Annotated in this window: 204 protein-coding genes and 6 pseudogenes (2 of these 210 cut by a window edge); 106 read left to right on the plus strand and 104 right to left on the minus strand. The window is 72.0% G+C overall.

Going from position 1 to position 226,052, the window contains the following annotated elements:
- On the minus strand, nucleotides 1-115 hold the beginning of the coding sequence (locus OG514_RS23775) for a response regulator transcription factor (RefSeq protein ID WP_266898015.1). The gene continues 554 nt to the left of window position 1, outside the view; 115 of the gene's 669 nt are visible here — the first part of the coding sequence; the start codon lies at nucleotides 113-115; the stop codon falls past the left edge of the window.
- A complete protein-coding gene (locus tag OG514_RS23780) occupies nucleotides 112-1,269 on the minus strand; it encodes a sensor histidine kinase (RefSeq protein WP_266898017.1) in 1,158 nt (385 codons plus the stop codon). The genes OG514_RS23775 and OG514_RS23780 overlap by 4 nt, the downstream gene beginning before the upstream one ends.
- 214 nt (nucleotides 1,270-1,483) lie before the next feature.
- Between OG514_RS23780 and OG514_RS23785 the strand changes: the two genes are divergently transcribed.
- Complete coding sequence (locus OG514_RS23785; RefSeq protein WP_266898019.1) at nucleotides 1,484-1,849, plus strand: DUF6223 family protein; 366 nt, start codon at nucleotides 1,484-1,486, stop codon at nucleotides 1,847-1,849.
- A gap of 27 nt (nucleotides 1,850-1,876) precedes the next feature.
- Here OG514_RS23785 and OG514_RS23790 read toward each other — a convergent pair whose 3' ends face one another.
- A complete protein-coding gene (locus tag OG514_RS23790; RefSeq protein WP_266898021.1) occupies nucleotides 1,877-2,608 on the minus strand; it encodes a hypothetical protein in 732 nt (243 codons plus the stop codon).
- A gap of 97 nt (nucleotides 2,609-2,705) precedes the next feature.
- On the opposite strand from OG514_RS23790, the gene OG514_RS23795 reads away from it, so the two are divergent.
- The 4 genes from OG514_RS23795 (at nucleotide 2,706) to OG514_RS23810 (ending at nucleotide 6,385) form a co-directional block, all read left to right on the plus strand.
- The gene (locus tag OG514_RS23795) at nucleotides 2,706-3,239 is read left to right on the plus strand and encodes a tetratricopeptide repeat protein (RefSeq protein ID WP_266898023.1); all 534 of its coding nucleotides are present in this window, start codon (nucleotides 2,706-2,708) and stop codon (nucleotides 3,237-3,239) included.
- Between the two features lie 17 nt (nucleotides 3,240-3,256).
- The gene (locus OG514_RS23800; protein WP_266898025.1) at nucleotides 3,257-4,138 is read left to right on the plus strand and encodes a LysR family transcriptional regulator; all 882 of its coding nucleotides are present in this window, start codon (nucleotides 3,257-3,259) and stop codon (nucleotides 4,136-4,138) included.
- 49 nt (nucleotides 4,139-4,187) lie between these two features.
- Nucleotides 4,188-5,147, plus strand: a complete 960-nt coding sequence (locus OG514_RS23805) for a hypothetical protein (protein WP_266898027.1) — start codon at nucleotides 4,188-4,190, stop codon at nucleotides 5,145-5,147.
- Nucleotides 5,148-5,221: 74 nt separating this feature from the next.
- On the plus strand, nucleotides 5,222-6,385 hold the full coding sequence (locus tag OG514_RS23810) for an aminopeptidase P family protein (protein WP_266898029.1): 1,164 nt from the start codon (nucleotides 5,222-5,224) through the stop codon (nucleotides 6,383-6,385).
- A gap of 3 nt (nucleotides 6,386-6,388) precedes the next feature.
- On the opposite strand, the gene treZ is transcribed toward OG514_RS23810, so the two are convergent.
- Nucleotides 6,389-8,140 (minus strand): malto-oligosyltrehalose trehalohydrolase, encoded by a 1,752-nt coding sequence (gene treZ / locus OG514_RS23815; protein WP_266900937.1) that lies wholly within the window; start codon nucleotides 8,138-8,140, stop codon nucleotides 6,389-6,391.
- A 132-nt stretch (nucleotides 8,141-8,272) separates the two neighbouring features.
- Complete coding sequence (locus OG514_RS23820; protein WP_266898031.1) at nucleotides 8,273-9,277, minus strand: GNAT family N-acetyltransferase; 1,005 nt, start codon at nucleotides 9,275-9,277, stop codon at nucleotides 8,273-8,275.
- A gap of 133 nt (nucleotides 9,278-9,410) precedes the next feature.
- Between OG514_RS23820 and OG514_RS23825 the strand changes: the two genes are divergently transcribed.
- The 4 genes from OG514_RS23825 to OG514_RS23840 all read left to right on the plus strand — a co-directional run bounded on the left by OG514_RS23825 (nucleotide 9,411) and on the right by OG514_RS23840 (nucleotide 12,895).
- The gene (locus tag OG514_RS23825; protein ID WP_266898033.1) at nucleotides 9,411-9,959 is read left to right on the plus strand and encodes a DUF1707 and FHA domain-containing protein; all 549 of its coding nucleotides are present in this window, start codon (nucleotides 9,411-9,413) and stop codon (nucleotides 9,957-9,959) included.
- A 46-nt stretch (nucleotides 9,960-10,005) separates the two neighbouring features.
- Complete coding sequence (locus OG514_RS23830) at nucleotides 10,006-10,938, plus strand: hypothetical protein (RefSeq protein WP_266898035.1); 933 nt, start codon at nucleotides 10,006-10,008, stop codon at nucleotides 10,936-10,938.
- A 185-nt stretch (nucleotides 10,939-11,123) separates the two neighbouring features.
- On the plus strand, nucleotides 11,124-12,305 hold the full coding sequence (locus OG514_RS23835) for a cytochrome P450 (RefSeq protein ID WP_266898037.1): 1,182 nt from the start codon (nucleotides 11,124-11,126) through the stop codon (nucleotides 12,303-12,305).
- Between the two features lie 104 nt (nucleotides 12,306-12,409).
- Nucleotides 12,410-12,895: a hypothetical protein gene (locus OG514_RS23840; RefSeq protein WP_266900938.1), complete on the plus strand. Its 486-nt coding sequence runs from the start codon at nucleotides 12,410-12,412 to the stop codon at nucleotides 12,893-12,895.
- Between the two features lie 41 nt (nucleotides 12,896-12,936).
- Here OG514_RS23840 and OG514_RS23845 read toward each other — a convergent pair whose 3' ends face one another.
- Both OG514_RS23845 and treY read right to left on the minus strand, forming a co-directional pair.
- Entirely contained in the window at nucleotides 12,937-13,491 is a 555-nt protein-coding gene (locus tag OG514_RS23845) for a hypothetical protein (protein WP_266898039.1), read from the minus strand.
- 38 nt (nucleotides 13,492-13,529) lie between these two features.
- Nucleotides 13,530-15,956, minus strand: a complete 2,427-nt coding sequence (treY, locus tag OG514_RS23850) for a malto-oligosyltrehalose synthase (RefSeq protein WP_266898041.1) — start codon at nucleotides 15,954-15,956, stop codon at nucleotides 13,530-13,532.
- Between the two features lie 90 nt (nucleotides 15,957-16,046).
- Here treY and OG514_RS23855 point away from each other — a divergent pair, with 90 nt between their 5' ends.
- Nucleotides 16,047-17,279, plus strand: a complete 1,233-nt coding sequence (locus OG514_RS23855; RefSeq protein ID WP_266900939.1) for an MFS transporter — start codon at nucleotides 16,047-16,049, stop codon at nucleotides 17,277-17,279.
- On the opposite strand, the gene glgX is transcribed toward OG514_RS23855, so the two are convergent.
- Nucleotides 17,248-19,368 carry a glycogen debranching protein GlgX gene (gene glgX, locus OG514_RS23860; RefSeq protein ID WP_266898043.1) on the minus strand — a complete coding sequence of 707 codons (2,121 nt, stop codon included), beginning with the start codon at nucleotides 19,366-19,368 and terminating at the stop codon, nucleotides 17,248-17,250. The genes OG514_RS23855 and glgX overlap by 32 nt on opposite strands.
- Nucleotides 19,369-19,506: 138 nt before the next feature.
- Between glgX and OG514_RS23865 the strand changes: the two genes are divergently transcribed.
- The 4 genes from OG514_RS23865 (at nucleotide 19,507) to OG514_RS23880 (ending at nucleotide 24,016) form a co-directional block, all read left to right on the plus strand.
- Nucleotides 19,507-20,370, plus strand: a complete 864-nt coding sequence (locus tag OG514_RS23865; protein WP_266898045.1) for a Tat pathway signal sequence domain protein — start codon at nucleotides 19,507-19,509, stop codon at nucleotides 20,368-20,370.
- A 63-nt stretch (nucleotides 20,371-20,433) separates the two neighbouring features.
- Nucleotides 20,434-21,810 carry a copper amine oxidase gene (locus tag OG514_RS23870; protein WP_266898047.1) on the plus strand — a complete coding sequence of 459 codons (1,377 nt, stop codon included), beginning with the start codon at nucleotides 20,434-20,436 and terminating at the stop codon, nucleotides 21,808-21,810.
- Nucleotides 21,811-21,920: 110 nt separating this feature from the next.
- Entirely contained in the window at nucleotides 21,921-23,204 is a 1,284-nt protein-coding gene (locus OG514_RS23875; protein ID WP_266898049.1) for an SAV2148 family HEPN domain-containing protein, read from the plus strand.
- A gap of 86 nt (nucleotides 23,205-23,290) precedes the next feature.
- Nucleotides 23,291-24,016: a 3'-5' exonuclease gene (locus OG514_RS23880; RefSeq protein ID WP_266898051.1), complete on the plus strand. Its 726-nt coding sequence runs from the start codon at nucleotides 23,291-23,293 to the stop codon at nucleotides 24,014-24,016.
- 16 nt (nucleotides 24,017-24,032) lie between these two features.
- On the opposite strand, the gene OG514_RS23885 is transcribed toward OG514_RS23880, so the two are convergent.
- Both OG514_RS23885 and OG514_RS23890 read right to left on the minus strand, forming a co-directional pair.
- Nucleotides 24,033-24,872, minus strand: a complete 840-nt coding sequence (locus OG514_RS23885; protein WP_266898053.1) for an alpha/beta fold hydrolase — start codon at nucleotides 24,870-24,872, stop codon at nucleotides 24,033-24,035.
- 46 nt (nucleotides 24,873-24,918) lie between these two features.
- Complete coding sequence (locus OG514_RS23890; protein WP_266900940.1) at nucleotides 24,919-25,776, minus strand: aminoglycoside phosphotransferase family protein; 858 nt, start codon at nucleotides 25,774-25,776, stop codon at nucleotides 24,919-24,921.
- Between the two features lie 222 nt (nucleotides 25,777-25,998).
- Here OG514_RS23890 and OG514_RS23895 point away from each other — a divergent pair, with 222 nt between their 5' ends.
- The 5 genes from OG514_RS23895 to OG514_RS23915 all read left to right on the plus strand — a co-directional run bounded on the left by OG514_RS23895 (nucleotide 25,999) and on the right by OG514_RS23915 (nucleotide 30,505).
- Nucleotides 25,999-26,943 carry a carbohydrate ABC transporter permease gene (locus OG514_RS23895; RefSeq protein ID WP_266898055.1) on the plus strand — a complete coding sequence of 315 codons (945 nt, stop codon included), beginning with the start codon at nucleotides 25,999-26,001 and terminating at the stop codon, nucleotides 26,941-26,943.
- The gene (locus OG514_RS23900; RefSeq protein WP_266898057.1) at nucleotides 26,940-27,782 is read left to right on the plus strand and encodes a carbohydrate ABC transporter permease; all 843 of its coding nucleotides are present in this window, start codon (nucleotides 26,940-26,942) and stop codon (nucleotides 27,780-27,782) included. The genes OG514_RS23895 and OG514_RS23900 overlap by 4 nt, the downstream gene beginning before the upstream one ends.
- Nucleotides 27,779-29,080 carry an ABC transporter substrate-binding protein gene (locus OG514_RS23905; RefSeq protein ID WP_266898059.1) on the plus strand — a complete coding sequence of 434 codons (1,302 nt, stop codon included), beginning with the start codon at nucleotides 27,779-27,781 and terminating at the stop codon, nucleotides 29,078-29,080. The genes OG514_RS23900 and OG514_RS23905 overlap by 4 nt, the downstream gene beginning before the upstream one ends.
- A 163-nt stretch (nucleotides 29,081-29,243) precedes the next feature.
- Complete coding sequence (locus OG514_RS23910) at nucleotides 29,244-29,804, plus strand: DUF1697 domain-containing protein (RefSeq protein WP_266898061.1); 561 nt, start codon at nucleotides 29,244-29,246, stop codon at nucleotides 29,802-29,804.
- Nucleotides 29,805-29,878: 74 nt separating this feature from the next.
- Nucleotides 29,879-30,505, plus strand: a complete 627-nt coding sequence (locus OG514_RS23915) for a DsbA family protein (RefSeq protein WP_266898063.1) — start codon at nucleotides 29,879-29,881, stop codon at nucleotides 30,503-30,505.
- A 94-nt stretch (nucleotides 30,506-30,599) separates the two neighbouring features.
- On the opposite strand, the gene OG514_RS23920 is transcribed toward OG514_RS23915, so the two are convergent.
- The 15 genes from OG514_RS23920 to OG514_RS23985 form a co-directional block, all read right to left on the minus strand.
- Complete coding sequence (locus OG514_RS23920; RefSeq protein WP_266898065.1) at nucleotides 30,600-31,454, minus strand: D-alanyl-D-alanine carboxypeptidase family protein; 855 nt, start codon at nucleotides 31,452-31,454, stop codon at nucleotides 30,600-30,602.
- A gap of 414 nt (nucleotides 31,455-31,868) precedes the next feature.
- Nucleotides 31,869-32,612 carry a sirohydrochlorin chelatase gene (locus OG514_RS23925; protein WP_266898067.1) on the minus strand — a complete coding sequence of 248 codons (744 nt, stop codon included), beginning with the start codon at nucleotides 32,610-32,612 and terminating at the stop codon, nucleotides 31,869-31,871.
- Nucleotides 32,613-32,620: 8 nt separating this feature from the next.
- Nucleotides 32,621-33,514: an ABC transporter permease gene (locus OG514_RS23930; protein WP_266898069.1), complete on the minus strand. Its 894-nt coding sequence runs from the start codon at nucleotides 33,512-33,514 to the stop codon at nucleotides 32,621-32,623.
- Nucleotides 33,501-34,295, minus strand: coding sequence for an ABC transporter ATP-binding protein (locus tag OG514_RS23935; protein ID WP_266898071.1), 795 nt, complete (start codon nucleotides 34,293-34,295; stop codon nucleotides 33,501-33,503). The genes OG514_RS23930 and OG514_RS23935 overlap by 14 nt, the downstream gene beginning before the upstream one ends.
- 68 nt (nucleotides 34,296-34,363) lie before the next feature.
- Nucleotides 34,364-35,473 (minus strand): aliphatic sulfonate ABC transporter substrate-binding protein, encoded by a 1,110-nt coding sequence (locus OG514_RS23940; RefSeq protein WP_266898073.1) that lies wholly within the window; start codon nucleotides 35,471-35,473, stop codon nucleotides 34,364-34,366.
- A gap of 194 nt (nucleotides 35,474-35,667) precedes the next feature.
- On the minus strand, nucleotides 35,668-37,011 hold the full coding sequence (locus OG514_RS23945; protein WP_266898075.1) for a sulfate adenylyltransferase subunit 1: 1,344 nt from the start codon (nucleotides 37,009-37,011) through the stop codon (nucleotides 35,668-35,670).
- Nucleotides 37,011-37,946, minus strand: a complete 936-nt coding sequence (cysD, locus tag OG514_RS23950) for a sulfate adenylyltransferase subunit CysD (protein ID WP_266898077.1) — start codon at nucleotides 37,944-37,946, stop codon at nucleotides 37,011-37,013. The genes OG514_RS23945 and cysD overlap by 1 nt, the downstream gene beginning before the upstream one ends.
- Complete coding sequence (gene cysC, locus OG514_RS23955; protein ID WP_266898079.1) at nucleotides 37,943-38,509, minus strand: adenylyl-sulfate kinase; 567 nt, start codon at nucleotides 38,507-38,509, stop codon at nucleotides 37,943-37,945. The genes cysD and cysC overlap by 4 nt, the downstream gene beginning before the upstream one ends.
- The gene (locus tag OG514_RS23960; RefSeq protein WP_266898081.1) at nucleotides 38,506-39,213 is read right to left on the minus strand and encodes a phosphoadenylyl-sulfate reductase; all 708 of its coding nucleotides are present in this window, start codon (nucleotides 39,211-39,213) and stop codon (nucleotides 38,506-38,508) included. The genes cysC and OG514_RS23960 overlap by 4 nt, the downstream gene beginning before the upstream one ends.
- Nucleotides 39,210-39,389: a hypothetical protein gene (locus OG514_RS23965; protein WP_078944884.1), complete on the minus strand. Its 180-nt coding sequence runs from the start codon at nucleotides 39,387-39,389 to the stop codon at nucleotides 39,210-39,212. The genes OG514_RS23960 and OG514_RS23965 overlap by 4 nt, the downstream gene beginning before the upstream one ends.
- Entirely contained in the window at nucleotides 39,386-41,083 is a 1,698-nt protein-coding gene (locus OG514_RS23970; protein WP_266898087.1) for a nitrite/sulfite reductase, read from the minus strand. Before OG514_RS23970 ends, OG514_RS23965 begins: the two co-directional genes overlap by 4 nt.
- A 136-nt stretch (nucleotides 41,084-41,219) precedes the next feature.
- The gene (locus tag OG514_RS39395; protein ID WP_310591794.1) at nucleotides 41,220-41,303 is read right to left on the minus strand and encodes a putative leader peptide; all 84 of its coding nucleotides are present in this window, start codon (nucleotides 41,301-41,303) and stop codon (nucleotides 41,220-41,222) included.
- 153 nt (nucleotides 41,304-41,456) lie between these two features.
- Nucleotides 41,457-42,026, minus strand: a complete 570-nt coding sequence (locus OG514_RS23975) for a GNAT family N-acetyltransferase (protein WP_266898089.1) — start codon at nucleotides 42,024-42,026, stop codon at nucleotides 41,457-41,459.
- A gap of 155 nt (nucleotides 42,027-42,181) precedes the next feature.
- Nucleotides 42,182-43,501, minus strand: a complete 1,320-nt coding sequence (locus tag OG514_RS23980; RefSeq protein WP_266898091.1) for a helix-turn-helix domain-containing protein — start codon at nucleotides 43,499-43,501, stop codon at nucleotides 42,182-42,184.
- A gap of 291 nt (nucleotides 43,502-43,792) precedes the next feature.
- Nucleotides 43,793-45,451, minus strand: coding sequence for an acyl-CoA dehydrogenase family protein (locus OG514_RS23985; RefSeq protein WP_266898093.1), 1,659 nt, complete (start codon nucleotides 45,449-45,451; stop codon nucleotides 43,793-43,795).
- Between the two features lie 17 nt (nucleotides 45,452-45,468).
- Between OG514_RS23985 and OG514_RS23990 the strand changes: the two genes are divergently transcribed.
- Nucleotides 45,469-46,593, plus strand: coding sequence for a YihY/virulence factor BrkB family protein (locus tag OG514_RS23990; protein WP_266898095.1), 1,125 nt, complete (start codon nucleotides 45,469-45,471; stop codon nucleotides 46,591-46,593).
- Nucleotides 46,594-46,620: 27 nt separating this feature from the next.
- The gene (locus OG514_RS23995; RefSeq protein WP_266898097.1) at nucleotides 46,621-47,385 is read left to right on the plus strand and encodes a helix-turn-helix domain-containing protein; all 765 of its coding nucleotides are present in this window, start codon (nucleotides 46,621-46,623) and stop codon (nucleotides 47,383-47,385) included.
- Here the strand turns inward: OG514_RS23995 and OG514_RS24000 are convergent.
- On the minus strand, nucleotides 47,313-47,753 hold the full coding sequence (locus OG514_RS24000; RefSeq protein WP_266898099.1) for a VOC family protein: 441 nt from the start codon (nucleotides 47,751-47,753) through the stop codon (nucleotides 47,313-47,315). The two genes, OG514_RS23995 and OG514_RS24000, sit on opposite strands and share 73 nt — an antisense overlap.
- A gap of 108 nt (nucleotides 47,754-47,861) precedes the next feature.
- Here OG514_RS24000 and OG514_RS24005 point away from each other — a divergent pair, with 108 nt between their 5' ends.
- From OG514_RS24005 to OG514_RS24015, 3 genes are all read left to right on the plus strand, one after another.
- Nucleotides 47,862-48,872, plus strand: a complete 1,011-nt coding sequence (locus OG514_RS24005; protein WP_266898101.1) for a hypothetical protein — start codon at nucleotides 47,862-47,864, stop codon at nucleotides 48,870-48,872.
- 221 nt (nucleotides 48,873-49,093) lie between these two features.
- Complete coding sequence (gene rsgA / locus OG514_RS24010) at nucleotides 49,094-50,215, plus strand: ribosome small subunit-dependent GTPase A (protein ID WP_266898103.1); 1,122 nt, start codon at nucleotides 49,094-49,096, stop codon at nucleotides 50,213-50,215.
- Between the two features lie 97 nt (nucleotides 50,216-50,312).
- Complete coding sequence (locus OG514_RS24015) at nucleotides 50,313-51,707, plus strand: DNA-3-methyladenine glycosylase 2 family protein (protein ID WP_266898105.1); 1,395 nt, start codon at nucleotides 50,313-50,315, stop codon at nucleotides 51,705-51,707.
- Here the strand turns inward: OG514_RS24015 and OG514_RS24020 are convergent.
- The 3 genes from OG514_RS24020 to OG514_RS24030 form a co-directional block, all read right to left on the minus strand.
- Nucleotides 51,640-52,038 carry a PPOX class F420-dependent oxidoreductase gene (locus OG514_RS24020; protein ID WP_266898107.1) on the minus strand — a complete coding sequence of 133 codons (399 nt, stop codon included), beginning with the start codon at nucleotides 52,036-52,038 and terminating at the stop codon, nucleotides 51,640-51,642. The two genes, OG514_RS24015 and OG514_RS24020, sit on opposite strands and share 68 nt — an antisense overlap.
- Before the next feature lie 123 nt (nucleotides 52,039-52,161).
- Nucleotides 52,162-52,644, minus strand: coding sequence for a DUF456 domain-containing protein (locus OG514_RS24025; RefSeq protein WP_266898109.1), 483 nt, complete (start codon nucleotides 52,642-52,644; stop codon nucleotides 52,162-52,164).
- Nucleotides 52,645-52,724: 80 nt separating this feature from the next.
- Nucleotides 52,725-53,708, minus strand: a complete 984-nt coding sequence (locus tag OG514_RS24030; protein WP_266898111.1) for a helix-turn-helix domain-containing protein — start codon at nucleotides 53,706-53,708, stop codon at nucleotides 52,725-52,727.
- A 233-nt stretch (nucleotides 53,709-53,941) separates the two neighbouring features.
- On the opposite strand from OG514_RS24030, the gene OG514_RS24035 reads away from it, so the two are divergent.
- From OG514_RS24035 to OG514_RS24050, 4 genes are all read left to right on the plus strand, one after another.
- A complete protein-coding gene (locus OG514_RS24035; protein ID WP_266898113.1) occupies nucleotides 53,942-57,703 on the plus strand; it encodes a S8 family serine peptidase in 3,762 nt (1,253 codons plus the stop codon).
- A gap of 123 nt (nucleotides 57,704-57,826) precedes the next feature.
- Nucleotides 57,827-59,521, plus strand: coding sequence for a protein phosphatase 2C domain-containing protein (locus tag OG514_RS24040; protein WP_266898115.1), 1,695 nt, complete (start codon nucleotides 57,827-57,829; stop codon nucleotides 59,519-59,521).
- Nucleotides 59,522-59,562: 41 nt separating this feature from the next.
- Complete coding sequence (locus OG514_RS24045; RefSeq protein WP_266898117.1) at nucleotides 59,563-61,305, plus strand: pyruvate dehydrogenase; 1,743 nt, start codon at nucleotides 59,563-59,565, stop codon at nucleotides 61,303-61,305.
- A gap of 70 nt (nucleotides 61,306-61,375) precedes the next feature.
- The gene (locus OG514_RS24050; RefSeq protein ID WP_266898119.1) at nucleotides 61,376-61,780 is read left to right on the plus strand and encodes an ATP-binding protein; all 405 of its coding nucleotides are present in this window, start codon (nucleotides 61,376-61,378) and stop codon (nucleotides 61,778-61,780) included.
- Nucleotides 61,781-61,811: 31 nt separating this feature from the next.
- Here the strand turns inward: OG514_RS24050 and OG514_RS24055 are convergent, their stop codons facing one another.
- Together OG514_RS24055 and OG514_RS24060 are read right to left on the minus strand one after the other, a co-directional pair.
- A complete protein-coding gene (locus OG514_RS24055) occupies nucleotides 61,812-62,936 on the minus strand; it encodes a DUF2637 domain-containing protein (protein WP_266898121.1) in 1,125 nt (374 codons plus the stop codon).
- A 204-nt stretch (nucleotides 62,937-63,140) separates the two neighbouring features.
- Entirely contained in the window at nucleotides 63,141-64,007 is an 867-nt protein-coding gene (locus OG514_RS24060) for a (2Fe-2S)-binding protein (RefSeq protein WP_266898123.1), read from the minus strand.
- Between the two features lie 194 nt (nucleotides 64,008-64,201).
- On the opposite strand from OG514_RS24060, the gene OG514_RS24065 reads away from it, so the two are divergent.
- The 3 genes from OG514_RS24065 to OG514_RS24075 all read left to right on the plus strand — a co-directional run bounded on the left by OG514_RS24065 (nucleotide 64,202) and on the right by OG514_RS24075 (nucleotide 67,513).
- The gene (locus OG514_RS24065) at nucleotides 64,202-65,011 is read left to right on the plus strand and encodes a GntR family transcriptional regulator (RefSeq protein WP_266898125.1); all 810 of its coding nucleotides are present in this window, start codon (nucleotides 64,202-64,204) and stop codon (nucleotides 65,009-65,011) included.
- 27 nt (nucleotides 65,012-65,038) lie between these two features.
- On the plus strand, nucleotides 65,039-65,707 hold the full coding sequence (locus tag OG514_RS24070; RefSeq protein ID WP_266898127.1) for a hypothetical protein: 669 nt from the start codon (nucleotides 65,039-65,041) through the stop codon (nucleotides 65,705-65,707).
- 126 nt (nucleotides 65,708-65,833) lie between these two features.
- Complete coding sequence (locus OG514_RS24075; RefSeq protein WP_266898129.1) at nucleotides 65,834-67,513, plus strand: hypothetical protein; 1,680 nt, start codon at nucleotides 65,834-65,836, stop codon at nucleotides 67,511-67,513.
- Between the two features lie 33 nt (nucleotides 67,514-67,546).
- On the opposite strand, the gene OG514_RS24080 is transcribed toward OG514_RS24075, so the two are convergent.
- A complete protein-coding gene (locus OG514_RS24080; RefSeq protein WP_266898131.1) occupies nucleotides 67,547-68,332 on the minus strand; it encodes a hypothetical protein in 786 nt (261 codons plus the stop codon).
- A gap of 305 nt (nucleotides 68,333-68,637) precedes the next feature.
- Entirely contained in the window at nucleotides 68,638-70,335 is a 1,698-nt protein-coding gene (locus OG514_RS24085) for a PucR family transcriptional regulator (RefSeq protein ID WP_266898133.1), read from the minus strand.
- Nucleotides 70,336-70,642: 307 nt separating this feature from the next.
- Between OG514_RS24085 and OG514_RS24090 the strand changes: the two genes are divergently transcribed.
- The 5 genes from OG514_RS24090 to OG514_RS24110 all read left to right on the plus strand — a co-directional run bounded on the left by OG514_RS24090 (nucleotide 70,643) and on the right by OG514_RS24110 (nucleotide 77,479).
- On the plus strand, nucleotides 70,643-71,533 hold the full coding sequence (locus OG514_RS24090; protein ID WP_266898135.1) for a xanthine dehydrogenase family protein subunit M: 891 nt from the start codon (nucleotides 70,643-70,645) through the stop codon (nucleotides 71,531-71,533).
- 2 nt (nucleotides 71,534-71,535) lie between these two features.
- Entirely contained in the window at nucleotides 71,536-72,132 is a 597-nt protein-coding gene (locus OG514_RS24095) for a (2Fe-2S)-binding protein (RefSeq protein ID WP_266898137.1), read from the plus strand.
- Between the two features lie 2 nt (nucleotides 72,133-72,134).
- Complete coding sequence (locus OG514_RS24100; RefSeq protein WP_266898139.1) at nucleotides 72,135-74,534, plus strand: xanthine dehydrogenase family protein molybdopterin-binding subunit; 2,400 nt, start codon at nucleotides 72,135-72,137, stop codon at nucleotides 74,532-74,534.
- Between the two features lie 298 nt (nucleotides 74,535-74,832).
- The gene (locus OG514_RS24105; protein WP_266898140.1) at nucleotides 74,833-76,299 is read left to right on the plus strand and encodes an NCS2 family permease; all 1,467 of its coding nucleotides are present in this window, start codon (nucleotides 74,833-74,835) and stop codon (nucleotides 76,297-76,299) included.
- A gap of 43 nt (nucleotides 76,300-76,342) precedes the next feature.
- Entirely contained in the window at nucleotides 76,343-77,479 is a 1,137-nt protein-coding gene (locus tag OG514_RS24110; protein WP_266898141.1) for an XdhC/CoxI family protein, read from the plus strand.
- 136 nt (nucleotides 77,480-77,615) lie between these two features.
- Here the strand turns inward: OG514_RS24110 and OG514_RS24115 are convergent, their stop codons facing one another.
- The 4 genes from OG514_RS24115 to OG514_RS24130 all read right to left on the minus strand — a co-directional run bounded on the left by OG514_RS24115 (nucleotide 77,616) and on the right by OG514_RS24130 (nucleotide 80,808).
- Nucleotides 77,616-78,920: an ROK family transcriptional regulator gene (locus tag OG514_RS24115; RefSeq protein ID WP_266898142.1), complete on the minus strand. Its 1,305-nt coding sequence runs from the start codon at nucleotides 78,918-78,920 to the stop codon at nucleotides 77,616-77,618.
- 217 nt (nucleotides 78,921-79,137) lie between these two features.
- Nucleotides 79,138-79,407, minus strand: coding sequence for a hypothetical protein (locus tag OG514_RS24120; protein ID WP_266898143.1), 270 nt, complete (start codon nucleotides 79,405-79,407; stop codon nucleotides 79,138-79,140).
- The gene (locus tag OG514_RS24125; protein WP_266898144.1) at nucleotides 79,404-80,087 is read right to left on the minus strand and encodes a TNT domain-containing protein; all 684 of its coding nucleotides are present in this window, start codon (nucleotides 80,085-80,087) and stop codon (nucleotides 79,404-79,406) included. The genes OG514_RS24120 and OG514_RS24125 overlap by 4 nt, the downstream gene beginning before the upstream one ends.
- A 115-nt stretch (nucleotides 80,088-80,202) precedes the next feature.
- Nucleotides 80,203-80,808, minus strand: a complete 606-nt coding sequence (locus OG514_RS24130) for a TetR/AcrR family transcriptional regulator (protein WP_266898145.1) — start codon at nucleotides 80,806-80,808, stop codon at nucleotides 80,203-80,205.
- A gap of 115 nt (nucleotides 80,809-80,923) precedes the next feature.
- On the opposite strand from OG514_RS24130, the gene OG514_RS24135 reads away from it, so the two are divergent.
- Nucleotides 80,924-82,072 (plus strand): acyl-CoA dehydrogenase family protein, encoded by a 1,149-nt coding sequence (locus tag OG514_RS24135; RefSeq protein WP_266898146.1) that lies wholly within the window; start codon nucleotides 80,924-80,926, stop codon nucleotides 82,070-82,072.
- 16 nt (nucleotides 82,073-82,088) lie between these two features.
- Here OG514_RS24135 and OG514_RS24140 read toward each other — a convergent pair whose 3' ends face one another.
- The 5 genes and pseudogenes from OG514_RS24140 to cynR form a co-directional block, all read right to left on the minus strand.
- Nucleotides 82,089-82,919, minus strand: a complete 831-nt coding sequence (locus OG514_RS24140) for a serine/threonine-protein kinase (protein WP_266900941.1) — start codon at nucleotides 82,917-82,919, stop codon at nucleotides 82,089-82,091.
- Nucleotides 82,920-83,048: 129 nt separating this feature from the next.
- Nucleotides 83,049-83,717 (minus strand): annotated as a pseudogene (locus OG514_RS24145) (SPFH domain-containing protein); the annotation flags it as partial.
- A gap of 43 nt (nucleotides 83,718-83,760) precedes the next feature.
- Nucleotides 83,761-84,378, minus strand: a complete 618-nt coding sequence (locus OG514_RS24150) for an ankyrin repeat domain-containing protein (RefSeq protein ID WP_266898147.1) — start codon at nucleotides 84,376-84,378, stop codon at nucleotides 83,761-83,763.
- A 33-nt stretch (nucleotides 84,379-84,411) separates the two neighbouring features.
- Nucleotides 84,412-84,975 (minus strand): heme-binding protein, encoded by a 564-nt coding sequence (locus tag OG514_RS24155; RefSeq protein WP_266900942.1) that lies wholly within the window; start codon nucleotides 84,973-84,975, stop codon nucleotides 84,412-84,414.
- A 151-nt stretch (nucleotides 84,976-85,126) separates the two neighbouring features.
- Nucleotides 85,127-86,059: a transcriptional regulator CynR gene (gene cynR / locus OG514_RS24160; RefSeq protein ID WP_266898148.1), complete on the minus strand. Its 933-nt coding sequence runs from the start codon at nucleotides 86,057-86,059 to the stop codon at nucleotides 85,127-85,129.
- A gap of 95 nt (nucleotides 86,060-86,154) precedes the next feature.
- Here cynR and OG514_RS24165 point away from each other — a divergent pair, with 95 nt between their 5' ends.
- From OG514_RS24165 to OG514_RS24185, 5 genes are all read left to right on the plus strand, one after another.
- A complete protein-coding gene (locus tag OG514_RS24165) occupies nucleotides 86,155-86,748 on the plus strand; it encodes a carbonic anhydrase (protein ID WP_266898149.1) in 594 nt (197 codons plus the stop codon).
- 76 nt (nucleotides 86,749-86,824) lie between these two features.
- A complete protein-coding gene (gene cynS, locus OG514_RS24170) occupies nucleotides 86,825-87,295 on the plus strand; it encodes a cyanase (protein WP_266898150.1) in 471 nt (156 codons plus the stop codon).
- Between the two features lie 206 nt (nucleotides 87,296-87,501).
- Nucleotides 87,502-88,263, plus strand: coding sequence for an SDR family NAD(P)-dependent oxidoreductase (locus OG514_RS24175; RefSeq protein ID WP_266898151.1), 762 nt, complete (start codon nucleotides 87,502-87,504; stop codon nucleotides 88,261-88,263).
- 123 nt (nucleotides 88,264-88,386) lie between these two features.
- Entirely contained in the window at nucleotides 88,387-89,094 is a 708-nt protein-coding gene (locus OG514_RS24180) for a TetR family transcriptional regulator (RefSeq protein ID WP_266898152.1), read from the plus strand.
- 143 nt (nucleotides 89,095-89,237) lie between these two features.
- Nucleotides 89,238-89,627 carry a hypothetical protein gene (locus OG514_RS24185; protein WP_266898153.1) on the plus strand — a complete coding sequence of 130 codons (390 nt, stop codon included), beginning with the start codon at nucleotides 89,238-89,240 and terminating at the stop codon, nucleotides 89,625-89,627.
- Between the two features lie 92 nt (nucleotides 89,628-89,719).
- On the opposite strand, the gene OG514_RS24190 is transcribed toward OG514_RS24185, so the two are convergent.
- The 4 genes from OG514_RS24190 to OG514_RS24205 form a co-directional block, all read right to left on the minus strand.
- The gene (locus tag OG514_RS24190; protein ID WP_266898154.1) at nucleotides 89,720-90,676 is read right to left on the minus strand and encodes an electron transfer flavoprotein subunit alpha/FixB family protein; all 957 of its coding nucleotides are present in this window, start codon (nucleotides 90,674-90,676) and stop codon (nucleotides 89,720-89,722) included.
- 38 nt (nucleotides 90,677-90,714) lie between these two features.
- Nucleotides 90,715-91,500: an electron transfer flavoprotein subunit beta/FixA family protein gene (locus tag OG514_RS24195; protein WP_266898155.1), complete on the minus strand. Its 786-nt coding sequence runs from the start codon at nucleotides 91,498-91,500 to the stop codon at nucleotides 90,715-90,717.
- Nucleotides 91,501-91,528: 28 nt separating this feature from the next.
- Complete coding sequence (locus OG514_RS24200) at nucleotides 91,529-92,695, minus strand: acyl-CoA dehydrogenase family protein (protein WP_266898156.1); 1,167 nt, start codon at nucleotides 92,693-92,695, stop codon at nucleotides 91,529-91,531.
- A 128-nt stretch (nucleotides 92,696-92,823) separates the two neighbouring features.
- Nucleotides 92,824-93,504 (minus strand): ScbR family autoregulator-binding transcription factor, encoded by a 681-nt coding sequence (locus OG514_RS24205; RefSeq protein WP_266898157.1) that lies wholly within the window; start codon nucleotides 93,502-93,504, stop codon nucleotides 92,824-92,826.
- 130 nt (nucleotides 93,505-93,634) lie between these two features.
- Between OG514_RS24205 and OG514_RS24210 the strand changes: the two genes are divergently transcribed.
- Genes OG514_RS24210 through OG514_RS24220 form a run of 3 tightly spaced genes read left to right on the plus strand, consistent with a single transcriptional unit; the run spans nucleotide 93,635 to nucleotide 96,337 of the window.
- Nucleotides 93,635-94,585: a ScbA/BarX family gamma-butyrolactone biosynthesis protein gene (locus tag OG514_RS24210; RefSeq protein WP_266898158.1), complete on the plus strand. Its 951-nt coding sequence runs from the start codon at nucleotides 93,635-93,637 to the stop codon at nucleotides 94,583-94,585.
- Nucleotides 94,586-94,599: 14 nt separating this feature from the next.
- A complete protein-coding gene (locus OG514_RS24215) occupies nucleotides 94,600-95,550 on the plus strand; it encodes an NAD(P)-dependent oxidoreductase (RefSeq protein WP_266898159.1) in 951 nt (316 codons plus the stop codon).
- A gap of 22 nt (nucleotides 95,551-95,572) precedes the next feature.
- Nucleotides 95,573-96,337: an SDR family oxidoreductase gene (locus OG514_RS24220; protein WP_266898160.1), complete on the plus strand. Its 765-nt coding sequence runs from the start codon at nucleotides 95,573-95,575 to the stop codon at nucleotides 96,335-96,337.
- Between the two features lies 1 nt (nucleotide 96,338).
- On the opposite strand, the gene OG514_RS24225 is transcribed toward OG514_RS24220, so the two are convergent.
- The 4 genes from OG514_RS24225 to OG514_RS24240 all read right to left on the minus strand — a co-directional run bounded on the left by OG514_RS24225 (nucleotide 96,339) and on the right by OG514_RS24240 (nucleotide 98,746).
- Nucleotides 96,339-96,992 (minus strand): ScbR family autoregulator-binding transcription factor, encoded by a 654-nt coding sequence (locus tag OG514_RS24225; protein WP_266898161.1) that lies wholly within the window; start codon nucleotides 96,990-96,992, stop codon nucleotides 96,339-96,341.
- A 299-nt stretch (nucleotides 96,993-97,291) separates the two neighbouring features.
- On the minus strand, nucleotides 97,292-97,486 hold the full coding sequence (locus tag OG514_RS24230; RefSeq protein WP_266898162.1) for a hypothetical protein: 195 nt from the start codon (nucleotides 97,484-97,486) through the stop codon (nucleotides 97,292-97,294).
- A gap of 98 nt (nucleotides 97,487-97,584) precedes the next feature.
- Nucleotides 97,585-98,094 (minus strand): DUF2231 domain-containing protein, encoded by a 510-nt coding sequence (locus OG514_RS24235; protein WP_323181594.1) that lies wholly within the window; start codon nucleotides 98,092-98,094, stop codon nucleotides 97,585-97,587.
- A 148-nt stretch (nucleotides 98,095-98,242) separates the two neighbouring features.
- On the minus strand, nucleotides 98,243-98,746 hold the full coding sequence (locus OG514_RS24240; RefSeq protein WP_266898163.1) for a hypothetical protein: 504 nt from the start codon (nucleotides 98,744-98,746) through the stop codon (nucleotides 98,243-98,245).
- Between the two features lie 364 nt (nucleotides 98,747-99,110).
- On the opposite strand from OG514_RS24240, the gene OG514_RS24245 reads away from it, so the two are divergent.
- The 7 genes from OG514_RS24245 (at nucleotide 99,111) to OG514_RS24275 (ending at nucleotide 108,364) form a co-directional block, all read left to right on the plus strand.
- Nucleotides 99,111-100,661, plus strand: a complete 1,551-nt coding sequence (locus OG514_RS24245; protein ID WP_266898164.1) for a vanadium-dependent haloperoxidase — start codon at nucleotides 99,111-99,113, stop codon at nucleotides 100,659-100,661.
- 210 nt (nucleotides 100,662-100,871) lie between these two features.
- Nucleotides 100,872-101,411 carry an HPP family protein gene (locus OG514_RS24250; RefSeq protein ID WP_266898165.1) on the plus strand — a complete coding sequence of 180 codons (540 nt, stop codon included), beginning with the start codon at nucleotides 100,872-100,874 and terminating at the stop codon, nucleotides 101,409-101,411.
- A gap of 72 nt (nucleotides 101,412-101,483) precedes the next feature.
- On the plus strand, nucleotides 101,484-102,395 hold the full coding sequence (locus tag OG514_RS24255) for a sulfurtransferase (RefSeq protein WP_266898166.1): 912 nt from the start codon (nucleotides 101,484-101,486) through the stop codon (nucleotides 102,393-102,395).
- Nucleotides 102,388-102,819, plus strand: a complete 432-nt coding sequence (locus OG514_RS24260; protein ID WP_266898167.1) for a cupin domain-containing protein — start codon at nucleotides 102,388-102,390, stop codon at nucleotides 102,817-102,819. Before OG514_RS24255 ends, OG514_RS24260 begins: the two co-directional genes overlap by 8 nt.
- Nucleotides 102,820-102,927: 108 nt before the next feature.
- Complete coding sequence (locus tag OG514_RS24265) at nucleotides 102,928-103,401, plus strand: cobalamin B12-binding domain-containing protein (RefSeq protein WP_266898168.1); 474 nt, start codon at nucleotides 102,928-102,930, stop codon at nucleotides 103,399-103,401.
- Entirely contained in the window at nucleotides 103,398-106,682 is a 3,285-nt protein-coding gene (locus OG514_RS24270) for an FAD/NAD(P)-binding protein (RefSeq protein ID WP_266898169.1), read from the plus strand. The genes OG514_RS24265 and OG514_RS24270 overlap by 4 nt, the downstream gene beginning before the upstream one ends.
- Nucleotides 106,679-108,364 (plus strand): acyl-CoA synthetase, encoded by a 1,686-nt coding sequence (locus OG514_RS24275; protein WP_266898170.1) that lies wholly within the window; start codon nucleotides 106,679-106,681, stop codon nucleotides 108,362-108,364. Before OG514_RS24270 ends, OG514_RS24275 begins: the two co-directional genes overlap by 4 nt.
- A gap of 136 nt (nucleotides 108,365-108,500) precedes the next feature.
- Here the strand turns inward: OG514_RS24275 and OG514_RS24280 are convergent, their stop codons facing one another.
- Nucleotides 108,501-109,079 (minus strand): TetR/AcrR family transcriptional regulator, encoded by a 579-nt coding sequence (locus tag OG514_RS24280; protein ID WP_266898172.1) that lies wholly within the window; start codon nucleotides 109,077-109,079, stop codon nucleotides 108,501-108,503.
- Nucleotides 109,080-109,223: 144 nt separating this feature from the next.
- Here OG514_RS24280 and OG514_RS24285 point away from each other — a divergent pair, with 144 nt between their 5' ends.
- The gene (locus OG514_RS24285; RefSeq protein ID WP_266898174.1) at nucleotides 109,224-109,772 is read left to right on the plus strand and encodes a carboxymuconolactone decarboxylase family protein; all 549 of its coding nucleotides are present in this window, start codon (nucleotides 109,224-109,226) and stop codon (nucleotides 109,770-109,772) included.
- A 147-nt stretch (nucleotides 109,773-109,919) separates the two neighbouring features.
- Nucleotides 109,920-110,933, plus strand: a complete 1,014-nt coding sequence (locus OG514_RS24290; RefSeq protein WP_266898176.1) for a LysR family transcriptional regulator — start codon at nucleotides 109,920-109,922, stop codon at nucleotides 110,931-110,933.
- A 116-nt stretch (nucleotides 110,934-111,049) separates the two neighbouring features.
- Here OG514_RS24290 and OG514_RS24295 read toward each other — a convergent pair whose 3' ends face one another.
- The gene (locus OG514_RS24295) at nucleotides 111,050-112,141 is read right to left on the minus strand and encodes an Lrp/AsnC family transcriptional regulator (RefSeq protein WP_266898178.1); all 1,092 of its coding nucleotides are present in this window, start codon (nucleotides 112,139-112,141) and stop codon (nucleotides 111,050-111,052) included.
- 63 nt (nucleotides 112,142-112,204) lie between these two features.
- Between OG514_RS24295 and OG514_RS24300 the strand changes: the two genes are divergently transcribed.
- Both OG514_RS24300 and OG514_RS24305 read left to right on the plus strand, forming a co-directional pair.
- The gene (locus OG514_RS24300) at nucleotides 112,205-113,503 is read left to right on the plus strand and encodes an MFS transporter (protein ID WP_266898180.1); all 1,299 of its coding nucleotides are present in this window, start codon (nucleotides 112,205-112,207) and stop codon (nucleotides 113,501-113,503) included.
- Complete coding sequence (locus tag OG514_RS24305; RefSeq protein WP_266898181.1) at nucleotides 113,500-114,804, plus strand: amidohydrolase; 1,305 nt, start codon at nucleotides 113,500-113,502, stop codon at nucleotides 114,802-114,804. Before OG514_RS24300 ends, OG514_RS24305 begins: the two co-directional genes overlap by 4 nt.
- Before the next feature lie 29 nt (nucleotides 114,805-114,833).
- Here OG514_RS24305 and OG514_RS24310 read toward each other — a convergent pair whose 3' ends face one another.
- Nucleotides 114,834-116,354 carry a right-handed parallel beta-helix repeat-containing protein gene (locus OG514_RS24310; RefSeq protein ID WP_266898183.1) on the minus strand — a complete coding sequence of 507 codons (1,521 nt, stop codon included), beginning with the start codon at nucleotides 116,352-116,354 and terminating at the stop codon, nucleotides 114,834-114,836.
- Nucleotides 116,355-116,538: 184 nt separating this feature from the next.
- On the opposite strand from OG514_RS24310, the gene OG514_RS24315 reads away from it, so the two are divergent.
- The 4 genes from OG514_RS24315 (at nucleotide 116,539) to OG514_RS24330 (ending at nucleotide 119,505) form a co-directional block, all read left to right on the plus strand.
- Nucleotides 116,539-117,135 carry a TetR family transcriptional regulator gene (locus OG514_RS24315; RefSeq protein WP_266898185.1) on the plus strand — a complete coding sequence of 199 codons (597 nt, stop codon included), beginning with the start codon at nucleotides 116,539-116,541 and terminating at the stop codon, nucleotides 117,133-117,135.
- A gap of 264 nt (nucleotides 117,136-117,399) precedes the next feature.
- Nucleotides 117,400-117,582, plus strand: coding sequence for a cold-shock protein (locus tag OG514_RS24320; RefSeq protein ID WP_266898187.1), 183 nt, complete (start codon nucleotides 117,400-117,402; stop codon nucleotides 117,580-117,582).
- A gap of 80 nt (nucleotides 117,583-117,662) precedes the next feature.
- Nucleotides 117,663-118,022: a metalloregulator ArsR/SmtB family transcription factor gene (locus OG514_RS24325; RefSeq protein WP_266898189.1), complete on the plus strand. Its 360-nt coding sequence runs from the start codon at nucleotides 117,663-117,665 to the stop codon at nucleotides 118,020-118,022.
- Nucleotides 118,023-118,140: 118 nt separating this feature from the next.
- Nucleotides 118,141-119,505, plus strand: a complete 1,365-nt coding sequence (locus OG514_RS24330; RefSeq protein ID WP_266898191.1) for an MFS transporter — start codon at nucleotides 118,141-118,143, stop codon at nucleotides 119,503-119,505.
- Here the strand turns inward: OG514_RS24330 and OG514_RS24335 are convergent.
- Nucleotides 119,454-120,179, minus strand: a complete 726-nt coding sequence (locus tag OG514_RS24335) for a TetR/AcrR family transcriptional regulator C-terminal domain-containing protein (protein ID WP_266898193.1) — start codon at nucleotides 120,177-120,179, stop codon at nucleotides 119,454-119,456. The two genes, OG514_RS24330 and OG514_RS24335, sit on opposite strands and share 52 nt — an antisense overlap.
- 157 nt (nucleotides 120,180-120,336) lie before the next feature.
- Between OG514_RS24335 and OG514_RS24340 the strand changes: the two genes are divergently transcribed.
- Nucleotides 120,337-121,854, plus strand: coding sequence for an MFS transporter (locus OG514_RS24340; protein WP_266898195.1), 1,518 nt, complete (start codon nucleotides 120,337-120,339; stop codon nucleotides 121,852-121,854).
- A 108-nt stretch (nucleotides 121,855-121,962) separates the two neighbouring features.
- On the opposite strand, the gene OG514_RS24345 is transcribed toward OG514_RS24340, so the two are convergent.
- The 4 genes from OG514_RS24345 to OG514_RS24360 form a co-directional block, all read right to left on the minus strand.
- A complete protein-coding gene (locus OG514_RS24345; RefSeq protein WP_266900943.1) occupies nucleotides 121,963-123,243 on the minus strand; it encodes a radical SAM protein in 1,281 nt (426 codons plus the stop codon).
- Between the two features lie 153 nt (nucleotides 123,244-123,396).
- Entirely contained in the window at nucleotides 123,397-124,740 is a 1,344-nt protein-coding gene (locus tag OG514_RS24350; protein WP_266898197.1) for a sugar ABC transporter substrate-binding protein, read from the minus strand.
- 72 nt (nucleotides 124,741-124,812) lie between these two features.
- On the minus strand, nucleotides 124,813-125,796 hold the full coding sequence (locus tag OG514_RS24355) for a carbohydrate ABC transporter permease (protein ID WP_266898199.1): 984 nt from the start codon (nucleotides 125,794-125,796) through the stop codon (nucleotides 124,813-124,815).
- A 4-nt stretch (nucleotides 125,797-125,800) separates the two neighbouring features.
- A complete protein-coding gene (locus tag OG514_RS24360; RefSeq protein ID WP_266898201.1) occupies nucleotides 125,801-126,727 on the minus strand; it encodes a carbohydrate ABC transporter permease in 927 nt (308 codons plus the stop codon).
- Between the two features lie 313 nt (nucleotides 126,728-127,040).
- Here OG514_RS24360 and OG514_RS24365 point away from each other — a divergent pair, with 313 nt between their 5' ends.
- Complete coding sequence (locus tag OG514_RS24365) at nucleotides 127,041-128,039, plus strand: LacI family DNA-binding transcriptional regulator (protein ID WP_266900944.1); 999 nt, start codon at nucleotides 127,041-127,043, stop codon at nucleotides 128,037-128,039.
- 184 nt (nucleotides 128,040-128,223) lie between these two features.
- Here the strand turns inward: OG514_RS24365 and OG514_RS24370 are convergent, their stop codons facing one another.
- Nucleotides 128,224-129,282, minus strand: coding sequence for a LacI family DNA-binding transcriptional regulator (locus OG514_RS24370; RefSeq protein ID WP_266898203.1), 1,059 nt, complete (start codon nucleotides 129,280-129,282; stop codon nucleotides 128,224-128,226).
- Nucleotides 129,283-129,611: 329 nt separating this feature from the next.
- Here OG514_RS24370 and OG514_RS24375 point away from each other — a divergent pair, with 329 nt between their 5' ends.
- The gene (locus OG514_RS24375; RefSeq protein WP_266898205.1) at nucleotides 129,612-131,063 is read left to right on the plus strand and encodes an RICIN domain-containing protein; all 1,452 of its coding nucleotides are present in this window, start codon (nucleotides 129,612-129,614) and stop codon (nucleotides 131,061-131,063) included.
- 167 nt (nucleotides 131,064-131,230) lie between these two features.
- The gene (locus OG514_RS24380; protein WP_266898207.1) at nucleotides 131,231-133,654 is read left to right on the plus strand and encodes an RICIN domain-containing protein; all 2,424 of its coding nucleotides are present in this window, start codon (nucleotides 131,231-131,233) and stop codon (nucleotides 133,652-133,654) included.
- Nucleotides 133,655-133,794: 140 nt separating this feature from the next.
- Here the strand turns inward: OG514_RS24380 and OG514_RS24385 are convergent, their stop codons facing one another.
- Nucleotides 133,795-134,466 (minus strand): DUF4097 family beta strand repeat-containing protein, encoded by a 672-nt coding sequence (locus OG514_RS24385; protein WP_266898209.1) that lies wholly within the window; start codon nucleotides 134,464-134,466, stop codon nucleotides 133,795-133,797.
- Between the two features lie 243 nt (nucleotides 134,467-134,709).
- On the opposite strand from OG514_RS24385, the gene OG514_RS24390 reads away from it, so the two are divergent.
- Nucleotides 134,710-135,444: a helix-turn-helix domain-containing protein gene (locus tag OG514_RS24390; protein ID WP_266898211.1), complete on the plus strand. Its 735-nt coding sequence runs from the start codon at nucleotides 134,710-134,712 to the stop codon at nucleotides 135,442-135,444.
- Nucleotides 135,445-135,526: 82 nt separating this feature from the next.
- On the opposite strand, the gene OG514_RS24395 is transcribed toward OG514_RS24390, so the two are convergent.
- On the minus strand, nucleotides 135,527-137,281 hold the full coding sequence (locus OG514_RS24395) for a beta-galactosidase family protein (protein ID WP_266898213.1): 1,755 nt from the start codon (nucleotides 137,279-137,281) through the stop codon (nucleotides 135,527-135,529).
- A gap of 348 nt (nucleotides 137,282-137,629) precedes the next feature.
- Here OG514_RS24395 and OG514_RS24400 point away from each other — a divergent pair, with 348 nt between their 5' ends.
- The 3 genes from OG514_RS24400 to OG514_RS24410 all read left to right on the plus strand — a co-directional run bounded on the left by OG514_RS24400 (nucleotide 137,630) and on the right by OG514_RS24410 (nucleotide 141,630).
- Entirely contained in the window at nucleotides 137,630-138,673 is a 1,044-nt protein-coding gene (locus OG514_RS24400; protein ID WP_266898215.1) for a substrate-binding domain-containing protein, read from the plus strand.
- Nucleotides 138,674-138,970: 297 nt separating this feature from the next.
- Nucleotides 138,971-140,584, plus strand: a complete 1,614-nt coding sequence (locus OG514_RS24405; RefSeq protein ID WP_266898217.1) for a sugar ABC transporter ATP-binding protein — start codon at nucleotides 138,971-138,973, stop codon at nucleotides 140,582-140,584.
- Entirely contained in the window at nucleotides 140,584-141,630 is a 1,047-nt protein-coding gene (locus tag OG514_RS24410; RefSeq protein WP_266898219.1) for an ABC transporter permease, read from the plus strand. Before OG514_RS24405 ends, OG514_RS24410 begins: the two co-directional genes overlap by 1 nt.
- 26 nt (nucleotides 141,631-141,656) lie before the next feature.
- Here OG514_RS24410 and OG514_RS24415 read toward each other — a convergent pair whose 3' ends face one another.
- The 4 genes from OG514_RS24415 to OG514_RS24430 form a co-directional block, all read right to left on the minus strand.
- Nucleotides 141,657-142,145, minus strand: coding sequence for a molybdopterin-dependent oxidoreductase (locus tag OG514_RS24415; protein ID WP_266898221.1), 489 nt, complete (start codon nucleotides 142,143-142,145; stop codon nucleotides 141,657-141,659).
- Between the two features lie 155 nt (nucleotides 142,146-142,300).
- Nucleotides 142,301-145,105 carry a molybdopterin-dependent oxidoreductase gene (locus tag OG514_RS24420; protein WP_266898223.1) on the minus strand — a complete coding sequence of 935 codons (2,805 nt, stop codon included), beginning with the start codon at nucleotides 145,103-145,105 and terminating at the stop codon, nucleotides 142,301-142,303.
- A complete protein-coding gene (locus OG514_RS24425) occupies nucleotides 145,102-145,974 on the minus strand; it encodes a xanthine dehydrogenase family protein subunit M (RefSeq protein ID WP_266900945.1) in 873 nt (290 codons plus the stop codon). The genes OG514_RS24420 and OG514_RS24425 overlap by 4 nt, the downstream gene beginning before the upstream one ends.
- Before the next feature lie 207 nt (nucleotides 145,975-146,181).
- Nucleotides 146,182-146,496 carry an SRPBCC domain-containing protein gene (locus OG514_RS24430; protein WP_266898225.1) on the minus strand — a complete coding sequence of 105 codons (315 nt, stop codon included), beginning with the start codon at nucleotides 146,494-146,496 and terminating at the stop codon, nucleotides 146,182-146,184.
- Nucleotides 146,497-146,526: 30 nt separating this feature from the next.
- Between OG514_RS24430 and OG514_RS24435 the strand changes: the two genes are divergently transcribed.
- Both OG514_RS24435 and OG514_RS24440 read left to right on the plus strand, forming a co-directional pair.
- Complete coding sequence (locus OG514_RS24435) at nucleotides 146,527-146,808, plus strand: helix-turn-helix transcriptional regulator (RefSeq protein WP_266898227.1); 282 nt, start codon at nucleotides 146,527-146,529, stop codon at nucleotides 146,806-146,808.
- The gene (locus OG514_RS24440; protein ID WP_266898229.1) at nucleotides 146,808-147,278 is read left to right on the plus strand and encodes an SRPBCC domain-containing protein; all 471 of its coding nucleotides are present in this window, start codon (nucleotides 146,808-146,810) and stop codon (nucleotides 147,276-147,278) included. The genes OG514_RS24435 and OG514_RS24440 overlap by 1 nt, the downstream gene beginning before the upstream one ends.
- 34 nt (nucleotides 147,279-147,312) lie before the next feature.
- Here the strand turns inward: OG514_RS24440 and OG514_RS24445 are convergent, their stop codons facing one another.
- From OG514_RS24445 to OG514_RS24475, 7 genes and pseudogenes are all read right to left on the minus strand, one after another.
- Entirely contained in the window at nucleotides 147,313-147,732 is a 420-nt protein-coding gene (locus OG514_RS24445) for a hypothetical protein (RefSeq protein WP_266898231.1), read from the minus strand.
- Between the two features lie 245 nt (nucleotides 147,733-147,977).
- Entirely contained in the window at nucleotides 147,978-150,203 is a 2,226-nt protein-coding gene (helR, locus tag OG514_RS24450; RefSeq protein ID WP_266898233.1) for an RNA polymerase recycling motor ATPase HelR, read from the minus strand.
- A gap of 226 nt (nucleotides 150,204-150,429) precedes the next feature.
- A pseudogene (locus OG514_RS24455) lies at nucleotides 150,430-150,618 on the minus strand (hypothetical protein); the annotation flags it as partial.
- A gap of 63 nt (nucleotides 150,619-150,681) precedes the next feature.
- The gene (locus OG514_RS24460) at nucleotides 150,682-151,881 is read right to left on the minus strand and encodes a serine hydrolase (protein WP_266898235.1); all 1,200 of its coding nucleotides are present in this window, start codon (nucleotides 151,879-151,881) and stop codon (nucleotides 150,682-150,684) included.
- 281 nt (nucleotides 151,882-152,162) lie between these two features.
- Nucleotides 152,163-152,657, minus strand: coding sequence for a hypothetical protein (locus OG514_RS24465; protein ID WP_266898237.1), 495 nt, complete (start codon nucleotides 152,655-152,657; stop codon nucleotides 152,163-152,165).
- 95 nt (nucleotides 152,658-152,752) lie between these two features.
- Nucleotides 152,753-153,709 (minus strand): hypothetical protein, encoded by a 957-nt coding sequence (locus tag OG514_RS24470; RefSeq protein ID WP_266898239.1) that lies wholly within the window; start codon nucleotides 153,707-153,709, stop codon nucleotides 152,753-152,755.
- 2 nt (nucleotides 153,710-153,711) lie between these two features.
- On the minus strand, nucleotides 153,712-154,389 hold the full coding sequence (locus OG514_RS24475; protein WP_266898241.1) for a hypothetical protein: 678 nt from the start codon (nucleotides 154,387-154,389) through the stop codon (nucleotides 153,712-153,714).
- Between the two features lie 281 nt (nucleotides 154,390-154,670).
- Here OG514_RS24475 and OG514_RS24480 point away from each other — a divergent pair, with 281 nt between their 5' ends.
- Entirely contained in the window at nucleotides 154,671-155,933 is a 1,263-nt protein-coding gene (locus tag OG514_RS24480) for an NAD(P)/FAD-dependent oxidoreductase (RefSeq protein ID WP_266898243.1), read from the plus strand.
- Nucleotides 155,934-156,072: 139 nt separating this feature from the next.
- Nucleotides 156,073-156,813: an ABC transporter permease gene (locus tag OG514_RS24485; protein WP_266898245.1), complete on the plus strand. Its 741-nt coding sequence runs from the start codon at nucleotides 156,073-156,075 to the stop codon at nucleotides 156,811-156,813.
- A 460-nt stretch (nucleotides 156,814-157,273) separates the two neighbouring features.
- Here OG514_RS24485 and OG514_RS24490 read toward each other — a convergent pair whose 3' ends face one another.
- Nucleotides 157,274-157,936 (minus strand): GbsR/MarR family transcriptional regulator, encoded by a 663-nt coding sequence (locus tag OG514_RS24490; protein WP_266898247.1) that lies wholly within the window; start codon nucleotides 157,934-157,936, stop codon nucleotides 157,274-157,276.
- 199 nt (nucleotides 157,937-158,135) lie between these two features.
- Between OG514_RS24490 and OG514_RS24495 the strand changes: the two genes are divergently transcribed.
- Nucleotides 158,136-159,326: a cytochrome P450 gene (locus OG514_RS24495; protein ID WP_266898249.1), complete on the plus strand. Its 1,191-nt coding sequence runs from the start codon at nucleotides 158,136-158,138 to the stop codon at nucleotides 159,324-159,326.
- On the opposite strand, the gene OG514_RS24500 is transcribed toward OG514_RS24495, so the two are convergent.
- The 4 genes from OG514_RS24500 to OG514_RS24515 all read right to left on the minus strand — a co-directional run bounded on the left by OG514_RS24500 (nucleotide 159,287) and on the right by OG514_RS24515 (nucleotide 164,053).
- Nucleotides 159,287-159,652 (minus strand): glycoside hydrolase family 3 N-terminal domain-containing protein, encoded by a 366-nt coding sequence (locus tag OG514_RS24500; RefSeq protein ID WP_266898251.1) that lies wholly within the window; start codon nucleotides 159,650-159,652, stop codon nucleotides 159,287-159,289. The genes OG514_RS24495 and OG514_RS24500 overlap by 40 nt on opposite strands.
- A 399-nt stretch (nucleotides 159,653-160,051) precedes the next feature.
- Nucleotides 160,052-161,215, minus strand: coding sequence for a CaiB/BaiF CoA-transferase family protein (locus tag OG514_RS24505; RefSeq protein WP_266898253.1), 1,164 nt, complete (start codon nucleotides 161,213-161,215; stop codon nucleotides 160,052-160,054).
- 37 nt (nucleotides 161,216-161,252) lie between these two features.
- Nucleotides 161,253-162,455, minus strand: a complete 1,203-nt coding sequence (locus OG514_RS24510) for an acyl-CoA dehydrogenase family protein (RefSeq protein WP_266898255.1) — start codon at nucleotides 162,453-162,455, stop codon at nucleotides 161,253-161,255.
- Between the two features lie 32 nt (nucleotides 162,456-162,487).
- Nucleotides 162,488-164,053 carry a class I adenylate-forming enzyme family protein gene (locus tag OG514_RS24515; protein WP_266898257.1) on the minus strand — a complete coding sequence of 522 codons (1,566 nt, stop codon included), beginning with the start codon at nucleotides 164,051-164,053 and terminating at the stop codon, nucleotides 162,488-162,490.
- Between the two features lie 170 nt (nucleotides 164,054-164,223).
- Between OG514_RS24515 and OG514_RS24520 the strand changes: the two genes are divergently transcribed.
- Nucleotides 164,224-164,823, plus strand: coding sequence for a TetR/AcrR family transcriptional regulator (locus OG514_RS24520; RefSeq protein WP_266898259.1), 600 nt, complete (start codon nucleotides 164,224-164,226; stop codon nucleotides 164,821-164,823).
- Nucleotides 164,824-164,912: 89 nt separating this feature from the next.
- Here the strand turns inward: OG514_RS24520 and OG514_RS24525 are convergent, their stop codons facing one another.
- Entirely contained in the window at nucleotides 164,913-166,292 is a 1,380-nt protein-coding gene (locus OG514_RS24525) for an MFS transporter (protein WP_323181596.1), read from the minus strand.
- 678 nt (nucleotides 166,293-166,970) lie between these two features.
- Nucleotides 166,971-167,681 (minus strand): substrate-binding domain-containing protein, encoded by a 711-nt coding sequence (locus tag OG514_RS24530; RefSeq protein ID WP_266898261.1) that lies wholly within the window; start codon nucleotides 167,679-167,681, stop codon nucleotides 166,971-166,973.
- Between the two features lie 75 nt (nucleotides 167,682-167,756).
- Here OG514_RS24530 and OG514_RS24535 point away from each other — a divergent pair, with 75 nt between their 5' ends.
- The 8 genes from OG514_RS24535 to OG514_RS24570 all read left to right on the plus strand — a co-directional run bounded on the left by OG514_RS24535 (nucleotide 167,757) and on the right by OG514_RS24570 (nucleotide 175,929).
- Nucleotides 167,757-168,524, plus strand: coding sequence for an IclR family transcriptional regulator (locus tag OG514_RS24535; protein ID WP_266898263.1), 768 nt, complete (start codon nucleotides 167,757-167,759; stop codon nucleotides 168,522-168,524).
- Between the two features lie 103 nt (nucleotides 168,525-168,627).
- On the plus strand, nucleotides 168,628-169,842 hold the full coding sequence (locus tag OG514_RS24540) for a 4-hydroxybenzoate 3-monooxygenase (protein ID WP_266898265.1): 1,215 nt from the start codon (nucleotides 168,628-168,630) through the stop codon (nucleotides 169,840-169,842).
- A 24-nt stretch (nucleotides 169,843-169,866) separates the two neighbouring features.
- Nucleotides 169,867-170,892 (plus strand): amidohydrolase family protein, encoded by a 1,026-nt coding sequence (locus OG514_RS24545; protein WP_266898267.1) that lies wholly within the window; start codon nucleotides 169,867-169,869, stop codon nucleotides 170,890-170,892.
- Nucleotides 170,893-170,908: 16 nt separating this feature from the next.
- The gene (gene ligK / locus OG514_RS24550; RefSeq protein WP_266898269.1) at nucleotides 170,909-171,598 is read left to right on the plus strand and encodes a 4-carboxy-4-hydroxy-2-oxoadipate aldolase/oxaloacetate decarboxylase; all 690 of its coding nucleotides are present in this window, start codon (nucleotides 170,909-170,911) and stop codon (nucleotides 171,596-171,598) included.
- Between the two features lie 2 nt (nucleotides 171,599-171,600).
- Nucleotides 171,601-172,569 (plus strand): amidohydrolase family protein, encoded by a 969-nt coding sequence (locus OG514_RS24555; protein WP_266898271.1) that lies wholly within the window; start codon nucleotides 171,601-171,603, stop codon nucleotides 172,567-172,569.
- Between the two features lie 24 nt (nucleotides 172,570-172,593).
- Complete coding sequence (ligA, locus tag OG514_RS24560) at nucleotides 172,594-173,898, plus strand: protocatechuate 4,5-dioxygenase subunit alpha (RefSeq protein WP_266898273.1); 1,305 nt, start codon at nucleotides 172,594-172,596, stop codon at nucleotides 173,896-173,898.
- 1 nt (nucleotide 173,899) lies between these two features.
- Nucleotides 173,900-174,874 carry a Gfo/Idh/MocA family oxidoreductase gene (locus OG514_RS24565; protein ID WP_266898275.1) on the plus strand — a complete coding sequence of 325 codons (975 nt, stop codon included), beginning with the start codon at nucleotides 173,900-173,902 and terminating at the stop codon, nucleotides 174,872-174,874.
- Nucleotides 174,875-174,915: 41 nt separating this feature from the next.
- Nucleotides 174,916-175,929, plus strand: coding sequence for an aldo/keto reductase (locus OG514_RS24570; protein WP_266900947.1), 1,014 nt, complete (start codon nucleotides 174,916-174,918; stop codon nucleotides 175,927-175,929).
- A 59-nt stretch (nucleotides 175,930-175,988) separates the two neighbouring features.
- On the opposite strand, the gene OG514_RS24575 is transcribed toward OG514_RS24570, so the two are convergent.
- From OG514_RS24575 to OG514_RS24590, 4 genes are all read right to left on the minus strand, one after another.
- Nucleotides 175,989-176,447, minus strand: a complete 459-nt coding sequence (locus tag OG514_RS24575) for a MaoC family dehydratase (RefSeq protein ID WP_266898277.1) — start codon at nucleotides 176,445-176,447, stop codon at nucleotides 175,989-175,991.
- Between the two features lie 65 nt (nucleotides 176,448-176,512).
- The gene (locus tag OG514_RS24580) at nucleotides 176,513-178,060 is read right to left on the minus strand and encodes a long-chain fatty acid--CoA ligase (RefSeq protein WP_266898279.1); all 1,548 of its coding nucleotides are present in this window, start codon (nucleotides 178,058-178,060) and stop codon (nucleotides 176,513-176,515) included.
- Between the two features lie 11 nt (nucleotides 178,061-178,071).
- Nucleotides 178,072-178,959 carry an amidohydrolase family protein gene (locus tag OG514_RS24585; RefSeq protein WP_266898281.1) on the minus strand — a complete coding sequence of 296 codons (888 nt, stop codon included), beginning with the start codon at nucleotides 178,957-178,959 and terminating at the stop codon, nucleotides 178,072-178,074.
- A gap of 1 nt (nucleotide 178,960) precedes the next feature.
- Complete coding sequence (locus OG514_RS24590; RefSeq protein ID WP_266898283.1) at nucleotides 178,961-179,872, minus strand: SDR family NAD(P)-dependent oxidoreductase; 912 nt, start codon at nucleotides 179,870-179,872, stop codon at nucleotides 178,961-178,963.
- A gap of 167 nt (nucleotides 179,873-180,039) precedes the next feature.
- Here OG514_RS24590 and OG514_RS24595 point away from each other — a divergent pair, with 167 nt between their 5' ends.
- Nucleotides 180,040-180,453: a MarR family winged helix-turn-helix transcriptional regulator gene (locus tag OG514_RS24595; protein ID WP_266898285.1), complete on the plus strand. Its 414-nt coding sequence runs from the start codon at nucleotides 180,040-180,042 to the stop codon at nucleotides 180,451-180,453.
- Between the two features lie 106 nt (nucleotides 180,454-180,559).
- Here OG514_RS24595 and OG514_RS24600 read toward each other — a convergent pair whose 3' ends face one another.
- Genes OG514_RS24600 through OG514_RS24620 form a run of 5 tightly spaced genes read right to left on the minus strand, consistent with a single transcriptional unit; the run spans nucleotide 180,560 to nucleotide 185,793 of the window.
- The gene (locus tag OG514_RS24600) at nucleotides 180,560-181,354 is read right to left on the minus strand and encodes an ABC transporter ATP-binding protein (protein WP_266898287.1); all 795 of its coding nucleotides are present in this window, start codon (nucleotides 181,352-181,354) and stop codon (nucleotides 180,560-180,562) included.
- Nucleotides 181,351-182,334 (minus strand): ABC transporter ATP-binding protein, encoded by a 984-nt coding sequence (locus OG514_RS24605; protein ID WP_266898289.1) that lies wholly within the window; start codon nucleotides 182,332-182,334, stop codon nucleotides 181,351-181,353. The genes OG514_RS24600 and OG514_RS24605 overlap by 4 nt, the downstream gene beginning before the upstream one ends.
- Before the next feature lie 5 nt (nucleotides 182,335-182,339).
- Nucleotides 182,340-183,209, minus strand: a complete 870-nt coding sequence (locus tag OG514_RS24610) for an ABC transporter permease (protein WP_266898291.1) — start codon at nucleotides 183,207-183,209, stop codon at nucleotides 182,340-182,342.
- Complete coding sequence (locus OG514_RS24615) at nucleotides 183,206-184,159, minus strand: ABC transporter permease (protein ID WP_266898293.1); 954 nt, start codon at nucleotides 184,157-184,159, stop codon at nucleotides 183,206-183,208. The genes OG514_RS24610 and OG514_RS24615 overlap by 4 nt, the downstream gene beginning before the upstream one ends.
- Nucleotides 184,156-185,793: an ABC transporter substrate-binding protein gene (locus OG514_RS24620; protein WP_266898295.1), complete on the minus strand. Its 1,638-nt coding sequence runs from the start codon at nucleotides 185,791-185,793 to the stop codon at nucleotides 184,156-184,158. The genes OG514_RS24615 and OG514_RS24620 overlap by 4 nt, the downstream gene beginning before the upstream one ends.
- Nucleotides 185,794-185,934: 141 nt before the next feature.
- Between OG514_RS24620 and OG514_RS24625 the strand changes: the two genes are divergently transcribed.
- Nucleotides 185,935-187,065, plus strand: coding sequence for a LacI family DNA-binding transcriptional regulator (locus tag OG514_RS24625; protein WP_266898297.1), 1,131 nt, complete (start codon nucleotides 185,935-185,937; stop codon nucleotides 187,063-187,065).
- Here OG514_RS24625 and OG514_RS24630 read toward each other — a convergent pair.
- Nucleotides 187,032-188,666: an amidohydrolase gene (locus OG514_RS24630; protein ID WP_266898299.1), complete on the minus strand. Its 1,635-nt coding sequence runs from the start codon at nucleotides 188,664-188,666 to the stop codon at nucleotides 187,032-187,034. The two genes, OG514_RS24625 and OG514_RS24630, sit on opposite strands and share 34 nt — an antisense overlap.
- A gap of 162 nt (nucleotides 188,667-188,828) precedes the next feature.
- Between OG514_RS24630 and OG514_RS24635 the strand changes: the two genes are divergently transcribed.
- The 3 genes and pseudogenes from OG514_RS24635 to OG514_RS24645 form a co-directional block, all read left to right on the plus strand.
- The gene (locus OG514_RS24635) at nucleotides 188,829-189,536 is read left to right on the plus strand and encodes a TetR/AcrR family transcriptional regulator (protein ID WP_266898301.1); all 708 of its coding nucleotides are present in this window, start codon (nucleotides 188,829-188,831) and stop codon (nucleotides 189,534-189,536) included.
- A gap of 198 nt (nucleotides 189,537-189,734) precedes the next feature.
- Nucleotides 189,735-191,123, plus strand: a complete 1,389-nt coding sequence (locus OG514_RS24640) for an FAD-binding oxidoreductase (protein WP_266898303.1) — start codon at nucleotides 189,735-189,737, stop codon at nucleotides 191,121-191,123.
- Nucleotides 191,124-191,160: 37 nt separating this feature from the next.
- A pseudogene (locus OG514_RS24645) lies at nucleotides 191,161-191,334 on the plus strand (tyrosine-type recombinase/integrase); the annotation flags it as partial.
- On the opposite strand, the gene OG514_RS24650 reads toward OG514_RS24645, so the two are convergent.
- A complete protein-coding gene (locus OG514_RS24650; protein WP_266898305.1) occupies nucleotides 191,272-191,958 on the minus strand; it encodes a hypothetical protein in 687 nt (228 codons plus the stop codon). The pseudogene OG514_RS24645 and the gene OG514_RS24650 sit on opposite strands and share 63 nt — an antisense overlap.
- Nucleotides 191,959-192,077: 119 nt before the next feature.
- Between OG514_RS24650 and OG514_RS39470 the strand changes: the two genes are divergently transcribed.
- Entirely contained in the window at nucleotides 192,078-192,161 is an 84-nt protein-coding gene (locus tag OG514_RS39470) for a KxYKxGKxW signal peptide domain-containing protein (RefSeq protein WP_353962709.1), read from the plus strand.
- Here the strand turns inward: OG514_RS39470 and OG514_RS24655 are convergent.
- On the minus strand, nucleotides 192,139-193,245 hold the full coding sequence (locus OG514_RS24655) for a magnesium and cobalt transport protein CorA (protein WP_266898307.1): 1,107 nt from the start codon (nucleotides 193,243-193,245) through the stop codon (nucleotides 192,139-192,141). The two genes, OG514_RS39470 and OG514_RS24655, sit on opposite strands and share 23 nt — an antisense overlap.
- Before the next feature lie 146 nt (nucleotides 193,246-193,391).
- Between OG514_RS24655 and OG514_RS24660 the strand changes: the two genes are divergently transcribed.
- Both OG514_RS24660 and OG514_RS24665 read left to right on the plus strand, forming a co-directional pair.
- A complete protein-coding gene (locus OG514_RS24660) occupies nucleotides 193,392-194,510 on the plus strand; it encodes a winged helix DNA-binding domain-containing protein (protein ID WP_266898309.1) in 1,119 nt (372 codons plus the stop codon).
- A pseudogene (locus OG514_RS24665) lies at nucleotides 194,507-194,704 on the plus strand (SUKH-3 domain-containing protein); the annotation flags it as partial. The gene OG514_RS24660 and the pseudogene OG514_RS24665, both read left to right, overlap by 4 nt.
- Before the next feature lie 331 nt (nucleotides 194,705-195,035).
- On the opposite strand, the gene OG514_RS24670 reads toward OG514_RS24665, so the two are convergent.
- Nucleotides 195,036-195,851 carry a response regulator transcription factor gene (locus OG514_RS24670; protein WP_266898311.1) on the minus strand — a complete coding sequence of 272 codons (816 nt, stop codon included), beginning with the start codon at nucleotides 195,849-195,851 and terminating at the stop codon, nucleotides 195,036-195,038.
- Between the two features lie 91 nt (nucleotides 195,852-195,942).
- Here OG514_RS24670 and OG514_RS24675 point away from each other — a divergent pair, with 91 nt between their 5' ends.
- Nucleotides 195,943-197,628 (plus strand): AMP-binding protein, encoded by a 1,686-nt coding sequence (locus tag OG514_RS24675; protein ID WP_266898313.1) that lies wholly within the window; start codon nucleotides 195,943-195,945, stop codon nucleotides 197,626-197,628.
- Nucleotides 197,625-199,241, plus strand: a complete 1,617-nt coding sequence (locus OG514_RS24680; RefSeq protein ID WP_266898315.1) for an AMP-binding protein — start codon at nucleotides 197,625-197,627, stop codon at nucleotides 199,239-199,241. Before OG514_RS24675 ends, OG514_RS24680 begins: the two co-directional genes overlap by 4 nt.
- A 27-nt stretch (nucleotides 199,242-199,268) precedes the next feature.
- Here OG514_RS24680 and OG514_RS24685 read toward each other — a convergent pair whose 3' ends face one another.
- From OG514_RS24685 to OG514_RS24700, 4 genes and pseudogenes are all read right to left on the minus strand, one after another.
- The gene (locus OG514_RS24685) at nucleotides 199,269-199,790 is read right to left on the minus strand and encodes a GNAT family N-acetyltransferase (protein ID WP_266898317.1); all 522 of its coding nucleotides are present in this window, start codon (nucleotides 199,788-199,790) and stop codon (nucleotides 199,269-199,271) included.
- A gap of 19 nt (nucleotides 199,791-199,809) precedes the next feature.
- The gene (locus tag OG514_RS24690; RefSeq protein ID WP_266898319.1) at nucleotides 199,810-200,610 is read right to left on the minus strand and encodes a TIGR04222 domain-containing membrane protein; all 801 of its coding nucleotides are present in this window, start codon (nucleotides 200,608-200,610) and stop codon (nucleotides 199,810-199,812) included.
- 146 nt (nucleotides 200,611-200,756) lie between these two features.
- A pseudogene (locus OG514_RS24695) lies at nucleotides 200,757-201,146 on the minus strand (hypothetical protein); the annotation flags it as partial.
- A gap of 750 nt (nucleotides 201,147-201,896) precedes the next feature.
- Nucleotides 201,897-202,184: pseudogene (locus OG514_RS24700) on the minus strand (hypothetical protein); the annotation flags it as partial.
- A gap of 215 nt (nucleotides 202,185-202,399) precedes the next feature.
- Between OG514_RS24700 and gcl the strand changes: the two are divergent.
- Nucleotides 202,400-204,178 carry a glyoxylate carboligase gene (gcl, locus tag OG514_RS24705; RefSeq protein WP_266900948.1) on the plus strand — a complete coding sequence of 593 codons (1,779 nt, stop codon included), beginning with the start codon at nucleotides 202,400-202,402 and terminating at the stop codon, nucleotides 204,176-204,178.
- A gap of 67 nt (nucleotides 204,179-204,245) precedes the next feature.
- Here gcl and OG514_RS24710 read toward each other — a convergent pair whose 3' ends face one another.
- A complete protein-coding gene (locus OG514_RS24710) occupies nucleotides 204,246-205,217 on the minus strand; it encodes a winged helix-turn-helix domain-containing protein (protein ID WP_266898321.1) in 972 nt (323 codons plus the stop codon).
- A gap of 75 nt (nucleotides 205,218-205,292) precedes the next feature.
- Between OG514_RS24710 and OG514_RS24715 the strand changes: the two genes are divergently transcribed.
- A complete protein-coding gene (locus OG514_RS24715; protein ID WP_266898323.1) occupies nucleotides 205,293-206,519 on the plus strand; it encodes an MFS transporter in 1,227 nt (408 codons plus the stop codon).
- Here OG514_RS24715 and OG514_RS24720 read toward each other — a convergent pair.
- The 4 genes from OG514_RS24720 to OG514_RS24735 form a co-directional block, all read right to left on the minus strand.
- Nucleotides 206,455-207,120 (minus strand): DUF1524 domain-containing protein, encoded by a 666-nt coding sequence (locus OG514_RS24720; protein ID WP_266898325.1) that lies wholly within the window; start codon nucleotides 207,118-207,120, stop codon nucleotides 206,455-206,457. The two genes, OG514_RS24715 and OG514_RS24720, sit on opposite strands and share 65 nt — an antisense overlap.
- Before the next feature lie 480 nt (nucleotides 207,121-207,600).
- Nucleotides 207,601-209,055, minus strand: coding sequence for a catalase (locus OG514_RS24725; protein WP_266898327.1), 1,455 nt, complete (start codon nucleotides 209,053-209,055; stop codon nucleotides 207,601-207,603).
- Between the two features lie 188 nt (nucleotides 209,056-209,243).
- Entirely contained in the window at nucleotides 209,244-210,134 is an 891-nt protein-coding gene (locus OG514_RS24730; RefSeq protein WP_266898329.1) for a 2-hydroxy-3-oxopropionate reductase, read from the minus strand.
- 52 nt (nucleotides 210,135-210,186) lie between these two features.
- Nucleotides 210,187-211,038, minus strand: a complete 852-nt coding sequence (locus OG514_RS24735) for a TIM barrel protein (RefSeq protein ID WP_266898331.1) — start codon at nucleotides 211,036-211,038, stop codon at nucleotides 210,187-210,189.
- A gap of 140 nt (nucleotides 211,039-211,178) precedes the next feature.
- Between OG514_RS24735 and OG514_RS24740 the strand changes: the two genes are divergently transcribed.
- From OG514_RS24740 to OG514_RS24780, 9 genes are all read left to right on the plus strand, one after another.
- Nucleotides 211,179-211,430, plus strand: a complete 252-nt coding sequence (locus OG514_RS24740; protein WP_055601515.1) for a thiamine-binding protein — start codon at nucleotides 211,179-211,181, stop codon at nucleotides 211,428-211,430.
- A gap of 71 nt (nucleotides 211,431-211,501) precedes the next feature.
- Complete coding sequence (locus OG514_RS24745; protein WP_266900949.1) at nucleotides 211,502-211,840, plus strand: helix-turn-helix domain-containing protein; 339 nt, start codon at nucleotides 211,502-211,504, stop codon at nucleotides 211,838-211,840.
- 155 nt (nucleotides 211,841-211,995) lie between these two features.
- Entirely contained in the window at nucleotides 211,996-212,520 is a 525-nt protein-coding gene (gene uraD, locus OG514_RS24750; protein ID WP_266898333.1) for a 2-oxo-4-hydroxy-4-carboxy-5-ureidoimidazoline decarboxylase, read from the plus strand.
- A complete protein-coding gene (gene uraH / locus OG514_RS24755; protein WP_266898335.1) occupies nucleotides 212,517-212,906 on the plus strand; it encodes a hydroxyisourate hydrolase in 390 nt (129 codons plus the stop codon). The genes uraD and uraH overlap by 4 nt, the downstream gene beginning before the upstream one ends.
- Before the next feature lie 5 nt (nucleotides 212,907-212,911).
- Nucleotides 212,912-213,835 (plus strand): factor-independent urate hydroxylase, encoded by a 924-nt coding sequence (pucL, locus tag OG514_RS24760; RefSeq protein ID WP_266898337.1) that lies wholly within the window; start codon nucleotides 212,912-212,914, stop codon nucleotides 213,833-213,835.
- A 71-nt stretch (nucleotides 213,836-213,906) separates the two neighbouring features.
- Nucleotides 213,907-215,313 (plus strand): nucleobase:cation symporter-2 family protein, encoded by a 1,407-nt coding sequence (locus OG514_RS24765; RefSeq protein WP_266898339.1) that lies wholly within the window; start codon nucleotides 213,907-213,909, stop codon nucleotides 215,311-215,313.
- A 48-nt stretch (nucleotides 215,314-215,361) separates the two neighbouring features.
- Nucleotides 215,362-216,750 carry an 8-oxoguanine deaminase gene (locus OG514_RS24770; protein ID WP_266898341.1) on the plus strand — a complete coding sequence of 463 codons (1,389 nt, stop codon included), beginning with the start codon at nucleotides 215,362-215,364 and terminating at the stop codon, nucleotides 216,748-216,750.
- A 421-nt stretch (nucleotides 216,751-217,171) separates the two neighbouring features.
- On the plus strand, nucleotides 217,172-218,521 hold the full coding sequence (locus OG514_RS24775) for a nucleobase:cation symporter-2 family protein (RefSeq protein WP_266900950.1): 1,350 nt from the start codon (nucleotides 217,172-217,174) through the stop codon (nucleotides 218,519-218,521).
- 59 nt (nucleotides 218,522-218,580) lie between these two features.
- On the plus strand, nucleotides 218,581-219,228 hold the full coding sequence (locus OG514_RS24780) for an aspartate/glutamate racemase family protein (RefSeq protein ID WP_266898343.1): 648 nt from the start codon (nucleotides 218,581-218,583) through the stop codon (nucleotides 219,226-219,228).
- 61 nt (nucleotides 219,229-219,289) lie between these two features.
- Here OG514_RS24780 and OG514_RS24785 read toward each other — a convergent pair whose 3' ends face one another.
- Nucleotides 219,290-219,883: a hypothetical protein gene (locus OG514_RS24785; protein ID WP_266898345.1), complete on the minus strand. Its 594-nt coding sequence runs from the start codon at nucleotides 219,881-219,883 to the stop codon at nucleotides 219,290-219,292.
- A gap of 131 nt (nucleotides 219,884-220,014) precedes the next feature.
- On the opposite strand from OG514_RS24785, the gene OG514_RS24790 reads away from it, so the two are divergent.
- From OG514_RS24790 to OG514_RS24800, 3 genes are all read left to right on the plus strand, one after another.
- A complete protein-coding gene (locus tag OG514_RS24790) occupies nucleotides 220,015-220,992 on the plus strand; it encodes a fibronectin type III domain-containing protein (RefSeq protein WP_266898347.1) in 978 nt (325 codons plus the stop codon).
- A 109-nt stretch (nucleotides 220,993-221,101) separates the two neighbouring features.
- Nucleotides 221,102-222,208, plus strand: coding sequence for a hypothetical protein (locus OG514_RS24795; RefSeq protein WP_266898349.1), 1,107 nt, complete (start codon nucleotides 221,102-221,104; stop codon nucleotides 222,206-222,208).
- 71 nt (nucleotides 222,209-222,279) lie between these two features.
- Nucleotides 222,280-224,070, plus strand: a complete 1,791-nt coding sequence (locus OG514_RS24800; protein WP_266898351.1) for a hypothetical protein — start codon at nucleotides 222,280-222,282, stop codon at nucleotides 224,068-224,070.
- Nucleotides 224,071-224,073: 3 nt separating this feature from the next.
- On the opposite strand, the gene OG514_RS24805 is transcribed toward OG514_RS24800, so the two are convergent.
- Nucleotides 224,074-225,219 carry a GDSL-type esterase/lipase family protein gene (locus OG514_RS24805; RefSeq protein WP_266898353.1) on the minus strand — a complete coding sequence of 382 codons (1,146 nt, stop codon included), beginning with the start codon at nucleotides 225,217-225,219 and terminating at the stop codon, nucleotides 224,074-224,076.
- Between the two features lie 247 nt (nucleotides 225,220-225,466).
- Nucleotides 225,467-226,052: the final stretch of a malate synthase A gene (gene aceB / locus OG514_RS24810; RefSeq protein ID WP_266898355.1), read on the minus strand. Its footprint extends 1,046 nt past the window's final position; the window shows 586 of its 1,632 coding nt (coding positions 1,047-1,632); its start codon lies beyond the right edge, outside the window; its stop codon occupies nucleotides 225,467-225,469.

Consider the following 226,052-nt stretch of genomic DNA (forward strand, 5'->3'; position numbering starts at 1 on the left):
CCTCCCTGCCGTCGCCGGCCTCGGCCACCACCTCGATGTCGTCCTCGATGTCGAGGAGCGCGCGGAATCCACTGCGGATGAGTGGCTGGTCGTCGACCAGCAGGACACGGATCACGAGGTGTGCTCCACGGGAAGCGGCGTGTGCTGTGCGGGAAGTGGCCCGCGTTCCAGGGGAAGCTCGGCCTGGACGGTGAACCCGCCCTCACCACGTGGCTCCGCCCGCAGCCGGCCGCCGAGGGCGGTGACGCGTTCGCGCATCCCGAGCAGTCCGACGCCGGGCACTGGCGCTGAACCCGGCCTCGCCCCGCCGTCGTCGTCGACCCGGACGACCAGGGCGTCGGGACGGTGGTCGATCCGGACCGACGCGGTGTTCGCGGCGGCGTGCCGGGCGACATTGGTCAGCGACTCCTGGACGATCCGGTAGGCCGTCCGGTCCACGGCGGCGGGCACGTCGCTCCGGTGCCCCCCGACCGTCAGTCGGGCGTCCAGGCCGGTGGACCGGGCCCGGCGCACCAGTTCCGGTACGTCGGCGAGCCCGCGCGGCGGGTTCTTGTCGTCGTCGCGCAGCGCCTCCAGGGTCGCCCGCAGTTCCCGAGCCGCCTCCCGGCCGGCCTCACGGATCACGAGGAGGGCCTCCGGCACCTGCTCGCCCCGCTTGCCGGCCAGGTGGACGGCGACCTCCGCCTGCACCTTGATCACGGAGATCTGGTGGGTGAGCGAGTCGTGCAGCTCCCGTGCGATGTGCAGCCGTTCCTCGTCGGCGCGGCGCCGGGCGGTCTCCTCCCGGGTGCGCTCGGCCTCGTCCGCCCGGCGCTCGGCCTGCCGCAGCGCTTCGCCGGCCGCACCGGCGGCGATCAGCCAGGCCAGCTGGAGGACGTCCCGGGTCCGCGCGAACGCCTCGCCCACGGCCAGGTCGTGGGGGGAGGCCAGGAGCGCGAGCGTCACGGCAACCGGCATGACCACGGAACCGGCCACCGCGACGACGCGGTGCCCCGCCCGTACGGTGGCGTACACAGCGAACAGGAAGGCGACGGCGGGCACGTCGAAACCGAGCACCTGGTGGCCCAGCGCGCAGCCCCCGGTCACGGCCAGCACGGTCACCGGAGCACGGCGGCCCCAGACCAGTGCCAGACCACCGGCGGCCAGCAACGCGTAGCCCAGCGGATCGAGTTGTGTGGGCCCTTGTTGCCTCAGCCCGGCGAACAGCAGGACCGCCGCCACGCCGACGGCGATCGCCCAGTCCGTGACGCCGATCCGTTGCCTGCCCATGCGTGGACCCTAGCCTGGCGTCGACGCGGGTGAGTCCGGCGGGAGGAGGACCGGCCGACTACCGCACCCGCGGTAGTCCCGCGGCTCCTGCGGCGTTCGCGGCAGTCGGCTACGGCGGCTGCGGCAGGGCGCACTGTCTGCGTGCGGGGGACGACCGGCGGCGGGGCCGGCGGACACGATCGACCGGCAACCCGCCGTAGTGAAGGAGCACTCCATGCCCACAGAGCCCGCCATCATCGCCGCCGACGTCCTCGCCCTGAGCTCCGGACGCATCGGAGCCATCGTGGCCACGTTGCTGGGACTCGCCGGCGTCCTCATCGGCGGGCGGGCCCTGGCCCGCGCCGCCGGACGTACCGGCAGGGGCACCGGCTCCGGATCCGCGCGGACCGGGGCCCTCGCGGCCCTCGCGGCGGGGCCGATCGCCATGGCCCTCGGCGGGATCGTCGTGGCCACCTCCGACGGATCCATCGGTACCGGCAACGGGTTGGGCGGCGCCTTCGTGGCCCTGATCGTGGGGCTGATCGCCACCGCCCTCGGCGGCCTGGCGCTGACCCGCTCCTCCCGCCCCCGTACCGGCTGACCCCCGTACAACCGGCGGGGACACCCCCTAGCCCGCCGCGTGCTCCGCCGCCGCCACCGCCAGCGCCCGGATCAGCGGGTGCGGCCGGGTGCCGTCGCCCGACAGTTCCGGCTGGAACAGGGTCGCCAGGAAGAAGGGGTGCGAGGGGAGTTCCGCGATGCGGATGCCGCCCTCCTCGTCCGCGCCCGTGAACCGCATGCCGTGCGCCCGCAGGGTGTCCAGATGGCGGCTGTCGGGGCCGTAGTCGCAGTGGTAGCGCTCCGTGGTCCGCTCCGCGCCCAGCGCCCGCTCGGCCAGCGAGCCCGGGGTGACCCGTACGACTCCCTCGTGGCCCACGAGCGAGCAGGCGAGCGGGGCGATCAGCAGATCGCCGGCGTCGGCCGACGGGTCGTTCTCGGCGTGGGCCGCGGCCGTCAGACCGCACACGTCCCGGGCGTACTCCAGGAGCGCGTGCTGGAAGCCGCCGCAGGTGCCGAGGAAGGGGATGCCGTCCTCGCGGGCCGTGCGGATCGCGGCCAGCGCGCCCGCCTCGCTCGCGTACGGGCTCCCCGGGAGCACCCACACCGCGTCGAAGCCCTTCACCGCGCCGGGCGTCTCCGCGTCCCCGGTCGGGATCCAGTACGCGTCGAGGGAGAGGCCGTCGCGCTCGGCGAGGGCGTCGAGGAGGACGGGGATACGGACGTGGGAGCGGACGTGCCCGGAGCGGTCGCCGACCAGGGCGATCCGGGGGGTGTGAGGGAGGGTGTTCGTGCTGTTCATGGGGACCATCCTTGGCGCCGCCGCCCGTTCACGTCCAACGATGATCACTGCACTGCCCATCACGAATGCTTATGCCGGGGTGGATAGGGTGGCCCCCATGACGAACGATCAGGAACCGGCCGACTGGGAGCGTCGCGTCGCCGCGCTCTGGGAGCGGCTCGACGACCATGAGCCCGCCGACTTCCGCGCCCGGGTCGCCGCACTCGCCGCCGAGCGTCCCGCCGACGACGCCGCCGCCCTCTTCGAGCAGGGTGCCGCCCACGACTCCACCGGAGAACCGGAGGAGGCCGTGCGCTTCTACCGGCGCGCCCTCGACCAGCGCCTCACCGGGCTGCGCCGCCGCCGGGCCGTCATCCAGCTCGCCAGCAGCCTGCGCAACCTCGGCCGGCCCGACCGCAGCGTCGAACTCCTCACCGCCGAGCGGGACATCCCCGCCGACCGGCTCGACGCCGACGAGGCCGCGCTCTCCGGCGCCGTCGACGCCTTCCTCGCCCTCGCCCTCGCCGACACCGGGCGCGACCGCGAGGCCGCCTCCCTCGCCCTCGGCGCCCTCGCCCCCCTCCTGCCCCGCTACAACCGCTCCCTCGCCCACTACGCGCAGGCGCTCCTCACCGCCCCCGACGGGTCCTGACGGACCCGGCGCACCCCATGGACCCGCACCTCCTCCGCACGTACGTCACCGTCGCCCGGCTCGCCTCCTTCTCCGAGGCCGCCCGCGAGCTGGGCTACACCCAGTCCGCCGTCTCCCAGCACATCGCCGCCCTGGAGACCGACCTCGCGCTGCCGCTGCTCACCCGGCGCCCCGTCGCCCCGACCCCGGCCGGGGAGCGGCTCCTCGAACACGCCGGGGCGCTGCTGCTCCGCCTCGACGCGGCCCGCGCCGACCTCGACCGGTTCGCGGCCGCGCCCCGCGCCACCCTGAGCGTCGCGGCCTCCCCGCTCGCCCTGCACCCCCGTACCCTCACCGCACTCCCCGCCACCGGCGTCACCCTGCGCGCCCTGCCCCGCGAGCGGGTGCCCGTCGCCGTCGCCACCGGCGAGGCCGACGCCGGGCTCGTCGACGGCATCGCCGCCCCCAGCGATCCGCTGCGGCTGCCCGACGTCGCCCCGCTCGCCGCGACCGGCGTCGCCGAGGAGCCGCTCGCCGTCGTCCTGCCCGCCACCCATCCGCTCGCCGGACGCTCCGGGCTCCGCCTCGACGACCTCGCCGACGCCCGCTGGCTGGACGCGCCCGCCGCCGGCCTCCCCCTCGACCAGCTGAGGGGCGCCCACGGCGGGCCCGCGGGGCGGGGATTCCGTACCGCCCTGCGCTACGAGGGCACCGACACCCGCACCCTGGCCGCCCTGGCCGCCGCCGGTCACGGTCTCGCGCTGCTGCCGGCGCCGGTGGCGGCGGACGTCTCCGGCGCCACCGCCGTCCCGCTGGTCGCGCCCCGCCTCGTCCACCGCACCGAGCTGCTCGTCCTGGCCGGCGCACGGGCCGAACCCGGCGGCCCGGTGGCCGAGTTCACCCGACGGCTCAAGAGCTGACACCCGCAGTCGCTACCCTGTGCGCAACGGCGACGGAAGGCGGGCGGGCGTGGGGTGGTTGCGACGAGGACCGAGGCGGGACGGCGACGACGCACCGAGGGACCCCGGGTTCGCGTACTTCTCGCAACGCGAGGCCGCGCTCTTCCGCGGCCGCGTCCGGGAGACCTTCGCCGAGCTCGGCCTTGAGGTCAGCGTCTACGCCGACCACGTCGTCGACGACAAGGGCCGCCGTTTCGGTCTCGGCAACCTCGCCGCCGTCTGCCACCAGGACCGGCGCGGCCCCCGCGTCTGGCCCGGCATGATCAACCGGCACATCGGGCTGGTCGTCCGCGCCATGGACGGCCCCTCCGCGCTCGACACCCTGCCGCCCGAGCAGATCCGCTCCCAGCTCTACCCCCGGGTCGTCAGCGGCGAAGGCATCGACGCCGCCGCCTTCGGGTACGCGAGGACCGTCGGCCCCGGCCTGTACGAGATCCTCGCCCTCGACCTTCCGGAGAGCGTCATGATGCTCACCGACGAGGCGCTCGAACGGCTCGGCGACCACGCGCAGCTGCGCGACCGGGCCCTGCGCAATCTGCGCGGGCTGCCCGTCGAGGAGCACGAGACCGTCCGCGACGCCGACGGCATGTGCTTCGAGATCATCCTCGGCGACTCCTTCTACACCGCCAGCCGCGTCCTCGACCTGGACGGCGTCGTCCGCCGGGTCACCGGCCTGCCGCTCGGCGAGCACGGAGCCCTGGTCGCCATGCCGTTCCGCCACCAGCTCGCCTTCCACCCGATCCGGGACACCTCGATCATCCCGGCCCTCGGCGCGATGGCCTCCTTCGCCGCCTCCGGGTACGAGGACACGCCGGGCGCCATCAGCCCGTACGTCTTCTGGTGGCGCGGCGGCACGCTCACCCAGCTCAGCGAGCACGACGAGGAGCGGGGGGACCTGCGGATCGTGGTCGGCGACGACTTCCAGGAGCTCCTGGAACGGCTCATCGCCCAGGGCCCGGACCGCCGCTGACCGGTCGCGGGCGGGTGCCCCTCGCGGCAGGATGCTGTACGTCCAGGACGCAGCGGAGCCGAGAAGGAGACCCCATGTCGAGCACACCCGCCCCCGAAGCGGCCGAGGACCGGGGCGAGACCCCCGTCCCGTTCACCGCGGACGACTACCGCGCCCGGATGACCCGCGCCGCCGAGTCCGCCGCCGAGGCCGGACTCGCGGGCGTGATCGTCGCCCCCGGCCCCGACCTCGTCTACCTCACCGGCTACCAGCCCACCGCCATCACCGAACGGCTCACCGCCCTCGTGATCGCCCCCGGACAGGACCCGGTCCTCGTCGTCCCGACCCTGGAGGCCCCCGACGCGGAGAAGGCCGTCGGGGCCGCCGCGCTCACCTTGCGGGACTGGACGGACGGCAAGGACCCCTACGCCGTCACCGCGCCCCTCCTCGACGTCGACGGCCGCTTCGGCGTCAGCGACAACGCCTGGGCCATGCACCTCATCGGCCTACAGAAGGCCCTCCCGGGGACCTCGTACGTCTCCCTCACCGAGGCCCTGCCGATGCTCCGAGGCGTCAAGGACGCACACGAGCTGGCCCGGGTCGCGGCCGCCGGAGCAGCCGCCGACAGGGCGTACGGCGAGATCCTCAAGGTCCGTTTCGCCGGCCGCAAGGAGACCGACGTCGCCGCCGACCTCGCCGCGCTGCTCCTGCGCTTCGGGCACTCGCAGGTCGACTTCACCGTCGTCGGCTCCGGTCCCAACGGCGCCAACCCGCACCACGAGGCCGGCGACCGGGTCATCGAGCACGGCGACATGGTCGTCCTCGACTTCGGCGGGCTCAAGCACGGCTACGGCTCCGACACCACCCGCACCGTCCACGTCGGCGCACCCACCGACGAGGAGCGGCGCGTCCACGACCTCGTACGCGAGGCCCAGCAGGCCGGCTTCGAGGCGGTACGGCCCGGGGTGGCCTGCCAGGACGTCGACCGGGCGGCCCGCAAGGTCATCACGGACGCCGGATACGGCGAGTACTTCATCCACCGCACCGGCCACGGCATCGGCGTCACCACGCACGAACCGCCGTACATGATCGAGGGCGAGGAGCTCCCGATCGTGCCCGGCATGTGCTTCTCCATCGAACCCGGCGTCTACCTCCCGGGCCGCTTCGGCGTCCGCATCGAGGACATCGTGACGGCGACGGAGGACGGCGCGGGGCGCCGCTTCAACAACACCCCGCACGAGATGGCCGTCGTGGACTGATCGTCAGCCGTCCGTCAGGACGACCGCCGACTCGCCGGGGAGCCGCAGGACCCCGTCCGTCGCCGGGGTCTCGACCGGCTCCCACGCCGCCAGGACCTTGTCGCGGCCGTTGGAGCCGAGCGGGATCACGGCCGGCTCCTTGCCCAGGTTGACGGCCACCCGCAGAATCCCGCGCCGGAAGACCAGCCAGCGGGCCTCCTCGTCGAAGGCCACCTTCACGCCCGCCAGGTCCGGGTCCGTCAGGTCGGGCAGGGTGCGGCGCAGCGCGATGAGCTGGCGGTACCAGGCGAGCAGCCGCTTGTGCGGATCCCGCTCGCGCTCGGCCCGGTCGAGGGCCGAACGGTCGCGGGTGGCCGGCTCCTGAGGGTCGGGGACCTCGTTCTCGTCCCAGCCGTGCTCCGCGAACTCCCGCCGTCTGCCCCGCCGTACGGCCTCCGCGAGCTCCGGATCGGTGTGGTCGGTGAAGTACTGCCAGGGCGTGGTCGCCCCCCACTCCTCGCCCATGAAGAGCATCGGCACCGAGGGGCCGGTGAGGACGAGGGTCGCCGCACAGGCGAGCAGACCGGGGGAGAGGGAGGCCGAAAGACGGTCCCCCAGGGCCCGGTTGCCGATCTGGTCGTGGGTCTGGGCGTAGCCGAGGAAGCGGTGGGCGGGGGTGCGCTCCCGGTCCACCGGACGGCCGTGACGGCGGCCCCGGAAGGCCGAGTACGTGCCGTCGTGGAAGAAGACATGGGTGAGCGTCTTCGCGAGCGCGGCCATCGGGGCACGTGCGAAGTCCGCGTAGTAGCCCTGGGACTCGCCGGTCAGGGCGGTGTGCAGGGAGTGGTGGAAGTCGTCGTTCCACTGGGCGTGGACCCCGAGACCGCCGAGCGCGCGCGGGGTGGTCGTCCGCGGGTCGGCGAGATCGGACTCGGCGATCAGGAAGTGCGGGCGGCCCTGCTCCTTCGCCAGCTCGTCGACGGCCGCCGAGAGCTCCTCCAGGAAGGTCAGCGCCCGGGTGTCGGCGAGCGCGTGCACGGCGTCGAGCCGCAGCCCGTCGATCCGGTAGTCCCGCAGCCAGGCGAGCGCGCTGCCCCGGAAGTACGCCCGGACCTCGTCCGAGCCGGGCGCGTCCAGGTTCACCGCGGCGCCCCACGGGGTGTGGTGGGTCTCCGTGAAGTACGGGCCGAAGAACGGCAGATGGTTGCCGGAGGGCCCCAGATGGTTGTGCACCACGTCCAGGACCACGCCCATGCCGAGCCCGTGTGCCGCGTCCACGAACCGCTTCAGCGCCTCGGGGCCGCCGTACGGCTCGTGCACCGCCCACGGCGCCACCCCGTCGTACCCCCAGCCCCGCACTCCGGGGAACGGGCACAGCGGCATCAGCTCCACATGGGTGATGCCGAGGCCCGCGAGCTCCCCGAGGCGCGCGGCCGCGGCGTCGAGGGTCCCCTCCGGGGTGAAGGTGCCGAGGTGCAGCTCGTACAGGACGGCGCTGCGCAGCCGCAGCTTCGGGGACTCGTTCCGCCAGGTGTACCCGGCGTGGTCGACGACCGCGCTCAGGCCGTCCGGCCCGTCGGGCAGCCGACGGGAGCGCGGGTCGGGCAGCAGATGCCCACCGTCCAGCGAGAAGCCGTACCGGTCGCCGTCCTCGGCGGGCACGACACCCGTCCACCAGCCGTCCCGCTCGGCGTCCCGCTCCAGGGGATGCCCGGAGCCGTTCAGCTCCAGCGTCACCCGGTCACGGGCGTTCGGCGCCCACACCTCGAAGAGCACGGAAATCCCCTCGTCGACGGACCAACCACGCACGGATCCCAGCATCGGATCCACGCACGGATCCACGCATCGGATCCACGCATCGGATCAGCTCGGCGGATCAGCGAACGACCGCCGCGTCCATCCTGGCAGTCAGGAAGCCGCCGCGCCCGGCGCGTCCCACACGTAGTTGATCGCGCGCTCGAAGGTGATGTAGCCCGCACGGGCGAAGGCGGCCGCCATCGGCACGTTGCCCAGGTCGGTCGCGGCCCGGATCCGGGGCACGTCGGCGGCGGCCAGGACGCGGGTCCCCTCCACCAGGAGGTCATCGATGTAGCCGTTGCCGCGGTGGGCCGGCAGCACGCCGACGTACGCGATCGTGTGGTGGTAGTTGTTGCGCGCGGGGACGACGAAGCCGACCGGCTCGCCGCTCTCCGCCAGCTGGGCCACCTGCCACCACTCCCGCGGCGAGGAGTAGTGCGCGAACTCCTCGTCGTAGTGCAGCTCCGCGGCCTCCCGCGCCGACAGGCCGGAGGCCAGATCGGCCTGCCCGTGCGCGTCGAGCGTGCCCTCCATGACCGGGGTCATCAGGGTGACCAGGTCCTCACGGTCGCGCACCGGACGGAACTCCAGCCGGCCCTTCGGCTCCGGTACGGGGGTGCCGGGCCGCCACTCCAGGCGGAGGCGCTCGACGAGGGGACGGGCCCCGGTGGCCTCCAGAACGCCGAAGACGGACTCCAGGAGGGACCGGGTCTCCGGCACCTCGCGCCAGTCCGCCGGCATGAAGCGGCCGAACTCCGGGCGCTTCCCGTCCGCCGGGATCACGGCGGCCGTGGCGGTCTCCAGGAGCCGCAGGCCGATCTCGGCGCGCTCCTCCGGGGCGAGCTCCGGGGCGAGGTCGAGGAAGTCGAGCGTCTGCGGCTCGTCGCCGGCCGTGTTCGCCCACCAGGAGAGCCGGCCGAGGAGGCGGTCGCCGTCGAGGGCGACCCACATCCACTCGGGCAGACGGCGGCCGGTGGCGAGGTCGTCGGCGAGCTCGTGGTCGAGCGTGTAGGTGAGGCGGAGGAACAGGTCGAGTTCCTCGGGTCCGGCGAGCGGACGTATGACGAGGCCGTGCGTGTCGGTGGTGCCGGTGGTGCTCGAAGAAGACGTGGTCACGTCGTGTTTCCCCCTGGGGATCCGTGCTGTGGAGACGCAGACCGTAACAGCGATCGCCGACGAAGGGGTACGAAGTTTCCTGGTCGGAGGCCCTTCTGGACACTGCGGGCCCGACGGACCGACAATCACAGATGTGACGACCCCTTTCGAGCTTCCGGCGAACACCCCTCGGCTGACCGACGCCGAGCGGGACCGCGCGCTGGTGCTGCTCCGTGACGGCGCCGCTCAGGGACGTCTGTCGCACGACACGTTCATCTACCGGATGGAGCGCGCGCTCCAGGCCAGGCGCCCCGACGAACTCGCGCTGCTCACCGCCGACCTGAGGACCGAGGGCACCTGGACGCGCCGGGTGGTGGGCGCGGTCGAGCGGATGTCCGCGTTCACGGCCAGGCTGGGGCGCGCCTGGAGCGCCGAGCGGCTGCCGAAGCTGCTGCTGCCCCTGCCGGGCCCGCACCCGCTGCGGATCGGCCGCGACCCGGTCAACGGCCTCCGGCTCAGCCACGAGACGGCCTCCCGGCTGCACGCGGAGCTGTCGATGCAGAGCGGGATGTGGGTGCTGCGCGACCTCGGCTCGACGAACGGCACGACCGTGAACGGCCGGCGGGTCACGGGCGCGGTCGTCGTGCGGGCGGGGGACGTCGTCGGCTTCGGGCAGATGTCGTTCCGGCTCTCGCACGGGTAGGCGCCGCCCGGTCGGCCCGAGCGCCCCGACCGTCTAGCCTTTCGGCATGCAGCGGAACGACGTCACCCGGGACGACGGCACATGGGTGGGCCTGTCGCTCGACGTGCGGGACCGCCGGCAGCCGGGGCTGTGCGTGTTCAGCGCAGGGCAGCGGCTGCTGTTGTCCCAGCAGTCGCGGCCCGTGCTGCTCGCCGACGTCGACGAGCAGCTTGATGGTGTGGACTTCTGGCGCACCGACGCGTACCGCTCCTTCGTACCGCCGCTCCGCGCCGAGACGGGCCGCGCCTTGGCGGGCAGCCCGGAGCGGTGGGCGCACCGCATCGCCCAGTACCTCGTCGACTCGCCGGAGAGCCCGCTGCACGACGGCCGGTGGCTGCTTTCGCGCGAGAGTCCGATCCTGCGCTGGGGCCGTGCCGGCACGTCGCCGGCCGCGTACTGGAGCTCCATGCTCGTGGAGGGCCATCCCGACGGGTACATCGACTGGTTCCACCATTCCGTCGGGTGGGAGGTCTTTCCGCTACGGCCGATGCCCGCCGCCGACGACAGCCGGGTCAAGGCGTACCGCAAGCAGGCCCGCGAAGGGACGCTTCCGCCCGTCCTGTTGTGGTGGGTCAGCGGCCTGGACTGCCATCTGATCCTGGACGGTCACGCGCGACTCGCCGCGGCGATCGCCGAATCCGTCGAACCTCCGCTGCTGCAGCTGCAGCGCACGGTGCCGCGCGACGACCTGGCCGCACGTACCGATGAGGCCGTCGGCTTCTACGAGAGCGAACTGGCCCGCTTCGCCGAACTCCGCGCCGTCCACGGTCCCACCGTGCCCGACGGCACCGCCCTCGCCGGCCCGCAGCTCGCCCGTCTCCTCCACGACCTGAACACCGCGGAACAACGCACCTGGGCCTGGCCCCTGCCCGGTGGGGAGGCCGAGTGGCGTCGCATCTGCCGCGAGGTGACCGCCGACCGGGACTGGCCCCGTGGCTGAGCGCCACTGACTCCCCACTCCCTCGGCGCCTCCCGCAGCACGTCGACCGCCCGCTTGACCGCCACGGCAGCGTTCACCCGTTCGGCGGTATGCGGCGGGCGCTGCGGCGCGGGCGGTGATGGGCTGTGGGGACGCGCGCCACGTTCTCCGGCCGCGGCACCCACCGCCGATCGACAGGGGGCGCCATGAGCGACGAGCCGAACCGCGAGCCGGGCCGGGGTATAGGGAACGACCGGGCGGAGGTGCCGCCCGGGGACCCCTGGACGCGGCTGCCGTCCATGGCGCCGGCGACGCCCATGGCCGACGGAGAGGCCGACGCCCTCCTGCGGGCCGGGCTCGCGGCGCCCGCGCCGGGCCGGACGCGGACCGCGCCCGCTCCGACCGCCGACGGACCCGCGGGCCCTGCCGGATCCGTCGGACCCGTCGGGTCGGTCGCGCCCGGTACTTCCGGGGTGAGGACCGTCGCGCCGAGTCCCCTCGACCCCGGCGCCTCGCGGGACCCGCACGGCATCCACCGCACCCTGCGCGAGGAGTTCCCGCTCACCTACGACCCGCTGCTGCGGGCCTGGGTGCTCAGCCGGTACGCGGACGTGGCCACCGCCCTCACCGACAGCCGTTTCACGCACGGCCACCGGCCGGGCGACCCGCCGTGCGCGCGGGCCCACGTCGACGTCGACGTGGAGGCCCTGCGCTCGGTCACCGAACGCACGGCGTACGTGCTGGCCCGCCGGATCGCCGAACAACCGCGGGCCGACCTGGTCGCCGACTTCTGCCACTGGCTGCCCGCCGGAACCGTCGCCGCCGCCGTCGGCGTCCCCTACCGCGACATGATGCGGCTCGTACGGGGCAGGGCGGCCGGGGCGCTCGCCGGGGAGTGCGGTGGGCAGATCGCCGTACGGGAGAAGGCCCTGGCCTCCTTCCTCGGCAACGTCCTCTCGGACCCGGACCAGACGGCTGCCCTCCGGGACGCCCCCGTCGGGCTCGTGGGACGTGCCTGGGCGGAGTCGCTGCGCAGGGACCCGCCCGTGCAGATCGTGGTGCGCCGTACCGGTGCGGAGGTCCCGGTCAGCGGCGGCGTCGTCCCGGCGGGCGCGTCGGTCGCCCTCCTCGTCGGCTCGGCCGGGCGCGATCCGGAGCGCTTCCGCGAGCCGGACCGTTTCGACCCGCTCCGCGACGATCCGGGCCAGCTCACCTACGGCAGCGGCTTCTGCCCGGCCGTGATCCTGGCCGGTCTGGAGGCCGAGTACGCCCTGCGGGCGCTGTTCACGGCCATGCCCCGACTCCGCCTCGCCGACGGCTTCCGTCCGGTGTGGACCGGCCTCATCACACGGGCCCCGCGGAGCCTGATCGTCCGTCCCGGTGGCTGATTCCGGAGCGGGGAAGGTGTGCGTCCGCCCGCTGCTAGGGTGACGTGTGCTCGTCAAAGAGCGCCTTTTTCTGTACCACTTCCAACGGGGATTCAAACGTGAAGATGCGTCATGTCCGCGCGATCGCTGTCTTCGGCATCGCGGTCGTCGCCCTGACCGGTGCCCGCGGCTCGCACGGCGGCAGCTGCGGCGGCTCCAGCAGCTCCGGCAGTTCGAGCAGCAACCACAACAGCGACAACGACAGCACCTCCGGCGGTACCTCCGGTGGTTCCCTGCCCGGCGGCTCCAGCAGCGCCGACAAGGCGATCCGCGACGTGACCATCGACGAGTGCAAGTACGACCCGGCGACCAAGAACCTCGTCGCCCGGGTCACCGTGAAGAACGACGGTGCGCTCGACTACGACTACAGCATCACCATGAAGTTCAAGGGTGACGCGGGCGGCAGCGCGGTCCCGGCGACCGCCACCAAGACCGCCATCGCGGTCGCGGCGGGCGCCTCCGTGAACGCCGAACTCACCACCTCCTACCCCGGATCCGGCGACGGCTCCGAGTACACCAAGTGCGAGGTCTCGCGAGCCTCCCGCTCCTGACGGTCCGGGCGCGTGGGGGCCCGCCCCCACGCGCCCGCCCTCTACGCCTCCGCCGGTGCGGCCGTGATCGGGCGGCCCGACCACCAGACCGCGGCGAGCAGCAGGGCACCGGGAAGGACTCCGGCGACCGCCCCGATCACGGCGGCGGGTGCATCGAGCGCGGCCAGGATCAGGCCGCCGAAGCCGCAGGCCGTGAGGGACACCGCGAGCGTGTTCAGCGAGGGCCTCCGCCAGGCGGCCGCCAGACCGAAGAAGTGCACGCCGACCACGAAGGCGATCCAGCCGACGCTCGCGCGGGGGGTGTGCAGCACCCGGTTGATCACCAGGAGCCCGGCCGTGAGCGCGAGGACCTCCGCCGCCACCACGTACCAGTAGCGTCGGCCGAATCCGGTGCCGGTCGCGATGTCGGTGCCGGTGCCGGTTGTCCGTGGTGCCGCCCGGCCGCGTCGCCCGAGGACCACCACGCCCAGGAACGCGGCGACCGCGAGCAGGCGCAGCGGAGCGGCCACCGCCGTCGGCAGGACGCCCGCGTTGGCCTGGATGAACACGAGCCCGAAGGCGGCGCCGACGAGCCGGCCGGTCTGATCCTTGGTCATGATCATCAGCTTGTCATGGACAGGATGCGGCGGTCACCTCACTCCATCCGCGCCAGCAGCGCCACCGGCCGCTCCGCGAACAGCTCCGCCACCTTGAGCTCCGTCGCCGGGCCGCCGGTGAACTCCCGTACGCCGTCCAGGACGTCGGCCCAGCGGCCCTCCGGCAGGACCAGCTCCGTGTCCTGCCAGCCGCCCGCCTCCCAAAGACGGAGGGGCAGCCGGGTGACGGCGGTGATCACCTCGTCGGAGCGGCTGAAGGCCAGGCAGTGGGCGGCCGTCGGGCCCTCTGCCGTCAGCGGGGTGTACGTGCCCCGGGCCCCGAAGGCCGCAGGGCGTTCGCGGCGCAGACGCAGGGCCGCGCGGACCAGGGCCGTGTGATCGTCGTCCGCGCCGATCGTGAACGGCGCCCGGTTGTCCGGGTCGACCAGGGCCCGGTACTCACGCTCCGTGTTCTGGTACAGCTCCGGCACCCCCGGCATCGTCAGCTGCGTGAGGAGCGCGCCCAGCGCGTGCGCCCGGATGTGCGGCTCCAGGGCGAAGGCCGCTTCCGAGGCCGCCCGGAGCGGGATGCGGCCGGGCCCGGCCGCCGCGAACTCGGCCACCGCCCGCTCGTACTCCGTGTCGGGCTCCGTCCAGCTGGTCCGAAGCCCCGCCTCCCGTACGGACTTGAGGATCGCGGGGCCCAGCCGGTCCGGGTCCGGGATGCCGAAGCCGAAGGCGGTCTGCCAGGCCGTCCAGGCCACGTGCGGATCGGGCGCCGACACCCCCGCCACCTCCGCCAGGAGCTCCGACCACACCTGCGGGCACTGGGACAGGACCGCGATGGCGGCCCGGACATCGGCGCTGCGCTTGGTGTCGTGCGTGGACAGGACGGTGCCGGTGCCCGGCCAGTCCCGCGAGATCCGCCGGCAGTACGCGTGGAACTCGTCCACCGGCACCGCCGGGCGGCCCGCGTCCCCGCCGACCTCGTTCGCCGAGAGCAGCGGGGTGTACCGGTAGAAGGCCGTGTCCTCCACGGACTTGGCCCGCAGCGCAGACGAGGTCTGCGCGAACCGGGCCCGGAACGCCAGGTGCTCGGGCCCGTCGCCGAGCGTGCCGAGCGCCAGGTCCCGTACGACGTCGACCGCCGCGGCCTCCTCCGGCACCGCGAAGGCGGCCTTCGCGCCGCGGGCCGCCTCCGGGGTCAGTACCGTCTCGCCGCCGGTCCGGTAGGGGCGGTAGACCGGGACCCGGACGAGGAGTTCGCGGATCGCCGTGCGCAGCGCCCAGGGCGCGTGGTCCCGCAGCGCGGGGTCGGCGGCGCAGATCCGCTCCGCGATCCTGGTCAGGACGGCCGTCTCGGCGGCCAGGTCGTGGCCGACGACCTCGTACGCCGCGCGCCGCTCGGTCGCCTCCCAACGGCCGCCCCTGTCGCCGGTCCTGCTCACGAACTCCCGGTAGACGTCCGACAGCTCGTCGGCCCCGACCGGGTCGGTGAACACGCCGTCGACGTGGTGCAGGGCGTCGTATCCGGTGGTGCCGGCGACCGGCCAGGCGGCGGGCAGCGTCTCCGGCCCGGTGAGGATCTTCTCGACCACCGTCCAGCAGCGCCCGCCGGTCGCCGCCGCCAGATCCTCCAAGTAGCCCTGCGGGTCGGCGAGTCCGTCCGGGTGGTCGATGCGCAGCCCCTCGATCACCCCGTCCCCGACCAGTTCGACGATCTTCGCGTGGGTCGCCGTGAACACCTCCGGGTCCTCCACCCGCACCCCGATGAGGTCCGAAATGGTGAAGAAGCGACGGTAGTTGAGTTCCGTGCGGGCCAGCCGCCACCAGCCGAGCCGGTACCACTGGGCGTCGAGCAGCTCGTCGAGCGGCAGTCCCTCCGTGCCCGGCCGCAGCGGGAACTCCTGCCCGTCCAGGTGCAGCGCTCCGCCGGACACCCGCAGCCGGTCCCGTACCTCCGGGAGCCGCGCGGGCAGCACGGGGAGGAGCAGCCGGCCGTCCCCGGCCGACCGGTCGATGTCGAACCAGCGGGCGAACGGCGAGGCGGGACCGTCCCGGAGCACGGCCCGCAGCGCGTGGTTGTGCCGGGGAGAGGCCGCCATGTGGTTGGGCACCAGGTCGACGACGAGCCCGAGCCCGTGCGCCCGCGCTGTCGCGGCGAGGGCCCGCAGCCCTTCCTCGCCGCCGAGTTTGGCCCGTACGGACCGGTGGTCGGTGACGTCGTAGCCGTGGGTCGAGCCGGGGACCGCCTCCAGGACGGGGGAGAGGTGGAGGTGCGAGACCCCGAGCCCCGCGAGGTACGGCACGGCCCGCCCGGCCGCCGCGAAGGGGAACTCCGGCTGGAGCTGGAGCCGGTAGGTGCCGGTGGGGAGGACGGCCTCGGAACCGGACGGGAGGGAGGCCGAGGCGGACGTCGGGGCGGAGGCCGAGCCGGGCGGGAGGGAGGTCGGGGCGGAGGCCGGGCCGGACGGGAGGGAGGTCATGCGAACGTACGTACCCCGCGCGAGGGCTTCTGTGTCATCGCCTCATGCACCCGTTCGTGTGCATCGCGTTACGTTCGCCCGATGCTCCGGATGTATCGCGACACGTTGACCCTGCTCGGCCCCGCCCTGCCGGTGCTCTCCTTCCTCGGCCGGCTGCCCACCGCCATGTGCCAGCTCGGCAGCCTGCTCCTGGTCGCCGAGACCACCGGCTCCCTCGCCACGGCCGGGCTCACGGGCGGCGCGCTCGCGGCGGGACAGACCGTCGCCGGGCCCGTCATCGGCCGGCTCACCGACCGGCACGGCCAGCGTTCGGTCGTCCTCGCGGCCTCCCTCGCCAACGCGGTCGCCGTCGCCGCCCTCGTCCTCGCCGCGCTCGCCCGGACGCCCACCGGCTGGCTGATGGTCCTCGGCGCGCTCGCCGGGGCCACCGTCCCCCAGATCGGACCGCTCGCCAGGACCCGCTCGGTGGCCCTCGCCCGCCGCTCCGGCGCGGACGACCGGACCGTCGGCACGGTGCTCTCCTTCGAGGGCACCCTCGACGAGGTGTCCTTCGTCCTCGGCCCCGCCCTCGTCGGCCTCGCCGCCGCCCTCGCCCACCCGGCGGCCGCGCTCCTCCTGGCGGCCCTGCTGCTCGCCGGCTGCGGCACCGCCTTCGCACTCCACCCGACCGCCCGGGCCACCGCGCCCGAGCCGTCCCTCTCCACCCGATCGGGTGCCGCCGAACGGACGCGGCTGCCGGGATCGGCCTACTTCCTGCGCGGCACGATGGTCCTCCAGGGTGCCATGTTCGGCGCCTCGCAGGCCGGGATCACCGCCCTCACCGAGGAGCTCGGCGCACCCGCCCAGGCCGGGCTGGTCTACGCGGCGATGGGCGTGATGAGCGCCGCCGTCGGTCTCTCCATGGCGGCCGTGCCCGCCCGGATCGGACTCATGACCCGCTGGCGCACCGCGACCGCCGCGCTCGTCGTCCTCTCCGTACCGCTGCTGTTCGTCGGCTCGCTCGGCGCGCTCTACGCGGTGGTGATCGTCCTCGGCGCCGCGTACGCCCCGCACCTCATCACCGTCTTCGGCCTCACCGAACGGACCGTGCCGGCGACCCGGCTCGCCGAGTCCATGGCCTTCCTCACCAGCGGGATCGTCGGCGGCCAGGCCCTCGCCCTGGCCGTCTCCGGCCGGCTCGCCGAGGGCCACGGCGCCCCCGCCGCCTTCGCGGTGGCGGTGGGGGCGGCCGTGGCCTGCGCACTGCTGTCCTGGACGGTACGGGTGGCGACGCCCGGTCCCGTGGGGAAGCTCAGGCGGGCCGCCGCAGAACCGTCAGGCTGAGCGGCGCGAGGGACACCCGCTCGCCGCCCGCGAGCTCCGGGCCCTCCTGCGGCGGCATGCCCTCCGGGTCGGAGGTGTCGACCACCGTGCGCCAGCAGGCCCCGTGACTGTCGGGCACCGAGAACTCCAGCTCCTTCGACGAGGCGTTGAACATCAGCAGGAAGGAGTCGTCGGCGATCCGCTCGCCCTGGGTGCCGGGCTCCGAGATGGCGTTGCCGTTGAGGAAGACGGTGAGCGCCTGGGCGTGCGCCGCCTGCCAGTCGCGGGACGTCATCTCCTCGCCCTCGGGCGTGAACCAGGCGATGTCGGTGAGTTCGTCGTGGGTGCCCTCGACCGGCCGTCCGTGGAAGAAGCGGCGGCGCCGGAAGACCGGATGGTCCCGGCGCAGCCGCACCATCGCCCGGGTGAAGCGGAGCAGCGTGGCCTCCGCCTCGCTGTTCTCCTTCGGCCAACGCACCCAGGACACCTCGTTGTCCTGGCAGTACGCGTTGTTGTTGCCGCCCTGTGTGCGCCCGAACTCGTCGCCGTGGCTGAGCATCGGAACGCCCTGCGAAAGCATCAGTGTGGCAAGGAAGTTGCGGCTCTGGCGGGCCCGCAGCTCGGCGATCCCGACCTCCTCGCTCTCGCCCTCGACTCCGCAGTTCCAGGAGCGGTTGTAGCTCTCGCCGTCCCGGTTGCCCTCGCCGTTGGCCTCGTTGTGCTTGTCGTTGTACGAGACGAGGTCCCGCAGGGTGAAACCGTCGTGGCAGGTCACGAAGTTGACCGAGGCGAGCGGTCGTCGCCCGTCGTCCTGGTAGAGGTCGGAGGAGCCGGTCAGCCGGGAGGCGAACTCGGCGAGGGTGCGCGGCTCGCCCCGCCACAGGTCCCGTACGCAGTCCCGGTACTTGCCGTTCCACTCGGTCCACAGCGGCGGGAAGTTGCCCACCTGGTAGCCGCCCTCGCCGACGTCCCAGGGCTCGGCGATCAGCTTCACCTGGCTCACCACCGGGTCCTGCTGCACCAGGTCGAAGAACGAGGACAGCCGGTCCACCTCGTGGAACTGGCGGGCCAGGGTGGCCGCCAGATCGAAGCGGAAGCCGTCCACGTGCATCTCGGTCACCCAGTACCGCAGGCTGTCCATGATCAGCTGGAGCACGTGCGGGGAGCGCATGAGCAGCGAGTTCCCGGTGCCGGTGGTGTCCGTGTAGTACCGGGGGTCGTTCGACAGCCGGTAGTACGAGGGGTTGTCCAGACCCCGGAAGGAGAGCGTGGGGCCCAGGTGGTTGCCCTCGGCGGTGTGGTTGTAGACCACGTCGAGGATGACCTCGATGCCGGCCTGGTGCAGCGCCCGTACCGCCGACTTGAACTCCAGGACCTGCTGGCCCCGGTCGCCCCAGGAGGCGTAGGCGTTGTGCGGGGCGAAGAAGCCGATCGTGTTGTAGCCCCAGTAGTTGGAGAGTCCCGCGTCGACCAGCCGGTGGTCGTTCACGAACTGGTGGACGGGCATCAGTTCGAGGGCCGTGACGCCCAGTTCCTTCAGGTGCCCGATCACCGACGGGTGCGCGAGCCCCGCGTACGTCCCGCGCAGCTCCTCCGGCAGGTCCGGGTGGAGCATCGTGAGGCCCTTCACATGGGCCTCGTAGATCACCGTGTGGTGGTACTCGGTGCGCGGCCGCCGGTCGTCGCCCCAGTCGAAGTACGGGTTGACCACGACCGAGGTCATCGTGTGCGGGCCCGAGTCGAGGTCGTTGCGCGCGTCGGGCTTCCCGAAGGGATAGCCGTACACCGCCTCGCCCCACTTGACCTGCCCCGACACCGCGCGCGCGTAGGGGTCGAGGAGCAGCTTCGCCGCGTTGCAGCGGAGCCCGCGCTCCGGGGCGTACGGGCCGTGCACCCGGAACCCGTAGCGCTGACCGGGCATCACGCCCGGCAGATAGGCGTGCCGCACGAACGCGTCGGTCTCGCGCAGCTCCACCGCCGTCTCCGAGCCGTCGTCGTGGAGCAGACACAGCTCGATCCTGTGGGCGGCCTCCGAGAAGACCGCGAAGTTGGTTCCCGCTCCGTCATAGGTGGCGCCCAGGGGGTACGCCTGTCCCGGCCAGACCTGCATGGATACGACTCTTCCTCTTCTGTCCGGGTTTTGTGGGTGTTCTCCGGCCAGATCCTGCCCGAAATTGGGGCAACCTCCTAGGACTTAGCCCCGTCCTACCGGGTGACCGCACACCAAGAGGGGGAATGAGGGGGAAGTGTGTACGAAATAGCGCGCCGCCACCTGGGGAAGGTGGTGGCCGGAGCGGCCATGGCGGTGACGGGAACCGCCGTCGCGGTCGCGATCAGCCTGCCGGGCGCGGCGGGAGCCGACGACACGCCGGGCGGCCGCGGCGCCGTCGGAGCGGGGGGAATCTCCGACGTGGCCGGTTCCGCCGGTTCTTCGGGACAGCAGGGCACGGCCGGTACGCAGGGCGGCGACGGTGCGCAGGCCCCGGGCGCCGCGCCGCCGCCGGCGACCGTGGCGCCCGTGGCGGCCGAGGGAGAGAAGGGCGTGGGAAGCGACCCGCTCACCGACGACGAGCTCGCCCGGGCCGAGTCGCTGGCGCTCACCCCGCCCGGCGCCGCCGCCCAGCAGAACGTCGAGGGCGGCCGGGGGCCGCAGCACCTGGGCGCCGACCTCGCCGACCCGCTGCCGGGGGACGGCACGCGCCGCGCCGAGGTCCGCTTCTACGACTACGCGCGGGACGAGCTCATCACCCGGACCGTCAACCTCGCCACGGGGAAGGTCGAGAAGTCCGGTGCGCAGCGCGGGGTCCAGCCCTCCGCCCACCCGGAGGAGCTGCGCGAGGCCATGGAGCTGATCCTCGCGAGCCCGCTCGGCAAGGGCGTCAAGGAGGACTACAAGGACGCCACCGGCAAGGAGCTCACCTCCACCGTCCAGTTGTGGTTCAACGGCGATCTCTACCGCACCTACCGCGAGGCGAACGTGCCTCCGCAGCTCGCCCGTTGCGGCGAGCACCGGTGCGTCCGGCTCGTCACCAAGGTCCTCAACGGGGCCTGGATCGACACCCGGAACCTGATCGTCGACCTCTCCGCGAGGACCGTCACCCGCGTCGGCTGACCACCGCCGCCGGTCCTCTCCCGCCGCCTCTCCTGCCGCACTCGTACGAGGGAGTACGTTCCCATGTCCACCCAGCGCAGCCTGTTCACCGGACGAACGCGGCGCACCCGTACGCGGGGCGCCGTTCTGACCGCGGCCGTCCTGCTCGGCACCGCCACGGCCGCCACCGGCCCCGCGACCGGGGCCGTCGCGGCCCCTCCGCCGGTCCCGACGCGCACCCCGGTGGTGCCGCCGCCGTCCCCGACGCGGACCCCCGTCGCGCCCGAGGCCGACTGCTCCAACGCCTACCGCATCACGCAGAAGCTCGACGGCGGCACCACCTGGCGCATGTGCTGGCGCTACGACACCGACGCCGGGCTGACGCTCGACAAGGTGACCTACCAGCCGCCCGGTGCCGCGGCGCCCATCAAGGTCCTCACCAGCGCCAGGCTCGCCCAGATCCACGTGCCCTACGACGACGGCGTCGCCGAGTACGACGACCTCACCGGGGCGGGCTTCGGCTGGGGCCTGCAGAACCTCAAGCCGGCCGAGTGCCCCGGCGGCACCCTCACCACCGTCAAGGTGCCCGAGGTGGGCCAGATCAAGGGCCTGTGCACCACCACGCGGGCGCGTGGCCACGCGTACCGCATGGCCAGCGACACCGGCTCGAAGGTCTACCAGGCGCAGGCCAAGGACCTGCTCGTCTACACCGTGAACAAGGTCGGCTGGTACGAGTACATCTCCGAGTGGCGCTTCTCCGCCGACGGCACCATCGGTGCCAACGTCGGAGCCACCGGCAGCCTCTCGCCCGTCGACTACAACGCCACCGACGGCCGCGGCTGGCCCATCGGCAAGGGCGCCCGCTCCTACGCCACCAGCCACGCCCACAACGTCTTCTGGAAGCTCGACTTCGGCCTCGACGGCTCCACCAAGGACCGGATCGAGCAGTTCGACTCCACCGTCACCGCGCCCCCCGCGGGCGGCGGCGGACCGACCGTGAAGACCAAGCGCACCGTCGTCACCAAGGAGCTCGCCGGCGACGCCAAGAACATGCGCTGGTGGCGGGTGGTCAGCGGCACCGGCAAGAACGCCGACGGCCACGCCCGGTCGTACGAGATCGTCCCCGGCCACACCGACACCCACGCCGGGCGCGGATTCACCAAGCACGACGTGTACTTCACGCAGGCGCGTGCCTGTGAGAAGTTCGCGAGCAACAACATCGGCAACTGCGCGCCCAACGCCGGTGACAGCGTGGACAAATGGGTCAACGGGGAGACTCTGACCAAACCGTCCGTCTGGGTCAACATCGGGTTCCACCACATCGCCCGGGACGAGGACCAGCAGCCGATGCCGGTCCACTGGCAGGGCTTCCAGCTCGCGCCCAGGGACGTAACCGCTATGAATCCGCTCACTCCGGCCGATCTCGCCTCCCAGAACGGGCAGCCGGATCTGGGGAGTTGAGGAAGGAGCCTGACGATCCTGCTGCACCGCCTCCCGCTCGCGGAGTACCCTTCCTTGATCGTTGTCGGACCGGTCGACACGGGCGTCCAGGAGCAGAAGGCGGTGCGCGGGTGAGCTCGGGAGGTCTGGAGCTGCCCCCAGGGGATCAGGGTCGCGAGGGGGGTCCTGCCGACCCCTCCGAGGCGCCGCCCGGCGCGGTCGCGCCGCCGGGAGCCGTGCCGCCCGGCACGGTCACCGTCGCCCGGCCGGTGGAGATCGGAGCGGAGCTCGACTGGGGCGCCGAGGCCTGGAGCGAGGTCCGCACCCGCGCCCAGCGCGCCGGACGCGCCTACATCTGGCTGAACCTCGTCGAACAGCGGCTCCGTGCCGTGGTCGCCGCCGTCCTGCGGCCCGTGTACGAACCCGTGCACGGCGAGGAGTGGGTGGTGGCCGCGGCCGGCCCGGCGGGCCAGGAGTGGGTGCAGCGGGCGGTCGCCGTCCGCGAGGTCTCGCGGCGCAAGGGCTATCTGCTCGACCCCGCCGACGACAACGTCCTCAGCTTCCTCACCCTGCCGCAGCTGCGCGAGCTGATGGTCCAGCACTGGCCGTGCTTCGAGCCCTACTTCGACGACCGGCGCGAGGTCGAGCTGGCCCTGGACGAGCTGGAGGTCACGCGCAACGTGGTCTCCCGCAACCGGGCCCTGTCGCTCACCGTCCTCGCCCAGTCCGAACGGGCCTCCGCGCGCATCCTGGAGATCCTCGGCAGCGGTGCCGGGGTGCCCTCCGCCGACCGGCTGCCCGTCGACGCGGTCGAGGACCTCGTCGGGGACCGGTACGCGGACGTGGTCTCCGTCCACCCCGACCGAGTCCGGCTCCAGCGGCAGCTGCCCGCCGAGGACCTCTTCGGCGGGGCCCGCCGCCTCGACGCCACCGGCATAGGTCTCAATCTGCTCGTGCAGAACTTCTCGGGCCGCCGCATGGTCCGCCTCGCCGAGTCCGGCTGCCGGACCCGGCTGCTCTTCCTCAACCCCGCGAGCAGCGCCGTCAAGCGCCGCGAGCGCGAACTCGGCCTGAAGAAGGGCGAACTGAGCCGCTCGGTCGAGATGAACATCCTGCACATGCGCCGGGTCCGCTCCAAGCTCCGCGACCCGGGCGCCTTCCAGATCCACGTCTTCGACGAGACCCCCCGCTTCACCGCCTACCTGGTGGACGGCGACGGACCGGACGGGGTGGGCGTCGTGCAGTCCTATCTGCGCCGGGCCCGGGGCATGGAGGCCCCGGTCCTCGTGCTGCGCGGCGGCGGGCGGAACGTGGTGCGCCACGGGCAGGGGATCCGTGACGGCGATCACGGACTTTTCGAGACATACCGGGAGGAATTCGAGTCCGTCTGGCTCGACTCCCGGCCCGTCTCCTGACCCCTCGCCGCGGAGGCCGGGAGCGTTGTCAGTGGTGCGTGCGAGGGTGGTCAGCACCACGGGGGAGATCACGTAAGGAGGACCCGATGGCTTGGCACGGCGAGACGCTGGTCGGCTTCGACCTGGAGACGACCGGCACCGAACCGCTGGAGGCCCGTATCGTGACGGCCTCGATCATCGAGGTCGACGGCGGGGGACACGTCACTTGCCGGCGGGACTGGCTCGCCGACCCGGGCATCCGCATCCCGGAGCAGGCCTCCGCGATCCACGGCATCAGCAACGAGCGGGCGGCCGCCGAAGGCCGCCCGGTGCGCGAGGTCGCCGACGAGATCGCGAAGACACTCGCCGAGTACTGGGAGGACGGCGTCCCGGTCGTGGCGTACAACGCCAGCTTCGACCTGACGCTGCTCTCCGCCGAGCTGCGTCGCCACGGACTGCCCTCGCTGAGCGAGCGGCTCGGCGGGGCCCCCATCGGGCCCGTCGTCGACCCGTACACCATCGACCGGGCCGTCGACCGCTACCGGCGCGGCAAGCGGAACCTGGAAGCGGTCTGCGGGGAGTACGGAGTCGTGCTCGAAGCCGCCCACCAGGCCGCCGCCGACGCGCTCGCCGCCGTCCGGGTCGCCGTCGCGATAGCCGAGCGGCACCGCCAGGTCGCCGAGCTGAACCCGGCCGAGCTCCACGAGCGTCAGATCGTCTGGTACCGCGCCTGGGCCGAGAACTTCCAGGCCTTCCTGCGCCGCAAGGGCGACGTGGACGCGGTCGTCGAGTCCACCTGGCCCCTGCGCGAGGCGGTCGCGGCGGCGGTGTAGCCGCCGCGCCGGTCGGCTACGAGTTCTCCTTGAGGAAGGAGAGCAGCAGCTCGCCGACCTTCTCCGGCTGGTCCAGCTGGAGCCAGTGGCCCGCGTCCTCGATCCGCTCGTAGCGCCAGGGCCCGGCGATGTGCTCGCCCGTACCGGCCATCGAGCGCTCGGTGAGGAAGCGGTCGCCGGTGGACCAGAGCCCGAGCACCGGAACCGTCTCCGGCAGCGGAGGCAGGGGCGACGGCGGCGGACCGGCACCGAACAGCACCTCCGCCGGGAGACCCGAGCGGTAGACGTTCAGCGCCGCCGTCAGCGCGCCCGGCGCCCGCAGCGGCTCCATCACGGCCTCCGCGTCCGGGTGCTCCGCCAGCATCTCCCGCAGGTTGGCGAAGTCCTCCCGGGCCAGCCAGTCCTCGGCCAGTCCCTCGTGCTGGAACAGCAGCATGTACCAGGAGCGCTGCTTCTGCTCCCAGCCCGCGGCGAGGATCGACGCGATATGCCCCACGGACAGCAGGCTCAGGCTGCGCGTGCGGTGCGGCACCACCTGCGCGAGACCCTGGACGATGCCCGAGCCCCAGTCGTGGCCCACCAGATGGACCTGGTCGATGTCGAGCCGGTCCAGGAGTTCGAGCAGATCGCCCACGTTCTTGGCCGGGTGGTACGCCTCCGGACCGCCCTCAGGACGGTCTGAGGCGCCGAACCCCCGCAGCGTCGGGGTGACACAGGTGAAGCCCGCCGCCGTGAGTACCGGAACCTGGTGACGCCAGAGGTGGTGGCTGTCGGGGAAGCCGTGCACGAGCAGCACGGCCGGTCCCTCACCGCTCACCTCGACGTCGAGCGTCACCTCGGAAAGTTCCACACGCATCCCAACACCCCGTTCGACGAGCCCGGTTCGGTCGGGAAACATGATGTCAGAACGGGTACCAGCGCACCTCGGGGTCGCCGTCCCGCAGCGAGGCCACCCGCCGCTCGAATTCGGCCAAAGCCTTCGGGTTCGACGGCGCGTGCTGCGCCACCCACGCGCAGCTCGCGGTCTCCCGCGCGCCGCGCAGCACCGCGCACCCCTCCCACTCCCGTACGTCCCAGCCGTACGCCTCGGTGAAGGCCTCGTACGCGGCCGGGTCCAGGCCGTACCGGTCGCGGGACAGGGCGAGCACCACCAGGTCGTGCTCGCGCAGGTCGGAGGAGAAGGTCTCCAGGTCCACCAGGACCGGGCCGTCGGGGCCGACATGGACGTTCCGGGGGAGGGCGTCACCATGGATCGGGCCGGGCGTCAGATGCGGGGTCAGCGCGGCGGCCGCCGGGGCGAAGGAATCGCGCCGCTCCCGCAGGAACGCCGCGTCCGCCGGGTCGATCGCGTCCCCCGCGAGCCGCAGCCACCGCTCGACCCCGCCGAGCAGGTCACGGCGCGGCAGCGCGAAGGCCACAGGCTCCGGCAGGGCGTGGATCAGGCGGAGCAGCGGCGCCAGATCGCGCGGCTCAGCGGGCCGCACCGCCTCGGGCAGCCGGTGCCAGAAGGTCAGCGGGTGCCCCTCGACCAGACGCGGCTTCTCCTCGGCGGCCCGCACCGCCGGCACCTCCGCGTCGGCGAGCCAGGCGGCCAGCGCCAGCTCCCGCTCGGCCCGCTCGAACACCTCCGCGTCCCGGCCCACCTTCACGGCGAGATCGCCCACGGCGAAGACCGCGTTCTCACCGAGGGCCAGCAGCCGCGCCTCCGCGACCGGCACCCCCGCCGCGGCCAGGATCTCCCGCGCCCGCGCCTCGTCCATCGAACTCTCCCGTACCTGTGCGACCGCGGCCTGTGTGGTTGCGGCCTGTGTCATCGCGGCCTGTGTCATCGCGATCCGTGTCATCGCGACCTGTGCGATTGCGCCAAAGTCTCCCATCCGCGCAGCTCACCGCGCAGGCCGCCTTGACGGTCCCCGGGACCCTCAGGACCATGGCGAGATTCCCACGGCGGTGGCCGGGGACGGGCGGACGGGGGCGAATCGGTGAGCACGGTGACCGCAACGAAGCGCCCGGGCGGGACGCGCACACCGCGCGACGCCCACGGGACACGCCCCCGCGGCCCCGACTTCGGCGCCTGGTTCCTGGTGCTCCCGGCGTTGCTGCCGATCCTGGTCCTCAGCGTCGGCCCGCTGCTCTACGGCATCGCGCTGGCCTTCACGGACGCCCAGTCCGGCCGCACCCAGGCCACGAGCTGGGTCGGCACCCTGAACTTCCAGGACCTGCTGCACGACACCCTCTTCTGGGAATCGTTCCGCATCGGAGTCGTCTGGGCCGTCGGTGTCACCGTCCCCCAGTTCCTGCTCGCCCTCGGCCTCGCCCTCCTGCTCGACCAGAAGCTCCGCTTCCGCTGGCTGGCACGGGCCCTCGCCATCGTTCCCTGGGCGATGCCCGAGGTCGTCGTCGGCATCATGTGGCGGCTCGTCTACAACCCCGACGCCGGCATCCTCAACGAGACGATCCGCACCCTGGGGTTCGGCGAGGGACGCGACTGGCTCTCCGGGCTCGCCACCGCCCTCCCCGCCGTCATCCTCGTCGGCGTCTGGGCCGGGATGCCGCAGACCACCGTCGCCCTGCTCGCCGGACTCCAGAACACCCCGCGCGAACTCCACGAGGCCGCCGCCCTCGACGGCGCCGGAGCCTGGCGCCGCTTCCGCGCCGTCACCTGGCCCGCGTTGAGACCGGTCGCCCTCGCCATCACCGCCCTCAACCTGATCTGGAACTTCAACTCCTTCGCCCTGGTCTACGTGCTGACCAGCGGCGGACCGGGCGGCCGGACCCGGCTCCCGATGCTCTTCGCCTACGAAGAGGCCTTCCGCTACGGACAGTTCGGCTACGCGGCCGCGATGGGCTGCGTGATGATCGCCGCCGTCTCCGTGCTCATCGCCCTCTCCCTCGTACGCCGGCTGAAAGGGGACCAGGACCGGTGAGCGCCCTCCGGACGAGCCGACCCGCGCGCATCGGCCAGTACGCGGCCCTCCTCGCGTACCTGGTCTTCCTCGCCTTCCCCTTCCTCTGGCTGGTCTCCACAGCCTTCAAGCCCGCCCCCGAGCTGGCCTCGCTCCACCCCACCTGGATCCCGAAGGACCCCACGCTCGACAACTTCCGGCAGGCCTTCGACGAGCAGCCGCTGCTCAGGGCCGCCGCCAACAGCCTGGTCGCCGCGGTCGCCGCGGCCGTGATCGCGGTGGCCGTCGCGACCCCGCTCGCCTATGTGACGGCCCGCCACCGGGGCAGACTCGGCTCGGCCGCCACCGGGTGGGTGGTGATCAGCCAGGCCTTCCCGTTCGTGCTCGTCATCATCCCGCTCTTCCTGATCCTCAAGAACCTGCACCTGATCAACAGCGTCTTCGGTCTCGTCCTGGTCTACGTGGTCTGGTCGCTGCCCTTCGCCCTCTGGATGCTGATGGGGTACGTCCGGGCCGTCCCCGCCGAACTGGAGGAGGCCGCCGCCGTCGACGGCGCCGGCCGGCTGCGTACCCTCGTCTCGGTCACCGCCCCGCTGCTCGTCCCCGGGATCGTCGCCACCGCCCTCTTCGCCTTCGTCACCGCGTGGAACGAGTTCTTCTTCGCGCTCGTACTGCTCAAGACCCCGGAGAAGCAGACCCTGCCGGTCGTCCTCACCCACTTCCTCGGCGCCGAGGGCGTCGCCGACCTCGGCCCGCTGGCCGCCGCGGCCTTCCTCGCCACGCTGCCGTCCCTCCTCGTCTTCGCCGTCCTCCAGAGACGGATCACCGGTGGGATGCTGGCCGGGGCGGTGAAGTCATGAGCCGACGGATCCTCGGCCTCACCGCCGCGCTCGCCCTGCTCCTCACCGGCTGCACCACCGGGAACGGCGCTCCCGAGGACGGGGTCGTACGGCTCCGCTTCCAGTCCCTCGCCTGGCAGAAGGAGTCCGTCGACGCCAACCGGCAGCTGGTGAGGGAGTGGAACGCCTCCCACCCCGACGTCCAGGTCGAGTACGTCCAGGGCAGCTGGGACTCCGTCCACGACCAGCTCCTCACCTCCTTCGAGGGCGGCGAGGCGCCCGACATCATCCACGACGCCTCCGACGACCTCGCCGACTTCGCCTACGGCGGCGACCTCGCCGACCTCCGCCCGCTGCTGCCCGAACGGCTCCGCGCCGACATCCCCGCCCGCAGCTGGGAGACCACCACCTTCGGCTCCGACAAGGGCGTCTACGGCGTGCCGTTCCTCCAGGAACCGCGCGTGATCATCGCCAACCGGAAGATCCTCGAATCCTCCGGCGTCCGCGTCCCCACCCCGGAGAAGCCCTGGACCTGGACGGAGTTCCGGCAGATCACCCAGGACCTCACCCGCGGCATGGGACCCGGCCGGTACGCGGTCGCCTGGCCGCTCAAGGAACCCGTCTCCGTCAGCCTCAACCTCGGTCTCTCCGCCGGCGGACAGCTCTTCCACCGGGAGGCCGACGGCCGGGTGACCGTCCGCTTCACCGAGGCGGACGCCGTCGTCCCCGGCACCATCCACGACCAGGTCGCCACCGACCGCACCGCCCCGCGCACCACGCTCGGCAGCGGCGGCTCCGACACCCTCCCCGGGTTCTTCGCCGGCAAGTACGCCATGGTCCCGCTCGGCTTCGCCTACCGGCAGCAGATCGCCCAACAGGCCCCCAAGGGCTTGGAGTGGACGGTGCTGCCCGCCCCCGTCGGGAGCGCCGGGCTCACCCAGGGAGTCTCCCCGCAGACCCTGTCGATCGCCGAGGACAGCCCGTACAAGAGGGAGGCGGCCGCGTTCCTCGACTTCTTCCTGCGCCCGGAGAACATGGTGCGGCTCGCGCGCGGCGACTGGATGCTGCCCACCGGCACGGCCGCGCTCGCCGACCCCTCCCTGCACACCGCCAGGGACGGCTGGGCGACCGGGGCCGCCGTGGCTGAACGGCTGCGGCCGGCGCCCGCGCAGTCGGTGCGCGGATACCCGGAGTGGAAGGACAAGGTGGCGACGCCGGCCTTCCAGGAGTACTACAGCGGCGCCATCGACGGCGCCGAACTGCGCAGACGTCTGGTGGAGGACGGCAATCGGGTGCTCGCCCGATATCAGCGCAAATGATGGGTTCGCCAGGGGTTCGCCAGGGGTTCGCCATTACGAAACATTGTTGAATAAGTCACAGATGGGTGAAGGGTCTTCTCGCGGATCCCCCTGATCGGACAGTGTTCGAACCGGCCACCGCGCCGCCCCCCACGAGGCGCGGTGGCCCGCCTAGATTGACCCCATGACGAAGAAGAAGACGTACGCGGCCCTGCTCCGCGGCATCAACGTGAGCGGACACCGCAAGGTCCCCATGGCGGAGCTCCGTCCCCTCCTCGGAGGCCTCGGGCACACGAACGTCCGCACGTACCTCCAGAGCGGGAACGCCGTCTTCACCACCGACTCCGGTGCCGGGGAGGAGGAGCTCAGGACGGCGCTCGAAGACGCCATCGAGGACCGGTTCGGCTTCCGCGTCGACTGCCTCGTCCGCGACGGCGGCTACCTGGCGGCGGTGGCCGAGGCCTGCCCCTTCCCGGCCGCCGAGATCCCGGGCAAGCAGCTCCACGCCATCTACTACTCCGGGCCCGCGGACCCCGAGCTCTTCGCCTCGGTCGACCGCGAGGCCTATCTCCCCGAGGAGTTCGCCCTCGGCGACCGCGTGCTCTACCTCTACGTCCCCGAGGGCCTCGGGACGTCCAGGCTGAGCGTGGTGGTCTCCCGTCCGTCCCTCCTGAAGGGACTCGTCGCCACCGCCCGGAACTGGAACACCGTGGTCAAGCTCATCGAGATGACACGGGAGGACTGACCGCGAAGTGGCCCAGCACTACGGCGCGTGATTGGACCACGGGGACAGGCCACCGGCTGGCTAGATTTCACGGTATGACGAGCACCGACACCACGCCCCGCCCCGCCGTCGACTTCTACTTCGACCCGGTCTGCCCCTTCGCCTGGATCACCTCCCGGTGGATCCTGGAGGTCGAGCGGGAGCGGGACATCGACCTCCGCTTCAAGGTCATGAGCCTGTACCTGCACAACGAGGGCAACACCCTGCCCGACTGGTACCGCGAACTGGTCGACGCCTCGATCGGACCCGTCAGAGTCGCGGCGGCGGCGGCCGAGCGGCACGGCGAGGAGATCCTGCGCCCGCTCTACACCGCGTACGGGACCCGCATCCACGAGAAGAAGCAGACGGACTTCGACGCCGTCGTCGCCGAGTCGCTCACCGAACTCGGCCTCCCCGCCGAACTGGCCGGGGCCGCCCACGACCCGGCGTACGACGAGGCCGTCCGCCGCAGTCACGACGCGGGCAAGGACCCCGGGGCCGGGGCGTACGTCGGCACCCCGACGATCCACGTCGACGGCACCGTCTGGTTCGGCCCGGTCCTGCGCGCCGTCCCGCGCGGCGAGCGCGCGGCCGAACTCTTCGACAGCTTCCGGGTCCTGGCCAACCACCCGGACCTCTTCGAACTGAAGCGGACCCGCACGGGCGGCCTCGACTTCAGCTAGAACCGCCGCTCCCGGGGCTGCCTCCCGCCGGGCGGGAGACAGCCGGGTGCGGGACCGGCGCCGTCGCGGGCCGGTCGCCGCCGGTCGCCGTCGACTACCTGGCGAAGCCGTAGTCCAGCAGCTTTTTGACGTCGGCCGCCCTGTTCGTCTCGTTCGACGAGGCGAGCACCGTGCCGATGACCGTCTTGCTGCCGCGGGTCGCCGCGAAGACGAGGCAGTACTTGGCCTGCGGACCCGAACCGGTCTTCAGACCGATCGCGCCGCTGTACGTGCTCAGGAGCTTGTTGGTGTTGGTCCACGCCATGTACCGGTAACCGCCGGTCTTGGTGGTCACCTTCTGCTTCGTGGACTTCGTCTTGACGACGGTGCGGAACGTGGAGTTCTTCATCGCACTGCTCGCGAGCTTCGTCAGGTCGCGCGGAGTGGAGTAGTTGCTCCCATTGCTTATTCCGTCGAACGAGTCGAAGTGGGTGTTGCGCATGCCGAGGTTCCTGGCCTCGGTGTTCATCTTCCCGATGAACGACTTGATCCGGGCCGCCCGGGTGGTGCCGGTGCCGAACTTGTCCGCCAGCGCGTAGGCCGCGTCGCAACCCGACGGCAGCATCAGGCCGTAGAGGAGCTGTCGGACCGTCACCTTGTCGCCGACGATGAGCCGGGCGGACGAGGCGTTCTTGGAGACGATGTAGTCGCTGTAGGCCTTCTGGACGGTGACCTTGGCGTCCAGGTTCAGACCACGCTGCGCCAGCACCACCTTCGCGGTCATGATCTTCGTGGTGGAACCGGTCGACCTGCGGGTGTCCGCGGCCTTTCCGAACAGCGTGGTGCCCGTCCCGTTGTTCATGACGAAGCCGCCCGCGGCGGTGATCGACGGGGTGGGCGGCGCGGCGTACGCCTGGCCCGTGAAGAGGCCGCCGGCCAGTACGGCCGAGGCCGTGATCGTGACGGTCACGGCTCTACGTACGCCGAGTGTCGAAGTGATCAAAGTCTTCTGCCCTTGGTAGGAACCGATGTCTGCCGGGTCCGCGATTGGCCCGGCGCACAGAAGACGCACGAAACGGCTCCAGGGATGCACGACCGGGACCATGATCTTCCTCGCACCCGCTGTCGCGAAACCGCAAGAGCGGTCGGCGAGTCGTTCCGTGGCGTCGACGGTATGAACGAGAAACGGGCCCAGGAGTAATCGGCCCGGCTCGGCCGGTCGCTCGCCCTCAGCAGCCGGAGCCCGAAGGGGCGACCGCGCGGTCGGCTGCGGGGTCCAGGCAGCCGACGGATCCGGGCAGGTGGTCGGCGGCGAGCCGGGGAGGACCGGCCGCATCCCCTTTTCGCTTCGGTATTCGATTGCCGAATTCCGGACAGCGGGGATTCAGGCGGTGTGGGCGACCGGCCGGCGCGCGGCGTGCGCGCCCTCGTACCGCTCGACGAGCAGCGCGGCCAACTCCGGGGAGGGGCCGAGGACGTCCGCCAGGACGTCGGCCTCCGCCGCGCCCGCCGCGATGCGGTCCGGGAGGCGGCCCGGGGCGATCACGTAGGGGGCCACGGCCACCCGCCGGACGCCCCGGTCGGCGCGCAGGGCGCGTACGGCGTCGTCCGTACGCGGAAGAGATGCGGAGGCGAACGCGGGCCGCACGGAGCACCAACCGGTGCGCCGCAGCTCCCGCGCCGTTTCTGCGATCACCGCGATCGCCTCCGGGTCGGTGGAGCCCGCCGAGGCCAGGACGACCCCGGTGGTGCTCTTGTCGCCGGGCGTGAGCCCGGCCTCGTACAGCCGTCGATCCACCGCCGCGATCAGCAGCGGCGAGGGGCCGAGGACCTCCGCCTGGCGGATCCGCAGGGACGGGGGCGCCTGGCGCAGTACGGCGGGGATGTCGGCCTTCGCGTGGAAGGCCCGGGTCAGCAGCAGCGGCAGCGCCACCACGTCTCGTACCCCGTCGGCGGCGAGCCGGTCGAGCACGCCCGTCACCGACGGCAGGTTGAAGTCCAGGAACGCCGTCTCCACGCGCAGCCCCGGCCGCAGCGCACCGGCCCGGCGCACCAGCGCCTGAACGGTCGCCGCGTGCCGCGGATCGCGGCTGCCGTGGGCGATGACGAGGAGGACAGGGCGGTTCACGGTCCGGCTCAGCTCTTCGTCAGGAGGCCGCGGCGGCGCAGGACCGCACGCTCGAGGGGGCTGAAGATCAGCAGGTCGATGGCGATGCCGACGACCAGGATCAGGATGATCGCCAGGAAGATCCCCGGCATGTCGAAGTCGTTGCGGCCGTTCTCCAGGAGCTGGCCGAGACCGAGGCCCAGCTCGGGGGAGGAGGCGATGATCTCCGCGGCCATCAGCGAGCGCCACGAGAACGCCCAGCCCTGCTTGAGACCGGCCAGATAGCCGGGGAGCGCGGCCGGCATCACGATGTACCAGGCGCCCTTGATCCCGGTCGCGCCGAGCGTCTGGCCCGCCCGCAGGAAGAGCGGCGGGACCTGGTCGACGCCGGCGACGAGGCCGTTGGCGATCGACGGGACGGCGCCGAGCAGGATGACCGCGTACATCATGCTGTCGTTGAGGCCGAGCCACAGGACGGCGGGCGCCACCCAGGCCACCGACGGCAGCGACTGGAGGCCCGCGAGGATCGGGCCGATCGCCGCCCGGACGAACTTCACCCGGGAGACCAGGAGTCCGAGCGGGGTACCGATCGCGAGGGCCATGAGGAAGCCGAGGAGGGCCCGGGACACGCTGGTCCACAGGACGTCCAGGAGCGTGCCCTGCGCCCACATCGTGCTCAGGCTGTCCCACACGGCGGACGGGGCGGGCAGCTTGTACTCGTCGGTGACCTTCGCCGTGACGAGCAGCTGCCACACCACCAGGACGAGCGCGACGGCGACGACCGGCGGCAGGACCTTCTTGAGCAGCACCTCACGGACCGGGGTCCGCCGGATCTGCACGCTGTCCAGGGCGTCCAGGCCGGCTTCGAGGCCGGCGAGGTCGTCGGTCTTCGGTGTCCTCGGGGTGGCTTCAGTGCTGGCCATGACGGCGGATCTCCCCACGCAGTTGCTCGGTGATTTCGAGGGACAGTTCCGCGACGTCGGCGTCCTCGATGCGACGCGGCTGAGGGATGTCGATGGTCCACTCGTGGGCGATCCGGCCCGGCCGGGACGAGAGGAGGACGACACGCTCGGCCAGCCGCACGGCCTCGCGCACGTTGTGGGTGACGAAGAGCACCGACAGCTTCGTCTCCCGCCAGATCCGGGTCAGCTCGTCGTGCAGCACGTCCCGGGTGATGGCGTCGAGCGCGGCGAACGGCTCGTCCATCAGCAGCAGGTCGCTGTCCTGGGCGAGCGCGCGGGCCAGCGCGACCCGCTGGCGCATGCCGCCGGACAGCTCGTGGACGCGCTTGCCGTACGAACCGCCGAGCCGGACCAGTTCGAGCAGCCGCTCCGCCTCGGCCCGCCGCTCGGTCTTGGGGACCCCGCGCAGCCGCAGGGCCAGTTCGATGTTCTTGCCCGCGGTGAGCCACGGGAAGAGGGCGTGCTCCTGGAACATCAGGGCCGGCCGGCCGCCGGGGGTCTCGATGGACCCCGCGGACGGCCGGTCGAGCCCGGCGACCAGGTTGAGCAGCGTGGACTTGCCGCAGCCCGAGGCGCCGAGAAGGGTGACGAACTCGCCCGGGGCGACATCGAGCGTGATGTCGTCGAGGACGAGCTGCCCGCCGGCGGGTCCGCCGAAGGACTTGGAGACATGCTCGATGCGGGCGGCATGGGTCACCGCCGCACGGTCCTCGGCCTTGGCGAGCGTCGCGGTCGTGGCCATGGTCGTCACCTCCTGGTGAAGCTGAACTCGGGCTGCTGCACGGGTGTCCGGCACCGACTGGTCGGGGGCTACTTCACGCCGAGACCGGCGTCGGAGACCTCGGGCTGCCCCGCGGCCTTCAGGACCTTGTTGAGCGGCTTGAGGTCGTAGATGCCGCTCAGCTCGGGCTTCTCCAGGACACCGGCCTTCACCGCGTGATCGGCCTGGGCCTGGAGGGTGGCCGCCAGCGGGTCGTTGGTGAACTGGATGGACGGCCACGCGGCGTCGATCACCTTGGCGCCCAGCGCCTTGCCCGAGAGGTTCTTGAGCTTGGCGTTGGCCGAGGTCTTCGCCTTGTCCGGGTTGGCGTTGATCCACTCGTTGGTCTTCACCGCGCCGCGCAGGAACGCCTCGACGACGTCGGGGTGCCCGTCGAGGAACTTCTGCGACACGATGATGTTCGTGATGACGAACTTCTTGTCCGGCCACAGGTCGGACTCGTCGAGCAGCACCTTCGCGCCGTCGCTGACCAGCTTCGAGGCGGTCGGCTCGGGCACCCAGGCGCCGTCGATGGCCCCGGACTTGTAGGCGTTCGGCGTCGTCTTGTTGTCCGTGCGGACCACCGAGACATCGCCCTTGCCGCTCGCGGAGTCGACCTTCCAGCCCTTCTCCACGATCCAGTTGAGGAAGGCGACGTCCTGCGTGTTTCCCTTCTGCGGCGTGGCGATCTTCTTGCCCTTGAGGTCGTCCAGGGTCTTGATCTTCGCCGGGTTCACGACGAGCTTCACGCCACCGGAGGCGGAGCCGCCGATGATCCGCAGGTTCTTGCCCTTGGACTTGACGTAGCCGTTGATGGACGGCGAGGGGCCGATGAAGCCGATGTCGATCGAGTCCGCGTTGAGCGCCTCGATCTCGGAGGGACCGGCGTTGAACGTGGTCGGCTCCAGGACGGTGCCGCCCAGCTCCTTCTGCAGGAGGCCCTCCTGGACGCCGACCAGCGCGGTCGCGTGCGTGAGGTTGGGGAAGTACCCGAGCCGTACGGTGTCGGCGGAGAGCTTCTTGCCCTCGGCGGCCACCTTCTTCTCGTCGTTCTTGGCCTCGGAGCCGTAGCCGCAGGAGGCGAGCGCGCCGATCAGCAGCGGCAGAGCGGTGGCGGCGGCGAGGCCGCGGCGCAGGGTGGTACGGGTGGTGGCAGGCACGGGAGGTTTTCCCCTCGATTCAGCGTTTTCGAAGTCTGCGTCTATGTCGTTCGGGGTGGAGCGGGGTCGCGCCGTGCATGCGGCGCGTCGAGGTCAGCACGCACATCGCGCGACGCCTCCCATGCCCGCGCCGAGGGCGCCGGAGCCCACCCGGCCGCCCTCCTTCGCGAAGGTCGCGTAGACGTTCTGGCTCATCAGAAGTCCCACCCTTCCTCGTCCTCGACGACCGAGACGGCCTTGGCGGTGGCGAAGGACTCGCCCGCCATGCCTGCCGCGAGCGTGGTGCCGTCCGCCGGGTCGATCAGCAGGAACGAACCGGTACGGCGCGAGTCCGCGTACGCGTCGAGCGCGAGCGGCTCGGCGGTGCGCACCACGACCCGGCCGATGTCGTTGGTGACCAGCTGCCCCGGGTTCGGGTGCTGCGAGAGGTCGTCCAGGGTCAGCCGCGAGGGGATCTCCTTGACGATCGCCTTGACCGTGCGGGTGGTGTGCTTCAGGAGCACCCGCTGGCCGACGGCGAGCGCCCGGTCCGCCACGTGGCAGACGGTCGCCTCGATGTCCTGGGTGGTCGCCGGGGCGTCACCGCTCGGGGCGAGCAGGTCGCCGCGCGAGATGTCGATGTCGTCGGCGAGCCGGATCGTGACCGACTGCGGGGCCCAGGCGATGTCCACGGACTCGCCCAGCGCGTCGATCCCGGTGATCGTGGAGGTCTTCCCCGACGGCAGGACGGTGATCTGCTCGCCGACCCGGAAGGCACCGGCCGCGATCTGACCGGCGTAGCCCCGGTAGTCGGGGTGCTCGGCGGTCTGCGGGCGGATCACGTACTGCACGGGGAATCGCGCGTGGCAGGCCGTCAGGTCGTGGCTGACCGGGACGGTCTCCAGGTGCTCCAGGACCGTCGGGCCGCCGTACCAGTCCATGTTCGCGGACGGCTCCACGACGTTGTCGCCGGCGAGCGCCGAGATCGGGATCGCGGTGATCTCCGGGACGCCGAGCTCGGAGGCGTACGTCGTGAACTCCTCGGCGATCGCGGCGAAGACGGGCTCCCGGTACTCGACCAGGTCCATCTTGTTCACGGCCAGGACCACGTGCGGGACGCGGAGCAGGGCGGCGACGGCCGCGTGCCGACGGGTCTGCTCGACCACGCCGTTGCGGGCGTCGACCAGGACCACGGCCAGTTCGGCGGTGGAGGCGCCGGTCACCATGTTCCGGGTGTACTGCACGTGCCCGGGGGTGTCGGCGAGGATGAAGCGGCGGCGGGGCGTCGCGAAGTAGCGGTAGGCCACGTCGATGGTGATGCCCTGCTCGCGCTCGGCCCGCAGACCGTCGGTGAGGAGCGCCAGGTCGGGCGCCTCCTGGCCGCGGGAGCGCGAGGCGTGCTCCACGGCCTCCAGCTGGTCGACGAGGACCGACTTGGAGTCGTGGAGGAGGCGGCCCACCAGGGTGGACTTGCCGTCGTCGACGGAGCCGGCGGTGGCGAAGCGCAGCAGGGTGGTGGCCGCCAGCTGCTCGGACAGCTGCTCGGTGGACGTGCTCATTAGAAGTACCCTTCGCGCTTGCGGTCTTCCATCGCTGCCTCGGACATCTTGTCGTCGGCGCGGGTCGCGCCCCGCTCGGTGAGCCGGGAGGCGGCGATCTCGGCGATGACGGCGTCCAGCGTGGTGGCGTCGGAGTCGACGGCGCCGGTGCAGGACATGTCGCCGACGGTGCGGTAGCGGATCAGCCGCGTCTCGACCGACTCGGTGTCCTTGGGGCCGCCCCAGTCGCCTGCCGTCAGCCACATGCCGCTGCGGGCGAACACCTCGCGCTCGTGGGCGAAGTAGATCTCCGGGAGCTCGATCTTCTCGCGCTGGATGTACTGCCAGACGTCCAGCTCGGTCCAGTTGGACAGCGGGAAGACCCGGACGTGCTCGCCGGGCGCGTGGCGGCCGTTGTAGAGCTGCCACAGCTCGGGGCGCTGGCGGCGCGGGTCCCACTGCGAGAACTCGTCGCGGAGCGAGAACACCCGCTCCTTCGCGCGGGCCTTCTCCTCGTCGCGGCGGCCGCCGCCGAAGACGGCGTCGAAGCGGTGCTGCTGGATCGCCTCGGTGAGCGGGACGGTCTGCAGCGGGTTGCGGGTGCCGTCGGGGCGCTCGCGCAGCTTGCCCGCGTCGATGTACTCCTGCACGGAGGCGACGTGCAGCCGCAGCCCGTGCTGGGCGACGACGCGGTCGCGGTACTCCAGGACCTCGGGGAAGTTGTGCCCGGTGTCGACGTGCAGCAGCGTGAAGGGGATCGCCGCGGGGGCGAAGGCCTTCAGCGCCAGGTGCAGCATGACGATGGAGTCCTTGCCGCCGGAGAAGAGGATCACCGGCCGCTCGAACTCGCCCGCCACCTCGCGGAAGATGTGGACGGCCTCGGACTCCAGCGAGTCGAGGTGCGACAGCGCGAACGGGCTGTCGGTCGCGTCGTGGAGATGAGCGACGGTGGTCACAGCAGACCCCTCTCGGTGAGCAGCGCGTGGAGCTGCGCCGCGGACTCCTGCACGGTCTGGTTCTGGGACTCGATCCGGAGATCGGGTGTCTCGGGTGCCTCGTAGGGGTCGTCGACGCCGGTGAGGCCGCTGATCTCGCCCGCGGCCTGCTTGGCGTAGAGGCCCTTCACGTCGCGGACGGAGCAGACCTCCACGGGGGTGGCCACGTGCACTTCGACGAAGGAGGTGCCCTCGGCGTGGTGGCGCTTGCGGACGGCCTCGCGGCTGTCGGCGTACGGGGCGATGACCGGGACGAGGACCTGCACGCCCTGCGAGGCGAGCAGTTCCGCGACGAACCCGATCCGCTGCACGTTGGTGTGCCGGTCCTCGCGGCTGAAGCCGAGGCCCGCGGAGAGGAACTCGCGGATCTCGTCGCCGTCGAGCACCTCGACGCGGTGGCCTTCGCCGCGCAGCCGGCCGGCCAGCTCGTACGCGATGGTGGTCTTGCCGGCGCTCGGCAGACCGGTGAGCCAGATGGTGGCACCCGTCACGTGCTTCTCCTGAATGTTCTGAGTGTCCGTCATCCGTGCAGTCCGCATTCGGTCTTGGCGCGGCCCGCCCAGCGTCCGGCGCGGGCGTCCTCGCCCTCCAGGACGCGGCGGGTGCAGGGGGCGCAGCCGACGGAGGCGTATCCGTCCATGAGGAGCGGGTTGGTGAGGACACCGTGCTCGGTGACGTACGCGTCGACGTCGTCCTGCGTCCAGCGGGCGATGGGGGAGACCTTGACCTTGCGCCGCTTCTCGTCCCAGCCGACGACCGGGGTGTTCGCCCGGGTCGGGGACTCGTCGCGGCGCAGCCCGGTCGCCCATGCGCTGTACCGGGTCAGGCCCTCTTCGAGCGGCTTGACCTTGCGCAGCGCGCAGCACAGGTCGGGGTCGCGGTCGTGCAGCTTGGGGCCGTACTCGGCGTCCTGCTCGGCCACGGTCTGACGCGGGGTCAGGGTGATGACGTTGACGTCCATGACGGCGTCCACGGCGTCGCGGGTGCCGATGGTCTCCTCGAAGTGGTAGCCCGTGTCGAGGAAGACGACGTCCACGCCGGGCCGGACCCGCGAGGCGAGATGGGCGACGACCGCGTCCTCCATGGAGGAGGTGACGCAGAAGCTCTCGCCGAAGGTGTCCACGGCCCACCGGAGGATCTCCAGCGGGGAGGCGTCCTCCAGGTCACGGCCGGCCTGCTCGGCGAGTGCCTTGAGGTCGGCCGTGGTGGCGTCCTGAGTGAGCGTCATATTTCTTTCCCTCCAGGAGTGTTGCCCGAAGTGCCGGGGGCGAGCAGCCCCAGGAACTTCAACTGGAAGGCTCGGCTGCACGCGGCGCATTCCCAGGCGCCGTGACCCTGCTCGTTGGGACGCAGGTCCTCGTCGCCGCAGTAGGGGCAGTGGAACGGTGCGGCTCGCTCGCTCATGACAGGGCCTCTTCCGAGGCGCGGGCCGCCCAGGTGGCGAAGCGCTCGCCGGTCTCGCGCTCCGACTGGAAGCGCTTGAGGACCCGCTCCACGTAGTCGGGGAGCTCCGCCGCGGTGACCTTGAGGCCGCGGACCTTGCGGCCGAAACCGGCTTCAAGGCCGAGCGCGCCACCGAGGTGCACCTGGTAGCCCTCGACGCGGTTGCCGTCGTCGTCCAGGACCAGCTGGCCCTTGAGACCGATGTCCGCGACCTGGATACGGGCGCAGGCGTTCGGGCAGCCGTTGATGTTGATCGTCAGCGGCTCGTCGAACTCCGGGATGCGGCGCTCCAGTTCGTCGATGAGCGAGGCTCCGCGGGCCTTGGTCTCGACGATCGCGAGCTTGCAGAACTCGATGCCGGTGCAGGCCATCGTGCCCCGCCGGAACGGGGTCGGGTTCACCCGCAGGTCGAGGGCCTCCAGGGCGGAGACCGCCGATTCGAGCTGGGCCTCCTCGACGTCGAGGAGGATCATCTTCTGGTCCGCGGTGGTGCGCAGCCGGCCGGAGCCGTGCTGCTCGGCCAGGCCGGCGATCTTGGTCAGGGTGGCACCGTCGACCCGGCCCACGCGCGGGGCGAAGCCGATGTAGAACCGGCCGTCGTTCTGCTGGTGCACGCCCATGTGGTCGCGCCACTGGCCGGCGGGCTGCTCGGGAGCGGGGCCGTCCGTCAGCTTGCGCTGGAGGTACTCGTCCTCCAGGACCTGGCGGAACTTCTCCGGGCCCCAGTCGGCGACGAGGAACTTCAGCCGGGCGCGGTTGCGCAGCCGGCGGTAGCCGTAGTCGCGGAAGATCGAGATGACGCCCTCGTAGACGTCCGGGACCTCGTCGAGGGAGACCCAGGTGCCCAGGCGGACGCCGAGCTTGGGGTTGGTGGAGAGACCGCCGCCGACCCAGACGTCGAAGCCGGGGCCGTGCTCCGGGTGGTGCACGCCGACGAAGGCGATGTCGTTGATCTCGTGCGCCACGTCCAGCAGCGGCGAGCCGGAGATCGCGGACTTGAACTTGCGGGGCAGGTTGGAGAAGTCCTTGTTGCCGACGATCCGGCGGTAGATCTCGTCGATGGCGGGCGTGCCGTCGATGATCTCGTCGGCCGCGATGCCGGCCACCGGGGAGCCGAGGATGACACGCGGGGTGTCACCGCAGGCCTCGGTGGTGGACAGGCCGACCGCCTCCAGGCGGTTCCAGATCTCGGGGACGTCCTCGATGCGGATCCAGTGGTACTGGACGTTCTGCCGGTCCGTGATGTCTGCGGTGCCGCGGGCGAACTCCTCGGAGATCTCGCCGATGACCCTGAGCTGCTCGGTGGTCAGCCGGCCGCCGTCGATACGGACGCGGAGCATGAAGTACTCGTCGTCCAGCTCCTCCGGCTCCAGGACACCCGTCTTGGTGCCGTCCAGACCCTGCTTGCGCTGGGTGTAGAGGCCCCACCAGCGCATGCGTCCGCGCAGGTCGTTGGGGTCGATGGAGTCGAATCCGCGCTTCGAGTAGACCGTCTCAATACGTGTCCGCACATTGAGACCGTCGTCGTCCTTCTTGAACTGCTCATTGCCGTTCAGGGGGGTGAAGTGCCCCACGGCCCACTGACCCTCGCCACGGTGGCGCCCGGTCTTGCGGCGTGCGGCGGCTGGAGTGGGGTTTTCCGGGGTGGCGGCCATGGCGTCTTGTCCTTCGGGACTGCGAGAGGGCGGCTCTGACCTGCACACTGGCGCTCAGGTCGGAGGGTGGCGCGTCAGTGCGCAGCAGGGTGGGGCAGAGTCGTGCTGAAAAGTGATCGCGGCGGTGCTGGTTCTCTCAGCGCGCCGGACAGATGGCGCTGGACATGCGGCCTAGGTCGACGTGCCGCCGACTCACCAAGGCAATTCCAGTTCCAGACATGACGGAAGCGTGTCACGGGACTTTGGACCCAGTCCAGCATCGTCCAGAATGCGGACATAGTCGTCTCGCTTGGCGAGATGGTGTGGTCTGGGTCACGCAAAAGGGGCCCTGATCAGGGCCCCTTCACGGTCTGCTGCGTGCCTCCCGGGCGGCTCAGGCGTGGGCGCCGGGCCACGGGCCGGGGGTCTCGCTCTCCTCGACCTCCTCGACCTTGGTGTCGAAGAGGCGGAAACCACGGCGCTCGTAGTTGGCCATCGCGTGCGGGCCGTCGAGCGAGCAGGTGTGCAGCCAGACGCGCGTCGTCGTCTCCCGCTCGGGCCACCTTTCGGCCAGGTCCCAGGCGCGCGCCACCCCGTACGAGAGCAGGTGACCGCCGATCCGGCGCCCCCGGAAGGCCGGAATCAGGCCGAAGTAGACGATCTCCACCACGCCGTCGTCCTGCGGGTCCAGCTCCACGTACCCGGCCGGCGTCCCCTTGTCGTACGCCACCCAGATCTCGGAGCCCGGCTTCTCGACGATCTCCTGCCACTGCTTGTACGTCAGTGACAGGCGGTCGTTCCAGCGGATGTCGCCACCGACCGCCGTATAGAGGAAGCGGCTGTACTCCGGCGAGGGGACCGCGGCCCGCTCGATCGTGATGTCGTCGCCCTCGGGGACGGGGGAGGGGCGGAGATCGGCCGGTGAGGTCTGCTCAAGGGACCAGGTGGTGAGAGTGATGCGCATGAGCTCATCGCATCACGCCGCCCGTCGGCACGGCGACCGGGGTCGTGGTGCGAGGGGCGCGCCGGGCCGCCGGTCGATTTCGGGGGTGTCGCCGCCGGTGGACGGCCGGTCCCGCCGGGCGGGGGTGCGGCTCGCGACCCGGCCTCCTCACTCGGCTACGCCGACGGCGTCCCCTGCGCGTCCGTGCCCGTTCGGGGCGTCCTTACGGCCGGGGCGAGGGAGTGGGGGAGCAGGTCCGCCGGGCGTTCCGGGCGCAGGACCTGCACCGCCACCTCCTCGCGGAAGCGGTACGGGCGGTGCGCCAGGACCCCGGCCAGGTTCCGGCGCACCCGGGACATCTCGGCACGTACGGTCACCGTGCGCGTACGGTCCCCGAAGACGTCGTCCGCCAGTTCCGCAGCCGTACGCCCGTCCCGGTGCATCGCCAGGACGTAGAGGAGTTCCGCGTGCCGGGGGCTCAGCTCCTGCTGCCAGCTGCCCGCGGCCCCCGAGACGGACACCGTCCAGCGGCGCGGCCGGCTCAGGTCGAGCACGACCCGGCTCGCCGCCGCCGTGCCCGGCTCGTCCGCCGGGGTCTCCTCCTCGACCCGCAGCAGCCAGCCGCCCGGCAGCGGTTCCACCGCGCAGACGCCGAGCGAGGGCAGCCACATGCGGCCGGACCGGAACGACTTCGGCAGCGTGATCCGGTCCACCGGCGCGAGCCCCGTCACCGCCGCCGTCCAGCCGTGGGCGTCCACCGCGATGGCCCGGCCGCCCACCCGGCACAGGATCGGCGCCGCCACCGCCCTCAGCCGTTCGACGGATCTGCGGTGCCGCTCCCGCATCTCGGCCTCGGCGAGCTGGGCCACCGAGCCGACCAGGGCCAGCATCGCCGGATGGAAGCTGGACGCGGGACCGCTCACGTCCAGGATGCCGAGCAGCCGCCGGTCGCGCGGGTCGTGCACGGGCGCCGCGGCGCAGGTCCAGTTGTGGAGCGCCTGGACGTAGTGCTCGGCGGAGTGCACCTGGACCGCCCGGCCGAGGGTGAGGGCCGTGCCGACCGCGTTCGTGCCGGTGGTGTGCTCGGTCCAGGCCGCGCCCTCCTCCAGACAGATGCCGTTGGCCTGCCGCATCACCGCGAGGTTCCCCTGCCGCCACAGCACCCGGCCGTGCTCGTCGGTGACCACCATGATCTGGAGCGAGGTGTCGGCGATGCCGGCGAGGCCGCCGCTCAGCGTCTGCATGACCTCGGCGAGGAGCGTGCTCCTGCGCCGCTCCTCCAGCTCGTCCCGCTGGAGCAGCACGCTGTTCGTGCCCTGGTCGGGGTCGAGGCCGATCCGGGCCATTCGCTGCCAGGACGCGTCGATCTCCGGGCGGGGTGCGATCGGCGGCGTACGGCCCGCCAGGGTCTCCTCGCGCACCCGGTGGAGCAGCCGGGTGGCCTGGGCGGCGTCCATGGCGGCGAGGCGCTTCATGTCGAGCTGAGTGTTATTCATCGGTCTCTCCCAGCCACCCGGGGTGCTGTATCGGTTCTGCACGGGGGCAGATGTCCGGAGTGTCGGTGCCCATCGTGCCGTTCGGAACCGTCCGGCGAGACCCGGTTCGGGTAATCCTGCAACCCTTTGCAACTCTGTTCGGCGACCGGCCTCCTGGGTGAAGGTGGTGTGAGCGGCGGGTGGTGCCGTGTCGGCGCAGCACCACCCCCGCTTTTCCGCGCGTGCCGACCCCTGTGGTCCACCCCTGGCACGCGCGGCACAACTTCCCTTCGCACGGACGTACGGGGTCCCTCAGACCTCCACCCGGGCCCGCTCCACGAGCGCCCTCAGGTCCAGCGTGTGCGGCAGCGTCCCGAACGCCGAACCCCCGTCACCGCCCAGCCGCGACGCGCAGAACGCGTCCGCGACCTCCGGCGGCGCCCACCGCACGAGCAGCGCCCCCTGAAGGACCAGCGCGAGCCGTTCCGTCAGCCGCCGCGCCCGCGCCTCGATCCCCTCCAGGTCCGCCAGTTCGACGAGCAGCCCCCGGATCGCCCGGTCGAGCCGGTGGTCCGCGCCCCGGGCCGCCCCGACCTCCCGCAGAAGCGCGTCGAGCGCGGCGGGCTCGGTCCGCAAGGCCCGGACCACGTCCAGCGCCTGGATGTTCCCCGAGCCCTCCCAGACCGAGTTGAGCGGCGACTCCCGCAGCAGCCGCGGCATCCCCGACTCCTCCACGTACCCGTTGCCGCCCAGGCACTCCAGGGCCTCCGCCACCATCGGCGTGCACCGCTTCGTGACCCAGTACTTCGCCGCGGGGACGGCGATACGCAGGAAGGCGCGCTCCTGTTCCGCGTGGCCGGTGCCGTCGGTTTCGCCGACGTCGTAGGCCGCCGCCAGACGCAGTCCGAGTACCGTCGCCGCCTCCGACTCCAGGGCCAGATCGGCGAGTACGTTCCGCATCAGCGGCTTCTCGATCAGCGGTCCGCCGAAGGCCTCGCGGTACGCGCAGTGGTGCACGGCCTGCGCCACCGCCTGCCGCATCAGCGACGCCGAACCGAGGACACAGTCGAGACGGGTCGCCGCCACCATGCCCATGATCGTGCGGAGCCCGCGCCCCTCCTCGCCGACCCGGCGCGCCCACGTCGTCCCGTCGAACTCGACCTCGGCGGAGGCGTTCGAACGGTTGCCCAGCTTGTCCTTCAGCCGCTGGAGCGCGAAGGCGTTCCGCGAACCGTCCGCGAGCACCCGGGGCACCAGGAAGCAGGTGAGCCCCGCCGGAGCCTGCGCGAGGACCAGGAACGCGTCCGACATCGGCGCCGAACAGAACCACTTGTGCCCCGTCAGGACGTACTCCCCGTCGGCCGCGAGGGGATGCGCCTCCGTGGTGTTCGCCCGGACGTCGCTGCCGCCCTGCTTCTCCGTCATGGCCATCCCGAGCAGGACGCCCGCCTTCTCCGCGACCGGGCGCAGCTCCTGCTCGTACACGTGCGAGGTCGCCGCCGGCTCCCAGACCTCCGCCAGCTCCGGCTCGGCGCGCAGCGCGGGCACCGCGGCGTGCGTCATCGACAACGGGCAGCCGTGCCCCGCCTCCGCCTGTGACACCACCAGGAACCCGGCGGCCCGCCGCACATGACCGCCGGGACGGCCCCACGCGTCCGTCAGCCCGGCCCCCACCGACTTGCCGAGGAGCCGGTGCCAGGCCGCATCGAAGTCGACCTCGTCGATCCGGTGGCCGTACCGGTCATGGGTCCGTAGCCGCGGCGGGTTCGCGTTCGCCCGCGCGCCCCACTCCTGGACCTGTGCCGAACCGGTCGCCCGGCCGAGGACGACGAGATCCTCGCGGGCCTCCGCCAGGAGCTCCGGCGCGAGGTGCCGTTCGACCGCCTCGGCCAGTGCGAGGTCGCTCGTGAAGACGTCGTACCCCACCAGGGGCGGAGCCTGGTTGGTCACGGTGTGGGTGGTCGCTGCCATGCCGATACGGTAAGCAGGTGCAGGCAGCAAGCGAAACACCCGAACGGCCCGAGCGGCGGCCCTGGAGCAGGCTCCACCGCGCGCGCGTCCTCTACCGCAACGTCTCGAAGCGGAAGATGGTCTGGCTGCTCCTCAAGGACACCGTCAACTCGTGCATCGAGTACCGGATCCTCGGCCTGGCCGCCGAGGCGGCGTTCTTCACCCTGCTGTCGCTGCCGCCGCTGCTCCTCGGCCTGATCGCCCTCCTCGGCTACGCCGACGACTGGACGAACACGGACACCGTCGCGAGCATCGAGGAGAACATCCTCCGCGCTGCCGGAACGGTCCTCTCCGACCGCGGGGTCCGCGACATCGCCAAACCGCTCCTGGACGACGTGACCCAGGGCAAACGTCCCGAACTCGTCTCCCTCGGTTTCGCCATCGCCCTCTGGTCCGGCTCGCGCGCGGTGAACGTCTTCATCGACACCATCACCGTCATGTACGGACTCGACGGCCACCGCGGCATCGTGAAGACCCGGCTCCTGGCCTTTCTGCTCTACATCGTGGCCCTGATCATCGGCGCCGTCGTGTTGCCGCTCGCGGTCGTCGGCCCCGACCGGGTCGTCGAACTCGTCCCCTGGGGCACGGAGGTCGTCTCCGTCCTCTACTGGCCGGCCGTCACCCTGCTCTCCGTCGCCTTCCTCACCACGCTCTACCACGTGTCCGTGCCCGTCAGATCGCCGTGGATCGAGGACATTCCCGGTGCCCTCGTCGCGCTCGGGATGTGGGTGCTCGGCAGTTTCCTGCTGCGCATCTACCTCACCAGCCAGGTCGAGGGACCGACGATCTACGGCTCCCTCGCCGCCCCCATCGCCGTCCTCCTCTGGATCGGCATCTCGGCCTTCGCCGTCCTCGTCGGCGCCGCCGTGAACGCCGCCATCGACCGCGTCTGGCCCTCCGTCGCCACGGCTGCGGCCCGCGAGGCCAACGAGCGGGCCCGCGCCGTCCAGGCGGCGGAACTCGTCGCACGCGTGCGTGCCGAGGCGGACGACGTCGACGAGGACGACCCGGACATGCCCTCCGAGTTCCCCGAACGCTGGTCCAGGTTCCTGCCCCCGGACGACGTGAAGGCCCGCCTCCACTCCGGCTGGGAGAAGGACTGACCGATCGGCGGGGCTTATTTTTGAGGTGTGTACGAGGAGCGCCCCGCCCTGCTCGACGGAGCCGTCCTGTGGACCCGGACCGCCGGCCCCGCCCTCCCCGCCGGTTCCGCCGCGGGGGTCTCCCGGCCCGTCCTGCCCGACGGCTGCATGGACCTGATCTGGGCCGACGGACACCTCCTCGTCGCCGGACCCGACACACACGCGTACGTACCGGCGGAGACCGCCGAGCGGTACGCCGGGATCCGCTTCGCGCCCGGTGACGCCCCCGGCTTCTTCGGCGTACCGGCCCATGAACTCCGCGACCGGCGGGTCGCCCTCGGCACCCTGTGGGCCGAGGCCGAGGCGCGACGGCTCGGCGAGCGGATCACGGCGGCCCCCGACCCGGCCGCCGCCCTGGACACACTCGTACGCCGCCGGGCCGCCGACGCCCCCGCTCCCGATCCGCTGCTCCGGGCCGTCGTGGCTCGTCTCGCGGCGGGCCGGGCGGTCGCCGAGACGGCCGACGCGGTCGGCCTCGGCGCCCGGCAGCTGCACCGGCGCTCCCTGGACGCCTTCGGCTACGGCCCCAAGACGCTCGCCCGCGTCCTCCGGCTCCAGCGCGCCCTGGCCCTGGTCCTGGCCGGGGTGCCGTACGCGGAGGCCGCCGTACGCGCGGGCTGCGCCGACCAGGCCCATCTGGCCCGCGAGACCAGGGCGCTGGCCGGGATGACGCTCGGTGCCTACGTGGCGTCCGCGGCGGAGTCGGCGAACAGGGAGACGCCCGAACCGTCCGGGTCGAGGACCACGGCGTAGCGCTGGCCCCAGAAGGCGTCCCAGGGCTTCAGGTGCCCCCGGTACCCGGCCGCGACCAGCTCCTCGTACACCGCGTCCACGGCCCCCGGCGAACCGCAGCGGAAGGCGAGCTCGATCCGGTTCCCGCCCTCGGGCCGCCGCCACTCGGGGTCGAAGGAGCGCACGACGTCCTCGGTGTCCCAGGCGATCCGCAGTCCGCCGGGCAGCGTTGCCTCCACGTGCGGGGCGGAGTCGGCGCCGTCCGGGATCTCCAGACCGAGACGGCGGTAGAACGCGAGCGAGGCGGCCATGTCCGAGACGACGAGGCCGATCAGGTCGAGGCGGGGCGAGGCGTTCAGGGGTGAGGCGTTCAGCGGTGAGGTGTTCATACGGGCACGGTAGGCACGGTGCCGCCGGCCGGTCTTGTACGAATCGGACGCGGCACAGGGCGGCACCCGGCCCGCCGTACCGTCGGACCCTCGGGCTACGGTCGGCCCATGAGCACGCGCGCGTACGGACGGACCTCCTGGCCCTGGGCCGCGGCGGCCGTCCTGCTGTTCTGGCAGACCTGGTACCTGCTCCACGTGTACGCCACCGAGCGCTCGGGCGTCCGCTGGACCTGCGACTCGGAGGGGTGCGGCACGAACCAGCTCGCGGGCGGTGCGCTGTTCCTCGCGGCGCCCTCGGCGGTGGGCGCGGCCCTGCTCGCGGCCCCGTTCCTGGGCGGCCCCGCCGGGACCGGTCTCGCCCTGCTCCTCGCCTCCTTCGGGCTCTTCGTGGGCCGGGAGGACGACCACGCGGTCCTCGCCGCCCACGGACTGGCCGGGCTCGGTGCCGTTCTGGTCGTGGCCGGAGCGGCACGGGCCGTGCGGCGCCGGGGCTCGTCGGAGCCCGCCCCCGTTCCCGTCGAGGCGGGCGGCCGCCTCCCCGCGCACGTCCTCCTGCGGCTGCTCGCCGCTCCCGCCACCCTGCTGGTGGCCGTCCCCGGCACCGTCGCGGTCACCGCGCTCGTGCACGGGGCGCTGGACGGACCGCGCTGGGTGATGATGCTCGGCCTGAACGCCACCGTCGGCCTGCTGATCCCGCTCGGCCTCGCCAGGCTGCGGCACCGGCCGGGCGTGGCGAGCGGCCCCGTCCCCGAGCGGAGCGCCGCCCACGCGCCCGCGCGGCTCCACTCCCTCACCAGCCGGGGCACCGCCTTCGTGTTCGACCTGACCGTCGAGCCGGACGGGGGAGCCCCGTACCGGATCGAGGTCGAGCACCCCCTCGACCTCCAGGACGCCCGCACCCACCGTGCGGCCGTGGTCCGGCACGACCCGCGCCGTCCCTGGCGGGTCGACCTCCCGCAGCACCCTCCGGCCGCCGTCCTGACCCGGGCCCGGGCCGCCGCCCGCGCGGAGGACCTCCCGCCGGCTCCCCGACTCCGCACCCCGGCCCCCGGGGCCCCGGCCGTGGTGCTCACCGCCCTGTTCACGGCGGCGCTGGTGACCCTGCTCGCGATGGCCTGAAAAAACCCGTGGCGCGCGTCGGGCGGTCCGGCTACGGTGTTCCTCGTACAAGATCGCGAAGAGATCACGCGAACGAAGAAAGACAACAGGAGGTGTGACCGATGGCTGTCATCACGACGGGCCTTGCCCTCACGCAGAAGTTCATCCACACCACCTCCGTGGCCACCGGCTGACCTCACCGTTCCACCCAGTGCCGGGGCCACCCCTGTGAAGGGTCCCCCTTGTCTTTCCCGCTTTCCGAGCGTTCTTCTTTCATCTCTTCCTCCTCCCTGCTCGACGCCCACGGCTGGGACGCCGGCTGGGCCGCCGACTTCGCCCCGTACGCCGCCCAGGGACTCGTCCCCGGCCGAGTGATCCGGGTCGACCGCGGGCAGTGCGACATCGCCACCGCCGACGGGATCGTGCGCGCCGACACGGCGTTCGTGACCCCGCACGACCCGCTCCGGGTCATCTGCACCGGCGACTGGGCCGCCGTCGACGCCGATGGCGTCAGCGACCCGCGCTACGTACGGGCGTGCCTGCCGCGCCGTACGGCCTTCGCGCGCTCCACCTCCTCAAAGCGGTCCGAGGGACAGATCCTCGCGGCCAACGTCGACCACGCCGTCATCACCGTCTCGCTCGCCGTCGAGCTCGACCTCGGCCGGATCGAGCGCTTCCTCGCCCTCGCCTGGGAGTCCGGCGCCCAGCCCACCGTGGTCCTCAGCAAGGCGGACCTCGTGCCCGACCCGGTCGGGCTCTCCTACCTCGTCGAGGACGTCGAGACGGTCGCCCCCGGCGTCCAGGTGGTGCCCCTCAGCTCGACCACGGGCGAGGGACTCGACGTGCTGTCCGCGGTGGTCGCGGGCGGTACGACCGTGCTGCTCGGCGTCTCCGGCGCCGGGAAGTCGACCCTCGCCAACGCCCTCGTCGGCGAGGACGTCATGGACGTCCAGGCCGCCCGTGACATCGACGGCAAGGGCCGCCACACCACGACCACCCGCAACCTCTTCGTCCTGCCGGGCGGGGGCGTCCTCATCGACACCCCCGGGCTGCGCGGAGTCGGGCTCTGGGACGCCGAGACAGGCGTCGGCCAGGTCTTCTCGGAGATCGAGGAGCTGGCCGGGAACTGCCGCTTCCACGACTGCGCCCACGAGGCGGAGCCGGGCTGCGCGGTGACGGCGGCGATCGAGGACGGCTCGCTGCCGGTGCGCCGCCTGGAGAGCTACCGCAAGCTGATCCGCGAGAACCAGCGGCTCGTGGCCAAGACCGACGCCCGCGTGCGCACCGAGATCCTCAAGGACTGGAAGCGCAAGGGCGCCGAGGGCCGCCGGGCCATGGAGCTGAAGCGCGGCCACGTCCGGTAACGGGCCCGCGGGGGAGGGGCGACCCTCCCCCGACCCTCGCAGCGCCGTGTCCGAAAACCGCGAGCCGGGTGTCGTCGGGCGTCGCACACTGGGAGACGTGAAGGACGACGACACCCGCTACGAGGCGGTCAGCAGCAGGGACGCACGGTTCGACGGAGAGTTCTTCTTCGCCGTCCGCACCACCGGCATCTACTGCCGTCCCAGCTGCCCCGCCGTCACCCCCAAACGGCAGAACGTCGCGTTCTTCCCGACGGCCGCCGCCGCCCAGGGCCACGGCTTCCGGGCCTGCCGCCGCTGCCGTCCGGACGCCGTGCCCGGCTCCGCCGCCTGGGACGTACGGGCTGATGTCGTCGGGCGGGCCATGCGGATGATCGGTGACGGCGTCGTCGACCGCGAAGGCGTGCCCGGCCTCGCCGGACGCCTCGGCTACAGCACCCGGCAGGTACAGCGCCAGCTCACCGCCGAGCTCGGCGCCGGGCCCGTCGCCCTCGCCCGCGCCCAGCGGGCGCACACCGCTCGGCTGCTGCTCCAGACCACCGGGCTGCCGGTCACCGAGATCGCCTTCGCGGCCGGCTTCGCCAGCGTCCGCCAGTTCAACGAGACGATCCGCGCCGTCTACGCCCGCACCCCCACGGCCCTGCGCGCCGAGGCGGGCAGCGGCGCGGGCGCCCGGACCGCCCTCGCCGCCGGGGTCCCGCTGCGGCTCGCCCACCGGGGCCCGTACGCCGCCGGCGAGGTCTTCGACCTGCTCGCGGCCGAGGCCGTGCCCCGCGTCGAGGAGGTCGTCGGCGCCTCCGGGGCCCGCACCTACCGGCGCACGCTCAGGCTCCCGTACGGCACCGGGGTCGTCTCCGTCGACGAGCGCTCCGCCGGGCGCTGGCTGGAGGCACGGATCCATCTCACCGAGCTGCGTGACCTGACCACCGCCGTGCACCGGCTGCGGCGCCTCTTCGACCTGGACGCCGACCCCTACGCGGTCGCCGAGCGCCTCGGTGCCGCACCCGGGCTCGCCGCCGAGGTGGCCGCCCGGCCCGGCGTACGGTCCCCCGGCACGGCCGATCCGGAGGAGTTCGCGCTGCGCACGCTCCTCGGCACGGCGGAGACCGCCCGGGTCGTCGAGGCCCACGGCACCCCGCTGGCCACCCCCTGCGGCACCCTCACCCACGTCTTCCCCGAGCCCCGGGCCCTGACCGGCCACCCCGTCGCGGGCCCGCTGGCCCGCGCGCTCGCCGACGGCGAGGTCCGGCTCGACCCCGGCGCCGACCGCGACGAGGCCGAGCGCGCGCTGCTCACCGTCCCCGGAGTGACCGCCGGGGCCGCCGCCCTGATCCGGATGCGGGCACTCGGCGACCCGGACGTACCCCCGGCGGGTGTCCCGGGCGGGGAGCAGTGGCGCCCCTGGCGCTCGTACGCCGCCCGCTACCTCAGGACGGCGCTCCCGGAGACTCCTCGAGACCCCAGCTGTGGATCCGGCGCGGATGGATCCGGATGACCTCCTCGCTGAAGTGCGGGCCCAGCGCGTGCGGGCCGACGAGGAGCTCCGCCTCGCCCCGGATCTCGACGCCCCGCACCCGCCAGGGCCGGACGCTCGCGAGGTCGTCGACGACCAGCGCCACCTTCGGGTTCTCCCGCAGGTTGCGCCACTTCTTCGTACGGCCCATCGCGAGACCGCCCACCAGGACGGTCCCGTCCTCCTGCGGGAAGAAGCCCACCGGATTGACCTGCGGCTGACCGGACGGGTCGACCGTGGCCATCCGGCCGAGCTGCCGGCCGCCGGTGAGATAGGCGCGTTCCGCCTCGCTGAAGCCCTCGAAGTCCCTCATGACCCCAGCATCGCGCCGCCGCGCCGCCGGCGGATCGACAGCGGGACCCATCCCGTCTCCCTCTTCCGACCTAGGTCGTGTCCGGGAAGTCCCGCTCTGCACGCGACGTACCCGACGGAGGACTCAGCCCCAGATCACCGCCCCCGCCCACGCCCCCACGATCAGCAGGCAGGAGAACAGCTCGACCAGCACGCTCGTGCCGGCCGCCCGCATCACCGTGCGGGTCGCCGCCCGTGCCTGGCCGTGGCCGCCGAGCCGGAGCCGTTCCGAGAGGTAGATCCCGCCGATGAAACCGGGGATCGCGCCGAGCACCGGGACCAGGACGAAACCCAGGAGCGCGCCGACCCCGGCGTACGTCACCATCCGCCGGGTGATGCCCACGCCCCGGAAGCGGCGGGGCGGCAGCTGCCACACCACCACCTGGGTGAGCAGCAGCAGACCGGTCGTGGAGGCCAGCAGGATCCAGGCGAGGTCCGTCCGCTCGTGCAGCGACCACCAGAGCATCGCCGCCCACACCAGCCACGTCCCCGGCACGCCGGGGGCAAGGACCCCGAACAGGCCGAGCAGCATCACCGTCGCGACCATCAGGAGCTGCCACACACCCACGCTGCCCAGCGTCCCCCACAACCGGCGTCCGCGCAGGTCGCGGCGGGCATCCGGGTACGACGAGCGCGGCGGCGCCCCGCTCAGCCGCGCGCCACCCAGCCCTTCTCGTACGCGTGCCAGCCCAGCTGCAGCCGGGTCGTCACCCCGCTCAGCTCCATCAGGCCCTTCACCCGCCGCTGCACCGTCCGCAACCCCAGGTCCAGCTGCTTGGCCACGCTCGCGTCCGTCATCCCGGCGAGCAGCAGCGAAAGGATCTCCAGGTCCATGATGTCAGGACCCGGTGCCTCGTCCTCGGTGATCTGCGCCCCTGCCCCGAGTCTCAGCGGCAGCGCCTCCCGCCACACCGACTCGAACAGGCCCATCAGCGATTCCAGCAGCCCGCTCGCGTGGACCACGATCGCCGCCGGTTCCGCGCCCCGCCCGGTCAGCGGCACCATCGCCAGGTTCCCGTCGGCGACCACCAGCTTCGTCGGGACCCGGTCCGCGACCCGGATCCGCTCCTCGCGGCCGAGGGCGGCCGAGAGTTCGAGGAGACCGGACGGGAGCGTGAGCACCTCGCGCTCGATCACCACCCGGTAGCGCACCCCCCGGCCGGCCGCCTGCTCCTCCGCCTCGTTCTCCATGCCGGAGACCGCGATCGGCTTGCCCGTCACCAGGGCGCAGACCTCCTCCTGCGCACCCAGCTGCAGCTGGAGGAAGCGGTGCGTGACGGCGCTCGCGCCGGTCACCACCTCCACCAGGTCGTGCACGGCCGCTTCCTCGGCCTCCGCCCGGTACTCCTCGGCGAGCAGCGCCGCCGCCAGCTCCGCCTGCTCCAGCTCGTGCCGCTGCTGGGTGAGCAGCGCGCCCAGGGCCACCCCCGGCGGCGCCGCCACCCACCGCCCGGTCCTCGCCGAGGACTGCGCGGCGAGGCCCTGCGATTCGAGGCGGCGCAGCGCCCGCTCGGTGTCCCGCTCGGGCAGTGCGAGCCGGTGCGCGAGATCGGTCACCTCGGCCGCGCCCAGCGCGACCAGCGCCCGGTACGCGGACTCCTGGCGCTCGTCGAGTCCTATCGCTCCCAGCATGGATGCCCCACCCCTCGCCCTACCTCCGGCGGCGCGACCCGGATCTTCCCGGGGCATTCACCGGAGGCATTCGTTCCGTTGGTGACCTGGCGGGAAACGGCCACGGCGCATTCCCGCCTCGCCCATCATCCCTGTACGGCCCTCACCTCTGCCAATGTGGCGCCACCGCAGCACCAACAGCCTCCGGAGACGGGTGTCTTATGCCTTATTTCCGGAATCAGATGGGGAGAGCGATGCGCCCGATTTCGCGTACGGCCCTGGGGGCGGCGACCGCCGTCGTCCTGGCCGTCACCGCGGTCGCGCCGTCCATGGCGAATGAGCCGCAGGACGACACGGCCGGCAAGCGACCGCTGGTAGGCAGCGAGGCCTCGGCCCGCGCCGGGGACCGGCCCGTCACGGTGACCCTGGTCACCGGAGACCGCGTCGTGGTCACCCGCGACGCCGCCGGCAACCCGGCCGCCGCGGCGCTGCCGCGCGAGGACGGGACCCTCCCCCTGGTCCAGACCCGCCGCTCCGGCCAGGACCTGTACGTCTACCCCGAGGACGCCACCGACGCGCTCGCCGCGGGCCGCGTCGACGAGGAACTCTTCAACGTCACCGGGCTGGTCCGGCAGGGCTACGACGACGCCGCCACCACCACGCTGCCCCTCATCGCGGTCTACGGCTCCGACCTCGCCCGCTCCGTGCCCGCCGCCCCGCGCGGCGCCAAGCGCGGCCAGGTCCTCAAGACCGTCGACGGCGTCGCGCTCAAGGCGGAGAAGAAGCAGGCCGCCACGTTCTGGGCCGAGCTGAACGCCCCCGCCGCCCGCTCCGCCTCCGGGATCAAGAAGCTCTGGCTCGACCGCAAGGTCCAGGCCACCCTGGAGCGCTCGACGAAGCAGGTCCACGCCCCCGAGGCATGGGCCGCCGGCTACGACGGCACCGGCACCAAGGTCGCCGTCCTCGACACCGGCGCCGACGTCGAGCACCCCGACCTCAAGGGCCGGGTCGCCGCCTCGGAGAACTTCACCGACTCCGAGACCACCGACGACCGCCAGGGCCACGGCACCCACACCATCTCCACCGTCGGCGGCTCCGGCGCCGCGAGCGGCGGCAAGAAGAAGGGCGTCGCGCCCGGCGCGGCCCTCCTCAACGGCAAGGTCCTCAACGACTCCGGATCCGGCGCCGCCTCCTGGATCATCGCGGGCATGGAGTGGGCCGTCGCGCAGGGCGCCGACGTCGTCTCGATGAGCCTCGGCAGCCCCGTACCCACCGACTGCACCGACCCGATGAGCGTCGCGGCCGAGGAACTCGCCCAGAACAAGGGCACGTTGTTCGTCATCGCCGCCGGCAACTCGGGCCCGACCCTCAACACGGTCTCCTCGCCCGGCTGCGCGCCCGGCGTCCTCACCGTCGGCGCCACCGACCGCGACGACTCCACCGCGTACTTCTCCAGCCGCGGCCCGACGATCGTCAACCACACCCTCAAGCCCGAGATAGCGGCGCCCGGCGTCGGCATCTCCGCCGCCGCGGCCGGCGGCCGGGGCGTCTACGCCTACCAGTCCATGTCCGGTACGTCGATGGCCACCCCGCACGTCGCGGGCGCCGCCGCCATCGTCAAGCAGCGCCACCCCGACTGGACCGCCCAGCAGGTCAAGGCCGCGCTCGTCGCCTCCGCCGAGAGCTCCGTCCCCGGCGACGTCCGCGAGGTCGGCGGCGGCCGCCTCGACGTCAAGGCCGCGATCGACCAGACGGTCCTCGGCGCCCCCGCCGTCCAGGGCGGCACCTTCAACTGGCCGCAGGACAAGAGCGACCGCACCACGGTCTCCGTCCCGTACACGAACACCTCCGGCGCCCCGGTCACCCTGACCCTCGCCGTCGAGAAGGTCACCGGCAACGACGGTTCTACCGTGCGGAGTTCGGTCGCCCGCCTCGGCAAGCGCACCGTCACCGTGCCGGCCGGAGCCACCGTCCAGGTCCCGCTGGAGCTCGATCCCACGGCCCGCCTCGACCGCGCCCAGTACGGCGACGTCACCGGCCGCGTGATCGCCACCGGCAAGGGTGGGATCCACGTCTCCACGCCGTTCTCGCTCTACGTCGAGCCCGAGACGGTCACCCTCCGCGTCAAGCTGATCGACCGTCAGGGCAAGCCCGCCTCCGGCGCCTCCTCCCTCGACGTCATCGGCACCGACGACGCCAGCGGCCAGCGCCGCTTCAACGAGGGCGCCGCCGACCAGGTCTACCGCCTGCGCCCCGGCAGCTACTTCCTCTCCTCCTTCGTCACCACCCCCGACGCGGGTGAGGGCGCCACGCTGAACGACTCGCTCAGCTACCTCGGCCGCCCGCAGCTGGAGCTGAAGAAGGACACCACGGTCGTCCTCGACGCCCGCAAGGCCCACAAGCTGTCGGTGCAGACCGACCAGGCCTCCGAACTCCGCGGCACCACCCTCGCGTTCGCCCGCTCCTGGGACGACATCTGGATGCACGCCGGCACCGCCGCCGGACCGCGCACCATCCGCGGCTACTACGCCTCGGTCGAAGGCTCCGCCGACGAGGGCGACTTCGAGTTCGGCAGCTACTGGCGCGCCGCCGCCCCGCAGATCTCCTCCCTCCGGACCACCGACGGCCTGACCCTGCACCCGGTCACCGCCTCCACCGGCTCCGACACCCTCGACGGCACCGGCTCCGCCCGCCTCGTGGATGCCGGAACCGGCACCCCGGACGAGCTGAAGGCCGCTGGTGTCGAGGGCCGGATCGCCCTGGTCCGCTTCCCCGACACCTCCAACGCGGCGACGACCGTCGCCCGCAACGCCAAGGCAGCCGGAGCGGTGGCCGTCCTCGCGTACCGCACCGGCCCCGGCCGCTGGTACCCGGCAGGCGGATTCGCCGGCACCGGATTCCCGGTCCTCGCGGTCGACTCCGCAGAGGGGGCGGCACTGCTCACCAAGCTCGCCGCCGGTGAGGTCGGCCTCTCCTGGAAGGCCACGGCGAAGAGCCCCTACCTCTACAACCTCGCCTTCCCCGAGAAGGGCGCGATCCGCGGCGACAAGAACTACCGCGTCCGCGACGGGCAGCTCGGCCGCACCGAGTCCACCTACCGCGCCATGGGTCTCGCCAACGACTTCGTCGACTTCAGTGCCGCCTTCCGGCCCAACGGCACGCTGATCTCCTTCAGTGACCTCGCGCCGATCCCCGCGCCGGGCACCCGCACCGAGTACTACACCGCCGGGGACACCAGCTGGGACCGGATGCTGTCCTCCAGCTTCCCCTTCGGCGAGTACATGAGGGGCGCCCAGCGCAGCTACAAGGCCGGCGAGCGACGCACCGAGAGCTGGTACGACGGCGTCGTAGCCCCCACCGCCCCGCGCGACACCACCGGCAAGCCGGTCCTCGTCGCCGAGCGTCAGGGCGACTACATCGGCTTCTCCGCCGCCATCTGGGGCGACAACACCCACCACGGCGAGGCCGGTTCCTTCGGGGACATCGGCAACGTCCGCCTCAGCCGGGACGGCGAGGTCCTCGGCGAGTCCGGCTGGCCGTTCGGAGCCTTCGAGGTACCCGCCGACGCGGGGACGTACACCCTCGAACAGAACGTCATGAAGATCGGCAGCAAGGTGTGGGCCCGCTCCACTTCCGTCAACTCGGTGTGGAAATTCACCTCCAAGCTTGACGAGAGCGTCTATTCTCAGGGCATCCCGATTCTCTTCCCCCGGTACGACCTTCCGGAGGACGGACTCAAGACCCTCGCCGCGACCGACGGCCAGCACATCGGCCTCACCGCGACGGGTCACGCGGGCTACACCCCCGCAGCGCTCACCTCGGCCAAGCTCTCGTACTCCTACGACGGGGGTACGACCTGGACCGAAGCGCGGGTCTCTCAGCAGGGCGGCAACTGGACCGCGACCGTGAACCACACGGGCGCGACCGGCAAGCCGGTCACCCTGAAGACCGAACTGACGGACGCCAACGGCAACTCCGTCACCCAGACCGTGGTCCGCGCCTACGACGTGCGCTGATCACGCCGGTCCGCCGGGCGTCCTTCCCGTGGGGGGTGGGGCCGTCCGGCGGACCACCCATTTGCAGCAACGGTTTTCCTGATGTCCCGTTTTCGGGCGCCCCGCGCGGTGGACAATAAGGGCATGACTCAGCAGGGGGACGACAACTGGTGGGACAAGCTCTACGACGAGTCGGCGCCGGACACGGCCCCGACGGCGTCGGGTGACACACTCGACGACCACTTCACGACGGCGACGAGGGCCACGACGGGTCCGCCGACACGGGAGTCGGCGCCGAGCGCCTCGTCCGGCCCGGCACCCGTGCCGGACCCGCGCCCGGCGGCACAGGGCCCGGCGGCACAGGGCCCGGCCGCGCAGAGTCCGGCCGCGCAGAGCCCGGACCCCACGCCCGCCGCGCCCCGCAGGACGCCGAACCCGTGGGGCGCGACGGCCGGCCCCGTCCCGGCCCCGCCGCCCGCGCCACCCGGCACCGGCGGACCGCCGCACCCGGTCAGGGCCCCGAGCGCGCCTTCCGCGCCGCCGCACCCGCCCGCCGCGCAGGGCCCCTCCTCCGCACCGCACGCCCCGCCACCGGCCCCCGCCGCGCCACCCGCGCCGTGGGAGGTACGGCAGGAAGGGCCGCAGACCTTTGCCGCGCCTCCGCCGCCTCCCCCTCCGCCGCCCGCGCCGCCCGTCGAGGCGCCCACCGTCCAGGTGCAGGTGCCCCCGGTCCCGCCCCGGCAGGACCCGGAGTCCGAGCCCGGGCCCGAGCCGGGGTTCGAGGACCAGGACCGCACCGGCTCCGGCTCCGATGCCGGCCTCACCGTCGAGGTCTCCGTGCCCCGGCCCCGTACCGGATACGTCGGCAGCAGGCCCCCCACCTACGAGCCCGAGCCGACCGCACTGCCCGTCGCCCGGCCCGGGGAGCTCGGCGAGCTGGTGTCCGACACCGTGCTCGACGGGGCCCGTTACGGCACCTGCACCCTGCGGGCCGCCTCCGTACGCGGCGACTCCGCGCGCTACCGGGGCGAGCCCCGCCGCGACGCCCTGCTCACCGCCCGCTTCGGCCACGACGAGACCGCGCTCGTCCTCGTCGCCGTCGCCGCCGGGTCCCGCGCCGCCGAGGACGCCCATCTCGCCGCCGCCGACGCCTGCCAGTGGATCGCCGAGGCCGTCTGCCGCAGCCATGCCCGGCTCTCCGAGGACATCAGGACCGGCCGCCGCGGCGACCTCAAGTCGGGACTGCACCGGCTGACCGACCGTACGTACGGAAAGCTCCGTACCCGCGCCGCCGAGCGCGGCCTCGCCCCCGACGAGTACACCGCGACCCTCCGCTGTCTGCTCGTCCCCGCCGACCCCGACTGCCGCACCCGGGTCTTCTTCGGCATCGGCGGCGGCGGGCTCTTCCGGCTCCGTGACGGCTCCTGGCAGGACATCGAACCGCTCCTGCCCGAACCGGCCGCCGTCACCGGCGCCCCCGTCCTCGGCTTCGGGTCCCCGTCCACCACCGCCGCCGCCGAAGCGACCGAGGAGGGCGACCGGCTCACCATGGACCTCGGCATCACGACCGCTCCGGGGCCGCTCGTCGAGGAGCCCGTGGCGCCGCCCGCCGAGCCGTTCCGCTTCCGCGCGTCCGTCGCCCGCCCCGGCGACACCCTGCTCCTCGCCTCGCCCGGCCTCGCCGAACCGATGCGCGGCGAACCCGCCCTCGCCCGCGAGCTCGCCGCCCGCTGGGGCGACGCCGAGGCGCCCGGCCTCGCCGCGTTCCTCGCCGACACCCAGCTGAGGGTGACCGGTTACGCCGACGACCGTACGGGGGTGGGCGTCTGGGAGGCGTAGTCCACCGGGCGCAACCCGCCGGGCCATGTGTTGATGGAGCCATGGCCAAACAGAATGTGGCGGAACAGTTCGTCGACATCCTCGTGCGCGCGGGAGTCCGGCGCCTGTACGGCGTCGTCGGTGACAGCCTGAACCCGGTCGTCGACGCGATCCGCCGGACCCCCTCGCTCGACTGGATCCAGGTGCGGCACGAGGAGGTCGCGGCCTTCGCCGCCGGGGCCGAGGCCCAGATCACCGGCCGGCTCGCCGCCTGCGCCGGCTCCTGCGGCCCGGGGAACCTGCACCTCATCAACGGCCTGTACGACGCCCACCGCTCGATGGCCCCGGTCCTGGCCCTCGCCTCGCACATCCCGTCCAGCGAGATCGGCCTGGGCTACTTCCAGGAGACCCACCCCGACCAGCTGTTCCGCGAGTGCAGCCACTACAGCGAACTCATCTCCAACCCGAAGCAGATGCCCCGGCTGCTCCACACGGCGATCCAGCACGCCGTCGGTCGTGGCGGCGTCAGCGTCGTCTCGCTGCCCGGCGACATCGCCTCCCAGCCGGCCCCGGAGAAGGCGGTGGAGACGGCGCTCGTCACCACCCGGCCGACCGTCCGCCCGGGGGACGCCGAGATCGACGCGCTGGTGCGGATGATCGACGCGGCCGACCGGGTGACGCTCTTCTGCGGCAGCGGTACGGCCGGGGCGCACGCCGAGGTGATGCAGTTCGCCGAGCGGATCAAGTCACCGGTGGGCCACGCCCTGCGAGGCAAGGAGTGGATCCAGTACGACAATCCGTACGACGTCGGCATGAGCGGACTACTCGGCTACGGCGCCGCCTACGAGGCCACCCATGAGTGCGATCTGCTGATCCTGCTCGGCACCGACTTCCCGTACAACGCCTTCCTGCCCGACGACGTCAAGATCGTGCAGGTGGACGTCCGGCCCGAGCACCTCGGCCGCCGGTCCCGGCTCGACCTGGCCGTCTGGGGAGACGTCCGCGAGACCCTGCGCTGTGTGGCCCCGCGCGTCCGCGCCAAGAACGACCGCCGCTTCCTCGACAAGATGCTGAAGAAGCACGCCGACGCCCTCGAAGGCGTCGTCAAGGCCTACACCCGCAAGGTCGAGAAGCACGTTCCGATCCACCCGGAGTACGTCGCCTCCGTCATCGACGAACTGGCCGACGGTGACGCCGTGTTCACGGTGGACACCGGCATGTGCAACGTCTGGGCGGCCCGCTACCTCAGCCCCAACGGGCGGCGCAGGATCATCGGTTCGTTCAGCCACGGCTCCATGGCGAACGCGCTGCCGCAGGCCATCGGCGCGCAGTTCACCGACCGGAACCGGCAGGTCGTCTCGCTCTCCGGCGACGGCGGATTCTCCATGCTGATGGGCGACTTCCTCACCCTCGTGCAGTACGACCTGCCCGTGAAGGTGATCGTCTTCAACAACTCCTCGCTCGGCATGGTCGAGCTGGAGATGCTGGTCTCGGGACTCCCCTCGTACGGAACGACGAACAAGAACCCGGACTTCGCGGCCATCGCCCGCGCCGCCGGCGCCTACGGCGTACGGGTCGAGAAGCCCAAGCAGCTGACGAGCGCCCTCAAGGACGCCTTCAGACACAAGGGCCCGGCCCTGGTGGACGTCGTCACCGACCCCAACGCGCTCTCCATCCCGCCGAAGATCAGAGCCGACATGGTCACCGGCTTCGCCCTCTCCGCCAGCAAGATCGTCCTGGACGGGGGAGTGGGCCGGATGGTGCAGATGGCGCGCTCCAACCTGCGCAACGTGCCCCGACTCTGAGGGAATGCTGGCGTTTTGGCGGGGCATGCATCCCCGTGAGCCTGTTCGACGCGATCTGTGGGTGGGGGTTATGGCCGGGGAGGCACGACAGCCGACTCAACTGCTCAGAAAGGTGGGATGCGCAGATCTCACCGCGGTGCCGGAGGTGCGACATGCCCTGCGTGAACTGCTGCGGAAGTGGGGCGGACCGGGCGTCTCCGACGTGGCGGAGCTGCTCACCAGCGAACTGGTGACCAACGCCCTGATCCACACCGAGCACGGCGCCGTCGTGACCGCGACGGTCGTGCCCGAGCAGCTGAGGGTCGAGGTCCGTGACTTCGTCCCCGGACTCGCGCCACCGCACGCACCGCGCGCCGACGACGGTACGCACGGCAGAGGACTCGTCCTCGTCGAGGCCCTGGCCGACTCCTGGGGGGTCGAGGACCACGGGGTCGGCAAGGTGGTGTGGTTCGAACTGAACGGCGGGGCCGCCTGAGAGGCGGCCCCGCCGGTTTGCGGAGTGGTGCTCAGCCGAACTGCTGCTCCAGATCCTTGAGCTTGCGCTCAAGGGAGTCGAGCCGGGGCAGCGTCTGGGTGTCGTCCTCCGCGGTGAGGTCCACCGTCCGGGAGTCGCCCGTATGGATGTCACGGCCTCTGACGGCCTGGAGGGAGGGCCGGGGTCGAAGCGGCAGTTGTCCCGGGTCCGCTATGGCGGGTTCCGCGACGGCGGCCTGGACTGACGCCGTGGCGGAACCCGAACCCGACCCGGTGCCGGACCCCGAACCCGGGCCCGTACCGGAACCTGCCGCGGCGTTCAGCGCCGCCATCTCCACCTGCCGGCCGCCGCCCCTGCCGAGCCCGAAGGCCCGGTGCTGGCGGTTGATCGCCTTCAGCCGTGCCCGGTCGAGCTTGACCTGGTCGCGCCGGCGGATGCGGTTCTGCTCCTTCTCCCGCCGGTCCTCGCGCACTTCGTCGACGGCCTCGTCCAGGGTCCGCACGCCCTCCAGCAGCATCAGCGACCAGGCGGCGAACGTCTCCCGGGGCGCCCGCATCCACCGCACGATCCGGATCTGCGGCAGCGGGCGGGGCACCAGGCCCTGCTCGCGCAGCGCGGCCCTGCGGGTCTGCTTGAGGGCCCGGTCGAAGAGGACCGCAGCCGAGAGGGACATGCCCGCGAAGAACTGCGGGGCCCCGTCGTGGCCGAGGCCGCGCGGTGCGTGCACCCAGTTGAACCAGGCCGCCGCGCCCGCGAACAGCCAGACGAGCAGACGCGAGCCCAGCGCCGCGTCGCCGTGGCTCGCCTCGCGGACCGCGAGCACCGAGCAGAACATGGCGGCGCCGTCGAGGCCGAAGGGGACGAGGTACTCCCAGCCCCCGGTGAGGTTGAGGTTCTGCCGGCCGAAGCCGACGAGTCCGTGGAAGGACAGTGCCGCGGCGACCGCGGCACAGCAGAAGAGGAGGACGTAGGAAGCGGTGCCGTACACGGCTTCCTTGCGTCGGCGGCGCTCCTCGCTGCGTTCCCAGGAGTCCTCGGCCGCGGCCTGGTCACCGGCGCGCTTCCCGCGCGCGAGCACCGCCACCGCCGTCAGGACTCCGGCCACCATCACGCCACCCGGAAGCAGCCAGTCCAGCGATATGTCGGTCAGTCTCATGCGGTGTCCCTTGCATCGCAGTAGGGCGTTTGGCGGCCCATACTGGCCGACCCCGTGGGGCGCTCAAGGGGTTTCCGGGCAAGAGCACGCCATCGGGGCGCCACGGCATTCGAATAGGTGCGATCTGGTCGAACGCCCATGCAGGGAACGGGAATTGAGTTCGATTCACGCCACCCTTCCGGGTGGCGTAATCACTCGGGAGCCTCAGGCGGTCGCCGTGAGCCGACGGACCCGCTCGGCGTCGCACGTACGCGGGCAGGTGATGCAGGTGTCCTCGGGGCGCAGTGTGTAGAAGAAGCAGCAGGTCGCCCGGTCGCGCGTGGCGCGCGGGGCGCCGTCCGGCCCCTCGGTGCCCGCCAGTTCACGGAAGCCCGCCGCGCCCGCGTACGGCTTGTACGGCTTGGCGGTGCCCGGCATCAGGAGGTCGAGCTCGGCCATCGCCCGGCGCTCCTCGCCGAGCAGGGCGCCGACGTACCAGAGGCCCTCGACGATCTCGTCCGTGGCCATCCCCCACAGGGCGCGACGACCGCGCCGCATCCGGGAGCCGAAGCCGTCGAGGATCGCCTCGAAGTGCTCGGCGAGCGAGGCGCGCACCTCGGCCCGCAGCGCGTCCTCGTCGGCGACCACCCGGGCGCCGGGCAGCGCCGCCGCGGGGTCGCCCGGCAGGCACGCGAACTCCTCCACCCGCACCGCCATCCGCCCGAGCGCACGCTGGAAGGAGACGTTCCGTGCGGGCAGCCGGGGCACCCTGCAGTCCAGGAACCAGGGGACGGTGACGAGGAGACAGGCCGGCCAGGCGTACCGGTGCAGACCGAAGCTGGCGACGACGTCGGGGCGGGCCTGGGTGCCGTAGTCGCGCAGCACCTGCGCGTTGTCCCAGGCGAGGAAAGCGTCGAGGTCGGGGCCGCCGGCCGCGAGCTCCTCCGCGCCGACCCAGCCCGCGCCGCGCGGCAGCCGCTCGCCCCGGACGTGTTCCTCTATCCGGAGGTGGGGGAAGACCTCGGCGAGCCGGGCGTAGGCAGCCGCGACGGGCGAGGTCGGCGAGGCGGACAACAGAGCGGGGACGGTCATGCGGACCACCGAATCGCGAGCGTTGGCAGGTTAGCCTTACCTTACCCGATTCGGGGTCACCTCTCACCACCGGCCCGAGGCCCCCCACCAGCGAGGCAGCCCTCACACTCCTGATGTCGGTCCGTTCGCCTATGGTGCACAGAGGACCCGCGCGACGCGAGCCGGGACCGGTTCGAGGCCGCAGGAGGACCCGGGTGGAGCAGGGCGCAGCGCGCGAGCGGGCGACGGAGAGGCCGTCCCCGCCCTTCGGCGACGCCGCCCGCGTCCCGGAACAGGCCCGCGGTGCGGACCCGGATCCGTCCGGTGGGCACGTCCGGGGCGAGCACACCCACTGCGAACCGGACGCCCCCGGCCTCGCCCCCGCTTCCGTTCCCGCAGCCCGTGTCGTACGGCACTCCGTGCGCGGCCAGATCCTCGACGCCCTCCGTACCGCCCTCGTCGGCGGCGAGCTCGTCCCCGGCGAGGTGTACTCCGCGCCCGCGCTCGGCGAGCGGTTCGGCGTCTCCGCCACCCCCGTCCGCGAGGCCATGCAGCGCCTCGCCGTCGAAGGGGCCGTCGAGGTCGTGCCGAACCGCGGCTTCCGCGTCACCGAGCGCACCCCGCGCGAACTCGCCGAACTCGCCGAGGTCCGCGCGCTCATCGAAGTCCCCGTCATGCTCCGGCTCGCCCGTACGGTCCCGGCCGCCCGCTGGGCCGAGCTCCGCCCGCTCGCCGAGGCGACCTCGACCGCCGCCGCCCGGGGCGACCGCGCCCACTACGCCGAGGCTGACCGGGCCTTCCACCGGGCCGTCCTCTCCCTCGCGGGGAACGAGCAACTGCTCGCCGTCGCCGACGACCTCCACCGCCGCTCCCAGTGGCCCCTGATCAGCGCGCCCGTCGTCCGCCACGGTGTGCTCGTCGCCGACGCGGCCGAACACACCGCCCTGCTCGACGCCCTGATCGCCCATGACCTCCCGGTCGTCGAATCCCTCGTCCGCGAGCACTTCACCGGCTCGAACGCCTGACCTCCGCCCGCGCTAGGGTTGATGATCATGTCAATCGATCAAGCCATACGGGGAGTCAGGATGAAGACGGGCGTACGGGGGATCGCCGTCGCGGCGGCCATGGTGGTCGCACTCACGGGATGCGGGGACGGTGACGGAACCGACCCCGTCACGGGGGCCGCGGACGGCAAGGAGAAGATCCAGCCGGCCTCGCTGGACGCGACCGGGCTGATCAACGCCCTGCCCATATCCTCCGACTTCAGCAGCGGCACGTACACCGGGGGCGACCCCGAGCTGGTCCCGGAGGCCGAGGCCCTGAAGTTCTGCGCCGACAAGTTGGAGGACGTGGACTGCGCCGGAGTGAAGGCCGCCAGCATCAAGGACCTGGTCCTGGCCGGCTCCTCCTCGGACCAGGGGGCCACGTTCACGCTCTACACCTTCGGCACGGAGGAGCAGGCGACCGCCGTGCTGAAGGCGGTGGAGAAGAAGAGGCAGTCGGCTACGTCCGAGCCCTTCAAGCCGGTGAAGGCCAAGACCGGGGCCGACGAGACGTACGCCTTCGAGCGGGACGGCTACGTCGGCGTCTACATGCGGGTCGGCACGGTGGTGTCCTACGTGAGCACCTACCTGTTCGGACCGGAGCAGGCCGAAAGCGCCGCCCAGATCCAGCTCGGCCGGCTCCAGGTCGTCGCGGGGGGCGGCAACCCCGACCTCTGACCCGCCCCGAGGAACCCGCGGAAGTTCCCTGGAGACCGCCTCCGTCGACGGGGCGGCCCCCGGGGCCCGCGCCCACTAAGGTCAAGGGCGACAGCCGCCCGTACCGCGTCGCCCGTGAGGTGCCCCATGCCGTCCGCGACCCCGTCCCCGGCATGGGACGGACGCCGACCCGCCACCGGTACGGAAGCCGAGGCCACGGCCCTGCTCGGCTGGCTGACCGACCCCGAGGCGCCCCGGCTCTGCCTCGTCACCGGTGCCCCCGGCAGCGGCAAGACGGCCCTGCTCGGCTGGTTCGCCAAGCACGGCCCGCGGGCCGGCCGGCCGCGCCGCCGCACGGCCCGGGTCCTCGTCCCGCTGGCCGGACAGAGCGCGCTCGGCGCGACCTGGACGATCGCCGACCGCCTCGGGGTGGTGGCGAGGGCGCCCGGCGACCTCGTGCACGCCCTGGCCACCAGCGAGGCCCGGCCCGCCGGCCGCCCGGTCCTCCTCCTCACGGACCTCCACGCCGCCGCCGAACCCGCCGCGCTGACCGAGCTGATCGCCGAGCTCGCGGGCGTCGGCCGGGTCCGTCTCGTGGTCGAGGCCCGCAGCGGCACCCCGGCCCCCGCCGCCCTGCGGACCGACCGGCGGGTCGCCGTCGTGGACCTCGACGGCGACCCCGACGCCGTCGTCGCCGGCGCCCCCGAGCGGGACCGGCCGCTGCCGGACCTCTCCGACCCGGTGGCCGTCTGCACGGCCGACCCGCTGCACGTCACCACGGCGTACGTGACGGGGGCGGCCGCCGCCGGACTTCCGGGCACGCTCGACGGCCCCGAGGAGCCCGCCCGGCCCGGCGAGAACGCCGCCGAGGACCACGGCGGGCTACGGGCCGCCTGGATGCGGGCCGGCCAGTCCCTCTGCCGCGAACAGGCCCCGGCAGAACGGGCGTTGGTGCTGCTCTCCGCGCTCGGCGACGGTGCCGACCCCCGGCTGCGCCCGGCGCTCGCCGAGCTCGCGGAGGGTGCGGCCTGGCGGCTCCGCTGGGCCCGGCACCGCGGCGATCTGACCCCGCCCTGGCCGGGTCCCGTCACCGTCCTCGGCGCGGCCGGCGGGCCGTTGGAGGGGACCCTGCTCGTCGGCGACCGCACCGGCGCCGTACGGCTCCTCCACGAGGCCGACGCGAGCCCGGCCGGACGCCTCGCGCACACCGTTCCCGGCCGCGTCACCGCGCTCGCGCCCGCGCCCGACGGGACGGTCCTGCTCCTGGATGACCGGGGGAGACTGCACACCGTACGGGGGACGGCGCCCAGGGCCCCGTACCTGGAGCGCCTCACCGAGGCCGTTTCGACGACCCTGGCCCGGCACCCGGGCACGGCCCTCGCGGCGATCGCCGGTTCGGTCGTGGTGGGGGACCGGCTCGGCTCCGTGCACGCCTTCGGTCTGCGGGGCCTGCACCAGGCCGCCTCGCACAGCGGCCGGGTCACGGCGGTCTCGGCGGTGGAGTCCGAGACCCCGTTCGTCTGCTCCGGCGGCGTGGACGGAACGGTCCGGCTCTGGACCCCGGGCCGTGATCCGCGCCCCGAACCTCTCGCCGAACGGCCCTCGCCGGTGGTCTCCCTGCATGCGACGGAGACCCCGCACGGTCCGCTGGTCGCCGTCGCCTGGGGCGACGGTCTCGTCGAACTCCACCGCCCGGAGGGCGGCCGGACGCTCTCGTTCCGTCCGGGCCCCCCGGTCCGTGCGGTCGCCGTCACCGGCGCGGGCTCCCTGCTCATCGGAACCGACGAGAGCCTGGTGTGTCTCGCGCCGAAGCGCTCTTCCCCCTGACGTGCCATCACCAGCCCCTCAAGGGGCGGTGGTTCAGGCCGTCTGTGGTGTCAGCTGGCTCGCGAGCCAGGTCGGCACCCCGCCCAGGAGGCGGAAGAGACGGCGGGCCTCGGCGCGCAGGCGACCCGCCTCCGGTTCCGTCTCGGTGGTGGCGAGCGCGGTGAGGGCCGGGGCCGTACCGACCAGGTAGCCCAACTCCTCGCGGATCCGGAGCGATTCCGCGAAGCCGTGCCGCGCCTCCGCCAACTCGCCCTCGCGCAGGGCCAGTCCGGCCAGGTGCCGCCAAGTGGAGGAGAGCAGCAGCGAGTCACCCTGCGCGGTGGCCCCGGCATGCGCCCTGCGGTACGCGGCGTGGGCCGCCTGCGGGGAGTCTCCGAGGTTCTGCGCGATGAGTCCGCGCCGCAGGTCGAGCAGCGGCCGGCCCTCGGCGGAGGGGGCGATCAGGGCCGCCGCCCGGCCCAGTGCCATCCGTGCCTCGTCGGCCCGGTCGCGTACCCCCAGAAGCGTCGACGCGTAGGCGAGATAACCGCGTTCACACGCGGCGGCGCCCCGTTCCTCGTCGGTGCCGGCCACCGCTTCGGCCGTTCGGAGCGCCTCCTCGGCGTCGGCCCAGCCCTGTTCGGTGTAGAGGCAGCGCTCGATCAGCAGCGCGGCCCGTTCGAGTGCGGCGGCCGGTTCGTTCGCGTGCGGCGCGAGCAGCGCCGCCGCGTCCGTCCAACACCCTCGGGAGCGGAGCCGCCATATGGCGGTCTCCACGGGAGTCTCCTTGCCGTAGGCGAGGGACGGATCTTCGCCGCCCCTTGATTCGGAACCAGACATGGCGGTGTCCGCCACATTGCCCTCCCCGAGCGCGCCATTGAGCTGTTGAGTGAGACCCGCATCTCAGCACGAAGGGCAGTACCTGGCCAAGGGGTCAGGTGAAAGAATTCACAAGACACCGGTACGGAGGGGCGCCGCTGTCCGGACCGCGGCCGACAGGCCGTCAGATCGCCGCAGGGGCAGTGATCAGGCCCCGGTGGGGGCCCGTCGGCCGACCCGGCCGACGGGCCCCCACCGGCCCGGACGTCACTCCACCGGACTCGCCCGAAAGGGTGAATCCGCGTCGGAGCTCCCGACTCATCCGATCAGCTCATCCGAAGGGCGAGGAAGAAGTCGAGCTTGTCCTCCAGACGGGACAGGTCACGGCCGGTGAGCTGCTCGATCCGGCCCACCCGGTAGCGCAGCGTGTTCACGTGCAGGTGGAGGCGGGTCGCACACCGGGTCCAGGAGCCGTCGCAGTCCAGGAAGGCCTCCAGGGTCGGGATCAGCTCCGCACGGTGCCGGCGGTCGTAGTCGCGCAGCGGGTCGAGCAACCGGGCCGTGAACGCGCGCCGGACGTCGTCCGGCACGAACGGCAGCAGCAGGACGTGCGAGGCCAGCTCGTGGTGACCGGCGGCGCAGACCCGGCCCGGGCGGGCCGCGGCGACCCGGCGGGCGTGCCTGGCCTCCTCCAGGGCCCCGCGCAGGCCCTCCGCCGAGTGCACGGCCGCGCTGACGCCGAGGGTGAGCCGCCCGTCGTCGGCGAGACCGGCCGACAGCGGAGCGCGTACGGCCGCGAGCAGCGCGTCCGCGTGCAGGCCCAGCGCGGTGGCCGGGCCCTCGTCCTCGCTGTCCGGTAGCGGCCCCGCGGCCAGCGGGACCAGGGCGATGGCCTCGTCGCCGCTGTGCGCGACGGCGATCCGGTCGGCGGACTCGGCGCCCACGGTCGCCGGGTCGACCAGGATCTCCTCCAGGAGCGCCTGGGCGACCGGGCCGGCGTCCACCGGGGAGCTCTGACCGGCTTCCTGCTCCCACTCGACCCTGGCGACGACCACCTGCCAGTGCGGGGCCGTGCCGAGGCCGGGCAGCAGCACCGGGGCGGCGACCCGCAGCCTGGCCGCGATCTCGGCGGGCGCGGCGCCCGTCTGCACCAGCTCCAGGACCTCCTGGGCGAGCCGGCGCCGTACCGTACGGGCCGCGTCGCGCCGGTCCCGCTCGACGGCGATCAGCTGCGTGACGCCCTGGAGCAGGTCCAGCCGGGCGGCCGGCCAGTCCCCGGCGTCCGCCTCGACGGCGAGCAGCCAGTCCGAGAGGACCGTCTCGCGCACGTCACGGGAGGCGGGGGCGGCACCCCGGCCGGTGTTGCGGATCGGGAACAGGGAGTACGCCGTCCCGCCGGTGCTCAGCCGGTGCGGGCCGCGCCGTCCGGTCCGGGTGGCGGCCAGGTGCTCACCGGCCAGGGTGGCGGCGAGGGAGGCCGGGAGGGGCTCGCCGGCGCCCGCGATCTGGCGGCCGGTGGGGGAGAGGACCCAGGCCCGGAGGTCCAGGTCGGAGCCGAGCAGGTCGAGGACCACCTCGGGGCCGCCGCCTGCCGGTCCCGAGGTCATGAGTCGCCGGTGCCGGTCGACCACGGCCGCCAGGTCGCCGGCCCGCTCGCCGGAGACCTGTCGAACAACGTGCTCGGTGATCGTCGCGAAAGCAACGGACTCGTTCACCGCGAAGAGCGGCAGCCGATGGCGTGAACACGCCTCTACGAGATCATCGGGAATGTCGCCGAGGTCCGCCTCGCCGGCCGCGAGGGCCGCGACCCCGGCCGAGGCCAGGATGCGGGCGAAGGGCTCGGCGTCGGCGGGCTCCCGCAGCCAGGCGAGGCCGGTCAGCACCAGCTCGCCGCCGGACAGGTACCGGCTGGGGTCCTTGAGGTCCGTCGTCATCACGCCGCGGACGGTGCGGTCCAGCTCGTCCTCGCCGCCGAGCAGGCGCAGCCCGAGCGCGTCGTTCTCCAGCAGTGCGCGCAGCCGCATCGTGTCGCCGCCGTTCCTTCGTCAGTGGGTGGTGGGGTGTCCCGTTGTCGACGGTGGCGTGGGGCCACCGTTTCCAGGGGAAAACAGCGAGGTAACTGTTCCCCGCCTTTCGTTCGAATCTACAAGACGACGACGGGACCCAGCCAACTCCTTCATGTTTTCGGTGACTGCACCCGGACGAGCGTCGGCTTGTGTACTAGGCCACACACCGCGTGAACAGCACATGAACGTGAAGTCGAGGACCGGCCGTCCCCCCGGAACCCTGCGCACGACCCCCGATCGCAAGAATCACTAGAAGAGAGCCACCATGGACTTCCTTCGCCCCGCCAGCTGGGAGGAGGCGCTCGCCGCCAAGGCAGAGCACCCCACGGCCGTGCCCCTTTCGGGTGGCACGGACGTCATGGTCGAGATCAATTTCGACCACCGGCGGCCCGAGTACCTCCTGGACCTGAACCGCATCGAGCTTCTGCGCGAGTGGGAGGTCGGCGAGGAGAACGTCCGCCTCGGCGCCGCCGTTCCGTACACCCAGATCATGGAGAACCTGCGGGCCGAGCTGCCCGGTCTCGCACTCGCCTCGCACACGGTCGCCTCCCCGCAGATCCGTAACCGCGGCGGCGTCGGCGGCAACCTCGGTACCGCGTCGCCCGCCGGCGACGCCCACCCGGCCCTGCTCGCCGCGGGCGCCGAGGTCGAGGTCGAGTCCGTACGCGGCACCCGGTTCATCCCCATCGACGAGTTCTACACGGGCGTGAAGCGCAACGCGCTCCAGCCCGACGAGCTCATCAAGACCGTCCACATCAAGAAGGCGGACGGCCCCCAGCAGTACTCCAAGGTCGGCACCCGCAACGCGATGGTCATCGCCGTCTGCGCCTTCGGCCTGGCCCTGCACCCGGAGACCCGGACGGTGCGTACCGGCATCGGTTCCGCCGCGCCGACCCCGATCCGCGCCAAGGAGGCCGAGGCCTTCCTGAACGCGGCTCTGGAGGAGGGCGGCTTCTGGGACAACGGCAAGATCATCACCCCGTCGATCGCGAAGCAGTTCGCCGACCTCTGCTCGGGCGCCGCCAACCCGATCGACGATGTCCGAGGCACCGCCAAGTACCGCCGTCACGCCGTCGGCATCATGGCCCGCCGCCAGCTCGGCTGGACCTGGGAGCAGTACCGCGGCATCGGCCGCACGCTTGAGGGAGCTGCATAACCATGCGCGTCAATTTCACGGTCAACGGACGTCCGCAGGAAGCCGACGACGTCTGGGAGGGCGAGTCCCTCCTCTACGTCCTGCGTGAGCGGATGGGGCTCCCCGGCTCCAAGAACGCCTGCGAGCAGGGCGAGTGCGGTTCCTGCACGGTCCGCCTCGACGGAGTGCCGGTCTGTTCCTGTCTCGTCGCCGCCGGTCAGGTCGAGGGCCGCGACGTGGTCACCGTCGAAGGTCTCGCCGAGTTCGCCAAGGACCGCGCGGAGCACGCCGGTTGTGCCACCGGCACCTGCGGCACCTCGCTCGACGCCGCCAAGAGGTGGGAAGCCAAGCCGGGTCAGGACTCGCAGACCGGCGAGGGCGTCGAACTGTCCCCGATCCAGCAGGCGTTCATCGACGCCGGCGCCGTGCAGTGCGGCTTCTGCACCCCCGGTCTGCTGGTCGCGGCCGACGAGATGCTGGAGCGCAACCCGTCCCCGACGGACGCGGACATCCGCGAGGCGCTCTCCGGCAACCTCTGCCGCTGCACCGGTTACGAGAAGATCCTCGACGCGGTCCGCCTCGCGGCCGCTCGCCAGGAGCGTCAGGGAGAGGCGGTCTGACGATGACTCAGAACACACGCACCGTTCCGGTGGGCACGCCCACCGACGTCACGCAGAACCACGTCAAGGGCGGCATCGGCGAGTCCACGCTCCGCCCGGACGGCACCCTCAAGGTCACCGGCGAGTTCGCGTACTCCTCGGACATGTGGCACGAGGACATGCTGTGGGGCCAGATCCTGCGGTCCACGGTCGCGCACGCCGAGATCCTGTCCATCGACACCACCGAGGCCCTCACGATGGACGGCGTCTACGCCGTCCTGACCCACGAGGACCTGCCGGCCGCGAAGAACTACGGCATGGAGTTCCAGGACACCCCGGTCCTCGCCTACGGCAAGGTCCGTCACCACGGTGAGCCGGTCGCCCTCGTGGCCGCCGACCACCCGGAGACCGCCCGCCGCGCCGCCGCGAAGATCAAGATCGAGTACCGGGAGCTCCCGGTCATCACGGACGAGGCCTCGGCCACCGCTCCGGACGCGATCCTGGTCCACGAGAACCGCGACGACCACCACTCCGGTCACGTCCCGCACATGAACATCGTGCACCGCCAGCCGATCATCCGCGGCAACGCGACCGAGGCCGCCAAGCGGGCCGACGTCATCGTCAGCGGCGAGTACACCTTCGGCATGCAGGACCAGGCCTTCCTCGGCCCGGAGTCCGGCCTCGCCGTGCCGGCCGAGGACGGCGGCGTCGACCTGTACGTCGCCACCCAGTGGCTGCACTCGGACCTCAAGCAGATCGCCCCCTGCCTCGGCCTGCCCGAGGAGAAGGTCCGGATGACGATGTCCGGCGTCGGCGGCGCGTTCGGCGGCCGCGAGGACATCTCGATGCAGATCCTCGCGTCCATCCTCGCGCTGCGCACCGGCAAGCCGGTCAAGATGGTCTACAACCGCTACGAGTCCTTCTTCGGGCACGTCCACCGGCACCCGGCGAAGCTCTGGTACGAGCACGGCGCCACCAAGGACGGCAAGCTCACGCACATGAAGTGCAAGATCGTGCTCGACGGCGGCGCCTACGCCTCGTCCACGGCCTCGGTCGTCGGCAACGCCTCGTCCCTCTCGGTCGGTCCGTACGTCATCGAGGACGTCGAGATCGAGGCGATCGGCCTCTACACCAACAACCCGCCCTGCGGCGCGATGCGCGGCTTCGGCGCGGTCCAGGCCTGCTTCGCGTACGAGGCCCAGATGGACAAGCTCGCGGCGAAGCTGGGCATGGACCCGGTGGAACTGCGCCAGCTCAACGCCATGGAGCAGGGCACGATCATGCCGACCGGCCAGGTCGTGGACTCGCCGGCCCCGGTCGCCGAACTCCTGCGCCGGGTCAAGGCCCGCCCGCTGCCGCCGGAGCGCCAGTGGGAGACCGCCGGCGAGGGCGCGGACGTCCGCGCGCTGCCGGGCGGCCTGTCCAACACCACGCACGGTGAGAGCGTGGTGCGGGGCGTCGGCTACGCCGTCGGCATCAAGAACGTCGGCTTCTCCGAGGGCTTCGACGACTACTCGACCGCCAAGATCCGCATGGAGGTCATCAACGGCGAGGCCGTCGCCACGGTCCACACCGCGATGGCGGAGGTCGGCCAGGGCGGTGTCACCATCCACGCGCAGATCGCCCGCACCGAGCTCGGCGTCCAGCAGGTCACCATCCACCCCGCGGACACCCAGGTGGGCTCGGCCGGTTCGACCTCCGCGGGCCGTCAGACGTACATGACCGGCGGCGCCATCAAGAACTCCTGCGGGATCGTCCGCGAGAAGGTCCTGGAGATCGGCCGGCGCAAGTTCGGCTCGTACCACCCGGCGTGGGCCAACGCCGAACTCCTCCTGGAGGGCGGCAAGGTCGTCACCGACGGCGGCGAGGCCCTCGCCACCATCGCGGACGTCCTGGAGGGCCAGGCCGTGGAGGTCGAGGAGGAGTGGCGGCACCGCCCCACCCAGGCCTTCGACCTCGTCACCGGCCAGGGCGACGGTCACGTCCAGTACGCCTTCGCCGCGCACCGCGCGGTGGTGGAGGTCGACACCGAGCTCGGCCTGGTCAAGGTCATCGAACTGGCCTGTGCCCAGGACGTCGGCAAGGCGCTCAACCCGCTCTCCGTCGTCGGCCAGATCCAGGGTGGCACCACCCAGGGCCTGGGCGTCGCGGTGATGGAGGAGATCATCGTCGACCCGAAGACCGCGAAGGTGCGCAACCCCTCCTTCACGGACTACCTGATTCCGACCATCCTCGACACGCCGACCATCCCGGTCGACTACCTCGAACTGGCCGACCCCAACGCGCCGTACGGCGTACGGGGCATCGGCGAGGCCCCGACCCTGTCGTCCACCCCGGCCGTCCTCGCGGCGATCCGGGCCGCGACGGGCCTGGAGCTCAACAAGACGCCGGTCCGCCCCGAGGCGCTCACCGGCACCCTGTAGGACTCTCCGGGCGGTCCGTGCCTCCCCAGGAACGTCACACTTCCCCGCCCGTACCGCCCGGAGTAACCCCAGCAGTACCAGCACCACCCAGCAGTAACAGCAACATCAGCAGTACCGCGCAAAACCAGAAGTACCAGCAGTACCCCGCAGTACCGCAGTGCCGATCCATTCCGTTCGCCTCGGGCCGTCCCCCGGGTCGTGCAGCCCACGCATCATCCCAAATCCCGCATTCTTCACCAGATCAGAAGTCCTTCGAAGTCTGCCGCGGGTGCCCCTTTGAACCTTGGGAGTAGGCCCCATGACCCAGTCGTCTGTGGAGCCCAAGACCGCTTCGGAGGACGCGGGCTCCGGCTCGAACGTCCCCGCCGGCCGCTCTTGGCTCGACCGGTACTTTCACATCTCGGAGAGAGGATCCACCGTCGCGACGGAGATCCGCGGCGGCGTCACCACCTTCATGGCGATGGCGTACATTCTCCTGCTCAACCCCCTGATCCTCGGCGGCAAGGATGTGGACGGCAACGTCCTCAGCCAGCCCGCACTCATCACCGCGACCGCGCTCGCCGCCGCCGTGACCACCCTGCTGATGGGCTTCTGGGGCAAGGTCCCGCTCGCCCTGGCGGCCGGTCTCAGCGTCTCCGGCGTGCTGTCCTCGCAGGTCATCGCCGTCATGACCTGGCCGCAGGCCATGGCCATGTGTGTGGCCTACGGTGTGGTGATCTGTCTCCTGGTGGTCACCGGCCTCCGTGAGATGATCATGAACGCGATCCCGCTGGCGATCAAGCACGCGATCACCATCGGCATCGGTCTCTTCATCGCACTGATCGGCTTCGTCAAGGCGGGCTTCGTCCACGAGAACCCCTCTCCCGGTGGTGGCCCGGTCGTCCTCGGCCCGGCCGGTGAGCTGGCCGGCTGGCCGGTCCTCATCTTCGCCTTCACCCTGCTGCTGATCTTCGCGCTCCAGGCCCGCAACGTGCCCGGCGCGATCCTCATCGGCATCGTGGCCGGCACGATCATCGCCGCCGTCGTCAACGCCGTCGGCGACCTGCCCGCCAAGGCCTGGTTCGCCGGCCCGCCGGAGCTCAACGGCAGCGCGGTCTCCACGCCGGACTTCTCGCTCATCGGCGAAGTGTCCTTCAGCGGCTGGGGTGACGTCGGTTACATCACGATCACCATGATCATCTTCACCCTGGTGCTCGCCGGCTTCTTCGACGCCATGGCCACGATCATCGGTGTCGGCTCCGAGGCCAAGCTCGCCGACTCCCAGGGCCGGATGCCCGGCCTCTCCAAGGCGCTGTTCATCGACGGCGCGGGCGGCATCATCGGCGGCGGCGTCGGCGGCTCCGGCCAGACCGTGTTCGTCGAGTCGGCCACCGGCGTCGGCGAGGGTGCCCGTACGGGTCTGTCCTCCGTCGTCACCGGCGCGTTCTTCGCGGCCTGCCTCTTCTTCACCCCGATCACCGCGATCGTCCCGGCCGAGGTGGCCTCCGCCGCGCTGGTCGTCATCGGCGCGATGATGATGCAGAACGCCAAGCACGTCGACTGGAGCGACCGCTCCGTCGCGATCCCGGTGTTCCTCACCGTGGTCCTGATGCCCTTCACGTACACCATCACCACGGGTGTCGCGGCCGGCGTCATCTCCTACACCGTCATCAAGACGGCGCAGGGCAAGGCACGCGAAGTGGGCGCCTTCATGTGGGGCCTGACCGCGATCTTCATCGTGTTCTTCGCGATCCATCCGCTCGAGAGCTGGCTGGGCGTCAACTGACGCCCTTACCGTCGCCCTCCACACACATATCGAGGAGTTCGAGATGCTGGACATCGCCGAAGAGCTGCACCGGTGGGTCGAGCAGGGACGCGAGTTCGCCGTCGCCACCGTCGTGGCGGTCGGCGGGAGCGCGCCCCGGCAGCCGGGCGCCGCGCTCGCCGTCGACAGCGAAGGCACGGCGATCGGCTCGGTCTCCGGCGGGTGTGTGGAGGGTGCCGTATACGACCTCTGCCAGCAGGCCCTCGAAGACGGGAAGACCGTCGTCGAGCGCTTCGGCTACAGCGACGAGGACGCCTTCGCGGTAGGTCTGACCTGCGGCGGCATCATCGACATACTCGTCACCCCGGTCCGCGGCGGGGTCTTCCCCGCCGCCCTGGCCGCCGCCGTCACGGGGGAGGCGGCAGCCCTGGCCCGGATCGTCTCCGGCCCCGAGGACCTCATGGGCCGGGCCCTGCTGGTCCGCCCCGACGGCTCGTACGAGGGCAAGCTCGGCGGCCACCCGGAGCTGGACCGCACGGCGGCGGGCGAGGCCCGCGCGATGCTCGACGCGGGCCGCACCGGCACGGTGGAGATCGGCGAGGACGGCAGTCGCTGCGGACAGCCGCTGACGCTGCTCGTCGAGTCCTCCGTCCCCGCGCCCCGCATGATCGTCTTCGGTGCCATCGACTTCGCGGCCGCCCTGGTCCGGGTCGGCAAGTTCCTCGGCTACCACGTCACCGTGTGTGACGCGCGGCCCGTCTTCGCGACGCCGGCCCGCTTCCCCGAGGCCGACGAGATCGTCGTCGAATGGCCCCACCGCTACCTGGAGTCCACGGAGGTGGACGGCCGTACGGTGCTCTGCGTCCTGACCCACGACGCCAAGTTCGACGTGCCCCTCCTCCGGGGCGCCCTCAAGCTTCCCGTCGCCTACGTCGGCGCGATGGGCTCCCGCCGCACCCACGAGGACCGCAACAAGCGCCTCCGCGAGGTCGGCGTCACCGAAATCGAACTCGCCCGCCTGCGCTCCCCGATCGGCCTCGACCTCGGGGCCCGTACGCCCGAGGAGACCGCCCTGTCGATCGGCGCGGAAATCGTCGCCAACCGCCGCGGCGGCACGGGCCTCTCCCTCACGGGCGCCCACACCCCGATCCACCACGACGGCCCCCGCGAACCGGCGGGGCGCATAGGTTCCGTCGCCTGAAGCCGGTCGAGTACGGCATCGGCCGGCTCCTGAACCGGCCGATGGCCACCCGCTGCTCGGCCACCGGCGGACCTCGGCGGCGACAAGTCGTTCCCCGCGTCCGGCGCCGCCGGATGCGGGGATGGGCGGCGCACGCTCAGTGCGCCGCCCTCTCCCGCACGGTCGACGCCCAGGCCGGCTGCTCCTCGGCGGTCTCCGCCTCGGCCCGCCGTCCGCCCCGGCCGAAGAAGTCCGCGAGCGGCAGGATCGCCGCGCCGACCGTGACCGCGTCGGGGCCGAGCGTGCCCATGTCGATGCCGACCCGGGCCGCCGGGTACGTGAGCGCGTACTCGCTCGCGTACCCCTTGACCGTCTCCAGGAAGCGGGCGCCGAGCTGGAGTCCCGCCCAGCCGCCGACCAGGATGCGCTCGGGCTGGAAGAGGTTGATGAGGTCGGCGAATCCGGCGCCCAGGTACTCGGCGGTCTCCTCCAGGACGGCGACCGCGGTGGCGTCGGGCTCCGCCTCCGCCGGGTACGCCGCCGCCAGCATCGCCGCCAGCGCCGTCTCCTCGTCCGCGCCCGCCGGAGGCCGACCTCCTGCCTCCCGCCACCGCTCCAGGAGGGCTTCGGCTCCCGCGTACGCCTCCAGGCAGCCCTGGGCGCCGCAGCGGCAGCGGCGCCCCCGGACCCGTACCGTCAGATGACCCCACTCGATCGCCCGGCCCGGCCCCATCGGGTCCGTGACCACGCACGCGCCGACGCCCGAGCCGAAGAGGACCACCACGGCGCTGCGCGCGCCCCGGCCGGCGCCGAACCACATCTCGGCCTGGCCGAGGGTCTTGGCGCCGTTGTCGATCCAGTACGGCACGGTGGCCGGCAGGGCCACGCTCTCGCGCAGGAGTCGCTCCAGGGGGACCGCGTCCCAGCCGATCGTCTGGCCGTGCACGACCGCCCCGTCCTCGGCGGTGTGCGCCACGATGCCGGGCACGCCCACGCCGACCCCGAGCAGCCGCTCGGCGGGCACGTCCGCGATCCGCAGCACCTCCGCGATGCCCTCCCGGAGGTGTCCGACGACGACCCCGACCTCGTACCGGTCGTGGGGGTTCGGGCTGTCGATGGCCAACGGCCGTTCGGTGCGCGCGAGTTCGGTGAGAGTGAGGTCGAACAGCTCGATCCTGACCCGGGTCTCGCCGACGTCGACGCCGATCATGAAGCCGCTGCCCGGGGTGATCCGGAGCAGCGTACGGGGGCGCCCGCCGGCCGAGTCGACGCTGCCCGCCTCCTCGACCAGGCCCTCCGCGACGAGCTCGGCGACCACGTTGCTGATGGAGCCGGAGCTGAGACCGGTCGCGGGGCCGAGCGAGAAGCGGCTCAGCGGCCCGTCGAAGTAGAGGCGTTGAAGGACGGCGGTGCGGTTCTCGCGTCGTAGGTCACGCACGGTGCGGCCGTTCCGCATGGTCACTTGTGCCCCCAGGTGAAGTAGTCCTGAGCGCAACATACCTCTGCGGGACCCTCGGCGCGTTCTTCTCTTGAGGTTTAACTCACATCCTGAAATAAGCCGGGGAGGGCTTCAGGACCTGAACGCGGGAGGCTTCGTCCGCGTCCACGCCGACACCCGGGCGAGGGCTGTGAGCGCGAGCGGGCGGCGGTACGCGGACTTTGTCCGCGCCCACCGCACGTTACCCGCCCAGCAGCGTCCGGAGGTGGTCGCAGGCCTCCGCCTCCGTGGAGTGCGTGGCGACCGGCTCGTACGCGCCCCGCTCGTACACCCCGGTCTCCCAGCCGCCACCGCCCGGTTCCGTCCGCAGATAGACGAAGTCGGGCGGGGTGGGCGCCGGTTCGTGGACGCCCTCGATCCAGTAGTACGTCTCGGGCACTCCGGCCTCCCGGAGCGCCCGTTCCAGCGCCCGGCGGTCGGTGCCGCCGGTGCGGTCTGCGCGGTCCGTCACGCGGGGACGGGGGCCAGATAGCCGTTGTCGAGCAGCCACTTGACGCTGAGGCGCTGGCCCTCGCCCGGGTTCAGGAACGCCGGGTCCAGCTTGATCTGGCGGCCGCCGCCCGGCTGCTCGAACCAGGGTGCGATGGAGCCCTCCCAGACCACGAACGCCCGCGTCACCTCGTACAGGTGGTAGTCGCAGGGGAAGGCCGCGTCCCGGGTGTTGAGGTTCTGCGGGGGCAGCGCGCGCTTGGCGTAGGCGTCACCGGCCGGGGCCAGGTAGGAGCCGAACTCCGAGCCGAAGCGGTCCAGGCGCTCGCCCTCCTGGAGCAGCTCCGGCGCCTTGTCGACGGTGCCGTTGACCTCGCCGAAGCCGTCGTTCGGCGGGTACTTCCAGCTGCCGGTGTCGGCCGGACCCTCCCAGTACTTCTTGAGGAAGTCGGCGGAGGAGAGCTTGCCGGTCCGGTGGTAGCGGTTGAGCAGCGGACCCACCGGCTCCTGCCACTTCTTCGGCAGGAACTTCGGGCCGAGCCGCTTGTCGCCCTGGAACTCCCCGGTGCACTGGGCGGGGGGCGCGGCGACGGGCTTCTCGGCCGGTGCGGCCTGCGCCGCCGGGGCGGCGGTGAGGGCGGCGGTGACGCCCAAGGTGGCGAGGACGGCACGGATCCTGAAGGCGGTACGGCTGCGCTCCACGCGGAGGTCTCCCTGGAAGAGGGGTGGTCAACGGCGCGGCATACAGTAGTGGATCAGCTGCGTGGAGTGACTGTACGCGGGGACGGAAACCGGCCATTCGTACCGTGGGGGGACCTCAGGCCCTGCGCAGACCGCTGAGGAGCAGCTCGGCCAGCTGTTCGTACGCCTCGGCGTCGGCGAGGCCGGTCGCCGCGGCCACCTGGCGGCGCTGGATGCGCACCATCACCGAGGAGATGACGTCGGCCGCGAAGGTCACGTGCACCTCGCGGAAGACGCCCGCGCGGACGCCCTCCTCGATGAGCTGCTGGACCCGGCCGGCCGCCGCGCGCGTGTTCCGCTCGTACACCTCGGCCGCCGGTTCGAACGCGGCCACGTCGTCGAAGAACTGCGGAGAGACCGGCGCCAGCTCGGCCGAAACCGCCCGCAGATAGGCGGCGAGCCGCTCGGCGGGATCGGTCGCGGCGGCGAGGACCGCCTCGACCCGGGCCGTGGCGCGCCGGAAGAAGTGCACGACCGCCGCCCGGACCAGCTGCTCCTTGCTGCCGGCCAGGCCGTACAGGGTCCGCTTCGAGCAGCGGAGGCGGGCGGCGAGATCGTCGAGCGTCAGCCGGGCGAAGCCCTCGCCGACGAGGAGGGCGACGAGCTCCTCGAAGAGGGCGGCGCGGCGCGCCGCGCCGCGGCCCGTCAGCTTCGGGGCGTCGGCGGCTGAGGTCTCGATCACCCGGCCAGTATTCCAGGCCGACGTTCCGGGGGGTTACGGCCGCATCCTTCTGCGCTACGCTAACCGGTACTGTAGTACCTGCTTCAGTACCACTTTGCGCGCCGATGGAGACGCCATGGATGTCGACCGCCTGCTTCCCACCCCCGAGGCAGCGGACCTCATCGCCCTCACCCGGGAGATCGCCGACAAGGAGCTCTCTCCGCGGGTGGACGAGTACGAGGCCGCCGAGACCTATCCCGAAGGACTCTTCACGACCCTCGGCGAGGCCGGGCTCCTCGGCCTGCCGTACCCGGAGGAGTACGGCGGCGGCGGCCAGCCGTACGAGGTCTACCTGCAGGTCCTGGAGGAGCTGGCCGCGCGCTGGGCGGCCGTCGCCGTCGCCACCAGCGTCCACACCCTTGCCTGTCACCCGCTCCACACCTTCGGCACCGCCGAGCAGAAGGAGCGGTGGCTGCCCGAGATGCTGGAGGGCCGCACCATCGGCGGCTACAGCCTCTCCGAGCCGCAGGCCGGCTCGGACGCGGCCGCCCTCGCCTGCAAGGCCGAGCGGCAGGACGACGGCAGCGGGTACCGGATCACCGGCACCAAGGCGTGGATCACCCACGGCGGCAAGGCCGACTTCTACGCCCTCTTCGCCCGGACCGCGCCCGGCAGCCACGGCATCTCCTGCTTCCTCGCCCCCGGCGCCACCGAAGGACTCAGCTTCGGCGCCCCCGAGCGGAAGATGGGCCTCCAGGCCGTCCCCACCACCTCCGCCTACTGGGACGGCGCGCTCCTCGAGGCCGACCGGCTCGTCGGGGACGAGGGCCAGGGCCTCCAGATCGCCTTCAGCGCGCTCGACAGCGGCCGCCTCGGCATCGCCGCCTGCGCCACCGGCCTCGCCCAGGCCGCCCTCGACGCCGCCGTGGCGTACGCCAACGAGCGCACCACCTTCGGCCGCCGGATCATCGACCACCAGGGTCTCGGCTTCCTCCTTGCCGACATGGCCGCCGCCGTCGACGCGGCCCGCGCCACCTACCTGGACGCGGCCCGCCGCCGCGACCTCGGCCGCCCCTTCAGCCGCCAGGCCAGCGCGGCCAAGCTCATCGCCACGGACACGGCCATGAAGGTCACGACGGACGCCGTCCAGGTCCTCGGCGGCTACGGCTACACCCGCGACTTCCCGGTCGAGCGCTACATGCGCGAAGCGAAGATCACCCAGATCTTCGAGGGCACCAACCAGATCCAGCGCCTGGTCATCAGCCGGGGGCTCGCCCAGCCGTGACGGTGGCCCGCCGCGCTCACTCCGGGGGCGCGGCGGTCACGGTGGACGCCTGGTGGAGGCCGACCAGCGTGCGCAGGGCAGGGGGCAGCCAGTCCTCCGGACCCTCGCCGTCGGTACCGCCGATCCTGCGCAGAATCTCGGTGGGGGACGGCCGGCCCGCCGGATCATGGCTGAGGCATGCCGTCGCGACGGCGGCGAGGTCGGCAGGCAGGAGCCGTGAAGCGCCGTCGAGGACCGTGCCTCCGGCGGCCGAGGCCGCGCCGCCCGCATGGCACAGCACCATGCCGAACGCGTAGGTGTCGACGGCGGCGGTCAGCGGACCGCCCGCCATCTGCTCGGGAGCGAGGAACCCCCGGGTGCCGATGACGAAGTGGGTGCCCGTGAGCGCGGTCGCGTCCGCGCCGCGCGCGATGCCGAAGTCGATCACGCGTGGGCCCTCGGCCGCGATGAGGATGTTGCCGGGCTTGAGGTCACGGTGGACGATGCCGCACGCGTGGATGGCCTCCAGAGCCTCGGCCACACCGAGGGCCAGCGCCCGCAGGGTGGCCGTGGGCAGGGGGCCGTGGACATCCAGCACCTCCTGGAGGGAGGGGCCCGGGATGTACTCCGTGACGAGCCAGGGCCGTGCGTCCTCGGGGCCCGCGTCGACGACCGGCGCGGTGTGGAAACCGCTGACCCTGCGCGCGGCGTCGACCTCCCGTGCGAACCGGCGACGGAACGTCGGATCGCCGACGAGTTCCTCCCGGACGACCTTCACGGCGACCTGCCGGGCCCCGGGGGACCGGCCGAGGTAGACGGTGCCCATGCCGCCCTCACCCAGCCGGGCCGTCAGCCGGTACCGGCCCACCTGGCGCGGGTCGTCCGCGCGCAGCGGCTCGTGCGTGAGCGGGGCCGGCCGCTGCGCGGGCGGGTGCGGCGACCGGGCGGGCGACGATGCCGCCAGCAGCCGGGCGTCGTCCGCCTCCGCGCGCCGGTGGATGCTCGCCGCCTTCGCCTCGGCCTCGGCGCGCAGGATCGCGGACTGCTTCTCGCCCTCGGCGGTGAGGATCGCGGCGTGGCGGGCGCCCTCGGCGTAGAGGATCGCGGCGCGCTTGTCGCGCTCGGCCCGCATCTGCTTCTCCATCGAGTCCTGGATGGAGGTCGGCGGCTCGATCGCCTTGAGCTCGACGCGGTTGACGCGGACGCCCCACCCGCCGGTGGCCTCGTCCAGGACGCCGCGCAGGGCCGCGTTGATCTCCTCCCGGGAGGTCAGGGCCCGCTCCAGGTCCATGCCACCGACGACGGCGCGCAGGGTGGTGACGGTGAGCTGCTCGATCGCCTGGATGTAGTCGGCGACCTCGTACGTCGCCGCCCTCACGTCGGTCACCCGGTGATAGACGACCGTGTCGATGTTGACGACCAGGTTGTCCTGGGTGATCACCGGTTGCGGCGGGAACTCGGCGACCTGTTCGCGCAGGTCGACCCGGTTCCGGATCCGGTCGAAGGGCGGGAACACCACATTGACTCCGGGGCTCAGCACACGGGTGAATCGCCCGTTGCGCTCCAAGACGACCGCCGCCCCCTCGCGGACGACCTGCACGCACAGGGCGGCCAGACCCGCCGCCAGGAGCGCGCCCACCACCCAGATCAGGATCGCGACGTCCACAGCCCAAGCCCCCCTCGGCCTCAGCATCAGAACGCTCAGTCTTTCAGAACTGCCCCGCACCGCACAGGTGTTGATGTCTCAGGAGGGTCGCGATCTCCGTCAGGCCGTGGCGGACCGCGTGATCGAGGGCCGTGTCGCCGTGCGGGTCCGGGAGTTCGGGATCGGCGCCCGCCACAAGCAGGAGGGCGACGACGTCCTGGTGGTCACGTCCGCCCGTGCCGAGGATCACGGCCTCCAGGAGGGCCGTCCAGCCCAGCCGGTTGACGTGGTCGACGTCGACGGCCGTCTCGTGGAGCACGGCGCGGACGTAGGCCACGTGACCCCGTTCCGCCGCCGGGATCAGGGCCGTACCGCCGTAGCGGTCGGTGAGCCTCAGGTCCGGGCCCGCGGGGAGCAGGGTCCGCATCATCGCGACGCTGCCCGTGACGCCGGTGACCAGCCAGGGGCTGTCGCACCGGTCGTCCTGGGCGTTCGGGTCCGCGCCCGCGGCGAGGAGCACGCGCGCGGTGGCGACGTGGTCGCGCCGGGCGGCCCGGAGCAGCGGGGTGCGGCGGCGGTGGTCGCGGGCGTCGACCCGGGCGCCCGCGGCGAGGGCCGCGCGGACGGCGACGGTGTCACCGTGCGCGGCGGCCGCCAGGAGGGTGTCGTCGATCGCGTTCATGGCGGTGCTCCTCGGGCGCGGGCGGGGTGTCGGTTACTTGCCGAGGGCGGCGACGCCGGCCTGGGCGAACTTCTCGTCGAGGTCGCCCGAGGGGGCGCCGGCGACACCGATGCCCGCGATGGGCGCGCCCTTGGCGGTCACCGGGGCGCCACCGGCGAGGAAGAGGGTGCCGGGGATGTCCTTCAGGTTCGGGGCCTGGGCGAGGCGGCCGGCGAGGACGGAGGTCGGGGCGTTCCAGGAGACGGCGGTGTACGCCTTCTTCTCGGCCGACTCGTAGGACTGCGGGCCCGCACCGTCGCCGCGGAGGGTGACGATGGTGTTGCCGTTGCGGTCGACGACGGCGACGGAGACGCGCTGGTTCTCCTTCTCGGCGGCGTCGAGGGTCGCCTGCGCGGCCTTGGTGGCGGCCTCGATCGTCAGGTGCGTGGAGCGGGTGGTGTTCTTGTTCTTGGCGTCCGCCTTGGCGACCGCGGCGGCGGGGGCGGCGGCCGTGTTCTCGCTGGTGGCGTTGGCCGAGTAGGCACCGAAGCCACCGAGGGCGAGCGCGGCGACGATCGCGCCACCGGTCACGACACGGGTCCGCGAGGTCTTCTTCACGTGCTTCATGGGGTCTGCTCCAGTGAACTCGGTGGACTGCGGGGGCCGTCGGTGCTCCGTGGCCCGCTTCCCTTCCATCCTGGGGCCGTCCCCCCGCGCCGCCGGTCGTCGTCCCGGCTGCCTCCGGCGCCCGCAACGGTCGACCCCGGGGTCATCCGATCGGTTGACCCCCCTGGCCTTTCGGGGGCAGGGCGCTTCCCCCGCCCTCCTCCCACCGCGCCGCCATCTCGGTGAACGCGCGCGTGGCCGCGCTCCGGTAGTCGGCCGCGCGCCGGAGCAGGGTGACGCCCCGGGGCGGCAGGGCGGGGGAGAGCGGGACGGGGGTCAGGTGCGGGTGGTCCCGGGTGACGGCGTCGGGCAGCACGGTGGCCAGGGTGGTGCGGCGGACGATCTCGGTGAGCGCGCTGACGGCGTTGGCCTCCACCGCGATCCGTGGCCGGAGGCCGTGCTCGGAGACGTACGCGTCGACGTGCCGACGGGTGGCGAAGTCCTGGCTGAGCAGGGCGAGGTGATGATGGTTCAGCTCCTCGGCCGGTACGGGCTCCGTCCGGCCGGCGAAGGGGTGGCCGGGGCCCACGACGAGGCCGAGGGTCTCGGTGAAGAGCGCGGTGTCCTCGATGCCCGTCAGATGGTCGCTCTGGAAGGCGATCCCGAGATCGAGGCGGTCGGCGAGGAGGTCGGCCTCGATGCGGTCCTGGGTCGACTCCCGCACCTCCACGGTGATGCCCGGGTGCCGTGTGTGGAAGGCGGCGACCAGCGGGCCCGTGAGGTACGTGAAGGTGGGGGTCGCGGCGAGCCGGAGCCGGCCACGGGCGAGGTCGTGCACGTCGAGCACCGCCCGCTCGCCCGCCGCCAGGTCCTGGAGCGCGCGCCGGGCGTAGCCCGCGTAGGCCTCCCCGGCGTCGGTGAGGCGCACGGTGCGGCCGCCGCGGTCCAGGAGCAGCACCCCGAGGGCCTTCTCCAGCTGCTTGATCTGCTGGGAGAGCGTGGGCTGGGCGATCCGGAGCTCCTCGGCGGCCCGGGTGAAGTTGGCGTGCTCGGCGACGGCGAGCAGATAGCGGAGATGACGGAGTTCCGGCTGCATGGCATCGAGTGTAGAGCCCGATATAGATGCCATCTATGGCAGAGATCGATACTAGGTCTTGGACGCTATACACCCTGGTCGTGCAGGGTGAAGACATGCCTCATCTCGCCGAGGGAATCGCCCGCTTCCAGCGGGAGGTCTTCCCTGCCAAGGCCGGCCTCTTCGCCCGCCTCGCCACCGCCCACCGGCCCGGGACGCTGTTCATCGGCTGCTCGGACGCCCGGGTCGTCCCCGAACTCATCACCCAGACCGACCCCGGTGAACTCTTCGTCATCCGCACCGCCGGAAACCTCGTCCCCGCCCACACCCCGGGCACCGACGGGGTGGCCGCCGGGGTCGAGTACGCCGTCACCGTCCTCGGCGTACGGGACGTCATCGTCTGCGGGCACTCCGCCTGCGGTGCCATGACCGCGCTCGCCGAGGATCGCGACCTCAGCGGCGCGCCCGCCGTGGCCGCCTGGCTGCGGCACGCCGACGCCTCGCTGGCCCGTACCGCCGCCGCCGGCCGGGCGGGGGACGTGGCCGCCCTCGTGCGGGAGAACGTCGCCGCGCAGCTGGCGAACCTGGCCACCCATCCCTCGGTGGCCCGCGCCCTCGCCGAGGGGGACGTACGGCTGCACGGCTGGGTCTTCGACATCGCCGACGGCACCGTCGAGGAGCTGCCCGGGACCGCCCCCCACGCCGCCTGAGTCCGCCCACCCCCCCCTGAGCCCCCCGCACCCCCTCGAAAACCCCCACACCCCTCCTTGAAAGGACGTACCTCTCATGGTGCACGCCCAGTTCGACCCCACCGCCCGTCGCGCGCTCGCCGTCGCCGCCGTCGAGGCCAAGACCGTCAAGGACCTGAGCTGGCGGCAGATCGCCGACGCCGCCGGTCTCTCCGTCGCCTTCACCACCGCCGCCGTCCTCGGCCAGCACGCCCTGCCCGAGCCGTCCGCGAGGGCCGTCGCCGAGTTGCTCGGCCTCGACGAGGACGCGGTGCGCCTGCTGCGGACGATCCCCACCCGGGGCTCCATCGACGGCGGCATCCCGACGGACCCGACGATCTACCGCTTCCACGAGATGCTCCAGGTGTACGGGACCACGCTGAAGGCCCTGGTCCACGAGGAGTTCGGGGACGGCATCATCTCCGCGATCAACTTCACGCTGGACGTGAAGAAGGTCGCCGACCCCGAGGGCGGGGAGCGCGCGGTCATCACGCTCGACGGCAAGTACCTGCCGACCAGGCCCTTCTGACCGGGCTCCGCCGAAGCGGCACCTCATCGGTCGTACCGACGCACTCCCGGGCGGGCCTCCTGGTTCCGCTTCCGGGGGCGCGGCCTGCGGTTCTATGGTGGGCGGCGCAGATCGCGCGGACCGCGCGGTCCTCCGCGGGCACGCGCCCGATCCGGCGGCCAACCCGGCGGCAGGGTCGCACCCGCACGACACGAACGAGGAGTTCCATGGACATCGCCGGCTCCGCCGCTCTCGTCACCGGTGCCGCTTCCGGTCTCGGCGCCGCCACCGCCGAGGCGCTCGCCGCCCGGGGCGCCACCGTCTACGGACTCGACCTGGACAAGGCCGTGGCCGCCGCCGGGCCGCTGCCCGAGGGCGTCCGGCTGCTCGCGGCCGACGTCACCGACGAGCAGCAGGTCCGCGAGGCCCTCGCCGCGATCGACGCCGACGGCGCCGAGCTGCGGCTCGCCGTGAACTGCGCGGGCATCGCGCCCTCCGCCCGCATCCTGGGCCGCAAGGGACCGCACGACCTCGACCTGTTCCGGGCCGTGGTCAACGTCAACCTGATCGGTACGTTCAACGTGATGCGGCTCGCCGCCGAGGCCATCGCCCGGCAGGAGCCCGACGAGCACGGACAGCGCGGTCTCGTCGTCAACACCGCCTCCATCGCCGCCTTCGAGGGCCAGGTCGGCCAGATCGCCTACGCCGCGTCCAAGGCGGGCGTCGCGGGCATGACCGTCACCGCCGCCCGCGACCTGGCGCAGTTCGGCGTCCGGGTCGTCACCATCGCCCCCGGCATCGTCGACACCCCGATGATGGCCGGGTTCGGGGAGGACGTCAGGGCCGGTCTGGCCGCGAGCGTCACCTTCCCGCAGCGCCTCGCGCGCCCGGAGGAGTACGCCCGCCTGGTGACGATGATCGCCGAGCACGACTACCTCAACGGCGAGACGATCCGGATGGACGGCGCGCTCCGGATGACCGCCCGCTGACCGTGCCCGCGGCCCGGCGGCCGAGCGCCCGCTGAGCCTCCGTACCCTCTGGGCAGCACTGGGTGCCGGATTTGTCCGGCACCTAGTGCCGCGCCGAGGTCGTCCGGGTGTTAGGTTCGGGCCATGGGAACAGCGTCGACGAACTCCACGAAGCCCGCGATGCGGGACTCCCTCATCGCCGCGGCCTTCCAGCTCTTTCTGGAGCGGGGCTACGAGCAGACCACGGTCGACGACATCGTCACCCTCGCGGGCGTCGGCCGGCGGTCCTTCTTCCGGTACTTCCCGTCGAAGGAGGACGTGGTCTTCCCCGACCACGAGCAGTGCCTCGCCGACATGACCCGCTTCCTCGCGGCGAGCGCCGACTCCGACGACCCGATGGTCCGGGTCTGTGGCGCCGCCCGGCTCGTCATGCGGATGTACGCCGAGAACCCGACCTTCTCCGTGCAGCGCTACCGGCTCACCCGCGAGGTGACCGGACTGCGCACGTACGAACTCTCGGTCGTCTGGCGGTACGAGAAGACCCTCGGTGACTACCTGCGCACCCGCTGGGCCGACCGCAGGGACGGCACCCTGCGCGCCAACGTGGCCGCGGCGGCCGTGGTCGCCGCCCACAACCACGCCCTGCGGCACTGGCTGCGCTCGGGCGGCGAGGGCGACCCGCTGGCGGAGGTCGACAGCGCCCTGGAGTTCGTGCGCGCCACCTGGAGCCCCGACGCGGTCGTGGACGCGCCGGCCGAGGAGACCGAGGACGTCGTCGTGGTGATCACCAAGCGGTCCACCCCCATGTGGCGCGTGGTGCGCGAGGTGGAATCGAGCCTCGGCGAGAGCTGAGATGAACCGCCGGTGGACCGGTGATCTACCCAGGGGATCTCAGTATCTCTAATTGAGGGAACTCAGGTCTTTATTTGATGGCACTCAGTGCCATATCTTTGCTCCATGCACGGTCGAGCCGCCGAGTGCAAGGAGAAGGCATCGTGTTCCACACGGGACTGAGGAGCGGGACCGCCGTCCAGGCCGCCGAGGAGGCGGGCCCCGACGCCGAGCTCTACTTCCAGCGCTGCCGCTGGTGCTGCAACACGACATTCCAGCGACTGCTCTGTCCGACCTGCGGGTCGACCGATCTCAACCCCGAACTCAGCGAGGGCGAGGGCGTGATCTCCGTACGGCGCGGGTTCGCCGCCGCCGATGCCGACCTCTGGCCGGTGTACATGTCGGAGGGCTTCACCGTCCGCTGCCGGGTCGACGGGCCGCTGCACGCGGTGCGCCCCGGCGTTCGGGTCAAGGTCTCCTCGGGGGTCGGCGTGACCGGTCGCAGGCCGGTCGTCCGGCTCTGTGAGGAGGTCCCCCTCGACGGGTGGATCTGATCCGCCGGATCCGGTTCGGAAGAAACGAGAAGGGGCGGGTGGTGGCACAGAGTGCCACCACCCGCCCCTTCTGCGTCATCGACGCGGACGGGTCAGCGGGCGCCGATCTCGTCCGTCAGCTGCGGCAGCACCTCGAAGAGGTCGCCGACCACGCCGTAGTCCACCAGGTCGAAGATCGGGGCCTCGGGGTCCTTGTTGACCGCGACGATCGTCTTCGACGTCTGCATGCCCGCCCGGTGCTGGATCGCGCCGGAGATGCCCGCCGCGACGTACAGCTGCGGCGAGACCTGCTTGCCGGTCTGGCCGACCTGGTTGGAGTGCGGGTACCAGCCGGCGTCCACGGCGGCGCGGGAGGCACCGACGGCCGCGCCGAGCGAGTCGGCCAGCTTCTCGACGACCGCGAAGCCCTCGGCCGCGCCGACACCGCGGCCGCCGGAGACCACGATCGCGGACTCGGTCAGCTCGGGGCGGCCGGTGGAGACGCGCGGGGTGCGCGCGACGACCTTGGCGGCGTTGCCGGTGAAGGCGACGGTGACGTTCTCGACCGTACCGGCGGCCGGGGAGGCCTCCGGGGCGGCGGAGTTCGGCTTGACGGTGATGACCGGCACGCCGTGGGTGACCGTCGAGCGCACCTGGTACGAGGCGGCGAAGACGGACTGGGTGGCGACCGGGCCGTTCTCGCCGGCCTCCAGCTCGACGGCGTCGGTGATCAGACCGGAGCCGAGGCGGAGCGCGACGCGGGCCGCGATCTCCTTGCCCTCGCCGGAGGAGGTCACCAGGACGGCGGCGGCCCCCTTCTCCTTGGCGAGCTGGGTGAGCGCGTCGACCTTCGGCACGACCAGCTGCTCGGTGAACTCGGCGCCGTCCGCGACGTACACGGTCGCCGCGCCGTACTCGCCGGCGGTGGCGGCGATCGAGGCCGCGGCCTCGCCGGCGCCGAGCACGACCGCCGAGGGCTCGCCGATGCGGCGGGCCAGGGTCAGCAGTTCGAGGGCCGGCTTGCGGACCGCACCGTCGGCGTGGTCCACGAGAACCAGGATCTCAGCCATGATTCGTTGCTCCTGTGGGGTGTCAGGCTGACGGTGGGTCAGATGAACTTCTGGGTGGCGAGGAAGGCGGCGAGCTGCTTGCCGCCGTCGCCCTCGTCCGTGACGATCGTGCCCTGCGTACGGGCCGGGCGGGCGGCCACGGCGTCGACCAGGGTCCAGGCCCCGGCGAGTCCCACCTCGTCGGCGTCGATGTCCAGGTCGTCCAGGTCCAGTTCCTGGACCGGCTTCTTCTTGGCGGCCATGATCCCCTTGAAGGAGGGGTAACGGGCCTCGCCGGACTGGTCGGTGACCGAGGCGATCGCCGGCAGCGGGGCCTCCAGGAGCTCGGTGGCGGCGTCGCCGTCACGGCGGCCCTTCACGACACCGTCCTCGACGGAGAGCTCCGAGAGCAGGGTGACCTGCGGCAGGCTCAGACGCTCGGCGAGCAGCGCCGGCAGCACGCCCATGGTGCCGTCGGTCGAGGCCATGCCGCAGACGACCAGGTCGAAGCCGGTCTTCTCCAGGGCCTTGGCCAGGATCGCGGAGGTCGCGATGACGTCGGAGCCGTGGATGTCCTCGTCGTTGACGTGGACGGCCTTGTCGGCGCCCATCGACAGCGCCTTGCGCAGGGCGTCCTTGGCGTCGTCCGGGCCCACGGTCACGACGGTGACCTCGGCGTCGTCGGACTCCTCCGAGATGCGCAGGGCCTGCTCGACGGCGTACTCGTCGAGCTCCGACAGCAGGCCGTCGACCTCGTCGCGGTCGACGGTCAGGTCGTCGGCGAAACCGCGGTCGCCGGTCGCGTCGGGTACGTACTTCACACAGACAGCGATCCTCAGGGTCACGGCCTGGCTCCTTTCAAGTGACAGACGATTACGGGAGGTTGCGGGCCATGACGATGCGCTGGACCTGGTTGGTGCCTTCGTAGATCTGGGTGATCTTGGCGTCGCGCATCATGCGCTCGACGGGGTAGTCGCGGGTGTAGCCGTAGCCGCCGAGGAGCTGGACGGCGTCGGTGGTGACCTCCATGGCGACGTCGGAGGCGAAGCACTTGGCGGCGGCACCGAAGAAGGTGAGGTCTTCCTTGTCGCCTCCGGCGGACACGCGCTCGGACTTGGCGGCGGCGGCGTAGGTGAGCTGACGGGCGGCTTCGAGCTTCATGGCCATGTCGGCGAGCATGAACTGGACGCCCTGGAAGTCGGCGATGGGCTTGCCGAACTGCTTGCGTTCCTGGACGTAGCCCTTGGCGTAGTCGAGGGCGCCCTGGGCGATGCCGATGGCCTGGGCGGCGATGGTGATGCGGGTGTGGTCGAGGGTCTTCATCGCGGTGGCGAAGCCGGTGCCCTCGGCGCCGATCATGCGGTCGGCGGGGATGCGGACGTTGTCGAGGTAGACCTCGCGGGTCGGGGAGCCCTTGATGCCGAGCTTCTTCTCCGGGGCGCCGAAGGACACGCCCTCGTCGGACTTCTCCACGACGAAGGCGCTGATGCCCTTGGAGCGCTTGTCGGGGTCGGTGACGGCCATCACCGTGTAGTACTCCGAGACGCCGGCGTTGGTGATCCAGCGCTTGACGCCGTTGAGGACCCAGAAGTCGCCGTCGCGGACCGCGCGGGTCTTCATGCCGGCCGCGTCGGAGCCCGCGTCGGGCTCGGACAGGGCGTAGGAGAACATCGCGTCACCCTTGGCCAGCGGGCCGAGGTACTTGTGCTTGAGCTCCTCGGAGCCGGACAGGATCACCGGCAGCGAGCCCAGCTTGTTGACCGCGGGGATCAGGGAGGAGCTGCCGCACGCGCGGGCGACCTCCTCGATCACGATCACCGTGGCCAGGGCGTCGGCGCCCGCGCCGCCGTAGGTCTCGGGGACGTGCACCGCGTGCAGGTCGTTGGCGACCAGCGCGTCCAGGGCCTCCTGCGGGAAGCGGCCCTCCTCGTCCACCGCGGCGGCGAACGGCACGATCTTCGCCTCCGCGAGAGCACGCACCGACTCCCGGAGCATGTCGTGCTCCTCGGAGGGCCGATACAGGTCGAAGTCCTTGCCCATGATGTGGAGCTCCCCTAGACGCTTGTGGCACTGAGTACCCTCAGCAAAACACACTCAGTGCCATGATGCCAGAGCGCCCCGACGCTGATCTGCGTCGAGGCGCTCTGGGGACCGGGTGGTCGGTTTTCCTAACCAGGAGTGTCCGCGAGGTTTCCTTCTCCCCTCTGGAGCCGCCGCAGGTCGTACTCGGCGGCCAGTCGTCGCGCGCGTTCCTCGGTCATCTCAAGCGTGGTCAGCAGGGCCGGCGTACAGATCGTCGGCAGCACATGGCGGAGCAGCACCAGGACGCGATGGGTGAGATCTTCGCGATCGCACAGGATCTGGGACATCGTCTGGATGCCCGCGAAGGCGCCCGAGAACAGCTCGGCCGTGTCCGTCACGTCGACATGGACGAGGAGCTCCCCGCGGGCCTTCGCCACCGTCAGGACCTCCGAGACCTGGTCGATCCAGGCCTTGAACGGAGCCGCCCGATCGACCCCGGTGGCGCCGCTGTCGAGGGCCAGCGCGACGCTCGCGCGCACCAGCGCGTCACGCTGCAGCCGGTGGGCGAGGAGGAAGCCCTGGTCCACCAGCTCCTGGAGCTTCACGGGCTGCGGCGTCAGGGGTTCGTCGAGCATCTGGGCGTCGAGCACGCCGAGGGCCAGATCTTCCTTGGAAGCAAAGTGGAAGTACAGAGCCCCCTTGGTCACCCCGGCGCGCACCAAGATCTCCCCGATGGTCGTGCGCTCGTAGCCACGCTCCGCGAAGACGGCCGCGGCCGACTCCAGGATCGCCCGCCGGGTTCGGATCGCACGCGCTTGCTGCGCCAAGGCGCCTCCTGCTGTATCGCTGACTGTGCTCGACGTGTGACGTGAAGCATTGAAAAGAAAACCGCGCTGTACGTATTCTATGGCGGGCGGGTCTGCCGCCCAGGGGTGCGCGGGGACGCGAGGGGGAACCATGGATCAGAACTGCCGCGGAGCGACGACGCACGTCCCCGGGGAGTTCGTCCACCGAGCGGACCCCGCCGACATCTTTCCCACCGGCTGGACGCAGCGGGGAGAGAACCGATTCTCCGTCTCTGCTCACTGGCCCGCCTCACATCCCTTCTTCTCTCCGGTGACAGGCGACCGGCACGACCCCGTTCTGGTGGCCGAGACGATACGCCAGGCCACCATGCTCGTCGCTCATGCGGAACTGGGGGTACCCGTGGACGACCAGTTCGTCATGTGGGACCTCCATTTCACCGCAGACCCCGCGGCACTCGCCGTCAACGGCCTCCCGTCGAACGTCACCGTCGACATCCACTTCCCCGACCTGGGCACCCGCCGCGGCCGTGCCAGGAACCTGCCCACCATCGTGCGGCTCACCCGGGGCGGACGCCCGCTCGCCACCGGCGGCGGCCTCGCCGGATACACCTCGGCCGCCGCCTACCGCCGGATTCGGGGCGACCGGATGGCGGCGCTCGGCAGGCCCGTCCCCCTGGTCCAGGGGGTCGCTCCGCACCTGGTGGGCCGCCGCCGACCGCAGGACGTCGTCCTCGGCCCGGGTGCCCGGGCGGGCCAGTGGCGGCTGAGGGTCGACACCAACCACTCCATACTCTTCCGGCGCCAGAACGATCACGCGCCCGGGATGATGCTCCTCGAAGCCGCCCGGCAGGCCGCGATGATGACGACCGGCGGCGGAGTGTTCCTGCCCACCGCCGTGAACGTCTCCTTCGAGCGCTACGCCGAGCTCGACAGCCCCTGCTGGATCGAGGCCGAGGTCGTGCCCACCACCGACCGCTCGACGACCGTCGTCCGGGTCACGGGCCGGCAGAGGGGCCTGCCGGTCTTCGTGTGTACGCTCGCTTCCCCGTCCCCGGAACTCGCGGTGGCCGGAGTCGGCCTCGACGGCCGGCTGGCAGGCTGAACCGGAGCGGAACGATGAGCCCTCGCATTCTGATCACCGGCGCGACCGGATTCATCGGCGCCCGGGTGGCGGCGACGGCGGCTTCGGCGAAGGAACCCACGCACGTACGCCTGCTCGTCCGTCGACCGGAGGCCGTCCCGGGCGAGCTCTCGTCGCCGGGGACGGAGATCGTCCCGGGCGACCTCCGGGACCCCGACTCGCTCCGTCGCGCCTGCGCGGGGACCGACGTCCTGATCCACTGCGCCTCGACGATCGGCGGCGACGCGGAACTGGCCCGCGCGGTCAATGACGAGGGCACCCGCGCCCTGGTCGACGCGGCCGCGGCCGCCGGGGTGACCCGGATCGTCTCGCTGAGCACCGCCTCCGTCCACGGCCGCGGCCCCTTCCGGGCCGCCGCACCCGGCACCCTGCCGCTCGCCCCGGGCTCGGCCACCAGCCGCACCCGGGCGGCGGGCGACCGGCACGTCATGGACGCCGGCGGGACCGTCCTGCGACCTCATCTCGTGTACGGCACCGGCGACCGGCAGCTGATCCCCGGCCTGGTCCGGCTCCTCGCCGCCCTGCCGGGCCCCCTCGACGGCGGGACCTCGCAGCACTCCCTGATCGACGTCGACAGCCTGGCGGGCGCCCTGCTCGGCGCGGCGCTGTCGCCGGCGACCGAGCCGGGGCCGTACTACGTCCAGCACCCCGATCCGGTCCCGGTCGGGGAGCTGCTCGCGGTGGGCGAGGAGCTGCTCGGACGGCGGCTCGGGAAGCCCCGGGGGCCGACGGTGGACGTCACCACCGCCCGTGCGCTGTTCGCCGGAGTCCCCTTCGCGCTGCACCACCTGGACATGCTCGCCACCGACCACTGGTTCGCGGACGACCGCCCCTGGCGGGAGCTGGGCCGCGACCCGGGGCCGGGCTTCACCGCGGGGTTCGCGGACCACGTCGCGTGGTACCGCGGTCTCCTCGGCCATTCCTGAACAGAAGGTAGGCACCACCGACATGTCCGCGTTGGCCGGCAGGACCGCGATCGTCACCGGGGCGAGCCGCGGCATCGGAAGAGGCATCGCCGAGCGGCTGGCCAGGGACGGAGCCCTGGTGGCCGTCCACTACGGGAGCAACGAGAAGGCCGCCCGCGAGACGGTGGAGATCATCGAGGAACGGGGCGGCCGCGCGTTCGCGATCCGCGCGGAACTGGAGGCTCCCGACGCCGTCGACACCTTCTACGCAGCCCTGGACGCGGGTCTGGCGGAGTGCGGTGCGGATCCCGGGTTCGACATCCTCGTCAACAACGCCGGCGCGAGCGGCTCGGGCCGGATCCAGCAGCTCGACACCGAGGTCTTCGACCGGCTGGTCACGATCAACGTGAAGGCCCCGCTCTTCCTCATCCAGCGGGGTCTCGACCGGCTGCGGGACGGCGGCCGGATCGTCAACATCTCCTCGGCGGCCACGAGGCACGCCTTCCCGGACTCGGTCACCTACGCGATGACCAAGGGGGCCGTCGACACCATGACCCTCGCCCTCGCCAAGGAGCTGGGGCCCCGGGGGATCACGGTCAACGCCGTGGCCCCCGGGTACATCGCGACGGACATGAACGCGCGACGCAGGGCGACCCCGGAGGCGAGCGCGGCCCTCGCGGCGCTCTCGGTCTTCAACCGGATCGGGACGCCGGCCGACATCGCGGACGTGGTCGCCTTCCTCGTCTCCGACGACGCGCGCTGGATCACCGGCCAGTACGTGGACGCCACGGGAGGGACCGCGCTCTGATTCAGCCCACCGGGGCGTGTGCGCGGGGGGCGGGCACGGTCGAACTGCCCGCCGGTTCCAGACCGGCGAGCGTCCCGGGGGCGGCGAGCATCGGCAGGAGCGTCCGCCAAAGGCTCGTGACGGTGTCGGGCGACAGCCACTCGTCGTTGTCCCGGCACAGTGCCTCAAGGCCGACGGTGGAGGCCACCACTGTGCGGACGACGTCCTGTTGACCGCCGTGGCCGGCGGCGAGCAGGCCCTCGTCGGCCGCCTCCGCGAGCCGTTGCTGTACGCAGCTCTGCCACTCCTGGCGCAGATTCAGGTCCGTACGGCTGCCCCGGGAGCAACTGAGCCGGAATCCCGCGCGTACGACGATGTCCTCGCGGAGCAGCCGGGCCAGGGAGTGTGAGGTGTCGGCCAGGTTCTGCAGGGCGTTCGAGCCCTGCCGGTAGACGATCCGGGCGGTTCTTCGCAGGGCGGTCGTCGCCTCGGACTCGACGGCGGTGGCGATCGCCGCCTTGTTGTCGAAGTGGAAGTGGAGCGCGCCGGGGCTCACGCCCGCTCCCGCGCTGATCGCCGACAACTTGGCCAGGGTGTAGCCGTGCTGGTCGAATTCCCTGGCCGCCGACTTGATCAGCGCGTCGCGGGTCCGTGTGGCCCGCTCTTGTTTGGTCACCCATGGCTCCAGTAGCACCGTGCGTCGCAGGGCACGGGTTTTGCGCCCCGTCGCGCCGTACCGCTCGACGACTCCAAACCGACTGCTTGGTATTGTACGAGCTCTTCGTGCGCCCTTGAGCGCTTCGGTGCGGATCGGGCGGCCGGGCCTCTTCCCGAACGGAAGCGGAACGCGTACGAGGGTGGCGAGTTGGGCGGCGGGCGGGACGGTGGAATCGCTTCCGTGGCCGCGGTGCACCTCAACTCACAAACCGAGCTACAGGTTTGTTTTCGATCGCGGACGAGACGCGGTGGATGTGCTCAGCGGCAGAGGGCCTGCTCGGCGGTGCCGGTGAGGGTCGCGGCGATCTGGTCCACCGTCAGCGAGCGTCCCGAGTGGAGCAGATCGAAGCTGTCGAAGGACGAGAGCAGCCGGAGGCGGTGACCCGCCTCGGCGGCGGTGACGTCCTCGCGGAGCAGCCCCTGCGTGCCGAGCCGACGGGCGAGGTCGTCCACCTCGCGCACCATCCGCTCGAAGTCGCCGCGGTGCAGCAGGTCGGCGCCGAGGGCGTCGAAGAGTGTCCGATGAAAGACGCTGTCCGCGCGGGCGCCGATCAGGCGGCGTCCGGCGTGGTCGCGGTGGCCGGGCTCCGGTGATGGGCCAGGTGGCCGCCGAGCGCACCGGTGAAACCCACCGCGAGCAGTCCCGTGAAACCGAGGGCCCGACCCGGGCCGGAGTCGCGGTCGCCGCGCCGGGCGGCGAAGGACGCCGCGTAGAGGACCACGGCCGTGACGTTCGCCGCCGCGTGCACCAGTCCCACGCGCCGCCGCGGCAGGTCGAGCTCCGCCCAGTCGACCCAGCCCGAGATCGCGGCGGGAGCGACCGCGACGAGCCCGACGCCGATCAGCGTCCGGGCGGCCCGGCGCTCGTCGGGAAGGAGATCGAGCACGGCGGCGGACAGCCATGCCCCGATCGGCACCTGTACGAGGAGCGGGTGGACGGGGTGCCCGAGCCCGTGACCCCGCAGCACGTCCCGGCCGCGCCCCAGGGGTACGGCCCGCACCACTCTCCGCATGCCGTCGGCGGCACCGTCCAGGGCCGACGTGCCTTCCAAGCGGTCCATCACGCGCGGTATCCACCCGGAGTCCGGGGCCGACCCCGCGGCGACGCCTGCCTCGCGGGCATCGGAGTCTCGTATCGGTGATTCGTTCATACGGGGTGAATCCCCGCATTCCGCCCTCTGAAACGGCGCGTGCGCCGCCCGGTACGGCTCATACCCGAGGGTGGGTCGTCACCACCACCACGCCCGCGAGCAGCACCACGTTCTTGACCACGAATTCGCCCACCATGGTGAGCAGCAGCGGGTTGGAGTGGGTGAACGCCACCGACGGAGTCAGGACGAGCACCGCGAAGGTGCCGCAGAGATGGGCGGCGAGCACCGGCAGGGCCACCGCGCGGGCACGCCCCGACATCAGCCAGAGGCCGAGCGCCACCTCCGCCCAGCCGAGCGTCGGCACGAACCAGCCGCCGGCCGGGAACGGCATGACGGCGACGACGAGCGCGGCCGCCGGGCTGAGCCCGATGACCTTGAGGACCCCGAACCACACGAACACGCCGCCGAGGCCGGCTCTCAGCATGCCCAGGCCGTAGTGGTGCAGCCGTGGCGCGATCCGGTCGAAGAGGCCGTGTGCGGCCGGGAGGGTGGCGGGCGGCGGGGTGGACGTCCCCTGGGCGGGGGCCGTGGCGGCAGGTGTCACCTGGGAGGAAACGGTCATGCGCGGGCATCTCCATCACGAGTCGACGCGGGGGCCGGGCGGGGCCGGGCGGGCGGATCGAGGCCGGTGGGGCGGAGCCGGGGCGCGGACCGTTCGGATCGCGCCGAAATCCCGGCAGGAGGGTCGGACGCCGTGGCCACGCTAACCACGTCCCGGGCACCCCTGCGACGCCCATCGCTTCCTTGCATGCCTGCGATGAAAGAAGTCGATCGGGCGTTGCCGGACGCGATCAAATCTCGCCAGCCTGAGCACTGTTCGAGTTTGTGTTTGATCCATGGGCTGATCCACGGACCGACCCATGGACCTGATCCACGGACCCGGACCGCGTCCATCCGATCCCGGCATCATGCGAAGGAACCCACGGATGTCCCACCGACCCGCCGCCCCCGCCTCCACCACGACCCCCGAGGCCCGCACAGCGCTCACCCGGCGCCGGGTGCTCACCACGTCCGCCGCCGCGGCCGGGGCGCTCGCCCTGCCCGGCACCGCGGCGTGGGCCGTCCCCACCAGCTTCGAGGCGGAGACGCGCACCGGCCGCCGCCGGCCCGGCGCCGTGACCGACCCCAGCGTCGTCATCCGCTGGAACCAGGCCGCGATGGACGCGATCCTCGGCCGCTACCAGGCCGCCGGCAACCGCTTCGGCCCCGCCACCGTGAACGCCCGTGCCCTCGCGATCATCCACAACGCCATCTACGACGCCTGGGCCTGCTACGACCACTGTGCCGTCGGCACCCGTTTCGGCGGCGCCCTGCGCCGGCCCCGCTCCGAGCGCACCCTCGACAACAAGAACGAAGCGATCAGCTACGCGGCGCACCTCGCCCTGCTCGACCTGTACCCCGAGTACAAGGTCGCCATCGACAACATGCTCCGCAGCCTCGGCCACGACCCCGAGCTCACCGACCCCCGCCGCAACAGCCCCGCCTGGATCGGCCGCCGCACCGCGCGGGCCGTCCTCGACTACCGTCACGCCGACGGCGCCAACCAGCTCGGCACCCCGGCGTACTCCGACACCACCGGCTACCAGCCGCGCAACACCCCGCAGGTCGCCGGGGCCTTCGACCCGGCCACGGTCACCGACCCGGCGCACTGGACCCCGCTGATCGTCGGCGGCAAGACGCAGCGCTACCTCACCCCGCAGTTCGCGGTGATGCAGCCCTTCGCGCTGACCCGCCCCGACCAGTTCACGGTCCCCGCCCCGCCCGCGTACCCCTCCGTCCGGATGACGGCCGCGATCGAGGAACTCCTCGACATCAGCGCCAACCTGACGGACGAGCAGAAGGCCATCGCCGAGTTCTGGCTCAACGACGACGTTACCCCGCCCGGCGCGCAGCAGATGTGGGGCCGCTACGTCTCCGCCCGCGACGGCTACGGCGTCGACGAGGACGCGCAGATCTTCTTCGGTCTCAACATGGCCGAGTGCGACGCCGCCATCGGCTCCTGGGCCGTCAAGGCCCAGTACGACTTCGCGCGCCCCTCCACCCTCATCCCGTTCGACCAGCGCGGCCGGCAGATCCGCTCCTGGGGCGGCCCCGGCCAGGGGGCCGTCACCATGGACGGCGTCGACTGGCAGGCATACGTGGCCGTTCCGCCCTTCCCGGCCACCGTCTCGGGACACAGCACCTTCTCCGGCGCCGCCGCCGAGTTCCTGCGCCGCTTCACCGGCTCGGACTCCTTCGGCGACTCGTACCGCTTCAAGGCGGGCGCCTCCACCGTCGAGCCCGGCCTCACCCCGCGCACCGACGTCGTCCTGCACTGGCCCACCTTCAGCGAGGCCGCGCGGCAGGCCGGCATCTCCCGGGTGTACGGCGGCATGCACTGGAGCTTCGACAACGAGCCCGGCATCGAGATGGGCCACCGCATCGGCAAGGTCGTGCACCGGCAGGCCATGCGCTACTTCGGCGGCACGCACCGCTGACCCCGGGCAGGCGCGTCCCGCGGTGGCACCGGCACCCGCGGGACGCGCCGCCCGCCCGTGCGCCTCTCTCGCCCCGCCCGTTCCTCGCCCGCCCGTGCGCCTCTCTCGCCCCGCCCGTTCCTCGCCCGCCCGTGCGCCTCTCGCCCGCCCGGCCCCCGTCTTGCCCGAGCCCTGCCCCGCCTCCGCCCGCCCCGCCAAGGAGAGAACACCGTGAGCAACCAGACCCAGACCCCCGCGGGCGCGGCGACCCCGCCCGCCCGCAGCCGCTGGGCGGGCGGCGCCCCGCCCTTCCCCGGCGGCCGGCCCGCCGTCCTCGGCACCCTCGCCACCGTCGTCTCCCTGGTGATCCTCGTCGCCCTCGGCGAGGCCACCGACCAGCTCCTGATGATCGCCCCGCTCGCCGCCACCGCCATGATCATCTGCAGCACTCCCGTGCTGCCCCCGGCACAGCCCCGGGGCGTCATGCTCGGCCAGGTCGGCTCCGGTGTCCTCGGACTCGTCGCCGTCGCCCTGTTCGGCCGCTCCCTCTGGGTGGCCGCCGTCGCCGCCGGACTCAGCGTCGGCCTCATGCTCCTGCTGCGGGCCGTCCACGCGCCCGCCGCCGCCACCGCCGTACTCGCCGTCCTCCAGGACCCCGCGCCGCTGCGCTTCCTCGTCCTGCTCGCCGTCGGCAGCGCCCTGCTCGTCCTGGTGGGCCTGATCGCCTCCCGCCTCGGCGTGATCGGCAAGTACCCGACGTACTGGTGGTGACCCGCGCCCGCCGGTGGTGAACCCCCTTCCGTCCGCCCGTACCTCCGCGTACCCACCCTCAACGGAGCGCCCGTGAACCGAGACAGACTGCTCGTCAGCTGCGAGCAGATCATGGCAGAGCTGCGGAACCCCGCGGCCGGGGACGAGAACACGGTCCTCGTCGAGATCACCGACGGCGGCAGCCGACTGGGCCGGATCCCCGGCTCGGTCCGCCTGGACTGGACCGGCGACCTCCAGGACCCGGTGCGCCGGGACGTCATCCGCCCCGAGGCCTTCGCCGAACTCCTCGGCCGGCACGGCATATCCGCCGACCACACCGTCGTCCTCCTCAGCGGCAACAACAACTGGTGGGCCGCCGCCGGGTACTGGCAGTTCACCCTGTACGGCCACCGGGAACTGCGCATCCTCGACGGCGGCCGGCTCCGCTGGGAGGCGCTCGGCGCCGCCCTCACCCAGGACGTCCCCGCGCGCGAGCCCGTCACGTACCCCGTACCGGTCGTCGACGAGACGATCCGCGCCCGCCGCGAGGACATGCTCGACCACATCGGACGCCACCAACTCCTCGACGTCCGCTCCCTGGAGGAGTACCTCGGGCAGAGCAACACCCCGCCCGGCGTGCCCGAGGACCTCGGCGTGCGCTGCGGACACGCCCTCTCCGCCGAGCACATCCCCTGGCACACCGCCGTCCGCCCCGACGGCACCTTCCGCGACGACACGGAGCTGGCCGCCGCCTACGCCGGCGTCCGCACCGACGCCCCGACCGTCGTCTACTGCCGGGTCGGCTGGCGCTCCGCGCACAGCTGGTTCGTGCTGAGCGAACTCCTCGGCCTACCCGACATCCGCAACTACGACGGCGCCTGGCGCGAGTTCGGTTCGCTCATCGGCGCCCCCATCGTCAACGGGCCCCAGCCCTGGGGCCCCGACGGCATCCCGTCCATCGTCGCCCAGCGCGACGCCGCCTCGGAGGTCCGCGCCCATGCCTGACGTGACCGTCTTCCGCAACGTGCTCCGCAACGGCTTCGAGCAGACCGACCTGCCCTGGGTGCCGTGGACCGAACCCGGACGCGTCGGCGTCGAGTTCGTCGTCCTCTGGGGCCCCGACCCGGCAGAGGACGAGGACTCCGCCTCGCTGCTGCTGCGCTTCCCGCCCGGCGCGCACGGCGACTTCCACGAGCACCTGGGCCATGAGCTGATGCTCGTCCTCGACGGCACCCTCGACCACAGCGACGGACGCCGCTTCCACCGCGGCGACCTCGTCGTCGAGGAGCCGGGCACCCGCCACCAGATGTCCAGCGCCGAGGGCTGCACCGTCCTCGCCGTCCGCGCCCGCCCCGCCGCCTCCCGCACCCCCGGGGCCGGCGAGATCACCACCGGCGTCGGCGCGGGTGCCGGGACTCCCTCCGGCTGAGGCCCTCGCACACGATCCAGCGGCCGCCGGGCCCCCGCACGCCCGGCGGCCCTTCCGTACCGCTTCCGCCCACCCGCCCACCCCGCACCCCTTCCGGAGAGAGACGCCATGACCCCGTCCGCACGGCCTCAGCCCCTGCGCAGTCCCGAGCCCTCCCGCCGGGTCCTGCTCACCACCGGTTCCTCCGACGCCCACACCTGGAACCTCGTCCACCTCCAGCTCTTCCTTGAGGAGCACGGGCACTCCGTCCTCAACCTGGGCCCCTGCGTCCCCGAGCAGCTGCTCGTCGACACCGCCCGGATGACCAGCCCCGACCTCGTCGTGCTCTCCTCCGTCAACGGCCACGGCCACCAGGACGGGCTGCGCGCCGCCCGCGCCCTGCGCGCCGACCGCCAGACCCGCACCGTCCCCATGGTCATCGGCGGGCTCCTCGGCATCTCCCCGGAGGGCGCCGCCACCCGTACCGCCGAACTCCTCGACGCCGGATACGACGAGGTGTACGCGGACGGCACCCCGCCCACCGCCCTGCTGCGCCGGCTCGCCGACCTCGGCGGCGCGTGTACCGGGCGGGCCGCGGCTTGACGACCTCCGCCCCGCCGCCGCTCGCCCCCGGCGATCTCGGCGTCTTCGTCCAGGAGTCGGCCGCGGCCGGCGAACTGGTCGTCCAGCCCCGGATGGGGATGGTCGGACCCGAGGAGATGGCCGGCGGAGTCGCCGCCGTCGCCGCACTGCCCGAGCGGACCGTCGCCACCCTCACCATCGACAGCTACACCCGCGTCGGCGACCACGCCGCCGCTACCGCCGCCCTGCGCGCCGGCCGGCCCCTCAATGGATTCCCGCTGGTCAGCCACGGCCCCAGGACCACCGCGCGGGTCGCCGCCGCGGCCGGACGGGCCACCCCCGTCCAGGTCCGGCACGGATCCGCCGACCCGATGGCCATCTTCCGCACCATGGTCGCCGCCGGGCTCGCCGCCTCCGAGGGCGGCCCCGTCTCCTACTGCCTGCCCTACGGGCGTACCCCGCTCGCCGAATCCGTCGCCGCCTGGCGCGACTCCGTGCAGTTCCTGACGGAGGAGAGCCGCGCACACGGGCGGCGGGCCCATCTCGAATCGTTCGGCGGCTGCCTCCTCGGCCAGCTCTGCCCGCCGTCCCTGCTCGTCGCCGTCTCGGTCCTGGAGTGCCTCTTCTTCGTGGCCAACGGCGCGACCAGCGTCTCCCTCAGCTACGCCCAGCAGACCCATCCCGCCCAGGACACCGGCGCGCTCACCGCTCTGCGGCTGCTCGCCGACGAGTTCCTGCCGCCGTCCGTCGACCGCCACATCGTGCTCTACACGTACATGGGCGTCTACCCGAGGACCGTGCCCGGCGCCCGGCTGCTGCTGCGCCGCAGCGCCGAACTGGCCGTACGGGGCGGGGCCCAGCGCCTGATCGTGAAGACCGAGACCGAGGCGCACCGCATCCCGACCGTCGAGGAGAACCTGACCGCCCTGCGGATCGCCGCCGACGCGGCCCGCTCCGCGCCCCGGCGCGGCTCACACCCGGGCACCGCGTCCGCCGCCAGGTCCGCCGACGCCGGCGCCGAGGAGACGCTCGTCGAGGCACGTGCCCTGGTCACGGCCGTCCTCGAACTCTCCGACGACCTCGGCGTCGCCCTCCTCAAGGCCTTCGACCGCGGACTGCTCGACGTGCCGTTCTGTCTGCACCCGGACAACCGGGGCGCCGTCCGGTCCACCGTCGCACCCGACGGGCGCCTGCAGTGGACGGATCTGGGCGCGCTGCCGCTGCTCACCACCAGCAGGAGGACCGTTCCGATGACCTCACGCCAGCTCTCCGGCATGCTCGGCAGGGTCGCCCGCGAGCACGACCAGGCGGCGGCCGCGAACCCGCCGCCGGAGCCGGCGCCGAGGAACGCCCCCGCGCCGTCGGGGGAGCCGCTGCGGATCGCCTTCGTCGGCATGGGCCCGCGCGGCCTCTCCGTACTGGAGCGACTCGCGGCCCGCTGCGCCGACACGCCTCCCGCCCGCCCGGTCGAGGTGTTCGCGGTGGACCCGTACGAGGCGGGGGCCGGGCGGATCTGGCGTACGGACCAGTCGCCGTGGTTCCTGATGAACACCCCGGCCCAGGAGGTCACCATGTTCTCCGGGCCGGCCGACGACGGACCGCACCGGCCCGGCGCCGGCCCCTCCCTCGGCGAGTGGTGGGCGCAGGACGATCCGGCGTCCGCCGAGCCCGAGGGGTACGCGCCCCGCGCCGTCTACGGCCGCTATCTGACGTACGTCATGCGGCGGATCGAGGAGACCCTGCCGCCCTCGCTCACCGTCCGGCGCGTCCCCGCCCGGGTGATCTGCGCGGAGCGCGGCCGGGGCGAGGGCCCGCGGGACAGAGCCCGGCACCGGCTGAGACTCGACCGCGGTGACGTCCTCACCGTCGACCGGGTGGTCCTCGCCACCGGCCACCCCGTCAACGAGCTCGACGCGGACCAGCGGGCCTGGACGCGGTTCGCCCGCGAACACAGCACCCCCACCCGCCCCGTCCGCTACATCGCGGGCGGCTCCGCGAGCGAGATGCCGCTCGCCGGGATCCCGGCGGGCGCGAGCGTGGGCATCCTCGGCATGGGGCTCACCTTCTACGACATCCTCACCGAGCTCACCCTGGGCCGCGGCGGCACCTTCACCGAGGGCTGCGAAGGCCTGCTCTACCTGCCCAGCGGCAAGGAGCCCCGGATCCTGGCGGGTTCCCGCGGGGGAGTGCCCCTGCTCACCCGGGGCGCCAACCAGAAGGGACCCGAACACCGGTACCAGGCAAGGCTCTTCACCGCCGAACGGATGGCCGCGATCCGCGCGGCGGAGGCACCCCTCGACTTCGAGCGGTCGGTCCTGCCCTGGCTGCTCGCCGAGGTCAACCTCGTCCTCCTCGCCACCCGCATCCGCCAGGTCCACGGGCCCGAGGCGGCCGAAGAGTTCACCGAGCGCGGCGTGCAGGCCCTCGCGGACCGCTCCGATCCCGACCCGCGGCTCCTGGAACGGCTCGCCGCAGGACACCGTGTCGACGCCCGGCCGATCACCGGACTCGACGCGCTCGCCCGCCCGTTCGGCGGCCGGCGCTTCGGCTCCCCGGCCGAATACCACAAGGTCCTCACCGAATGGCTGCGCGCCGACCTGTTCGAGGCGCGCCTGGGCAATGCCGACGGGCCCCTGAAAGCGGCCGCGGACGTGCTCCGCGACGTCCGGCAGACGATCCGTACCGTCGTCGACTTCGGCGGACTCACCCCCGCCTCGCACCGCTGGTTCCTCGCCGAGTTCGGCCCGGTCGCGGCGATGGTCTCGACCGGGCCGCCGCAGGTGCGCTCCGAGCAGTTCCTCGCGCTGCTCGCGGCCGGGGTCCTCGAACCGGTGGGCCCCGGTGCCCGGTTCGGCGCGGACCCTGTCGAGGGGCGGTTCACGGTGGAGTCCGCGCAGGTGGAGAACTCCTGGGTGGCGCTGGACGTCGTCGTCGACGCCCGGGTCCCGGGCACCGACCTGACGGCCGACCGGGACCCGCTGATCCGGGGCCTGATGGTGGACGGGGAGATCCGTACCTTCACCAACGCGGGCGACGGAGCCGAGGGGTTCGCCACCGGTGGGCTCGACTGCACCGACTCCCCGTACCACCCCGTCCGCGCGGACGGCTCGGTGGACACCAGCACCCATGTGCTCGGCATCCCGAGCGAGTACACCCGCTGGTTCACCCAGGTGGGCAGCGGCCGGCCGGGCCTCTGGGGCTCCTTCACGCGGGACGCGGACGCGATCGCGGAGGCACTGGTGGGAGTCGCGGGGGTGGGCCGACCGGCGACCGACCGGGTGCTGCTCGGGGGTGCGGGGTGAGTGGCGGTGCCCGTTCGCCCGCCCACGAGGAGTACCGGGCCGCCCGGGATCTGCTGCTGCGGCTGCGCGGCGACCGGGAGGCGGCCCGCGCCGCCTTCCGGTGGCCGCGCGCCGAGCACTTCAACTGGGCCCTCGACTGGTTCGACGTCATCGCCGAGGGCAACGACCGGCCGGCGCTCGAACTCCTCGGCCACCCGGGCCCGGACGGCGTCGTACCCGTCGTCGACCGGGCCTCCTTCGCCGAACTCTCCGCCAGGTCGGACGCGTTGGCGGTGGCGCTCCGCGAGCACGGAGTCGTACGGGGTGACCGCGTCCTGATCCTCCTCGGCACCCGGGCCGAGCTGTGGGAGACCCTGCTCGGCTGCATCAAGCTCGGCGCGGTCGTCGTCCCCGGCTACCAGGACCTGACCCGCGCCGAGGCCGCCGACCGGATCGCCCGGGGCGCCATCCGGCACGTGGTCGCCGCACCCGAACTCGTCGACACGCTCGCCGAGTTGCCCGTGCCGGGCATCCGGATGGCCGTCGAGGCGGACGGCCCGGCCGGCTGGGTCCCGTACCCCGACACCCGCCGTCCCGGTCGGCCGCGCTTCGTCCCGGACGGGCCGACCCGCGCGGCCGACCCGTCGTTCTGCTACTTCACCTCCGGGACGACCTCGCTGCCCAAACTCGTGGAGCACAGCCACGCCGGATACGGCGTCGGGCACCTCTCCAGCCTGTACTGGAGCGGCCTGCGCCCCGGCGACCGGCACCTCAACCTCTCCGCGCCCGGCTGGGCCAAGCACTCCTGGTCCAGCTTCTTCGTACCCTGGGCGGCGGAGGCGACCGTACTCGCGCCCCCGGACGGCGGCCTCCCGGCGGGCGTGCTGCCCGGCGTCCTCGCCGCGCACGACGTGACCAGCTTCTGCGCGCCCCCCAGCGCCTGGCGGTCCCTGCTCCCGTACGTGACCGCCGGGGCGGCGGCTCCCCGGCTGCGCGAGGCGACGGCGGCGGGAGAGCCCCTGACGGCGGAGACGGTGGAGCGGATCGAGGCCGCCTGGGGGGTTCGGGTCCGCGACGGCTACGGCCAGACGGAGGCGACCGCCCTCATCGGCCGCACCCCCGGCACCCCGGAACCCCTCGCCCCGCTCGGGCACCCGCTCCCCGGGTACCGGATCGTGCTGCGCGACCCGGAGACGGGGGAGCGGGGTGAAACGGGCGAGGTGTGCGTGGATCTGACGGAGCGTCCGCCCGGTCTGATGCGGGGGTACGCGGGCCTGCCCGAGCGCACGGCGGAGGCGTTCGCCGACGGTCTGTACCGCACGGGAGACCGCGGCGAGCGGTGCGCGGACGGCTCGATCCGGCTGCTCGGGCGGATGGACGAGGTCTTCAAGTCCCACGGTCACCGGGTCTCCCCGATGGAGATCGAGGCCGTGCTCCGCACCCACCCGGAGGTGGCCGACGCGGCGGTGGTGCCGTGCGAGGACCCGGAGGGCGGCCTGGCCCCGTACGCGGTCGTCGAACTCCACCCGGAATCCGGCGAGTCGGACTCCGCCGCGCACGGGCGCGTCGGGGCGGAGCTGCTCGCGCTGGCCGCCGAACGGCTCGCACCGGTCTTCGTGCCGCGCGGGGTCACGGTCGTGGCGAGTCTGCCGCGCACCCGCTCGGGCAAGGTGCGACGGGGCGAACTCACCCCGAAAGACTGACCCGGACCCGGACCCGGACCCGTGACCCGGACCCGGGGCCGGCCCCGACCCCGGACCCGGGGTCGCGATCGGTGGCCGCGACCGGGCCGGTCGCGGCGGGCGCCGGCCCCGCCGCACGCCGCCGCGCCCCGGATCGTCAGGCCTTCACCGGCTCCCGTTCGGCCGTCCGCAGCAGGATCTCCGCGACGCCCCTGGCCCGTACCGCCGCCTCCGGCGTGCCCTCGCGGAGGGCGGTCACGATCGCTCCGTCGCCGAGCAGGGCCAGCTGGCGGGCCAGGGTCTCGTGGTCGCGGTAGCCGCCCTCGGCGAGCAGGCGGTCCAGGACCGCGATGACCTTCTCCTTGTGCTCGGCCGCCACATGGTGGGCCGGGCTGTCCGGGTCGGCCGTCTCGACCATCGTGTTGATGAAGGCGCAGCCGCGGAACGAGGCCGCGGCGAAGCGTTCCGCGAGGCCGTCGAAGAGGGCGAGCGGCAGCTCCTCCGGGGAGCGTTCGCTGGCCTCGATCCGGCCGTCGAGCCAGGCCCGCCACATGCCGTCGCGGCGCCGCAGCACCTCGACGACCACGTCGTCCTTGCTGGGGAAATGGCGGTAGAAGGAGGCGCGGCCCACTCCGGAGTCGGACAGGATCCGCTCGATGCCGACGGCCCGGATCCCCTCTTCGTAGAACAGACGCTCCGCCGCGCTGAGGAGCCGTTCTTTCGCGTTCGTGGCCATACCAGACGGTACCACTCGGTGCCGTATAGGTGATCCCTCAAGGAAAAGGGGAGTGGCTGCCTCCCGTTGCATCAGACGGAACCGATCGGTACCGTCTTGATGGTACCGATCAGTTCCGTCTTGGTCCGGCTCAAGGAGAGCTCCATGCCCCGCCTGCCCCAACTGACCGTCGAGACCGCCAACGAGGAGCAGCGCGAGCTGCTCGAAGGCACCCTCAAGCAGCTCGGCAAGCTGCCCAACCTGTACGCCGCCCTGGCCAACGGCCCCGCCGCCCTTCGCGGTTACCTCGCCATGCGCGAGGCCCTCGTCGGCGGCAGCTTCAGCGCCCGGCAGCGCGAGCAGCTCGCGCTCTACATCGCTCAGCACAACGACTGCACGTACTGCGTCTCCGCGCACACCCTGCGCGGCGGCAAGGTCGGCCTGAGCGAGCAGGAGCTGCTCGACACCCGTCACGGCGCCGACGCCGGCGACCCGCACATGGACCAGGTGCTCCGCTTCGCGGGTGCCGTCATGGCCACCGGCGGCCGCGTCACCGACGATTCCCTCGCCGCCGCCCGCGCCGCCGGAGTGACCGACGCCGAGATCGCGGAGATCGTCGGTCACGTCGCGCTCAACGTGCTGTCGAACTTCTTCAATCACGTTGCGCAGCCGGACTTGGACTTTCCGTTGGTCCCGGCCCAGCTCGCCGAGTAGAGTCTTCGCGGCCGAGCAGGGGTGCCGGGCGCGAAGGGGCGTCCGGCACCCCTGCGGCTGTTTCAACCGACTGGGGCGATCGAAGCGGGTGGCCGACCAACCACCTGATGTGAGGAACTGCCGCCTGCGCGGCAGGGGGGAATTCACGTGGACATCGACGCAAGAACCCTTCGCACCTTCCGCGAGGTGACCCTGACAGGGTCGTTCACCCAGGCGGCGCGACGCCTCGGGTACTCGCAGTCCAGCGTCACGGCACAGATGCGTGCCCTGGAACGGCAGGTGGGCGAACCCGTCTTCGAGCGGCTCCCCAACGGCGTCCGGCTCACCGACGCCGGCACCGTACTGCGTGACTACGCCCGCCAGATCCTCACCCTCGTCGGTGAGATGGAGACCGCCCTGCGCCGACCCGCGGCCAACCCGCCGCGGCTGACCGTGGGCATCGTCCCCGCCTTGGCGTACGGACAGCAGCTCGCCCGGGTCACCCAGATCGGGCGACGGCTCCTCTCCGGCGTCCAACTCGCCCTGCGCGTCATGGGAACCGCCGAGGTCCACGACGCCTTCCGGTCCGGAGCGATCGACGGCGCCCTCGTCCTCACCGTCGTCGACGCCGAGGACCCGGTGGTCCGGCTCGCCGACCAGATGCACACCGAACGCTCCGACGAACTCACCGAAGTGCGGCTCCAGGAAGTCGAGTTCGTCCCCGTCACCAGCGTCGGCCACCGACGTGCGAGCCTCGGCCGTCAGGTCGTCATCGCCGACCCCGACTGTCCCTCCCAGCGCTGGCTCCCCGAATTCCTCCGGCTGCGCTGCGACAGCCCGCCCGAGATCCACGAACTGGGCTCCATGGCGGGCGTCCGCGCCGCCACCCAGTCCGGCCTCGGCTGCGCCATGCTCCCCATCGCCCTCGCCGCCTCCCACCAGGAGGCCGGAGGACTGCGCCCCCTCCCCGGCGTACCCCGGATGCGCTGGAACGCCTCCCTCCTCCTCGGCCGCTCCGACAGCCGGCCCGCCCTCGACTGGCAGAACCTGACGGAGACCCTCCGCCAGGCCACCGCCCTCTCCTGCGCGGTCCACCCCGGCGAGCCCGGCCCCGCGAGCCCGGTCGACGTGCTCGGAGACGTGGCCCCGGCCCTCGACCCGGACCCGAGCATCGCCTCGTAGCGCTCCACTCCACAGACCGGTGCCACGGCGCACCGCCGCCTCCCCCCGGCCCCACCCCCGACCGGGTCCTTGTGGGAGCGACGGCGCGCCGTGGCACCTCCCTCTCCCCGACCTCCTCAGTGCTCCGGCAGTCCCAGCGGGATCCGGCCCATGGCCCGCCCGTGCTCGTCGAGGAGCCAGCTCATGCGCTTGGGGGAGTGCAGGGCCACCGTCCGGTCCCGTACCTCCAGGGCCGGGAAACGCTCCGCGAGCAGCGCCTCGAAGGGGTCCACCGCGCCCAGACCGTGCAGCCAGACCAGGACGAGCAGGTTGTACGGGCCGCTCACCGACACGCACATCCGCACCTGCTCCAGCCGGGCCAGGGCGTTGCCCGTCTGCTCCAGGAGGGCGTGCGGCACCGACGTCCGATAGACCACCATCGTGGAGAGCCCCGCCATCGGGTGCGCCAGATCGCAGCGCAGGGTGATGTCCCCGTCGCGGATCATCCGCTGCAGCCGTCGTCGCGCCGTGTGCTCGCTCATACCCGTGAGCGCGCCGAGCTCCCCGTACCCGAGCCGCCCGTCGGCGCCGAGCGCGGTGAGCAGCGCCTGGTCCTGCGGCGACGGCCGCTCGTGGAGATGGGTGCTGTAGGTGCGGGGCCGGGCGGTCGGCGCCCCGCCCAGGCCGGCGCGCTCGGCGGGGTTCATCGCCCGCATCCGCCAGTCGCGCCCCTCCCCGTACAGCGTGATGCCCAGCCGGGTCCGCGTCGAGCGGACCCCGCGCAGCCCGCCGATCCCCCGGTGCACCGCGCGTCCCAGGGACGGCAGGTCCGGGGCGGCGACGGAGAGGAACAGGTCGAAGTCCCCGGCCGTCTCGTCGACGCTGAACACCCAGGGCAGTGCCGTGACCGCCGCGCTGACCCGGTCGAAGGCGCGCGGCCGGCACCGCACCTCCACATAGGCGACCGTGGCCGTCTTCGCCGCGTCGTACGCGGTGACCCAGGCGAGCCCCTCCGCACGGAGCCGTTCGAAGCGGCGGGCGGCCGTCGTCGCGTTCACGCCGAGCGCCTGCCCGATCCGGGTCCACGGCGCCCGAGGGGCCGCCTGCAGCGCGTCGATCAGCGCCAGATCCAGCTCGGAGAAGCCCGCGAGAGCGCCCTCCGTGCCGTAATCCGGCTCAGAGGTGCTCTCGCTGATGCTTTCCGGCAATCCGGAAGGACTCTCGCTCACGGACCGGATCGTAGGGGCACTTCCGGCCGACCACCAGATTCGGCCACCGGCGAGAGGAGTACCGTGCCTGCTCCGACCCTTCCCGCGTCCCCCGTGGCGCCGTCCGCGCACCGCAGAACCGTCCGCGTCACGGTCGTCCTGCTCTTCGCGGCCTGGCTGGTCGACTACGCCGACCGGCTCGTGATCAACCTCGTCCTGCCCTCCCTCGGCGCCGAGTTCGACCTCGACCGCACCCGGCAGGGCCTCGTCGTCTCCGCCTTCTTCCTCGCCTACGCCCTCTGCCAGATTCCGGGCGGCCTGCTCGCCGACCGGTTCGGCGGCCGGCGGGTGACCCTCTGGGCGCTGCTGACCTGGTCGGTCTTCACCGCCCTCACCGGCTTCGCCTGGTCCTTCGCCGTACTGCTGGCCCTGCGCTTCGCCTTCGGCGCGGCCGAGGGGATCTTCCCGCCCGCCGCCATGAAGGTCCTGGTCGAGCGCACCCGGCCCGAGGAACGCATGAGTGCCAACGGCACGGTCATGAGCTCCAACGCCCTCGCCGCCGTCATCACCCCGCTGACCGTCGCCCCGCTCGTCGCCGTCTTCGGCTGGCGCTCGGCGTTCTGGTCGACCGCTGCCCTCGGCATCCTCGCCCTCCTCGCCGTACGTCTCTGGCTCCCGGCCCCGCTGCCCCGTACGGACCGTGCGGAGGACGCCGCCACCGGGGCCGCCCGCCCCGCCCTCCGCGCGGTCCTGCGCAAGGGCGTCCTGTGGCGCTTCGCTCTCATGATGTTCGGCTACAACACCATCGTCTGGGGCCTCAACACCTGGGTCCCGTCGTATCTCAGTGAGGAGCACGGCGTGTCCCTCACCTCCGCCGGAGCCCTCATCGCCGTCCCCGCGCTCGGCGCCGCGCTCGCCACCGTCCTCGGCGGCCGGCTCGCCGACCGGCTCGGCGGCCACCACCGCAGGATCATCGTCCCCGGCATGGCCGTCGCGGCCGTCGCCCTGCTCCTCATGGCGAACGCGCCGTCCGTCGTCGGCTTCGTCGTCTTCGGCACCGTCGCCGTCTTCGCCGCCTCCCTCGCCTACATGCCGATCTTCGCCGTCCCCCTCGCCGGCCTCTCCCCGGCGTACGTGGGCGTGGGCAGCGCCGTCGTCATCTTCGGCGGCCAGGTCGCCGGCATGGTCGCCCCGCCCGTCATGGGCGCCCTCGCCGACGCCTTCTCCTTCCAGGTCGCCTTCGGCTTCCTCGTCCTCGGCGCGCTGATCGCCGCCGTCATGGCCTGCCTCACCCCACAGGACGCGGCCGCCTTCCGCGCCGCCGCCGACGAACCGCCGGCCTCCCGCTCCCCGTCCCTCAACACCGCAAAGGACTCCGCATGACCGTCGAGACCGCCTCCACGTCCGTCACCCCGCTCCTCTCCGGCCTCGACGCGAGACTGCCCGAGCTGCTCGCCCTCTACCAGGACCTGCACGCCCACCCCGAGCTCTCGTTCCAGGAGTTCCGGACCGCCGGTGTCGTCGCCGGGCTGCTGCGGGCCCAGGGCTGGGAGGTCACCGAGGGCGTCGGACGCACCGGAGTCGTCGGCGTCCTCGCCAACGGCCCCGGCCCCGTCGTCCTGCTCCGCGCCGACATGGACGCCCTCCCCGTCAAGGAGGAGACCGGACTCCCGTACGCCTCCGTTGCCACCGGCACCGACCCCGACGGCAACGAGGTGCCCGTCATGCACGCCTGCGGGCACGACATGCACGTCACCTGTCTGCTCGGCGCCACCGGCCAGCTCGCCACCCACCGGGAGGCCTGGCACGGCACCGTCGTCGCCGTCTTCCAGCCCGCCGAGGAGATCGGCGGCGCGCCCGCCATGATCGAGGACGGCTTCCTCGAACGCTTCCCGCGCGCCGAGGTCTGCCTGGGCCAGCACGTGGCCCCCGCCCCGGTCGGCTTCTTCGGGACCCGGCCGGGACCGGTGATGGCGGCCTCCGACAACTTCCGGGTGACCCTCTTCGGCCGGGGCGGGCACGGTTCCTCCCCGGAGACGGCCGTCGACCCCGTGGTGCTCGCGGCGGCGGTCGTGATGCGGCTGCAGACGGTGGTCTCCCGGGAGATCGGCCCCGCCCAGACAGGTGTCGTCACCGTCGGCTCGCTGCACGCCGGGACGAAGGAGAACATCATCCCGGAGACCGCCGAGCTGTGGATCAACGTCCGCTCGACGACCCCGGCCGTGCGGGACCGGATCCTGGCCGCCGTCACGCGCATCGTCCGGGCCGAGGCCGTCGCCTCGGGCGCCCCCAAGGAGCCCGAGTTCACCCCGCTCAACTCCTTCCCGGTCACCGTCAACGACGCGGGGGCGACCGCCGTCGTGCAGGACTCCCTCACCGAAGTCCTGGGTGAGGAGCGGGTCTTCACGCTCACTCAGATCATCACCGGCAGCGAGGACTTCGGCACCTTCGGGACCGCGCTCGGCGTCCCCTCCGTCTTCTGGCACTTCGGTGGCGCCGACCCCGCCCTCTACGCGGACATCGACCCCGACTCGCTCCTGGAGGACGGCCTCCCCGACACCGTCCCCGCCAACCACTCGCCGCACTTCGCTCCCGTACCGGGGCCGACGATCCCGCTCGGCGTGACCGCCCTGCTCGCGGCCGCCGCCCCGTGGCTGACGAGGACGACCGCCCCCGGCGCCTGACAGCTGCCGGTCCGGGGGGCGCGGGCGGGCTACAGACCGGGGCCGTTGTACGCGCCGCGGTGCGGCTTGGAGGTCGCGGACACCGGGTTCGCCCAGTAGTCGCGGCCTCCGTTGCCGCTGATCACGGAGCCGTTGTTCAGCGCCGGCGACGTGGCGCGGAGCTTGTAGCCGTCGACGGAGTGGATGGTGTCGCCGCCGGTGCCGGGGTTCACGAACTGCGGGTCGCCCACGATGCCGTTGGCGGTCGGCCTCGGCACGCCCTGGAAGACGTTCCACAGCCAGGAGATCCCCGCGGCCGTGGGCAGCCGGGAGTCGGTGGTGCCCACCCAGATGTTGTTCTCCACGACGCTCTCGTCGGGGAGCGTGATGCTGAACTTCTTGTCCGTGCAGTAGAGGACGTTGTTGTACATGTGCAGCGCGGACCGGCCCGCGCTGACGCTGCTCATCCGGCAGTCGTTCTCGGAGATGTTGTAGCGGATGACCTGCTGGGCGCCGCCGATGGTGCCGCAGCCGTCGCAGTCGAGGAAGAAGCCGCCGATGTTGTCGCGGCTGAAGTTGTACTGGATCGTGCAGGTGCCGGTGTTGCCCCAGTCGCAGTCGAAGGCCTGGCTGTCGGCCACGGACATCCTGGTGATGCCGTACACGGCGTTCTTCTGGATGGTCGGGTTGTGGTCGCCGAGCACCCAGATGCCGGCGAAGTTGCCGCCGGAGAAGGGGTAGACGCCGTTTCCGACGCCGGAGGCGGTGTTGTACTGGATCATGGGCGCGTCGGCGTAACTCGCGATGATGCCGTCGCCGCCGACGTCCTTGACGGCGTTGTGCTCGATCAGCACCCCGGAACCCTTGACCGCCATGGCGCCGACCCGGATCTTGAGGCCGCCCCCGCCCGTGTTGCTGATCTCGTTGTGGTGGACGTGGACGTCGTTGAGGGTCGAATTGGTGCCACTCGCCCCCGTGACGATGCCGGCGGACTGGACGAAGTCCTCGGTGGACGGGCTGTTCTTGCTGGTCTGACCGGCGACACGGTCGACGACCAGATACCCGATGTCGAAGCCGCGGTGCGCCTGTCCGTCGGTCGCGGAGATCCGCAGCCCCGTGCGACGGGCCAGGGAGGCGGCTGGGTTGGTCAGCTTGAGGTTGCTGATCCGCCAGTGGTCCTGGTTGGTCAGGGAGACGGTGTCCGGGGCGCCGTTGCCGTCGATCACGGGCAGCGCGCCGGTGCCGTATTTCGTGAGCGTGATGGGGGCGGCGGAGGTGCCGCTGCCCTTGGGGGCGAGGGACCCGGTGCAGGTGGTGCCGGACGCGAGGGCGAGCGTGTCCCCGGCCGCGTACGTCCTCGCGTTCGCCTGGGCGACGCTGTTGAAGGGCGAGGCCTGGCTGCCGTCGCCGGCGTCCGTGCGCGAGCAGTCCACATACGTGGTGCTGCCGGCGGCCGAGGCGGGCACGGCGGTCAGGGTGAGGCCGCCGGTGAGGGCGAACGCGAGAGCGAACGCGACGGCGACGGGCCCACCGATCGCCCTACCCCGCCCCGGAGTTGGCTCCATGGTCATGACGCGACACCTTTCTGGAGGTCTGGTGCCGCCAGAAGCTAGGTGGGCCCTGTGAGCGAGTCAATGTAAAAGTGTCGATTGATCGAATATCGATCAGATGGCGGTTGATTGGTCGACTCATGGATGGTCGAGGCGGGCCCTGCGGGACGGCTGGACGGTCCCCGATCGATAAAGTGGGCTCACGATGACACGCTTTCGTGAGAGTGTTCGGTCCCTGCTGCGCGAGCAGGTGCTCGACGCCGCCCACCGACTCGTCGCCGCCGACGGCTGGGGCGGGCTGCGCATGACCGCCATCGCGCGGGCCGCCGGCATCAGCCGGCAGACCCTCTACAACGAGTTCGGCTCGAAAGAGGCCATCGGCAAGGCCCTGGTCCAGCGCGAGCTGGAGGGCTTCCTGGTCGGCATCCAGCGCGAACTCGACGCCCACCGGGGCGACCTGGAGGCGGCGGCCGCCGCCGGGGTCGGCTACACGCTCCAGCAGGCCGTGGACAACCCCCTCATCAAGGGCGTCCTGGTCGCGGCGCGCGGCGGTGAGGACGATCTCCTCGCCTATCTCACGACCCGCCCGGAGCCGGTCTTCGGTACGGCGATGACGATGCTCGACGCCTACGCGATCGACGCCTGGCCCGATGTGGACGAGGAGTCCCGCGGACTCGCCGTCGAGACGATCGTGCGGCTCACGGTCAGCCACATCGTCCAGCCGGTGGCCTCCCCGGAGGAGTCGGCGCGGCGCATCGCCACGATCACGGCGAGGATCGCCCGCCCGGGCGGCAGGGCCTGACGGAGGGCATGAAGAAGCCCGGTGTCGGACACGGGGGATCTCCGACACCAGGCCTCTGTTGAATATTGTACGAGACTCTGGGGTGTGGTTCGTACACAAGGGCGGCGGCCGGTGCCCGGGGTCCGGGTGCGGCGGGCGAGTGGCAGGCGGACGGGGTACAAGTCCACTGAGACGCGGATGCGGCCGAGCGGGCCCCTCGCTCCGCCCGGCCGCGTCGCCGGTGACGACGAGGAGGCCGCCGTGGAAGGCAGAAGCAAAGGATTCGTGCAGTCCTTCAACCGTGCCGGTGGGTACGGATTCGTCGTCCCCGTGGGCTCCGAGGAGCAGGTCTACTTCAGCGCCGAGGACATCGAGGGCGAGGGGCGCACGCTCTCCGAGGGTCAGCAGGTCTCCTTCGTCCTGGTCCTGGGCGACGGCCGCTTCGAGGCGAAGGAACTGCGCATCTGACGCGGGACCGGCGACGCCGGTCCGCCGCCAGGGTCCACGGGCCGGGGGTCGGGACCGGCTCGTCTGCCTACCATGGGCCCATGTCTGAGCGCCTGGACCCCGCGGCCGTCCCCCGTCCGCACGAGCGGACGCCGGGAGCGCTCGAACTCTCCGCGGCGGCGGAGGTGTTCGGCCTGCTCTCCGACCCCACCCGGCTGCACCTGGTGTGGCTCCTCACCCGGGGCGAGGCCGATGTGACCGCTCTGACGGAGGCCTGCGGGGCCGCCCGCCCCGCCGTCAGCCAGCATCTGGCCAAGCTGCGCCTCGCCGGCCTCGTCCAGTCCCGCAAGGACGGACGCCGGGTCGTGTACGCGATGCCGGACGGCCATCTGAAACGCCTGGTGGTCGAGGCGATCAGCCGTGCCGACCACGAGGTGAGCGGGGAGCCCTGGCACGACTGAACGGCGCCTCGAAGCCCTCCTGGCGAGGCCCCTCTGACGTCAACATGTGCGCAACCATGCACGCGTCGGCTACGTTGGATACGTCCGCAGTCCGCCGTGGCCGACCGGGGGCGTCCTCATGCTGTCCGTGCTGCGCAACCCCACCTACCGCCGTCTGTTCGGCGCGCAGGTCGTCGCCCTCACCGGCACCGGCCTGGCCACGGTGGCCCTGAGCCTCCTCGCGTACGACCTGGCGGGCGCGAACGCCGCCGCCGTCCTCGGTACCGCCCTCGCGATCAAGATGGCCGCGTACGTCGTGCTCGCCCCGCTCGTCGCCGCCCTCGCCGACCGCGTACCCCGGCGGGCCCTGCTCGTCTCCATGGACCTGGCACGCGCGGCGGTCGTCCTCGCGCTGCCGTTCGTCAGTCGGATCTGGCAGGTGTACGTCCTGATCCTGGTGCTCCAGGCCGCCTCGGCCGCATTCACCCCGGCCTTCCAGGCGACGATCCCGCAGGTGCTGCCCGACGAACGCGACTACACCGAAGCCCTGTCGCTCGCCCGGCTCGCCTACGACCTGGAGAGCCTGGCGAGCCCGGTGCTCGCCGCCGCACTGCTGACCGTCGTCCCGTACACCTGGCTCTTCACCGGCACCGCCATCGGCTTCCTCGCCTCCGCCCTCCTGGTCCGCACGACGGCCCTCCCCGGGGCGGACCCGAAGCCCGCCGACGGCGGTGCCTCCTGCCCGCGTACCTACGCCAAGGCCGCCTCCGGCATCCGGCTCGTGCTCGCCGCCCCGCCCCTGCGGGCCCTCCTCGCCCTCGACCTGGCCGTCGCCGCGGCCGGGGCCGTGGTCCTGGTCGACACCGTGATCCTCGTCCGGGACACCCTCGGCCGCCCCGCCGGACACGTACCGCTCGCCCTCGGCGCGTACGGCGCGGGCTCGATGGCGGTGGCGCTGCTCCTGCCGCGCGTCCTGGAGCGGGCCGGCGACCGCGCGGTCATGACGCGGGCCGCCTTCGTCCTGCCCGTGGCCCTGGGGCTGCTGGCCCTCGGTCTCACGGTCCCGACCGGGGCCTGGTCCTGGCCGGCCCTGCTCGCCGTCTGGCTGATCACCGGCGCCGCGGGCTCGGCGGTCCTCACCCCGGCCGGCCGGGTGGTGCGCCGCTCCGTCCGGAGCAGCGACCTGCCCGCGGCCTTCGCGGCCCGGTTCTCCCTCTCGCACGCCTGCTGGCTGCTCACGTACCCGCTCGCCGGCTGGCTCACCGCGACGGCGGGCCCGGCCGTTTCGTCGGCCGCGCTCGCCCTCGTGGCCCTGGCGGGGGCCGCGGGCGCGGCGCGCATATGGCCGGACGCGGAAACGGATCCCGGGACGGAAGCGGCCCTGAGGGCGGAAGCGGATCGTCGAACGGAAGCGGATCCCGGGGCGGCAGCCGCCCCGGCCCCCGCCTCCCCTCAGCGCGGCAGCCGCATCTCCAGGCCGTCCAGAACCACTTCCAGTCCGTAGAAGAACTTCGCGTCCCGGATCGCGACCGGGTCCACCGTCGCGTGGACGGCGGCGTCCGCGTACGCCTCGGTGAGGTGGTCGTGCCCGGCCGCCGCCTGCTGGGCGGCCGGCATCAGGCTGGCGATGAGGTCCCCCTCCGTCCTCCCGGAGCGCGCGACCGTGCTGAGCCAGGCCGCCTCCGTCGTGCTCATGCCGATCACGTACGCCATGACCGTGTCGATCGCGCGGCTCGGCTCCGGGAAACCGGCGTCCGTGAACAGGCCGGCGAGCCGCTCCGAGTACGACATCAGGTTCGGGCCCAGATAGGCGAGGCCCGCCTGTCCGAGGACGGACGAGAGCCAGGGGTGGCGCAGGGACGTCGCGCGGAACGAGACCGAGGCCTCGGTGGCGGCGGCGCGCCAGGGGCTGCCCGGCGGCGGGACGGTGAACTCGGCCGCGACCTCGTCCACGGCGAGCTCCATCAGCTCGTCCTTGGTCGCGACATGGCGGTAGAGGGAGGTCGCGCCCGCGTTCAGGCGGGCGCCGAGCTTGCGCATGCTCAGCGCCTCGATGCCGTCGGCATCGAGCATCGCGATCGCCTCGCGGACGATCGCGACCCGGCTGAGCGCGGGCTGGTCGGGGGCGGACTGCTGTCGTGCCCATACGGACGGAACGGGATTCGCCTTGGCGGCCATGGTCCTCCTCGATGCGCTTCTGTGCGTACGGCGTTCGCATCCAGCGTACAGCGATCGAGGGTTGCGAACACTGTGCGCAGCTGCGTACAGTGTTCGCAACGAAGGAAAACGAGCGCCGACGGAAGCCGAGCGCTTCCGAAGCCGAGGGGGAAGTCCCATGGAAACCCGAAACCGCAACCCACGCCGCTGGTGGATCCTGGTCGTGCTGTGCCTCAGCACCCTGGTCCTGGTGGTCGACAGCATGGCGCTGACCGTCGCGGTTCCGTCCATGACGGAGGACATCGGGGCGAGCGCCCAGGACATCCAGTGGATCCTGGACTCCTACATCCTGGTCTTCGCGGGACTCCTGCTCACCTCGGGAAGCCTCGGTGACCGCTTCGGCCGCCGCAAGATCATGATCATCGGCCTGCTGCTCTTCGGCGCGGCCTCCCTGGCCGCGACGGTCTGCACCACCCCCGGCGAGGTCATCGCCGCCCGGGTCACCATGGGCATCGGCGGCGCGCTGATCATGCCCTCCACGCTCTCCATCCTCATCACCGTCTTCGACGAGGACGAGCGCCCCAAGGCGATGGCGGCCTGGGGCTCGGTCTCCATGCTCGGCCTGGTCGGCAGCCCGGTCCTCGGCGGCTTCCTGATCGACCACTTCTCCTGGCAGTCGATCTTCTTCATCAACGTCCCGGTCGTCGTCCTCGCCGTCCTCGCCGCCCTCACCCTGATGCCCGAGTCGAAGGGCCCGTGGCAGAAGCCCGACCCGCTCGGCGCGATCCTCTCCGCGGTCGGCATGACCGCGATGATCTGGTGGATCATCGAGATCCCGCAGCACGGCGCCTTCGACGGCCGCGGTCTCATCACCCTGGCGGTCGCGGTCGTCACCCTCGGCGGATTCGTGATCTGGGAGAACGTCACCCCCGAGCCGATGGTGCCGCTGGTCCTCTTCAAGCACCGCAACTTCAGCGGCGGTTCGCTCTCGCTGACCCTCGTGCAGATCGGCAACGGCGGCCTGCTCCTCGTCCTCACCCAGTACCTGCAGTTCGTCCTCGGCTACTCGCCGGTCAAGGCGGGTCTCGCCTTCGTCCCGCTCGCCGTCGCCGCCCTCATCGGCAACGGCGCCGGTGCCGGCCTCGCCGCGAAGATCGGCAACCGCCTCCTGATCCTGGCCGGCATGCTGACCATGGCCGGCTCCTTCGCCCTGCTGACCACGGTCGACGCCCACTCCGGCTTCACCGTCCCGGCCGTCGCCCTCGGCCTCCTCGGCCTCGGTGCCGGCCTCGCGATGCCGGCCGCCGTCGGCGCCCTGATGAGCACCATCCCCGCGGAGAAGGCGGGCGTCGGCTCCGCCCTGAACGACACCATCCAGCAGGCCGGCACCGCGCTCGGCATCGCGATCCTCGGCTCGCTCCTCACCAGCACCTACCGCTCCGAGATGCCGGCCGACGCCCCCGAGCAGGCCAAGCAGTCGATCGGCGGCGCACTGGCCACCGCCCGGGGCGACGCCGGTCTGATCGACGCCGCCAAGGAGGCCTTCGCCTCCTCGATGGCCACCACGTTCACCATCAGCGCCGTCGGTGTCCTCGCGGCGGCCGTCCTCGCCACCCTGGTGATGCGTGACAGCAAGCCGGCCCCGGCGGCCGACCCGACGGCCGACCCGAAGGGCGAGACGGAGCTCGTCGCCTGACCCCACGCAGCAAAGAGCCGGTGCCCCCGCAAGGGCACCGGCTCTTTCACGTTCACTCCGGCTCCGACCCCGGTTCCGGTTCCGGTTTCGACTCCGGCTTCGGCTCCGTCACTCGCCCGGAGCGGGAGGAAGCGCGTCCATGAACGAGCTGACCGAGAACACCGCGCGGCCGGGGCCGGCGGGCCCGTACCCGGGCGGCGCCGTCAGTCCGTACTCCTGCAGCGTCGCCGTGTACGCCTCAAGCAGTCGCAGGTGGTACTCCAGCGGTGCCCCGTCCGGGTTCTCGCGGCCCAGCGGGGTGGTCGGCTCCGGGCACCAGGTCGTGAAGCGGGGCGTGATCCCGCGCGACATGAAGAACCGCAGACCCTCCCGGGTGGAGGCGATCGCCTCGTCCACGGTCAGGAACCCGGACGGGCGGGCCATCTCGACGCCCGCGACGAAGTTCGGGATCACATTGCGCGGCCCGAAGATCTCGGCGGAGTCCAGGATCCGGCGGTGCCACTCGTCCCGGCCGATGTAACGCTCCTTGCCGGGGCAGTACAGCTCGAACAGCCGGCGGTCCCACACCTCGTAGTTCGGGTGGTAGATCCGGATGCCGTAGTCGTGGAAGCGCTGGACGTCCTCCTTCGGCAGGGCCTGCGCCACGACCTTGCCGATCCAGCGGCCGGGGAAACGCTCCTCGATCGCGCGCGCGTACTGCCCGTAGAAGTCGGCCTCGTCCTTCCCGCCGACCTGGGACGTGACCGCGCCGCCCGTGAGGGTGTAGGCGGTCGACGTACGGGCGGTGTCGTGGCGGTCGATGATCTCCAGCGCCTCCAGGACCTCGTCGACCGGCTTCACCCCGGTGTACGGGCGGCCCGCCGCCTTGTGCTGGCGCCAGTTGTGGTTGATGTCGCAGTACTGGCACTCCTCCTTGGCGCCGAAGTACTGGCAGACCCGGAAGACCGTGAGGTAGATGAGATAACCCCACTGAATGGTCGGGGCGACCTCCATCACGGACTTGCCGTTCGACAGCGGGTGCCGGTAGTACTCCGGCATCGGCGGCAGACCGACATCGGCGATCTTGACCCCGTCGAGGAACAGCGCCAGCGCCCCGTCGCCGTCGGGCGCCACCCGGTACGGGGACGACGGGTTGACCCGTACCGACACCACCGTGCGACGCAGCTCGTACGGACCGCCCGTGAGCACGATCTCCTCCGGCGGGCGGTTCAGCGCCGCCTCCCCGAGTTCCGGCAGCGTCCGGTGGTCGAAGGAGAAGATGAAGTACGACTTCGGCTTCACATCGCCCCCCTCGTTCCCGGACAGCGCGGACGGGTCGAAGGCGAGCCCGCCGCGCAGCAGGTCCTCCTTGAACACGGCCTCCGGAGGGATTCCGGGGAAGCGGTCCATGAGGGATTCGACGACGGCGGTACGGGTCGGGGCGGCGCTGGACACAGGCGGATCTCCAGGTGAGAGACGACGGAGCCGACGTGTCTCACGCTACGCGCGTCCGCGTCCGGAGCCGCGACCGGTACCCCGGCGCGGCCGGACGGGCGGCGGTCGTTACTTGTTCACGGTGAAGCCCTGGTCGTTGCCGTACGTCACCGAGGCCTCCTGCCACTTCTTCAGGCCGTCGGTGATCGTGGTGGCGGAGACGTACGCCTTGCCCACGGTGTCGTTGAAGATCGAGTTCGCGTACACCTGGTACGGCAGGTAGGACCAGTCGGCGCCCACGTCACGGGCGGAATCGGCGAAGATCCGGTTGGCCTGCTGGCCGCCGAAGTACGGGAACGGGGTGTCGAGGAACGCCTTCGACTCCAGGTCCGCGCGCGTGGCGGGGAAGGCGCCCGCGGCGACCCGGGAGCTCGCACCTGCACCGGTGGTCGCGAACTCCGTGAAGGCGTAGGCCAGTTCCTTGTTCTTGGCGGCCTTCGGCACGGCGAGCGAGCTGCCGCCGTTCTCCGCGCTCACCTTGTCGCCCTTCGTCCACTGCGGCAGCGGGGCGACCCGCCAGTCGCCGGAGGCGGAGGCGACCCCGGAGGTCAGGTTGGCAGGCATCCAGGCGCCGATGGAGAGGGTGGCGAGGGAGCCGTCGGCCAGGCCCTTGTACCAGGCGTCGCTCCACGAGCTGATCGGCGCGACCAGCTTCTCGTCGAGGAGCTTCTGCCAGGTGGCGGTGTACTTCTTGGTGCCCTCGTCGCCGAAGTCGACGGTGACGTCCGTGCCGTCCGTCTTGTACGGCCGGCCACCGGCCTGCCAGATGAGACTGGTCGTGGCGCCGGCGTCGCCGGTGTCGTTGGTGATGAAGATCTTGGGGTCGGCCTTGTGGAGGGCGCGGGCCGCCTCCACGTACTCGTCCCAGGTGGTCGGCACCTTGATGCCGTGCTTGTCGAAGACCTTCTTGTTGTAGAAGAACGCCATCGGACCGGAGTCCATGGGCAGGGCGTAGATGGCCTCGTCCTCGGTGACCGCGTTCCACGGGCCGGAGGTGAAGGTCGTGCCGTACTTCCGGGCGCCGTAGGAGGAGAGGTCCTCGACGGACTTGCCGATGGCGAACTGGCCCAGGGCGTAGTACTCGACCTGTGCCACGTCGGGGGCACCGGAGCCGGCCGCCATCGCGTTCTGCAGGGCGGTGTACTGCTTGTCGCCGGTGCCCGCGTTGACCAGCTCGATGTCGACCTTCGGGTACTTCTTCTCGAAGTCCTCCGCCACCTTCTTGAGCGTGGGCTCCCACGCCCACACGGTCACCTTTCCGCCCTTCGCCAGCGCGGCCTCGACGTCCTTCGGGCCGCTGCCGCCGGCACCGCCGTCGGAGGCGTCGCCGCCACCGCAGGCCGTGGCGGTCAGCACGAGCGTGGAGACGACGGCGAGGGCGCCGAGGAGTCTGCGGGTGGTGTGCTTTCTCATGGGCTGTGCTCCTGGTCGAGGGTGCGGCGGAGAGGGTGGAGTGAGAGGAAAGAGGAAAGAAGAGGAGGGGCGCTATTCCTTGACGCTGCCCGCGGCCAGGCCGGACTGCCAGAACCGCTGGAGCAGCAGGAAGACGGCCACGATCGGGACGATCGTCAGCAGGGAGCCGGTGATGATGAGGTCGAACACGGCCTCGCCGCCCGCCGTCTGCGCCTGCGCGTTCCAGGCGTTGAGGCCCAGGGTCAGCGGGTACCAGTCGGGGTCCTTGATCATGATCAGCGGAAGGAAGTAGTTGTTCCAGGTCGCGACCATCGAGAACAGGAGCACGGTGACGGTCCCCGGCATCAGCAGCGGCAGCGCGATCGTGAAGAAGGTGCGCAGCTCGCCGGAGCCGTCGATGCGCGCGGCCTCCAGGAGTTCGGTGGGGACGGACTCGGCGGCGAAGACCCACATCAGATAGAGCCCGAAGGGCGAGATCAGGGACGGGATGATCACCGCCCACGGGGTGTTCGTGAGCCCCATGTTGCTGAACATCAGGAAGGTGGGGACGGCGAGGGCGGTGCCGGGTACGGCCACGGCTCCGAGGACCACCGCGAACACCGCCCGGCGGCCGGGGAAGTCGTACGTGGCGAGGGCGTAGCCGCCGAGGACGGCGAGGATCGTGGCGCCGCCCGCGCCGGCGACGACGTACATGAGGGTGTTGAGCAGCCAGCGGACGAAGACACCGTCGTCGTACGTGAGGGTCCGGCCGATGTTGTCCCAGAAGTGGCTGTCCTCGGCGAACCAGAGGCCGAAGGAGTCGAGGAGCCCGTTCTGGTCCTTGGTCGCGTTGATGACCAGCCAGGCGAGCGGGAGCAGGGTGTAGACGAGGACCAGGCCGGTCACGAGGGTCAGTGGCACGCTGGGGCGGGGGTGGAGCGGGGTGTGCGGGGGGCGCTTGCGGCGCTTCGCGGTGCCGGTGCCGGTGCCGGCCTTCGGGCCGGAGTCGGCGCCGGGCGAACCGGCGGCGGCCGGGGTTCCGGATCCGGAGACCGTGCTGGTGAGGGAGGTGGTCATCGGCTCAGCCCTTCCGCATGCCGCGCAGCTGGACCGCGTAGGCGATGATCGCGGTGAGGACACCCATCACGATCGCCACGGTCGCCGCGTAGTTGTGCTGCTGGCCCGAGAAGGACAGCGAGTAGGTGTAGAGGTTGGGGGTGAAGTCGCTGGTGATGGCGTTGGGAGCGAGCTTCTGCAGGATGCTCGGCTCGTTGAAGAGCTGGAAGCTGCCGATGATCGAGAAGATCGTGGCGATGACGAGAGCGCTGCGGATCGCGGGCAGTTTGATCGAGGTGACGACCCGCCACTCGCCGGCGCCGTCGATCGCCGCGGCCTCGTAGAGCGAGCGGGGCACGACCTTGAGGGCGGCGTAGAAGATCAGCATGTTGTACCCGACGAACTCCCAGGTCACGATGTTGCCGATGGAGGCGAGGACCAGGGAGGGGGAGAGCGGGTCCGGCAGCGCGATCCCGAACGCGTCGTTGACGTTCCCGACGAGGCCGAACCGCGTGCCGTACATGAAGCCCCAGATGAGGCTGGCGACGACGGCGGGCACGGCGTAGGGGAGGAAGATCGAGACGCGGAAGAAGGCCTTGCCGTAGAGCCGCCCGCTGTCGATCGCGAGGGCGACGAGCAGTGCGATGCCCAGCATCACCGGCACCTGGACCAGGAGGAAGAGGCCGACCCGGGTCAGCCCCTCCCAGAAGCGGGGGTCGGTGAGCGCCTTGCCGTAGTTGTCGAGGCCGACGAAGGAGGTGCCGCCGATGAGCCGGTCCTGGAAGAGGCTCAGGTACAGCGCGTATCCGATCGGCGCGAGGAAGACGAGGCCGAAGACCGCGACGAACGGGCCGGCGAATCCCCAGCCCACGAGGGCCTCCTTGCGGAGACGGAAGCGGGCTCGTGGGCGGGGCGGTGGTGCTGCCGTAGCGCGCGTCGACAGGAGCGTCATGGCTGGGGTCCTTGCGTCGGTGACCGAGCGGGTCCGGAGACGGGGAGCGGAGCGGGGAGAGACGAAGACGGTGCGAGGGGAGCGAGATGTGCGGGCCTGGCGGCCGGAAATCGGCCTCGCGAGGGCTGGCCGACGAGAAATGTTTACGTAATCATCGGTAGCGTGATGGTGACACTCCCACTGGGGGGCGTCAAGCGTGAAGCAGCGGTGAATGAGAGGGATTCGGGTGGTGGAGAAGAACACGGCCGGTGGGTCGACGACGGCCGGGAGCGACGGCCCACGAGGGGCGAGAGGCAGGCCGCGCCGGGTCTCCATGGCGGACGTCGCCCAGCTCGCGGGGGTCTCCTCGCAGACGGTCTCCCGCGTCTCCAACGGCGACGCGGCGGTCGTCGAGAGCACCCGCACGAAGGTCCTCGACGCCATGAAGCAGCTGGGCTACCGGCCCAACAGCGCGGCCCGCGCCCTCAAACGCGGCGAGTTCCGTGCCATCGGCGTGATCACCATGGGCCTCTCCAGCACCGGCAACGTCCGCACCCTCGAGGCCATCGCCGGATCGGCCTCCCGCGCGGGATACGCCGTCACGCTCATCCCGCTCGACGCGCCCACCCAGGACAACGTCAGGGGAGCCTTCACCCGGCTCGACGAACTGGCCGTCGACGCCGTCGTGCTCATCATGGAGGTCCACCTCCTCGACACCGCCGCGCTCACCCTGCCCCCGCACGTCAAGGTGGTCGTGGTGGACTCCGACGCCACCGGCCGCTTCCCGGTCGTCGACACGGACCAGCGGCAGGGCGCCCGCACGGCGGTGCGGCACCTCCTCGACCTCGGGCACGCCACCGTGTGGCACGTCGCGGGACCCGAGGAGTCCTTCGCGGCCGGCCGCCGCGCGGAGGCCTGGGAAGCCGTCCTGCGCGAGGAGGGGCGGACGGTACCGCCCGTCCTGCGCGGGGACTGGACCCCCGAGTCCGGATACGAGGCGGGGCTGCGGCTCGCCGACGAGCCCGACTGCGGCGCGGTGTTCGTGGCCAACGACCAGATGGCGCTCGGCGTGCTCAGGGCCTTCCATGAGCGGGGGCGGCGGGTGCCCGAGGACGTGAGCGTCGTCGGCTTCGACGACATAGCGGAGGCGGCCTCCTTCATCCCGCCGCTGACGACCGTGCGCCAGGACTTCGCCCAGGTGGGGGAGTTGTGCGTGGACGCGGTGCTGCGCGAGCTGCGGGGGGAGACGGTGACTGGCGTACGACTCGTCCCGACGACCCTGACGGAACGGGCGAGCACGGGGACGCCGGGGGGTCCGGAGGGCCGGGGGTGAGGCGGGTCGAGGTAGGGCGGCGCGGGGGTGAGGGGCGGGTCGAGGCGTCGCGTGGGGGGTTTGACCGAGGCGGGTGGGTCGGGTGAGGTGTCGCGCCAGGCTCGGTCGAGGCCGGTGGGCCGGGTCAGGCGTCGTGTGGGGGCTTGGTCGAGGTCGGCAGGTCGGTGGAGGACCGCGTGCGGGCTCAGGCCGAGGTGTGCGGTGGTGGTGGGGCCGTACTCGAACGGACCACCAGGACCGGTTCCACCGCCCTGCGGCGGGGGCCGTCCGTGCGTCCCTCGATCTGGTCGAGCAGCAGTGAGACGCAGTGCCTGCCGACCACCTCGAAGTCCTGGTGCACCGTCGTCAACGGCGGATGGAGGTAGGCGGCCTCGGCGATGTCGTCGAACCCGGCCACACTGATGTCCCCGGGCACGTCACGCCCCGACTCGCGCAGGGCCCGCAGCACCCCGAGCGCCATCTGGTCGTTGGCGGCGAAGACGGCGGTCACCTCCCGGCGGCGGGCGATGCCGAGGCCGGCCCGGTAGCCGGACTCCGCCGACCAGTCCCCGTACAGCACCGGGGGTACGGGCGCGCCCGCCGCCGTCAGGGTCCGCTGCCAGGACTCGGCGCGCCGCCGCGCCGCGAACGAGTCGCGCGGGCCCGCCAGATGCCAGACCGTCCGGTGCCCGAGGCCGAGGAGGTGGCTCACCACGCTGTGGGCGCCGTGGGCCTGGTCGAAGTCGACATGGGGGTAGCGGTGGCCGGTGTCGCCGTCGGCCACGACCACCGGCATCGACGGCGGGAGACGGAGGGAGGGCGTGTCGAGCATCTGCGACTCGACGAGCACGATGCCGTCGACGGACTGCAGCATCAGGTGCTGGAACGCGCGTCGCACCGCGGCCTCGGTCTGTGCCCGTACCCCCATGAAGTTGACGGAGAAGTCGGCCTCGTGGGCGGCGTCGGCGATCGCGGCGAGGGTACGGGCGTTGCCGTGCGCGCCGACGTCGAAGCTGACCACGCCCAGGGCTCCGAACCGGCCGGTGACCAGGGCGCGGGCCGCCGTGTTGGGCCGGTAGCCGAGCTCCTGCATGGCGGAGAGCACCTTCTCGCGGGTGTTCTCGTCGACGTTCTCACGGTTGTTCGCCACGCGGGACACGGTCTGCGAGGAGACGCCCGCCATCGTGGCGACGTCCGCCATGGAGGGCCACTGCCGGGCAGGCCGCGACCGCGGGGACTTCGTCGTCTTCCTGTCCGTCACCACGCACGCGACCTTCCGCAGGGAACTGGGGGCCGACCGCGCGCGCGGGCAACCGTACTCCGTGCATGTTGACGCAAACATGAGAGACGGTCAAACGCTCGGCGGATGTCGTCCGATTCCTTGACAGTCCGATTCGCCCCTCCCAGACTCTCCCCCGAAGCGCTCGTGTTAACGCGAACATCGAAGGGTGGCACCTCCGCGAAACACGGCGCTCGTCCAGGCCTCGGCGTGCGCGTTCCCGCCCCCGGCCGGCTCCCCGCACCCTCCGGTGCGTCCGGCCGCCCCGCATCGCCTTCCCTTTCTCCCTCCCCACAGCCACGAGGTACGCGATCATGCGACGCACTCCCTCGGGGACGTTCACGGTGCTCACGACGCTCTGTGCCGTCCTCTTCTCCCTTCTCGGCTCCCTCCTCGGCCCGGCCGGTACGGCCCAGGCCGCCACGGCGACCGTCACCAACGCCACCACGTTCACCGACCCGGCGGGCAACCCCGTGCACGCCCATGGCGGCGGAGTCGTCAAGGCCGGCTCGTACTACTACTGGTTCGGCGAGAACCGGAACGCCGACAACACCTTCCGTTACGTCTCCGCCTACCGCTCCACCGACCTGAGGACCTGGGAGTTCCGCCACCACGTCCTCACCCAGAGCACCGACCCCGAGCTGCAGTCGGCCAACATCGAGCGCCCCAAGGTCATGTACAACGCGGCCACCGGGCAGTTCGTGATGTGGATGCACAAGGAGAACGCCACCGACTACGGCGAGGCGCGGGCCGCGGTCGCCGTCTCCTCCACCGTCGACGGCGACTACACCTGGCTCGGCAGCTTCCGCCCGCTCGGCCACATGTCCCGTGACATCACGACCTTCGTCGACACCGACGGCGCGGGCTACATGATCTCCGCCGCCAACGAGAACGCCGACCTGCACGTCTACCGGCTGACGGCCGACTACACCGGCATCGCCTCCCAGGTCCAGAAGCTCTGGCCCGGCCAGTGGCGCGAGGCGCCCGCCCTCTTCCAGCGCGGCGGCGTGTACTTCCTGCTCACCTCCGGCGCCACCGGCTGGTCCCCCAACCAGCAGAAGTACGGCACCGCGACCAGCGTCACCGGAACCTGGAGCGGCCTGAAGGACGTCGGCGACGGGACGACGTACGGCTCCCAGACCGCCTACGTCCTGCCCGTCCAGGGCACCTCCGGCACCTCGTACCTCTACCTCGGCGACCGCTGGGGCAACTCCATGGGCGGCAACGTCAACGACTCGCAGTACGTCTGGCTGCCGCTCCGCTTCCCCACGAAGACGACCATGGCCATGGACTACTTCCCCCAGATCACCGTGGACACGGCCGCCGGCACGGTGAAGGGCCTCGGCAGCTGGGAGACCCTCACCGCCGCGCACAGCGGCAAGTGCGCCGACGTCGCCGACCGGTCCACCGCCGACGGCGGTGCCGTGATCCAGTGGAGCTGCGGCGGCAACAGCGTCAACCAGCAGTTCTGGCTCCGGAGCACCGGCAGCGGCCAGGTGCAGATCGTCGCCCGGTACAGCGGCAAGTGCCTCACCGTGAGCGGCGGTTCGACCGCCGACGGCGCCGCGGTCGCGCAGTACCCCTGCGACGGCCGTGCCGGACAGCGGTGGAGCGCGGTCGGCGCGAGTACGGGAGTCCAGCTGGTCGCCGCCCACAGCGGCAAGTGTCTCGACGTCACCAACACGTCCACGGCCGACGGGACTCCGCTCGTCCAGTGGACCTGCAACACCGGCACCAACCAGCGGTGGAGCCGTACGGCGGTCTGAACGCGGCACGGCTTCGGGCGCCGCCGCAGGAGCACCACCGCGCGAGAACCCCGTAGAACACCGGACCGGCGCGGGACGAACGTCCCTCGTTCCGCGCCACCGGCCCGGCCCGGGCCTCAGGGCCCAGCCACGACCTCGTCACCCGCACCCCCTCAGGGAGTGAACACGTGCAGTCCCCACACGTCCGCAAGGCCTCCGGGCGCCGTCGCCGTACCCGACTCGGCTCCCTTGCCGCAGCCTCCGCACTCGTTCTGCCCGGCCTCCTCGCCACCCCGGCGAACTCCGCGCCTGCCGCGGCGGACGCCGACGCGCTGACCGTCCGCCCCGATCCCAGCTACCAGCAGCCCGCCTTCGAAGGGTGGGGGACCGCCCTCGCCTGGTTCGCCAACGTCACCGGCGGTTGGCCGGACGCGCAGCGCAACGCCCTCGCGGACGCCCTCTACGGCGCGGACGGGCTCGGCTTCACCGTCGCCCGCTACAACATCGGCGGCGGCGACAGCCCCGAGACCGTCCCCTACATGCGACCGGGCGGCGCCGTGCCCGGCTACTGGAACCGGCCGGGAGCCGAGTCCCCCGACTGGTGGGACCCGGACAACCCGGCTCACTGGAACGACCGGGCCGACGCCAACCAGCGGTGGTGGCTCTCCGCCGCCAAGGCGCGGGGCGCCGACACCTTCGAGGCCTTCTCCAACTCCGCCCCGTACTTCATGACCCGCAGCGGTCTCGTCTCCGGCGCGGCGGACCCCCGGCAGGACAACCTCCGCTCCGACCAGTACGAGCGGTTCGCCGCCTACCTCGCCGGTTCGCTCCGCAGGGCCGAACAGGGCTCCGGCGTCACCTTCGACTCGCTCTCCCCGGTCAACGAACCCAACACCGACTACTGGCGGGCCGGCGGACGACAGGAGGGTTCCCACTGGGACCCCGCCTCCCAGGCCCGGATGATCAGCACCCTGCGCGCCACCCTCGACGCCCGGGGCGTCACCACACCCATAGCCGCCATGGACGAGACGAACCCGTCGACGGCCCGCGCGAACTGGGAGCAGTACGCTCCCGCCGTCCGTGACTCCGTCGGACGGATCAACACCCACACGTACGGCACGGGTGGGCGCACCGGAGTCCGCGACATCGCCAAGGGCGAGGCCACCCCGCTGTGGATGTCGGAGGTGGACCTCGGCGGCAGCGTGCCGCAGAGCTTCACCGACATGAGTCCGGGCCTCGACCTGGCCCGCCGGATCAACGACGACATCAGGGAACTGGAGCCGAGCGCCTGGGTGTTGTGGCAGGCGGTCGAGGACTACGAGAACATGACCCCCGGGCGCGAGAACGCCAACTGGGGCCTCATCCAGACCGACTTCACCCCCGCCGACGCCGCCACCGAACCTCTCCGCAGGAACAAGAAGTACGGGGTGATGGCGCAGTACAGCCGCTTCGTCCGGCCCGGCGCCCGCGTCCTCGCCACCGACGACCCCGACACGCTCGCAGCGGTACGGCCCGGGGGTCAGGGGCTCGTCCTCGTCCACACCAACCGCAGCGGGACGGACCGCGAACTCAGCCTCGACCTGGACGGTTTCGGGTCCGTCGGCGGAACCGTCGAGCGGTACACGACCGACGCCACCCGGGACGTCCAGCGCGGTACGGACATCGCCACGGCGGGCAGGACGCTGAAGACCACCGTCGGAGCCGGCTCCGTCACCACCTTCGTCCTGCCGGGCGTCACGGGAGTGAACACCGCCGCGACGAGCGCGCCCGTCGGAGCGGCCCGGCAGATCCTCAACGACCACAGCGGGATGGCCCTCGCCGTCACCACCGCCGCCGGGAAGGACCTGCCGGTGCAGCGCACGTCGAACCCGGCGGACACCGCCCAGCAGTGGACCCTCACCAAGCTCGCGGCGACCGACTGGGGCAGCACGGCCACCTACCGGGTGACCAATGTCCGTACGGGCAAGGCGCTCGCGGTCACGTCCGGGGCGCTCGGCTTCGCGGCCCCCGGGACCGGCGCCGAACAGCGGTGGATGCGCTCGACGACGGGCGACGGCCACGCCACACTCGTCAACAGTGCGTCCGGTCTCCTCCTGGACGTCTTCGGCGCGGCGACCCACGACGGGGCCGAGGCGGGCGTCTACCGGCCGACGACCGGGGCCAACCAGTCCTGGACGTTTCGTCCCGCCGCGGCCGGCTCCTGGCAGACCCCGGTGTTCCGGCACAGCTCCAAGTGCCTCGACGTGGTGGGAGGTTCGACGGCCGACGGCACGTCCGTCGTCCAGTACGCGTGCAACGGGGGAGCGAACCAGCAGTGGTCGCTCCGGCCGACCGCGACCGGCTACGTGAGCGTCGTCGCCCGGCACAGCGGCAAGTGTCTGGACGTCAGCGGCTCTTCGGACGCCGACGGCGCCCAGGTGTTCCAGTACGCCTGCAACGGCGGCCGGAACCAGGAATGGGCGGTACGGGCGACCACCGCCGGCCATGTCACGCTCACGGCCCGACACAGCGCCAAGTGCCTTGATGTGGCCGGGTCTTCGACGGCCGACGGGATCGCCCTGCGCCAGTACACCTGCAACGGCGGCACCAACCAGCAGCTGCGGTTCGGCTGACGGTCGCGAGCACGGCAGCGGGGACGGCCGAGAGCGCCGGAGGGGCGGCCGAGCACGCCGACGGGGCGGCGTACTCCGACAGACGCGATGACGCGATGTCGGGGTACGCCGCCCTCGGGGCGGGACGGGGCCAGGCCTCCTCAGAGGCTGCGGGCGGTGATGTCGCCGTAGGAGGTGGTGGCGTGGATGTTCAGGCCGGCGGCGGCGCCGTCGGTGTTGGTGAGGGCGTTGTGGAGGCGGCCGTAGGCGGTGCGGGCGTCGAGGGTGGCGGAGACGCCGCGGGCGGCGCCGACCGTGATCGCGCCGGACTCGGTGCGCAGGACCACTGAGCCGGTGACGGCTTCGGTGATGCGGAGGTCGCCCTTCTGGGTGCTGATCTCGGCGGCGCCGCCGAGGCGGCCGACGGTGATGTCGCCGGCGAGGAGGGTGAGGCGGGCGGTGGCGGTCTCGTCGAGGGTGACGGTGCCCTGTGCGCCGTCGAAGGTGACGTCGCCGAGGCGGCCGACGCCGCGGAGGTCACCGGCGGCGGTCTTCGCCTCGATGCGGGAGCCGGCGGGCAGCTGGACGGTCACCTCGACCGATCCGGAGTCGCCCAGGAGCCGGTTCTTGGCCGGGGCGGCGGCGATCCGCAGGACGCCGTCGGCGTACTCGACCGAGACCTGCTCGGCGGCCTTCACGTCGGCGGACTTGGCGGGGTTAGCGGGCCGGATGTCGACCGTGGCGTCGTCGCGGTCGGCGGCGATGAGCTGGATGCGGCCGGCGGGGATGTCGAGGACGGTGATGATCGCGGCGGTGGCGGCGAACTTCTGCAAGGTTCTTCTCCTTCTTGAGGCGGTCCCACTCTCGGGCCCGCCGTTTCCGATGAAGGAAAAGCTACGTTGCATTCACGATGCCGACAACAGCTCTGTTGCGTCAAATCACTGTTCTTGCAGGTAAAGGCCTGGAATTCATTGCAATGGTCTTGAGCTTAACGCAACAACCTCGCGTTTGATCATTGCAATGAATTGAGAGTGAACGCTATAGTGAGGACTCCACGGACCACGAAGGAGACCGCGATGCCGGGCGGCAGACTCACCCAGCAGGAACGTCAGCAGATCGCGCTGGGACTGGCCGACGGCCTCGCCTACGCCGAGATCGCCAGGCGTCTCGACCGTCCGACCTCGACGATCACGCGTGAGGTCATGCGGAACGGCGGCCCCACCGCCTACCGTTCCGACCTCGCCCACCGCGCGACCGAACGCCGGGCCCGCCGCAAGCAGCCCACGGTCCGGGACGCGACGGTGCTCCCGCAGGCCCACGGACGTGACGCCGAGGCCGTGCGGGCGTACGAGGAGGTGTTCACCACCGTCATGATGCAGTCGGGCATGCCCCAGATGATGTCCCGGGTGATGAGCTCCCTCTGCCTCTCCGACACGGGCAGCCTCACCGCGTCCGAACTCACCCAGCGCCTCCAGGTCAGCCCGGCGTCCATCTCCAAGGCGATCACGTTCCTGGAGGGCCAGGGCATGGTCCGCAGGGAACGCGACGAACGGCGCCGTGAGCGCTACATCGTCGACAACGACGTCTGGTACGAGGCGATGATGGCCAGCGCCCGGTCCACCGCTCAGATAGTCGAAACGGCACGCGAGGGCGTCGGCGTCCTCGGCCCCGGCACTCCGGCCGGTGTCCGCCTGGAGAACATCGCCCGCTTCCTCCAGTTCGTCTCCGAGAGCACCGCGCGCGCCGCCGAGCAGGCCCGCGAGATCCTCCACGCGAAACCCGCGGCGACGACCGCGGACGACACCGACTGAGCCGCGTGCGGATCGCGGTGCCGTGATCCTCGGTCGGCGTACGGCGGGGACCCGACCCGCGTACGCCGACCGGCGGGGCGTCCTACTCCTCCGTCGGCCCGAGGTCCGGCGTCGCGCGGAACGTGACCGTACGCGCCCGGTGGGCGGCGTGGAGTTCGAGGACGACGAGCTCGTTCGTACCGGAGCGCAGTGCCGGGGCGGGGACGTACAGGGAGCGCTGCGGGCCGCGGGACCAGTAGCGGCCGAGCGGGAAGCCGTTGATCCAGGCGTTGCCCTTGGTCCAGCCGTCGAGGTGGAGGAAGGTGTCGGCGGTCTCGTCCACCTCGAAGCGGCCCCGGTGGAAGGCCGGTCCGACGGGTGTCGTCGTGGTCGGGGCGAAGGGGATGCCGTCCGGGCCGGGCAGAGGGAGGGGGCGGTTGGTCCAGCCCGCGAGTTCGACCCCGTCGAGGAGGACCTTCCCGGGCAGGCCCTTGCGGTCGTGGATGCCCTCGCCGTAGTTCACCCGCCCCTGGTTCTCGACGAGCACCGTGAGGACGCCGCCCGCCCGGGGCACGGTGAACGCCAGTGCGTGCTCGTGCTGTTCGCGCTCCAGGACGCCCACCGGCGAGCCGTCGACGAACACCTGGGCGCGGTCGCGGACCTGCTCGATCTCAAGGAGCGCCGGGCCCCTGACGGGCAGGACGGTCTCGTAGAGGACGAAGCCGAAGTCCTGCTCCAGCTCCTCCATCGAGAGCGGGCGGCGCGACTCCACGGCCGTCGGGGCGAGCGCGCCCGCGTTCGGCAGCAGCTCGGCGCTCTCCGTCAACGCGAGGGTGGGCAGGGCGAGTTTGGGGCCGGGGGTCGGTACGGGCTCGCTCGGGACGGGCGCGTACTTGGCGATGACGTCACGGAACGCCGTGTACTTCGCCGTCGGGTCGCCGGCCTCGTCGAGCGGTGCGTCGTAGTCGTAGGACGTGACGGTGGGGCGGTACGTGCCCTTGTCGTTGGCGCCGTTGGTGAAGCCGAAGTTGGTGCCGCCGTGGAACATGTAGAAGTTGACCGACGCGCCGGACGCGAGGAGTTCGTCCAGTTCCCGGGCCGCCGCGTCGGTGTCCCGGACCACGTGGTGCGAGCCCCAGCGGTCGAACCAGCCGATCCAGAACTCCGATGTCATCAGCGGACCTTCGGGCCGCTGGGCGCGCAGCGCAGCCAGCTGGTGGGCCGAGCGGCTGCCGAAGTTGGCCGTGGCGAGGACGCCGGGCAGCGCGCCGCGCGCCAGGTCCACCGGCTGGTCGCAGGTGAAGAGGGGGACGTCGACCCCGCAGCGGCGCAGGGAGTCGGCGAGGTGTTCCAGATACGCCGTGTCGTCGCCGTACGCCCCGTACTCGTTCTCCACCTGCACGGCGAGGACCGGGCCGCCCTGTGAGGCGAGGTACGGCCGGAGGGGGGTGAGCAGGCGGTCGAGGTAGTCGTCGACGGCGGCCAGGAACCGGGGGTCGCGGGAGCGCAGGCGTATGTCCGGTTCGGCGAGGAGCCAGGAGGGCAGGCCGCCGCCCTCCCATTCGGCGCAGATGTACGGGCCGGGCCGGAGCAGGACGTGCAGCCCCTCGGCGGCGGCGAGTTCGAGGAAGCGCGGCAGGTCGAGGCCGCCGTCGAGGCGGAAGGTGTCGGGTCGTGGCTGGTGGAGGTTCCAGGGGACGTAGGTCTCGACGGCGTTGAGGCCCATGAGCCGGGCCTTGCGCAGCCGGTCGGCCCACTGCTCGGGGTGGACCCGGAAGTAGTGCAGCCCGCCGGACAGAAGCCGGAAGGGTCGGCCGTCGAGCAGGAAACCGGCCTTGTCTGTCTGGAGAACGGGCATGAGGTGGCGGCTCCTGTGCTCGGGTGCGGTGCGCGGTGTCGCGGTACGAGTATGTTTACGTAAACATACTCGTACCGCAAGCCCCGGGCGGCCCGGCTGTGGCCAACGGGCGGAATTCGGCCCCACCTCTTGACGGCGAGGCCTGCGAGGGGTCTCATGTGTCGCATCACGTTTGAACGTGTTGAGTTTTGGGTGTTTGGCGGCCCGTGGTCGCCCCCCTCGTCGGCGCCTCGCCACTCCCTCCTTCAGCACCTCCGCGCCGCCCCATCACCTCCGCGCCATCCGATCCGTCCCCGCGTCGGGCCGGCCCGTACCCGTGCGCGGCCGGCACCAAGGAGAGTCCCGCAGATGTCCCGTACCTTCCGCAGTCGTGCCGTCATGGCCGCCACCCTCCTCGTGGGCCTGGGGCTCACCACCGCCTGCTCGTCCGGCAAGGCCGCATCCGACGGAGACCCGGCCGCCGCCCCCAAGACCGGAAAGATCTCCCTGACGTACCTTCAGAAGCAGGGGGACCAGGAGTACTTCGTCGGCGAGGCCGCCGGGGCCAAGGCCAGGGCCGACGAGCTCGGCATCGATCTGAAGGTCGTCAACCTCGGCAACGACGCCAACAAGACCGTCAGCGAGGTCCAGGCCGCCATCGCCCAGAACGTCGACGGTGTGATCGTCGTCGTCCCCGACCCGGCCGTCGGCCCCCAGGTCGTCCGCACCGCCCGGGACGGCAAGGTCGCCCTCCTGACCTCCGACGACCAGATCTGCGCCACCGGCCCCGACCCGGCGGCCTGCGCCACAGCCGACCTCGTGCCCCGCATCGGCTTCAGCGGGGCCCAGATGGGCGGCGAAGTCGGCAAGCGGGCCGCCGCCGAGTTCGCGAAGGCGGGATGGAAGGCGCCCGAGACCAGGATCATCTCCGCCTGGAAGCAGGACGTCACGGTGTGCGGTGACCGCGTGAAGGCCGCGCGGACCGCCTTCGACGCGGCCGTCCCCGGAGTGGAGGTCATCGACGTCGCCACCGACAACACCCCCACCGGTGCACAGGACAAGGTCGCCGCCACCTTGACGGCCAACCCAGGCGTGAAGAACTGGATCGTGTGGGGCTGCAACGACGAGAACGTCGCGGGCGGCGTCACCGCCCTCACCAACGCGGGCCTCGGTCCGGACAGGGTCATCGGCGTCGGCCTCGGTGCCTACCTCGCCTGCAAGGAATGGGGCTCCGGCAAGCCCGGCGGCATGAAGGCCGCCCTCTTCATCAACGGCAAGGACGTCGGCGCCCTCGCCGTCCAGACCATGTACGACAAGCTCAAGAACGGCAAGGAGTTCCCGGCCGAGGGCTTCGCCCCCACCACGATGGTCGACGCCGGTACGTGGAAGTCCTCGGGCCTGACCTGCGGTTGACCGGCCGCGGGCGGGAGCCTACCGGCACCCGCTTGCGTCAGGCGCCGCCCAGGTCTGTCGTGTCCGGGTCGGTCGCGCCTGAGTTCGCTCCGCCCGAGCCCGTCGCGCCCGAGTCCGTCCCACCCGAGCCCGCCCCGTCCGAGTTCGCCGCGGCCCCGCCCGCTTCCGTCGCCCCCCGACGCGTCCCGGCCCGCCCCCGTCCCCCGCTGCCGGCGGGCCGGGACGCCCCCCCCACACGCATCGCGACCACCCGACCACCCGACTACCCACCCCCTCCCACCCCAGCGAGGTCCCCGCATGTCCCCCGCCCGCAGCCCGTCACCCGCCGCCCCGCCGGTTCTCGCCGTCGAGGGCATCGTCAAGCGCTTCGGCAGCGTCCAGGCTCTCGGCGGCGTCACCCTCGACTTCCCCGCCGGTCACGTCACGGCTCTGATGGGGGAGAACGGCGCGGGCAAGTCGACGCTCCTCAGGATCCTCACGGGTGACCACATGCCCGACGAGGGCCGAGTGCTCCTCGAAGGCCGGGCCGTCACCTTCGACTCGCCGGCGGCCGCCCGCGCCGCCGGCGTCCGGGTCATCCCGCAGGAACCGGAGATCATTCCCCATGTCACCGTGGCCGAGAACGTCTGGGCCGGGGCGCTGCCGCGTCGCCGGGGCAGATTCCTCGACCGCCGTGAACTCGTCCGCCGGGTCACCGCGGACCTGGACGAGCTCGGCTTCTCCGACGTCCTCGACCCGCGCCTCCTCGGCTCGCAGCTGACCCCGGCTCAGCGGCAACTCGTCGAAATCCTGCGGGCGTTGACGGGTGATGTACCGCCACGCCTGATCGCCTTCGACGAGCCGACGTCCTCGCTCTCCGAGCACGAGGTGGACGCCCTTTTCGGTCTCATCGGTCGGCTCCGCGCCGACGGCATCGCCATCGTCTACGTCTCCCACCGGATGCGGGAGATCTTCCGGCTCGCCGACCGCATCGCGGTCCTCAGGGACGGCAGCCCCGCGGGCGTGGTGGACGCCGCGCGGACCGATGAACGCGCGCTCGTCCGGCTGATGGTCGGCCGTGACCTGTCGACCGTGTTCGTACGGGAACGGCAGCGGCCCGGTCACATCGTCCTCGACGTCCGGGACGTCACCACCGACGACGTCCGCGGCGTCACCCTCCAGGTCCGGGCGGGGGAGGTCGTCGGCCTCGCGGGCCTGGTCGGCGCCGGACGCTCCGAACTCGCCCTCGCGCTCGCCGGGGACCGGCCCCTCCGGCACGGCACGGTCGCCGTGGACGGTGTACGGCTCCGCGGCGGGCGGCCGAGGGAGGCCATCCGCGCCGGACTCGGGCTCGCCCCGGAGGAGCGCAAGGCCCAGGCGCTCTTCCTGCACCGCTCGATCCGGGACAACACCGCGCTCGTGGTCCTCGACCGCATCCGCCGCCTCCGTTTCGTGCGCCGGCGTGCGGAACGCGACCTCGCCCGGGAGTACGCCACCCGGCTGCGGGTCCGTACCCCCTCCGTCGAGCACGAGGTCCGCACGCTCTCCGGCGGCAACCAGCAGAAGGTGGTCCTCGCACGCTGGCTCGCCCGCAAACCCAAGGTCCTGATCCTCGACGAACCGACCCGGGGCATCGACGTCGGCGCCAAGGCCGAGATCTACCAGATCGTCGCGAGCCTCGCCGCCGAAGGGGTCGCCGTCCTCGTGATCTCCTCCGAACTCCCCGAACTCCTCGGTCTCGCCGACCGCGTGGTGGTCATGCAGGGAGGCAGGGTCACCGGCGAGCTCGACCACACCCACGCCACCGAGGAGGCCGTCCTCGCCCTCGCGATGGCCGACGACCTCGCCGGCGACCCGGCCGGCGACGGCCGCGCGCGAGGCGTCCCCGATGCCCCGGCCCCCACTCCCACCCGCACCCCTGGAGCCCCCTGATGTCCTCCCTCACCACCGACCCCCGCCCGACGGCCGACTCCCGGGGCCCGGGAAAGGGCCCCGGACCGGCCGCCGTGGGCGGGGTCCTCGCCCGGGTGGGCGGTCAGAACCTCGGTCTCATCGGGGCGCTGATCCTCGTCGTCGTCCTCTTCGGCGCCCTGAACGAGAACTTCCTCAGCCTCACCAACATGCGGGTGATCGCCGAGGCGGCCACCATCACCGGTCTCCTCGCCGTCGTGCAGACGGTCGTCGTCATCTGCGGCGGGCTCGACATCTCCGTCGGCTCCCAGGTCGGTGTCGCCTCCGTCGTCAGCGCCATGGTCTTCACCAGCACCGGATCGAACGCCGTGGTCGGCATGGCCGCCGCCCTCGGCGTGGGCGTCCTGGTCGGTGTCCTCAACGGACTCGTCATCGTCCACGGCCGCGTCAACCCGACCATCGCCACCCTCGCGGGCCTCGCCGCGTACAAGGGCCTGGCACAACTGCTCTCCGACGGACGCGCCCAGGGGTACGTCCTCGACGACGACTGGTTCGTGTTCCTCGGCCGGGGCAGCATCGCCGGGCTTCCGGTGATGGTCTGGATCCTGGCGGTCGTCGCCGTCGTCGTGCACGTCCTCCTCACGTACACCGACATCGGCCGCAACATCTACGCCATCGGCGGCAACGACACCGCCGCCCGCCTCGCCGGGATCCGGATCAACCGGTACCTGATCGCGGTGTACGCCCTGATCGGCATCGTCGCGGCCGTCGCCGGCATCCTGCTCACCGCCCGCACCGGCTCCGGGCAGCCCACCTCGGGCAGCGAGGGCCTCGAACTCAAGGCCATCACGGCGGCGGCCCTCGGCGGCTGCGCCCTGCGCGGCGGCAAGGGCGGTATCGGGGGCACCCTCCTCGCCGTGGCCCTCCTGGGCTGTCTGGAGAACGGGCTGACCGTCCAGGGCATCAACTCCTTCTGGCAGAACGTCGCCCAGGGCGTCCTGCTCGTCGTCGCGGTCGTCGTCCAGCAGCGCCGCAACGCCGAACGCGCGGTCGGCCTCCCCGACTGAGCGGCACGGGGGCAGACGTCGAAGGGTCAGACCGGCACCGGCACCCGGCAGGCCCCGATCCAGATCCCGGTCACCGCGCTCACGTACCGGGCGCCGCAGCGGTCGGAGGGGACGACGAGCTGGGTGCCGGCCGCTTCGAGGTCCGTGTCGTCCATGCGGGTCGCGAGCAGGACGGGAGCGTTGCCGAAGTCGGCGTCGATCTCCGCCCACGACAGGACCGTGTGGTGCCCGTCGCCCCCGCTCACGGCGAGCAGGAACCGCGAACGCTCCTTGCGCCGCGCGGAGTCGAAGTCCGGCCGGACGTGGCCGAGCACCTCGCGGAGCAGGGGCCCCTCGAAGGTGTGGTGCTGCGGCCCGGCGGTCGCGCAGTCGAAGACGACCTCGGCCCGGTGCTGTTCCCAGCCCGTCCGGAGGTCGGCGACGGTCAGGCGCGCCGGTCGTGCCACCTCCCCCCACAGCGTGAACTCACCCGCGCGGGTGACGGGCGGGGCGGGCGGAGAGCTGGGTCGACTCATCGGAGATCCCCTTCGGACGGCCGGGCGGTCGGTGCGGCGACTGCGCCCAGTGATACCCGACCGCCATCGCGGGGAACCGTGTGTGCCAGGCGAATCCCACTCTCCGGTCCGTGATTGTGAGCTTCCTACGAGTGTTCCGACCGCATTTTCCGGGTTCAACGCCCAACGGGTGGCCGGTCGCCCCCGGCGGCCGCACGCGCCTGTTCGAGCGCCAGCCACACCCGGTCCCGGGTCACGGGAAGCTCCGTGAAGCGGATGCCGGTCGCGTCGCGGAGCGCGTTCGCGAACGCGGGGCCCACCGGGTTGAACGGGCTCTCGCTCATCGACTTGGCGCCCAGCGGTCCGATCGCGTCGGACGTCTCCGTGAAGTGCACCTCGGTGCGGGGCACATCGGCGTACTGGGGGAGGCGGTAGCGGCGGAACGCGGCCGTGGTGACCTCGCCGCGCTCGTCGAGCCGGACCGTCTCGAAGAGGGTGGCTCCGAGCGCCTGGGCGACGCCGCCCTCGACCTGGCCCCGGCACTGCATGGGGTTCATGACCTTGCCGGCGTCGGCCGCGTGGACGCTGCGGAGGATACGGATCTCCCCGCTGTCCGGGTCGACGGCGAGCCGGAACCACTGCGCGTTGAACGCGACCGAGCGCGGAGACCCGCCCCAGTGCCCGTCGGCCCGCAGCTCCTCCGCGGCGCCGTTCGCGTGCCCCGCCTCGTACAGCTCCTTGAGGGTCACCGTACGGCCCGCGCAGTCCACGGCCTCGGCGTCGAGCACGCACAGATGGCGGGCGACACCGGTGTGGCGGGCGGCGAGGGTGCGCAGTCGCTCGGCGAGCGACTGGGCGGCGAGGAGGACGGCCTTGCCCGCCACGACGGTGCCCGCGGAACCGAAGGCGCCGGTGTCGTGGCGTACGACGTCGGTGTCGGACTGACGGATCGTGACCCGGTCCCCGGTGGTGTGCAGGGCGCCGGCGGTGATCTGCTGGTGGACCGTGGTGGTGCCGTTGCCGAACTCGGCGGTGCCGACGGCCACGTCGTACGTCCCGTCCTCCAGGAGCGAGACACGGGCATCGGCGTAGTGGCCGCCGGGCGGGCCGGTGGCGATCATCGCCATCGCCGTCCCCTGCCCGGTGAGCCAGCCCTCGGGCACGTCCCGCTCGCTCGTGTCCTCGGCGATGGCCGTACGGACGACCGAGAGGCACTGGTCCAGGCCGTACGAGGCGATGTGGAGGTCCTCCTCCTCGCCGATGGGGCTCTGCATGGCCTCGCCGGGGCCGATGATGTTCTTCTCGCGGAGGACCAGCGGGTCCATGTCGAGGCGCCGGGCCAGTTCGTCCATGACGGACTCGACGGCGAAGGTGACCTGGCCCAGGCCGTAGCCGCGGAAGGCGCCCGCCGGGACGGCGTTGGTGTACACCGACCAGGCGTCGACCTTCTTGTGCGGCGCGCGGTAGACCGCGAAGGACTCGCCGACGCTGTGGAACATGACGGCCGGACCGTGGTTGCCGTACGCGCCGGTGTTCGACACCACCCGCATCTGCACGGCGGTCAGGGTCCCGTCGGCGCGGGCGCCGACCTTGATGCCGATGGTGAACGGATGCCGGGTGGTCGCCCCGGAGAACTGCTCGGCCCGGGTGTACTCCAGTTTCACGGGCCGCCGCAGTTTCAGCGCCGCCAGCGTCACGATGTCCTCGGTGAGCATCTCCTGCTTGCCGCCGAAGCCACCGCCGACGCGCCCCGCGACCACCCGGACCTCGTCCTCCGGCAGGCCGTACAGCGCGCACAGCGCACGCCGGGTCAGGAACGGCGTCTGTGTCGAGGAGCGCACGGTGAGCCGCTCGCCCGTGCCGTCCTCCTTCGGCTCGAAGTACGCGACACAGCCGTGGGTTTCGAGACTCGCGTGCTGTACCCGCTGGGTGCGGAAGGTGTCCTCGACGACGACGGCCGCCTCGGCGAAACCCCGCTCGACGTCCCCGATCTCACCGTGCACCTCACCCGCCACGTTGTCCGCCGCGCGGGCGATCCGCGCCTCAGGACCCTTGTCGCCGTGGAGCGCCGGCGCTCCGGGGCGCATGGCCTCCTCGGGGTCGATGACGTGCGGCAGTCGCTCGTACGTCACCTCGATCCGGCGGCAGCCCTCCTCGGCCGCCTGCTCGCTGTCGGCGACGACGGCCGCGACCCGCTGCCCCACGTACCGGACGACGCTGTCCAGGACCCGGGTGTCGTCGGGGTCCTCGGTGGGATGCTCGTGGCGGGCGCTGGAGTACAGCGTCGCGGGCGCGTCCTCATGGGTGAGTACGGCATGCACCCCGGGGACCCGGAGCGCGGCGGAGGTGTCGATCGCGAGGATCCGGGCGTGCGGGTGCGGGGAGCGCAGCAGCTTCATGTGGAGCAACCCGGGGACCTCGACGTCGAAGGTGTAGCGGGCGCGCCCCGTGACGACCTCCGGCCCGGCCGGCGCGCCGACGTTCCGGCCGACCGCCTTGCCGGCGCAGGGGCGTTCGGTGTGCCGGACGCCCTTGACGGCGTCCTCGATCGCCCGATAGCCCGTGCAACGGCAGATGTTGCCCTTGAAGGCGCGGGGCAGATCGTCCAGTTTGCCGTCGTCGTGCGCGCAGCCCCGCTCGGCTTCCAGCGCGGCGGTGGTCATGAGGAATCCGGCCGTGCAGAAGCCGCACTGGTAGCCCTGGGCTTCGAGGAACTTCCGCTGTACGGGGTGGAGTTCGCCGTCCGGCGAGGCGAGACCCTCGACGGTGGTGACGCTGCGCCCGTCCGCCCGTACCGCCGGATAGAGACAGCTGTGGACCGGTTCGCCGTCGACATGGACGGTGCAGGCGCCGCAGTCCCCGGCGTCGCAGCCCTTCTTCACCCCGAACCAGCCGCGCTCGCGCAGATAGGTGCGCAGGCACTGGCCGGCGCGCGGAGTCTCCTCGTGGGGACGGTCGTTGACGTGCAGTCGGAAGCTCATCGGGGATCCTCCTGAGTGCCGGGCAGGGTCGGTTCACGAGGGACTTCCGCCCCATCGGGCCGGGTCAGTTCCCGGCGGACCTCCTCCGCGAGGCGCAGCCCCATGTGCCGTCGCCAGGCGGGCAGCCCGTGGATGTCGTCGAACCAGTCGTCCTCCGCGACCGTCGACTCGACGGCCTGCCGGAGGCGCTCGGCGTCCGGCGGCAGCGGGAACCAGAACCGGAACGGACGTACGGTCGCCGCGCTGATCGTCACGGCCATCGAGCCGTCCACCGGATCGAGCGTCCCGATGACGAGCGCGCCGGAGCGGCCGAGGCCGTACAGCGACGCCTGACGGAAGGCGGTACGGCAGCGCAGGGCACGCGCCGGCAGGGTGACCGAGCGGAGGAGTTCCCCCTCCGCGAGGTCCTTGCGTCCGGCGCCGGTGATGAAGTCGACGACCGGAACGCGCCGCAGCGAGCCGTCCTGGGCGCGCAGCAGGCACGCGCCGTCGAGGGCGGCGGTCAGCGAGATCATCGGCCCGGCCGGGAGGCCGTTGCAGAGGTTCCCCCCGACGGTCGCCATGTTCCAGATCTTGAACGAGGCCAGGAAGGCCCGGCAGCACTGCTCGAACAGCGGTGCCGCCGTGGCCCGGGAGGACCGCCCGAACCGGGACAGCTGGGCGACCGTGCACGTCGCGGCGATCTCCAGGGACCCGTCCGCCCGCTCCGTGAGCGGCTCCCAGCCCATCCGGCTCAGATCGACCAGCCGGCGCAGCTGCGGCTGGGGCTCGGAGAACAGGTACGTCCCGCCGCCCAGCCATGCGTCCCCCGGCCGCCAGGGCTCGTGCCGCCGGGCGTCCCGTACGTCCCTCACGGTGTTGAGGTCCATGTCCTTCCCCGCCTCCTGATCTGTCATTTCAGGCCAGTGAAGCCCGGCGGTGGCAGGCCGGGCGACTGGTGCGGCAGCCGGAATAACGCAGCTCGGCGGGTGGGTGCACTGGAGGATCGACCAGGATGAATTCCGGACGGCCGTGTCACTCCGAGCACCGCGGAGCCGGCCGGCGGCGTCACTCCGAGCGACGCCGGGGCGGCGCGCTCAGACCGTGAAGAAGGGCTGCGGGACGCCCGTCTCGGCGTACCCCTTGAGGTGGTTCATCAGGGTGCCCCAGGTCTCGCTGATCATCGGGATCTCGGACTCGTCGGCGGGGAAACCGGCGTGCGAGAAGGCCACGCGGGTGCCCTCGGCGGTCGGGGTCAGCTCCCAGGTGATGGTGGTGCCGGCCCAGTGGGGCGGGAACGTGCCGACGTTCACCCAGACCACGCGGCCCTCGTCGGCCCGGTCGCGGCGCAGCCGGAAGGGCTCGGGGACGCCGGGGAAGTTGAAGAGGAGGACCTCGTCCTCGCGGTTCACGTCGTTCGTCCACCAGCCGGTGAGGCCGTCGTGGGTGTTGAGCGCATCCTTCGGCTGATCTGGCAGGACGAGCTGGCCGCAGGGGAGATCGCGACCCGCTTCGACATCACCTTCGGAGCCGTGTCCCAGCACCTCAAGGTGCTGCGGGACGCCGGTCTGGTTACGCTGCGCAAGGACGGGACGAAGCGGTTCTACCGGGCGGACCGGGAAGCGCTCGGCCCGCTCGCCGACTACCTCCAGGCCATGTGGGCCACCAAGCTCGACACCCTGGCCCGGCTCGCCGAAGAGGCCGAACGAAGCGAGAAGCCCTGATGACGATCCCCGCGACCCCCATGGACACCGTCACCCTGGAGCGGCGCATCAACGCGCGCCCGGAGACCGTCTTCGGTTTCTTCACCGACGAGGAGAAGTGGCTGTCCTGGATGGGCGCCGACGGCACGTTCTCCTTCGAGCCGGGCGGCTCGTACCGCACCCGGGTCACCGGGGAGAACGTCGCCTCCGGCCGTTTCATCACCGTCGACCCGCACCGGCGGATCGTCTTCAGCTGGGGCTGGGAGTCCGGCCCCGTGCTCGTCCCGCCGGGCTCCAGCACGGTCGAGATCACCCTCGAACCCACCCCGGACGGCACCCGCCTCCGTCTGATCCACAGTGGCCTGCCCTCCCCGGAGTCCTGCGAGGCCCACGCCGAGGGCTGGCAGCACTACGTGGACCGCCTCGCGATCCGGGCCGAGGGCGGCGACCCCGGCCCGGACGCGTGGATGCGGCAGCAGCCGGAGGGCTGAGCGCCGGACTCCCCGAAGTGCCCGAAGCGGCCTGTCAGGCGCCCACCGAGACCGGGGCCCGGCCCGGGGCTCCGGCGCCGAGTTCGCGGACGAGCCGGAGGCCGAGCCGCAGGTACGCGGCGAGGTCCGCGCGCGGGGCCTTCCGGACGAGCTGACGGATCGCCTGCATGGCCTCCCAGGCGGAGGTGTGCGCGAGGGACCCGCCCCAGGTGTCACCGAGAGCGTCCGAGAGGTACGCGCTGAACCCGAGCTGGAGCGCCCCTGCCCGGCGCCGCTCCTCCTCGTGCGCGTCCAGAGCCCGCACGAAGAATCGTTCCGCCTCTACGGGGGGAAGAGCGGAACGGATGATGCCCAGGTACGGAGCGACAAGCGACGCGACCTCGGGGCACTCCCCACCGGGAACGACCTGGTCGTCGAGAACGGGAGCGGCGGCGTGTTCGGGCGTCTGAGTCATGCACCTATCGATACGTCATCTCATCGCAGGAGCGTCCGTGGCACGCCCAGGTACGGCACCGGTTCGCCCCACTGAGCCAGTGGAGGGAGGCCCGGCGCCCGAACAGGCGCCGGGCCTCCGGCTCACGATGCGGCCCCGCTCGCCGTCAGGAGCAGGTCAGGAGCAGGTCAGGGGCAGGCGAGGAGCAGGTCAGAGGCCGGTCGGACACTTTCCCGCTGCTCCTCGGACACGCGTACAGGCGCTCGTCAGGCGCTCGTCAGGATGACGAGCTGCCTGGTCGCGCGGGTCATCGCGACATAGCGGTCGACCGCTCCCTCGATGCCCTCGCCGTACTTCTCCGGGTCCACGAGGACGACCAGGTCGAACTCTAGGCCCTTCGACAGGGACGGGGTGAGCGACTGGACGCGGGACCTCGGCAGGAACCGCGGGTCGCCGATGACACACGCCGTCCCGTCGGCGTTGGCGTCGAGCCAGTCGTCGAGGATCCCCTCCAGCTCCGTCACCGAGCCGTGGACGACCGGGATGCCGCTGCTCCGTACCGACGTCGGCACGTTCGCGTCCGGCAGTGCGGCCCGGATGGCCGGCTCCGCCTCCACCATGACCTCTTCCGGCGTCCGGTAGTTGATGCTCAGGGACGCCACGGAGACCCGGTCGAGCCCGACCCGCTCCAGGCGCTCCTGCCACGACTCCGTGAAGCCGTTCCTGGCCTGGGCGCGGTCGCCGACGATGGTGAAGCTCCGGGACGGGCAGCGGAGCAGCAGCATCTGCCACTCGGCGTCCGTCAGTTCCTGCGCCTCGTCCACGACGATGTGCGCGAACGGACCGGCGAGCAGGTCCGGTTCGGTGCCGGACAGTACGGCCTCGTCGACCAGGCTGTCCTTGAGATCCTGCCCGCGCAGCATCGTCACCGCGCCCTCGCCGTCGTCGTCCGCGTCGAGCACCTCGGCGATGACATCGGCCATGCGCGCGCGCTCCGCGGCGAGGGTGGCCTGCTGCCGGCGCTTGCGCCGGGCCGCCTCCGGGTCGCCGAGCCGCTGCCGCGCCGCGTCCAGGAGGGGCAGGTCGGACACCGTCCAGGCCTGCGCCTCCGGGCGCTGCAGCGCCCGGACCTCCTCACGGTCGAGCCAGGGGGCGCACTTGCGAAGGTACGCGGGGACCGACCACAGGTCGCCGACCAGGTCGGCCGCCTCCAGCAGCGGCCATGCGCCGTGCAGGGTGTCGGCCAGTTCCTCGTCCTGCCGCAGCGACTTCCGGAACTGCTCCTCCGGAACGTCGCCGTCGAGCTTGCCCAGGAGGATCGTGCCCAGCTCCTCCCAGATCTGCTCCCGCGCCTCGTTGTGCGGAGTGCCGGCCTCCGCCGCCTCGAACGCCTCGGCCCAGTCGCGGGCGGTGAGCCGGACGTCGGCCCAGTCGGTCGAGACCGTCATCCCGTGGGTGGGCGGCTCCTCGTAGAACCGGACGGCGGCCTCGATCGCCCGCACCATGTCCGCGGACGACTTCAGCAGCGCCACCCGGGGGTCGTGCTCGGTCGTGGCCTTGGCCCCCTCGGCGACGAGGTGCCGCACGGTGCAGGTCTGCACGCCCTCCTCGCCGAGGCTGGGGAGGACGTCGGCGACGTACGCCAGGTAGGGCTGGTGCGGACCGACGAACAGCACGCCGCCGCGACGGTGGCCGAGGCGCGGGTCCGCGTACAGGAGGTGCGCGGACCGGTGCAGCGCGACGACGGTCTTTCCCGTACCCGGTCCGCCGTCGACGACGAGGGTGCCGCGGGAGCCCGCCCGGATGATGGCGTCCTGGTCGGCCTGGATGGTGGCGAGCACGTCGCGCATCCGGGGCGACCGGCTGCTGCCCAGGCTGGCGATGAACGCCGACTGGTCGTCGAGCGCCGCGTGTTCCTCCAGCCCGTCGGCGGTGAACACCTCGTCCCAGTAGTCGGTGATCCGGCCGTTGCTCCAGCGGTACCTGCGGCGGCTCGCGAGACCCATCGGGCCGGCGTGGGTCGCCGCGAAGAACGGCTCGGCGGCCGGCGAGCGCCAGTCGACGAGGAGGCGGCGGCCCGTGCTGTCGGTGAGGCCGAGGCGACCGATGTACACGGGCTCCGCGTGGCCCGCGTCGCCCGTTTCGCCATCGGAGCCTTCCGTGCCTTCCGAACCTTCGGAGCCTTCCGCACCGACGATGCGCCCCAGGCACAGGTCCAGGCCGAAGCGGCGCAGGGTGCGCAGGCGACCGGTCAGGCGGTGGATCTCCGCGTCACGGTCCATCGCCTCCCGGCCGGCGCCGCCGGGGGCCTTGCGCGTGGCGTCGAGCCGGTCGGACAGTTCGGCGATCGTCTCTTCGAGGCACTTCGCGATGGCCGCGAAGTGCCGCTCGTCGCCGGCGATCAGTGCCGGGTCGGCCTTGGGGGAGAGGCGGTCGGGAAGGTCGAAGGCACTGGTGCCGCGCGACTGGTCCACCGACGAAAGCACACGCACTGGGTGAGTCTCATTTCTGCAGGTCCTGGGCTGAGGAGAGTGATTCTGCGGTACCACGGGGGCCTTGCCGCAAGCCCCCCTGTGCGGTATAAGTTGTTAATGGCAAGAGGTGCGTACACCTTCTTGCCCTTCTTTTTTGGCGCCGCTGACGTTCCGCCCGGGCGTCACTGCCGCCGGTTTCAGGCGCCGCCACCGCGCCCCTCGACCTCGACCTCGTCCTCGGACAGGCCGGCCGATAGCCGATCGGGGTGGAGACGAGCAGCTCGCTCCCGAGCTTGGTGCGGGTCCGCGAGGCCAGGATCCGTACGGCCTTCGCCGGATTCTCCGGCTGTTCGTCCGGCCACAGCCCCTCGACGATCCGAGAGGTGCCGCACCCGCCCCGTAACTCCCCGGCGAGCAAGGCCAGAAGAGCGCGAGGGAACGTGAAGCCGGCCCCCGGGTGTTCCCGGGGGCCGGATCCAGCAGCACGACGTTCCGACTAACGCGGGGACACCCCACCGGCGTAGACGTTGTCCGGGGTGGCGACCGCGGTGATCGCCCGGGCGAGCAGCGTGGACGGCTCCTGGGTCCCGACCAGGGAGTCCGTGTTGATCATGACGACCAGGGTGGCCTTCTGTGAGGGCAGGTAGACCGTCACGGTCTCGTAGCCCGGGATGGAGCCGTTGTGCCCGATCCATCCGTTGGTGTTGAGGATCCCGAGGCCGTAGCTGGTGCCGGGGAATCCGGTCGGCAGCGTCTTGAGGCGCTGCGCCTGGCTCTCGGGGCTGATCAGCTCGCCGGTGGCGACGATCTTGGCCCAGCGGCGCAGGTCGTGCAGGTTCGAGATCATGGCGCCGGCCGCCCAGGCCCAGCTGGGATTCCAGTCCGTGGCGTCCGCGACCGTGCCGGTCAGCGTCTGGTCGGTGTAGCCGCGCGCGTGCGGCTCGGGGAACTCGGCGTCGTTCGGGAAGAACGTGTCGCGCAGGTGGGCCGGGCGGAGCACCCGCTTGTGGATGAAGTCGGTGAGCCGGTGGCCGCTGACCTTCTCGATCACCAGGCCGAGGAGGACCAGGTTGCTGTTGGAGTACTGGAACTGCGCGCCGGGCTTGAAGGTGTTCTTGTGCTTGAACCCGTACGCGAGCGCTTCCTGCGGCGTGAAGGGGCGCTGCGGGTCACTCAGCAGGTCGTGGATGAAGTCCGCGTCGGCGGTGTACGGGAACAGGCCGCTGCGCATCTCGGCGAGGTGACGCAAGGTGATCCGGGGGCCGTTCGGCACTCCGCGGACGTACTTGGAGATCGGGTCGTCGAGGCCGATGCGGCCCTCGTCGACGAGCTTGAGCAGCGCGGTGACCGTGAACGTCTTGGTCTCGCTGCCGATCCGGACGAAGGTGTCGGTGAACATCGGCTCGCGGGTGACGGTGTTCGCGACGCCGGTGGTGCGGACGTAGCTTCCCTTGCCGGGCATCCAGAGCCCGACGACGACACCGGGGATGTTCGCCTGCTTGCGGACGTCCTCGATCGTCTTGTCGAGCCGCGCGGTCAGCTCGTGCCCGAGACCACCCGGCGGGCAGTCGTCCTCGCCGTGCCGCTCGACGCTCGCGGCGTGCACGGGCGTGGCGGGGGTCGCCGCCATCGGCGCCAGCACGGAGGCCACGAGGACCGACGCGGCGAACAATCGGCGATAGGGGGTACGTCGCATGGCGGCACGCTTCTTCCGGGGTCACGGTCAGGGACGGCCACATCACCACCGCCACCCCGCACCACGCGCCCCCGGCCGGTCCCCCCTCCCGGCGAGTCCACTCGTTCGGCGCCACCCATGTCACCGAGGCGGCCCTGGGGCAGGACAGGTCCTGGATGGCCACCCGCCGGCGCTGGCCGCGCGAGCCCTCGCACGGCTCTCAGCCGTGTTCCGGGGCCGTCCTTCCCGCGCCGACGGCGCGGGAAGGACCTGCTGTGAACCGATCCGGCCGAAGCCGGGTTCTAGCGGTAGACGTCGATGACCAGGCGGTTCGGCTGGGTCAGCTGGAAGATGTTGTAGCGGGTGCTCGGACCGAGAGAGATCCCGAACTGGCCCCTGGCCGCGTGGTAGTTCGTCAACTGGACGCCCTTGATCGTGGGCAGGCTCAGAACCATGGCCAGATTCAGATCGGTGGCGGTGTAGACCGGCTCCATCGTGACGAAGAGGTACGAGGTTCCCGGGACGTCCAGGTACTCGGGCTTGCCGCTCATCGGGGTGTACTCGCCCGTGGTGTTCGTCGAGGTGCCGGTGACCGTGACACTCGACGTGAGGTCGAACACGAGGCGGTCGTAATCGGGGTGGGTGGCCGCGCGAATCCCCGTGATGCAGGGGTTCTCGTAGCATATTCCTGCCGAGGTCGGGGTGCGGGCAGCCGTGGTGGCGGCGGTGGCCGCCGGCGACGCGAGCATCGAGACGACGGCAGCGGCGGCGAGTGGCACGGCGACTCGCGTCGCCATGGAACGGATGGTGCGCATCAGGCTTTCTTTCCTTTGTTCGACCGGGCAAGCGGACAGCGGCGGCCGTCCGGTTCGGACGGCTGTACCGCGGGCGGTCAGCGAACGCTCGCGGTGACCTGTCGTGCCGACTTGACGTTGGTGACGGTGGTGTTCCGCGCCGTTTCCAGGGCGGCCTGGTTCTTGGAGATCAGGTCCTCCTGGATCTTCTGCTCCGCCTTGAACCACACGGCCACGAGGTCGGTCCTCTGCTTGCAGTCGATCTCTGCCAGGGCGATCTTCTTCTCCTCCGCGCCGGCGGAAGGAGAGGTGGGGTCGGCGAGGTTCGCGGCCTCCCACACCGTGGCGGCCTGGTGCCCGTTCTCCTTCATGCAGGCGGACCATGCGGCCATGGCCGTCTTGACCTCGGGGGTCTCCTGCGACGCCATGAAACTCTGTCCGGAGAGTTCCTCGGCCAGCGCGATGTCGGGGCTGGGCGTCTGGCGCAGCGATTCCCCGATGCATCCGCCCTCGGGGAGGGCCTTCCCCTCGAACGACTGGACCGCCTTGGCGTTCTCCACACCCTTGAGGGCGACGACCGCGCGGGGCGTCTCCTGCTCGGCGAGCGCGGCCGCGCTCACCTCGGACTTGCTGGGAACGTGGTAGCCGGTCTGCTCGGCCTCGCTCCGGATGGTGAGGCCGTACCGGCGCTCCATGTTGGACGAGCTGCCCGACGTCGGGGGGTTCACACCCAGGGTCTCGGTGCGCCAGTCGGGGAAGCCGAGCGCGCGCATGCACCTGATCTCCGCGTTGCCGCGGCCCTCAAGGAACGCGATCTCCTCGGCGTAGGGGACCAGGTAGCGCTCGATCGGCAGGGTGAGCCCCTGCGCGAGCCCCTGGGCCGGAACCGCCTCCGGCCATCCCTCCCGCTTCACCTGAGTCCAGCCGGCCACGGTCTCCACCTGGGGGACCTCCCCGATGGCGGCAGGGGAGTCCTGTCCCGACTTCTGTGCCTGACCGCAAGCCGTCAGCAGTGCGGTGCCGCAGAGGGCAAGAATGATCAGATTCTTCTTCATGATCAGAGCCTCTCGCTGCTGGCGTTCTCGTTCTTGAGTGCGGTAATCAGGTTCTTGCTGTCCCCCGGGTAGTACGTCTGGTACGTACCGCCGTATCCGGTGTTGTAGTAGACGCGATGCGAAGCGGTGTCCGCGTTGATGGCGCCGGCGGCATTGTTCTTGACGCCCTGCCCGGATCCTTCGGTCGGCCTGCACTTGTCGGCGCCGGGGAACTCGAAGCTGTTGCCGTAGTCGAACTGATAACGAACGGTGTAAAGACCGCTCGGTGTCGGCATGCTGTAACCCTCGTGGGAGTACTCGCTCTTGTTGGTGAGGAAGCACGAGGAGAAGAAGATTCCGATGTTCTGCTTGCTGTTGTAGAAGATGGCGAAGCATCTCGTGGTGGAAGAACAGGAATCGGAGCTGTAGACCGTCGTGGCGTTCGCCGGAGTTCCTACGGCGATGATTCCTGCGGTGGCCATGGTGAGACCGAGCGCGGCGCGCGCTATTCGAAACATGGGAATATCCCCCCCATATACGGATACATCGAACTGCGTGGAGCGGCTCAACTGAAACGGGCAGTTGTCGACGAATGTCCATTCTCTCCGCCGCAACTCCCCTCGGGAAAGCGGCTCGAACATTACTTCGACTTCCGGCCGGGGCGCGCGGTGCGGCTCAAAATAATCGGACAGCTGTCCCAAAAATGTCTGCCTCGGATACGGATATTTAGCTGTTTTACGTACCTGCGGCAATGTGTGGAGGGGCGTTCTTCGGCCTTCTCCCGCCGGTGCCGGGGGCGGCTCCTCCGGGGGTAGGCGTGGAATCGGCACCCGGCCTTGCGGCCCGAGCGGTCCAGCCTCGCCGGCTCAGTGGGGTCTCGCTCCCTACACTTCGCCATGTGCCTGACAGTCGCGGGCGCGGCACTATGCACCATGGACCACTCCCATCTACGGCACCACCACCCGAAGGGGGCGATCGGCGCATGACCAAGCCCGAGAGCGCGGTATCCGAGTACGACGTCGTCATCAGCGGCGCCAGCCTCGCCGGCAGCGCCGCGGCGATCCTGCTGGCCCGACGCGGTGCCCGCGTCGCCCTGCTCGAACGCCGCTCGGACCCCGAGGCGTACAAGGTGCTGTGCACCCACTCCGTCACGGCGAACGCCTACCCGGTGCTGGACGAACTCGGCCTCGTCCCCGCCCTGGAGAAGGCGGGAGCCGTACGCAACGACGCCCGCTGGTACACCCGTTGGGGATGGATCGAGCCGAGAGCCGCACCGACGGGCCCCGAGCTGCCGCACGCGTACAACATCCGGCGCAGCGTCCTCGATCCGCTGATCAGGTCCCACGCGGCACGGACCCCCGGCGTCGATCTGCTCCTCGGTCACCAGGTGACCGGCCTGGTCCGGGAAGCCGGGCGGACCGTGGGGGTGCGCGCGTCGACGCGGCAGGGCGAGCGTGAGATACGGGCCCGCCTGGTGGTCGGCGCCGACGGCAAGGACTCCGCCGTGGCCACGTTCGCCGGGGTGCCCGCCCGGCAGTACGAGAACGCGCGGTTCGGCTATCTCGCGCACTTCCGCAACCTTCCGCTGCACGGCGGGATCGGCCAGACCTGGTTCCTGGAGCCCGACATGGCGTACGCGTTCCCGAACGACGACGGGGTCACGGTCCTCGCCGTGGTCCCGGACAAGAAACACCTTCCGGCCTTCCGGGAGGACCTGGAGGGCAGCTTCCTTGAGTTCATCCGCGCTCTGCCCGAGGCGCCGCCCATCGACTCGGCCGAACGCATCACGAAGATCATCGGCATGGTCGACTACCCGCTCCACAGCCGCAAGCCGACCGCACCGGGCGTCGCGCTCATCGGCGACGCGGCCCTGACCGGCGATCCCCTGTGGGGCGTGGGATGCGGGTGGGCGCTGGAGTCGGCGCAATGGCTGGCAGCGGCGGTCGCCTCGGCCGCGACCGGCCGGGGAGACCTCGACAAGTCGCTCGCGGCGTACGAACGCAGGCACGGACGTCAACTCCGCGGCCACCAGTACCTGGCCGTCGACTTCGCCAAGGCCCGACCCTTCAACCCCATCGAGCGGCTGGTCTTCTCGGCGGCGGCGCGTGACGAGTCGATCGCGCGGCACATGCACCGCTTCGCATCCCGTCTGATCGGCCCCCTGCGCTTCCTGAACCCGGTCATCCTGGCCAAGTCGGCGGCCGTCAACATCAAATATCGAGCGGCTGTGTCACCCACACGCTGAGGCGCGCATCCCGCCCGCGTCCGCGCATGACCGTGTCTCTCGACAGACGCCCTGACGGAACACGCCGCCGACCGCGACGATCGGCGGCGTCACCGCACTTGTCCTGAGCACGGCTCCCATCACGGCCTAGTGTTGTCGCGTGCTTCTGGACGTCAACGCGACCTTCGGGGCCGTACTCGCCGTACTGCTCTGCCTCGCCGCCGGAACGGTCGCGCTCGCCCGGCTCGGGCGCGCCCGTGACACGCTCATCGCCGGAACCCGCGCCGCCGTCCAGCTCGTCGCCGTCTCCCTCGTCATCGGCTGGGTCGTCCGCTCGCTGCCGTTGCTGCTCTGCTTCCTGCTGCTGATGTACGCGGTGGCGGTCCGGACCGCCGGCCGACGCGTCGTCCCCGCGCCCGGCGGCGCGTGGCTGTGGGCTGCGGTCCCGATCGCCGCCGGCGTCGTACCTGTCGTCGTCGCGCTTCTGCTCACCGGGCTCGTACCGGTCCGGGGCATCACCCTCATCCCCGTCACCGGCATCCTCATCGGAGGTGCGCTCACCGTGACCGTACTCAGCGGGCGGCGCGCCCTCGACGAGCTCGCCACCAGGAAGGGCGAGGTGGAGGCGGGGCTCGCGCTGGGGCTCCTGGAACGGGAGGCCCGTCTGGAAGTGGCCCGCGAGGCCGCGTCGGACGCTCTGCTGCCGGGAATGGACCAGACCCGGACGGTCGGGCTCGTCACCCTTCCCGGTGCCTTCGTCGGCATGCTCCTGGGCGGCGCGTCACCCCTGCGGGCGGGCGCCGTACAGCTCTTCGTGCTGGTCGCCCTGCTGCTCGTCCAGGCGGTCGCCGTCGCCGTCACCCTGGAACTCGTGGCCAGGGGGCGCTTGCGGCGGGAGTGAGAGCGACGCAGCAGTGAGACGCGACGACCCGGGGTTTCGGCAGCGGCCCGCCCCGGCCGGGGTGCCGCTGTGCCCGCATCGCCGGAGACCGCCGTCCGAGCGCCGAGACCCGGCGGGCGACGGGTTGCGTCGCCAGGGACGCGACCGCCGCGATGCCGAAGGCCGCCGGGCCCCCGAGCGGCACGACGAGGACCGCGACCAGGAAGCAGAACGCGACGAATCCCCACAGCCCCCGCAGTACGCCGGCCATGGTCGCCTCGGCGGCCATGCTTCCACCCTGCGCCAGCGCGAACACCGCGACCACGCTGGTCGCGATCGGGAACGGGGCCAGGCGGCGGCAAAGGTGCCGAGAACCGCGGTGGATGATCAGTCCCAGGTGCCGCCGCGGCTTCCCTGGACCGCAGCCCTCAAACCGCTCGCAAGGGTGGCCGATTGGCTGAAAGCAGGGGCCACGTGAGCGTCACGTCAGGAGTCCGCGCCAGCGGTCGGCCGACTCCTGCATGTCCTGGACGACCCGCTCCAGGAAGGTTCCTCCCCTGGCCAGTCGCCGGCCTACGGGGGTGGTCGGCCCGAGCGTCTCCGCTGCGGTCATCGCGGCCTGCGCCGACTCGAGTGTCTGCCGTGAGCTGATCGCGATCGACTGGTACCAGGCGTCGTCGTCGACCACGTAGATGTCGCGACGCCGCTGCGGGTCTCGCTCGCGCCGTACATATCCGTTCTGGACCAGGTAGTTCACGGCCACGGAGACGGAGGCCGGGCTGACCTTCAGCCGGCTGGTCAGTTCGGCCGCGGTGCGCCTGCCGTCCTCGGACAGCAGCAGGTCGACGTGGACGCGCGCCGTCATCCTCGGCAGCCCCGATCTGACCGCCAGTTCGATGATCTCCTCCGCTGCGACGGTGACGCCCGGCGGTCCGGCCGCGTGCGCGGGTGCCGGAGCGTCACGCCGCGCTCGCTGGACCGTTGCCCGGTGCGCCTGTTGGGGCAGGTAGCCGCTGGGGCCGCCGTTGCGTCCGATCTCCCGGCTGATCGTCGAGGTCGACCGGTCGAGCCGCCTCGCGATCTCGGCGTAGGAGAGCCCGTTGGCGAGTCCGGCCGCGATGCGCGTGCGGTCCTGCTGGGTCAATCGTCCTCCTGGCATGCCGTCAGTATTGCCTTCGCCCTCAGTCATTGCAACGGGTCATTGCGTTCGAGGGCAGTGTCATTGCATCAATTAATGGGCTTTGAGCTGGGTAAATGTCATTCTGGTGATTGACGTTCGCTCAGAACGCAACGTAGCTTTCGGTAAGCGTCAAACACGTGATGTCGCGAGATGAGGAATGGTCATGAGCGAATCCCTCCACACCGTCACGACGCTGCCGGCGGAGCGTCGGCCCGGCTGTCCCTTCGACCCGCCGTCGGAGCTGACCGACGCCCGCCGGCACGGCCCCCTCAGCCGCTACACCCACCCCGGCGGCAAACCCGGTTGGCTGATCACCGGATACGACCTGGTCAGGTCGGTCCTCGCCGACGCGCGGTTCAGCTCGCGCAAAGACCTCCTGAACGTCGTCGACTTCGAGATCCCGCCGGCCCCGCCCGGCGAGTTCCTCCTCATGGACGAACCGGACCACAGCCGCTACCGGAAGCCGCTGGTGGGCAAGTTCACCGCACGACGCATGCGACTCCTCACCGAGCGCATCGAGCAGATCACCACCGACTGCCTCGACGCCATGGAGGAGACCGGGCCCACGGCGGACCTCGTGGCCGCGTTCGCCAAGCCCATCCCCACCATCATCATCTGCGAACTGCTCGGGGTGCCCTATGAGGACCGGGACTCCTTCCAGGAGCAGATCGACAAGTTCATGAACGGGGAGACGAACGACGAGGACCTGATGGCGGCCTACACCGCGACCCAGGACTACCTCGCGCACCTGGTGGCCGCCAAGCGCGCGAACCCCACCGACGACGTGCTCAGCGAACTCACCGACAGCGACCTGACCGACGAGGAACTGCAGGGCATCGCCCTGATCCTGCTGGCCGCCGGGTTCGACACCACCGCGAACATGCTGTCCCTCGGTACGTTCGCGCTGCTGCGGCACCCGGAACAACTGGCCGAGCTGCGCGCCGATCCCGCGCTCATCGACCAGACCGTGGAGGAGCTGCTGCGGTATCTGAGCGTCGCCAAGACGTTCATGCGGACGGCGCTGGTGGACGTCGAGGTGGGCGGCCAGATCATCGAGGCCGGCACGACGGTCGTCCTGTCGTACAACACCGCCAACCGTGACCCCGAGCGCTTCACCGATCCCCAGGAGCTCGACCTCCACCGGCAGGACGGTGGTCACCTGGCCTTCGGCCACGGCATCCACCTCTGTCTGGGGCAGCAGCTGGCCCGCATCGAGATGCGGATCGCGTTCTCCGCCCTGCTCGACCGCTTCCCCACGCTGCGCCTGGCCGTACCGGCCGAGGAAGTCGGGCTGCGCCCGGAGACCGCGGACATCTACGGGGTGAAGAGCCTCCCGGTCACCTGGGACGTCTGACGGGAACTCGGCGCGCCGCATGGGGTCACCCACGCGGGATGCCGGAGCAGGTTGACGCACACGCCGCCGAAGAGGTTGCCGCCCTGGGCCCGTATCTCCCGGCCGATGACCTCGCCGACGCGTTCCTCAAGCGCGAGGTCCCAGGTCGCGCCGCGCGCCATCGGCACCGGAAACGCCGTCCCGGCGCCCGCCACGCAGCCGCGCGGGCCGTCCACGAACCGGATGCCGGGGATGCCCAGCCGTTCGACGGCGCCGTGGACGTAGGGACGGTCGTTGTAGCCCTCGGCGAGGATCGAGGCGAGGGCCGTCCCAGAACGGGACGTCACCGTCGAGCAGTTCCAGCCGTTCGTCCTCGGTGAGCAGCGCGTACAGGGACTCCGCCTGGCCTCGTGGGTCCTGACCGGCCCGCACCGCCTCGACCGACGTCGCGAACGAAGCATCCTTCCCACGCCACGGGACGCCGTCGCGTGCTGGAGCCGTGTACCCGCTCATGGGTTCTCCTCGCGCCATGCCGTCGTGGAACACGATGCCGGTCCTGCTTTTCCCGCTACGCCGTTCGGGATTATGAGCCCTGCCGGGTGAGTGCGGAAGCAGCGTGAGTGACCGTGACCGTGACCGCGATCGCAGGCCGGTTCCGTCACCCGACTCCCGCCGTCTGTACAGAACTTCGGTGTATCGGCACCGCTCTCGGCGCTGTGCCTAGTGGAGCACCGCCGGCCCTGGACCTACATCCCGGACCGCAGGCCCTCGGTCGGGCCGAGCTCCGCGAGCAGCTCCTGAGTGTGCTCGCCGAGGGCTGGGGCGGCCTGGCGGAAGGTATCCAGGCCTGCGCCGAAGGTGACGGGGAACCGTGCCTGTGGGGTGGAGGGGCTGCTGGCCGGCTCGTGGAAGAGGTCGCGAGCCATGGCCTGGGCGTCGGTGAGGAGTTCGGCGGGGCGGGTGAGGACGGGTGCCCAGGGTGCGCCGATCGCGTCGAGCTTCTTGTGCCACCAGTCGTAGTCGCGGGCCGCGAACACGCGGCGCAGGAGCGCGCTGACCTGGTCCCTGGCCGCCGTACGGTCGGCGCGTCGGTCGTGGTCGGCGGAGGCGAGTTCGGGGAACTCAGGAAATTCCTGGGCGAGTTCGGTACGCAGGCGGCGCCAGAACTTGTCCTCGAAGGTGGCCAGGGACAGCAGGCGGCCGTCCGCGGCGGTGAAGACGTCGTTGTCGCCCTGGACGAGCCCGGCCGCGAGGGGGTCCTCGATGCCCAGCAGGGGGAGGGCGAAGAGGGAGCACCAGGCGGTGATGGACTCGGAGAGGGAGACGTCGATGTGCTGCCCCTGCCGGTCGCGCCGGTCACCGGCGAGGGCTGCCGTCAGGGCGAGGGCGGCGTGCATGGCTCCGGCCATGTCCCCGACGCGGACGCCGGGGCGGGTGGGGGCGCCGTCGAGGCGGCCCGGGACGGCGAAGAAGCCGGAGAGGCCGAGGAAGTTCAGTTCGTGGCCGGGCTTGGCGGCGTAGGGGCCGGTTTGTCCGTATCCGGTGAGGGAGCACAGGACGAGCCGGGGGTTGACCGCGTGCAGGGCGTCGAAGCCGATGCCGAGGTTGTCGAGGACACCGGGGCGGAAGCTCTCGACGACGGCGTCGGCGGTGGCCGCCAGTTTCAGGAAGGTCGACCTGCCGGAGTCGGTGCGCAGGTCGAGGGTGAGGGAGCGCTTGTTGCGGTTGAGCGCGTCGAACAGGGGCGGGGCGAAGCGGAGGAGGTCGCCGCCGGCCGGGTCCTCGACCTTGATGACGTCGGCGCCGAGGTCGGCGAGCATGGACGTGGCGTAGGGGCCGGGCAGGAGGCGGGAGAGGTCGAGGATGCGCGTGCCCGTGAGGGCGGACCAGCGCGGGGGAGTGGCGGTCATGGTGGGGTGGCCTTCCGGCGGAGGTGGGGCGGGCGGGTCAGTGGTGGAAGGCGAGGAGTTTGGCGATCCCGTTGCGCTGGATCTCGGAAGTTCCGGTGAGGACACGGAACATGCGGATCTTGCGGAAGAGGAACTCGATCTCGTTGCCCTGTGTCAGGCCCTCCTTGCCGTGGATCTGCACGGCCTCGTCGAGGATGCGGAAGGCGGACTCGGCGACGAACAGCTTGCACATGAACGCCTCGGCGTGGACCTCGCGGCCCTCGTCGAGCGCGGCGAGCGCGGCGTACGTCATGGAGCGCGCGGCGTAGAGCTCGGTGGCCATGTCGGCGACCTTGTGCTGGATGGCCTGGAGCATGAGGAGCGGCTGACCGCCGGCCACCTTGCGCGTACGGGTGCGGTTCAGCGTCAGGTCGAGGGCGCGGCGGGTGGCGCCGAGGACGGTGGGGCAGTGCAGCAGGCGGTTGGTGGTCACCCGGCCGAGGGCGATGCGCATGCCCTTGCCCTCCTCGCCGAGGAGGTTGGCGGCGGGGACGAAGCAGTCGTCCAGGACGATGTCGCTCTCGATGTGCTCGCCCGACATCGGGGTCGCGCCGTCCTCGACGCGGCAGCCGGGGCTGTCGAGGTCGACCAGAAACGCGGAGAACGAGGGCTTCTCGCCTTCCTGTTCGCCGGTGCCGGCCATGCGGGCGACGACGATCGCGAAGTCCGCGAAGGGGCCGGCGGAGGAGAAGACCTTGTGGCCGGTCAGCCGGTAGCCGTCCCGGTCGTCGTCGCGTACGGCGGTGGTGGTCATGGAGCGGACGTCGGAGCCGGCATCGGTCTCGGTGAGGGAGAAACAGCAGGCGCGCTCGCCGCGGATCAGCGGCAGCAGGTACGTCTCCAGCTGGTGCGGGGTGGCGTGCTTGAGGATGTCACCCGCGCGCAGCGGGCCGCCCATGTCGCCGAGGACGCTGTGGGAGAGGACGCGTCCGCTGGCGCCGACCTCTTCCTTCAGAGCCGCGAGCTGCGTGTAGGTGAGGTTCTGGCCGCCGTACTCCTCGGGCAGGTGGATGCCGTAGAAGCCCAGCTCGCGGCTGCGGCGCCAGACGGGTTCGAGGTCCGCGCGGGTGAGACGGCTGGTGGGGGTGATGCCGCGCTCGGCCTCGTAGTCGGCGAGTTCGCCGTCGAGGTAGTCGCGCAGCCGTTCGACGAGACGGGCGGTGCGGGGATCGTCGTACGAGGGACGCAGGGAGAAGGTCACGGGGAGCTCCAGCGCTTGTCGGGTGGGGAAGGTCAGTTGACGCGGCGGCCGGCGCCGGCCCAGAAGGGTTCGCGGACCGTCTTGCGGTCGAGCTTTCCGTTGCGGTTGTGGGGGAGTTCGGCGACGAAGTCGACGGAGCCGGGCTTCTTGAAGCGGTCGAGCCGCTCGGCGCAGAAGGCGATCAGCTCGTCGGCGGTCACGGCGGCGCCGGGGTGCGGGACGACGACGGCCTTGACGGCCTCGCCCCACTTCTCGTCGGGAACACCGACGACGCAGGCTTCCCGGACGGCGGGATGCTCGTAGAGGGCGGCCTCGACCTCGGTGCAGTAGATGTTGAACCCACCCGAAATGATCATGTCCTTTCTGCGGTCGACGAGGAAGAGGTAGCCGTCCTCCCGCATCCACGCGAGGTCGCCGGTGTACACCCAGCCGTCGCGGAACGTCTCGGCCGACAGGTCGGGGTCCTGCCAGTACTCGCGTACGCAGTCGGGGCCGCGCACGATGATCTCGCCGACCTCCCGGGGGCCGAGCTCCCGGCCCGCCTCGTCGACGACACGTATCTCGGTGTCGTACGTGGCGCGGCCGCACGACTGGAGCAGCTCGGGGTCCCCCTTCACGGCGTGGGCGATCTCGTCGCCGCTCAGACCCGCGACCACGCTCGTGGTCTCCCCGAGACCGTAGCCCTGGGCAACCACGGGACCGAAGAACTCCACCGCCTCGCGCAGGCGTTGGGGGGAGATCGGGGCGCCGCCGACCCGCACGCTCGTCAGGGACGAGAGGTCGTACGCCTCGGCGCCGGGGTGGGCGAGCGTCATGTTCACCATGGCCGGTACGAGGAAGGTGGTGGTGATGCCCTCCTTCTGGACCGTCTCCAGGAAGGCCTCAGGGCTCCAGGTGGGCAGGACGTGGGTGGTCGAGCCGCCGAAGACACCGGCCAGCAGGGCCATTCCGGTGGCGTGGGTGATCGGGCCGCAGGCCAGGTAGCGGGTGCCCGGGCGGGGGCGGGACTCGTCGGACATCAGCAGCTTGCGCATATTGGCGAGGCGGTTGCCGACCGTCTGCACCGCCGCCTTGAGGGCGCCCGTGGAGCCGGAGGTGAAGTTCAGGACGCAGGGGTCGGACTCCTCCGCGTCGACGAGGAACGGGGCTTCGTCCCCCTCGGCGAGGAGCGCGTCGTATGTGATCTCGCCGGTGGCCGGATTCCCCGGAGCGTCCAGCGACACGGGCAGGCAGTCGGTGCCGGCCGCCGCGATCGCCGCGAGGGCGTCCTCGCGGTGGGCGGCGTCGAAGACGAGGACGCGCACGGGGGCGTACCGCAGGACGTGCTCGATCTCGCCGCGCCCCAAGCGGGCGTTGATCGGCGCCCGCGTCAGCCCCGCCTTGTACAGGGCGAACTCGACCTCCACGAGCTCGCCGCGGTTCCAGGCGAGCGAGGCCACCGCGTCACCGGGACGCAGACCCCGGCCGGCCAGGGCGGAGGCGAGCCGGTTGGTGGTGCGGTCGAGCTCGGTGAAGGTCCACCGGCGCTCCCCGCAGACCAGGGCGGGGGCGTCGGGCCAGTAGCGGGCGCTGCGGGACAGGTACGTGCCGAGATTCATCAAGACGTGCTCCAGAGGGAAGCGCGAAGCCGCGAAACGGCGCCGACCTTCAGGTCGGCGGCGTACGTTTACGGCTAGACCAATTCCATACAGCTTGTTCAGTAACTGTTCAGGTGTCAAGCGTCTCCTAGACTGAGCACGCTGCACTGGCGACGAACGAGGAGGTACGGGTGGCCGAGGACAGACGCACCAGGCGCTCACGCCGCGCCCTGGGCACGGCCCTGGTGGAACTGGTCCTGGAGCGCGGATTCACCGCGCTGACGGTGGAGGACATCACCGAGCGGGCGGACGTGGCCCGCGCGACCTTCTACGCCCACTTCCGCGACAAGGAGGACCTGTTCGCCCGGGTGACGGCCGACCTCCTCGCCCAGCTCGGTGAGCGGCTGGAGCCCGCCGTGGCCGACAGTGCGATCGGCTTCACCGGCAAGCCGGTCCTGGAGATGCTGCGGCACGCGCGCGAGGAACGTGATCTGTACCGGATCGTGCTGCGCGGCGAGGGGGACGGGAAGCCGCTGCAGATGTTCGTCGACGCCTGCGCGGCGGCCACGGCCGAGGAGTTCAGGGCGCGGGCCGAACGCAACGCCGTCCAGCCGCGCATCGACCCCGAACTCCTGGCCCGCGTCTGGGTCGGAGAGCAGATCGCCGTCCTGCGCTGGTGGGTCGAACAGGACTCCCCGGACCTGCCCGCCGAGGAGGTCGTGCGCATGCTGCTCGACCTCGCGATGCGCGGCCGGTACTGGGCCAGTGGCTTCGAGGCGCCGCCGGCCTGACCGGGCCCGCCACGGGCTCCGTCAGGCCGGTCGATGAGGGCCGGCCGAAGGGGGGATGGGGCGCGGGGGCCGAGGCGGGCGTTGAAGGCTCAGATGGTCGCGGCCGCCCGGGGTGCGTGGCCGGCCACCTGGGTCAGCCCCAGCCGTCGCGCGTCCCGTTGGGGACGGATCAGGGTCAGGGCCACCAGCCCGCAGACGAGCATGACGGCGGCGGACAGCAGAAAAGCCTGGGTGTAGCCGGCGCCCGGGGAGGTGGCTGAGTCCAGCAGGTGCCCGGTCAGATAGGGCGCGACGAGGCTCGGCAGCGTGCCGGCGGCGGCGACGATACCGAACACCGCTCCCCGCTGGAGCGGAGGGGCCACGGCCGACGTCGTCATGTAGTGCATGGGGAAGGCGACGGCGTGACCGCCGAACGCCACCACGAGGAGACCGATGCGGACGGCGTGACCGTCGGCGAACGGGAAGGCGGCCATGGCCAGGCCTGCGACGGCCACGGCGATGCCCTGGGGGGCGGCGCTCGCCCAGCCGTCCGATGCCCCCCGCCGCCGGAGCCGGTCGGCCAGGGGAGGCACCGACAGCAGCAGGACCAGGCTCAGCGCGGAGATCCCGCTGATCAGTGTGGCGGCCCCGCCCGGTGTCATGCCCTGCTGGGTACGGAGGTAGACGGGCAGCCAGGCGTGGCTCAACGCCAGCGCCCACGAGGCGCCGAAGGCCGCCGCGACGCTCCCGAGCACCGTGCCGCTCAGCAGTACGCGCCGGTACGGCAGTCGCTCCGGTCCCACGTGCGCGCTCCGGCCACCCGACGTCAGGGCCTTCGCTCGGGGCGCGGGCTCCTGCCCGTACGGGCCGTCGTGGCCGAGCCGCCACCACGCCAGGCTCCACACCGTGCTCGTCACCGCGAGCACCACGAATGCCGACCGCCAGCCGAAGGCGGTGATCAGCCAGGTCACGACGGGTGCCGCGATCAGCATGGCCAGGGCGGCGCCGCTGATCTGCAGCGCCGAGGGGAGCCCCCGCCGGTCCGCCGGGAACCACTTGTACAGCGCGTGCATCGACATCGACGCCGCGGGCCCTCCGGCGGCCCCCAGGAGCACTCGCCCGGCCACCAGCGCCGGGACCGAGGCCACGATCAGCGCCGGCAGCTGTGCCACCGCCCACAGCGCGGCCATGGTGAACAGCAGCACCCTGCTGGATATGCGGGCGGAGACGAAGCCGACGACGAGCCCGGAGAGGCTGAAGAGCAGGGCGAACGAGCTGGAGATCATTCCGTACGTGCTGTTGCTGATGCCGAGTTCGTCCATGATCGGCACGGCCGCCAGCCCCAGGACGGCCTTGTCCGCGTGGTTGATCAGCATGAACGTCACGATCAGCGCCGTGATCAGCCAGGCCCGCCGCCGGTCGAACACCGGAGTCCGTGCGGATGCTCGATCGGCGTCGACGGGCGGAGCGGGGGAGGCGGGTTCGATCACGGGGTCACTCCTGCGGCTCGGAGAGGAATGGTGCGAGGGCGGTGAGACCGGACTGATCCGTGGGGCCGGCCGACAGCTCCCGAGGGACGCGCATGCCGGATGAACAGCAGACCGCCGTCCATCTCTGTCCCTGATGACGAACAGGTTGTACGTTAACGATGGTCTTGTTCAAGACTTTCGTGCCAAGAATTCCCCACGGCAACCAGAACGGGAGGATTTCGCGGCCGACTCCCCCGGGCGCGCTCATGGCAGGCGCTTGGAGTGGCGGAACGTGTGCGTACGGTAGCGGTGGTCGTGGCGGCGTGCGGCGGCTGCAACGCCACGGCGCGTGACGTCGTCCTGCTCGGCGAGATGCTGCGTCGCGGAGGGGCGGTCGGCGGCAGGTCGGGCCCGAGGGGGTGGCGGTGTCCTCGACCGCCCGAGCCGCCGGCCACGATCTCTCCCCGGATTCTCCCCAGCGCCTGACAGAGGGTGAAAGTGCCGGTCAGGCCTTGCTGGAGGCAGGTGGACGAGATCACCCGCATCACTTCTCCCCGGGGACTCCCCAGCGGCCGGTATGGCCGTTTCGAGCGAGAGGTGCAGGAGCGAACCGTGCGCACCGCGTGTGTGGCTCAGGGGCCTCCTATAGCCAGTCTCGCCGCTTGAAAATCACGTACAAACTGACGCATACCATCCCCGTCAGGCCGATGGAGACTGGTCCCCAGGCGCCCGCATGCCCTTGGTGCGGGCGGTCTTCGACGCCGCGTCGGAACCGAGGAGGTCCAGGACTTCGCGGGCGCGGCTCGGCTGGGAGGAGACGGCCAGTACGCCTCCGCTGAATGTCGAGCTGATGGCGCTTCCGTCCGGCAGCGGGCCGACGATGACGACGCCTGGCAGGTCCATCAGCTCGCTGTGCTGCTGAAAGGCCAGGTCTGCTCGGCCGGATGACAGCAGGGTGCCGGCGGGTACGCCCGGTGATGCCTGGACGAGCCGGCCCTGGAGGGTGTCGGCGAGTTCCAGCCGGGTGATCAGATCGATCAGGGCCGTACCGCTGGGGCCTGTCGAGTAGGCGATCCTCTTCGCTGACAACAGCGCGGTTCGCAGGTCGGATTCCGAGCGCAGTGCCGGGACCGGTGTTCCCTCCGGCACGGCGGCGACGACCTGCGAGACCCACAGCGGGCGTACCGTGTCACCCAGGACGTATCCCTCCTTGGCCAGCCCGGCCAGCGCCCCCTCGGCCAGCACCAGCACGTCGGACTCGGCGCCGTGGCGTACCCGCCGCGCGATCTCGACCCCGCCGGCGGAATCGAAACGCACGCGACGCCCGTGGGCGAGCCGGATGTGCTCGGTGAGCTCGGCGAGTACGGTCCGGGTCGCCATCGAGGACAGCCCAGAGATCTCTCGGTCCACGTCTCCTCCTTGGTGTCCGGCAGATGGTACGGCGGGCGGTCGGGTGGCTCGACGCGGGTCTGCGAGACTGATCGCGTGAGCGCGACCCAGAGCACAGCGGCCGGAAAAGTCCTCCTGGTCCTGGCGGCCTTCGACCGCGAACACCCGTCGCAGACCCTGTCGGAGATCGCCCAGCGGACGGGACTGGCCCTCAGTACTACGCACCGTGTGGTGGCGGAGCTTGCGGAGTGGGGGGCTCTGGAACGTGCGGAGGACGGGTCGTGGCACGTCGGGTTGAGGCTCTGGGAGATCGCCTCGGGCTGTCCCCGGACGCAGATCCTGCGCGATGTGGCGCTGCCGTTCATGCAGGACCTCTACGAGGTGACCCACGAGAACGTCCAGCTTGCGGTGCGGGAGGGTACCGAGCTCGTGTTCGTGGAGAGGATCGCGGGGCACCGGTCGGTGGAGCTGCTGACGATGGTCGGGACCCGTTTCCCCGTCGGGTCCACGGGGATGGGCCGGGTGCTGCTGGCGCACGCGCCGCGGGAAATCCAGGAGGAGGTTCTCGAGTCGCCGCAGCGGGCGTGGACCCCGCACACCGTCACCGACCCGAAGACGCTGCGGACGCAGCTGGACCGCATCCGGCGCGAGCAGGTCTTCGTCAGTGACCGGCAGCTCTCGGAGAGCACGGTGGCGGTCGCCGCGCCGGTGCGGATCGGCCGGTCGGGGCCGGTGAGCGCCGCGCTGGGGATCGTGCTCACGGCGCAGGGCGCGAGCCGGGCGCACGGGCTGCGCGAGCCGCTGCTGCGGGCGGCGTACGGGATCTCCGACGAGCTCGGCAGGCGTACCCGCACGTCGGGGTGAGATCCGAGCCGGCTTCCGTCTGACGGAAACGTCGCTGACTGGCTGCCGGAGAGGCTGAGAGCGTTCGGGTGTTCGAAACGTTCACAGCTGCTTGGGAGATGCCATGGCCGACGCCCCCGTCGACTCCATCGCCTCGGTTCCGGTCGCGGTCGTCGGTGCCGGGCCGGCCGGACTGATGTTGGCGCACCTGCTCGGCCGCGCCGGAGTCGAGACGATCGTCGTCGACACCCGTACCCGTCACGAGATCGAGACGACCCAGCGGGCCGGCATCCTGGAGGCCGACGTCGCCCGGGACCTGATCGAGACCGGGGTCTCGGACCGGATCCTGCGCGACGGGTACGAGCACGAGGGCGTCGAACTGCGGTCGGCCGGGCGGCCGTACCGCATCGACTTCAAGGAGCTCGTCGGCGCGTCCGTGTGGCTCTACCCGCAGACCGACGTCTTCATCGACCTCGCCGATGCCCGCGAACGCGACGGCGGCACGGTCCACTTCGGGGTCCGCGACACCGAGGTGCTCGACATCACGACCACCGCACCGCGGGTCCGCTACACCGCGCCCGACGGGTCCCGCCACGAGATTCGCGCACGGTACGTCGTCGGTGCCGACGGGTCCCGCAGCATGTGCCGCGACCTGATGCCGGAGGACCGGCGGGTGCGGTACGGCAGGGAGTATCCCTTCGCGTGGTTCGGCATCCTCGCCGAGGCGCCGATGAGCGCGCCCGAGCTGGTCTACGCCCACTCCGAGCACGGCTTCGCGCTGATCAGCCAGCGCACGGAGTCCGTGCAGCGCATGTACTTCCAGTGCTCCCCCGACGAGTCCGTCGAGGACTGGTCCGACGACCGCGTATGGGAGACCCTCCAGGCGCGGGTGGCCGGCGAGGACGGCTTCCGACTGAAGGAGGGGCCGATCACCGAGAAGACGGTGCTGCGGTTCCGCTCCTTCGTACAGGAGCCGATGCGCTGGGGTTCGCTGGTTCTGGTCGGCGACGCCGCGCACACGGTGCCGCCGACCGGAGCCCGCGGGCTCAACCTGGCGCTGCACGACGTGAAGGTCCTCGCCGACGTGCTGCCGCGGGCCCTCGCCGGCGGGGGCGAGGCAGCGCTGGACGCGTACCAGCCGCGGGCCCTCCAGCGGATCTGGCGGGCGCAGAACTTCTCGTACTGGATGACCCAGCTGCTCCACACCGCGCCCGGCGGCTCCGCGTACGACCTGCGGCGGCAGCTCGGCGAGCTCGACAACGTGGTGGGCACGCGTGCCGGACGCACCTACCTGGCCGAGCAGTACACCGGCTGGCCCACGCGCGGCCACGACCACTGAACCGGACGATTGCGAGGCCTTCCCATGATCATCGATTGTCACGGTCACTTCACCACCGCCCCGCCGCAGTTGGCGGAGTGGCGCGACCGGCAGATCGCCGCCGCCGACGGCCGCGGCCCCGTCCCGGACCCCGACGAGCTGGTCATCGGCGATGCTGAGCTGCGCGCCGTGATCGACGGCAACCAGCTGCGTCTGATGGACGAGCGCGGCAGCGATCTCACCATCTTCTCGCCGCGCGCCAGCTTCATGGCCCACCACATCGGCGACTTCGGCATCTCCTCGGTGTGGGCGCGGATCTGCAACGACCTGGTCCACCGGGTCAGCACCCTGTATCCCGACCGGTTCGCGATGGGCGCGATGCTGCCGCAGTCGCCGGGCGTCGCCCCCGCGACCTGCGTGCCCGAGCTGCGCCGCGCGGTCGAGGAGCTGGGCGCGGTCACGGTCAATCTCAACCCCGACCCGTCGGGGGGCCGGTGGACCGCGCCGCCGCTGACCGACCGCAGCTGGTACCCGCTCTACGAGGCGATGGTCGAGTACGACATCCCCGCGATGATCCATGTCAGCACCTCGTGCAACCCGGCCTTCCACACCACCGGCGCGTACTACCTGAACGCCGACACCACCGCGTTCATGCAGCTCGTCCAGGGCGACCTGTTCGCCGACTTCCCGACGCTGCGGTTCGTCGTCCCCCACGGCGGCGGGGCCGTGCCGTACCACTGGGGCCGGTTCCGCGGCCTGGCGATGGCGCTGGGCAGGCCGGAGCCGGAGACGCTGCTCGACAACGTCTTCTTCGACACCTGCGTCTACCACCAGCCCGGCATCGACCTGCTGACCCGGGTGGTTCCCAGCCGTTCCGTCCTGTTCGCCAGCGAGATGATCGGCGCGGTCCGCGACATCGACCCGCGCACCGGCCACCACTTCGACGACACGAAGCGGTACGTGGACGCCGCCCCGCACCTGTCGGACGAGGAGCGCGCCGCCGTGTACTCCGGCAACGCCCTGCGCGTCTACCCCCGACTCGCCGCCCGGCTCGCCGCGGCCGGCCGCTGACCCAGGAGGAGTACCCATGGAACACACCGAGATCGGCGTCGTCCACACCAAGGTCGACCGGGCCGACCCGGAGGCCGTCGCCGCGCTGTCGGCGTTCGGCGTCGCGACGATCCACGAGGCCATGGGCCGGGTCGGGCTGATGCGCCCCTACCTGCGCCCGGTCTACCCGAAGGCCCGGATGTGCGGCACCGCCGTGACCGTGCTGCTCCAGCCCGGCGACAACTGGATGCTGCACGTCGCCGCCGAGCAGATCCAGGACGGGGACGTCGTCGTCGCGGCCTGTTCGACCGAGAGCGAGGACGGATTCTTCGGCGAGCTGCTCGCCACCTCGTTCCGGGCCCGGGGCTGTCGGGGCCTGGTCATCGACGGTGGTGTCCGTGACGTCGCCGACCTGGAGAACATGGACTTTCCCGTCTTCTCCCGCGCGGTCAACGCCAAGGGCACGGTCAAAGCCACTCTCGGCTCCGTCAACGTGCCCGTGGTCTGCGGCAACGCCCTGGTGCGGCCCGGTGACGTGGTCGTCGCGGACGCCGACGGTGTCGTCGTGGTGCCGCGCGAGCGGGCCGCCGAGGTGGCCGCCGCGTCGGTCTCGCGCGAGGCCGACGAGGAGGGCAAGCGCGCGCGGTTCCGGGCGGGCGAGCTCGGCCTCGACATGTACGCCATGCGCGGCCCGCTGGCCGAGCTCGGGCTGCGGTACGAGGACTGACGATGACGACGGATTTCGAGAAGACCCCGGGCTGGCTGGACTGGTACGCCCGGCCGAGCCGGCCGGGCTTCGGTCTCCCCGCCGGCGCCGTGGACGCGCACTGCCACGTCTTCGGCCCTGGCGACGCGTTCCCGTACGCCCCCGAGCGCAAGTACACGCCGTGCGACGCGTCCAAGGACCAGCTCTTCGCGCTCCGCGACCACCTCGGCTTCGCCCGTAACGTCGTGGTGCAGGCGACCTGTCACGGCGCCGACAACTCCGCCATGGTCGACGCCCTGCGGGCCTCCGGCGGGCTGGCCCGGGGCGTGGCGACGCTGCGGCCCGACGTCACGGACGCGCAGGTGCGGGAGCTGCACGAGGCGGGGGTCCGCGGAGTGCGGTTCAACTTCGTCAGGCGGCTCGTGGACACGGCGCCGCGGCAGGACCTGTGGGACGTCGTCGAGCGGATCGCACCGTACGGCTGGCACGTCGTCGTCTACTTCGAGGCGGCGGACCTTCCCGAGCTGCGGGACTTCCTCCTGTCGATCCCGGTTCCGCTGGTCATCGACCACATGGGCCGGCCGGACACCGCGAAGGACCCGGAGGGGCCCGACTTCGCGGCGTTCCTGGACTTCATGCGGGCCCGGCCGGACATCTGGTGCAAGGTGACGTGCCCGGAGCGGCTCTCGGTGAGCGGCCCGCCGGCCCTCGACGGGGAGCGGGCGGCCTACCGCGACGTCGTCCCCTTCGCGCGGCGCGTGGTCGAGGAGTTTCCCGACCGGGTGCTGTGGGGCACCGACTGGCCGCACCCCAACCTCACCGACCACATGCCCGACGACGGGCTGCTCGTCGACTTCGTCCCGCACATCGCGCCGACGCCGGAGCTCCGGCGCAAGCTGCTCGTCGACAACCCGATGCGCCTGTACTGGCCCGAAGCCGTGCCCGACGCCCTGTCAGATGCCTCGCCCGACGGTCTACCCGACGTCCTCTGACCCGCCCTCGATTGGAGCCCCAGCATGTCGCTGGACAAGACCTACAAGCTGGTTCCCGGGACGACCGTCTTCGATTCCGAGCAGTCGGCCAAGGGGTACCACCTCAACCAGTTCTGCATGTCGCTGATGACGGCGGAGAACCGCGAGCGCTACCTCGCCGACGAGCGCGTCTACCTGGACGCGTGGCCGCTGCGGGAGGAGCAGAAGCGGGCGCTGCTCGACCGCGACCTGAACGCGGCGATGCGCGAGGGCGGCAACATCTACTTCCTCGCCAAGTGGGGAGCCACACTGGGGCTTTCGTTCCAGCAGATGGCGGGCTCGATGACCGGCATGACCGAGCAGGAGTACCGCGACATGATGGTCCGCGGCGGCCGCTCGGTCGAGGGGAACCGGATCGACCACGCCGTCCTCGAAGCGGCCCACGCGTCCGGGGCACCGGCCGAGCACGCCGAGATCACCGGCGCCGTCTTCACCTCGCACGTGCCGGCGATCGGCGCGGCACTGGACCACGGCAAGACCGACGAGCCGTACTGGCGGCCGGTCTTCGAGGGGTACGAGTACTCCAGGCGGTGGGAGGCGGAGAACGTCCCCGACGTGATCTTCCTGGTCTACAACGACCACGCCAGCGCCTTCGACCAGTCGATGATCCCGACCTTCGTCCTCGGCACCGGCGCCGCCTTCCCCACCGCCGACGAGGGGTACGGGCCCCGCCCCGTGCCCGGCGTCGAGAGCGACCCCGACCTGGCCGCGCACATCGCGCACTCGCTGATCCGGGACGACTTCGACCTCACCCTCGTCAACGAGATGACCGTCGACCACGGGCTGACCGTCCCGCTGTCGCTGATGTTCGGTGACGTCGACAGGTGGCCGTGCAAGGTCATCCCGTTCCACGTCAACGTGGTGCAGTACCCCGTTCCCTCGGGCGCCCGGTGCTTCAAGCTCGGCCAGGCCCTGCGCAAGGCGATCGAGTCGTACGACCGGCCGCTCAAGGTGCAGGTGTGGGGCACCGGCGGCATGAGCCACCAGCTCCAGGGCCCCCGGGCCGGCCTGATCAACCGGGAGTGGGACAACGCCTTCCTGGACCGGCTGGTCGAGGACCCGGCCGGCCTGGCCGAGGTGCCGCACCTGGAGTACGTCGAGGAGGCCGGCTCCGAGGGCATCGAGCTGGTCATGTGGCTGATCGCCCGCGGCGCGATGAGCGACATCGACGGCTCCGGCCAGGTCGAGGTCAAGCACCGCTTCTACCATGTGCCGGCGTCCAACACCGCCGTCGGACACCTGATCCTGGAAAACAACCCGTGGGTCGACGAGCCCGCCGTGAAGGAGTGACATGACTGACGACCGGACCGTACGGGTCGCCCTGGTGGGCGGCGGCGCCTTCGGCGCCAAGCACGCGGCCGCGCTGAAGCGGATCGACGGCGTCGAGGTGACCGCCGTGGTGAGCAGTACCCTCGCACGTGCCCAGGAGTTCGCCGCCGAGCAGAGTGTGGGCCACGCCGTCGCCTCCCTCGACGAGGTGCTGGCGATGGACGACGTCGACGCCGTCATCCTCGCCACCCCCACGCAGATGCACGCCTCGCAGACGCTGGCCTGCCTCGAAGCGGGCAAGCACGTCCAGGTCGAGATCCCGCTCGCCGACTCGCTGGGGGACGCCGAGGCGTGTCTGGCGGCGCAGCAGCGCACCGGGCTCGTCGCGATGGTGGGCCACACCCGCCGCTTCAACCCCAGCCATCAGTGGGTGCGGCAGCGGATCGAGGCCGGCGAGTTCGGCATCCAGCAGATGGACGTGCAGACGTACTTCTTCCGCCGGAAGAACCTCAACGCGCTCGGGCAGCCGCGCTCCTGGACCGACCACCTGCTGTGGCACCACGCCGCGCACACCGTCGACCTGTTCGCGTACCAGACCGGTTCGCCGATCGTGCAGGCCAACGCCGTGCAGGGCCCGATCCACCCCGAGCTTGGCATCGCGATGGACATGTCGATCCAGTTGCGGGCGGAGAACGGCGCCATCTGCACCCTGTCGCTGTCGTTCAACAACGAGGGGCCGCTGGGCACGTTCTTCCGCTACATCGGCGACACCGGCACCTACCTCGCCCGGTACGACGACCTGTTCACCGGCAAGGACGAGCCGATCGACGTGAGCGGGGTCGACGTGTCGATGGACGGCATCGAGCTCCAGGACCGCGAGTTCGTCGCCGCGATCCGCGAGGGCCGCGAGCCGAACTCCTCCATCGCCCAGGTGCTGGCCTGCTACCGGACGCTGGCGGCCCTGGAGGAGCAGCTGAGCGCTGTCACGGGCTCGTGACAGCGGTGCCCGACGGGGACCCGAGCAGGGGTACGGGCCCGATCGGGCGCGGGGCGTGTGCCCCGCGCCGGATCGGGCCGTTCGAGGTCCCGGCCGTCGGCCTGGGCTGTATGAACCTGAGCCACGCGTACGGTGTCCCGCCGACACCGGAGGCCGCCGAGCGGCTGCTGCTGACGGCCGTGGAGGAGGGCGTCACGCTCTTCGACACGGCCGCCCTCTACGGCTTCGGAGCCAATGAGGAGCTGGTCGGCCGCGTGCTGGCCGGCCACCGGGACCGGATCGTGCTGGCCAGCAAGTGCGGGATGACCGGGGTCGACGGCCGTCGCGTCATCGACGGCCGGCCCGAGACCATCCGGCGGACCGCCGACGAGGCTCTCGCCCGGCTGCGCACCGACGTCCTCGATCTCTACTACCTCCATCGCCTCGATCGGAGGGTCCCGGTGGAGGAGAGCGTCGGGGCGATGGCCGAGCTCGTCGCGGCCGGGAAGGTACGCGCGCTCGGCCTGTCCGAGGTGTCCGCCCGGACCTTGCGCCGGGCCCACGCCGTGCACCCGATCGCCGCGCTGCAGAACGAGTACAGCCTCTGGTCACGCAACCCCGAGCGGGGAACCCTGGCGGCGGCACGCGAACTCGGCGTCGCCCTGGTGGCCTTCAGCCCGCTGGCACGCGGCTTCCTCACCTCGGCGCCCCCGGATCTCGGCTTTCTTCCCGCCGGTGACATCCGCCGGGGCATGCCCCGCTTCGACACCAGCCACTACCCCGCCAACCTGGCGCTGCGGCACGAGCTGGAGAAGATCGCCGACGACGTCGGCCTCACTCTCGCGCAACTGGCCCTGGCCTGGGTCGTCTCCCGGGGTTCCCACGTCATCGCGATCCCCGGCACCCGGTCGGTGGGCCACCTGCGGGAGAACGTGTCCACCCTCGACCTCGACGTACCCGCCGAGGCTCTCGAAGCGGCGGAGCGGGTACTGAACGCGGCGACGGTCCACGGGGCTCGCTACAACGACGTCACGCTCGCCGAGATCGACACCGAGCGCTGCGGCCGGGCGGGGTGAGCAATGCCGGGGGGCGGTACCGACCTTGTGGTCGGTACCGCCCCCCGGCATGGGGCCGCTCAGGCGTAGTGGCGGTAGACGGCCTCGGCGACGCAGGCCGGCTTGTCGCTGCCGTCGACCTCGATGGTGAACGTCAGTGCCATCTGCACACCGTTGCCCTTGACCTCGTCCACGGTGCCGACGGCGCCGTGGAGGCGAATCTTCGATCCGACCGGTACGGGCGCGGGGAAACGGACCTTCTCCAGGCCGTAGTTGACGCTCATCCTGGTGCCGGTGATCTCCAGCAGCTCGCCGAAGAGCGGAATGATGAGGGAGAGGGTCAGGTAGCCGTGGGCGATCGGGCCGCCGAAGGGCCCGTCCTTGGCCTTCTCCGGGTCCGTGTGGATCCACTGGTGGTCGTCGGTGGCGTCGGCGAAGGTGTTCACCCGCTGCTGGGTGATGTCGAGCCAGCCGGTTCGGCCGAGGTCGGCTCCGCTGAGGGCCTTGAGTTCGTCGAGGCCGTGGACGGTGGTGGGCATGACGGATCCTTCCGATGGCGCGGGCGGCGGGGGACGCCGCCCGCGGAGGGGGTGTCGTATGTCTCTCAGGCGTGCGGACGGTCGCTGGGACCGTTCGCGTACGCCTCGCGCACGGCGGGTTTGACGATCTTCCCGGAGGCCGTGCGAGGCAGGTCCGCCGTCAGGACGACGGACCTGGGGATCTTGTACTTGGCGAGCCGGCCCCGCAGGTGGCCGAGGATGTCGTCCTCACCGGCGTGCGCGTCGGGCCTGAGGACGACGACGGCCCGGCCGACCTCGCCCCAGACGGGGTCGGGCACGCCGATGACCGCGCATTCGGCGACGGCGGGGTGGGTGAGGAGCACGTCCTCCACTTCGGCCGGGTAGACGTTCTCCCCGCCCGAGACGAACATGTCCTTGACCCGGTCGACGATGTAGGCGTACCCGTCGCCGTCCGTCCGGGCGATGTCACCGGTGCGCAGCCAGCGACCGTCGACGAAGGCGGCCTCGGTGTCCTCGGGCCGCCCCCAGTAGCCGGTCATGACGTGGGGGCCCTGGACCAGGATCTCCCCGCGCTGTCCGGGACCGGCCTCGCCGCCGTCCGGCAGCACCACGCGCGTGCCGGTGAAGAAGTGCGGCACCCCGGCGGAGCCCGCCTTGGCCGAGGTCTGCTCCCGGTCCAGGAAGAGGACCCCGGGGGATGCCTCGGTCATGCCGTAGCCCTGGCTGAAGGCCAGGCCGCGGTCGAGGTATGCGGCGATGGTGCGGGCGGGCACGGGTGCGCCGCCGCAGTTGAGGGTGCGCAGGCTGGACAGGTCCGTGGTCTCCCAGCGGGGCCGGGCGGCCATGGCGTCGTACATGGTGGGGACGCCGAACATGTAGGTCACGCGCAGGTCCTCGATCACTTCGAGGACGCGCTCGGCGTCGAAGGTTCCGAGGAGGACCACCCGGCCGCCCTTGAGCAGGGTGGGCAGGCACGTCATGTTGAGCCCGGCGGTGTGGAACAGCGGGGCCACGACGAGGGTCACCTCGTCGCCGGCAAGGTCGGTGTCGACGAGGACGTTGACGCTGTTCCAGGTGATGTTGGCGTGGGAGAGGACGGCGCCCTTGGGGCGGCCCGTGGTCCCGGAGGTGTACATGATCATGCACGGGTCCTCGGGCGCCACGGCCTCGTCCAGGGGTCCGGTCCCGGCGCCCGCGAGCAGCTCCTCGTAGCCGAGGGCTCCGTCCTCGTCGGGTCCCGCGACCGCGATCCGGTGGCGTACCCCCGCGTCGGCCGCCGTGGCCCGGGCCACCTCGGCCTGCTCGGGAGCGTGGACGAGGACGGTGCTGCCCGAGTCGGCCAGGTTGTACGCCAGTTCCGGGGCGGCCAGCCGGGTGTTGAGCGGGACGAAGACCGCGCCCAGCGCCCCGGCGGCGAAGAGGGTCTCCAGGAACGCCGGGTGGTTGGGGCCCAGATAGGCGATCCGGTCTCCCCGTGCCACGCCTGACGCCCGCAGGGCGTGGGCGAGGCGCAGGACTCGCTCGTGCAGCTCGCGGTACGTCCATCCGCGGCCTTCCTGGACGACGGCGATCCGGTCGGGCGTCTTGCGGGCCCGGCGTGCCGGCCAGGATCCGATGCCTTGGTTCAACACGAGCGGTTCCTTCAGTCGGTGAGGAGGCCGAGCAGACGGGCGGCGTTCTCCTTGAGGATCTTCGGCCGGACCTCGGGCCTGATGTCGAGCTTCTCGAAGTCCGCGAGCCATCGGTCGGGAGTGATGACGGGGTAGTCGGAGCCGAAGAGGACCTTGTCCTTGAGGAGGGTGTTGGCATAGCGGACGAGTTGCGGCGGGAAGTACTTCGGCGACCAGCCGGACAGGTCGATGTACACGTGCGGCTTGTGGGTGGCCACCGCCAGGGCCTCGTCCTGCCAGGGGAAGGACGGATGGGCCAGGATGATCCGCAGCTCGGGGAAGTCGACGGCCACGTCGTCGACCAGCATCGGGTTCGAGTACTTCAGCCGGATGCCTCCGCCGCCTGGCACGCCGGCGCCGATGCCGGTCTGGCCGGTGTGGAACAGCGCGGGTACGCCGAGTTCCTCGATGGCCTCGTACAGCGGGTAGGCGAGCGGGTCGTTCGGGGAGAACGCCTGGATGCTGGGGTGGAACTTGAAGCCGCGGACGCCGTACTCCTCCACGAGGCGCCGTGCCTCCCGCACACCCGCGCGGCCCTTGTGCGGGTCGATGCCGGCGAAGGGGATCAGCGCGTCGGCGTGGGCGGCGCAGCTCTCGGCGATCTCCTCGTTGGAGATCCGCGGGTGGCCGGTGGCGTGTTCGGCGTCGACAGTGAAGACCACGGCCGCCATGTGGCGTTCGCGGTAGTGGTCGGCCATCTCCTCGATGGTCGGCTGCCGGTGGCCGTGGGCCTTGAAGTACGTCTCGGAGGCTCCGAACAGCTCCGGGCTCAGGGACCCGTGGCCGTCCTTGGAGACCTCGGCGTGGGTGTGCATGTCGATGGCGGTGAGCCGGTCGAGGTCGAGCGCGAGGCCGGCCATGTCACGCCTCCGGGGCCTGGGGCGCGGGGATGCCGTAGGTCTCGGGCTCGGCTCCGACGCCGGCCGGCCACTCGGCGGCGATGGCGTCGGCGCTCCAGCCGCCCTCGGCGAAGGCGACCGCCTTCTCCTGGGGGTGTGCCCACAGGGCCAGCCGGTCGCCGCCGATGCCGATCGCCTGGCCGGTGACTCCGTCGGAGTCGTCCGAGGCCAGGAAGGTGATCAGCGCGGCGACGTCCTCGACGGTGCCGAGGCCTTCCTCCTTGCGCAGCCAGTCGGGGAGCGGCTCGCCGGTGCGCTCGGACTCCTCGATGAGCGGGGCGAAGGCCGGGATGGTCCGGGTCATCTCGGTGGCGGCGACGGGGACGACGGCGTTGACGGTGATGCCGGCGCGGCCCAGCTCCATGGCCCAGGTGCGGGCCATGGCGACGATGCCCGCCTTGGCGGCGGCGTAGTTGGTCTGGCCGAAGTTGCCGCGCTGCCCGGCGGGGGAGGAGATGAGGACGAGCCGGCCTCCGGTGCCCTGTTCGCGCATGCGGACCGCGGCCGCGCGGGCGCAGGTGAAGGTGCCGCGGAGGTGGACGCGGACGACGTCGTCGAAGTCGTCGTCGGTCATCTTCCACAGCACGCGGTCGCGGAGGATGCCGGCGTTGGTGACGAGGACGTCCAGGCGGCCGAACTCCCGGACGGCGGTGTCGACGAGTTCCTGGGCGGCCGCGCTGTCCCCGACGGCCGCGACGGCGCCGGCCGCCGTGCCTCCCTCGGACCGGATGGCGGCGACGGCGGCGTCGACGGTGTCCTGGTCGACGTCGTTGGCGACGACGGCGGCACCGGCGGCGGCGAGTGCCCGGGCGTAGGCGAGGCCGAGGCCGCGTCCGCTGCCGGTGACGACGGCGACTTTCCCGTGGAGGTCCATGGCGGGTCCTTCGTGTGAGCGTGGGCGGGCTGCCGAGAGCGGGGCGCGCGGCCGGGCTCGATCGACAGGAATCCTGATGAATGACAGTCTCGTCAATCAACAGGATTCCTGTCAATGTCCTAGGCTGTACCCGCCGTTCCCCGGTCGACATCCACAGGAGGAAGAACGTGACCACCTCGCTGCTCTACCTGGTCAAGCGGACGGAGCTGGCGGTACGCGCCCGCCTCGACGAGCTGGTCAGACCCGCGGGCATCACCGCCCTGCAGTACACCGCCCTCACCGTCCTGGGGCGACACGACGGCATCTCGGCCGCCCAGCTCGCCCGTGACTCGTTCGTCACCGCGCAGACCATGGCCGACATGGTCCGCACCCTGGAGGGCCGCGGCCTGATCCGCCGCGAGCCGAACCCGGACAACCGCCGGGAGCGCCTCATCCTGCTGACCGACGCGGGCAGGGGACTCCTCGACGAGTACGCGGGACCCGCCCGCGCGCTCGAAGAACGCATGGTCGCCGACCTCACCCCCGTGGAGGTCGACGCCTTCCGGCAGGCCCTGCACCGCACCTGGCGGTCCCTCAGCTGACCGCGCCCCGCCCGCCGGTCCGGCGCCCGGCCACCCCGCCGGGCCTGTCACCGGCGCCCGGACTTCGGCCACCGCGCCGGGCCCCGCGCCCCGCCCCGTCCGGCGCTCAGCCGGCCCCGCCGAGCACGCGGCCGCGCCTCGGCACCGAGTTAAGCAACAGCCGGGTGTACGGGTGTTCCGGCATGCCCAGCACCCGGTCCACCGGGCCCGACTCCACCACCGTGCCCGACTTGAGGACGAGCACCTCGTCCGCGACATGCCGGACGACCGCCAGGTCATGGGTCACGAACAGATAGCCGATCCCCGCCGCACGCCGGATCTCGCGCAGCAGGTCGAGGATCTGGGCCTGGATCGACACGTCGAGCGCGGCGACCGCCTCGTCCAGGACCAGCACCCGGGGCTCCACCGCGAGGGCCCGCGCGATCGCCACGCGCTGGCGCTGCCCCCCGGACAGCCCGCGCGGCAGAGCCCCCGACTCGCGGGCCCCGAGCCCGACCTGGTCGAGGAGTTCGCCGACCCGCGCCGTGCGCGCGGCCGCGTCCAGACCGGTGTGCAGACGCAGCACCTCGTCCAGGCAGCCGCTCACCGTCACCCGCGGGTCGAGGGACAGGTAGGGGTCCTGGAAGACCATCTGGATCTCCCGGGCCCTGGCGAGCCGCTCGGCGCGGCCCCGGGCGCGGGCCGAGCGGTCCCGGCCGTCGAGGCGTACCGTGCCGCCGTCCGCGCGCTCCAGGCCCACGAGCATCCGGACCGTCGTCGTCTTGCCGCTACCGGACTCGCCGACGATCGCGAGCGAACCGCCCGGCGGCAGGGCGAACGACACCCCGTCGACCGCGGTGTGCCCGCCGTACCGCTTGCGCAGCCCCTCGACCACCAGGCCCTTCGTCACAGCGTGCGTCACAGTGTGATTCCTTCCTCGGCGCGGAGGCACGCGGCCAGTCCCTCGCCGTGCGGTGCCAGTTCGGGCCGCTCCTGCGTGCAGCGCGCCACCGCGTATGGGCAGCGGGCGGCGAAGGAGCAGCCGGCCGGGGCTTCGGCGAGCGAGACCGGCCGGCCCGGGATGGGCCGGGGCGCGGGCGCGCCCGCCTCGATGCGCGGGGTGCAGGCGAGGAGCCCCGCCGTGTACGGGTGGCGGGGGCGGTCGAACAGCTCGTCGGTGGACCGGGTCTCGACGATCCGGCCCGCGTACATCACGTACACCCGGTCACAGATCGCCGAGGCCAGCTCCAGGTCGTGGGTGACGAAGAGCATCCCGGTGCCGCGCTCGGCCCGCAGCCGGGCCAGGATCGCGATCACCTCGGCCTGGGTGGTGACGTCGAGCGCGGTGGTCGGTTCGTCGGCGAGCAGCAGGGCCGGCTCGGCGGCCAGCGCGGCGGCGATGACGACCCGCTGGAGCATGCCGCCGGAGAACTGGTGCGGGTAGCGGCGCAGGGCGCCGCGCGGATCGCGGATGCCGACGGCGTCGAGGAGTTCCTCGGCGCGCGCGGCGGCCCGGTCGGCGGGGGTGCCGGAGGCGCGCAGCCCCTCGGTGAGGAAGTCGCCGACCCTGCGCAGCGGATTGACGGAGGCGCGCGGGTCCTGGAAGACCATGGCGACCTCGCGGGCCCGCAGGGTGGCCAGTTCCTTCGGGGGCATGGTCAGCACGTCCCGTCCGGAGACCCGGACCTGTCCGCTGGTACGGGAGCCCGGGGGCAGCAGTCCGAGGACGCTGCGGCAGGCGACGGACTTGCCGGAGCCCGACTCGCCGACGAGGCCGACGGTCTCCCCGGGCCGTACCGTCAGGCTCACCCCGTCCAGGACGGGCCGGGCGGCCCGGTCGTCCGGGAGGCGTATGCCGAGCCCGTCGATCTCCAGGACGGGCGTGGTCGACGTCGTGTTCATGGCGTTCACTTCTCCCGCCGCGCGATCCGGTCGGCGAGCCCCTCGCCGACGATTCCGAAGGCCACGACCGCGAGCACGATGCACGCGGACGGCGCGAGCGCCGGGAGCATCGCGCCCTGGAGGACGGCCCCCTGGCCCTCGTTGATCATGGCGCCCCAGTCGGCGGTCGGCGGCTGGACGCCGAAGCCGAGGAAGGACAGGGCCGCCAGGTCCATGAGCGCGTACCCGAAGTTCATCGCGGACTGGGCGAAGACGGTCGGCGCGATGTTCGGCAGCAGGTGGCGGACGCAGACCGTCCAGCCGGACCAGCCCTGCACCACGTACGCCTCGATGTACGGGCGTTCCTTCTCCTGCCGGGCGATGCCGCGTACCAGCCGGCCCACGTACGGGGTGTAGGCGACGGACATGGCGATGACGGGTGCGGTCATGCCGGGGCCGACGACGGCGACGAGCAGGATCGCGAGCATGAGGCCCGGGATCGCGAAGACGAGGTCCATCGAGCGGGACAGGACCGCGTCCGCCCAGCCGCCCCGCCAGGCCGCCACCACACCGAGCAGCATGCCGAGCAGGGTGGAGACGCCGACCACGAGCAGCGGTCCGAGCAGACCGGTGCGGGCGCCGTGCAGCAGCCGGGACAGGATGTCCCGCCCCGACTGGTCGGTGCCCAGGAGGTGGTCGCCCGAGGTGCCGACGAGGCTCGCGGAGAGGTCGAGCGCCTCGGGGTCGTACGGGGCGAGGACGGGTGCGAGCACGGCGACGAGGACGAGGAGGGCGAGCACCGCGACCGAGACCGCGAACAAGGGGCCCTGGCCGAAGAGGCGCAGTCCGCGCAGGCCCGGCCTGCGGTACGGCACCGTGGTGAGGGTGGTCGTCATGAGGGGCCTTCCCCGGGGGAGAGACGGGGGTCGATGAGCGGGGCGAGCAGGTCGACGGCGAGGTTGACGAGGACGAAGGCCGCCACGCTGAGCAGGGTGACCGCCTGGACCACGGCGAAGTCCTGGGCCGTGACCGACTGCACGAGCAGCGAGCCGAGCCCGGGCACGTCGAAGGCGGTCTCCACGATGGAGGTGCTGATGAGCAGTCCGGCGAGCATGGTGCCGCCGACGGTGACGACCGGGCCGAGCGCGTTGCGCAACACGTGCCGGCGGACCACCGTGCGGCCGGCGACGCCCCGGGCCCGGGCCACCTCGACGTGCTCGCGGCCGAGTTCGTCGAGCATCGCGGAGCGGGTGACCCGGGCCAGCAGGCCCGCGAAGGTCAGGGCGAGGGCGAAGGCCGGGAGGGTGAGCTGGTGGAGCCGGGCGCCGAGGCCCTCCGCGGCGCCGCCGCCCGGGCCCGGGAACCAGCCGAGCTGGACCGAGAAGAGCGACACGAGCACGATCGCGGTGACGAAGGACGGGGTGGCGGTGGCCACGCCCGTGCCGATGAGCACCGTCCGGTCGAGGAAGCCGGGGCGCAGCGCCGCGAGGATGCCGGCGCTCACGCCGAGGGCGGCGACGAGCACGGCCGCGTAGCCGACGAGGAGTGCCGTGCCGGGCAGTCGGGAGCCGAGGAGGGAGGTGACGTCCTGGTGGTACTGGGCGGAACGCCCGAGGTCGCCGCCGAGGACACCGGCGAGCCACTTGCCGTACTGGACCACGAGGGGGTCGTTCAGGTGGTACTCGGTGCGCAGGGCGGCCACGGCCTCGGGGGTGGCGGGGCGGCCGTGCAGCAGGAAGGTCACGGGGTCGCCGGGAGCCAGGTGGATCGCGCCGAAGACCACGACCGAGGTCACGAACAGCACGACCGTCAGGCCCAGGAGCCGCCCGATGAGGAAGCGGGTCATGACTGCGCGGCCCCGATCGTCGCGGCCCACGGGTAGTAGAGCTGGGCGATGCCGGTGGGCGCGCCGGTGATCCGCTTGCCGAGGAAGACCGAGTACGGCGCCTCGTACACGGGGATGATCGGCAGCTCGCGCAGGGCGATCTCCTGGAGCTTCGCGGTCAGCTCGGCGCGCTTGCCGGGCTCCGGCTCGGAGTTGGCCCGGTCGAAGGCGACGTCGAACTCGGCGTCGGACCACCTGCCGTAGTTCCCGAAGTCGCCGGTGCGCAGGTACTGGTAGAACTCCAGCGGGTCCGGGGTGTTGTCGTAGCCGTTGGTGATGACCAGGTCCATCCCCTCGCGGGCCGCCGGGTCGACGAAGATGCTGCTGTACGCGTCGGGCGAGACGGGCTTCAGCTTGACGTCGAGGCCGATCTGCCGGCCGGCCGCCTGCACCGCGTTGGCGACCACGCTGATCTCGGGCGCGAGGGAACTGGTCACGAGGGTGATGGTGCGGCCACCGGCGCCGGCCTCCTGGACCAGCTTCTTCGCACCCTCGATGTCGTACACCGGCTCGGGCAGCGTGTCGTACAGGGCGGCGGTCTTCTCCGGGGCGAGCGCCCAGGCGCCGCGTGCGGCGGGGGCCTTGGCGGGGACGCCGACGCCCCCGGCGGCGGCCTTGATGATGTTCTTCCGGTCGAGGGCCATGGACAGGGCCTTGCGGACCTTCAGGTTGCCGAGCGGGCCGTGGAAGTCGAGGACGGCGAGGTTCGCGGCCGCGGTGTTGGGGCCGAAGAGGACCTTGCCCTTCCCGCCGCTCTGCAGCTGGGCGAGGGAGGAGGACGGAACCATGTAGCCGCCGTCGGCGGTGCCGGACAGGAAGGCGTTGGAGCGTGCGGAGGCGTCCTCGATGAAGGTGAACTTCACGGAGGCGGACTTCGGGACGAGCTTCTTGTCCCAGTACGCGGCGTTCCTGCGGAGCGTGATGCTGTCGCCCTGGGCCCACTTCTCAAGGGAGAAGGGGCCGGTGCAGTTCAGGGCGCCCTTGGGGGTGCCGTAGTCCTTGCCCGCCTTGGCGAGGGACGCGGCGCTCACGACGGTTCCGGGAGAGGCGGCCAGGAGCTCGTGGAAGAGGACGTCGGCCTTGCCGAGGCGGATCGTCACCTCCAGCGGACCGGTCTTCTCGACCGAGTCGACGTTCTTGAAGGCGGACCCCCAGGGGGAAGCGGTGGCCGGGTCCATCTGGCGCTTGAGGGAGGCGACGACGTCGTCCGCGGTCATCGTGGTGCCGTCGTGGAACGTCACGCCGGGCCGCAGGGTGTAGACGAGGGTGCGTGGGTCGGGCCGGGCCCACTTGACGGCGAGGCCGGGCTCGAGCTTCAGGTCGGGGGTGACCCGCAGCAGCTGCTCGCAGACGTTGGCGAGCACGGTGTTCGGCGGGTAGTCGTACGCGAGTGCGTAGTCGAGGGTGTACGGCTCGGCGTACAGCGACCAGGTGAAGGAGTCCAGGTTGCCCCGGGCGGGCGGGGAGGTCGGGGTGACGTCGAAGCCGGCGCCGCCGGTGGTGCCGGTCTGGGGCCGGGTGGCTCCGGAGCAGGCGGTGAGGGAGGCCGCGAGCGCGGCGGTACAGGCGAAGACGATGATTCCGGGCATGCGCATGCAGACCCACCCCTTTACGGGTGTTGTGACGGGCACGGGGGGATGGAGCGAGTATTGATGCGGGAACGTTCCCGCACAAGACTTCGGCCAGGTTTGCGGGAACGGTTTTGCAGAGCTCGGGAGGATGGCAGCATCGGTCCCATGACCGAAGCTCCAGAGCCCGGCGGGCAGCCCTCGCCGCCCACCCCGCGCGTCCGTCTCGTCGACGTCGCCCGCGAGGCGGGACTGTCCAAGACCACCGTCTCGGCGGCGCTCAACGACACCGGCCGGCTCTCCCCCGAGGTGCGGGAGAGGGCCCGTGAGACAGCCCGCAGGATGGGCTACCGGCCCAACGCCACCGCGCGCCAGCTGCGCGCGGGACGGGCCCGGCTGATCGGATACGTGGTCGGCGAGCTGGCCGACGCCCCCTGGACCTTCCTGGAGTCGCCGTACTTCGCCCGGCTCACCGGGGCCACCGCCGCCAGCGCGCTCGGACGCGGCTACGCGCTGGTGCTGCTGCCCGCCGGATCGCTGCAGAGCGAGTGGTCCGCGCTGCCCCTCGACGCCGTGGTCGTCGCCGACCCCGTCGCCGACGACCGGATCGTCGACGACCTGATCGCCGCCCGCATCCCGGTCTTCAGCGACCGGTCCGTGGAGGGCCGGCCGGAAGCCCACTGGGTGGACGTCGACGCGACCGCCGCCGTCCACCGGACCCTGGACCACTTCCTGGCCCAGGGAGCCCGGCGGCCCGCGCTGGTCGTCCCCGACAGCACCACCCGCTTCCACCGCGAGGTGTTCACCGCCCACCGCGACTGGTGCGCGGCGCACGGACTGCCGGAGCTGGCCGTACGGGCCGCCGAGCCCGGCAACGGGCCGGTCGTCCGGGCCGTCGAGACCGCCCTGACGGCCGGTCCCGAGCGCCCCGACGCCTTGTTCGTGGTCGCCGAGGCCAGCCCGCCGCTCGTCCTGGACGCGGCCCGCCGGCACGGCTACGACGTGCCCGGCGACCTCCTCGTCGCCTGTGTCAGCGAGGACGAGACCGCCGTGCACACCGAACCGCCGGTGACGACGCTCAGCCTGCGTCCCGACGCGGTCGCCGAGGCCGGGATCGAACTGCTCGTGGCCGTACTGGAGCACGGGCGGCGGGAGACCGGCGGGATGCTCGTGCCGGTCCGCCTCGACGTCCGTGCCTCCTCGGTACGGCCGCCTCGGCTTCCGGAGCCGGGCCCAAGGCCTCCTCAGCCGGACCCGAGGCCTCCTCAGTCGCCGTGCACGAGCTCGCCGCCCACGTAGGTCCGCTCCACCCGCGCCTCGGCGATCTCCTCCGGGGGCGCGGCCAGGATGTCCCGGTCGAGGACCACGAGGTCGGCCAGGTGGCCGGGAAGGAGGCTGCCGGCGTCGTCGAACCCGTTCACGTGCGCGGAACCGGCGGTGTAGGCGGCGATGGCCGAAAGGAGGTCGAGGCGCTGTTCCGGCAGGAACACCCGGTCGTCGGCGGCCTCCGGATCCCGGCGGTTCACGGCGACGTGGATGCCCGCGAGCGGGTCCGGGCTGGAGACGGGCCAGTCGCTGCCCGCCACCAGAGTGGCGCCCGCCCGCAGCAGACCTCCGAAGGGGTACTGCCAGGCGGCGCGCTCCGGACCCAGGAACGGAATGGTCAGCGTGTCCATCTGCGGTTCGTGCGCCGCCCACAGCGGCTGGATGTTCGCGAGGGCGCCGAGCGCCGCGAACCGGGGCAGGTCGTCGGGGTGGACGACCTGGAGGTGGGCCAGGTGGTGCCGGTTGCCACGCCGCCCGTTGACGGCCACGGCCGCCTCGACCGCGTCGAGCGCCTCCCGTACGGCCCGGTCGCCGAGCGCGTGGAAGTGGACCTGGAAGTCGAGGGCGTCGAGCTCCGTCACGTAACCGCGCAGGGCGTCCGGGTCGACGAAGCTGAGACCGCTGTTCGCGGTGGCGCAGCCGCAGCCGTCCAGGTACGGAGTCGTCAGCGCGGCCGTGAAGTTCTCCGCGATGCCGTCCTGCATGATCTTCACGGACCCGGCCCGGAACCGTCCGTGGGCCAGTTCCTTCCGGCGTCGCACCAGTTCGGGGATCTGCTCGGCACCACGCTCACGGTCCCACCACAGCGCGCCGTTCACCCGGGCGGTCAGTGAACCGTCCCGCGCCGCCGCCAGGTAGGCGGTCGAGGGGTCCGCCATGCCGTTGAAGTCGCCGAGCAGCGCGTCCTGCCAGCCGGTGATGCCGAGCGAGTGCAGCAGCTTCTGCGCCCGCAGCAGACCCGCGAGCCGGTCCTCCGGAGTCCTGGGCGGCACGAGCCGCGCGACGAGTGCCGTCGCGCCCTCCTGCAGCATCCCGCTGGGGAAGCCGTCCGCCTCCCGCTCCATCCGGCCGTCGGCCGGATCGGGAGTGGCGGCGGTGAGACCCGCGAGTTCGAGGGCCCGGGTGTTGGCCCAGGCCCCGTGGTGGTCCCGGTTCGCGAGCAGCACCGGCCGGTCCGGCACCACGGAGTCCAGCAGCTGACGGGTCGGCAGCCCGCCTGCGAAGCTCTCCATCGACCAGCCGCCGCCGGTGACCCACTCCCGCTCGGGGTGTGCCTCCGCGTACGCCCGGATCCGCTCCAGGCACACGTCGACGTCGACGACCTCGGTCAGATCGCACTCGGCCAGCTCGGCGCCCCCGCCCACCGCGTGGATGTGGGCGTCCTGGAAGCCGGGCAGCAGCAGCCTGCCCGCGAGGTCCACCACCTCCGTGCGGGGCCCGATCAGCTCCCGCACCTCGTCATGGCCGACGGCGGCGATCCGCGCCCCCGTGACCGCGAGCGACGTCGCCCGGGTACGGGCCGGATCCATGGTGAGGACAGGCCCTCCGGTGAAGACCAGATCGGCGTGAGGCATACGGTGGCTCCCCTGCTGAGTGTGCGCCGGGCGGCTACGAGTGACGAGTCACGGGTGACGGGACACGGGTGGTGGGCCACGGGTGGCGGGTCACGGACGACGGACGCCATCGAAGCCCGACAGCCGTTTACACGTCAATGGTGTTGACGTAAGGTTCCGGCCATGTCCGAACGCGTGGTCCCCGAAGGCGACCGACAGCGCCGCCGCCCCACCCGAGAGGGCTCCGTCCTCTCCGAGCGCCTGATCATCGAGACCGCCCTGCGGCTCGTCGAACAGCACGGCGCGAAAGCACTCTCGGTACGCAGACTCGGGACCGCGCTCGGTGCCGACCCCACGGCCCTCTACCGCTACTTCCGCAACACCGACGCCCTGCTCCTCGCCCTCGCCGACGAGGTCATCGGCCGCGCCCAGGAGGGCTGGACGGCCACCGGCGACTGGCGCGCCGACCTCCGCGCGATGGGCCTGCGCATCCACGCCGCGTACCTCGCCCAGCCCCAGGCCGCGCTGCTCGCCGCCCACCGCACCACGGGCCGTCCGCACGAGACCCGGGCCGTCGAGACGATCCTCGGCATCCTCCGCGGCGGCGGCTTCCCCGACGCCCTGGCGGTGCGGATCTACCACGCCTTCGTCGACCAGGCGCTCGCCTTCGCCGCCCAGGACGCCGCCGCGGCGGCCCTGCCTCCGCTGGCCGCGGCGGCCGACGCCGAGGTCTGGCACGCCGCGTACGGCCCTCTTCCCGCCGGCACCCACCCGAACATCGCGGCGACGTTCCCCCTGCTGGCCGCCGACATGCGCGACAGCGGCTACCCCTTCGCCCTGGAACTGACCCTCACGGGTGCGGCCGCGCTGCACCCGGACGCGGGACGGTAAGGAGCGTCAGGGACCCGGCGAGCGGCGGGCGGCGAGCGGCTCCAGGGACCCGGCGGCCGGCGCGCGGCGCGCGGCGCGAGGGAACCCGGCGAGGCTTATGTCAACACTATTGACCTTATAGTCTCCGGCCGGTTCTCATGACGGCACCTCGGAAGGGCTCCCTCGCGCGGGCTCCTCCGCCACCCGAAGGAAGCCACCATGGACCCCCTGCTCTCGCTCCGGGACGCCGATCCGACCCCGTTCTGGCTCGACGACCCACGCCGTCCCGGGCCCACCCCCGCCCTCGTCGGCGGCACCACCTGTGACCTGCTGGTCGTCGGCGGCGGATACACCGGACTGTGGACCGCCCTCGTCGCCAAGGAGCGCGACCCCTCCGCCGACGTCGTCCTCATCGAGGCCGACGAGGCCGGCGGCGCCGCCTCCGGCCGCAACGGCGGCTTCTGCGAGTCGAGCCTCACCCACGGGCTCGCCAACGGGCTCGCCCGCTGGCCCGACGAGATCGGCGTCCTCGAACGCCTCGGCCGCGAGAACCTCCAGGCCATGGAGGACACCCTCGCCCGCCACTCCATCGACTGCGACTGGGAACGCACCGGCTCCCTCGTCGTCGCCACCGAAACCCACCAGGTCGGCTGGCTCGCCGAGGAGGCGGAGACTGCCGCCCGGTACGGCGCCACCACCACCCTCCTCGACGCCGACGCGGTCCGCGCCGAGATCGACTCCCCGACCTTCCTCGGCGCCGTCTGGAACAAGGGCGACACCGCCATGGTCAACCCGGCCCGGCTCGCCTGGGGCCTCAAGCGCGCCTGCCTCGACCTCGGCGTCCGCATCCACGAGCACACCCCGGCGCTCTCCCTCGACGAGCACGGGGCCGTCGTCTCCGTCCGCACCCCCTACGGCCGCGTCACCGCCGGCCGGGTCGCGCTCGCCACCAACGCGTACCCCTCCTTGGTCCGCCGCCACCGCCTCTACACCGTCCCCGTGTACGACTACGCGCTCATGACCGAACCGCTCGACGAGCGACAGCTCGCCGCGGTCGGCTGGCACAACCGGCAGGGCTGGGCGGACCCCGCCAACTCCTTCCACTACGTGCGGATCTCCGCCGACAACCGCATCCTCTGGGGCGGTTACGACGTGGTGCACCAGCGCCGCGTCAGCGCCGAGCACGACCGGCGCCCCGAGACGTACGCGACGCTCGCACGGCAGTTCTTCCACACCTTCCCGCAGCTGGAGGGCATCCGCTTCAGCCACGCGTGGGGCGGCGCCATCGACACCAGCACCCGCTTCTGCGTCTTCTTCGATACCAGCCACCACGGCAAGGTCGCCTACGCCGCCGGCTTCACCGGCCTCGGAGTCGGCGCCACCCGCTTCGGCGCCGAAGTGATGCTGGACCTGCTGGCCGGCGAGTACACCGAACGCACCGCCCTCGACCTAGTACGCCGCAAGCCGCTGCCCTTCCCGCCCGACCCCATCCGTTCCCTCGGCATCGGCATCACTCAGCGCTCCCTCGCCCGCGCCGACCGCAACGAGGGCCGCCGCGACCTGTGGCTGCGGACCCTCGACCGCCTCGGTCTCGGCTTCGGCAGCTGACTACGCCTCGCCGTTCGGGCCGAGCGCCCGGTCCGTTCGGTGGAAGGCCTCCCGAAAGGACGGCTACCACGTGCTCCGGCACACCTACGCCTCGGTCCTCCTCGAAGCGGGCGAGTCCATCGTCACGCTCGCGCGGTGGCTCGGTCACTCAAGTCCGACGATCACCCTCGACCACTACGCCCACTTCATGCCGGAGGCCGGCGGCAAGTGACGCGCGGCCATCGACGCGCTGCCCGAGTACGTACCTGGGGGCCTTGTCCCGTCCACGGCCGTATGTGAGATCCCGTGCGATGGCCGTCGCCCGCGTACGGGAATGTTCCAGTCCCGCTGTCAGCTCTGCCTGGTCAGGGTTGTCCTCGGTCGCCAGCAGTTCCCCGGCCGTAACCATGGCCACCCAGAACTCGGGAGGTGAGCCCTGCCCATCCCGGAACTGGGTCTTCGTGAAGAGCCGGAAGATCTTCGCGAGCTCCCCGGTTCGAAACCACGGGATCATGCCGCCGGGAAAGCCTCCGCGGGCGCAGGCCGCGGTCCACGACAGGTCGCGGATCTGCTCACCGCGACCGTCCAGTATCCGGTCCACGACGAACGCGTGCCCACAGGCGAGAAGCATGGCGACGAGGTCTTCCTCTCCCACCTCGAACTCGCCGAAGAGGGGCAGAACCTCGTGGATCCGGACTTCGGCGTCTGTCCGGGGCACTCCCAGGGCCAACACGCAGGCATCCCACTCACCAGTGCGCGCGGCCAGTTCGGCGAAGACCTCCTCCTCGGCCCGTCCGGCGGCCGGCATCTCGCGGGCCTCCAAGACCAGCGTGGCCTCGCCTTCCCCACGACTCATGGCCAGAGGCAACAGCGAGGCTTGACCTGCGGGCCGGCACGTCGGTTCGAGTGAGCGGTCGTGTCTCCGCTGTCGCGGAGGCCGCACATGACCAGTGAGTCGGCGATGACGAGCCCATGATGGTGTCGTCGAAGTCAGGGAACTCCTGGGTGGCCAGTTCGATCACGGCCGTGGCGCTGTCTACAGCCAGTCGCGCTTCTTGAAGATGACGTACAGGCTGACGCAGACGACCGCCATCAGCAGGATTGCGAAGGGGTAGCCGCCCGCCCACTTCAGTTCCGGCATGACCTCGAAGTTCATGCCGTAGATGGTTCCCACGAGTGTGGGTGCGAAGAGGATGGCCGCCCAGGCCGAGATCTTCTTGATCTCCTCGTTCTGTTCGAAGCCCGCCTCCGCCAACGCCCGCATTTCTGCGTTCTGTTGTTGGGTGACCAGGGTCGCGTTGACCGTGAGGATGTCCGTGAGTGCCTGGCGGAAGCCGTCGACGCGCTCGCTGGTGTGGGTCACGTGGTCCGCGACGTCGCGGAGGTAGCGTTGGAGTTCCTCGTCCGTGCCGTATTTGGCGAAGCCGGCCATCAGGCCGTGGAGCATGCCCACCAGGGGGCGGGTGGCGCGTTGGAACTCGACCATTTCCCGGGAGAGTTCGTAGATGCGGCGGGAGACCGCCGGGTCGCCGCCGAAGACCTCCGTCTCGATCTCGTCGATGTCGTTCTGGACGCCCGCCACCACCGGGGCGTAGCCGTCGACCACCGCGTCCAGGATCGCGTAGAGGACCGCTTCCGGGCCCAGGGCGAGCAGTTCCGGGTCCTTCTCCATGCGGCGGCGGACCGTGGAGAGGTCCGGGGCGACGCCGTGGCGGACCGTGATCAGGAAGTCCGGGCCCACGAAGACGTGGAGTTCGCCGAAGTCGACCTCCTCCTGGGCGTCCAGGTAGCGGGCCGCCCGGAGGACCACGAAGAGGGTGTCGCCGTACCTTTCCAGCTTGGGGCGCTGATGGGCCTCCATCGCGTCCTCCACCGCCAGTTCGTGGAGGTCGAACTCGGCGGCCAGGGAGTGGAGTTCCTCCTCGGTCGGGCGCTGGAGGCCGATCCACGCCATGCCGTCCGGGTGCTCGCGCAACTGCCGGAAGGTCTCCGCGAGGGTGGCGGGGGAGGAGACGCGCCGGCCGTCGCGGTAGAGGCTCGCCTGGACGGCGCTCGGCCGCTCCGCCGGCGGTTCCGGGGAGGTGGTAGCGGGCGGCTCCGCCTGGGGGCGGCGCCACGCCGCGCGCGGGCGGCGGTCGGACATCTCGTACACCTCCTGGGTCTCCGGGAAGGATATATGGGGTGAATGGTCGCAGCGCGGTCTCATTCGTCGCGTCTCGCTGTCCGCCTGGCCTCTTCCTGGCCGCTTGCGGACCGTATCTGTCCGCAAGTCCTAGTAGCGTGCCTGACATGGCCCTCAAGACGACCCACGCCGTGCTCGGTCCCCGCGCCCTGAACCGTGCCACCCTCGACCGCCAGCTGCTCCTGCGGCTCTCCCCGATGGGCGTCGCCGAGGCCGTCGACCACCTCGTCGGCCTGCAGGCGCAGAACACCAAGCCCCCGTACTACGCCCTCGCCGCCCGCCTCGACGGCTTCCGTCCCGAGGACCTGTCCTCCCTCATGGAGTCCCGCCGGGTCGCGCGGATCGTCTCCATGCGGTCGACCGTGCACACCCACACCGCCCGTGACGCCGACGCCCTGCGCCGCCTCGTCCAGGCCGGGGCCGTCGACCGGGAGCTCAAGATGTTCCGCAAGGGGCTCGAAGGGGTCGACCTCGACCGGCTCACCGCGCTGGCGACCGAGTACGTCGAGGAGCAGCCCCGCACTCCGAAGGAGATGCGCGAGCGCCTCTCGCGCGAGTGGCCCGACGCCGACCCCCAATCGCTCGGCATCGCGGCCCGCTGCCTGCTCGTGATGGTGCAGGTCACCCCGCGCGGCCTCTGGGGCCGCAGCGGTCAGGTCGCGCTCACCACCACCGACGTCTGGTTCCCCGGCCAGGAGCGGGAGGCCGCCGACCTCGACGAGACCGTGCTCCGCTACCTCGGCGCCTTCGGGCCCGCGTCCGTCAAGGACATGCAGACCTGGTGCGGCCTCACCAAGCTCCGCCCCGCCTTCGAACGGCTGCGGCCCCGGCTCCTCGTCTTCCAGGACGAGCACGGCACCGAACTCTTCGACCTGCCCGACGCGCCCCGCCCGGACGAGGACACCCCGGTCCCGCCCCGCTTCCTGCCGGAGTTCGACAACCTCCTGCTGTCGCACGCCGACCGCAGCCGCGTCGTGCCCGCCGAACACCGGGGCCGCACCTGGACCGGCAACCAGGCCCACCGCGTCTTCCTCCTCGACGGCTTCCTCGCCGGGATCTGGAACCTCGACGAGGCGAAGGACCGCACGACGCTCACCATCGAACCCTTCGCCCACGTGACGCGCGCCCAGCGCGCCGCGCTCACCGCCGAGGCCGAACGGACCCTCCGGCTCATGACGCCTTCCGGCACCGCGTACGACATCGTGCTCAGCTGCCCGAGCTCCTGAGCTTCGTCACCGACCGCTTCGCCGAGGAAGGCCATCCGGTCGAAGCGTTCCCGGCCGCCCAGGACTTCGTCCGGGAATTCGGCGGGCTGCGGCTGGTGATTCCGGGAACGCCGCCGGACGCCGTCGGATTCACCCCGCACTGGATCTACGAGGAGAGCGGCGAGGACGTCGCCGAACTCGCCCAGAACGTCGGGAAGAAGCTTTTCCCCGTCGGGTACGAGACGTTCGACGGGGCCATGGTCCTCATCGATGAACCGGCCGCTTCTTCCTCATGCATCACACGGTGCCTATTTCCTGGGAGCGAACACGGACGAGGCCGTCAGCTGTCTGCTGCGCGGCCCCCAGCAGGAAGCACGGGACTACTTCGTCACCCCGGGAGGGGCGCCGATGACGACGCCATGATCGCCGTCCTCGGGACGGCGGGCCCGGGGCCCTGGCCCCTCTGCCCACGGAGCCCGTTTCGAGGTCGCACCGGCACGGAAGGCGCCCGGCTCCACGGGGAGACCGAACCCAGCGCCGGTCCCGCTACGGCAGTGCCCCCGCACGCCTGGCCGCCACGACCGCCTCCAGCCGGGTGTGGGCGCCCAGTTTGCGCATCGCCGAGCGGAGGTAGCCCTTCACCGTCTCCGGGCGCAGCCCGAGCCGTTCGGCCGCCGTCGCGTTCGTCGCGCCCGAGGCGACCGCCGCGAGGACGTCCGTCTCGCGCGGGGTCAGGGAGACGCCGGGGGCGACGGGGCCCGTGCCGGAGGCCGATTCGAGGCGGCCGCAGACGGCGAGGAGTCGCTCCCGGAGGGCCGGGTCGACGACCTTCGGGGCCAGTTCGCGCAGCTCCCCGTACGCCTGGCGCACCTCCTCCCAGGACGGCCCGGGAGGCGCGGGCGCGAGCAGTTGCCGTACCTCGTCGCGTACCGCGAGGGCCTGCTCCACGTCGCGGGCCGCCGCCATCGCCGCGTCGAAGACGCGCTCGCCGATCGGGAGGGACTCGCGCAGCGCCCCGTACAGCAGACCGCGCACCTTGCGGCGTACGACGACGGGGACCGCGATCACCGCGCGCAGGCCCTCCGCCGAGACGGGCACGTCGTACTCGTGGGTGATGTGCCGCGACGCCGGGTAGTCCGTGACCGCGCACGGCCGCGACAGCGCCAGGCACTTCCCGCCGAGCCCGGAGCCGGCCGAGATCGCCAGGCCGCTCAGCGCCGGCGTCACGGCCCCGCTCAGCTCGGCGATCCGCAGCGTGCGGCCCTCCTGGAGCAGCCCGCCGAAGACGACGGGCAGCCCGCTGGCGCGCCTGAAGCGCACCAGCGCCGTCCGCAACTCCACCGCTTCCGTCTTCTCGGGCACGGAACCACTCCTTCACCCCCGAACGGGGGTAGTGAGACCTGGGTCACTGATTACACGATGTCGGGGACGGGTCCCGCAACGAGGAGGACGCATGACGGCGACGAGCGCGACCAGCGCGACGGAGAGGTTCCGGGCCGCCCGGGACTTCCTGCTCCAGCATCGCGAGGACTACGAGACGGCCTACGAGGGCTTCGCATGGCCCCGGTCGGACCGGTTCAACTGGGCGCTCGAATGGTTCGACGTCATCGCCGAGGGGAACGAGCGGACCGCGCTCCACCTCGTCGAGGAGGACGGCACCGAGACCAAGGTGTCCTTCGCCGAGATGTCCGCCCGCTCGAACCGGGTCGCGAACTGGCTGCGCGCCCAGGGCGTGCGCGCCGGCGACCGGATCATCGTCATGCTGGGCAACCAGGTCGAGCTGTGGGAGACCGTGCTCGCCGCCATGAAACTGCGCGCCGTCGTCATCCCCGCCACCCCCCTCCTCGGCCCCGCCGATCTGCGCGACCGGGTCGAGCGGGGCCACGCACGCCATGTCGTCGTGCGCGCCGAGGACACCGCCAAGTTCGACGACGTCCCCGGGACGTACACCCGGATCTCGGTCGGCGGCGACGGGGTGAGCTGGCTGGGGTACGAGCACGCCTCCCGCGAGTCCGAGGTGTTCGAGCCCGACGGCGCCACCCTCGCCGACGACACCCTGATGCTGTACTTCACCTCCGGTACGACCGCCCGGCCCAAGCTGGTCGAGCAGACCCACACCTCCTACCCGGTGGGCCATCTGTCGACGATGTACTGGATCGGCCTCAAGCCCGGCGACGTGCACCTCAACATCTCCTCGCCGGGCTGGGCCAAGCACGCCTGGTCCAACCTCTTCGCCCCGTGGAACGCCGAGGCGACCGTCTTCATCCACAACTACACGCGCTTCGACCCGGCCCGGCTGATGAGCGAGATGGAGCGCAACGGCGTCACCAGCTTCTGCGCCCCGCCGACCGTGTGGCGCATGCTGATCCAGGCCGACCTCAGCCAGCTGAAGACCCCGCCGCGCGAGGTCGTCGCCGCCGGTGAACCGCTCAATCCCGAGGTCATCGAGTCGGTACGGCGCGCCTGGGGCGTCACCATCCGGGACGGCTTCGGCCAGACCGAGACGGCCGTCCAGGTCTCCAACAGCCCGGGTCAGCGGCTCAAGGAGGGCTCCATGGGGCGCCCGAGCCCCGGCTTCCGCGTCACCCTCGTCGACCCGGTGAGCGGTACGCCGGACGTGGCGGAGGGCGAGATCTGTCTCGACCTTTCCGTCAACCCGGTGGGCCTGATGACCGGCTACCACGGCGATCCGGAGCGTACGGCGGAGGCGATGGCCGGCGGCTACTACCGGACCGGTGACATCGGTTCCAGAGATGCCGAGGGGTACATCACCTACATCGGGCGCGCCGACGACGTCTTCAAGGCCTCCGACTACAAGATCAGCCCCTTCGAGCTGGAGAGCGCCCTCCTGGAGCACGAGGCCGTCGCCGAGGCGGCCGTCGTCCCCGCCCCCGACCCGCTGCGGCTCGCCGTCCCCAAGGCGTACGTCGTCCTCGCGGCCGGCTGGGAGCCCGACGCGGAGACCGCGAAGGCCCTCTTCGCCCACTCGCGCGCGGTCCTCGCCCCGTACAAGCGCATCCGGCGCATCGAGTTCGCCGAGCTGCCCAAGACCGTGTCCGGCAAGATCCGGCGGGTGGAACTGCGCCGCCTGACCGCCGAGGGCGGCGGCAGGGAATTCATGGAAGGGGACCTCGCATGACCACGTCCGGCACCGTCGCGCCCACCGAACTCTCCTACGCCCACGGGGTGTCGGAGACGCCACTCCTCGGCGACACCATAGGCGCCAACCTGGACCGGGCCGTCGCCGCCTGGCCCGACCGCGAGGCGCTCGTCGATGTGCCCACTGGACGCCGCTGGACGTACGCCCGATTCGGCGCGGACGTCGACCGGTTGGCCGGGGCACTGCTCGGCAGCGGGGTCCGCAAGGGCGACCGGGTCGGCATCTGGGCGGTCAACTGCGCCGAGTGGGTCCTCGTGCAGTACGCCACCGCCCGCATCGGCGCCGTCATGGTCAACATCAATCCCGCCTACCGCGCCCACGAGTTGGCGTACGTCCTCAACCAGGCCGGGATCACCCTGCTCTTCGCCTCACTCGCGCACAAGACGAGCGACTACCGGGCGATGGTCGATCAAGTACGGGGAGAATGCCCGGAGTTGCGGGAGGCCGTCTACTTCGGTGATCCGGGCTGGGACGCGTTCCTCGCCCGTACGGCCGGCGAGCTGCGCCCCGAACCGCTCTCCTGCGACGAGCCCGTCAACATCCAGTACACCTCGGGGACGACGGGCTTCCCCAAGGGGGCCACGCTCTCCCATCACAACATCCTCAACAACGGTTATTTCGTCGGCGAGATGATCGCGTACTCCGAGCAGGACCGGATCTGCATCCCGGTGCCCTTCTATCACTGCTTCGGCATGGTCATGGGGAATCTGGCCGCCACCTCGCACGGCGCCTGCATGGTGATCCCCGCCGCCTCCTTCGACCCGGCTGCCACGCTCCGGGCGGTGCAGGAGGAGCGCTGCACCTCGCTGTACGGGGTGCCGACGATGTTCATCGCCGAGCTGAACCTCCCGGACTTCGCCACGTACGACCTGTCGAGCCTGCGCACCGGCATCATGGCCGGCTCGCCGTGCCCGGTGGAGGTGATGAAGCGGGTCGTCGCCGAGATGAACATGGCTGAGGTGTCGATCTGTTACGGCATGACCGAGACCTCACCGGTCTCCACCCAGACCCGCCGGGACGACGATCTGGAGCGCCGCACGGGCACGGTCGGCCGGGTCATGCCGCACGTCGAGGTGAAGGTCGTCGACCCGGCGAACGGCCTCACCGTCGAACGCGGCACGGCGGGGGAGCTCTGCACTCGCGGCTACAGCGTGATGCTCGGTTACTGGGACGAGCCGGAGAAGACCGCCGAGGCGATCGACACGGGCCGCTGGATGCACACCGGCGACCTGGCGGTGATGCGGGACGACGGCTACGTCCAGATCGTCGGCCGCATCAAGGACATGATCATCCGGGGCGGCGAGAACGTGTACCCGCGCGAGATCGAGGAGTTCCTCTACGGATACGAGAAGATCGCCGACGTCCAGGTCGTGGGCGTGCCCGACGAACGCTACGGCGAGGAGATCCTGGCCTGCGTCATCCCCCGCGACCCGGCCGACCCGCCCACCCTGGAGGACATCACGACCTTCTGCCGCGACCGGCTCGCCCACTACAAGATCCCGCGCCGGGTGGAGATCCTCGCCGAGTTCCCGATGACGGTGAGCGGGAAGGTGCGGAAGGTGGAACTGCGGCAGCGGTACGGGGGCCAGTAGCCCGGGCCCGGGGGAGGGAGTGTCCCCCTACGGGGCGCCCACCTCCCGGCGCATGCACACCCGGGGCCAGACCGAGAGGCCGTGGGCCGCCTCCGCGTGGCTGATGGCGCGCAGGCCCTCCGTGAGCGCCGGGTCGGAGTCGGTGAGCGGGCGGAAGCCGAGCCGTGTGTAGTACGGGGCGTTCCACGGCACCTCGGTGAACGTCGTCAGGGTCAGCGCCGTCAGGCCCTGCTCCCTGGCGGCCGCCGCCAGATGCTCGATCAGCGCCCGGCCGACGCCCCGGCGCGCGGCGTCCGGATGGACCGACACCTGCTCGATGTGGGCGGAACCGTCGACCGTGTCGGTCAGCAGATACGCGACCGGGCGATCGTCGGCGTCCACCGCCACCCACGCCCGGCCCGCACAGCGGTAGGTCTCCAGGACGTCCAGGGGCAGCGGGTCGTCGTCGGCGATCGCCGCCATGCCGAGAGTGCGGAACGGCTCGCCCGCCGCCCGTTCGATGTCCTGGAGCAGCGGGAGTTCGGCCGGAGCGGCCGCTCTGATGCGCATACGACAGTATGGCGCGGCCTCACCCCGTGCCGTCGCCCGTCACGGGACCGCGCTCCTGCGGCGGCCGGTTCCGGTCCGCCTCTCCCGGCCGGTCCAGCAGCCCGCCGTCCCGCGAGAAGTGGGGCAGGAACAGGGCGAGCGCCGGATCGCCGTACAGCGCCACGTACAGCTGGACGAGCCACCCGTCCGTCACCTCACGCCGATGTGCTGGCAGCGGGTAACGCTCCCGCAGTCCGGAGAGGAGACGCCGAGCCGCTCGGGTGGCGGGCGGCAGCCGCAGCAGCACCACCGCCAGGAGGACGGGCAGGGTGCCCGCCGCGAGCGCCCCGGCCAGACCCGGGCCGGACGCCCCCGTCGCGTACGCCCCTACCGCCACCGTGAGCGGTACGCAGCCGAGCAGCGTCCTGGCCGCCCACAGGCGCCTCGGCGGCCGCAGCAGCCCCGCCCCGCGCAGCTCGCGGCGCAGCGCGTCCACCGCCTTCCGTGCCTCGGGGCGCACCACGAGATCCCGCAACGCGAACGCCCGGTGGAGCGCCCCGTGCACCCCCAGCTGTACGGGGTCCCGGGTGCGGCCGGGGCCGCCATTGGCCCGAATCGTATGTTTGCGGCCCGCCGCCACCGCCCCGCGCTGGTGCAGCGCCACCAGCGCCACGGTGACGGCCGCCCGCCGCCCGCCCCGCAGCAGCGCCAGCGCCTGCGGCGGCGGTACGTCGTCCGGGCGCGGCCCTTCGCTTTCCCGGCTGCGGGTTCGCAACAGCACGGCGGCGAGCAGCAGTTGCCCGCAGGCCGCTCCGATGAACCACCACATCCCCGTCGGCATGACGCCCACCCCCCGAGGGTGTTGTGCCCGGGAGAGCGTGATCGTCACGCGTGAATGGCCGGTTTCGGATGCCGAGGTGTTGTGAGCGATACGCCTCCGGGGCCGGCCGGGCTCCCGACGTGCCTCCGACGTGCCTCCGTGGTGCCTCAGGCGGCGCCCGAGGCCAGATCGTCGGCGGCGTTGTTCACCGGCTGCGGGGTGCCGGTCAGGTCGAGCACGAAGAGCGGGAGTCCGATCTCGGCGGCGCGCGAACGGGCCTCCGGGGTGTAGCCGGCGAGCGAGAAGAACACGCTCACGGAGGAGGTGCTCAGCCCGTTCAGCCACAGGCACTCGACGGCCCGCAGGCCGGTGGGCCGGGTGCTCGGGTCGACCTGTGCGACGAGCCCCGGCGCCCGCAGGTCCACCCCGGACGCGGGGCGCTCCTCGGGCTGGACGACGTCCCGGAACCCCAGCCAGCGCAGATACCCGGCCGCCGCGGCGACCGCGTCCCGCGCGGTCCGGATCGTCAGCGGCCGGAAGGCCCCGCGCACCGGAGCCGGGCGAGGCGCGGTGGGCGGCAGCGGTATGTGGGAGGGGTACCGCTCGGCGAACGTACGGGGCGCGCCCGGGCGGGGCGGGGTCGCCGGGCGACGGTGGGCGGCGGGCCTGGAACCGGGGCCTGGAGCGCTGGGCCCGTGCCCGGGAGTGCCAGGACCCTGGGCGCCGGGACTCGTACCCGCGGCGCCGGGGCCCGTCTCCGCGCCGCGCCCTGCGGTGGGGCCCGTACCGAACCACGCCGAGCCCGGTTCGACCGCCCGGGGATGTGCCGTACCGGTGGAGGTGTCCGCCCTGGGCGGCTGGGGTCCCCCCGCGGCGGCCGGTCCGGAGGGTGACGCCTGACCTGCGACGGAACTGCCGGTGGCGCCGGGGCCACCAGCGCTGCCGGTGCCGTCGGAGCCCGCGGCGCCGGCCTCACCTGCGACGCCCCTGCTCGTACCGGCTCCGCCGCCGCTCGCGCCGGGCCCGCCCGTGCCGGGTCCGCTCCCGTCTGGCCCGCCCGCGTCCGTTTCCGTACCCCTGCCCGTAGGCGTCCAGGCGGCACCCGCTTCCGGCCACGGCCCGGTGCTTGCGCCGGAGCCGCCGGCCGGGCCGCCCGTCCCGGGGGCGCGGAACGCCGGGTCGCCGGGACGGCCGGGGCCGTCCGGTGCCGCGTCCCGGCTCGGCCGGCCGGTTGCCGGAGCCGTACCGAAGCGTTCCGGCCGGTCGGTCGAACCCCTGGTCCCGTCGGCTCCCGAGACCCCCGCGTCCACCGGTCCCACCGGCACCCGCAGGACCGTTCCGCAGGTGCAGCCCAGTTCCGGGTGGGGCCAGTCGTCCTCGCGGCCGCAGGCACCGCAGCGGACGGTGACCCATTCGTCCGTCCAGTTCCGGTGCGTGATGGGTTCCGCCGTCGCGCCCGCCGTGACCGGTGGCGCGACCGGGCTTCCGCACGCGCAGGGGAAGACGGGTGCCGCGTATGCCTGAGTGCGCAGGCATTCCGGGCAGCGCACCGGTACCGACTCGCCCACAACCAACCCCCTGTCGTTCCGTCCCATCGTCCACCCATCGGACGCCTCGGGGGGAGGTGTTCGGCCACTTCCGTGATCCCGCCGCTCGGACTTCTCTTGACGGTTCTCCGGAGCCCGACCTACATTGCTTCCGTATAGCAGAACAGTATTTCCGCATTACGGAAACAAGCCGCCCCGGGGCCCCGAGCCGACCGGTGGGCTTGGATCCGCCCGGCCGAAGCAGGAGCACTCCCATGCCTCGTATGACCGCCGCCGCAGCGGCCGTTGAGATCCTCAAGCGCGAAGGCGTCACCACCGCGTTCGGCGTGCCCGGCGCGGCGATCAACCCCTTCTACCGCGAGCTCAAGAACGTCGGCGGCATCGGCCACACGCTGGCCCGCCACGTCGAGGGCGCGTCCCACATGGCCGAGGGCTACACCCGTGCCAAGGCCGGCAACATCGGTGTCTGCATCGGTACGTCCGGCCCCGCCGGTACCGACATGATCACCGGCCTGTACTCGGCGATCGCCGACTCGATCCCGATCCTGTGCATCACCGGCCAGGCGCCGACCTCGAAGCTCCACAAGGAGGACTTCCAGGCCGTCGACATCGCCAGCATCGCCAAGCCGGTCACCAAGGCCGCGACGACCGTCCTGGAGGCCGCTCAGGTCCCCGGCGTCTTCCAGCAGGCCTTCCACCTGATGCGCTCCGGCCGTCCCGGCCCGGTCCTCATCGACCTGCCGATGGACGTCCAGCTGACCGAGATCGAGTTCGACCCGGAGACGTACGAGCCGCTGCCGGTCTACAAGCCGTCCGCGACCCGCGCCCAGGCGGAGAAGGCGCTGTCCTTCCTCCTGGAGTCCGAGCGCCCGCTGATCGTCGCCGGCGGCGGCATCATCAACGCCGACGCCACCGACCTCCTCGTCGAGTTCGCCGAGCTGATCAACGTCCCGGTCATCTCCACCCTCATGGGCTGGGGCACCATCCCGGACGACCACGAGCTCGCCGCCGGCATGGTCGGCGTCCAGACCGCGCACCGCTACGGCAACGCGACCTTCCTGGAGTCGGACTTCGTCCTCGGCATCGGCAACCGCTGGGCCAACCGTCACACCGGTTACAACATGGACGCCTACACCAAGGGCCGGAAGTTCGTCCACGTCGACATCGAGCCCACCCAGATCGGCAGGATCTTCGCCCCTGACTACGGCATCGCCTCCGACGCCAAGGCCGCCCTGGAGCTCTTCGTCGAGATCGCCAAGGAGTGGAAGGCCGCGGGCAAACTGCCCGACTTCTCCGCCTGGGCCGCCTCCGCGCAGGAGCGCAAGGCCACCCTCCAGCGCCGCACGAACTTCGACAACATCCCGATCAAGCCGCAGCGCGTCTACGAGGAGATGAACAAGGCCTTCGGCCCGGAGACCCGCTACGTCACCACCATCGGCCTCTCCCAGATCGCCGCGGCGCAGTTCCTGCACGTCTACAAGCCGCGCCACTGGATCAACTGCGGCCAGGCCGGCCCGCTCGGCTGGACCATCCCGGCCGCCATCGGCGCCGCCACCGCGGACCCGGAGACCCCGGTCGTCGCCCTCTCCGGCGACTACGACTTCCAGTTCATGATCGAGGAGCTGGCGGTCGCCGCCCAGCACAAGGTCCCCTACGTCCACGTCCTCGTGAACAACGCCTACCTCGGTCTGATCCGTCAGGCGCAGGGCAACCTGGGCATCAACTTCGAGGTCAACCTCGAGTTCGAGAACATCAACACCCCGGAGATCGGTGTCTACGGCGTCGACCACGTCAAGGTCGCCGAGGGCCTGGGCGTCAAGGCGATCCGCGTCACCGACCCCGACAAGCTGGGCGAGGCGCTCGAGGAGGCCAAGAAGCTGGCCGTCGAGCACCAGGTCCCGGTCGTCGTCGAGGCCATCCTGGAGCGCATCACCAACATCGCGATGAGCAAGACGGTCGACATGAGCGATGTCACCGAGTTCGAGGAGCTGGCCACCGAGCCCGGCCACGCGCCGACCGCGATCAAGGCCCTCAAGGTCTGATCGCCCCCCTCGTCAGAGGGACCGACCCCCGCCCCGAGGAGCACCGGGGCGGGGGTCTCCCGCGTGCTCAGCGCTGCGCCCGTACGAGCACCGCGCCCGCCTCCGTCCACTCGTACAGCACCGACCGGCCCGCCCGGCCCCGCCGCACGAGCCCGGCGTCGAGCAGCACCTTCAGATGTCGTCCCACCGAACCGAGCCCCTGCCCGGTGAGCGCCACCAACTGACTGGTGGACTTGGGCGATTCGAGGCGTACGAGGACTCCGGCACGCGCCGTGCCGAGCAAGGCCCCGAGCGCCTCGGGCGCCGCCGGGCCCGGCGCACCCGTCAGGGCGCCGGAGCACGGGTACACGATCGCGGAGCGTTCCGAGCCCTCCCAGGACACCCAGCCCTTGGCCGGCGTCACCGGGACGAAGAACAGCCGGCCGCCGGCGATCCATCTCGGCGGATACGCGCGGGGGTTGACCTGTAGCCGTCCGTCGCCCAGCCAGCGCATCTTCCCCGGGCACAGCTCGTCGAGCGTCGCCGCCAAGCCGTCCCGGGCCAACCGCGCGGTCCGCGCCACCACATCGGCCTCCAGGATCCGGCGGCGGCGCGGCCAGTCGGCCAACACCGTCTCCCGCCACACCCACTCCAGGACGCCCGCCATCCGGTGCGGAAGATCCCCCGCCGACCGGAGCGGCTCCGGGACGGGACCGCCGACCGCGACCTCCAACTGGGGTACGGCATCAGCCGGTTCGACCTCCCGGACCGCCACGACCTCCTCCTCGAAGGACCGCTCGCGCTCGCCCGTGGGCGTCGGCGTCAGGAAGTCGGCGTTCCAGGTGGGCCCGATGGCCGCCCGTACGAGCAGCCCGTCGAGCGGTTCGGCGGCGAGGCGTTCGCGGTATGCGGGAAGGTGCGTGGCCAGCCAGGCGTGCTCGCCCGGGTGGGCGCCGACGGCCGCGTGCAGGATCTTCAGGGCCGCGGTCGCCTCGGCGAGCGGCGAGACGAGGAACCTGCTCCCGGCCAGCGAGTCCGTGCCGATCTGCCACCAGCCCATGGCGCGCACCCCTCTGCCGTTTCGCGTCTCCGCGAAACAGTACCGAGGCGGCCGGGTCGCCCCGAGACTCCCGGCATGTCCCGCTACCGCGACCTCTTCCGTACCCCCGAGTTCACCCCGCTCTTCCTCACCGGCGCCGCCCACACCGCCGCCCAGACGGTCGTCGGCCTCGGGCTCGCCACGCTCGTGTTCCGCGCGACCGGTTCCCCCCTCCTCTCCGCCCTCGCGCTCTTCGGGCCCTCCCTCGCCCAGCTCGTCGGCGCGACCACCCTGCTCTCGGCCGCCGACCGGCTGCCGCCGCGCGCCGCGATCTCCGGGATCGCACTCTTCTTCGCCCTGGGCACCGCCGTCCTGGCGGTCCCCGGGCTGCCGACCTGGGCGGTCTTCGCGATCCTCCTCGCCGAGGGCCTCGCGGCCTCGCTCGGCGGCGGCGTGCGCCACGGGCTCCTGAACGAGATCCTCGCCCGCCAGGACTTCCTCCTCGGCCGCTCGGTGACGAACATGGCCGTCGGCGCCTGCCAGATCGGCGGCTTCGCGACCGGCGGCGTGCTGATCGCCCTGCTCTCGCCGCGCGGCACGGTCCTGGTGGGCGCGGGGCTCTACCTCGCCGCCGCGTTCCTGGCCCGCCTCGGCCTCGGGGAGCGTCCGCCGCGTGCCGCCGGCCGGGCCTCGGTCGGCGAGACCTGGCGCACCAACCGCCGGCTGCTGTCCTCGCCCGCGCGCCGCCGCTGCTATCTCGCCCTGTGGGTGCCCAACGGCCTGATCGTGGGCTGCGAGTCGCTCTTCGTGCCGTACGACCCCGAGCGCGCCGGGCTGCTGTTCGCCTGCGCCGCGCTCGGGATGCTGGCCGGGGACACGGTCGTGGGCCGCTTCGTGCCGTCGCGGGTGCGCGGCCGGATCCGCTTCCCGCTCCAGGCGCTGCTCGCGGCCCCGTTCCTGGTGTTCGCCCTGGACCCCGCGCTGCCGCTCGCCCTGCTCGCGGTGACGCTCTCGGCGACCGGGTACGCGGCGAGCCTCCTGCACCAGGAGCGGCTGATGACCCTGGTGCCGGAGGAGCTGAGCGGTCACGCCCTCGGCCTTCACACCTCGGGGATGCTCGCGCTCCAGGGGGTGAGCGCGGCGCTGGCGGGCACTCTCGCCCAGTACACGTCACCGCGCACGGCGATGGTGCTCCTCGCCCTCGCCTCGCTCGCCGTGACGGTCCTGCTCGCACGGGCCGAGGGGAGGGGGCGGGGACCTACCGAGGCGTCGTCGACCGGAGCACGACCGTCTCCTCACACGGTCCGTCGGCGAACAGCTTGAGCGCCTCCACCTCGTCCTTGTCGGCCGACAGCCCCCAGCGCAGCTTGGTGGACACCCACTCGCCGACGTAACGGCAGTACCGCGCGGCGTCCGAGGGCACCCAGTCGGCCGGGTCCCGCCCCGCCTTGTCCCGCTGACTGCGGGCGGTGACGGCCACGAGGGTCGCGGCGGCGCCCTGGTCGTTGGCGAAGCGCTCGCGCCGGGCCGCGGTCCAGCCGGAGGCGCCCGATTCCCAGGCCTCGGCGAGCGGGACGAGGTGGTCGACGCGGAGGGCGGCCGGGTCGGAGACGTTCTGGCCGTCGTAGTACGAGGTCCAGCGGCCTCCGGTCAGCTTGCACCCGGTACCGGCCGCGGGCGCGTCGACGGCCTCGGCGAGCAGGACCTCGGAGCGGGTGTCGCAGCCGTCCGTCGCGTCGAGGCCGGCGTTCCAGTGGGGGAACGCGCTCACCTGGAAGCCGTCCGGGTCCTCGGTCGCCTCGGCCAGCTCGGCGAGTGCGTCGGGCAGGAGGACGACGTTCGCGGAGAGGGCGGGGGAGGGGACGGCGAGCGGGGACAGGATCAGGGCGAGCGGGGCGAGCCCGCGCATCAGGTTCTTGATCATGTACGAGTGGATAGTGCCGGTGCGATGACCCAGAAGGCCCGAATCGCGGGGCGCTCCTCCGAGCGGGTGCGGATCTTCACCGCAGAAACGATGCGCTGGGAGTCGTACGACGAGTGAACGGCGTACACGAAGAAGAGCGCGGAACCAGGGACCGTAAACCTGGTTCCGCGCTCTCCTGCTTGTGACCGCCCGACGGCACGAGGCTGGCGCGACAGGACGTTCGCGCCGCCGGGCGGAGTCTGGGGGATTCGCTCGGGAGGGGGCGTTGGGACCGCGGCGGCGCCGACGGGCGGCCGGTGGTCCCCTTCCTTCAGGTCAAGAAGGGGGCCGGCGCCCTTACCACCGCACTGGCTCGGCGCCGCCGCGGTCCTCACGCTTGTCCGGATCACCGGCCACCCCTCATCCGGGTCGGCGATCCGGACCACGTACGACACTGACCTCCCGTCAGATGCCGTACGCAGTCTGGGTGGTGCCGGTCGGTCAGTCGCGCAGGGCGTTGACCGCCTCGGCCACGCGCCTGCCGTACTCCGCGTCGGCGGCGGCGAAGTGCGCGAGGTTCTTGTCGATGACGTCCTCGCGGGACACCTGGGACAGACCGCCGGCGATGTTGGCGATCAGACGGCCCTTCTCGTCCTCGGACATCAGGCGGTAGAGCTCACCGGCCTGGAAGAAGTCGTCGTCCTTGGTGTGCTGCGGCGCCTCGTGGGTGCCGGTCCAGCCGTGGATCGCGAGCGGGGCGGAGAGCGCCGCGTCGGTCTGGGCCGGGCCCTGGTACGAGTTGGGCTCGTAGTTCTTGTCGTGGCGGGAGCCCTGGCGGGTGGCCATGGCGCCGTCGCGGCCGTAGTTCTCGGCCACGGTCGCCTTGGGGGCGTTCACCGCGAGCTGGGTGTGGTTGACGCCGAGGCGGTAGCGGTGGGCGTCGGCGTAGGCGAAGAGGCGGCCCTGGAGCATCTTGTCCGGCGAGGGACCGATGCCCGGGACGAAGTTGTTCGGGGAGAACGCGGCCTGCTCGACCTCGGCGAAGACGTTGTCCGGGTTGCGGTCGAGGACCAGACGGCCCACGCGCTGCAGCGGGTAGTCGCTGTGCGGCCACACCTTGGTGAGGTCGAAGGGGTTGAAGCGGTAGTCCGCGGCCTCGGCGGCCGGCATCACCTGGACGTACAGGGTCCACGAGGGGTTCACACCGCGCTCGATGGCCTGGAGCAGGTCGGTCTGGTGCGAGTTCGCGTCCTTGCCGACGAGCTCGGCGGCCTGGTCGGCGGAGAGGCTGCGGATGCCCTGGTTCGTCTTGAAGTGGTACTTGACGAAGAAGGCCTCGCCCGCCTCGTTGGTCCACTGGTAGGTGTGGGAGCCGTAGCCGTTCATGTGACGGTACGAGGCCGGGATGCCGCGGTCGCCCATGAGCCAGGTGATCTGGTGGGTGGCCTCGGGGGCGTGCGCCCAGAAGTCCCAGACGTTGTCCGCCTCCTGCTTGCCCGTGAAGGGGTCGCGCTTCTGGGAGTGGATGAAGTCGGGGAACTTGATCGGGTCCTTGATGAAGAACACCGGGGTGTTGTTGCCGACGAGGTCGTAGTTGCCCTCTTCGGTGTAGAACTTCAGCGCGAAGCCGCGCGGGTCGCGGACCGCGTCCGCGCCACCGAGCGAGTCGGCCACGGTGGAGAAGCGGATGAACGTCTCGGTCCGCTTGCCGACCTCGCCGAGGAAGTTCGCCTTGGTGAACCCGGTGACGTCGTCGGTCACCTCGAAGAAGCCGTACGCGCCGGAACCGCGGGCGTGGACCACGCGCTCCGGGATCCGCTCACGGTTGAAGCGCGCGAGCTTCTCCAGCAGGTGCTGGTCCTGGAGGAGGAGAGGGCCACCGACGCCGGCGGTGGCGGAGTTCTGGTTGTCGGCGACGGGGGCGCCGGACTCGGTCGTAAGCACGCGCTTCGACATCGTGACCTTCCGTACGGGAGCTCTGCTGACGGTCCGAGGAGCGTAAATTCGGCTCGAACGTGACGTCAACAGTTTGTTGAAAGGGAAGTGTGGTGTTCCGGTCGGCGACGGCGCCTGGGCGCGACAGGACAGTTGTCAGCGCCGCCACCGACCGGAAATCTGGGGCCCCCGCTCACGGGGGCGCTGGATCAGACCTGCTGGCCGGAGAGACGCTCGACGGCGCGCAGCAGGGCCGAGTGGTCCAGGCCGCCGTCACCCTGGGCGCGCAGCGAGGCCACGAGCTGGGCGACGACCGCGCCGACCGGGAGGGCCGCACCGACGTTGCGGGCGGCGTCGGTGACGATGCCCATGTCCTTGTGGTGCAGGTCGATCCGGAAGCCGGGCTTGAAGTCCCGGTTCAGGAAGTTGTCCTTCTTGCGGGTCAGCACGGTCGAGCCGGCCAGACCGCCGTTGAGGACGTCGAGGGCGGCCTGGAGGTCCACGCCGGACTTCTCCAGGAAGACCACGGCCTCGGCGCAGGCCTGGATGTTGACCGCGACGATCAGCTGGTTGGCGGCCTTCACCGTCTGGCCGGAGCCGTGCGGGCCGCACAGGACGATGGTCTTGCCGAGGGCCTGGAGGACGGGGAGCGCCTCGTCGAAGTCGGCCTTCTCGCCACCGACCATGATCGAGAGCACGGCCTCGATGGCGCCGGCCTCGCCGCCGGAGACGGGCGCGTCGATGACGCGGATGCCCTTCTCCTTGGCGCTCGATGCCAGGTCGACCGAGGTCTGCGGGGTGATCGACGACATGTCGACGATCAGCGCGCCCTTCTTGGCGTTCTCCAGGATGCCCGCGGGGCCGTAGGAGATGGCCTCGACCTGCGGGGAGGCGGGCACCATCGTGACGATGACGTCGGCGTCCTTGACGGCCTCCGCGATCGACGCGGCGGAGGTGCCGCCGGCCGCCGTGAGGCGGTCCAGCTTGTCCTGCTCCAGGGTGAAGCCGGTGACCGAGTAGCCGGCCTTGATCAGGTTCTCGGACATGGGGGAGCCCATGATGCCGAGACCGATCCAAGCGATCTTGGGGAGGTTGCTCATGAGGGTGCCTCTCGAAAACTGGTGGTACGGGGGAGGGTCGCGGGGCGGCCGGTCAGCTGGCGGGGCGGGCCTCGGCCGGGAGCCACTCGAAGGACGCGGCGGCGTCGGCTGCCTTGTACTCCAGGCCGATCCAGCCCTCGTAGCCGGCCTTCTTCAGCTCGCCGAGGAGCTGCTCCAGGGGCAGGTCGCCGGTGCCCGGCGCGCCGCGGCCCGGGTTGTCGGCGATCTGGACGTGGCCGGTCTTCGCCGCGTACTCGGCGATGACCTGGCTGACGTTCTCGCCGTTCATCGACAGGTGGTAGATGTCGAGGAGGAACTTGGCGTTGCCGAGTCCGGTCGCCGCGTTGACCTTGTCGATCACCTCGATGGCGGAGGGGGCGCTCACCAGCGGGTAGAGCGGCGACTCCGGCTTGTTGAGGGTCTCGACGAGGAGGATCGCGCCGATCCGGTCGGCCGCGCGGGCGGCCAGGACCAGGTTCTCCAGGGCGAGGGCGTCCTGGATCTGCGGGTCGACGCCCTCGACGCGGTTGCCGTAGAGCGCGTTGAGCGCCTTGCAGCCGACCGAGGCGGCGAAGTCGGCCGCCACCTCGATGTTGGCGCGGAAGCGGTCCGACTCGTCCCCGGGTACGGAGAGGGCTCCGCGGTCCGGGCCGGGGAGCTGCCCGGCGTAGAAGTTCAGGCCCACCAGCTGGGTGCCGGCGTCCTCAAGAGCCTTCTTGAGGGCGTCGAGCTCGCTCTGCTCGGGGGTGGCGGTGTCGATCCAGGGCCACCACAGCTCGACCGCGGTGAAGCCCGCCGCGGCGGCGGCCGCGGGGCGCTCCAGGAGCGGGAGTTCCGTGAAGAGGATCGACAGGTTCACATCGAAGCGCTGGTCCGTGCCTGCGCCTACTGAGAAGCGGGCCATGAGGGGCGGCGCTCCTTCCGTATCGCGGAAGTAAGTTTCTGTCTGACGGAATGTTGCAAGGTTGCCGACACACTTGTCAAGAGGTCCCCGCAGGTCCGGGGCTCCCGTAGGCCGGAGCGGGGCCGTAGCGTGGGGCCATGGTGCGTTTGAGAGTGGAGTTCACGACCGAGCCGTTCGACCTCGACGAGGCGCCGGCGCACGCGGTCGTGGCTCGTGAGGTCATCCAGTCGGCCGAACTGGACGCGGTCGACGTCGGCCCCTTCGGGAACACGGCGGAAGGCGGTGCCGACGAGGTGCTCACCGCCGTCGACGCGCTGCTGCGCAAGTCGCTGGCGGCCGGCGCCACCCGCGTCTCCCTCCAGGTCAATGTGCTCGGGGAGGGCGAGAAGTGAGCGAGCGCCCTCTGGTCGCCGAGACGGCCGAGCATCCCCTGATCGTCGCGGTGAAGCCCCTGGTCGACGCCATGGGTGCCGAGCTGCTCGTCCCCGCGCAGGCGGAGGCCGACGATGTCGTCCTGTCCTGGGAGGGGGAGGACGTGCTCGCCGTGCGGCTGCCCCAGCTGTCCGAATCCCTCGATCACATCCTCGCGGCGATGGAGCGGCGGCACGGGATGCCACTGGCCGAACTGGACCGCAAGTCCAAGCAGGAGGCCGTCCGGCTCCTGGAGGCCCGCGGGGCCTTCGCCGTACGCCATGGAGTGGAGACGGTGGCGGGTGCACTGGGTGTCAGCCGCTTCACCGTGTACAACTACCTGAACAGGGAGACCGCCCTGAGCAGGGAAAAGGCCGCCAAGGGCGAGTAGTTGATCATGTGTGGCCGTAAGCCGTCGTCCGTATGTCGGGACGACGGCTTTTGCGTGACCGAGTTTTCAACAAAGTGTTGACGTGATGTTGCGGAGGGCGTTAGCTATCCGCAGCCCGTCCGACGCACAGCGAAAAACAGCCACGGAGGCTTCCCGTGACTTCAGGTACGACACCGGGCCTCACCCGGTTCAACACCTCGGCGGACAGCGAGGCCCTCGCCGCGCTCCACGAGGTGTGTTCCAGTTCGGCGTGGGGGAGCAAGATCCTCGCCCAGCGCCCGTACACCACCGCCGAAGCTCTCTTCCTCGCCAGCGACGCCGCCATGGCAGAGCTGACCGCCGAGGACCTTGCCGAAGCGATGGCGGGGCACCCGCCGATCGGTCGTCCGAAGGCCGGGGATCCGACCTCCTCCCGCGAACAGAGCGGAATGGCCGGCGCCTCCGCGGAGCTCAAGACCGAGATGCTCGAACTCAACCTGGCCTACCAGGACAGGTTCGGACACGTCTTCCTCATCTGCGCCACCGGCCTGACCGGCGAGCAGATGCGCGACGCGCTCCGCCGACGGATCGGCAACTCGTCCGAGGAGGAGCGGGAGATCGTCCGCACCGAACTGGGCAAGATCAACCGCATCCGGCTGACCCGTCTCGTAGAGACCTCCGAGGAAGAGAGCTCCGCATGAGCACCGACACCACGGCCTCGGTGTCCACCCACATCCTGGACACCAGCATCGGCCGCCCCGCCGAGGGCGTGGCCATCACGCTCGCGGCCCGCAGCGGCTCCGACGCCGAATGGGTCGCGCTCGGCGGCTCCGCCACCGACGCGGACGGACGATGCAAGGACCTGCCGGCGCTGCCGGAGGGCACCACCCACGTCCGTCTCGACTTCGAAGTCGAGACGTACTTCTCCAAGAAGCAAGCCGAGGCGCAGCAGGACGCCCCCCGCGTAAGGGACAGCGGTGCGTTCTTCCCGGAGGTGGCGATCACGTTCGCCGTCACCCCGGGCGAGCACTATCACGTACCGCTGCTGCTCAACCCGTTCGGCTACTCCGTATACCGAGGGAGCTAGCAGACATGCCCACGATTCTCGGCCAGAACCAGTACGGCAAAGCAGAGAACCGCGTCGTCAAGATCACGCGGGACGGCGACACCCACCACATCAAGGACCTGAACGTCTCCGTCGCCCTCTCCGGCGACCTCGACGACGTCCACCTCACCGGCTCGAACGCCAACTGCCTCCCCACCGACACGACGAAGAACACCGTCTTCGCGTTCGCCAAGGAGTACGGCATCGAGTCCGCCGAGCAGTTCGGCATCCACCTCGCCCGCCACTTCGTGACGAGCCAGGAGCCGATCAAGAAGGCGCGCATCCGGATCGAGGAGTACTCCTGGGAGCGCATCGCCTCCTCGGATGCCAACTCCAAGTTCATCGGGGCCGAAGAGGTCAACCACTCCTTCGCCCGCAAGGGTCAGGAGACCCGCGTCACCCAGATCACCTACGACGGCGAGAACTGGGAGGTCATCTCCGGCCTCAAGGACCTCGTCGTCATGAACTCCACCAACTCGGAGTTCTGGGGCTACATCAAGGACCAGTACACGACGCTCCAGGAGGCGTACGACCGCATCCTGGCCACGCAGGTGTCCGCCCGCTGGCGGTTCAACTGGACCGATGACGACCAGCGCATGCCCAACTGGGAGCGGTCCTACGAGCAGACCAAGAAGCACATGCTCGAAGCCTTCTCGGAGACGTACTCGTACTCGCTCCAGCAGACGCTGTACCAGATGGCCACGCGCATCATCAACCACCGCTCGGAGATCGACGAAGTCCGCTTCTCGCTCCCGAACAAGCACCACTTCCTGGTCGACCTCGAGCCCTTCGGCCTCAAGAACGACAACGAGGTCTACTACGCCGCCGACCGCATGTACGGCCTCATCGAGGCCACCGTCCTCCGCGACGGAGCCACGGCGCAGATCCCGGTCGACATGACCAACCTCTAAGCGGCGTCCGAGTGACCGGCCCCCGCCCGCCCGCAGTCGGGCGGGGGCCGCGCCGGACCGGAGGGATTCTCATGGCACAGCCCGCAACGGGGCCGGCGCACGCCGAAGGCCCGTGTTCCACCCCGCCGGACACCACCCAGCAGGTCCATCCGGTGGACGAAAAGCTTCCTGCCTCGCGGCTCGTCCCCGCGGCGCTCCAGCACATCGCCGCCATGTACGCCGGCGTGGTCACCCCTCCGCTCATCATCGGCCAGGCCGTCGGCCTGGACGCGGCCGGGATGACCCGGCTCATCGCCGCCAGTCTGCTCATCGCCGGCTGCGCGACGATCCTGCAGACCCTCGGCATCCGGCGCTTCGCCGGCAACCGGCTGCCGTTCGTCAACGCCGCCTCCTCCGCCGGAATCGCGCCGATGCTCGCCATCGCCGAGACCAGCGCCCCGGGCCACCAACTCCCCGCCATCTACGGCGCGGTGATGGTCGCCGGAGTCTTCTGCCTCGCCGTCGGACCCTTCTTCGGCAGACTCCTGCGCTTCTTCCCGCCGCTCGTCACCGGCGTCGTGATCACCCTCATCGGGGTCACCCTGATGCCCGTGCCCGTCGGCTGGGCACAGGGCGGCGACAAGACCGCCGCCGACTTCGGTGCCATGAAGTACCTGGCACTCGCAGGCTTCACCCTGGTCGTCATCCTGCTCTTCCAGCGCTTCGGCAAGGGCTTCGTCAAGCAGATCGCCCTGCTGCTCGGCCTCTTCATCGGCACCCTCGCCGCGATCCCCTTCGGGATGGCCGACTTCACCGCCCTGCGCGAGGCGCCCGTCGCGGCCCTGCCCGCCCCCTTCGCCTTCGGCGCTCCCGAGTTCCAGCCCGCCGCGATCCTCTCCCTGTGCATCGTGATGCTGGTCCTCATGACCGAGTCCAGCGCCGGCATGCTCGCCCTGGGCGAGATCTGCGAGCGGCGCAGCGACGGCCGCACCATCACCCGCGGACTGCGCACCGACGGCATCGCCACCCTGGTCGGCCCCGTCTTCGGCGGCTTCCCGACCTCGGCCTTCGCCCAGAACGTCGGCGTCGTCTCGCTGACCCGGGTGCGCTCCCGGTACGTGGTCGCCGTCGCCGGCGGCGCCCTGCTGGTCCTCGGCGCCTTCCCGGTCCTCGGCGCGGTCGTCTCGATGGTCCCGATGCCCGTCCTCGGCGGCGCCGGCATCGTCCTGTTCGGCTCGATCGCGGTCAGCGGCATCCGCACCCTGTCGGAAGCCGGCCTCGACGACAGCTCCAACATCATCCTGGTGGCCGTCGCGCTCGGAGCGGGCATCATCCCGCTCGCCGCGCCCACCTTCTACGCCGAGTTCCCCGCCTGGGCGCAGACCGTGCTCGGCTCTGGCATCAGCGCGGGCGCGCTCGTCGCCGTCCTGCTGAATCTGTTCTTCCACCATCTCGGCACCCGGAGCCGTCACACGGCCCCGGCACTCAAATCCTCCTAGGGTCCTGCCGTGCCCACACCACCCCAGAGGAACGAAGGAACCACCGCCATGGCAGCACCTGCGGCAGCCCAGCGCATCGTCATCGAGAACGCGGCGATCGCGACCGTCGACGCGAACGACACCGAGTACGCCTCCGGCTACCTCGTCGTCGCGGACAACAAGATCGAGTCCATCGGTGCCGGCAAGGCTCCCGAGGGACTGGAGAACGTGGTCCGGCGCATCGACGCCACCGGTCACCTCGTCACGCCCGGTCTCGTCAACACCCACCACCACTTCTACCAGTGGATCACCCGGGGCCTGGCGACCGACCACAACCTCTTCAACTGGCTGGTCGCGCTCTACCCGACCTGGTCGCGGATCGACGAGTCGATGGTGCGCGTGGCCGCGCAGGGCTCCCTGGCGATGATGGCCCGCGGCGGTGTCACCACCGCCATGGACCACCACTACGTCTACCCGAAGAACTCCGGCGACCTGTCCGGCGCCATCATCGGTGCCGCCTCCGACATGGGCGTCCGCTTCACCCTCGCCCGCGGCTCGATGGACATGAGCGAGAAGGACGGCTTCCTGCCGCCCGACTTCGCCGTCGAGACCACCGAGGGCGCGCTCGCCGCCACGGAGGAGACCGTCAAGAAGTTCCACGACGCCTCCTTCGACGCGATGACCCAGGTCGCCGTCGCCCCCTGCTCCCCGTTCTCCATCTCCACCCAGCTCCTCAAGCAGGGCGCCGAGCTGGCCCGCCGGCTCGGGGTGCGCATGCACACCCACGGCTCGGAGACCGTGGAGGAGGAGAAGTTCTGCCACGAGCTGTTCGGGATGGGGCCGACGGACTACTTCGAGTCCACCGGCTTCCTCGGCGAGGACGTGTGGATGGCGCACTGCGTCCACATGAACGACTCCGACATCGCGGCCTTCGCCCGCACCGGCACGGGCGTGGCGCACTGCCCGTCCTCCAACGCGCGCCTCGCCGCCGGCATCGCCCGCGTACCCGACATGCTGAAGGCGGGCGTGCCGGTCGGCCTCGGTGTCGACGGCACCGCGTCCAACGAGTCCGGCGAGCTCCACACCGAGCTGCGCAACGCGCTCCTCATCAACCGCCTCGGCGCCCACCGCGAGTCCGCGCTCAACGCCCGCCAGGCCCTGCGCCTCGGCACCTACGGCGGTGCGCAGGTCCTCGGCCGCGCCGACAACATCGGCTCCCTCGAAGCCGGCAAGCTCGCCGACTTCGTCCTCTGGAAGATCGACGGCCTCGGCCACTCCTCGATCGCCGACCCGGTCACCGCGATCGTCTTCGGCGCCGCGGCCCCGGTCACCGCCTCCTTCGTCAACGGCAAGCAGATCGTCGAGAACAACCGACTGCTGTTCGCCGACGAGGAGCAGATCGCGCGCGACGCGCGCGCGGAGGCCCAGCGTCTGGCCCGCATCGCGGCCCAGGGCTGACCCTCCCCATGGAGTCCGACCGAGGGGGACGGCCCTCGGTCGGTCGCCGCGGACCCGAGCGGGGTCCGCGGCAGCCCGACCGGGAGGTGCCTGCGCAGAAGACGTACGGCACCTCCCGGGACGGTGATGTCCGCCCGCCCCCCACCGGGCACCCCGATCCCGCGTCGCGGACTCCCCACGCGCGCACCGCAGCACCGCAGCGCCCCCGCACTGCAGCACCGCACCACCCCGCAACGAGCCGCACCTCCTGCACCCGCACCGCTTGCACCACCTCCCTGAACCCCGCGTCACCGCCGACGTGTAACCGACCGGAGGAACCGCCGTGGCCGCCAAGCCCCAGGTTCGCAATGCACAAGACGCAGGCTCCGCCCCCGACGACCGGGAGACGCATCCGGTCGACGAGACGCTGCCCCCACTGAAGATGGTCACCAGCGGCCTCCAGCACGTGGCCGCCATGTACGCGGGGGTCGTGGCCCCGCCCCTGATCGTCGGAGCGGCCGTCGGCCTCTCCGGTACCGAACTCACCTTCCTGACCGGCGCCAGCCTGTTCACCGCCGGGCTCGCCACCTTCCTCCAGACGCTCGGGGTCTGGAAGATCGGTGCCCGGCTTCCGTTCGTCAACGGCGTCACCTTCGCCGGCGTCGCACCGATGCTCGCCATCGTCGACACCACCGACGACAAGGCGGACGCGCTCCCCGTGATCTTCGGCGCGATCATCGTCGCCGGACTCCTCGGCTTCCTCGCCGCCCCCTGGTTCTCCCGGCTGGTGCGGTTCTTCCCGCCGGTCGTCACCGGCACCGTGATCACCCTCATCGGCGTCTCCCTCCTCCCGGTCGCCTTCGGCTGGGCCCAGGGGCCCAACCCCGCCGCCGAGGACTACGGTTCGACCACGTTCCTCTCGCTCGCCGCCATCACCCTGGTCGTCGTCCTGCTGCTCCGCCGCTTCACCCGCGGCTTCCTCAAGCAGATCGCCGTCCTCGTCGGCCTCGTCATCGGCACCCTCATCGCCATACCGTTCGGCGTCACCGACTTCTCCCCGGTGACCGAGGCGGACATCGTCGGCTTCCCGACGCCGTTCCACTTCGGCGGCCCGCAGTTCGCCCTCGCCGCGATCATCTCCATGTGTGTGGTCATGCTGGTCTCCATGACCGAGTCGACCGCCGACATGCTGGCGCTCGGCGAGATCGTCGACCGGCCCGCCGACGAGAAGACCATCGCGGCCGGACTGCGCGCCGACACCCTCGGCTCCGCGATCAGCCCGCTCTTCAACGGCTTCATGTGCAGCGCCTTCGCCCAGAACATCGGCCTGGTCGCCATGACCCGGATCCGCAGCCGCTTCGTCGTCGCCTGCGGCGGTGGCTTCCTGGTCCTGATGGGCCTCTCGCCGGTCGCCACCTCGCTCATCTCGGTCGTCCCCCGGCCGGTCCTCGGCGGCGCGGGCGTCGTCCTCTTCGGCTCGGTCGCCGCCAGCGGCATCCAGACCCTGGTCAAGGCCGGTCTGGAGAAGGACAACAACGTGCTGATCGTGGCCGTCTCGTTGGCCGTCGGCATCATCCCGATCACCGCGCCGGAGTTCTACCACGCCTTCCCGGAGACGGCGAAGATCATCCTGGACTCGGGCATCTCGACCGGCTGCGTCGCGGCGGTCCTGCTCAACGTGGTCTTCAACCACCTGGGCAAGGGCCGGGACGACGACGAGGTCACCGCGCCGATGGAGCCCGGCGACGAGATCTCCGGCAGCCACACGGCGAAGGCGGCGCACGTCCACTGAACCCGCCCGTAGCCACACCGCCGGCCCCGGTCCCCGCGCACGCCGCGGGGCCCGGGGCGGTGGTGCTGATCAACCCCAACACCTCCACCGCCACGACCGCGATGATGACCGCCCTCGCCCGACGCGCCCTGGGCGACGCCTTCCCCGTACGCGGCGTGACCGTGCGCCGGGGCCCGCGCATGCTCACCGACCCGGCCGCGCTGCGCGCCGCGGCCCCGGAGGTCCTCGCCGCGGGCCTCCGCGCCACGGCCGCCGGCGACTGCGCGGCGCTCCTCGTCGGCGCCTTCGGCGACCCGGGCGCGGCGGAGCTGCGCGCGGCGACCGGGGTGCCCGTGGTGGGGCTGGGCGAGGCGGCCCTCAGGGAGGCGGCCGCCGGCGGCACTCCCTTCGGCATCGCCACCACGACGCCGCTCCTGGCCGAGGCCATCGCGGCCCATGTGACGGCCCTGGGCCTCGCCGACCGGTACACCGGCCTCCGTCTCACCACGGATACCCCCGAACTCCTCTCCACCGAGCCGGAGTTGCTCCTCGACCAGCTGGAGCGGGCGGTCCGCGCCTGTGTGGAGCGGGACGGGGCGCGGGCGGTCGTCATCGGCGGCGGCCCGCTGGGCGAGGCGGCGGAGGCCCTCCGCACCCGGTGCGCGGTCAGGATCGTGGAGCCGATCCCGGCGGCGTGCCGGGCGCTCGCGCGCTCGCTGTGGCGGTGACGCTCGACGGGCTGCCCACCCGGACTCCGGTGACGAGGCCGGCACCCGGCCGCGCGCCCGCTCACCGCTCCACCGCGATCCGGCGACGACACTCCTCGGCCAGCGCCGGATACCTGGCGCCGATCGCCTCGTAGAGCCGTCGTCGGAGCAGCCGCTCGGCCTCGCCGCGCCCGGTCTCCCCGTACAGGCCGTCGAGCAGCACCTCGTACCGCGCGAGGGCGTGCCGCAGGTAGCTCACCTGCCACCGTACGAGCGCGCCGGCCGGGGCTCCGTCTCCTGGTGACGTCCCGGGACCGCGTGCCCCCAGCAGCTGCCGGTGCCGGACCGCCCGCCGCTCCAGCTCGGGACCGGGCAGCCGGGGCACCTCGATCCGCTCCGCGCGGATCGCGGCCAGGACGGCGGCCCGGCGCCGCTCGGCGTAGGCCGCGGCGGCGGAGGAACGGGCCGGCGAGAGAATCGATGTCTCGGCGAACTCGGGTGTCCGCTCGACGGTTTCGACCCGCGCCAGGAGATAGAGCCGCAGGGGCGCGAGGGACCAGCGGCGCGGGTCGCGGCCCTGTACGTCGGGCGTGCCGAGCAGGTCCCGCACCATCGTGTCGGTCCAGCCGCGTCGGCGTACCCCGACGTGGCTCACATAGGTCGTACGGTCCGTCATGATTCCCCCAGATTCGACTACGGAGAGTGATGTTTTCAGTGAAGCGCACGCCACTGACAACGCCCCCTTGCCGGGGTCGGTCCGGCTGTGCGATATAGGTCTGGACCTTTCCGACGGACGGAGGCCGGCCCGTGCAACGCCCGCTAGCCGCAAGCCTGTTGACTGCCCTCGCGCTTCCCCTGGCCCTGGCTCTCACCCTCACGGGGTGCTCGGGCGCCGCCGTTCCCGAGGCCAAGGACACCCGCGCCCCCACCACCCCCACCGGAGTCACCGCCACCGCCGGCAGCGCCGGCACGGTCCACGTCATGTGGAGCGCGGCCACCGACGACCGGGCCGTCACCGGGTACGTGGTCTACAGCGAGGGCCGCAGGATCAAGGACCTCCCGGCCACCACCCTGATGACGGACGTGGTCGGACTCGCCCCCGCCACCCGCCACCGCTTCACGGTCCGGGCCCGCGACGCCGCCGGCAACGTCTCGGCGCCGAGCACCACCGTCACCGCGACCACCCTCCGCGCCACCGCCGAGGACCGCACACCCCCCACCACGCCGGCCGCGCTCCGCGCCACCCCCGACGGCAGCCGCGCCGTGACCCTCCGCTGGTCGGCGGCCGAGGACGACACCCGGGTCACCGCCTACGACGTCTATCAGGCCGACACCCGCATCCACACCGTGCCCGGCACGGCCACCACCGCCCACGTCACCGGACTGCGCCCCGGCACCGCCTACGCGTTCACCGTCCGCGCCCGCGACGCCGCCGAGAACTCCTCACCGGACAGCGCCCCCGCCGACCTCACCACGGCCCCGTCGCCGGGCGCGCCCGCGAACACCGCCCCCACCCACCTCACCGCGACGGCGACCAAGGGCGAGATCACCGTCACCTGGACCCCACCGGACACGGAGGCCCCGGTCACCCACCACGAACTCCACCTCAACGGCAGGTTCGCCACCACCATCATCTGGGGCACCACCCCACCCCCCGGCCGCGCCACCTACACCTTCCCGGTCCAGGACCCCCCGGGCACCCGCTACACCGTCACCCTCCGCGCCCAACTCCCGGACGGCACCTGGGGCGACTTCTCGGCGCCCCGGACGGTGGTGGTGCGCTGACGGAGTCTCGGATTGGCCGGAAGCGCCCCCTTTCGCCGTGCTCCGCATCCCCTCACCCTGCGAAGCAGGGGATGCAGCGGGCCGCTGGGGGGCGCCGATGTTCGAGCCGATGTCCGATCCGTCGTCAGACCGTCCGTCCGACCCGCTCTACGTACCCGCTTTGCCCGCCCGCCGGAACGCGCTCGACGCGTACGACTCCCTTCCGCCCCGGGTACGCGCGTGCGTGACGCCGCTGTGGAGCATCCCGCCCCGGGTCCGCACGAGGGGCCCGCGGCCGCCCCACCCGCTCGACCCCGACCCGGCCGCGCTCGCCGCCCGGCTGAGGGCGGTGCTGCACCGGATCGAGGCCGTGCAGCGGGGGCGGCCCGCCTGGATCGACGCCTTCCACGTCGAGGACCAGGTTTGGCCCTTCGACGCATCCGGCCGGCCGGGTGCGGCACGGACCTCGCTCCGGCCGGTGACGGGCGTCGAGCGCCCCGCCGGGCAGCAGACGGCCGGAGCCGAGGCCGCCCGGGCGAGCGGCAGCGGCCTCGGCGTCCGGGTGTTCCCGACCGGGCTGTCCGACGAGAAGCTGAGGGACGAGGTCGGCCTCCTCCTGGACCGGATCGCGTTCGCGCGCTGCCCGTTGGACCTGCTGCTCGACCTCGGCGCCGTCGTCGACGAGCACTGCCCGGCGGAGAAACGGGCGCTGCGCGCCCTCGCCCTGCTCGGTCCCCTCCACCGCTGGCGGACGGTCGTCCTGCTCGCCGGTTCCTTCCCTCGCGGCTATCCCGAGGACTACGGGGCACCGCTCGCGGAGGCGCACCGATTCGACTGGGACGTCTGGCACATGCTCGTCGACGGGCCCGACCGCCCGGAAGTACGCGTCGCCTACGGCGACTACGGCGCCGACCACACCGGGAGCGCCGACCGGCCCCTGGAGGCGGCCGGAGGCTCCCCCTGGGGAGTCGTGCGCTACACCACCGAGCGCACGTTCCTCCTCGCGCGCGTGCCCACCCGGGGAACCGACCACGCGGACGCGGTCCGCGCGCTGGTCCGGGAGATCGTGTGCGCGGAGGGCTTCCGAGGAGCCGAGTTCAGCGAGGGGGAGCGCTGGCTGGTCTCCTGCGCGGCCGGAGCGGGCGGTGCGGGGGTCGGCGGCCCCGAGGTCTGGCTGCGCTCGGGCCACGTCCAGCACATGGCCCAGGTAGTCCGCGCCCTACGGAGACGCCCGTGACAGAAGTGATTCCTCGTCCCTCCGCCTGCGTCGCACGCCCGATTCGTCCCCGCCGAACTACCCTGGGAAGCGTGGCCGAGACCGTTCTCACCAACACCGGGCTCGACGGTTTCCTCGACGGAACCTCCGAGCGCCGCGACCCCGTCTTCGTGCGTGCCGCGGAAGCGGTGCTGGGACTGCTGGCCCTGCGCGGGGCCGACCGGGAGTCCGGGGTGCCCGAGCCGACGCCCGGGCTCGTGCGGCAGCTCCTCGTCGAGGACCTGCCGACGTTCGTGTACGCGCCTCCCGGGGCGCTCGCCGTCTATCCCGCCGTGGTCGGACAGCTCGCGGCGCGCTTCGACGGGGGCCGGGGCGAGCAGGTCGCCGTGGCCGTCAACGAGGCCGTCGGCGACTTCGAGCGGGCCATGACCGATCCGGGGAACCTGACCTGGCACCGGTGGTACGCCTCGCTGCTGCGGACCTGTGGCGCCGACCTCGCCGATCCCGAGGACGTACGGCGCCGGCTCGCCGCCCTCGACGGGGCGCCGCTGCCCGAGGGGGTGCACCGGGCCGATCTCATGGGGCGTACGGCCCTCGCCGACGTCCTGCTCGCCGAGGCCCTCACGCGCGCGTACGTACGGGACGCCGAAGAGCCGCCCGCCGCCGGGCCGCTGCTCACCGACCACGACGTGGCGACCGGCATCGGGCAGGTGGCCGCGGCTCTCCTGGACCGGTGGACCGCCGCCGGGCTCGCCGAACAGCTCGCCGGGCCGTACGCGCGCTTCGCGCCCGGGCCCGACGCCTTCCCCCACCTCGTCCTGGCCGATGCCCTCCTCGACGAGCACCTCGACCACTACGGGGACATCGCCGTCCCCGTGCCCCCGCCGCCCGCGATCGAGGCAGGGCCCGTCGAGGAGGACGCGGACACCCTCATCGCCGCCGTCGAGGAGCTGGCCGAGGAGGAGTTCGAGCCCTACGGGGGTGAGGCGCCGCATCTGCTGTACGTGGTCTACCGGCGCGGCTGCTCCGCCGAGTCCGTCGCCCGCAAGGCCGCCGAGTACGAGGACTGGGCCGTCGATCCGGCCATGGAGGACCTGCCCGTACCGGTGCCGGACGAGGCACCCGACCCGTACGCGACCCCGCCCCTGCCGGAGCTCGTACGGCTCCTGGGCACGGACGAGCTGACCGAGGCCGACCGGGCGCGCCTCGAAGGGCCCGCCCGTGACCTCGCCGCCGCCGTCGACCGACTCGCCGCCACCGGCCTGGTCTTCCGCACCGGCGACGCCTTCGGGCTCACCCCGCGCGGGGCCGGCGTCGTGCGCTATCTGCTCGGGGTGCGCGGGGTCGCCGCGCCCGACACCGCCCGGGCCAGGAGCTGGGCCGCGCCCGTCGTGGTGGCCGCCGCCGAGGGCTGGCCCGGGTGCGTCGCCGCGCGCGTGCTCGCCGACTGGCTCCGCGCGCGCGGGGACACCGCCGACGCCTGGTCCCAGCTGCTCGCCGCCCTCGGCACGGTCCACGCCGGCACCTCCGACGCCGCCGCCGTCCGGGGCCTCTTCGCCGTCCTGGACACGGCCTCCGCCCCGCCCGAGGCCCTCCGCGGAGCCCTCCGCGACCCGGTGATCGGGGCGTACGCCCATCAGGCGCTCCGCGCGCGCGGTGAGCCCTCCGATCTGATCCAGGTGGGGATCTCGGCGCGGGCGCTGTTCGTCCTCGACGCGCTGCCCGCCAAGAAGGGGCCCCTGGAGTCCCGCCGTGCCGCCTTCGACACGGCTGCGTCCGCCTGGCCCGGTGGTTCCGCCGCCCTGGTCCGGGCGATGCGGGCGGCCGACCGGCACGAGGCCGAGCGGGTCCTCGGCCCGCTCGGCCTCATGCAGTCGGCGTGATGGTCAGCTCGCCGTGAGGTACATCCCCGACGGTCCCGACCCCGCCGTGTTCCGGCAGGTCTGGTTGCCCGTCGGACGGGCGTGGATCAGGGCCAGGCAGCGGCCGAGGGCCTGCTGGCCGTAGGCGTTGGGGTGCATGGACTCCTGGACCAGCCCCTGCGTGCTCTGGCTGTCGATCCAGCGCGCCCACTCGCTCGTGGTCCCCGACGCGGGCACGGTCGACGTCACCTGACGGCTCGCCTTCGCGCACACCTCACGCCCCTGGAGCGCGTCCCGCAGGTCCATGAACTGCACGCCCTTGGCCGCCGCGACGCCCTTCAGCCGGTTGGCGAGCTGCGGGACGAGGGAGTCGCGGGCCCAGTCGGAGTCGGCGTTCCAGAAGGGGCAGCCGCCCGTGTTCGTACGGGACCAGCCGCTCTCCCCGTAGCGGTTCTCGGTGGCGCGGGGGATGGGGGACGGGTACGACTGGAGGACGATCCGGTAGTCGGACGAGCCGTATCCGGCGCCCGTCATGACGGCCCGGATCTCGTCGACCGACCGGCCGACGTCCGCCATCACGCCGTCCATCTTCGCGTCGACCTCGGCCTGCTGGTCGTCGTGGCAGTACGAGTACCAGACGATGTAGTCCTTGGCGCAGGTGGCGATGATGTCGGCGAACCCGAGGTCGTTGCCGCCGATGGAGAGCGCGATCAGCTCCACGTCGTGCGCGGCGGCCACGGCCGCGAGCTGGTCGGCCTGCGGGGCCTCGCCCTTGTAGGCCTGCCCGCCCTGCGAGGCGCGGATGACGTTGTCGGTCGTCGCGCCCGAGCAGGCCAGGTTGATCAGCGAGCTCGCCAGGGGTCCCGCGCTCTTCACCTCCGCTGTGTCCGAGCGGTGACAGCCGCCCGCGGTGGTGCCGTACACCCGGGACGGGTCGTATGCGCTGCCCGTCCAGGCCCGGTCGGTGCCGTTGCGGCTTCCCGAGTTGGTGAGGCTGTTGCCGAGCCAGCGCCCGGCCTCGCCGGAGATGTAGCTGTCGCCCATGGTGACGACGGCGGAGGGACCCGTGCCCGGGGAGGCGTGGGCGGCGGGGACGGCGACGGAGGCGAGCCCGGCGGCGGTACACAGTGCCAGGAGTGCGCGCAGCGCACGGTGGGGGGTCGAAGGCATGGCTGTGCTCCTGCGGTACGCAGTGACGTGGGGGACAGCCGCCGGCCGGTGGCATGGCGGAATCTGTCACCCCCCGGCTTGTTACCGCTAGGTAGCTGCATATCTCGGTTCCGTCACGTCCCCTGTGAACCCACAGGAACGGGAACAGGGCCCCGTCTCCGGTGCTGTGCGACACCGGGGACGAAGCCCTGCTCAGATGCTGTCCGACCGCTGTGCGGGCCGCCGGGTCAGCCGTTCTTCTCGGAGATCAGCCGACCAACTGCTCGTACGCGGGCAGCGTCAGGAAGTCCGCGTAGTCCGCGTCGAGGGAGACGTGCAGAAGCAGGTCGTGGGCCTGCTGCCACTTGCCGGCCGCGAAGGCCTCCTCGCCGATCTCCGCGCGGATCGCCGCCAGCTCCTCGGCCGCGACCTTGCGGGCGAGCTCCGGAGTGGCCTTCACGGTCTCTCCGGCGTGCTCGAACTCCACACCGGCGTTGATCCACTGCCAGATCTGCGAGCGCGAGATCTCGGCGGTGGCGGCGTCCTCCATCAGGTTGAAGATGGCGACGGCGCCGAGGCCGCGCAGCCACGCCTCGATGTAGCGGGTGCCGACCTGCACGGCGCTGACCAGGCCCGCGTACGTCGGCTTGGCGTCCAGCGAGTCGATCGCGATGAGGTCGCCGGGCGCGACGGACACGTCCTCGCGGAGGCGGTCCTTCTGGTTGGGCTTCTCGCCGAGGACGGCGTCGAAGGAGGCCATCGCGATCGGGACCAGGTCGGGGTGGGCGACCCAGGAGCCGTCGAAGCCGTCGCCGGCCTCGCGGTCCTTGTCGGCCTTGACCTTCTCGAAGGCG

Source organism: Streptomyces sp. NBC_00572 (assembly GCF_026341815.1).
In the GTDB taxonomy this organism is placed as follows: Bacteria; Actinomycetota; Actinomycetes; order Streptomycetales; family Streptomycetaceae; genus Streptomyces.

Excerpts from the sequence above, each read along its gene's own strand:
- OG514_RS23780 (WP_266898017.1), bottom strand. The coding sequence starts at position 1,269 with ATGGGCAGGCAACGGATCGGCGTCACGGACTGGGCGATCGCCGTCGGC.
- OG514_RS23785 (WP_266898019.1), top strand. The coding sequence starts at position 1,484 with ATGCCCACAGAGCCCGCCATCATCGCCGCCGACGTCCTCGCCCTGAGC.
- OG514_RS23790 (WP_266898021.1), bottom strand. The coding sequence starts at position 2,608 with ATGAACAGCACGAACACCCTCCCTCACACCCCCCGGATCGCCCTGGTC.
- OG514_RS23795 (WP_266898023.1), top strand. The coding sequence starts at position 2,706 with ATGACGAACGATCAGGAACCGGCCGACTGGGAGCGTCGCGTCGCCGCG.
- OG514_RS23800 (WP_266898025.1), top strand. The coding sequence starts at position 3,257 with ATGGACCCGCACCTCCTCCGCACGTACGTCACCGTCGCCCGGCTCGCC.
- OG514_RS23810 (WP_266898029.1), top strand. The coding sequence starts at position 5,222 with ATGTCGAGCACACCCGCCCCCGAAGCGGCCGAGGACCGGGGCGAGACC.
- OG514_RS23830 (WP_266898035.1), top strand. The coding sequence starts at position 10,006 with ATGCAGCGGAACGACGTCACCCGGGACGACGGCACATGGGTGGGCCTG.
- OG514_RS23835 (WP_266898037.1), top strand. The coding sequence starts at position 11,124 with ATGAGCGACGAGCCGAACCGCGAGCCGGGCCGGGGTATAGGGAACGAC.
- OG514_RS23840 (WP_266900938.1), top strand. The coding sequence starts at position 12,410 with ATGCGTCATGTCCGCGCGATCGCTGTCTTCGGCATCGCGGTCGTCGCC.
- OG514_RS23845 (WP_266898039.1), bottom strand. The coding sequence starts at position 13,491 with ATGACCAAGGATCAGACCGGCCGGCTCGTCGGCGCCGCCTTCGGGCTC.
- treY (WP_266898041.1), bottom strand. The coding sequence starts at position 15,956 with ATGACCTCCCTCCCGTCCGGCCCGGCCTCCGCCCCGACCTCCCTCCCG.
- OG514_RS23855 (WP_266900939.1), top strand. The coding sequence starts at position 16,047 with ATGTATCGCGACACGTTGACCCTGCTCGGCCCCGCCCTGCCGGTGCTC.
- glgX (WP_266898043.1), bottom strand. The coding sequence starts at position 19,368 with ATGCAGGTCTGGCCGGGACAGGCGTACCCCCTGGGCGCCACCTATGAC.
- OG514_RS23870 (WP_266898047.1), top strand. The coding sequence starts at position 20,434 with ATGTCCACCCAGCGCAGCCTGTTCACCGGACGAACGCGGCGCACCCGT.
- OG514_RS23880 (WP_266898051.1), top strand. The coding sequence starts at position 23,291 with ATGGCTTGGCACGGCGAGACGCTGGTCGGCTTCGACCTGGAGACGACC.
- OG514_RS23885 (WP_266898053.1), bottom strand. The coding sequence starts at position 24,872 with ATGCGTGTGGAACTTTCCGAGGTGACGCTCGACGTCGAGGTGAGCGGT.
- OG514_RS23890 (WP_266900940.1), bottom strand. The coding sequence starts at position 25,776 with ATGGACGAGGCGCGGGCGCGGGAGATCCTGGCCGCGGCGGGGGTGCCG.
- OG514_RS23905 (WP_266898059.1), top strand. The coding sequence starts at position 27,779 with ATGAGCCGACGGATCCTCGGCCTCACCGCCGCGCTCGCCCTGCTCCTC.
- OG514_RS23910 (WP_266898061.1), top strand. The coding sequence starts at position 29,244 with ATGACGAAGAAGAAGACGTACGCGGCCCTGCTCCGCGGCATCAACGTG.
- OG514_RS23915 (WP_266898063.1), top strand. The coding sequence starts at position 29,879 with ATGACGAGCACCGACACCACGCCCCGCCCCGCCGTCGACTTCTACTTC.
- OG514_RS23930 (WP_266898069.1), bottom strand. The coding sequence starts at position 33,514 with ATGGCCAGCACTGAAGCCACCCCGAGGACACCGAAGACCGACGACCTC.
- OG514_RS23935 (WP_266898071.1), bottom strand. The coding sequence starts at position 34,295 with ATGGCCACGACCGCGACGCTCGCCAAGGCCGAGGACCGTGCGGCGGTG.
- OG514_RS23945 (WP_266898075.1), bottom strand. The coding sequence starts at position 37,011 with ATGAGCACGTCCACCGAGCAGCTGTCCGAGCAGCTGGCGGCCACCACC.
- cysC (WP_266898079.1), bottom strand. The coding sequence starts at position 38,509 with ATGACGGACACTCAGAACATTCAGGAGAAGCACGTGACGGGTGCCACC.
- OG514_RS23960 (WP_266898081.1), bottom strand. The coding sequence starts at position 39,213 with ATGACGCTCACTCAGGACGCCACCACGGCCGACCTCAAGGCACTCGCC.
- OG514_RS23965 (WP_078944884.1), bottom strand. The coding sequence starts at position 39,389 with ATGAGCGAGCGAGCCGCACCGTTCCACTGCCCCTACTGCGGCGACGAG.
- OG514_RS23970 (WP_266898087.1), bottom strand. The coding sequence starts at position 41,083 with ATGGCCGCCACCCCGGAAAACCCCACTCCAGCCGCCGCACGCCGCAAG.
- OG514_RS39395 (WP_310591794.1), bottom strand. The coding sequence starts at position 41,303 with ATGTCTGGAACTGGAATTGCCTTGGTGAGTCGGCGGCACGTCGACCTA.
- OG514_RS23975 (WP_266898089.1), bottom strand. The coding sequence starts at position 42,026 with ATGCGCATCACTCTCACCACCTGGTCCCTTGAGCAGACCTCACCGGCC.
- OG514_RS23980 (WP_266898091.1), bottom strand. The coding sequence starts at position 43,501 with ATGAATAACACTCAGCTCGACATGAAGCGCCTCGCCGCCATGGACGCC.
- OG514_RS23985 (WP_266898093.1), bottom strand. The coding sequence starts at position 45,451 with ATGGCAGCGACCACCCACACCGTGACCAACCAGGCTCCGCCCCTGGTG.
- OG514_RS24000 (WP_266898099.1), bottom strand. The coding sequence starts at position 47,753 with ATGAACACCTCACCGCTGAACGCCTCACCCCTGAACGCCTCGCCCCGC.
- OG514_RS24005 (WP_266898101.1), top strand. The coding sequence starts at position 47,862 with ATGAGCACGCGCGCGTACGGACGGACCTCCTGGCCCTGGGCCGCGGCG.
- OG514_RS24020 (WP_266898107.1), bottom strand. The coding sequence starts at position 52,038 with ATGAGGGACTTCGAGGGCTTCAGCGAGGCGGAACGCGCCTATCTCACC.
- OG514_RS24030 (WP_266898111.1), bottom strand. The coding sequence starts at position 53,708 with ATGCTGGGAGCGATAGGACTCGACGAGCGCCAGGAGTCCGCGTACCGG.
- OG514_RS24035 (WP_266898113.1), top strand. The coding sequence starts at position 53,942 with ATGCGCCCGATTTCGCGTACGGCCCTGGGGGCGGCGACCGCCGTCGTC.
- OG514_RS24040 (WP_266898115.1), top strand. The coding sequence starts at position 57,827 with ATGACTCAGCAGGGGGACGACAACTGGTGGGACAAGCTCTACGACGAG.
- OG514_RS24045 (WP_266898117.1), top strand. The coding sequence starts at position 59,563 with ATGGCCAAACAGAATGTGGCGGAACAGTTCGTCGACATCCTCGTGCGC.
- OG514_RS24050 (WP_266898119.1), top strand. The coding sequence starts at position 61,376 with ATGGCCGGGGAGGCACGACAGCCGACTCAACTGCTCAGAAAGGTGGGA.
- OG514_RS24055 (WP_266898121.1), bottom strand. The coding sequence starts at position 62,936 with ATGAGACTGACCGACATATCGCTGGACTGGCTGCTTCCGGGTGGCGTG.
- OG514_RS24060 (WP_266898123.1), bottom strand. The coding sequence starts at position 64,007 with ATGACCGTCCCCGCTCTGTTGTCCGCCTCGCCGACCTCGCCCGTCGCG.
- OG514_RS24070 (WP_266898127.1), top strand. The coding sequence starts at position 65,039 with ATGTCAATCGATCAAGCCATACGGGGAGTCAGGATGAAGACGGGCGTA.
- OG514_RS24075 (WP_266898129.1), top strand. The coding sequence starts at position 65,834 with ATGCCGTCCGCGACCCCGTCCCCGGCATGGGACGGACGCCGACCCGCC.
- OG514_RS24080 (WP_266898131.1), bottom strand. The coding sequence starts at position 68,332 with ATGTCTGGTTCCGAATCAAGGGGCGGCGAAGATCCGTCCCTCGCCTAC.
- OG514_RS24085 (WP_266898133.1), bottom strand. The coding sequence starts at position 70,335 with ATGCGGCTGCGCGCACTGCTGGAGAACGACGCGCTCGGGCTGCGCCTG.
- OG514_RS24090 (WP_266898135.1), top strand. The coding sequence starts at position 70,643 with ATGGACTTCCTTCGCCCCGCCAGCTGGGAGGAGGCGCTCGCCGCCAAG.
- OG514_RS24095 (WP_266898137.1), top strand. The coding sequence starts at position 71,536 with ATGCGCGTCAATTTCACGGTCAACGGACGTCCGCAGGAAGCCGACGAC.
- OG514_RS24100 (WP_266898139.1), top strand. The coding sequence starts at position 72,135 with ATGACTCAGAACACACGCACCGTTCCGGTGGGCACGCCCACCGACGTC.
- OG514_RS24105 (WP_266898140.1), top strand. The coding sequence starts at position 74,833 with ATGACCCAGTCGTCTGTGGAGCCCAAGACCGCTTCGGAGGACGCGGGC.
- OG514_RS24110 (WP_266898141.1), top strand. The coding sequence starts at position 76,343 with ATGCTGGACATCGCCGAAGAGCTGCACCGGTGGGTCGAGCAGGGACGC.
- OG514_RS24135 (WP_266898146.1), top strand. The coding sequence starts at position 80,924 with ATGGATGTCGACCGCCTGCTTCCCACCCCCGAGGCAGCGGACCTCATC.
- OG514_RS24150 (WP_266898147.1), bottom strand. The coding sequence starts at position 84,378 with ATGAACGCGATCGACGACACCCTCCTGGCGGCCGCCGCGCACGGTGAC.
- cynR (WP_266898148.1), bottom strand. The coding sequence starts at position 86,059 with ATGCAGCCGGAACTCCGTCATCTCCGCTATCTGCTCGCCGTCGCCGAG.
- OG514_RS24165 (WP_266898149.1), top strand. The coding sequence starts at position 86,155 with ATGCCTCATCTCGCCGAGGGAATCGCCCGCTTCCAGCGGGAGGTCTTC.
- cynS (WP_266898150.1), top strand. The coding sequence starts at position 86,825 with ATGGTGCACGCCCAGTTCGACCCCACCGCCCGTCGCGCGCTCGCCGTC.
- OG514_RS24175 (WP_266898151.1), top strand. The coding sequence starts at position 87,502 with ATGGACATCGCCGGCTCCGCCGCTCTCGTCACCGGTGCCGCTTCCGGT.
- OG514_RS24180 (WP_266898152.1), top strand. The coding sequence starts at position 88,387 with ATGGGAACAGCGTCGACGAACTCCACGAAGCCCGCGATGCGGGACTCC.
- OG514_RS24190 (WP_266898154.1), bottom strand. The coding sequence starts at position 90,676 with ATGGCTGAGATCCTGGTTCTCGTGGACCACGCCGACGGTGCGGTCCGC.
- OG514_RS24200 (WP_266898156.1), bottom strand. The coding sequence starts at position 92,695 with ATGGGCAAGGACTTCGACCTGTATCGGCCCTCCGAGGAGCACGACATG.
- OG514_RS24210 (WP_266898158.1), top strand. The coding sequence starts at position 93,635 with ATGGATCAGAACTGCCGCGGAGCGACGACGCACGTCCCCGGGGAGTTC.
- OG514_RS24215 (WP_266898159.1), top strand. The coding sequence starts at position 94,600 with ATGAGCCCTCGCATTCTGATCACCGGCGCGACCGGATTCATCGGCGCC.
- OG514_RS24220 (WP_266898160.1), top strand. The coding sequence starts at position 95,573 with ATGTCCGCGTTGGCCGGCAGGACCGCGATCGTCACCGGGGCGAGCCGC.
- OG514_RS24235 (WP_323181594.1), bottom strand. The coding sequence starts at position 98,094 with ATGGACCGCTTGGAAGGCACGTCGGCCCTGGACGGTGCCGCCGACGGC.
- OG514_RS24240 (WP_266898163.1), bottom strand. The coding sequence starts at position 98,746 with ATGACCGTTTCCTCCCAGGTGACACCTGCCGCCACGGCCCCCGCCCAG.
- OG514_RS24245 (WP_266898164.1), top strand. The coding sequence starts at position 99,111 with ATGTCCCACCGACCCGCCGCCCCCGCCTCCACCACGACCCCCGAGGCC.
- OG514_RS24260 (WP_266898167.1), top strand. The coding sequence starts at position 102,388 with ATGCCTGACGTGACCGTCTTCCGCAACGTGCTCCGCAACGGCTTCGAG.
- OG514_RS24265 (WP_266898168.1), top strand. The coding sequence starts at position 102,928 with ATGACCCCGTCCGCACGGCCTCAGCCCCTGCGCAGTCCCGAGCCCTCC.
- OG514_RS24280 (WP_266898172.1), bottom strand. The coding sequence starts at position 109,079 with ATGGCCACGAACGCGAAAGAACGGCTCCTCAGCGCGGCGGAGCGTCTG.
- OG514_RS24285 (WP_266898174.1), top strand. The coding sequence starts at position 109,224 with ATGCCCCGCCTGCCCCAACTGACCGTCGAGACCGCCAACGAGGAGCAG.
- OG514_RS24305 (WP_266898181.1), top strand. The coding sequence starts at position 113,500 with ATGACCGTCGAGACCGCCTCCACGTCCGTCACCCCGCTCCTCTCCGGC.
- OG514_RS24310 (WP_266898183.1), bottom strand. The coding sequence starts at position 116,354 with ATGACCATGGAGCCAACTCCGGGGCGGGGTAGGGCGATCGGTGGGCCC.
- OG514_RS24315 (WP_266898185.1), top strand. The coding sequence starts at position 116,539 with ATGACACGCTTTCGTGAGAGTGTTCGGTCCCTGCTGCGCGAGCAGGTG.
- OG514_RS24325 (WP_266898189.1), top strand. The coding sequence starts at position 117,663 with ATGTCTGAGCGCCTGGACCCCGCGGCCGTCCCCCGTCCGCACGAGCGG.
- OG514_RS24330 (WP_266898191.1), top strand. The coding sequence starts at position 118,141 with ATGCTGTCCGTGCTGCGCAACCCCACCTACCGCCGTCTGTTCGGCGCG.
- OG514_RS24335 (WP_266898193.1), bottom strand. The coding sequence starts at position 120,179 with ATGGCCGCCAAGGCGAATCCCGTTCCGTCCGTATGGGCACGACAGCAG.
- OG514_RS24340 (WP_266898195.1), top strand. The coding sequence starts at position 120,337 with ATGGAAACCCGAAACCGCAACCCACGCCGCTGGTGGATCCTGGTCGTG.
- OG514_RS24345 (WP_266900943.1), bottom strand. The coding sequence starts at position 123,243 with ATGGACCGCTTCCCCGGAATCCCTCCGGAGGCCGTGTTCAAGGAGGAC.
- OG514_RS24350 (WP_266898197.1), bottom strand. The coding sequence starts at position 124,740 with ATGAGAAAGCACACCACCCGCAGACTCCTCGGCGCCCTCGCCGTCGTC.
- OG514_RS24355 (WP_266898199.1), bottom strand. The coding sequence starts at position 125,796 with ATGACCACCTCCCTCACCAGCACGGTCTCCGGATCCGGAACCCCGGCC.
- OG514_RS24360 (WP_266898201.1), bottom strand. The coding sequence starts at position 126,727 with ATGACGCTCCTGTCGACGCGCGCTACGGCAGCACCACCGCCCCGCCCA.
- OG514_RS24365 (WP_266900944.1), top strand. The coding sequence starts at position 127,041 with ATGGCGGACGTCGCCCAGCTCGCGGGGGTCTCCTCGCAGACGGTCTCC.
- OG514_RS24375 (WP_266898205.1), top strand. The coding sequence starts at position 129,612 with ATGCGACGCACTCCCTCGGGGACGTTCACGGTGCTCACGACGCTCTGT.
- OG514_RS24390 (WP_266898211.1), top strand. The coding sequence starts at position 134,710 with ATGCCGGGCGGCAGACTCACCCAGCAGGAACGTCAGCAGATCGCGCTG.
- OG514_RS24395 (WP_266898213.1), bottom strand. The coding sequence starts at position 137,281 with ATGCCCGTTCTCCAGACAGACAAGGCCGGTTTCCTGCTCGACGGCCGA.
- OG514_RS24400 (WP_266898215.1), top strand. The coding sequence starts at position 137,630 with ATGTCCCGTACCTTCCGCAGTCGTGCCGTCATGGCCGCCACCCTCCTC.
- OG514_RS24405 (WP_266898217.1), top strand. The coding sequence starts at position 138,971 with ATGTCCCCCGCCCGCAGCCCGTCACCCGCCGCCCCGCCGGTTCTCGCC.
- OG514_RS24410 (WP_266898219.1), top strand. The coding sequence starts at position 140,584 with ATGTCCTCCCTCACCACCGACCCCCGCCCGACGGCCGACTCCCGGGGC.
- OG514_RS24415 (WP_266898221.1), bottom strand. The coding sequence starts at position 142,145 with ATGAGTCGACCCAGCTCTCCGCCCGCCCCGCCCGTCACCCGCGCGGGT.
- OG514_RS24420 (WP_266898223.1), bottom strand. The coding sequence starts at position 145,105 with ATGAGCTTCCGACTGCACGTCAACGACCGTCCCCACGAGGAGACTCCG.
- OG514_RS24425 (WP_266900945.1), bottom strand. The coding sequence starts at position 145,974 with ATGGACCTCAACACCGTGAGGGACGTACGGGACGCCCGGCGGCACGAG.
- OG514_RS24440 (WP_266898229.1), top strand. The coding sequence starts at position 146,808 with ATGACGATCCCCGCGACCCCCATGGACACCGTCACCCTGGAGCGGCGC.
- OG514_RS24445 (WP_266898231.1), bottom strand. The coding sequence starts at position 147,732 with ATGACTCAGACGCCCGAACACGCCGCCGCTCCCGTTCTCGACGACCAG.
- OG514_RS24460 (WP_266898235.1), bottom strand. The coding sequence starts at position 151,881 with ATGCGACGTACCCCCTATCGCCGATTGTTCGCCGCGTCGGTCCTCGTG.
- OG514_RS24465 (WP_266898237.1), bottom strand. The coding sequence starts at position 152,657 with ATGGCGACGCGAGTCGCCGTGCCACTCGCCGCCGCTGCCGTCGTCTCG.
- OG514_RS24470 (WP_266898239.1), bottom strand. The coding sequence starts at position 153,709 with ATGAAGAAGAATCTGATCATTCTTGCCCTCTGCGGCACCGCACTGCTG.
- OG514_RS24480 (WP_266898243.1), top strand. The coding sequence starts at position 154,671 with ATGACCAAGCCCGAGAGCGCGGTATCCGAGTACGACGTCGTCATCAGC.
- OG514_RS24495 (WP_266898249.1), top strand. The coding sequence starts at position 158,136 with ATGAGCGAATCCCTCCACACCGTCACGACGCTGCCGGCGGAGCGTCGG.
- OG514_RS24505 (WP_266898253.1), bottom strand. The coding sequence starts at position 161,215 with ATGACCGCCACTCCCCCGCGCTGGTCCGCCCTCACGGGCACGCGCATC.
- OG514_RS24515 (WP_266898257.1), bottom strand. The coding sequence starts at position 164,053 with ATGAATCTCGGCACGTACCTGTCCCGCAGCGCCCGCTACTGGCCCGAC.
- OG514_RS24540 (WP_266898265.1), top strand. The coding sequence starts at position 168,628 with ATGGCCGACGCCCCCGTCGACTCCATCGCCTCGGTTCCGGTCGCGGTC.
- OG514_RS24545 (WP_266898267.1), top strand. The coding sequence starts at position 169,867 with ATGATCATCGATTGTCACGGTCACTTCACCACCGCCCCGCCGCAGTTG.
- ligK (WP_266898269.1), top strand. The coding sequence starts at position 170,909 with ATGGAACACACCGAGATCGGCGTCGTCCACACCAAGGTCGACCGGGCC.
- OG514_RS24555 (WP_266898271.1), top strand. The coding sequence starts at position 171,601 with ATGACGACGGATTTCGAGAAGACCCCGGGCTGGCTGGACTGGTACGCC.
- ligA (WP_266898273.1), top strand. The coding sequence starts at position 172,594 with ATGTCGCTGGACAAGACCTACAAGCTGGTTCCCGGGACGACCGTCTTC.
- OG514_RS24565 (WP_266898275.1), top strand. The coding sequence starts at position 173,900 with ATGACTGACGACCGGACCGTACGGGTCGCCCTGGTGGGCGGCGGCGCC.
- OG514_RS24575 (WP_266898277.1), bottom strand. The coding sequence starts at position 176,447 with ATGCCCACCACCGTCCACGGCCTCGACGAACTCAAGGCCCTCAGCGGA.
- OG514_RS24585 (WP_266898281.1), bottom strand. The coding sequence starts at position 178,959 with ATGGCCGGCCTCGCGCTCGACCTCGACCGGCTCACCGCCATCGACATG.
- OG514_RS24590 (WP_266898283.1), bottom strand. The coding sequence starts at position 179,872 with ATGGACCTCCACGGGAAAGTCGCCGTCGTCACCGGCAGCGGACGCGGC.
- OG514_RS24605 (WP_266898289.1), bottom strand. The coding sequence starts at position 182,334 with ATGAACACGACGTCGACCACGCCCGTCCTGGAGATCGACGGGCTCGGC.
- OG514_RS24610 (WP_266898291.1), bottom strand. The coding sequence starts at position 183,209 with ATGACGACCACCCTCACCACGGTGCCGTACCGCAGGCCGGGCCTGCGC.
- OG514_RS24615 (WP_266898293.1), bottom strand. The coding sequence starts at position 184,159 with ATGACCCGCTTCCTCATCGGGCGGCTCCTGGGCCTGACGGTCGTGCTG.
- OG514_RS24620 (WP_266898295.1), bottom strand. The coding sequence starts at position 185,793 with ATGCGCATGCCCGGAATCATCGTCTTCGCCTGTACCGCCGCGCTCGCG.
- OG514_RS24625 (WP_266898297.1), top strand. The coding sequence starts at position 185,935 with ATGACCGAAGCTCCAGAGCCCGGCGGGCAGCCCTCGCCGCCCACCCCG.
- OG514_RS24630 (WP_266898299.1), bottom strand. The coding sequence starts at position 188,666 with ATGCCTCACGCCGATCTGGTCTTCACCGGAGGGCCTGTCCTCACCATG.
- OG514_RS24635 (WP_266898301.1), top strand. The coding sequence starts at position 188,829 with ATGTCCGAACGCGTGGTCCCCGAAGGCGACCGACAGCGCCGCCGCCCC.
- OG514_RS24640 (WP_266898303.1), top strand. The coding sequence starts at position 189,735 with ATGGACCCCCTGCTCTCGCTCCGGGACGCCGATCCGACCCCGTTCTGG.
- OG514_RS24650 (WP_266898305.1), bottom strand. The coding sequence starts at position 191,958 with ATGAGTCGTGGGGAAGGCGAGGCCACGCTGGTCTTGGAGGCCCGCGAG.
- OG514_RS39470 (WP_353962709.1), top strand. The coding sequence starts at position 192,078 with ATGGTGTCGTCGAAGTCAGGGAACTCCTGGGTGGCCAGTTCGATCACG.
- OG514_RS24655 (WP_266898307.1), bottom strand. The coding sequence starts at position 193,245 with ATGTCCGACCGCCGCCCGCGCGCGGCGTGGCGCCGCCCCCAGGCGGAG.
- OG514_RS24660 (WP_266898309.1), top strand. The coding sequence starts at position 193,392 with ATGGCCCTCAAGACGACCCACGCCGTGCTCGGTCCCCGCGCCCTGAAC.
- OG514_RS24675 (WP_266898313.1), top strand. The coding sequence starts at position 195,943 with ATGACGGCGACGAGCGCGACCAGCGCGACGGAGAGGTTCCGGGCCGCC.
- OG514_RS24680 (WP_266898315.1), top strand. The coding sequence starts at position 197,625 with ATGACCACGTCCGGCACCGTCGCGCCCACCGAACTCTCCTACGCCCAC.
- OG514_RS24685 (WP_266898317.1), bottom strand. The coding sequence starts at position 199,790 with ATGCGCATCAGAGCGGCCGCTCCGGCCGAACTCCCGCTGCTCCAGGAC.
- OG514_RS24690 (WP_266898319.1), bottom strand. The coding sequence starts at position 200,610 with ATGCCGACGGGGATGTGGTGGTTCATCGGAGCGGCCTGCGGGCAACTG.
- gcl (WP_266900948.1), top strand. The coding sequence starts at position 202,400 with ATGACCGCCGCCGCAGCGGCCGTTGAGATCCTCAAGCGCGAAGGCGTC.
- OG514_RS24710 (WP_266898321.1), bottom strand. The coding sequence starts at position 205,217 with ATGGGCTGGTGGCAGATCGGCACGGACTCGCTGGCCGGGAGCAGGTTC.
- OG514_RS24715 (WP_266898323.1), top strand. The coding sequence starts at position 205,293 with ATGTCCCGCTACCGCGACCTCTTCCGTACCCCCGAGTTCACCCCGCTC.
- OG514_RS24720 (WP_266898325.1), bottom strand. The coding sequence starts at position 207,120 with ATGATCAAGAACCTGATGCGCGGGCTCGCCCCGCTCGCCCTGATCCTG.
- OG514_RS24725 (WP_266898327.1), bottom strand. The coding sequence starts at position 209,055 with ATGTCGAAGCGCGTGCTTACGACCGAGTCCGGCGCCCCCGTCGCCGAC.
- OG514_RS24730 (WP_266898329.1), bottom strand. The coding sequence starts at position 210,134 with ATGAGCAACCTCCCCAAGATCGCTTGGATCGGTCTCGGCATCATGGGC.
- OG514_RS24735 (WP_266898331.1), bottom strand. The coding sequence starts at position 211,038 with ATGGCCCGCTTCTCAGTAGGCGCAGGCACGGACCAGCGCTTCGATGTG.
- OG514_RS24745 (WP_266900949.1), top strand. The coding sequence starts at position 211,502 with ATGGGTGCCGAGCTGCTCGTCCCCGCGCAGGCGGAGGCCGACGATGTC.
- uraH (WP_266898335.1), top strand. The coding sequence starts at position 212,517 with ATGAGCACCGACACCACGGCCTCGGTGTCCACCCACATCCTGGACACC.
- pucL (WP_266898337.1), top strand. The coding sequence starts at position 212,912 with ATGCCCACGATTCTCGGCCAGAACCAGTACGGCAAAGCAGAGAACCGC.
- OG514_RS24765 (WP_266898339.1), top strand. The coding sequence starts at position 213,907 with ATGGCACAGCCCGCAACGGGGCCGGCGCACGCCGAAGGCCCGTGTTCC.
- OG514_RS24770 (WP_266898341.1), top strand. The coding sequence starts at position 215,362 with ATGGCAGCACCTGCGGCAGCCCAGCGCATCGTCATCGAGAACGCGGCG.
- OG514_RS24775 (WP_266900950.1), top strand. The coding sequence starts at position 217,172 with ATGGTCACCAGCGGCCTCCAGCACGTGGCCGCCATGTACGCGGGGGTC.
- OG514_RS24785 (WP_266898345.1), bottom strand. The coding sequence starts at position 219,883 with ATGACGGACCGTACGACCTATGTGAGCCACGTCGGGGTACGCCGACGC.
- OG514_RS24795 (WP_266898349.1), top strand. The coding sequence starts at position 221,102 with ATGTCCGATCCGTCGTCAGACCGTCCGTCCGACCCGCTCTACGTACCC.
- OG514_RS24805 (WP_266898353.1), bottom strand. The coding sequence starts at position 225,219 with ATGCCTTCGACCCCCCACCGTGCGCTGCGCGCACTCCTGGCACTGTGT.